Origin of the sequence: Bradyrhizobium sp. DOA9 (assembly GCF_000617845.2) — a bacterium.
Classification (GTDB): domain Bacteria; phylum Pseudomonadota; class Alphaproteobacteria; order Rhizobiales; family Xanthobacteraceae; genus Bradyrhizobium.
This window is the reverse complement of sequence record NZ_DF820425.1, coordinates 2,304,745-2,529,280: the sequence shown is the minus strand read 5'-3', so window position 1 is coordinate 2,529,280 and position 224,536 is coordinate 2,304,745. Positions and strand designations below refer to the sequence as shown.

212 protein-coding genes and 1 other RNA gene (2 of these 213 running past the window's edge) are annotated in these 224,536 nt (G+C 64.9%); 83 read left to right on the top strand and 130 right to left on the bottom strand.

From position 1 onward, the window contains the following. Positions 1-864: the 5' end (the start) of a M3 family oligoendopeptidase gene (locus tag BDOA9_RS11755; protein WP_025034136.1), read on the bottom strand. The gene continues 1,074 nt to the left of window position 1, outside the view; 864 of the gene's 1,938 nt are visible here — the first part of the coding sequence; the start codon lies at positions 862-864; its stop codon lies off the left edge, out of view. Between the two features lie 129 nt (positions 865-993). Here BDOA9_RS11755 and BDOA9_RS11750 point away from each other — a divergent pair, with 129 nt between their 5' ends. The 3 genes from BDOA9_RS11750 to BDOA9_RS11740 all read left to right on the top strand — a co-directional run bounded on the left by BDOA9_RS11750 (position 994) and on the right by BDOA9_RS11740 (position 6,880). Then, complete coding sequence (locus tag BDOA9_RS11750) at positions 994-2,490, top strand: sigma-54-dependent transcriptional regulator (RefSeq protein ID WP_025034135.1); 1,497 nt, start codon at positions 994-996, stop codon at positions 2,488-2,490. Between the two features lie 348 nt (positions 2,491-2,838). After that, complete coding sequence (locus BDOA9_RS11745; RefSeq protein WP_025034134.1) at positions 2,839-5,013, top strand: L,D-transpeptidase family protein; 2,175 nt, start codon at positions 2,839-2,841, stop codon at positions 5,011-5,013. Between the two features lie 271 nt (positions 5,014-5,284). Then, positions 5,285-6,880 carry a DUF882 domain-containing protein gene (locus tag BDOA9_RS11740; RefSeq protein WP_025034133.1) on the top strand — a complete coding sequence of 532 codons (1,596 nt, stop codon included), beginning with the start codon at positions 5,285-5,287 and terminating at the stop codon, positions 6,878-6,880. Between the two features lie 49 nt (positions 6,881-6,929). On the opposite strand, the gene BDOA9_RS11735 is transcribed toward BDOA9_RS11740, so the two are convergent. From BDOA9_RS11735 to BDOA9_RS11725, 3 genes are all read right to left on the bottom strand, one after another. Further along, a complete protein-coding gene (locus BDOA9_RS11735) occupies positions 6,930-8,696 on the bottom strand; it encodes an adenylate/guanylate cyclase domain-containing protein (RefSeq protein ID WP_025034132.1) in 1,767 nt (588 codons plus the stop codon). Positions 8,697-8,781: 85 nt separating this feature from the next. Continuing rightward, a complete protein-coding gene (locus tag BDOA9_RS11730; protein ID WP_018641571.1) occupies positions 8,782-9,054 on the bottom strand; it encodes a DUF2312 domain-containing protein in 273 nt (90 codons plus the stop codon). 185 nt (positions 9,055-9,239) lie between these two features. After that, the gene (locus tag BDOA9_RS11725; protein WP_025034131.1) at positions 9,240-9,545 is read right to left on the bottom strand and encodes a DUF1244 domain-containing protein; all 306 of its coding nucleotides are present in this window, start codon (positions 9,543-9,545) and stop codon (positions 9,240-9,242) included. 155 nt (positions 9,546-9,700) lie between these two features. On the opposite strand from BDOA9_RS11725, the gene BDOA9_RS11720 reads away from it, so the two are divergent. Together BDOA9_RS11720 and pyk are read left to right on the top strand one after the other, a co-directional pair. Beyond that, complete coding sequence (locus BDOA9_RS11720) at positions 9,701-10,282, top strand: DUF1036 domain-containing protein (protein ID WP_025034130.1); 582 nt, start codon at positions 9,701-9,703, stop codon at positions 10,280-10,282. Beyond that, positions 10,279-11,715, top strand: a complete 1,437-nt coding sequence (pyk, locus tag BDOA9_RS11715) for a pyruvate kinase (RefSeq protein ID WP_025034129.1) — start codon at positions 10,279-10,281, stop codon at positions 11,713-11,715. The genes BDOA9_RS11720 and pyk overlap by 4 nt, the downstream gene beginning before the upstream one ends. Positions 11,716-11,870: 155 nt before the next feature. On the opposite strand, the gene BDOA9_RS11710 is transcribed toward pyk, so the two are convergent. Next, a complete protein-coding gene (locus tag BDOA9_RS11710) occupies positions 11,871-12,551 on the bottom strand; it encodes a TetR/AcrR family transcriptional regulator (RefSeq protein ID WP_025034128.1) in 681 nt (226 codons plus the stop codon). Between the two features lie 450 nt (positions 12,552-13,001). On the opposite strand from BDOA9_RS11710, the gene BDOA9_RS11705 reads away from it, so the two are divergent. The 3 genes from BDOA9_RS11705 (at position 13,002) to BDOA9_RS11695 (ending at position 14,665) form a co-directional block, all read left to right on the top strand. Continuing rightward, positions 13,002-13,229: a hypothetical protein gene (locus BDOA9_RS11705; RefSeq protein WP_025034127.1), complete on the top strand. Its 228-nt coding sequence runs from the start codon at positions 13,002-13,004 to the stop codon at positions 13,227-13,229. Positions 13,230-13,289: 60 nt separating this feature from the next. After that, entirely contained in the window at positions 13,290-13,478 is a 189-nt protein-coding gene (locus BDOA9_RS37820) for a hypothetical protein (RefSeq protein WP_152033234.1), read from the top strand. Positions 13,479-13,693: 215 nt separating this feature from the next. Next, a complete protein-coding gene (locus BDOA9_RS11695; protein WP_052363078.1) occupies positions 13,694-14,665 on the top strand; it encodes an ABC transporter substrate-binding protein in 972 nt (323 codons plus the stop codon). 68 nt (positions 14,666-14,733) lie between these two features. On the opposite strand, the gene BDOA9_RS11690 is transcribed toward BDOA9_RS11695, so the two are convergent. After that, positions 14,734-15,114 carry a hypothetical protein gene (locus BDOA9_RS11690; protein WP_025034124.1) on the bottom strand — a complete coding sequence of 127 codons (381 nt, stop codon included), beginning with the start codon at positions 15,112-15,114 and terminating at the stop codon, positions 14,734-14,736. Between the two features lie 158 nt (positions 15,115-15,272). Continuing rightward, positions 15,273-16,229: a LysR family transcriptional regulator gene (locus tag BDOA9_RS11685; RefSeq protein WP_025034123.1), complete on the bottom strand. Its 957-nt coding sequence runs from the start codon at positions 16,227-16,229 to the stop codon at positions 15,273-15,275. A gap of 128 nt (positions 16,230-16,357) precedes the next feature. Here BDOA9_RS11685 and BDOA9_RS11680 point away from each other — a divergent pair, with 128 nt between their 5' ends. Next, a complete protein-coding gene (locus BDOA9_RS11680) occupies positions 16,358-16,687 on the top strand; it encodes a nuclear transport factor 2 family protein (protein ID WP_025034122.1) in 330 nt (109 codons plus the stop codon). Continuing rightward, entirely contained in the window at positions 16,684-17,472 is a 789-nt protein-coding gene (locus BDOA9_RS11675) for an SDR family oxidoreductase (RefSeq protein WP_025034121.1), read from the top strand. The genes BDOA9_RS11680 and BDOA9_RS11675 overlap by 4 nt, the downstream gene beginning before the upstream one ends. A gap of 92 nt (positions 17,473-17,564) precedes the next feature. Here the strand turns inward: BDOA9_RS11675 and BDOA9_RS11670 are convergent, their stop codons facing one another. The 4 genes from BDOA9_RS11670 to BDOA9_RS11655 form a co-directional block, all read right to left on the bottom strand. Beyond that, on the bottom strand, positions 17,565-17,825 hold the full coding sequence (locus BDOA9_RS11670; RefSeq protein WP_152033232.1) for a hypothetical protein: 261 nt from the start codon (positions 17,823-17,825) through the stop codon (positions 17,565-17,567). 84 nt (positions 17,826-17,909) lie between these two features. After that, positions 17,910-18,329 (bottom strand): hypothetical protein, encoded by a 420-nt coding sequence (locus BDOA9_RS11665; protein ID WP_042335973.1) that lies wholly within the window; start codon positions 18,327-18,329, stop codon positions 17,910-17,912. 461 nt (positions 18,330-18,790) lie between these two features. Further along, a complete protein-coding gene (locus BDOA9_RS11660; protein ID WP_025034118.1) occupies positions 18,791-20,020 on the bottom strand; it encodes a glycosyltransferase family 87 protein in 1,230 nt (409 codons plus the stop codon). A 340-nt stretch (positions 20,021-20,360) separates the two neighbouring features. After that, positions 20,361-20,525, bottom strand: coding sequence for a Flp family type IVb pilin (locus tag BDOA9_RS11655; RefSeq protein WP_025034117.1), 165 nt, complete (start codon positions 20,523-20,525; stop codon positions 20,361-20,363). 347 nt (positions 20,526-20,872) lie between these two features. On the opposite strand from BDOA9_RS11655, the gene BDOA9_RS11650 reads away from it, so the two are divergent. The 4 genes from BDOA9_RS11650 to BDOA9_RS11635 all read left to right on the top strand — a co-directional run bounded on the left by BDOA9_RS11650 (position 20,873) and on the right by BDOA9_RS11635 (position 25,815). Further along, complete coding sequence (locus tag BDOA9_RS11650) at positions 20,873-22,363, top strand: hypothetical protein (RefSeq protein WP_025034116.1); 1,491 nt, start codon at positions 20,873-20,875, stop codon at positions 22,361-22,363. Positions 22,364-22,473: 110 nt separating this feature from the next. Then, entirely contained in the window at positions 22,474-23,964 is a 1,491-nt protein-coding gene (locus tag BDOA9_RS11645; RefSeq protein WP_244521467.1) for a hypothetical protein, read from the top strand. Between the two features lie 162 nt (positions 23,965-24,126). Then, positions 24,127-25,122, top strand: a complete 996-nt coding sequence (locus BDOA9_RS11640) for a glycosyltransferase family 2 protein (RefSeq protein ID WP_025034114.1) — start codon at positions 24,127-24,129, stop codon at positions 25,120-25,122. A gap of 9 nt (positions 25,123-25,131) precedes the next feature. Next, complete coding sequence (locus tag BDOA9_RS11635; RefSeq protein ID WP_025034113.1) at positions 25,132-25,815, top strand: class I SAM-dependent methyltransferase; 684 nt, start codon at positions 25,132-25,134, stop codon at positions 25,813-25,815. 2 nt (positions 25,816-25,817) lie between these two features. Here BDOA9_RS11635 and BDOA9_RS11630 read toward each other — a convergent pair whose 3' ends face one another. Next, positions 25,818-27,260: a hypothetical protein gene (locus BDOA9_RS11630; protein WP_025034112.1), complete on the bottom strand. Its 1,443-nt coding sequence runs from the start codon at positions 27,258-27,260 to the stop codon at positions 25,818-25,820. 175 nt (positions 27,261-27,435) lie between these two features. On the opposite strand from BDOA9_RS11630, the gene BDOA9_RS11625 reads away from it, so the two are divergent. Continuing rightward, positions 27,436-28,293 carry an alpha/beta fold hydrolase gene (locus BDOA9_RS11625; RefSeq protein ID WP_082847913.1) on the top strand — a complete coding sequence of 286 codons (858 nt, stop codon included), beginning with the start codon at positions 27,436-27,438 and terminating at the stop codon, positions 28,291-28,293. Between the two features lie 233 nt (positions 28,294-28,526). Here the strand turns inward: BDOA9_RS11625 and ftsH are convergent, their stop codons facing one another. From ftsH to tolQ, 10 genes are all read right to left on the bottom strand, one after another. Further along, on the bottom strand, positions 28,527-30,449 hold the full coding sequence (gene ftsH, locus BDOA9_RS11620; protein WP_025034110.1) for an ATP-dependent zinc metalloprotease FtsH: 1,923 nt from the start codon (positions 30,447-30,449) through the stop codon (positions 28,527-28,529). A 268-nt stretch (positions 30,450-30,717) separates the two neighbouring features. Further along, a complete protein-coding gene (tilS, locus tag BDOA9_RS11615; RefSeq protein ID WP_025034109.1) occupies positions 30,718-31,773 on the bottom strand; it encodes a tRNA lysidine(34) synthetase TilS in 1,056 nt (351 codons plus the stop codon). A gap of 145 nt (positions 31,774-31,918) precedes the next feature. Continuing rightward, positions 31,919-32,998: a tol-pal system protein YbgF gene (gene ybgF / locus BDOA9_RS11610; protein ID WP_025034108.1), complete on the bottom strand. Its 1,080-nt coding sequence runs from the start codon at positions 32,996-32,998 to the stop codon at positions 31,919-31,921. 207 nt (positions 32,999-33,205) lie between these two features. Continuing rightward, positions 33,206-33,694 (bottom strand): peptidoglycan-associated lipoprotein Pal, encoded by a 489-nt coding sequence (gene pal, locus BDOA9_RS11605; protein ID WP_018641585.1) that lies wholly within the window; start codon positions 33,692-33,694, stop codon positions 33,206-33,208. Positions 33,695-33,974: 280 nt separating this feature from the next. After that, positions 33,975-34,706, bottom strand: a complete 732-nt coding sequence (locus tag BDOA9_RS11600; RefSeq protein WP_025034107.1) for an N-acyl amino acid synthase FeeM domain-containing protein — start codon at positions 34,704-34,706, stop codon at positions 33,975-33,977. 154 nt (positions 34,707-34,860) lie between these two features. Further along, positions 34,861-37,179: a putative bifunctional diguanylate cyclase/phosphodiesterase gene (locus BDOA9_RS11595; RefSeq protein ID WP_025034106.1), complete on the bottom strand. Its 2,319-nt coding sequence runs from the start codon at positions 37,177-37,179 to the stop codon at positions 34,861-34,863. A 260-nt stretch (positions 37,180-37,439) separates the two neighbouring features. Continuing rightward, the gene (gene tolB, locus BDOA9_RS11585) at positions 37,440-38,801 is read right to left on the bottom strand and encodes a Tol-Pal system beta propeller repeat protein TolB (protein WP_445291808.1); all 1,362 of its coding nucleotides are present in this window, start codon (positions 38,799-38,801) and stop codon (positions 37,440-37,442) included. 24 nt (positions 38,802-38,825) lie between these two features. After that, entirely contained in the window at positions 38,826-39,785 is a 960-nt protein-coding gene (locus BDOA9_RS11580; RefSeq protein ID WP_025034103.1) for a hypothetical protein, read from the bottom strand. 4 nt (positions 39,786-39,789) lie between these two features. After that, the gene (gene tolR, locus BDOA9_RS11575; protein ID WP_025034102.1) at positions 39,790-40,242 is read right to left on the bottom strand and encodes a protein TolR; all 453 of its coding nucleotides are present in this window, start codon (positions 40,240-40,242) and stop codon (positions 39,790-39,792) included. Positions 40,243-40,285: 43 nt separating this feature from the next. After that, positions 40,286-41,002: a protein TolQ gene (gene tolQ, locus BDOA9_RS11570; protein ID WP_008546343.1), complete on the bottom strand. Its 717-nt coding sequence runs from the start codon at positions 41,000-41,002 to the stop codon at positions 40,286-40,288. A 417-nt stretch (positions 41,003-41,419) separates the two neighbouring features. Here tolQ and BDOA9_RS11565 point away from each other — a divergent pair, with 417 nt between their 5' ends. After that, positions 41,420-41,938: a DUF2231 domain-containing protein gene (locus BDOA9_RS11565; protein WP_025034101.1), complete on the top strand. Its 519-nt coding sequence runs from the start codon at positions 41,420-41,422 to the stop codon at positions 41,936-41,938. A gap of 10 nt (positions 41,939-41,948) precedes the next feature. Here BDOA9_RS11565 and BDOA9_RS11560 read toward each other — a convergent pair whose 3' ends face one another. Next, on the bottom strand, positions 41,949-42,716 hold the full coding sequence (locus BDOA9_RS11560) for a serine O-acetyltransferase (protein WP_025034100.1): 768 nt from the start codon (positions 42,714-42,716) through the stop codon (positions 41,949-41,951). Positions 42,717-42,993: 277 nt separating this feature from the next. Here BDOA9_RS11560 and BDOA9_RS11555 point away from each other — a divergent pair, with 277 nt between their 5' ends. Next, positions 42,994-44,157, top strand: coding sequence for an acyl-CoA desaturase (locus BDOA9_RS11555; RefSeq protein WP_025034099.1), 1,164 nt, complete (start codon positions 42,994-42,996; stop codon positions 44,155-44,157). 119 nt (positions 44,158-44,276) lie between these two features. On the opposite strand, the gene BDOA9_RS11550 is transcribed toward BDOA9_RS11555, so the two are convergent. The 4 genes from BDOA9_RS11550 to BDOA9_RS11535 form a co-directional block, all read right to left on the bottom strand. Further along, complete coding sequence (locus BDOA9_RS11550) at positions 44,277-44,768, bottom strand: DUF2852 domain-containing protein (protein ID WP_025034098.1); 492 nt, start codon at positions 44,766-44,768, stop codon at positions 44,277-44,279. Between the two features lie 121 nt (positions 44,769-44,889). Continuing rightward, positions 44,890-45,630 carry a TetR/AcrR family transcriptional regulator gene (locus BDOA9_RS11545; protein WP_025034097.1) on the bottom strand — a complete coding sequence of 247 codons (741 nt, stop codon included), beginning with the start codon at positions 45,628-45,630 and terminating at the stop codon, positions 44,890-44,892. 188 nt (positions 45,631-45,818) lie between these two features. Further along, positions 45,819-46,184 carry a YciI family protein gene (locus BDOA9_RS11540; protein WP_025034096.1) on the bottom strand — a complete coding sequence of 122 codons (366 nt, stop codon included), beginning with the start codon at positions 46,182-46,184 and terminating at the stop codon, positions 45,819-45,821. Positions 46,185-46,231: 47 nt separating this feature from the next. Continuing rightward, positions 46,232-46,636: a YciI family protein gene (locus tag BDOA9_RS11535; RefSeq protein WP_025034095.1), complete on the bottom strand. Its 405-nt coding sequence runs from the start codon at positions 46,634-46,636 to the stop codon at positions 46,232-46,234. An 84-nt stretch (positions 46,637-46,720) separates the two neighbouring features. Between BDOA9_RS11535 and BDOA9_RS37815 the strand changes: the two genes are divergently transcribed. From BDOA9_RS37815 to BDOA9_RS11515, 5 genes are all read left to right on the top strand, one after another. Further along, positions 46,721-46,930 carry a hypothetical protein gene (locus tag BDOA9_RS37815; protein ID WP_152033231.1) on the top strand — a complete coding sequence of 70 codons (210 nt, stop codon included), beginning with the start codon at positions 46,721-46,723 and terminating at the stop codon, positions 46,928-46,930. Between the two features lie 125 nt (positions 46,931-47,055). Further along, positions 47,056-48,720, top strand: a complete 1,665-nt coding sequence (locus tag BDOA9_RS11530; RefSeq protein WP_025034094.1) for a methyl-accepting chemotaxis protein — start codon at positions 47,056-47,058, stop codon at positions 48,718-48,720. Between the two features lie 107 nt (positions 48,721-48,827). Beyond that, positions 48,828-49,616, top strand: coding sequence for an SDR family NAD(P)-dependent oxidoreductase (locus BDOA9_RS11525; protein WP_025034093.1), 789 nt, complete (start codon positions 48,828-48,830; stop codon positions 49,614-49,616). 164 nt (positions 49,617-49,780) lie between these two features. Next, positions 49,781-50,215, top strand: a complete 435-nt coding sequence (locus BDOA9_RS11520) for a hypothetical protein (RefSeq protein WP_025034092.1) — start codon at positions 49,781-49,783, stop codon at positions 50,213-50,215. A gap of 384 nt (positions 50,216-50,599) precedes the next feature. Further along, complete coding sequence (locus BDOA9_RS11515; RefSeq protein WP_025034091.1) at positions 50,600-50,950, top strand: hypothetical protein; 351 nt, start codon at positions 50,600-50,602, stop codon at positions 50,948-50,950. A 197-nt stretch (positions 50,951-51,147) separates the two neighbouring features. Here the strand turns inward: BDOA9_RS11515 and BDOA9_RS11510 are convergent, their stop codons facing one another. The 4 genes from BDOA9_RS11510 to BDOA9_RS11495 all read right to left on the bottom strand — a co-directional run bounded on the left by BDOA9_RS11510 (position 51,148) and on the right by BDOA9_RS11495 (position 53,897). After that, positions 51,148-51,561 carry a VOC family protein gene (locus BDOA9_RS11510; RefSeq protein ID WP_025034090.1) on the bottom strand — a complete coding sequence of 138 codons (414 nt, stop codon included), beginning with the start codon at positions 51,559-51,561 and terminating at the stop codon, positions 51,148-51,150. A 30-nt stretch (positions 51,562-51,591) separates the two neighbouring features. Then, complete coding sequence (gene kdpF / locus BDOA9_RS11505; protein WP_025034089.1) at positions 51,592-52,131, bottom strand: K(+)-transporting ATPase subunit F; 540 nt, start codon at positions 52,129-52,131, stop codon at positions 51,592-51,594. A gap of 114 nt (positions 52,132-52,245) precedes the next feature. Then, positions 52,246-53,532 (bottom strand): RNA polymerase sigma factor, encoded by a 1,287-nt coding sequence (locus tag BDOA9_RS11500; protein WP_025034088.1) that lies wholly within the window; start codon positions 53,530-53,532, stop codon positions 52,246-52,248. Next, entirely contained in the window at positions 53,529-53,897 is a 369-nt protein-coding gene (locus BDOA9_RS11495) for a YciI family protein (RefSeq protein WP_025034087.1), read from the bottom strand. Before BDOA9_RS11495 ends, BDOA9_RS11500 begins: the two co-directional genes overlap by 4 nt. Before the next feature lie 139 nt (positions 53,898-54,036). On the opposite strand from BDOA9_RS11495, the gene BDOA9_RS11490 reads away from it, so the two are divergent. Further along, the gene (locus BDOA9_RS11490; RefSeq protein WP_042335966.1) at positions 54,037-55,002 is read left to right on the top strand and encodes a 2-hydroxyacid dehydrogenase; all 966 of its coding nucleotides are present in this window, start codon (positions 54,037-54,039) and stop codon (positions 55,000-55,002) included. A gap of 95 nt (positions 55,003-55,097) precedes the next feature. Here the strand turns inward: BDOA9_RS11490 and BDOA9_RS11485 are convergent, their stop codons facing one another. Then, positions 55,098-55,742 (bottom strand): TetR/AcrR family transcriptional regulator, encoded by a 645-nt coding sequence (locus tag BDOA9_RS11485; protein ID WP_025034085.1) that lies wholly within the window; start codon positions 55,740-55,742, stop codon positions 55,098-55,100. 107 nt (positions 55,743-55,849) lie between these two features. On the opposite strand from BDOA9_RS11485, the gene BDOA9_RS11480 reads away from it, so the two are divergent. Then, entirely contained in the window at positions 55,850-56,494 is a 645-nt protein-coding gene (locus BDOA9_RS11480) for a glutathione binding-like protein (RefSeq protein ID WP_025034084.1), read from the top strand. Between the two features lie 36 nt (positions 56,495-56,530). On the opposite strand, the gene BDOA9_RS11475 is transcribed toward BDOA9_RS11480, so the two are convergent. The 3 genes from BDOA9_RS11475 to BDOA9_RS11465 form a co-directional block, all read right to left on the bottom strand. Continuing rightward, entirely contained in the window at positions 56,531-57,298 is a 768-nt protein-coding gene (locus BDOA9_RS11475; RefSeq protein ID WP_025034083.1) for a substrate-binding periplasmic protein, read from the bottom strand. Positions 57,299-57,315: 17 nt separating this feature from the next. Continuing rightward, positions 57,316-57,654, bottom strand: coding sequence for a c-type cytochrome (locus BDOA9_RS36720; RefSeq protein WP_244521466.1), 339 nt, complete (start codon positions 57,652-57,654; stop codon positions 57,316-57,318). Between the two features lie 92 nt (positions 57,655-57,746). After that, a complete protein-coding gene (locus BDOA9_RS11465; protein ID WP_025034081.1) occupies positions 57,747-59,462 on the bottom strand; it encodes a pyrroloquinoline quinone-dependent dehydrogenase in 1,716 nt (571 codons plus the stop codon). Positions 59,463-61,004: 1,542 nt separating this feature from the next. On the opposite strand from BDOA9_RS11465, the gene BDOA9_RS11460 reads away from it, so the two are divergent. Then, entirely contained in the window at positions 61,005-62,765 is a 1,761-nt protein-coding gene (locus BDOA9_RS11460) for an adenylate/guanylate cyclase domain-containing protein (RefSeq protein ID WP_192859558.1), read from the top strand. A 19-nt stretch (positions 62,766-62,784) separates the two neighbouring features. Further along, complete coding sequence (locus BDOA9_RS11455; protein WP_052363077.1) at positions 62,785-63,633, top strand: class I SAM-dependent methyltransferase; 849 nt, start codon at positions 62,785-62,787, stop codon at positions 63,631-63,633. A gap of 183 nt (positions 63,634-63,816) precedes the next feature. On the opposite strand, the gene BDOA9_RS11450 is transcribed toward BDOA9_RS11455, so the two are convergent. The 9 genes from BDOA9_RS11450 to BDOA9_RS11410 form a co-directional block, all read right to left on the bottom strand. Beyond that, positions 63,817-65,121: a TRAP transporter large permease gene (locus BDOA9_RS11450; protein ID WP_025034078.1), complete on the bottom strand. Its 1,305-nt coding sequence runs from the start codon at positions 65,119-65,121 to the stop codon at positions 63,817-63,819. A gap of 31 nt (positions 65,122-65,152) precedes the next feature. After that, positions 65,153-65,746: a TRAP transporter small permease subunit gene (locus tag BDOA9_RS11445; RefSeq protein WP_025034077.1), complete on the bottom strand. Its 594-nt coding sequence runs from the start codon at positions 65,744-65,746 to the stop codon at positions 65,153-65,155. Between the two features lie 10 nt (positions 65,747-65,756). Next, a complete protein-coding gene (locus BDOA9_RS11440; RefSeq protein ID WP_025034076.1) occupies positions 65,757-66,758 on the bottom strand; it encodes a TRAP transporter substrate-binding protein in 1,002 nt (333 codons plus the stop codon). A gap of 40 nt (positions 66,759-66,798) precedes the next feature. Beyond that, the gene (locus tag BDOA9_RS11435; RefSeq protein WP_025034075.1) at positions 66,799-68,457 is read right to left on the bottom strand and encodes a hydantoinase B/oxoprolinase family protein; all 1,659 of its coding nucleotides are present in this window, start codon (positions 68,455-68,457) and stop codon (positions 66,799-66,801) included. A gap of 2 nt (positions 68,458-68,459) precedes the next feature. Continuing rightward, positions 68,460-70,544, bottom strand: a complete 2,085-nt coding sequence (locus tag BDOA9_RS11430) for a hydantoinase/oxoprolinase family protein (RefSeq protein WP_025034074.1) — start codon at positions 70,542-70,544, stop codon at positions 68,460-68,462. Positions 70,545-70,685: 141 nt separating this feature from the next. Then, positions 70,686-71,507: an NAD-dependent protein deacetylase gene (locus BDOA9_RS11425; RefSeq protein ID WP_025034073.1), complete on the bottom strand. Its 822-nt coding sequence runs from the start codon at positions 71,505-71,507 to the stop codon at positions 70,686-70,688. A 76-nt stretch (positions 71,508-71,583) separates the two neighbouring features. Continuing rightward, positions 71,584-73,374 carry a cation:proton antiporter domain-containing protein gene (locus BDOA9_RS11420; protein WP_025034072.1) on the bottom strand — a complete coding sequence of 597 codons (1,791 nt, stop codon included), beginning with the start codon at positions 73,372-73,374 and terminating at the stop codon, positions 71,584-71,586. A 118-nt stretch (positions 73,375-73,492) separates the two neighbouring features. Next, positions 73,493-74,329, bottom strand: a complete 837-nt coding sequence (locus tag BDOA9_RS11415) for an SDR family oxidoreductase (RefSeq protein ID WP_025034071.1) — start codon at positions 74,327-74,329, stop codon at positions 73,493-73,495. Positions 74,330-74,399: 70 nt separating this feature from the next. After that, positions 74,400-75,713 carry a solute carrier family 23 protein gene (locus tag BDOA9_RS11410; RefSeq protein WP_025034070.1) on the bottom strand — a complete coding sequence of 438 codons (1,314 nt, stop codon included), beginning with the start codon at positions 75,711-75,713 and terminating at the stop codon, positions 74,400-74,402. A 127-nt stretch (positions 75,714-75,840) separates the two neighbouring features. Here BDOA9_RS11410 and BDOA9_RS11405 point away from each other — a divergent pair, with 127 nt between their 5' ends. Continuing rightward, on the top strand, positions 75,841-77,175 hold the full coding sequence (locus BDOA9_RS11405) for a dicarboxylate/amino acid:cation symporter (protein WP_025034069.1): 1,335 nt from the start codon (positions 75,841-75,843) through the stop codon (positions 77,173-77,175). A gap of 259 nt (positions 77,176-77,434) precedes the next feature. Here BDOA9_RS11405 and BDOA9_RS11400 read toward each other — a convergent pair whose 3' ends face one another. The 9 genes from BDOA9_RS11400 to BDOA9_RS11360 are packed head-to-tail and all read right to left on the bottom strand — an operon-like array spanning position 77,435 to position 85,576. Continuing rightward, positions 77,435-77,782: a RidA family protein gene (locus BDOA9_RS11400; protein WP_025034068.1), complete on the bottom strand. Its 348-nt coding sequence runs from the start codon at positions 77,780-77,782 to the stop codon at positions 77,435-77,437. Between the two features lie 14 nt (positions 77,783-77,796). After that, positions 77,797-78,918 carry an NAD(P)/FAD-dependent oxidoreductase gene (locus tag BDOA9_RS11395; protein ID WP_025034067.1) on the bottom strand — a complete coding sequence of 374 codons (1,122 nt, stop codon included), beginning with the start codon at positions 78,916-78,918 and terminating at the stop codon, positions 77,797-77,799. Further along, positions 78,915-80,333, bottom strand: a complete 1,419-nt coding sequence (locus BDOA9_RS11390; protein WP_025034066.1) for an FAD/NAD(P)-dependent oxidoreductase — start codon at positions 80,331-80,333, stop codon at positions 78,915-78,917. The genes BDOA9_RS11395 and BDOA9_RS11390 overlap by 4 nt, the downstream gene beginning before the upstream one ends. Then, positions 80,330-80,626, bottom strand: coding sequence for a (2Fe-2S)-binding protein (locus tag BDOA9_RS11385; RefSeq protein WP_025034065.1), 297 nt, complete (start codon positions 80,624-80,626; stop codon positions 80,330-80,332). Before BDOA9_RS11385 ends, BDOA9_RS11390 begins: the two co-directional genes overlap by 4 nt. Before the next feature lie 31 nt (positions 80,627-80,657). Further along, on the bottom strand, positions 80,658-81,794 hold the full coding sequence (locus BDOA9_RS11380) for an NAD(P)/FAD-dependent oxidoreductase (protein WP_025034064.1): 1,137 nt from the start codon (positions 81,792-81,794) through the stop codon (positions 80,658-80,660). 8 nt (positions 81,795-81,802) lie between these two features. Continuing rightward, a complete protein-coding gene (locus BDOA9_RS11375) occupies positions 81,803-82,609 on the bottom strand; it encodes an ABC transporter permease (RefSeq protein WP_025034063.1) in 807 nt (268 codons plus the stop codon). Beyond that, on the bottom strand, positions 82,606-83,481 hold the full coding sequence (locus tag BDOA9_RS11370; RefSeq protein ID WP_025034062.1) for an ABC transporter permease: 876 nt from the start codon (positions 83,479-83,481) through the stop codon (positions 82,606-82,608). Before BDOA9_RS11370 ends, BDOA9_RS11375 begins: the two co-directional genes overlap by 4 nt. Then, positions 83,478-84,518 carry an ABC transporter ATP-binding protein gene (locus BDOA9_RS11365; protein WP_025034061.1) on the bottom strand — a complete coding sequence of 347 codons (1,041 nt, stop codon included), beginning with the start codon at positions 84,516-84,518 and terminating at the stop codon, positions 83,478-83,480. The genes BDOA9_RS11370 and BDOA9_RS11365 overlap by 4 nt, the downstream gene beginning before the upstream one ends. A 23-nt stretch (positions 84,519-84,541) precedes the next feature. Then, on the bottom strand, positions 84,542-85,576 hold the full coding sequence (locus tag BDOA9_RS11360; protein ID WP_025034060.1) for an ABC transporter substrate-binding protein: 1,035 nt from the start codon (positions 85,574-85,576) through the stop codon (positions 84,542-84,544). A gap of 274 nt (positions 85,577-85,850) precedes the next feature. Here BDOA9_RS11360 and BDOA9_RS11355 point away from each other — a divergent pair, with 274 nt between their 5' ends. Further along, a complete protein-coding gene (locus tag BDOA9_RS11355) occupies positions 85,851-86,774 on the top strand; it encodes a LysR substrate-binding domain-containing protein (RefSeq protein WP_025034059.1) in 924 nt (307 codons plus the stop codon). Here BDOA9_RS11355 and BDOA9_RS11350 read toward each other — a convergent pair. Genes BDOA9_RS11350 through BDOA9_RS11315 form a run of 8 tightly spaced genes read right to left on the bottom strand, consistent with a single transcriptional unit; the run spans position 86,764 to position 94,855 of the window. Beyond that, positions 86,764-88,137 (bottom strand): amidohydrolase family protein, encoded by a 1,374-nt coding sequence (locus BDOA9_RS11350; RefSeq protein WP_025034058.1) that lies wholly within the window; start codon positions 88,135-88,137, stop codon positions 86,764-86,766. The genes BDOA9_RS11355 and BDOA9_RS11350 overlap by 11 nt on opposite strands. After that, positions 88,134-89,717 (bottom strand): ABC transporter substrate-binding protein, encoded by a 1,584-nt coding sequence (locus BDOA9_RS11345; protein ID WP_025034057.1) that lies wholly within the window; start codon positions 89,715-89,717, stop codon positions 88,134-88,136. Before BDOA9_RS11345 ends, BDOA9_RS11350 begins: the two co-directional genes overlap by 4 nt. Then, the gene (locus BDOA9_RS11340) at positions 89,717-90,601 is read right to left on the bottom strand and encodes a polysaccharide deacetylase family protein (RefSeq protein WP_025034056.1); all 885 of its coding nucleotides are present in this window, start codon (positions 90,599-90,601) and stop codon (positions 89,717-89,719) included. The genes BDOA9_RS11345 and BDOA9_RS11340 overlap by 1 nt, the downstream gene beginning before the upstream one ends. Continuing rightward, positions 90,588-91,403 carry an ABC transporter substrate-binding protein gene (locus BDOA9_RS11335; RefSeq protein ID WP_025034055.1) on the bottom strand — a complete coding sequence of 272 codons (816 nt, stop codon included), beginning with the start codon at positions 91,401-91,403 and terminating at the stop codon, positions 90,588-90,590. The genes BDOA9_RS11340 and BDOA9_RS11335 overlap by 14 nt, the downstream gene beginning before the upstream one ends. A gap of 16 nt (positions 91,404-91,419) precedes the next feature. After that, on the bottom strand, positions 91,420-92,184 hold the full coding sequence (locus BDOA9_RS11330) for an amino acid ABC transporter ATP-binding protein (RefSeq protein ID WP_025034054.1): 765 nt from the start codon (positions 92,182-92,184) through the stop codon (positions 91,420-91,422). Continuing rightward, positions 92,181-93,038, bottom strand: coding sequence for an amino acid ABC transporter permease (locus BDOA9_RS11325; RefSeq protein WP_025034053.1), 858 nt, complete (start codon positions 93,036-93,038; stop codon positions 92,181-92,183). Before BDOA9_RS11325 ends, BDOA9_RS11330 begins: the two co-directional genes overlap by 4 nt. After that, positions 93,035-93,862, bottom strand: a complete 828-nt coding sequence (locus BDOA9_RS11320; RefSeq protein ID WP_025034052.1) for an ABC transporter substrate-binding protein — start codon at positions 93,860-93,862, stop codon at positions 93,035-93,037. The genes BDOA9_RS11325 and BDOA9_RS11320 overlap by 4 nt, the downstream gene beginning before the upstream one ends. Positions 93,863-93,898: 36 nt before the next feature. Then, positions 93,899-94,855, bottom strand: coding sequence for an N-carbamoyl-D-amino-acid hydrolase (locus BDOA9_RS11315; RefSeq protein ID WP_082847911.1), 957 nt, complete (start codon positions 94,853-94,855; stop codon positions 93,899-93,901). Between the two features lie 151 nt (positions 94,856-95,006). Here BDOA9_RS11315 and BDOA9_RS11310 point away from each other — a divergent pair, with 151 nt between their 5' ends. Next, entirely contained in the window at positions 95,007-95,933 is a 927-nt protein-coding gene (locus BDOA9_RS11310) for a LysR family transcriptional regulator (protein WP_025034050.1), read from the top strand. 28 nt (positions 95,934-95,961) lie between these two features. Further along, positions 95,962-96,666, top strand: a complete 705-nt coding sequence (locus BDOA9_RS11305; RefSeq protein WP_025034049.1) for a type 1 glutamine amidotransferase — start codon at positions 95,962-95,964, stop codon at positions 96,664-96,666. Between the two features lie 157 nt (positions 96,667-96,823). Here the strand turns inward: BDOA9_RS11305 and BDOA9_RS11300 are convergent, their stop codons facing one another. The 7 genes from BDOA9_RS11300 to BDOA9_RS11270 form a co-directional block, all read right to left on the bottom strand. Further along, positions 96,824-97,291 (bottom strand): nuclear transport factor 2 family protein, encoded by a 468-nt coding sequence (locus BDOA9_RS11300; protein ID WP_025034048.1) that lies wholly within the window; start codon positions 97,289-97,291, stop codon positions 96,824-96,826. Between the two features lie 79 nt (positions 97,292-97,370). Then, on the bottom strand, positions 97,371-97,820 hold the full coding sequence (gene ybgC, locus BDOA9_RS11295) for a tol-pal system-associated acyl-CoA thioesterase (RefSeq protein WP_025034047.1): 450 nt from the start codon (positions 97,818-97,820) through the stop codon (positions 97,371-97,373). Between the two features lie 68 nt (positions 97,821-97,888). Next, on the bottom strand, positions 97,889-98,809 hold the full coding sequence (locus BDOA9_RS11290) for a metallophosphoesterase (protein ID WP_025034046.1): 921 nt from the start codon (positions 98,807-98,809) through the stop codon (positions 97,889-97,891). Between the two features lie 128 nt (positions 98,810-98,937). After that, the gene (gene ruvB / locus BDOA9_RS11285; RefSeq protein ID WP_025034045.1) at positions 98,938-99,996 is read right to left on the bottom strand and encodes a Holliday junction branch migration DNA helicase RuvB; all 1,059 of its coding nucleotides are present in this window, start codon (positions 99,994-99,996) and stop codon (positions 98,938-98,940) included. Next, complete coding sequence (gene ruvA / locus BDOA9_RS11280) at positions 99,993-100,610, bottom strand: Holliday junction branch migration protein RuvA (RefSeq protein WP_025034044.1); 618 nt, start codon at positions 100,608-100,610, stop codon at positions 99,993-99,995. The genes ruvB and ruvA overlap by 4 nt, the downstream gene beginning before the upstream one ends. Further along, positions 100,607-101,134: a crossover junction endodeoxyribonuclease RuvC gene (ruvC, locus tag BDOA9_RS11275; RefSeq protein ID WP_025034043.1), complete on the bottom strand. Its 528-nt coding sequence runs from the start codon at positions 101,132-101,134 to the stop codon at positions 100,607-100,609. The genes ruvA and ruvC overlap by 4 nt, the downstream gene beginning before the upstream one ends. 115 nt (positions 101,135-101,249) lie before the next feature. After that, on the bottom strand, positions 101,250-101,996 hold the full coding sequence (locus BDOA9_RS11270) for a YebC/PmpR family DNA-binding transcriptional regulator (protein WP_025034042.1): 747 nt from the start codon (positions 101,994-101,996) through the stop codon (positions 101,250-101,252). A 205-nt stretch (positions 101,997-102,201) separates the two neighbouring features. Here BDOA9_RS11270 and BDOA9_RS11265 point away from each other — a divergent pair, with 205 nt between their 5' ends. The 5 genes from BDOA9_RS11265 to BDOA9_RS37810 all read left to right on the top strand — a co-directional run bounded on the left by BDOA9_RS11265 (position 102,202) and on the right by BDOA9_RS37810 (position 108,209). Continuing rightward, positions 102,202-103,941 carry a methyl-accepting chemotaxis protein gene (locus BDOA9_RS11265; RefSeq protein ID WP_025034041.1) on the top strand — a complete coding sequence of 580 codons (1,740 nt, stop codon included), beginning with the start codon at positions 102,202-102,204 and terminating at the stop codon, positions 103,939-103,941. A 109-nt stretch (positions 103,942-104,050) separates the two neighbouring features. Further along, entirely contained in the window at positions 104,051-105,475 is a 1,425-nt protein-coding gene (locus BDOA9_RS11260; RefSeq protein WP_025034040.1) for a methyl-accepting chemotaxis protein, read from the top strand. Between the two features lie 278 nt (positions 105,476-105,753). Beyond that, the gene (locus tag BDOA9_RS11255; protein ID WP_025034039.1) at positions 105,754-106,890 is read left to right on the top strand and encodes a DSD1 family PLP-dependent enzyme; all 1,137 of its coding nucleotides are present in this window, start codon (positions 105,754-105,756) and stop codon (positions 106,888-106,890) included. A 477-nt stretch (positions 106,891-107,367) separates the two neighbouring features. After that, on the top strand, positions 107,368-107,640 hold the full coding sequence (locus BDOA9_RS11250) for a hypothetical protein (protein WP_152033225.1): 273 nt from the start codon (positions 107,368-107,370) through the stop codon (positions 107,638-107,640). A 188-nt stretch (positions 107,641-107,828) separates the two neighbouring features. Continuing rightward, positions 107,829-108,209: a hypothetical protein gene (locus BDOA9_RS37810; RefSeq protein WP_152033224.1), complete on the top strand. Its 381-nt coding sequence runs from the start codon at positions 107,829-107,831 to the stop codon at positions 108,207-108,209. 475 nt (positions 108,210-108,684) lie between these two features. Here the strand turns inward: BDOA9_RS37810 and BDOA9_RS11245 are convergent, their stop codons facing one another. The 6 genes from BDOA9_RS11245 to BDOA9_RS11215 form a co-directional block, all read right to left on the bottom strand. Then, positions 108,685-108,888, bottom strand: a complete 204-nt coding sequence (locus tag BDOA9_RS11245) for a hypothetical protein (RefSeq protein WP_025034037.1) — start codon at positions 108,886-108,888, stop codon at positions 108,685-108,687. 2,543 nt (positions 108,889-111,431) lie between these two features. Then, entirely contained in the window at positions 111,432-112,256 is an 825-nt protein-coding gene (locus BDOA9_RS11235; protein WP_025034035.1) for a TIGR00282 family metallophosphoesterase, read from the bottom strand. Next, positions 112,234-112,830, bottom strand: coding sequence for a 5-formyltetrahydrofolate cyclo-ligase (locus BDOA9_RS11230; RefSeq protein ID WP_025034034.1), 597 nt, complete (start codon positions 112,828-112,830; stop codon positions 112,234-112,236). Before BDOA9_RS11230 ends, BDOA9_RS11235 begins: the two co-directional genes overlap by 23 nt. A gap of 231 nt (positions 112,831-113,061) precedes the next feature. Then, positions 113,062-113,222, bottom strand: a non-coding RNA gene (gene ssrS / locus BDOA9_RS11225) — 6S RNA. 231 nt (positions 113,223-113,453) lie between these two features. Beyond that, positions 113,454-113,837 (bottom strand): cell division protein ZapA, encoded by a 384-nt coding sequence (locus tag BDOA9_RS11220; protein WP_018646696.1) that lies wholly within the window; start codon positions 113,835-113,837, stop codon positions 113,454-113,456. Then, positions 113,834-114,154: a DUF4164 domain-containing protein gene (locus BDOA9_RS11215; RefSeq protein ID WP_020608063.1), complete on the bottom strand. Its 321-nt coding sequence runs from the start codon at positions 114,152-114,154 to the stop codon at positions 113,834-113,836. The genes BDOA9_RS11220 and BDOA9_RS11215 overlap by 4 nt, the downstream gene beginning before the upstream one ends. A gap of 368 nt (positions 114,155-114,522) precedes the next feature. On the opposite strand from BDOA9_RS11215, the gene tkt reads away from it, so the two are divergent. The 8 genes from tkt (at position 114,523) to BDOA9_RS11175 (ending at position 124,014) form a co-directional block, all read left to right on the top strand. Beyond that, complete coding sequence (tkt, locus tag BDOA9_RS11210; RefSeq protein WP_025034033.1) at positions 114,523-116,508, top strand: transketolase; 1,986 nt, start codon at positions 114,523-114,525, stop codon at positions 116,506-116,508. A 148-nt stretch (positions 116,509-116,656) separates the two neighbouring features. Continuing rightward, positions 116,657-117,664, top strand: coding sequence for a type I glyceraldehyde-3-phosphate dehydrogenase (gap, locus tag BDOA9_RS11205; RefSeq protein WP_025034032.1), 1,008 nt, complete (start codon positions 116,657-116,659; stop codon positions 117,662-117,664). Between the two features lie 147 nt (positions 117,665-117,811). Continuing rightward, positions 117,812-119,008 (top strand): phosphoglycerate kinase, encoded by a 1,197-nt coding sequence (locus BDOA9_RS11200; RefSeq protein ID WP_025034031.1) that lies wholly within the window; start codon positions 117,812-117,814, stop codon positions 119,006-119,008. 39 nt (positions 119,009-119,047) lie between these two features. Next, positions 119,048-120,115 (top strand): class II fructose-bisphosphate aldolase, encoded by a 1,068-nt coding sequence (gene fba / locus BDOA9_RS11195; RefSeq protein WP_025034030.1) that lies wholly within the window; start codon positions 119,048-119,050, stop codon positions 120,113-120,115. A gap of 225 nt (positions 120,116-120,340) precedes the next feature. Beyond that, a complete protein-coding gene (locus BDOA9_RS11190) occupies positions 120,341-121,366 on the top strand; it encodes a class I fructose-bisphosphate aldolase (protein WP_025034029.1) in 1,026 nt (341 codons plus the stop codon). 3 nt (positions 121,367-121,369) lie between these two features. Continuing rightward, positions 121,370-122,059: a thiamine phosphate synthase gene (locus tag BDOA9_RS11185; protein WP_025034028.1), complete on the top strand. Its 690-nt coding sequence runs from the start codon at positions 121,370-121,372 to the stop codon at positions 122,057-122,059. Positions 122,060-122,067: 8 nt separating this feature from the next. Next, on the top strand, positions 122,068-123,135 hold the full coding sequence (locus BDOA9_RS11180; RefSeq protein WP_025034027.1) for a tetratricopeptide repeat protein: 1,068 nt from the start codon (positions 122,068-122,070) through the stop codon (positions 123,133-123,135). An 87-nt stretch (positions 123,136-123,222) separates the two neighbouring features. Next, positions 123,223-124,014 carry an inositol monophosphatase family protein gene (locus BDOA9_RS11175; RefSeq protein WP_025034026.1) on the top strand — a complete coding sequence of 264 codons (792 nt, stop codon included), beginning with the start codon at positions 123,223-123,225 and terminating at the stop codon, positions 124,012-124,014. Positions 124,015-124,053: 39 nt separating this feature from the next. On the opposite strand, the gene BDOA9_RS11170 is transcribed toward BDOA9_RS11175, so the two are convergent. The 4 genes from BDOA9_RS11170 to BDOA9_RS11155 form a co-directional block, all read right to left on the bottom strand. Next, a complete protein-coding gene (locus tag BDOA9_RS11170) occupies positions 124,054-125,181 on the bottom strand; it encodes an AAA family ATPase (RefSeq protein WP_025034025.1) in 1,128 nt (375 codons plus the stop codon). A 250-nt stretch (positions 125,182-125,431) separates the two neighbouring features. Next, on the bottom strand, positions 125,432-128,605 hold the full coding sequence (locus BDOA9_RS11165) for a multidrug efflux RND transporter permease subunit (protein ID WP_025034024.1): 3,174 nt from the start codon (positions 128,603-128,605) through the stop codon (positions 125,432-125,434). A gap of 182 nt (positions 128,606-128,787) precedes the next feature. Beyond that, on the bottom strand, positions 128,788-129,981 hold the full coding sequence (locus BDOA9_RS11160) for an efflux RND transporter periplasmic adaptor subunit (protein WP_152033223.1): 1,194 nt from the start codon (positions 129,979-129,981) through the stop codon (positions 128,788-128,790). A 229-nt stretch (positions 129,982-130,210) separates the two neighbouring features. Continuing rightward, positions 130,211-131,230: an SAM-dependent methyltransferase gene (locus BDOA9_RS11155; protein ID WP_025034022.1), complete on the bottom strand. Its 1,020-nt coding sequence runs from the start codon at positions 131,228-131,230 to the stop codon at positions 130,211-130,213. A gap of 168 nt (positions 131,231-131,398) precedes the next feature. Here BDOA9_RS11155 and BDOA9_RS11150 point away from each other — a divergent pair, with 168 nt between their 5' ends. The 4 genes from BDOA9_RS11150 (at position 131,399) to BDOA9_RS11135 (ending at position 134,325) form a co-directional block, all read left to right on the top strand. Beyond that, positions 131,399-132,412, top strand: a complete 1,014-nt coding sequence (locus BDOA9_RS11150; RefSeq protein ID WP_025034021.1) for a hypothetical protein — start codon at positions 131,399-131,401, stop codon at positions 132,410-132,412. Between the two features lie 153 nt (positions 132,413-132,565). Further along, a complete protein-coding gene (locus BDOA9_RS11145; RefSeq protein WP_025034020.1) occupies positions 132,566-133,594 on the top strand; it encodes a peptidoglycan -binding protein in 1,029 nt (342 codons plus the stop codon). Next, positions 133,594-134,040, top strand: a complete 447-nt coding sequence (locus BDOA9_RS11140; RefSeq protein ID WP_025034019.1) for a GNAT family N-acetyltransferase — start codon at positions 133,594-133,596, stop codon at positions 134,038-134,040. The genes BDOA9_RS11145 and BDOA9_RS11140 overlap by 1 nt, the downstream gene beginning before the upstream one ends. 78 nt (positions 134,041-134,118) lie before the next feature. After that, positions 134,119-134,325 carry a hypothetical protein gene (locus BDOA9_RS11135; protein ID WP_025034018.1) on the top strand — a complete coding sequence of 69 codons (207 nt, stop codon included), beginning with the start codon at positions 134,119-134,121 and terminating at the stop codon, positions 134,323-134,325. A 164-nt stretch (positions 134,326-134,489) separates the two neighbouring features. Here the strand turns inward: BDOA9_RS11135 and BDOA9_RS11130 are convergent, their stop codons facing one another. After that, positions 134,490-136,340, bottom strand: coding sequence for an ABC transporter ATP-binding protein/permease (locus tag BDOA9_RS11130; protein WP_025034017.1), 1,851 nt, complete (start codon positions 136,338-136,340; stop codon positions 134,490-134,492). 196 nt (positions 136,341-136,536) lie between these two features. On the opposite strand from BDOA9_RS11130, the gene rpmE reads away from it, so the two are divergent. Next, positions 136,537-136,764 (top strand): 50S ribosomal protein L31, encoded by a 228-nt coding sequence (gene rpmE, locus BDOA9_RS11125; RefSeq protein WP_025034016.1) that lies wholly within the window; start codon positions 136,537-136,539, stop codon positions 136,762-136,764. A 163-nt stretch (positions 136,765-136,927) separates the two neighbouring features. Here rpmE and rcdA read toward each other — a convergent pair whose 3' ends face one another. Beyond that, positions 136,928-137,437: a protease adaptor protein RcdA gene (gene rcdA, locus BDOA9_RS11120; protein ID WP_025034015.1), complete on the bottom strand. Its 510-nt coding sequence runs from the start codon at positions 137,435-137,437 to the stop codon at positions 136,928-136,930. 605 nt (positions 137,438-138,042) lie between these two features. After that, the gene (locus tag BDOA9_RS11115; protein WP_025034014.1) at positions 138,043-138,234 is read right to left on the bottom strand and encodes a DUF1192 domain-containing protein; all 192 of its coding nucleotides are present in this window, start codon (positions 138,232-138,234) and stop codon (positions 138,043-138,045) included. A gap of 118 nt (positions 138,235-138,352) precedes the next feature. On the opposite strand from BDOA9_RS11115, the gene BDOA9_RS11110 reads away from it, so the two are divergent. Both BDOA9_RS11110 and BDOA9_RS11105 read left to right on the top strand, forming a co-directional pair. Further along, positions 138,353-139,351 carry an NAD(P)H-quinone oxidoreductase gene (locus BDOA9_RS11110; protein ID WP_025034013.1) on the top strand — a complete coding sequence of 333 codons (999 nt, stop codon included), beginning with the start codon at positions 138,353-138,355 and terminating at the stop codon, positions 139,349-139,351. A 153-nt stretch (positions 139,352-139,504) separates the two neighbouring features. Continuing rightward, positions 139,505-142,381 (top strand): EAL domain-containing protein, encoded by a 2,877-nt coding sequence (locus tag BDOA9_RS11105; RefSeq protein WP_025034012.1) that lies wholly within the window; start codon positions 139,505-139,507, stop codon positions 142,379-142,381. Between the two features lie 45 nt (positions 142,382-142,426). Here the strand turns inward: BDOA9_RS11105 and BDOA9_RS11100 are convergent, their stop codons facing one another. Then, entirely contained in the window at positions 142,427-142,690 is a 264-nt protein-coding gene (locus tag BDOA9_RS11100) for a DUF7662 domain-containing protein (RefSeq protein WP_025034011.1), read from the bottom strand. 145 nt (positions 142,691-142,835) lie between these two features. Between BDOA9_RS11100 and BDOA9_RS11095 the strand changes: the two genes are divergently transcribed. Continuing rightward, positions 142,836-144,332, top strand: a complete 1,497-nt coding sequence (locus BDOA9_RS11095) for a sensor domain-containing diguanylate cyclase (protein WP_025034010.1) — start codon at positions 142,836-142,838, stop codon at positions 144,330-144,332. A 146-nt stretch (positions 144,333-144,478) separates the two neighbouring features. On the opposite strand, the gene BDOA9_RS11090 is transcribed toward BDOA9_RS11095, so the two are convergent. Then, the gene (locus BDOA9_RS11090; RefSeq protein WP_025034009.1) at positions 144,479-145,354 is read right to left on the bottom strand and encodes a UTP--glucose-1-phosphate uridylyltransferase; all 876 of its coding nucleotides are present in this window, start codon (positions 145,352-145,354) and stop codon (positions 144,479-144,481) included. 202 nt (positions 145,355-145,556) lie between these two features. Between BDOA9_RS11090 and BDOA9_RS11085 the strand changes: the two genes are divergently transcribed. Beyond that, positions 145,557-146,942: a lytic murein transglycosylase gene (locus BDOA9_RS11085; protein WP_192859557.1), complete on the top strand. Its 1,386-nt coding sequence runs from the start codon at positions 145,557-145,559 to the stop codon at positions 146,940-146,942. A 168-nt stretch (positions 146,943-147,110) separates the two neighbouring features. Continuing rightward, positions 147,111-148,814 carry an SGNH/GDSL hydrolase family protein gene (locus BDOA9_RS11080; protein ID WP_025034007.1) on the top strand — a complete coding sequence of 568 codons (1,704 nt, stop codon included), beginning with the start codon at positions 147,111-147,113 and terminating at the stop codon, positions 148,812-148,814. A 169-nt stretch (positions 148,815-148,983) separates the two neighbouring features. On the opposite strand, the gene BDOA9_RS11075 is transcribed toward BDOA9_RS11080, so the two are convergent. Both BDOA9_RS11075 and BDOA9_RS11070 read right to left on the bottom strand, forming a co-directional pair. Next, positions 148,984-149,358 (bottom strand): CsbD family protein, encoded by a 375-nt coding sequence (locus tag BDOA9_RS11075; RefSeq protein ID WP_025034006.1) that lies wholly within the window; start codon positions 149,356-149,358, stop codon positions 148,984-148,986. 64 nt (positions 149,359-149,422) lie between these two features. Further along, a complete protein-coding gene (locus BDOA9_RS11070) occupies positions 149,423-150,160 on the bottom strand; it encodes an SDR family NAD(P)-dependent oxidoreductase (protein WP_025034005.1) in 738 nt (245 codons plus the stop codon). Between the two features lie 100 nt (positions 150,161-150,260). On the opposite strand from BDOA9_RS11070, the gene BDOA9_RS11065 reads away from it, so the two are divergent. Continuing rightward, complete coding sequence (locus BDOA9_RS11065) at positions 150,261-151,040, top strand: SDR family NAD(P)-dependent oxidoreductase (protein WP_025034004.1); 780 nt, start codon at positions 150,261-150,263, stop codon at positions 151,038-151,040. A 98-nt stretch (positions 151,041-151,138) separates the two neighbouring features. Continuing rightward, positions 151,139-152,026 (top strand): TauD/TfdA dioxygenase family protein, encoded by an 888-nt coding sequence (locus tag BDOA9_RS11060; RefSeq protein WP_025034003.1) that lies wholly within the window; start codon positions 151,139-151,141, stop codon positions 152,024-152,026. 123 nt (positions 152,027-152,149) lie between these two features. Here the strand turns inward: BDOA9_RS11060 and BDOA9_RS11055 are convergent, their stop codons facing one another. Beyond that, on the bottom strand, positions 152,150-152,794 hold the full coding sequence (locus BDOA9_RS11055; RefSeq protein ID WP_025034002.1) for a YqgE/AlgH family protein: 645 nt from the start codon (positions 152,792-152,794) through the stop codon (positions 152,150-152,152). A gap of 142 nt (positions 152,795-152,936) precedes the next feature. Here BDOA9_RS11055 and BDOA9_RS11050 point away from each other — a divergent pair, with 142 nt between their 5' ends. Together BDOA9_RS11050 and BDOA9_RS11045 are read left to right on the top strand one after the other, a co-directional pair. Next, the gene (locus BDOA9_RS11050; protein ID WP_025034001.1) at positions 152,937-153,776 is read left to right on the top strand and encodes a protein-disulfide reductase DsbD domain-containing protein; all 840 of its coding nucleotides are present in this window, start codon (positions 152,937-152,939) and stop codon (positions 153,774-153,776) included. 136 nt (positions 153,777-153,912) lie between these two features. Continuing rightward, positions 153,913-155,271, top strand: a complete 1,359-nt coding sequence (locus tag BDOA9_RS11045) for a flippase (protein WP_192859556.1) — start codon at positions 153,913-153,915, stop codon at positions 155,269-155,271. A gap of 111 nt (positions 155,272-155,382) precedes the next feature. Here BDOA9_RS11045 and BDOA9_RS11040 read toward each other — a convergent pair whose 3' ends face one another. The 12 genes from BDOA9_RS11040 to cysG all read right to left on the bottom strand — a co-directional run bounded on the left by BDOA9_RS11040 (position 155,383) and on the right by cysG (position 166,605). Further along, a complete protein-coding gene (locus tag BDOA9_RS11040) occupies positions 155,383-156,171 on the bottom strand; it encodes a 3-hydroxybutyrate dehydrogenase (protein ID WP_025033999.1) in 789 nt (262 codons plus the stop codon). Between the two features lies 1 nt (position 156,172). After that, positions 156,173-157,348, bottom strand: coding sequence for a DUF3734 domain-containing protein (locus tag BDOA9_RS11035; protein WP_025033998.1), 1,176 nt, complete (start codon positions 157,346-157,348; stop codon positions 156,173-156,175). Between the two features lie 78 nt (positions 157,349-157,426). Beyond that, positions 157,427-157,930: a CAP domain-containing protein gene (locus tag BDOA9_RS11030; protein ID WP_025033997.1), complete on the bottom strand. Its 504-nt coding sequence runs from the start codon at positions 157,928-157,930 to the stop codon at positions 157,427-157,429. Between the two features lie 108 nt (positions 157,931-158,038). Next, positions 158,039-159,073 carry a sulfate/molybdate ABC transporter ATP-binding protein gene (locus BDOA9_RS11025; RefSeq protein ID WP_025033996.1) on the bottom strand — a complete coding sequence of 345 codons (1,035 nt, stop codon included), beginning with the start codon at positions 159,071-159,073 and terminating at the stop codon, positions 158,039-158,041. After that, complete coding sequence (gene cysW, locus BDOA9_RS11020) at positions 159,063-159,974, bottom strand: sulfate ABC transporter permease subunit CysW (protein WP_025033995.1); 912 nt, start codon at positions 159,972-159,974, stop codon at positions 159,063-159,065. Before cysW ends, BDOA9_RS11025 begins: the two co-directional genes overlap by 11 nt. Positions 159,975-159,983: 9 nt before the next feature. Beyond that, entirely contained in the window at positions 159,984-160,820 is an 837-nt protein-coding gene (cysT, locus tag BDOA9_RS11015; protein WP_082847810.1) for a sulfate ABC transporter permease subunit CysT, read from the bottom strand. A 36-nt stretch (positions 160,821-160,856) separates the two neighbouring features. Beyond that, on the bottom strand, positions 160,857-161,870 hold the full coding sequence (locus BDOA9_RS11010; RefSeq protein WP_152033221.1) for a sulfate ABC transporter substrate-binding protein: 1,014 nt from the start codon (positions 161,868-161,870) through the stop codon (positions 160,857-160,859). 108 nt (positions 161,871-161,978) lie between these two features. Then, positions 161,979-162,704 carry a phosphoadenylyl-sulfate reductase gene (locus BDOA9_RS11005; protein ID WP_025033992.1) on the bottom strand — a complete coding sequence of 242 codons (726 nt, stop codon included), beginning with the start codon at positions 162,702-162,704 and terminating at the stop codon, positions 161,979-161,981. Next, a complete protein-coding gene (locus tag BDOA9_RS11000; protein ID WP_025033991.1) occupies positions 162,701-163,216 on the bottom strand; it encodes a DUF934 domain-containing protein in 516 nt (171 codons plus the stop codon). The genes BDOA9_RS11005 and BDOA9_RS11000 overlap by 4 nt, the downstream gene beginning before the upstream one ends. Then, positions 163,203-164,858 (bottom strand): nitrite/sulfite reductase, encoded by a 1,656-nt coding sequence (locus tag BDOA9_RS10995; RefSeq protein ID WP_025033990.1) that lies wholly within the window; start codon positions 164,856-164,858, stop codon positions 163,203-163,205. The genes BDOA9_RS11000 and BDOA9_RS10995 overlap by 14 nt, the downstream gene beginning before the upstream one ends. A gap of 11 nt (positions 164,859-164,869) precedes the next feature. Beyond that, positions 164,870-165,187: a DUF2849 domain-containing protein gene (locus BDOA9_RS10990; RefSeq protein WP_025033989.1), complete on the bottom strand. Its 318-nt coding sequence runs from the start codon at positions 165,185-165,187 to the stop codon at positions 164,870-164,872. Then, a complete protein-coding gene (gene cysG, locus BDOA9_RS10985; RefSeq protein WP_025033988.1) occupies positions 165,184-166,605 on the bottom strand; it encodes a siroheme synthase CysG in 1,422 nt (473 codons plus the stop codon). The genes BDOA9_RS10990 and cysG overlap by 4 nt, the downstream gene beginning before the upstream one ends. 244 nt (positions 166,606-166,849) lie before the next feature. On the opposite strand from cysG, the gene cysD reads away from it, so the two are divergent. The 4 genes from cysD to BDOA9_RS10965 all read left to right on the top strand — a co-directional run bounded on the left by cysD (position 166,850) and on the right by BDOA9_RS10965 (position 172,529). Beyond that, complete coding sequence (gene cysD / locus BDOA9_RS10980; RefSeq protein ID WP_025033987.1) at positions 166,850-167,644, top strand: sulfate adenylyltransferase subunit CysD; 795 nt, start codon at positions 166,850-166,852, stop codon at positions 167,642-167,644. 20 nt (positions 167,645-167,664) lie between these two features. Beyond that, entirely contained in the window at positions 167,665-169,581 is a 1,917-nt protein-coding gene (gene cysC / locus BDOA9_RS10975) for an adenylyl-sulfate kinase (RefSeq protein WP_025033986.1), read from the top strand. A 450-nt stretch (positions 169,582-170,031) separates the two neighbouring features. Next, positions 170,032-172,197 carry a malate synthase G gene (locus BDOA9_RS10970; RefSeq protein WP_025033985.1) on the top strand — a complete coding sequence of 722 codons (2,166 nt, stop codon included), beginning with the start codon at positions 170,032-170,034 and terminating at the stop codon, positions 172,195-172,197. Between the two features lie 131 nt (positions 172,198-172,328). Next, positions 172,329-172,529 carry a CsbD family protein gene (locus tag BDOA9_RS10965; RefSeq protein WP_025033984.1) on the top strand — a complete coding sequence of 67 codons (201 nt, stop codon included), beginning with the start codon at positions 172,329-172,331 and terminating at the stop codon, positions 172,527-172,529. A gap of 63 nt (positions 172,530-172,592) precedes the next feature. Here BDOA9_RS10965 and BDOA9_RS37795 read toward each other — a convergent pair whose 3' ends face one another. The 3 genes from BDOA9_RS37795 to BDOA9_RS10950 form a co-directional block, all read right to left on the bottom strand. Beyond that, positions 172,593-172,748 carry a Thivi_2564 family membrane protein gene (locus BDOA9_RS37795; protein WP_042335954.1) on the bottom strand — a complete coding sequence of 52 codons (156 nt, stop codon included), beginning with the start codon at positions 172,746-172,748 and terminating at the stop codon, positions 172,593-172,595. Between the two features lie 191 nt (positions 172,749-172,939). After that, positions 172,940-173,584 (bottom strand): DUF2865 domain-containing protein, encoded by a 645-nt coding sequence (locus BDOA9_RS10955; RefSeq protein ID WP_025033983.1) that lies wholly within the window; start codon positions 173,582-173,584, stop codon positions 172,940-172,942. 16 nt (positions 173,585-173,600) lie between these two features. Then, entirely contained in the window at positions 173,601-174,428 is an 828-nt protein-coding gene (locus BDOA9_RS10950) for a L,D-transpeptidase (RefSeq protein WP_025033982.1), read from the bottom strand. A gap of 208 nt (positions 174,429-174,636) precedes the next feature. On the opposite strand from BDOA9_RS10950, the gene BDOA9_RS10945 reads away from it, so the two are divergent. From BDOA9_RS10945 to BDOA9_RS10925, 5 genes are all read left to right on the top strand, one after another. After that, positions 174,637-175,749: an AI-2E family transporter gene (locus tag BDOA9_RS10945; protein ID WP_025033981.1), complete on the top strand. Its 1,113-nt coding sequence runs from the start codon at positions 174,637-174,639 to the stop codon at positions 175,747-175,749. A gap of 78 nt (positions 175,750-175,827) precedes the next feature. After that, positions 175,828-176,199 carry a DUF883 family protein gene (locus BDOA9_RS10940; RefSeq protein WP_025033980.1) on the top strand — a complete coding sequence of 124 codons (372 nt, stop codon included), beginning with the start codon at positions 175,828-175,830 and terminating at the stop codon, positions 176,197-176,199. A gap of 88 nt (positions 176,200-176,287) precedes the next feature. Continuing rightward, on the top strand, positions 176,288-176,743 hold the full coding sequence (locus tag BDOA9_RS10935) for a hypothetical protein (protein ID WP_025033979.1): 456 nt from the start codon (positions 176,288-176,290) through the stop codon (positions 176,741-176,743). Positions 176,744-176,925: 182 nt separating this feature from the next. Beyond that, entirely contained in the window at positions 176,926-178,068 is a 1,143-nt protein-coding gene (locus BDOA9_RS10930) for an OpgC domain-containing protein (RefSeq protein WP_025033978.1), read from the top strand. A gap of 96 nt (positions 178,069-178,164) precedes the next feature. Then, positions 178,165-178,773 (top strand): TetR/AcrR family transcriptional regulator, encoded by a 609-nt coding sequence (locus BDOA9_RS10925; RefSeq protein WP_192859651.1) that lies wholly within the window; start codon positions 178,165-178,167, stop codon positions 178,771-178,773. Here BDOA9_RS10925 and BDOA9_RS10920 read toward each other — a convergent pair. From BDOA9_RS10920 to urtA, 15 genes are all read right to left on the bottom strand, one after another. Beyond that, positions 178,770-180,425, bottom strand: coding sequence for a CHASE domain-containing protein (locus BDOA9_RS10920; protein ID WP_025033976.1), 1,656 nt, complete (start codon positions 180,423-180,425; stop codon positions 178,770-178,772). The two genes, BDOA9_RS10925 and BDOA9_RS10920, sit on opposite strands and share 4 nt — an antisense overlap. Before the next feature lie 298 nt (positions 180,426-180,723). Further along, positions 180,724-181,347 carry an urease accessory protein UreG gene (gene ureG / locus BDOA9_RS10915; protein WP_025033975.1) on the bottom strand — a complete coding sequence of 208 codons (624 nt, stop codon included), beginning with the start codon at positions 181,345-181,347 and terminating at the stop codon, positions 180,724-180,726. A gap of 39 nt (positions 181,348-181,386) precedes the next feature. Then, positions 181,387-182,115, bottom strand: coding sequence for an urease accessory protein UreF (locus tag BDOA9_RS10910; RefSeq protein ID WP_025033974.1), 729 nt, complete (start codon positions 182,113-182,115; stop codon positions 181,387-181,389). Then, positions 182,096-182,701 carry an urease accessory protein UreE gene (locus BDOA9_RS10905; protein ID WP_025033973.1) on the bottom strand — a complete coding sequence of 202 codons (606 nt, stop codon included), beginning with the start codon at positions 182,699-182,701 and terminating at the stop codon, positions 182,096-182,098. Before BDOA9_RS10905 ends, BDOA9_RS10910 begins: the two co-directional genes overlap by 20 nt. A gap of 13 nt (positions 182,702-182,714) precedes the next feature. Then, a complete protein-coding gene (locus BDOA9_RS10900; protein ID WP_025033972.1) occupies positions 182,715-183,014 on the bottom strand; it encodes a putative quinol monooxygenase in 300 nt (99 codons plus the stop codon). Positions 183,015-183,144: 130 nt separating this feature from the next. After that, the gene (gene ureC / locus BDOA9_RS10895) at positions 183,145-184,860 is read right to left on the bottom strand and encodes an urease subunit alpha (RefSeq protein WP_025033971.1); all 1,716 of its coding nucleotides are present in this window, start codon (positions 184,858-184,860) and stop codon (positions 183,145-183,147) included. A gap of 34 nt (positions 184,861-184,894) precedes the next feature. Then, positions 184,895-185,434, bottom strand: coding sequence for an HD domain-containing protein (locus BDOA9_RS10890; RefSeq protein ID WP_025033970.1), 540 nt, complete (start codon positions 185,432-185,434; stop codon positions 184,895-184,897). Between the two features lie 57 nt (positions 185,435-185,491). Next, positions 185,492-185,797, bottom strand: coding sequence for an urease subunit beta (locus BDOA9_RS10885; protein WP_025033969.1), 306 nt, complete (start codon positions 185,795-185,797; stop codon positions 185,492-185,494). Between the two features lie 10 nt (positions 185,798-185,807). Next, a complete protein-coding gene (locus BDOA9_RS10880; protein ID WP_025033968.1) occupies positions 185,808-186,110 on the bottom strand; it encodes an urease subunit gamma in 303 nt (100 codons plus the stop codon). Between the two features lie 38 nt (positions 186,111-186,148). Then, entirely contained in the window at positions 186,149-186,967 is an 819-nt protein-coding gene (locus tag BDOA9_RS10875; RefSeq protein ID WP_445291807.1) for an urease accessory protein UreD, read from the bottom strand. Between the two features lie 44 nt (positions 186,968-187,011). Then, positions 187,012-187,707, bottom strand: coding sequence for an urea ABC transporter ATP-binding subunit UrtE (urtE, locus tag BDOA9_RS10870; protein ID WP_025033966.1), 696 nt, complete (start codon positions 187,705-187,707; stop codon positions 187,012-187,014). Between the two features lie 3 nt (positions 187,708-187,710). Then, positions 187,711-188,472: an urea ABC transporter ATP-binding protein UrtD gene (gene urtD, locus BDOA9_RS10865; RefSeq protein WP_025033965.1), complete on the bottom strand. Its 762-nt coding sequence runs from the start codon at positions 188,470-188,472 to the stop codon at positions 187,711-187,713. A gap of 6 nt (positions 188,473-188,478) precedes the next feature. Continuing rightward, complete coding sequence (gene urtC, locus BDOA9_RS10860) at positions 188,479-189,645, bottom strand: urea ABC transporter permease subunit UrtC (protein ID WP_025033964.1); 1,167 nt, start codon at positions 189,643-189,645, stop codon at positions 188,479-188,481. Next, on the bottom strand, positions 189,642-191,249 hold the full coding sequence (gene urtB, locus BDOA9_RS10855; RefSeq protein WP_025033963.1) for an urea ABC transporter permease subunit UrtB: 1,608 nt from the start codon (positions 191,247-191,249) through the stop codon (positions 189,642-189,644). Before urtB ends, urtC begins: the two co-directional genes overlap by 4 nt. Before the next feature lie 85 nt (positions 191,250-191,334). Continuing rightward, entirely contained in the window at positions 191,335-192,657 is a 1,323-nt protein-coding gene (urtA, locus tag BDOA9_RS10850) for an urea ABC transporter substrate-binding protein (protein ID WP_025033962.1), read from the bottom strand. Positions 192,658-193,178: 521 nt separating this feature from the next. Between urtA and BDOA9_RS10845 the strand changes: the two genes are divergently transcribed. From BDOA9_RS10845 to BDOA9_RS10835, 3 genes are all read left to right on the top strand, one after another. Next, entirely contained in the window at positions 193,179-194,735 is a 1,557-nt protein-coding gene (locus BDOA9_RS10845) for a DEAD/DEAH box helicase (RefSeq protein WP_025033961.1), read from the top strand. 23 nt (positions 194,736-194,758) lie between these two features. Further along, entirely contained in the window at positions 194,759-195,046 is a 288-nt protein-coding gene (gene infA, locus BDOA9_RS10840; RefSeq protein WP_008131890.1) for a translation initiation factor IF-1, read from the top strand. Between the two features lie 257 nt (positions 195,047-195,303). After that, complete coding sequence (locus BDOA9_RS10835; RefSeq protein ID WP_014439634.1) at positions 195,304-195,516, top strand: cold-shock protein; 213 nt, start codon at positions 195,304-195,306, stop codon at positions 195,514-195,516. 97 nt (positions 195,517-195,613) lie between these two features. Here BDOA9_RS10835 and BDOA9_RS10830 read toward each other — a convergent pair whose 3' ends face one another. The 4 genes from BDOA9_RS10830 to BDOA9_RS10815 all read right to left on the bottom strand — a co-directional run bounded on the left by BDOA9_RS10830 (position 195,614) and on the right by BDOA9_RS10815 (position 198,620). Next, positions 195,614-196,228, bottom strand: a complete 615-nt coding sequence (locus tag BDOA9_RS10830) for a TadE/TadG family type IV pilus assembly protein (protein ID WP_025033960.1) — start codon at positions 196,226-196,228, stop codon at positions 195,614-195,616. 23 nt (positions 196,229-196,251) lie between these two features. Further along, positions 196,252-196,833: a TadE/TadG family type IV pilus assembly protein gene (locus BDOA9_RS10825; RefSeq protein ID WP_025033959.1), complete on the bottom strand. Its 582-nt coding sequence runs from the start codon at positions 196,831-196,833 to the stop codon at positions 196,252-196,254. 205 nt (positions 196,834-197,038) lie between these two features. Beyond that, entirely contained in the window at positions 197,039-197,542 is a 504-nt protein-coding gene (locus BDOA9_RS10820) for a pilus assembly protein N-terminal domain-containing protein (RefSeq protein WP_025033958.1), read from the bottom strand. A gap of 250 nt (positions 197,543-197,792) precedes the next feature. Next, positions 197,793-198,620, bottom strand: a complete 828-nt coding sequence (locus tag BDOA9_RS10815; RefSeq protein WP_025033957.1) for a sterol desaturase family protein — start codon at positions 198,618-198,620, stop codon at positions 197,793-197,795. A 272-nt stretch (positions 198,621-198,892) separates the two neighbouring features. Here BDOA9_RS10815 and BDOA9_RS10810 point away from each other — a divergent pair, with 272 nt between their 5' ends. From BDOA9_RS10810 to BDOA9_RS10770, 10 genes are all read left to right on the top strand, one after another. After that, entirely contained in the window at positions 198,893-199,057 is a 165-nt protein-coding gene (locus BDOA9_RS10810; protein WP_025033956.1) for a Flp family type IVb pilin, read from the top strand. Between the two features lie 77 nt (positions 199,058-199,134). Continuing rightward, the gene (locus BDOA9_RS38790) at positions 199,135-199,275 is read left to right on the top strand and encodes a hypothetical protein (RefSeq protein WP_210183857.1); all 141 of its coding nucleotides are present in this window, start codon (positions 199,135-199,137) and stop codon (positions 199,273-199,275) included. Positions 199,276-199,399: 124 nt separating this feature from the next. After that, positions 199,400-199,924: an A24 family peptidase gene (locus tag BDOA9_RS10805; RefSeq protein WP_025033955.1), complete on the top strand. Its 525-nt coding sequence runs from the start codon at positions 199,400-199,402 to the stop codon at positions 199,922-199,924. Between the two features lie 128 nt (positions 199,925-200,052). Then, positions 200,053-200,850 carry a Flp pilus assembly protein CpaB gene (gene cpaB / locus BDOA9_RS10800; RefSeq protein ID WP_025033954.1) on the top strand — a complete coding sequence of 266 codons (798 nt, stop codon included), beginning with the start codon at positions 200,053-200,055 and terminating at the stop codon, positions 200,848-200,850. Next, a complete protein-coding gene (locus BDOA9_RS10795) occupies positions 200,847-202,325 on the top strand; it encodes a type II and III secretion system protein family protein (RefSeq protein ID WP_152033218.1) in 1,479 nt (492 codons plus the stop codon). The genes cpaB and BDOA9_RS10795 overlap by 4 nt, the downstream gene beginning before the upstream one ends. 20 nt (positions 202,326-202,345) lie before the next feature. Beyond that, positions 202,346-203,080, top strand: coding sequence for a CpaD family pilus assembly protein (locus BDOA9_RS10790; RefSeq protein WP_025033952.1), 735 nt, complete (start codon positions 202,346-202,348; stop codon positions 203,078-203,080). Next, a complete protein-coding gene (locus BDOA9_RS10785) occupies positions 203,077-204,345 on the top strand; it encodes an AAA family ATPase (protein ID WP_025033951.1) in 1,269 nt (422 codons plus the stop codon). The genes BDOA9_RS10790 and BDOA9_RS10785 overlap by 4 nt, the downstream gene beginning before the upstream one ends. Before the next feature lie 22 nt (positions 204,346-204,367). Further along, positions 204,368-205,837 carry a CpaF family protein gene (locus tag BDOA9_RS10780; protein WP_025033950.1) on the top strand — a complete coding sequence of 490 codons (1,470 nt, stop codon included), beginning with the start codon at positions 204,368-204,370 and terminating at the stop codon, positions 205,835-205,837. 16 nt (positions 205,838-205,853) lie between these two features. After that, complete coding sequence (locus BDOA9_RS10775) at positions 205,854-206,831, top strand: type II secretion system F family protein (RefSeq protein ID WP_025033949.1); 978 nt, start codon at positions 205,854-205,856, stop codon at positions 206,829-206,831. 9 nt (positions 206,832-206,840) lie between these two features. Further along, on the top strand, positions 206,841-207,815 hold the full coding sequence (locus tag BDOA9_RS10770; protein ID WP_025033948.1) for a type II secretion system F family protein: 975 nt from the start codon (positions 206,841-206,843) through the stop codon (positions 207,813-207,815). 48 nt (positions 207,816-207,863) lie between these two features. On the opposite strand, the gene BDOA9_RS10765 is transcribed toward BDOA9_RS10770, so the two are convergent. From BDOA9_RS10765 to BDOA9_RS10755, 3 genes are all read right to left on the bottom strand, one after another. Continuing rightward, positions 207,864-208,691: a tetratricopeptide repeat protein gene (locus BDOA9_RS10765; RefSeq protein WP_025033947.1), complete on the bottom strand. Its 828-nt coding sequence runs from the start codon at positions 208,689-208,691 to the stop codon at positions 207,864-207,866. 60 nt (positions 208,692-208,751) lie between these two features. Continuing rightward, positions 208,752-210,293 (bottom strand): metallophosphoesterase family protein, encoded by a 1,542-nt coding sequence (locus tag BDOA9_RS10760; protein WP_025033946.1) that lies wholly within the window; start codon positions 210,291-210,293, stop codon positions 208,752-208,754. Between the two features lie 266 nt (positions 210,294-210,559). Continuing rightward, the gene (locus BDOA9_RS10755; protein ID WP_025033945.1) at positions 210,560-210,763 is read right to left on the bottom strand and encodes a hypothetical protein; all 204 of its coding nucleotides are present in this window, start codon (positions 210,761-210,763) and stop codon (positions 210,560-210,562) included. A 198-nt stretch (positions 210,764-210,961) separates the two neighbouring features. On the opposite strand from BDOA9_RS10755, the gene BDOA9_RS10750 reads away from it, so the two are divergent. Then, entirely contained in the window at positions 210,962-212,335 is a 1,374-nt protein-coding gene (locus BDOA9_RS10750) for a leucyl aminopeptidase family protein (protein WP_025033944.1), read from the top strand. Then, positions 212,328-213,194, top strand: a complete 867-nt coding sequence (locus tag BDOA9_RS10745; RefSeq protein WP_025033943.1) for a C40 family peptidase — start codon at positions 212,328-212,330, stop codon at positions 213,192-213,194. The genes BDOA9_RS10750 and BDOA9_RS10745 overlap by 8 nt, the downstream gene beginning before the upstream one ends. 13 nt (positions 213,195-213,207) lie before the next feature. Here BDOA9_RS10745 and BDOA9_RS10740 read toward each other — a convergent pair whose 3' ends face one another. The 6 genes from BDOA9_RS10740 to BDOA9_RS10715 form a co-directional block, all read right to left on the bottom strand. Continuing rightward, on the bottom strand, positions 213,208-214,845 hold the full coding sequence (locus BDOA9_RS10740; RefSeq protein WP_025033942.1) for an ABC transporter ATP-binding protein: 1,638 nt from the start codon (positions 214,843-214,845) through the stop codon (positions 213,208-213,210). Positions 214,846-214,849: 4 nt separating this feature from the next. After that, positions 214,850-216,028 (bottom strand): ABC transporter permease, encoded by a 1,179-nt coding sequence (locus BDOA9_RS10735; protein ID WP_025033941.1) that lies wholly within the window; start codon positions 216,026-216,028, stop codon positions 214,850-214,852. Next, complete coding sequence (locus BDOA9_RS10730; protein ID WP_025033940.1) at positions 216,028-217,131, bottom strand: microcin C ABC transporter permease YejB; 1,104 nt, start codon at positions 217,129-217,131, stop codon at positions 216,028-216,030. Before BDOA9_RS10730 ends, BDOA9_RS10735 begins: the two co-directional genes overlap by 1 nt. 2 nt (positions 217,132-217,133) lie before the next feature. Next, the gene (locus tag BDOA9_RS10725) at positions 217,134-219,020 is read right to left on the bottom strand and encodes an extracellular solute-binding protein (RefSeq protein WP_025033939.1); all 1,887 of its coding nucleotides are present in this window, start codon (positions 219,018-219,020) and stop codon (positions 217,134-217,136) included. A 14-nt stretch (positions 219,021-219,034) separates the two neighbouring features. Next, positions 219,035-220,933, bottom strand: coding sequence for an extracellular solute-binding protein (locus BDOA9_RS10720; protein WP_025033938.1), 1,899 nt, complete (start codon positions 220,931-220,933; stop codon positions 219,035-219,037). Between the two features lie 210 nt (positions 220,934-221,143). Then, positions 221,144-221,698 (bottom strand): c-type cytochrome, encoded by a 555-nt coding sequence (locus BDOA9_RS10715; RefSeq protein WP_025033937.1) that lies wholly within the window; start codon positions 221,696-221,698, stop codon positions 221,144-221,146. Between the two features lie 233 nt (positions 221,699-221,931). On the opposite strand from BDOA9_RS10715, the gene BDOA9_RS10710 reads away from it, so the two are divergent. Further along, a complete protein-coding gene (locus BDOA9_RS10710) occupies positions 221,932-222,672 on the top strand; it encodes a 3-deoxy-manno-octulosonate cytidylyltransferase (RefSeq protein WP_025033936.1) in 741 nt (246 codons plus the stop codon). Between the two features lie 21 nt (positions 222,673-222,693). After that, the gene (locus BDOA9_RS10705) at positions 222,694-223,551 is read left to right on the top strand and encodes a prephenate dehydratase (RefSeq protein ID WP_025033935.1); all 858 of its coding nucleotides are present in this window, start codon (positions 222,694-222,696) and stop codon (positions 223,549-223,551) included. Between the two features lie 162 nt (positions 223,552-223,713). Here BDOA9_RS10705 and BDOA9_RS10700 read toward each other — a convergent pair whose 3' ends face one another. Further along, positions 223,714-224,536, bottom strand: the 3' portion of a protein-coding gene (locus tag BDOA9_RS10700) for an LLM class flavin-dependent oxidoreductase (protein ID WP_025033934.1). The gene runs 197 nt beyond the window's last position; the window shows 823 of its 1,020 coding nt (coding positions 198-1,020); its start codon lies off the right edge, out of view; it ends in the stop codon at positions 223,714-223,716.

The window sequence follows — 224,536 nt, the reverse complement described above, 5'->3', positions numbered from 1 at the left end:
GTCCTTGGCGAGCGTGTTGGTGATCAGCGCAAAGGTGCGCTCGTTGGCCTTGAAGGTCTTGGCCAGCGCCTCCGCCGCGCTCTTGCGCTTGGAGCCGTCGCGGTCCTGCAACAGGTTGAGTGTCGGCTCGATCGCGAGCTCCTTGGAGCCGACCTTGAAGCGCAGGCTGGAGATGGTCTGGTCGAACAGCCGGTTAAAGGCGGAATAGCCGGTCTGCGCCTTCTCCAGGAAGAGCTGCTCGAGCTTGTCGTCGAGCTGGTACGGCTTCTCCTTGCGCAGATCCTCGATCCAGGGACGGTAGTACGCGAGCTCGGCGGCCTGCATCGCGCGATTCAAAATATCGTCATCGATCCGGTTGAGCTCGAGCGCGAAGAACAACAGATGCGTGGACGCCGCCGTCAGGCGTTCGGACACATCGCCGTAAAACTTTGAAATTGCAGGGTCCACGCTGTCGCCGGCATGGACGAGGCCGGCATAGGAGCCGAGACGGCCGGCGAGATCGTCGATCGCCTCATAGCGTCGCACCGCCTCGGCGAGCCATTTTCCGCCATCTTCGTTTGCTGTCCCTGTCGCCAGCTTGCCCTTGTAGTCCGTCTCGAAGGCGACGCAGTCGGCATCCATCTTCTCGAGATCGCGCGCCACTTCCGGCGCGTCGATCCCGGAATAGAGGTCGGCCAGGTTCCACTCTGGAAGCTTGCCGGTCTTGCTCGCAGCTCTGGAGGGCCTTGCCTTGGCGGCGGATTTTTTGGGGCTTGGCTTGCGGAGAGCGGGCTTGCCGGGAGCGGACCTCTTGAGAGCGGTCTTGTTCAAGGCAGACTTGTTCGAGGCAGACTTTTTCAAGGCAGATTTGGAGCGCGAATTCATTGTGTGGGAAACCTGTGTTCAGCAATCGCGGCGGCGGGCGGGGGCATCAAGGTTTAAGCGTGCGTTAATCGGCTTCGGCCAGAGTGCCCCGATTCGAGACAGAGATAGTAGTAGCGTGCGGGGAACACCATGGCTGCCAGTATTTTGATCGCCGACGACGACGCTGTAGCCCGCCGGCTGGTCGAGAACATGGTGCAGAAATGCGGCTATGAGACGGTCGTCGTGGACTCCGGCGATGCCGCAATTGCCGCCCTCACCGCCCCCGACGGACCGGCCATCGACGCGGTCATCCTCGATCTCGTGATGCCCGGCCTCGACGGCATGGGCGTATTGGCGAAGATCCGCGAAGCCGGCCTGAGTGTCCCCGTCATCGTGCAGACCGCCCATGGCGGCATCGACAACGTGATCTCCGCGATGCGCGCGGGCGCGGCCGATTTCGTCGTCAAGCCGGTCGGCGTCGAGCGGCTCCAGGTCTCGCTTCGCAACGCCCTCAACACCTCCGCACTCAAGGGCGAATTGCAGCGCATCCGTCACAGCCGCGAAGGACGGCTCACCTTCGCCGATATCATCACCCGCTCCGAAGCGATGGCTGGCGTGATGCGCGCCGCCCAGAAGGCGGCAAACTCCGCAATTCCCGTGTTGATCGAGGGCGAGTCCGGCGTCGGCAAGGAGATGTTCGCGCGCGCCATCCATGGCAGCGGCGAGCGCAAGGCCAAGCCGTTCGTCGCGGTCAATTGCGGCGCGATTCCCGACAACCTCGTCGAGTCCATCCTGTTCGGCCATGAGAAGGGCGCCTTCACCGGCGCCACCGAGCGGCATACGGGCAAGTTCGTCGAGGCCCATGGCGGCACGCTGTTTCTGGACGAGGTCAGCGAGCTGCCGCTGGCGGCGCAAGTGAAGCTGCTGCGCGCGCTCCAGGAAGGGGCGGTCGAGGCGGTCGGCGGCCGCAAGCCGGTCAAGGTCGACGTCCGCATCATCTCGGCCACCAATCGCAAGCTGCTGGAGCGGGTCAAGCAGGGACATTTCCGCGAAGACCTGTTTTATCGGCTGCACGTGCTGCCGCTGACGATCCCCTCGCTGCGCGCGCGGCGTGAGGACATCCCGCATCTGCTCAGGCATTTCATCGCGCGCTTCGCCGCCGAGGAGAACCGCCCGATCACCGGGATCAGCGGCGAGGCGGTGGCCCACCTTGCCCAGCTCGACTGGCCTGGCAACATCCGCCAGCTCGAGAACGCGGTCTATCGCGCCGTGGTGATGAGCGATGGGGACCAGCTCGGTCTCGGCGACTTCCCCCTGCTCGCCTCGCAGCCGCATCCCGCCACGGATATTCCGACCGCCCCGTTGATGCTCGAGCCGGCGGCGACGCCTTCACTGGTATCAGGTAATGAAATACCCATCGCTCCGCTCCCCCTGGTGGGGACGCTCTCCCTGCTCACTGCGACCGGCGATGTCCGCCCGCTGGAAGAGATGGAGAACGAGATCATCCGTTTCGCAATCTCGCATTATCGCGGCCAGATGTCCGAAGTGGCCCGCCGCCTCAAAATCGGCCGCTCGACGCTCTACCGCAAGCTCGACGAGGCCGGGGTTCCAGGGCATGGCGGCAAAAGCGGCGAGGAGACGCACTGATCCCAGCGGGAACGGGGGAGCACACCGCGGTGCGAGACCGCGCTAAGCCGTTCGCATGACGCTGCAATTCGACTGCGATTTGAACCGTGACTTGGAAGTGACAGACAGAGGGAAAAGCGCGTGGCAGAAGCGTACAATCCGTTGCCAAGAGGCTCCCTTGAAGTCAGTTTGTCGTGAGTTGTCCCGGGTAGCGCTGGCTGCAAAATCGGGGCCTGTATATCGTCTGCGTCAGAATCGTTGCGTGCAGGCGTGCAACTTTCGAGAGGCCGGCGCGGTTTAGCCGAAACTCATCAATGGCGACAACGAAGCTGTTCCACGAGGAACAGTTCACCCGAGGGGTGCGACACAATGCGTGACTGTTTGAACCATCGTGTGGGCTTTGACCGTGTCTTGATGACGGTCGCGGCGACCTTCCTCACGGTGTCGGCCAGCTCGGCCCTGGCGCAGGATCTGCCGCGCAGCAGCGCCGCCGAACTCGCGATCGAAGCTGCGATCCCGCGCCCCGAGCCTGCAAACGTCCCGCCCCCGACTGCAGCCGACATCAAGCTCGACACCACCGCCACGGTGCGGGATTCCACGAAGGACGACGCGAGGGACTCCGCCAAGGCGGACACAGCGCCGGCGCCGGACAAGGTCGAGACCAAGCCGTCCGACGTTGCCACCACACCCGCGCCGGAAGCGCCGAAGAGCGAGACTGCGAAGACCGAGCCGGCAAAGGCCGAGCCTGCTTCTCCGGCGATGCCGACCACTGCAACGGCTCCCGCCGCAGAACCGGTGAAGACCGCAAGCAACGTGCCCGCCGCCGACCAGCCGGTCGCGGACAGGCTCAAGGACATGATCGGCGCCAAGACCTCGCGCCATTTCGATCGCAAGAACGAGCGCGCGGCCGTCGAGAAGTTTTACGGCGCGCGCGATTTCGCGCCGGTCTGGACGCAAGGCGGCAACCTGACCGCTGCGGCCAAGGGCGTGATCGCGCGGCTCAAGGACGCCGCCTCCGACGGCCTCAATCCGGCCGATTATCCGGTGCCGGATTTCGCTGCCGCCACCACGCCCGATGCGCTAGCCGATGCCGAGCTCAAGCTCACCGCCGGCATGTTCGACTATGCGCGCCACGCCCAGAGCGGCCGCATGCATTGGTCGCAGGTCAGCGGCGACATCCTCTATCCCGAGCATCCGGTCGACCCCGGCGAGGTGCTCGCCAAGGTCACGACCGCGACCGACGCCTCCGCGGCGCTCGACAGCTACAACCCGCCGCACAAGCTCTACAAGGAGCTGAAGGCCAAGCTCGCCGAGCTGCGCGGCCAGGGCAGCGGTCCGGTGATCGAGATCGCCGACGGCCCTGCGCTGAAATACACCCCGGCCGGCAAGAAGCAGGCCGAGATCGTCGTGGAAGATCCGCGCGTGCCGCAACTGCGCGCCAAGCTCGGCCTCGCCGAGAATGCCAGCGACACCCGCTACGACGCGGCAGTCGCCGAAGCCGTGCGCAAATTCCAGACCGGCGCCGAGATGAAGGCGACCGGCATCCTCGACGACAAGACGGTCAAGGCGCTCAACACTCCCAAGCGCGACAAGCAGATCGACGTGGTGCTGGTGAACATGGAGCGCTGGCGCTGGCTGCCGCGCGACCTCGGCGCGCCGTCGCTGGGCGATGCCTATGTCATCCTCAACATTCCGGACTTCACGCTGAAGGTGATGCAGCGCGGCCAGCAGGTCTGGACCACCCGCGTCGTGACCGGCAAGCCGGGCTCCCATGCGACCCCGCTGCTCACCGAGACGATGAAGTACATCACGGTCAATCCGACCTGGAACGTGCCGCCGTCGATCGTCTACAACGAATATCTGCCGGCCTTGCAGCAGGACCCGACCGTGCTTCAGCGCATGGGCCTCAGGCTGGAGCAGAACCGCGACGGTTCGGTGCACATCTCGCAGCCGCCCGGCGAAGCCAACGCGCTCGGCCGCATCCGCTTCAACTTCCCGAACAAGTTCCTGGTCTATCAGCACGACACGCCGGACAAGCACCTGTTCGCCAGGGACGAGCGCGCCTTCAGCCACGGCTGCATGCGGGTGCAGAATCCGGATCAGTACGCCTCCGTTCTGCTCAACATCGTCATGCCGAACGAGAAGTACACGCCGGAGCGCGTGCGCAGCATGTACGGCAAGAGCGAGATCGACCTGAAATTCCCGACCCCGATCCCGGTCAACATCACCTATCAGACTGCGTTCGTGGACGAGGCCGGCAAGCTGCAATTCCGCAAGGACGTCTATGGCCGCGACGCGACCATGATCAACATCCTGAAGAACAACCGCGGCAAGGACCTCGAGGCTGTCGTGGCGCATTCCCAGCCGAGCTATTCGCGTCCGGCGACGACGCTGCCCTCGGGCGTGGCGGTGGCCAATAACGGCGGAGGCTTCGGCTCGTCGGGGCCAAACTTCTTCGAGCGGCTGTTCGGGGCGCCGACCCAGGCCGCGCCGCCGGCGCCGGTCGGCCGTCGTACGCAACAGCAGCGGGTGTTTACCCGCTGACGCCCGTTCGGCGCCTCGTTCCTGAGATTCTGCAAGGATATCAGCGACCCCGTCCCCAGGATGGGGTCGCTGAACGTTAACCATGCTGCGAGCTGCGATGGGGCGGCGGGCGTTTTTTTGCCACAGTCAACCGCTTAGGATTGTAGCCTGACTTGGTTTGGGGGCGGGAAGGTCAACCTCAAATTAACCTTCTCGCTTTAAGAAAGCGTTCACCCTCTTTCGCGCTGCTACGGGGTTGGCGGGAGAGTCCATTTGAACGCTCGTCGACTGGGTGGGCTCATACGTGCTGACTGGTCTCGCACGCCAACTTGCTGTGCTGTCGTTGTCCCATGCGGGCGTGAAGGCCGGATCCCGGATCGGCCTCGCGGCTGCATTGCTGCTCGCGGCCGCCGGTTCGGTTCATGACGCCGCCGCGCTGAACGAGACCAAGACGCTCTCCTTCCATCACACCCATTCCGGCGAAGACCTCACCGTCACCTTCAAGCGCGACGGTCGCTACGACGAAGCGGCGCTGAAGCAGCTCAACCACTTCCTGCGCGACTGGCGCACCCAGGAGCAGACGGTCATGGACCGCCGCCTGTTCGACATCCTCTGGGAAGTCTATCGCGACGTCGACGGCAAGCAGCCGATCCAGATCATCTCCTCCTATCGCTCCCCGGCCACCAACGCCATGCTCCGGCGCCGCTCCTCCGGCGTGGCGCGCGCCAGCCAACACATGCTGGGACATGCGATGGACTTCTACATCCCGGGTGTGCCGCTGGAGCAGATCCGCTTTGCCGGTTTGCGCCTGCAGCGGGGCGGCGTCGGCTTCTATCCGACCTCCGGCTCGCCCTTCGTGCACCTCGACACCGGCAGCGTCCGGCACTGGCCGCGCATGACGCATGACCAGCTCGCACGCGTGTTCCCGGACGGCAAGACGGTGCATCTGCCGACCGACGGCGTGCCGCTCAAGAACTATGAGCTCGCCAAGGCCGAGATCGAGCGTCGCGGCAGCGGCGACGATGCCGGCAGCAAGCCGAATTTCTTTGCTGCGCTGTTCAGGAGCAAGCCGGCAGCTCCGCCCGCCGGCGACGAGGATGACGAGGGCGCACCCGCCCCGGCCGCGAAGCCGTCGGCACCGACCGTCGTCGCAGCCGCCGCCAAGCCCGCCGAGCCGGTTCCGACGCCGCGCGCCAAGCCGCAGGTCCTCCAGCTCGCCTCGGCCGATGCGCAGATCGTCGCGGCGCCGAAGCCAAAGCCCGCGCCCGTGGCTGACAAGCCCGCTTCCGGCAAGCCGGAGACCCCGGCCGACATCATCAATGCGCGCGGCTTCTGGGACGACGTTCCGGCGACGCCGCAGCAGGCGACGCCGGCGCAGGTCGCAGCGCTGAAGGCGCGCCAGGCCCTGGCCGCGGCCACCGATCCGCAACCCACCGCGAGCGTGTCCAACGCGGCCCTCCAAGCCCTGGCTTTCGCGCCGGCGGCCTCCCCGGTCGACCGCGCCAATGTCGTCGCCGCCTCCGCGCCGATCCCGCGCACCGCCCGCCCCCGCAGCGTGGCCCAGGCGACGGAGATCAACACGGTGGTCGGCAAGAGCATCGACGGCAGGATCGCAACCGCCACCCGCCTCTCCGCGGCCAAGGGCGAGAGCATCTGGCTCAAGATCGTGATGCTGTCGCCGAGCGCCAGCCACGCGATGTCGGTGACGCTGATGGGCGAGCTCGATACCGCGGCGCTGCGCGGCTATTTCGTCAAGCCGAACGCCGTGATCGCGATGGGCTTCTCCGAGGACCCGATGCAGGGCCTGTCCTGCGACAATTTCTCGGGCAGCGCGACCGCAAAACTCGAGACGACGTCGTTCGTCATGCGCACCGCCGCGCTGCGCTGAGTCCTGGATACCAGCAAAGCTCCCTCTGTTCGTCCTTGCCCCGGGTCGATCAAGCCGGCAAGCCAGCCGCGATGAGGCCGGCCTCGTGGCGCTGCCGGTCGGGCTCGCGCTTGTAGTGCAGCGTCGCAAGATAAGCTGCCACCGAGAAGCCCGGCTCGCGCTTCAAGACCTCCGCGGCGTGAGCGCCGGCCGCGATCGCGTTCTTCATCTGCGCGAATGTCGCCGCCAGGAAGGCGTGATGGGTATAGTCGGGGCGCGTAATCCTTGAAAATGCCTCGACGGCCTCGGCGTATTTCTCCGCGCAATAATAAGCGCGGCCGAGATGGCTCCAGAAGCGCTCGGGATGATAGGGGTTGAGACGCATCGCTTTCCTGATCCAGTCGATGCCTTCCTCCGGCAGGCCGAGCCAGGTCAGAAGCTCTCCCTGCTGCACGACCACCAGGTCGTAGTTCGGATTGAGGGCGAGTGCACGCTCCTGATGATAGGTGGCCTTCTCGTAGTCGTGTCGCGTCAGATTGAGCGCGGCGAGAATTCGGTGCACGTCCGCGTCGTTGTCGTCGAGCGCCAACGCAATTTCCAGCTCGGAAGCCACCTGCTCGAAGGTCGCCTCGCGGTCGGCGCACCAGCCATAGATCCAGCACTGGCCGAGCACGCATGCCTTCCAGGCATGAGCGTGGGCATAGTTCGGATCCATGGCCAGCGCGCGATTGAGCAGCGTCTGCGCCTGAGCGTTGTCGTCGCGGGTCGAGCGATGATGCAGGAGCTTTGCGGCCAGCACGCATTCGTAAGCGGGCATATTGTCGGTCGGCTTGCGCTTGGTGCGGTCGTGCGTTGCGGCTTCCACCCGACCCGGCAACGTCGCCACGATCGCGCGGGTCATCTCGTCCTGGATGGCGAAGATATCCCGGAGCTCGCGGTCGTAGCGTTCGGCCCAGATATGGCGGTCGGTCTCTGCATCGATCAGCTGCACGGTGACGCGGACGCGCTCCCCGGCCTTGCGAACGCTGCCTTCGATGACGTAGTCGACCCCGAACTCGCGGCCGATGTCCTGCACCTTTACGGCCTTGCCCTTGTAGACGAACGTCGAGTTGCGGGAGATGACGAGCAGGTCGTGGAAGCGTGAAAGCTCGGTGATGATGTCCTCGGTGAGACCGTCGGCGAAGAACTCCTGCTCCGGATCGCCGCTCATATTGGCGAACGGCAGCACGGCGATGGACGGCTTCTTCGAAACACCCGGCTGCGTCAGAGCACGACTGGACCCGTCAGGCAGGCTTGCAGGCCCCTCCGCCAGCCGGATGCGGAAGATGCGGATGGGACGGGCGATGTTCTTGACGCTCTGTTCACCGAGATCGTCGAACTGAACGCCGTCCAGCCGGTCGCCGACCTGATCGCGCACCGCGCCGGAGACGCAGATTCCTCCAGGCTCGGCGAGCGTCTCCAGCCGTGCCGCGACGTTGACGCCATCGCCGAAGATGTCGTTCTGATCGACGATGACGTCGCCGAGATTGATGCCGATGCGGAATTGGATCCACCGCGGCGGCGGGACGTCGGCGTTGCGCCGCGCCATGCGGCGCTGAACCTCGGCCGCACACAGCACGGCATCGACGACGCTGTGGAATTCCGCGAGCATGCCGTCGCCGGTCGTCTTGATGATACGGCCGCGATTCTTGGCAATGGCGGGATCGATGAGCTCGACGCGATGGGTCTTGAGACGCGCAAGCGTGCCGGCCTCGTCGACCTCCATCAGCCGGCTGAAGCCGACCATGTCGGCGGCGAGAACCGCGGCAAGCCTGCGCTCTGGTCCCGGCACATCCATCGCTCGGTCCCTTCACCGAGCAATCTAGCAGATGCCGAGATGTTGCCCAAGCTTGGTGCGCTGCAACGCGGACGGGGCGAGGTCCTCAGAGCATCCCCAGCGCCTGCATGTAGGTCTCGAGAATGGTCTCGGCCTCGGCGCGCTCGTTGGGGTCCTGCTTGCGCAGGCGCACGATGGTGCGCAGCGCCTTGACGTCGTAGCCGTTGCCCTTGCTCTCGGCATAGACGTCGCGGATGTCGTCGGAGATCGCCTTCTTCTCTTCCTCCAGCCGCTCGATGCGCTCGATGATGGATTTGAGCTGGTCCTTGGCAAATTTCGTCGCGGGCTCGTCGTCGCGGACGGCGGCGGAGGTGGCCATCTTGGTACTCCCAATGGAACTGGCAAAACGAGGTGACGCCGGCATCCACCGCGCGTGCTGGGTAGACCCTTAGGATCGGCGCTCCCAGCGTTCAAGCAAGCATCGCGCTCGTCCACAGCGCGCCCACACCTTCCTGCACTGATGCAAAGAAAGCTGTTGTGTGGTGCGACTCAGGGCTCGGCCGTTCAATGCCCGTGGGGATGGACCTTCTTCATCGCCTCGAGTTGCTCGGACGTGGCCGTGCCCTGGTGCTTCGCCTTCCAGGTCTCGTAGGGCATGCCGTAGACGGCCTCCCGGCTCTCGTCCTTGCTCAAGGCGACGCCCTGGGCGTCCGCGGCGTCCTTCAGCCAGTTGGAGAGGCAGTTGCGGCAGAAACCGGCCAAATTCATCAGGTCGATGTTCTGGACGTCCGTCCGGCTCCGCAAATGATCAACCAGGCGCCGGAAAGCGGCCGCCTCGAGCTCCGTTCTGGTTTTGTCGTCGATGGCCATGGCTGTCGTCCCTAACCCGTCCCGATGGAAGTCACCCTTAGGGGATCAGGTGGGTGTTGTCACAGATTTTGCCATATCGCGGCGCAAAGGGGCACAGCCCGGCTGACCCCGGCCCAACGCCAAATCGTCAATGATCTGGTATAGCTTCCGCGACAATGACGACCGAATCTTCCCGCTTCCCGCTTCGTCTGCTTGCCCGGTTGGTCCCGGTGCTGGCGGTCGCCCTGCTGTGCCTCGCCGCCAGCCCCGCCTCCGCCGATTTCCGCCTCTGCAACAACACGTCGAGCCGGGTCGGGATTGCGCTCGGCTACAAGGACGCCGAGGGCTGGACCACCGAGGGCTGGTGGAACATTTCGTCCCGCTCCTGCGAGACGCTGCTGCGGGGCACGCTGGTCGCCCGCTATTACTACATCTACGCCATCGACTACGACCGCGGCGGCGAATGGTCGGGCCAGGCCTTCATGTGCTCCCGCGACAAGGAGTTCACCATCCGCGGCACCGAGGATTGCCTGGCGCGCGGCTATGACCGCACCGGCTATTTCGAGGTCGACACCGGCGAGCAGCGGGCCTGGACGGTGCAGCTGACCGACGCCAACGAACAGCCGGCGCAACAACGCGTGCCTGGCCTGCCCGGCCCGGTGGGCCCGGGCGGCGTTCCGGGTTTGCCCAATAGCCCGCCCGGTGCTACGCCCCCGGGCTCGCCCGGCCTGCCACCCCCGCCTGGAAATAAGCCATGAGGCGTCTTCGCCGTATCAAGATTCTCGCGACCCTGGGACCGGCCTCTTCAGACCTCGCGATGATCCGCCGCCTGTTCGAGGCCGGCGCCGACCTGTTCCGCATCAACATGAGCCACACCCCGCATGACAAGATGCGGGAGCTGGTGGCGACGATCCGCAACGTCGAGTCTAGCTACGGCCGGCCGATCGGCATCCTGGTCGACCTGCAGGGCCCGAAGCTGAGACTGGGCTCCTTTGCCGAAGGGGCGATCCAGCTCCAGAACGGCCAGACCTTCACGCTGGATTCCGACAAGGCGCCGGGCGATGCCACGCGCGTCCATCTCCCGCATCCGGAGATCCTGGCCGCGCTCAGGCCCGGCCATGCGCTGCTGCTCGACGACGGCAAGGTACGGCTGATCGCGGAGGAGACCTCCAAGCAGCATGCCGTGACGCGCGTCGTCGTCGGCGGCAGGATGAGCGACCGCAAGGGCGTCAGCCTGCCCGACACCGATTTGCCGGTCTCGGCGATGACGCCCAAGGACCGCGCCGATCTCGAGGCGGCCCTGGTCACCGGCGTCGACTGGATCGCGCTGTCCTTCGTGCAGCGCGCCGACGACGTGATCGAAGCCAAGAAGATGATCCGCGGCCGCGCCGCCGTGATGGCCAAGATCGAGAAGCCGCAGGCGATCGACCGCCTCGCCGACATCATCGAGGCCTCCGATGCGCTGATGGTGGCGCGCGGCGACCTCGGCGTCGAGCTGCCGCTGGAGCGGGTGCCGAGCCTGCAGAAGCAGATGACGCGGATGGCGCGCCGCGCCGGCAAGCCGGTGGTGATCGCGACCCAGATGCTGGAATCGATGATCCAGTCTCCGGTGCCGACGCGCGCCGAAGTCTCCGACGTCGCCACCGCGGTCTATGAGGGCGCCGATGCCATCATGCTGTCGGCGGAATCGGCGGCCGGCAAATTCCCGGTCGAGGCGGTCTCGACCATGAACCGGATCGGCGAGGAGGTCGAGCGCGACCCGACCTATCGTTCGGTGATCATGGCGCAGCGTCCGGCGCCGGAATCCACCGCGGGCGATGCCATCGCCGACGCCGCCCGGCAGATCGCCGAGACGCTCGATTTGCCGGCCTTGATCTGCTGGACCTCGTCGGGCTCGACCGCCGTGCGCGTGGCGCGCGAGCGGCCGAAGCCGCCGATCGTGGCGATCACGCCGAACATCACCGCCGGCCGACGGCTCGCGGTGACCTGGGGCGTGCATTGCGTGGTGGCGGAGGACGCGCGCGACCAGGACGACATGGTCAGCCGCGCCGGCCAGATCGCGTTCCGCGACGGCTTCGTCCGCGCCGGTCAGCGCGTCATCATCGTCGCCGGCGTGCCGCTCGGCATTCCCGGCACCACCAACATGGTGCGCATCGCCTCGGTCGGTCCCGAGGGCGACGCCAACATGTAGCCCCGCCGGGGGCGGCCAAACAAAAAGTCGAAAAACAACCCCATGCACAGTAGCCGGCCCGCTCGGCCGGATTTGCGGGGGTTTTGCGAAAAGACCCGCTCGGGCAACGGCCTGAGCGCGATCACCTCGCCACCTCGCCCGCGGCGCGCTTTTTCTTACGCGCCGACCAGCGCCTTGGTCGTCGGCAGCAGCGTCTGCTGCACCACGAGACCACGGGCGCGGGCGTCCATGACGCCGACGGCGCGCAGCGCCAGCAACGTCACGGTCTGCACCGCATCGCGCATCTTGACGGGATCATCGAGATTGTCGGGCGCGAGCGGGCCGACCAGAGCCTCGTGCAGCGCGCCGAGCAAGGCGGTGGCGGCGAGCGCGGTGTCCTGTGCCGGCAGATGGCCGGCGCGCACTGCAGCGTCGATCCGGCCAGCGATCTCGCCGGCGATCTCGCGCCGGCTGGCAAGGCGGGAGGCGCTGACATCGACATCGACCGGCTCGGCCAGGATGCCCCAGGCCAGCCGGCGCTGCGACAGCGTATGGACCGCCACGGTGGTGACCGCGGCGGCCAGCGCCGAGGACGGCCCCGGCGCGGCATCGGCCGCCCTTCGGATCGCCGCGAGCTCATCGCGGGAGACTTCGGCAATGAGCTCGGAGATCAGCTCTGCCTTGGAGGGGAAATAGCGGTAGACCGTGCCGGCCGCGACATTGGCCCGGACCGCGACCGGCGCGATCTGCACCGCCGCCATCCCGCCTTCCGCCGCCGCCTCCCGCGCTGCCGCCAAAATCGCGCTGCGCCGCGCCGCAAGGCGCTTCACCACTTGATGCGTCCGCCGATAAACCATGGCGCGCTTCCTGTCCCACCACGCCGGCCGCACGCCCTGCGGCCGAACGTTTCTCACGCAAAAAGATGCAAATCGCCCCGCAAGGACTGAACAACTATTCAGAGTGAATGACAAGATGCAAATGCGTGAAGCGTCATGGTGAGCGGACGGGGGCGCCAAGGCTGCGTTGGGCGGCATCTCTGTCGAGGCCGCCTCCAACGGTGCAGGACCGGCCGACTGGTGGGCACCGTCCCTGGTCCGACGTCTACCGGCCGAAGATCGCCCACGAGCTCGACCGGCCCGCGACCTACTTCATCCTCGGCCAATCAGGGACGAATGGTCGTCTTGATCGTCAGCGACAAAGTGGCGCTTTTGGAGTGCCGGGTTGCACGCGCCAGTTAATGCACGCTTAGCACCGTTCGACTACAGGAGTCGTACCCATCCATTGCAGCTCGCCACAATGAGGCCCGTATGAGTCTGTGGTACTTCTTGAGCGACTGGTTCGCAGGTGTCCCTACCCATGGAGCGCTGCTCAAGAGAGTCATGATTAACGCCGGATGGGCGATCGTCCTGCTCTTTGCAATGATGTTTTTTCAGGTTCCCGCCGAATACGCAGCCGTCGTTTTCTACGGTGTTTTTGTCGTGAACGGCGTGATGATCTTTGTCTTTCATCGCCAGCGCCAGCAAATGCGCGATTGAAAGTGTGCACCTACCGTCCTTCGTTCAAAGCCAAGCGGCAAAGGCCTGTAAGAATCTAAGATGAAGATCAAGCGTGCCATCGCAGCGTTCCCGGTCCTCGGTGTCGCCGTTCTCGGCTCTGCTCATGTCCACGGCCATCCGCCTACGCGTACGTATCGGGTGAAGATCGACGGCGAACGTAACCTGGAGTGGGTCGCTCGGCAGCCCAATGCCGCAGCGCTCCATCAGCGCCTGCTGAAAGCTCTGTGATGCGGCGGCGAGTGATTCAATGGCCCACGCTGAACTAGGAACGAGTCGCTGCCAGACGTGACACCATGATTCGACGCCCGCATATGACCCGAAGCGGACGTTGAGACGCAGCTCGGACATCATTGATTGCCTATTCTCACTGGCCATCTCGTCGCAAGGTGCTAGGCTTTGAACCGGCGTTTCCTCCGCGGTGCTCAATGCGACGACGCGAGTTCATGGGGCTGATCGGCGGTGCGGCAGCGACGTGGCCGTCAGGCATCCGTGCGCAACAACCGGCAACGAAGGTCTATAGAATAGGTTACCTCGCGAGCGCGTCGCGGGAGCAAACACTCCGTAATATTGGAGCCTTTGAAGCGGGCCTGCGAAGCCTCGGCTACCGCGTCGGCGAGAATATCGTCATCGAGTACCGTTTTGCCGACGGAGACATGGGGCGGCTGGCGACGCTGGCCACGGAGGTCGCGGGTCTCGGTGTGGACATCATCGTTTCCGGGACCAACGCGACCACGGTTGCGGCCATGAAGGCGGCCCGGACGATTCCGATCGTGATGGCGAACAGTGCCGAGCCGGTTAGCGCAGGGCTGGTCGCCAGTCTTGCGCGCCCTGGCGGCAATGTCACGGGCTTCAGCTCGGAGCCCGGCGACGAGATCAACGGCAAGCGGCTCGAATTTCTGAAGGACACCCTGCCGAATGTCTCGCGGGTGGGGATTCTGTGGAATCCCGACTTTGCGCCCAACCAGAAGCGGCTGGCATCGCTGCGCGAAGCCGGCCAGACGCTGGGCTTGACCCTGGTTTCGGCCGAGGCTCGCGGCCCGGACATACTCGAACCGGCATTCGCGACACTGGTGAGGGAGCGCGCGCAGGTGCTTGTCGTGTTGAGCGATGGGGTGCTGTTCAACCATCGCGGCGAGATTGGAGTCATGGCCGTCAGAAATCGGCTGCCTGCCATCTCTGCCGTGAGAGAATACGCCGAAGCGGGCCTTCTCTTGAGCTACGGAATCGACCTGGCCGATCAATTTCGTCGGTCCGCGACTCTTGTCGACAGGATTCTTAAGGGTACGAAACCCGGTGATCTGCCGGTCGAACGGCCGACAAAGTACGAACTCGTCATAAATCTCCAGACCGCCAAGGCACTCGGCATCAACGTGCCGCCCACCCTGCTTACGCGCGCCGACGCAGTCATCGAGTAGACACTCTGACGTTGCTTAGCCGGCCTCCTGACCGCCTTTGACCCGCTGCTGCCCCTGAGGGACCGGCCCTATTGCCGCATCGTCAGCGCGACAACCAACCCAAGCAGAGCGAGCAGAATGCCGAGCGGATACAGCTGAACGAGCTTCGTCCTGAGCGGAATGGGTGTGTCAAGGTTGTCGAGGTCGAACTTGAATGACACCTCCGAGAAACGTAGCCCGAGGTCCAGCTCGTATTTCTCGCAAAGATAGGCCAACAGATCGTTCGTGAGGAAATAGAATTCGAAGAAGATGATGGTTGGCAAGAGATACAGTCCCGTCTCGGAGCTCAATATTTGCAACGTCCTGCTCCATGGCATCCCCAGGATGCCAGCCACGACGATGACCACGAGCACTGCCGTGAAGATTGCAGCGCAGACCGCCACGATGGCAATTTTGAGCAGCGTTCTCACGCGCGGACATCCCTCGTGCGAAGGCGCAATATCTGTCGGTTGTGCCGCAACGAGCGCTAAGCTTCGGTAAACTGCCAGCTGCGTTGCGCTTCTGGCGCTCAGCCGAAATCTCCGGCTTTCAGCCGGCAAACGGTTTTGACCCATAACCGGCGTTGAATTTACAGCGGTCGAATGTCCGTTAGTGGCGCTTCCGAACCTCTGGACGGCGTCAGGGCAATACTGGCTCCACTTTGCCGCCGCGCGAAGTCGACGAATGCCTTGAACGCGGCGGTCGGGTTGCGTCGGCTCGGATAGTAGAGACTCAACGGCGACAGAATGGGCGTCCAATCCTCTAGCACGCGCACAAGGCGGCCTGCCTCGATGTCGTCTCGTACGTCGGATTCCATTACCAGGGCCAGACCGACCGAGGCGAGGACTGCGGCGCGTGCGAGGCTGGCTTCGTCGAGCGTGACGGCGCCCTCGACGTCGATATGGACCGATTGTCCATCCTTCTCAAACGGCCAGCGATGGATCGCGCCATTGGGGAGCCGAACGCGCAGACAAGCATGCTTGGTGAGGTCCTGGGGAGTCAGGGGCGTCCCGTGCGCTTGCAAATAGGTCGGCGTGCCCACGACGACACTGCGCCGCGCGACACCCAATGGGAGTGCGATCATATCGGCCGGCACGAGGTCGGTCCTACGGACGCCGAGGTCAAAACCGGCCGCGACAATGTCCACCAGGCGCCCCTCCGTGACGATGTCGATGTGAACCTTAGGGTGCGCTCGGAGAAATGGCAGGACAAGCCACGAGAAGATTTCTCGCGCCGCTGTCGGAAAGGCATTGATGCGCAGTGTGCCCGAAGGCGTGGCCTGTTGAGAGCGCGCAACTTCCATCGCCTCATGAATGTCCTGCACGGCAGGAGCGACCTGCGCGACGAACCGCTGACCTGCCTCGGTCAAGGAGACACTTCGCGTCGTCCGATTGAAGAGCCGGACGCCGAGCGTGCGCTCCAGCTTTCCGACCGCGTTGCTGAGCGCGGTCGTTGAGACCCCAAGCTCAAGCGCAGCCGTTCGGAACTTGCCCCGGCGGGCGACCATGAGAACTGCGTCCAATTCGTTCAGGCTACTTTGCACAATTATCCCGGATTTCGTGATGATACATCCCGAATTGTCCTGATTATTGCGCGACCTGTCTATCGCTATCTTGGTCGGCAACCACAATTGCATCCGCCGCGGCTTCGCCCGCAGCAAGCAGGACAAGGACAATGACGCTCGAACTTCCATCCCCGATCGCCGCGTATGTGGCCGCGAATGCCCGCCTGGATGTTGACGGCATGCTCAAACCCTTCGCAGCCGACGCCATCCTCCGCGATAACGGCGACGTTCTTCGGGGGCACGCCGAAATAAAGCATTTGCTCGAAGAAGCGGTGGTCGGGGCGAAGGCGATTTTCACGCCGGACACCGTCCGGCACGAGGACGGCCAGGTCGTCGTCGAAGGTCCTGGCCATGGCGACTTCAAGGGCAGCCCGATCCGCTTCACCTACCGCTTCACGCTGGAAGACGACGCCATCAAGGCCCTGGAGATCACGGCATGACCATCAAGGCTGATCCGACCGAGTTCGCGGGCAAACGCGTGCTCGTCAGCGGCGGCACCAAGGGGCTGGGTCGGGCCACAGTCGACCGCTTCCTCGCCGGCGGCGCCCGGGTGATCACCGCCGCCCGCGGAGCGATGGAGCCAATGGGCGCCGTCGAATTCGTCCAGGCGGACCTGACCACGGCCGAAGGCGGGGAAGCCCTGGCCAAGGCGGCGCTCGAGCGTTTGGGCGGCGTCGACATCCTGGCCCATGTGATCGGCGGATCGTCCACGCCGGGCGGCGGCTTTGTAGCCCTGACGGACGACCACTGGCTCTCCGAACTAAACCTGAACCTGCTGGCCACGGTCCGCCTCGACCGCCTCCTGATCCCGCAAATGATCGAGCGGGGCGCGGGCGCGGTGGTGCACGTCACCTCCATCCAGTCGGTCCTGCCGCTTCCCGAAGCGACCACCGCCTACGCCGCCGCCAAGGCTGCGCTCAGAACCTACAGCAAGTCGATCTCCAAGGAGCTGGGACCGAAGGGCGTGCGGGTCAACGTCGTCTCTCCCGGCTGGATCATGACCGAGTCCTCCCTCGACCTGCTGAAGCGCATTCAGGCTGCCAATGGCGGTTCCATCGAACAGGCGCGGCAAGTCGTCCTGGATAGTCTGGGCGGGATTTCCATCGGCCGTGCGGCCGAACCTTATGAGGTCGCCGACGTCATTGCCTACTTGGCCTCGGATCGCGCCGCCTCGATCCACGGTGCTGAGTTTGTTGTCGACGGCGGCACCGTCCCGACCGTCTGATCAAAGAGACTCGTTCACACGTCACCTGGATTGCGCGACTCAAAACAAGAGTCCCCGCCAAGCGCATTCGGCGGGGACTCCTGATGCTGGGTTTATCGACTACCTACCAGCTCCAGCTCCGCCCCCACCTCCAGCTCCGCCCCCTCCTCCACCTCCAGCTCCGCCCCCGCCTCCAGCTCCGCCCCCGCCTCCAGCTCCGCCACCACCTCCGGCTCCGCCACCACCGGCTCCGCCGCCGCCGCCAGCTCCGCCGCCGCCTCCGCCACCACCGGCTCCACCGCCTCCGCCAGCTCCGCCACCGCCTCCGGCTCCGGCTCCACCACCGGGTCCACCGCCGCCGCCAGGTCCTCCACCGGGACCACCAGCTGCAGCGGCCGAAGCAGCGCCGTGGCCGGAGGAAGAATTACCGGGGCCAATACCTTGGCCCGTCGTCGGACTCATAGATCCCGAATTCGGAGTTGCTGAAGATCTCCCGGTGATACCCGGCGGAAATCCAAAGACACTGAGATTGGTGCCCTTGGGCGGCCCTTCGGTTGCACGTCCAACAGAGAGCGCGTTACCAGGATTTCCAAGAGCGGGACCAGGGCCACCGCCGCCACCGCCACCGCTACCAGGTCCGCCGCCGCCACCGGGACCGCCGCTGCCGGGGCCACCGCCGCCACCGGGTCCACCGCCGGCACTAGGTCCGCCGCCGCTGCCGGAGCCACCTCCGCCGCCAGGTCCACCGCCGGCACCAGCTCCACCGCCGGGGCCACCAAGGCCAGCTCCAAGGCCAGCTCCAAGACCAGCTCCAAGACCAGCTCCAAGACCAGCACCAAGTCCAGCACCGAAGCCGGGGCCGGGGTCGACTCCAACATCACCCCAGAATGCAAACGCATCGCACGCTGGATGATGCGGCATTATCCAACAATTTGGGCGAACCCTATGCGCCCGATAATCGACTGCGCGAAGCCCATTCGCCCGATTGACGTGTTTGGCCTTCTTGGGGTGCTCCACCCCCTTCTGCTGCGCGCCTAGGGCTGTGGCACCAAGAGTCGGGGTTCCAAATATCAAAGCTACCAGTGCTACTCCACAAAGATGCATTCCTGAACGCATGATACTCCTCCATGAGCCCCTGCTTTTCCTGCCTCCATCGTTGTTGCATTAACTTCCCATCAACAAAGAACGTCTTCGTTTTGTTCAAAGGCAATTAGAATTTTCAGCAATCTGCCCGAGGTGCGATGCTACCTCAATTCAGACATCGACATGGCTGACAGCAAACGGCTCTGCGTGATGTCCTGGAGTCTCGCCCGAACCGATCAGAGCCTGGTCGAGCTTCTCAGCTCGTTCGCGTGATCGGGAGCTGCACCGATGCGGCCTCGGCACTCCGCCAGGCTGCGCAGCGTCCGAGGATCAGCCCGAACACGACCAGGATCGCCGGGAAGCCGACCGGTTGCCCGAGAAACAGGAAGCTCGCAAGCAGCGCGAAGACGAGCGCCAGCGCCATCACCTCGTGCCGCGCGAACCCTTCGTCGAGCCCGGCGCGGATGAGGAAGGCGACCGCGATGCCCAGCACGACCAGATCGTACATGAAAAGATAGGGCGTCGTGAGCAGCGCCGCGGTCGCGAGCATCGCCGCCTTGAGGGCGTAGGGCAGCCGGCTCCGCCACACCCCGACCAGCACCACGGCCACAGAAGCGGTCAACACCCACTGGAAGATCCATCCGAGCTGCTCGGTGCCGCCGACGTAGCGCACCAGCGCGAAGATGCTCTGCATCTTGAACCATGGCGCCCGGCCCTCGGTCAGGAAGGCCTGGGAGAACATCGGGATCCAGTGGAAGAACGCCTGCCAGCTTTCGGTGCCGAACGCGAACCAGGATAGCGCAGCGAGCGCAATGGTGACGATCGCGGCGGTGAACAGCACGGTCCATTCGGCGGCGGCGAGCAGTGCAAGCGGAAACAACAATCCGTATTGCGGCTTGTAGCTCAAGAGGCCGAGGCAGATTCCGGCCAGCACCGGCCGCGTCGGCAGCAGATAGAGCATGCCGCCGATCAGCGATGCCGTGAGGAAGCCGTTCTGCCCGACCAGGATGTTGATGAAGGCGGCCGGAAATCCAGCTGCAATCACCAGGCCCGCATTGCGCCCGACGATCGTGCGCATCACGGCGAGATACGGCACCATGCTGAACGCCACCCAGCCGATGAAGGCCGTTGCATAGGGAAATTGCGCAAGAAAGGACGCGACGAACAGGAAGGGCGGCGGATAGTGCCAGGCGAAATGGCCGACGAAATCCTGCTTGAGCAGCGCAAGCTCGACCTGCTTCTGGATGTCCCAATCCCAGGCCTGGGCCGGATGACCCTCGAGCGCCAGCTTTCCGGCTGCCCAGACATTGACGAAATCGGTGGGGATGCCGCGCCCGTCGGCGTCAAAGATCCACAGGTGTGTGAGATAGGCCGTCGGAAAATACGCCAGCGTGACGATCGCCAGCACGAAGGAGATGTTGACGAGGATCGCAGGGATCGCACCGTGGCGGCGGGCGGCAGGCGGGACGGACGAGGCTTCGGCCATGCGGCTTCCTTACGCGATACGGTGACGCGAGATGCGTTCAAGCGATACACCTGACTGGCTTGAAGGAGGCTTAAGCCCGCTGGTCGAAGCCCCCGGCGCCTCGTCCTTCGAGACGACCGCTTCGCGGTTTCCTGAGGATGAGGCCAAGCAGCATCGGCGACCGCTCGACTGCTGCCACACACGCCGTCCTCATCCTGAGGGCCCGCCGGAGGCGGGCGTCTCGAAGGATGGCCACAAGCGAGATCACTCCCAGATGCGAGCGCCCTGCCCGGCGGCACAAGGCAAAGCAAAAGAGCCCCGTCGATGACGGGGCTCTTCGCTATTTCGCTGATCGTCCAGCTTACTTGAGGCTGGTCGAGATCGAGCTGAACTTGGCGTTCAGCGTGGTGCCGAGGTTGTTGACGACGGTGATGATCGCCAGCGCGATGCCGGCAGCGATCAGGCCGTATTCAATGGCGGTGGCGCCGGATTCATCCTTCAAGAAACGCGCAACGAGGTTCTTCATAGAGTGCTCCAAATGAGTACACGAGGCTACAACTGTTCAGGTCTCTTCGGCTTCCCAGCGCCGCCCGACCATGACAACGGAACGTAGAGGCAAAGAATTGCGCCGCAGTTAATTCGACCGCGTAAACACTCGGCGGATTGCGTGTATTGGCCCATGGTAAATCGAAGTTCGAAACAATCCGTTAAATTGTAAACATATGAATCCGGCCTGGCGCGACCGGTTTACCCGAAGTTATGACCGGCGTGGTCCAATGCCGCCCGCCCGGACTGAAGCGCGGGCGGGGTGGTGCGCACGCTGCCCTCCGGATCATGGCCGGACCGGCAAGAACACCAGGACGACGAGGCGGCATGTCCATTTCCTTCGCCAACAGCATCGCGGTGCAGGGCCGCGCGCGCGCCCTGGTGCCGTTGTGCGTCGGCGCCGGCGCCTATCTGTTCTTCCTGTTCCTCGGCGATACGCTGCTTCAGGATTCCGACTCGTTCTGGCAGATCAAGATCGGGCAATGGATCCTCGATCACCGCGCCATGCCCACGATCGACTTCTATTCCTTCACGCGGACGGGCGCGCCGTGGATCTCGACGTCCTGGCTGTCGCAGGTCGCGTTCGCCTTCTCGCATGCGCAATGGGGCTGGGCGGGCCCCGTCATCCTCACCGCGGCCGCCGTCGCGCTCACCGTCGCGATCTTCGTCCATTTCCTCGAGGCGCATATCGGGGCCCCGCGCGCGGTGCTGTTCGCGATGCTGGCGCTGCTGCTGTCGATCCATCACGTGCTGGCGCGCCCGCACATCCTGGCGTTGCCCGTGATGGTGGCGTGGGCCGGCTTGCTGATGGCGGCTGCGAACCGCAGGAGCGTTCCGTCCTGGACCTGGCTGCCGCTGATGGCGCTGTGGGCGAACCTGCATGGCGGCTTCGTGCTCGGGCTCGCGCTGATCGGCCCGATCTCGCTGGAGGCGGTCGAGCATGCCGAGAAGGGCCGGCGGCTTGCCCTGTTCACGCGCTGGGTGCTGTTCGGAATCGGAGCGCTGGCTGCAAGCTGCTGCACGCCCTATGGCTGGCGAACGCTGCAGGGCGCGACCAACATCCTCAGCCTCGGCGAGCTACTGACGCTGATCCTCGAATGGATGCCGGCGAACTTCGCCACGTTCACCCCGTTCGAAGGCGCCCTGCTCGCCCTGATCGCCTTCGGCTATTATCGCGGCCTGGTGCTGTCGGCGCCCCGGATCTTCCTGATCCTGTTCCTGACCTGGAGCGCGCTGAGCCACGTCAGGAGCATCGACGCGTTTGCGTTCCTGGTGCCGCTGGTGCTGGCAAAGCCACTCGGCGAGATGTTCCCGCAGCCGGCGACTGACGCCGCCGGTGCCGAAAGTTGGCCGGGCCGCACCCTCACGGCGCTCGGCGCGCTGATGATCGTGGCGGCAAGCTGGACCTCGACCTCGCTCTATCTGGGGCACCACCGCTTCAGCTTCACGATGACACAGACGCCGGTTGCGGCGGTCGACCTGCTCGAGCAGCGCAAGGTGCAGCGCGTCTTCAACGCCTACCAGTTCGGCGGCTATCTGATCTCGCGCGATATCCCCGTCTTCGTCGACGGCCGCGCCGAGCTCTACGGCGAGAAGTTCATCATGGACTTCTTCAGGGCGACCGAGGGCAAGAAGCCCGAGCTGCTGCCGCGCCTGCTCGACGCGTACAGGATCGACGCGACGCTGCTGGGCGCCGATGCGCCGGGCCCGCAGATCCTCGACCAGCTCAAGGGCTGGAAGCGGATCTACGCGGACGACATCGCCGTCATCCACGTGCGCGACAGCGCAGACGGCGCGACCGCGGCGCCTGCGAAGTGAGGACCTGCTCCAGCGCGCGTGGTCGGCCTCAGCGGCTCCATCACATGGTTCCTTTCAGCAAGCCGACCCTGACAGACCCGGCTGGTCCCGACCCGGACCGAGCCGCGGCGATGATCGTGCTTGCGGTGCTGGCAGTCGTCTCGTTCGTTCCGGTGCTGCTGACGCCCATCCCGGCGATGGTCGATTATCCCAATCACCTCGCCCGCATGTACATTCTGAGCCAGAACGGCACCCCGGGGGCCAATCCGTATTACGAGGTGACCTGGGCCTTCTATCCCAACCTCGGCATGGACCTGCTGGTCCCGCAGCTGGCGCGGCTGATGAGCGTCGAGAACGCCACGCGGCTGTTTCTGCTGCTGAGCCAGGTCCTGATCGTCACCGGTGCGCTGCTGCTCGAACGGGTCAGGAAGGGACGCATCCATCTCGCCGGCTTCGCCGCGCTCGCTTTCCTCTATTGCCTGCCGTTCAGCTGGGGTTTCGTGAATTTCGAGTTCGGGCTCGGCCTCGCGCTGTGGGGCATCGCCGTCTATCTGATGCTGGCCGAAGGCCCCTGGCCGCTGCGCTTCGCCGCCAATCTGGTCTTCGTCGCCGCGCTCTACGTGGCGCATTTCTTCTCGCTCGGCATCTACGGCGCGACGCTCGGCCTTTTCGAGCTGTCGCGCATCCGCCAAGGCGGGTATCCCGTCGCGGCCGCGCGGCTCGGCGCGCTGGCCCTGCCGGCGCTCGCGCTGCTTGCGCTCATGCATGTCACGGCAGGCGCGATCGGAAGCGAAGGCAACGATTGGTTCGTCGCATTCAAGCCGGTCTGGCCGCTGCGCATCATGAACGGCTACAATCTGACGATCGCGGCGGTCACTGGCCTGGCGCTGATGATCGCGCTGCTGTTCGCCGCAAGGCGCGGCGTGCTCCGGCTCGAGCCGGCCGGGATCTGGATCGCAACCGGCTTTGCGCTGCTTTACCTCGCCATTCCCTCGAAGCTGCTCGGGACCTCGTTCGTCGACCTTCGCATGATTCCCGCCGCGGCGCTGATCCTGCCGGCGTTCTGCTCGCTGTCCTTGCCGGGCCGGCCGTGGCGAATGGCTGCGCTCGCTGCGATCAGCGGCATCATACTGCTCAATCTCGCTGTCGTGCTCGCGGTCTGGCTGCCTTACCGTGCCGACTATGCGGCGATGATCGCCTCGTTCCGGAAGATCGATCGCGGCGCGCGCGTTCTCGTCGGCAGCACGGACGACAAGGGAGATCCGCCCTTCGCCGACCTCACCTCCTATCCGATGTATTATGCGCCGACGCTGGCGGTGCACTATGCCAGCGCGTTCGTGCCCAACCTGTTCACGGAAACGGGCAAGCAGCCCGTGCGGCCGCGCGAGGCGGTGCGCAACATTGCCATTCCCTATGGCGGACCGGTCCCGTCAGCCCTGCTTGCCGTGATCGCGGCGGGCCAGGCGCCGGCGGACACTCCGCCATTCGTCCGCACTTGGGACCGGGATTTCGACTACCTCTATGTGCTGGGATCGCCGGCCGCAAATCCGCTGCCGGATCGGCTGGAGGTGCTGGAGACCTCGAAGCGGTTTGTCCTCTACAGGATTCGCCGCACGCCCTAGGGCGAAGCCGCGGCGGCGAAAGCGTGGTTAACCGCGCTTCACCATTCCGGTCCGCGCCCTCACCAATGCTCCGGGCGATAGACCCTTAACGGTTGCGGCAAGGCGGCCTTAACCACCTGCTCATAGACTTCCGCCCCTGCAACCCCAGCCGGACTCCCTCGCATGGCGGCCCATTCCAGATCGATCCGCTACAGCCTCGTCATCCCCGTGTTCAACGAGGAAGCGGTGCTGCCGGTGCTGCTCCGCCGGCTCGACCAGGTCATGTCCAGGCTCGACGGACCGGCCGAAGCGATCTTCGTCGATGACGGCAGCAGCGATTCCTCTTCGATCGTGCTGCGAGCGCTCGCCGTTCGCGACACGCGCTTTCGCTACATCGGCCTGTCGCGCAATTTCGGCCATCAGATCGCCATCACCGCCGGCATGGACGCCGCGCAGGGCGATGCCATCATCGTCATGGACGCCGATTTGCAGGATCCGCCCGAAGTGATCGAGCAATTGATCGCGAAGTGGAAGGAAGGCAACGACATCGTCCACGCCCGCCGCCTGTCGCGCGAGGGCGAAAGCCGCTTCAAGCGCGCGACCGCGCATCTGTTCTACCGGCTGCTCGGCAGGATGTCGTCCGTCGGCATCCCCGCCGATGTCGGCGACTTCCGCCTGATCGATCGCAAGGTGCTCGACGCGCTCAGGCAGATGCCGGAGCAGGATCGCTTCGTGCGCGGCATGATCGCCTGGCTCGGCTTCCGCCAGGCCGAGGTCGCCTTCCATCGCCTCGAGCGCGCCGCGGGCGAAACCAAATATCCGCTGTTCAAGATGGTGCGCCTTGCGGTGAACGCCGCGCTCGGCTTTTCCGATCTGCCCCTGCGGCTGGCGATCTGGTGCGGATTGACGGTCTCCGGGCTCGCGCTGCTCTATGGCGGCTGGGTGGTGCTGCTGTGGCTCAGCAAGGACAGCCATCTCGTCACCGGCTGGTCCTCGACGATCGTCGTCGTGTCGCTCTTGTGCGGCATCAACATGCTGATGACGGGCATCGTCGGGCTTTATGTCGGCCGCATCCATGCCGAGGTGAAACGCCGCCCGCTCTACGTGGTGCAGGCGCGCATCGGCTTCGACCGCGGCGAGGCCGCGACGACACCCGCAATCCACGCCGTCAACGAGTGACTTAGGCACATGGCCGAGCTGTTCGATGGCTATCACGACAATTACCGCGAGGTGGTGCAATCCTCGATCGACTTCTCGGGTCTGTCGCATGATTTCTTCATGCGCGCGAAGGCCGACCTGCTGCGCGACCTGATCGCGCAGCGGCTGGACACGGCGAAGCCAGACATGCTGGACGTCGGCTGCGGCGTCGGCAGCCTTCATCCGCTGCTGCACGGCATGGTCGGCCGCCTCAGCGGCATCGACGTCTCGTCCGCCAGCCTGACGCAGGCGCGCGCGCACAACCACGGGGTCGACTACCGGGAGTATGACGGCCGCAATTTTCCGTTCGCCGATGCCAGCTTCGACCTGGTCACCGCCATCTGCGTGATGCACCACATCGTGCCGGCCGAATGGGCGCAGTTCATCGCCGAGATGCGGCGGGTGACGCGCCCCGGCGGGCTCGTCTGCGTGATCGAGCACAATCCGTACAACCCGCTGACGCGCCTCGCCGTTGCGCGCTGCGCGTTCGACCGGGACGCCGTGTTGCTCGGGGCCGGCACCACCCGGAAGCTGATGGCGGCGAGCGGCCTGCGCGAGATCGGCGCGCGGCATTTCCTGCTGCTGCCCTGGGACAACAAACCGGCGCGGCGCCTCGAAGGCGCGCTGGGCGGCGTCTGGCTCGGCGGCCAATATGCCGCGTTCGGCACCGCCTGAAATTATTGCGGCGTCGCCCGCCGCTTGTGCACGACCGCCACATCGTCGCCGTAGACGCGCTGCCACTCCGGCAGCCGGTCGAGCAGCGCGACGGCCGGCGTGCCGGGCGCAAGCAGCGTCGCGCCGATCCTGTATTCGTCGAGCAGCTTGAGCAGATCGCCGAGGTCGACCAGCGCCAGGGCGCGGTTGTAGCGGTCGATGAACGGCCCGCCATAGAGCTCGCCGCGGCCGTCGATGAAGGTGGGAATGCCGGCATAGATCAGATAGCCGCCGAAGGAATAATCGTTGAGCACGCGCTCCGCCTTGGCGAGGCCGGACCGCGCGATGGCGGCCTCGGGCGTGATGATCGGCGCGGGCCGGATGTCGCGCGCCAGTGCCAAGCCGCTGATCGCGGCCAGGACGCCGAATGCAGCCAGGTTCAAGCCGCGCGAGGAGCCTTCGGTCTCGCTCTCGCTCGGCCCACCGAAGGTGCGGCCCAGCGGGGCCGCCAGATAGAGCGGCGCCAGCATGCCCAACAGATCCGCATTGCGCATTTGCGCCAGCGCGAAATGGAGCAAGCCGATCACCACCAGGGTCCGCACGACCGGCAGCGTCACGCCGCGCGAGAGCGCGAAGATGCTCCCCAGCAGCAGCAGCTCGAAGCCGCCGATGCGGCTGAAATCCTGCGGCCGCCATTCCGTGATCCAGGCGAGCGCGGAGCCGAGGCCGAGCGTGGTCAGCGGCATCAGCAGCGGTTCCGGGCCGTGCGGCGTCAGGCAGGACGCCGCCAGGGCGAGCGCCGAGAACGGCAGCCATCGCAGCAGCACGCGCGGCCATTCGCTGCGCTGCTCGCGCAGCAGCGCCTCGAGCACCGCCGGGCCGATCAATCCGAGCGCCAGCACCACGCTGCCATGCAGATTGGTCCACAGCACCAGCAGCGGCAGGGCCCAATATGGCGGAGGCGTGCTGCGGTCCATGCAGCGAACCAGTGCGGCCGCCCAGGTCACCATCAGCGGCAGCACGAGGACATGGGGCCGCGCCAGCATGTGCGGCGCCAGCAGGACGACGGCCGCGATCACCATCAGGATGGTCAGGGCCGGCGAAAGCTCGCGCAGCAGGAAGTACGTGAGCAGGCCAAAGGCGAGCGCGATCGCCGCGGCCGCGATGGCGACGACGCCCGGCCAGCCGGCCAGCGCATAGACGGCGGCATAGATGACCTCGGACAACCATTCGAAGGTGATCCAGGGCGCGCCGTGCTTCGAGAACGAAAACGGGTCGCTGGTCGGCAGGGAACCGTGCGCGATGATCCAGCGTCCGACCTCGATGTGGGAATAGCTGTCGGGGTCACCGAGCAGCCGCGGGCCGATAGCCAGCAGCACGGCATAGAGCAACAGCCCCACCGCCCAAGGGAGCGCTGCACGTGCCGAAAACGGTTGAACCGCGCTGTCGACGACCTGATCAGTCATGGCGGGCCAAAATAGGCCGCAAGCGTTAAGTTCTTCTTTAGGGTTTTCGCGCCTTTGCCCCAAGGCAGGCCGGCATGATCGCACGCTGCGTTCACTTCTCGGTGCGGACAGTCTTGGGAACTGACGCGCCCGTTCAGTCATGCGGTATCATCCGATGGCCGAGAAGGAAGGTGTCATGCTGCTTCGCAATCTCTTCATTGCACTTCTCATCACGGTCTCGGTCACGACGGCGCACGCAGCGCCGCAATGGCTCAGCCTGCCGCCAACGCCAACCTTGCCCAAGGCGGCACAGAGCGGCCTTGCGCCCGTCAACGGCATCAAGGTCTGGTACGCCGTGTTCGGCCGCGGCGAGCCCGTCCTGTTGCTGCATGGCGGCCTGGCCAACGCCAACTATTGGGGCCACCAGGTCCGCGCGCTGCAACGGCATTATCAGGTCATCGTCACGGAGAGCCGCGGCCATGGCCGCAGCAGCCGCAACCAGGAGCCCTATGGCTACGATCTGATGGCCTCGGACGTGGTCGCCCTGCTCGACCATCTCAAGATCAGGAAGGCGGCGATCGTCGGCTGGAGCGACGGGGCGATCATCGGTCTCGACATCGCGATGAAGCATCCGGAGCGGGTGAGCAGGCTGTTCGCCTTCGCGGCGAACTCGGACCCGTCAGGCGTTGCGGACATCGCCTCGAGCGAGGTCTTCAACGCCTACATCGCGCGGGCGGGCGAAGAGTACAAGCGTCTGTCGCCGACGCCGACGCAGTACAAGGGCTTCGTCGACGACATCACCAGGATGTGGGAGAGCCAGCCGAAATGGACGGCGTCAGATCTCGCGGCGATCAAGGTGCCGACCTGGATCGTGGATGGCGATCACGACGAGGCGATCAAGCGCGAGAACACCGAGTTCATGGCCGCGAACATTCCGGGCGCCGGCCTCTTGATCCAGCCGGAGGTCAGCCACTTCTCGTTCCTGCAGGACCCGGAGCAATTCAATCAGGATGTGCTGCGGTTTCTCGAGCGCGGCGGAGCAGCGGCGAAGTGAGATTATCGCAGAGCGGGCCAAGCGACGGCGCGCCCATCACTCCTGTGGCGACAGCCGAGAGGCGGTACCAAATTATTGCGTGAGCTGCGTCCACATCGTCATTGCGAGCGCAGCGAAACAATCCAGACTGCCTCCGCGTAAAGACGCTGGATTGCTTCGCTGCGCTCGCAATGACGAGGCCAACAAAAAACGCGGCGTTTCCGCCGCGTTTTCGATTCACGATGCCGCTTGCGTTACGCCTGCGGCTGCGGCTCGAGGCCGGGATCCGGATCGGGACGCGGGCGCGGCTTGCCCGCCGGGGGCACGGCGGAGGCGCGCGGGGTGGTCGGCTCGAGCACGGACTCGCGGTTCGGCTTCTTGCCCTTGAGCAGGTCGACGATCTCGTCGCCGGTCAGCGTCTCGAACTCGAGCAGGCCCTTGGCCAGCGTCTCGAGGTCGGCACGCTTCTCGGTGAGGATGCGGGTCGCTTCCTTGTAGCCTTCCTCGACCAGGCGCTTGATCTCGGAATCGATCTTCTGGACGGTGGCTTCGGAGGCATTCTGCGTGCGCGATACCGACATGCCGAGGAAGACCTCGTCCTGGTTCTCGCCATAGGAGACGGTGCCGAGCTCTTCCGATAGGCCCCAGCGCGTCACCATCATGCGGGCCAGGCGCGTGGCCTGCTCGATATCGGACGCAGCGCCCGAGGTCACCTTCTCGCGGCCGAAGATCAACTCTTCGGCAACGCGGCCGCCCATCATGATGGCGAGGCGCGAGGTCATCTGCTCCAGCGACATCGACAGCTTGTCGCGCTCCGGCAGCTGCATGACCATGCCGAGCGCACGGCCGCGCGGGATGATGGTGGCCTTGTGGATCGGATCGGTCGCGGGCACGTTGAGGCCGACGATGGCGTGGCCGCCTTCGTGATAGGCCGTCAGCAGCTTCTCTTCCTCGGTCATGACGAGCGACTTGCGCTCGGCGCCCATCATCACCTTGTCCTTGGCTTCCTCGAACTCGGCCTGCGTCACCATGCGCTTGTTACGGCGGGCGGCGGTGAGCGCCGCTTCGTTGACGAGGTTCATCAGGTCGGCGCCGGAGAAGCCCGGGGTGCCGCGCGCGATGGTCTTGAGGTTGATATCGGGCGCCAGCGGAACTTTACGGACATGCACCTTGAGGATCTGCTCGCGGCCGACGACGTCGGGGTTCGGCACCACGACCTGGCGGTCGAAGCGGCCCGGACGCAGCAGCGCGGGATCGAGCACGTCGGGACGGTTGGTTGCTGCGATCAGGATCACGCCCTCGTTGGCCTCGAAGCCGTCCATCTCGACCAGCAGCTGGTTCAGCGTCTGCTCGCGCTCGTCATTGCCGCCGCCGAGGCCGGCGCCGCGGTGACGACCGACGGCGTCGATTTCGTCGATGAAGATGATGCAGGGCGCGTTCTTCTTGGCCTGCTCGAACATGTCGCGGACGCGGCTCGCGCCGACACCGACGAACATCTCGACGAAGTCCGAACCGGAGATGGTGAAGAACGGCACGTTGGCTTCACCCGCGACCGCGCGCGCGATCAGGGTCTTACCGGTACCGGGAGGGCCGACCAGCAGCACGCCGCGCGGAATGCGGCCGCCGAGACGCTGGAATTTGCCGGGGTCGCGCAGGAATTCGACGATCTCCTGCAGGTCCTGCTTGGCCTCATCCACGCCGGCAACGTCCTCGAAGGTGACGCGGCCGTGGGCCTCCGTCAGCATCTTCGCACGCGACTTGCCAAATCCCATCGCCTTGCCGGCGCCGCCCTGCATCTGGCGGGACAGGAAGATCCAGACGCCGATCAGCGCGATGAAGGGCAGCCAGGAGACCAGCAGCGAGACGAACCACGGCACGTTGTCGCCCGGCGGCTTCGCGGTGATCTGCACCTTGCTGTCATAGAGGCGCTTCACCAGCGTCGGGTCATTCGGCGCATAGGTCTGGAAGCTGGAGCCGTTGGTGAAGGTGCCGTGGATGTCCGGCCCCTGGATCACGACGTCGCGCACATTGCCGCGGTCAACTTCGTTCAAAAGCTGGGAGAAGGCGATGTCCTGCGAGGAGGCGCGCTGACCCGGATTCTGGAAGAGCGTGAACAACGCCAACAGCAGCAAAACAATGATGACCCAGAGGGCGAAATTGCGCAGATTGGCGTTCATCGATCTTCCTTCGTGGTCGCGCGGATCGCGACCCTGATCCTTGGGCAGTGAATTTGGTCAATGCGAGGAAATCCCCAAGGAATCCTCATCGTTGGAATTTAGGTGCCGCCCCCGTCGCTGCCAAGGGAACGAGATGGGACTATTTATCCCATCTTACCGCGATTCCCGCTGAAATCATGGCGCCAAACCGGGGTTTTTCCTGCCTGGTTAAGGTGGCCTGACGGCGCGGACGCGAATTGACCGGTGTCATGATCCGCTCTCTTCGCGCTCATCTGCCCTTACGCCGCCGGGCCGGCGCCGGCGCGACCTGGATACGCCCGCCGGCAAGGCTGATCAAGGCTCCCGCAAGGGTCTGCTTCAGGACCGGCCGGCCATTTGCGGCTGCACGGCGGCCGGCGATCGCCCGATCGAGCACGGACATCAGGGTTTCGACCTTGCCGAGTTCCGCTGGCCCTTCATGGCCGAGCGCGTTGATGGCCCGCAGCAAGAGCCGCAGCCGCACCTCCTCCGGCAGGGCGGCAAAGGCCGAGGCCTCGAAGCTGCGGACACCCACCTGCGGCGCATCGCCGCGATCCCGCAGGCGGAGGAAGCGCTCGGCGCCGTCCGCGAGCACCTCGACCGCCGCATTGGCCCGCGCCAGCCTCGCTGCCAGCCGCGCCAGATTTCTGGCATCGCCGCCCTCGGCCGCGAGAAGCGGCAGCAGCGCGCGCAGCCGCGGCCGGGTGAAGGCGGTGTCCCGGTTGCTGGGGTCCTCGGCAAAGCCGATCCTCGCCCGCCGCAACGTCGCGATCAGCTGCGATTTCGGGACATCGAGCAACGGACGCGCCAGCACGATTCCGTCGCGCGCGGTGAAACGAGCCATGGCCGAGAGCCCGGCAAGTCCGCTGCCGCGGAACAGGCGCATCAACAGGGTCTCGGCCTGGTCGTCGCGGGTGTGGGCCGTCAGGACATGGCTGGCGCCAGCGGCACGCGCGGCTCGTGCGAGCAGGCGATAACGGGCCTCGCGCGCGGCGGCAGGCAATCCCGTCTTCGGCTTTTCGCCGCGCCAGCGCAGGGTCCGGTGCGGCAATCCGAGTTCGGCGGCGAGCCGCTTGACCTCGCGCGCCTCGCGGGCGGCTTCCGGGCGCAGGCCGTGGTCGATCGTGACGACCGTGATTTGCGGGCCGCGCGCAAGGCTGCGCTGCCAGCGCGCCGCAAGCCACATCAGCGCGACCGAGTCGGGCCCGCCGGAGACCGCGAGCACCAGCGCCGGCGCATCTTTCAGGCCCGCGAACAGCCGCCTCGCCTCGCGCGCCGAGATCGGTGAATCGTCGTCGTCTGACATGACGCTGCAATCGTCCGCGGGAATGGACCGAGTGTTTAGCGCAACGCCATCCGCTTTGTCAGCGAATGCTCCTGTTTGAGCATGATCTTTTCGGAAAACCGCTGCACACTTTGCGTTGCGCGGCCCTCCGGGTCCGGATCATGCTCTAGCACTTCACCCGCTTCTGCTCGCGATCGACGGTGGCTTTGACGCCGGCGGAAGCGCGGGGATATTTGCGGCCGATCTCGCCGAAGGCGGCGCAGGCGGCCTCCTTCTCCTTCAGCGCGGCAAGCGACTGGCCGAGCCGCAGCAGCGCATCCGGGGCCTTCGCCGATTTCTCGTATTTGGTGGTGACGGCGAGGAAGGCTTCGGCGGAATCGCGATATTGCTGGCGCTGGAAATAGCTCTCGCCGAGCCAGTATTGGGCGTCGCCGACCAGCGGGTCGCCCGGAAATTTCTGCGTGAAGTTCTTCATGGTCTGCTCGGCCAGCGCGTAGTCCTTGCGCTGCATGTAGCCGATGCCGAGGTCGAACTCGTCGCGCGGCGTCGCCGAGGGCGGCAGGGTGGCCAAAGCTGTGCCACCGGCCGGTGCCGGATAATTCGATTGCGCCGGCGGATAGCCGGGCTGCGCGGCTGGCGGCACACCTTGCTGGTAGCGGGGGCTGGTGTTGGCGAGATCGAGCGGCTCGCCCGGATTGCGGCCGCCGCCTGGCGTGACCGCCGGCATCGGCTGCTGCCCGCCGCCGAGTGCGCGCGGGGCGCCGGGCGCATTCGGGTTCTGGTTTGGGTCGAAGGCATCGCCGCGGCGGCGCGTACCGGGCGCGCCTGGCGCCGGCTGCTCCTGAACGATCGGCGCGGGCGCGGCGATCTGCGGCTGCTCGTAAGCAGGCTGCGCGGCCTGCTGTTGCGGAGGCTGGCGATAGCCGGGCGCGACCTGACCCGGTGCAATCTGGCTCGGTGCGATCTGCGCGGGCGGCATCGCCGCGACATTCGGTGCCTGCCCGGGCGCGCCCTGCGCGCCGCCCTCGAGCGCCCGCAGCCGCTCTTCGAGCTGGCGGTTGCGATATTGCAGCTCCTCGTTCTGGCCGGTGAGCTGGCGCAGCCGGTTCTCCAGCCGCTCGATCCGCATCTCCGGGTCGGCATCTTCCGACTGCCCATAGCCCGATTGCGCAAGTGCGGGCGAGCACAAGGAGAGCAGCGCGGCGGTCGCCACGGTGCCGGTAAAGACCTTAAATCTGGATGACATCTTGTCCTGACGACGAAAGCGAACTGGCCTGCGACGGAACCCTCGACGCTCCACACATTGAAGTGGAGTACGCCAAAAATGTGACTGATACCAAGGGGTTTTCAGTCACAGAATGCTGAAACGAAACCGACGCCCGAGAGGGCGCCGGCATCATCCAATTGCAAAGCTGAACGGCACCTGACTGACCGCCGGCGACCCGACCGATCGTCAGGAGCTCGCGTTCAGGACAGTGACCGCGCGGCGGTTCTGCGACCAGCAGGAGATGTCGTTGCAGACGGCGACCGGCCGCTCCTTGCCATAGGAGATCGTGCGCATGCGGTTCGGGTCGATGCCGCGCGAGGCGAGGAACGAACGCACCGACTGGGCACGGCGGGCGCCGAGCGCGATGTTGTATTCGCGGGTGCCGCGCTCGTCGGCATGACCTTCGATGGTGAAGGAGTAGCGCGGATAGGTCTGGAGCCACTGCGCCTGCTTCTCCAGGGTCACGATCGCCTGCGGGGTCAGATCGGTCTGGTCGCTTTCGAAGAACACGCGGTCGCCGACGTTGACGACGAAGTCCTGCTGGCTGCCCGGCGTCGCCGCATTGGCCATCGCATCCGTCGCGGCATTCTTGTTGGCGCAGGCGCCCATCGACAGCGCGACGGCGAGCACTGCGGCCAGCTTCAATCCCTGGAGGATACGCATAGGATGTTTCATTCCGGAGCCTCCACGCTCACGTTAGTCCACTGCTGTCCGGTCTACAGGGGGTTGGTTAAGCGAACGTTCCGTCAACCTTGACGGAACCTTGCCATAGCCGGTCAAATGCCCCCAACCAGCGAAAAGCAAACGCCATGGTTAATGGGTTGTAAATGTGGCACGAGGGTGAAGGCAAGCCGCGTTGAGCGGCAAAAGGCCCGGCGCTGCCGCGATTCTGGGCCAGCCCGCGGTCAGGACGCACCAAGACCGCCCGGACCTCCGGCCACCGAACCCGACGGATTCAGGCCTGCGCCGCGGCGTCTGTAACCAGCATCGGCCGGGGCATGGTCTTGCGCTGGCTGCTGCGCTCGAACAGCATCCGCCGCTCGAACGCGCTCGAGCGCATGATCGGAAAACGCGTCAGAATTCGCTCGCGCACCTTGGGGTAGTCGGACCCCATCAGGATGACCTTCTTCGAATGCCATCCGGGAAATGGGCGCGGTTCCGTGAGCGGGTCGGACAGGAACACCCGCCGGTAGAACGCCTGGTGATCGGTGCGCACCATCGCCAGGCCGACATCGGCGTTGAAATGTTCGCAGGCGACGAAAGGCAGGCGGACGGTCAGGTACGGCAGCTCCGGAAAACGCTGATGCATCTCGGGATCGGCGACGAACCGGCAGGGATCGACGAAGACCTCGCCGCGGTCGAGACGTGGATGAAGGACGTCGCCGAACACTTCGGTCGTGTACGAAGCCCGCCATTCGGCCGTCAGAATGTGAATGCGAACGGCACTGCAAAGCTCGTTGTCGACATACACCCCGAAATTCCAGACATTGGGCGCATCGTCGAAACGATCGATGACCCGCTGCGACTCCGAGGGCACGATCAGGTCGGCCTGCAGATAGGCCCGGTACCGCATCCGATACAGGCTGTCTTTGTCCTCCGGCGTTTCGATGAGCCGGTAATCGATGCGATCAAACAGCGCAGCTCCCCGCGGAAGAAGCGCCGTGGACGATTCGGCTCCGGACTTCATCTATGACCTCTACACACTTGCAAGCAACTTCCGCGAGTAGCGAAAAGATTAATGGTCCCTTAACAGAATTGCAAAGCATTAGAACGGTTAGGGTTAACCTTTGTGCCTCCGTAAGATTGCGGGGGCAGCAACGCCAGACATCAATGGAAAGAATTCAGGCGATCGATCGCGAGGCCGCGGCGATTTCCTCTTCGCCGAGGCGACGGCCGTGCGAGGCATTGAGCAATTGGCGAATCCGCACTGCGGGAACCGGCCGGCTGAACAGGTAGCCCTGCCCTTCGCTCACCGTCCCGTCGGCGCTGATCAGCTCGAGCTGCTCGTTGGTCTCGATGCCCTCGACCACGACGGACATGCCGAGGTCGGCGGACAGCCGCGCCACGCCGCGCAGCAGGGTCAGCGGCCGGTCGGTGTCGATACCCTCGAGGAAGGAACGGTCGATCTTCACCTTCTGCATCGGGAAATTGTGCAGATAGCTGAGGCTCGAATAGCCGGTGCCGAAATCGTCCAGCGAGATCCGCACGCCGAGCGCGTGCAATTGCGACAGGATGTCGTGCGTCAGCTGCGTGTTACGCAGCAGCGAGGATTCGGTGATCTCGATCTCGAGCCGATGCGCCGGCAGGCCGGACACTTCGAGGGCATAGCGGATTTCGCTCAGGACGTCGCGCTGGTGGAATTGCTGCGGCGAGAAGTTGACGGCGACGCTGACGCCTTCCGGCCACTTCATGCATTCCACGCAGGCGCGGCGCAGGATCCAGCGCCCGAGATCGACGATCAGGCCCATGTCCTCGGCGACCGGGATGATGTCGATCGGCGACACCGTGCCGCGCACCGGGTGATTCCAGCGCAGCAGCGCTTCGCAGGTGGTGATCTTGCCGGACTTCAGATTGACCAGCGGCTGGTAGAACAGCTCGAACTCCTCGTTGGCGAGCGCCTTGCGCAGGTCGAGCTCGAGGATGCGGCGGGCCTCGACGGTCGCCGCCATCTCGTCCCGGAAGAAGCAGAAGGTGCCGCGGCCGTCGGCCTTGGCGCGATACAGCGCCATGTCGGCATTCTTGAGCAGCGTGTCGGCGCTGGTGCCATCCGGCGAGGTCAGCGCGATACCGACGCTGGCGCCGATCTCGACCAGGTGATTGTCGATGCGATAGCGCTCGCTCAGCCGCTCGACGATGCGGCGGGCGAGCGCCGCGGCGTCCTCGGGCGAAGCGAGGCTCTGCTGGAACACGACGAACTCGTCGCCGCCGAAGCGGGCGACGAAATCCTCGGGCCGCAACATCTCGCGCAGGCGGTTGGCCACCGCACACAGGAGCTGGTCGCCGCAGGGATGGCCGAGCGTGTCGTTGACCTGCTTGAACTGATCGAGATCGATGAACAGCAGTGCGGAGAGCCGCCCGGCATTGTGCGCGCTCGCCAGCAGTCGCTCGATCTCGTCGCGGAAGTTGACGCGGTTCGGCAGCGCCGTGAGATCGTCGAAGCGGGCGAGATGGCTGATCCTCGCCTCCGCCGTGCGCCGCTCCGTAATGTCCTCGAGCAGCACCACCGCGCCACCATCGGCCATCGGCTGGATGGTCCATGACAGCGAACGGTTCCTCTGGTCGTTCGTGATGATCTCCTTTGCCTGCAGGCTCTCGAAGTCCGCGATGATCTCCTCGCCGCTCGCGGCGGAGATGCATCCCGCGCCGACGCAGGCCTGGACGATACCCCGGGCGGTGATGCCGCTCTGCACGAGATCGTCCGGCAGGTTCATCATCTCGCCGAAACGATGGTTCATCACCGCGAGCTGCCCGTCGCGGTGGAACATGCAGAGCCCGTGCGGCATGTTGTTGAGTGCCGTGTCGAACTGGCCGGCGAGCGCGGCCTCGCGCTCGCGCGCCAGAACCGCGCGCAGGAATATCCTGTGCAGGTTGCCCGAGAGCTGCATGACCGCGAACAGGAACGCCGCGCACACACCGGACATCGCGATGTAATAGGGCGTGCCGCGCAGCGCCATCGCGACCACGGCCGGGCCGAATATCAGCACGGCCTGCAGGCGGAATATCGACTGCCGTCCGTAGGCCCGTCCGGCCGCTCCCGCCACGATTCCCGTGGTGACCGAGAGCGCGATCATGTGGACCACGGCATCGTCGTTGCTCAACAGGGAGGTCGCGCACCACAGGCCGATCACCGCAGCCTGGATCAGCGCTCCGATCCGGTAGCGCGTCTGCCAGCTGGCCGCCTGTTCAGCGGAGAGGGTCGATTTCTTGCTCAGGTACCGGTGCAAATCGATTGCCCGGATCACGCCCGCGAGGATGAGCAGCGGAACAAAGCTCCAGAGCAGCATCTGCCCGGTCTTGAGCGCCGTCAGCGAGGCCGAGAACGCCGAGAACACAATGCCGGTCAGCACCGTGCCGGGAGCTTCGAACAGCGAATCCGTCAGCGCCGCCGAAATCGTCGGCGAGGCCTGGTCCGGCTCTCTGCTCTGGCTTGCAAACTGCATCGGTGTTTGTACGCGCGTCCTGTTTTGCCGCGTACTTTTACCCACTCCAGGTGAAGCCTTTCTGAGGGAACATCGTTAAAGTCGAGTTGTTTTCGGCAGCAGCGAATTGATTTCCAGCTGAAATATCAAGCAGGTAGGCAAGTCCTGCCGGGGCACAAGGTGAAGGAAGTGTTTCCCTTGATGAAGAATGCGGAAAAATCGGCGCGCTTTTTCGAAAACATCGCGCGTCTGAACGCGCGATGTCTCAACTGCGATGTTCGTCAGCCCGACGTCGAGGACAGGAGCGGCGACCATGCCGGGTCCGAGGCAAAGCCCGGCGTCGGCACCTTCAATTCGTTGCGGCCGGAGATGTCGACCGAGTACAGCGACGGCCCGCCATTGCCGCCGGGATCGCGGAAGAACATCAGCACGCGGCCGTTCGGCGAGAAGGTCGGGCCTTCATTGTGGAAGCCGGAGGTGAGGATGCGCTCGCCGGAGCCGTCCGGCTTCATGACGCCGATCGCGAACTGGCCGCCGCCCTGCCGGGTGAAGGCGATGTAATCGCCCTTCGGCGACCACACCGGCGTCGAATAGCTGGCGTTGGTGTCGTCCTTGGAGAAGGAGATGCGCTGCGCCTGTCCGCCGCCCGCACTCATCACGTAGATCTGCGACCGGCCGCCGCGATCGGACTCGAAGCAGATGCGGCTGCCGTCCGGCGAATAGGACGGCGAGGTGTCGATCGCCGGCGTGTCGGTGAGGCGGGTGGTCGAACGTGAGCGCAGATCCATCACGAACAGGTTGGAATTGCCGCCCTGCTGCAGGCTCATGATGACGCGCTGGCCGTCCGGCGAGAAGCGCGGCGCAAAGGTCATGCCGGGGAAATTGCCGACGATCTCGCGCTGGCCGGTCTCGATGTTGTAGAGGTAGACTTTCGGATCGCCCTGGCCGAACTCCATGTAGGTGATCTCTTGCGAGTTCGGCGAGAAGCGCGGCGTCAGCACGAGATCGGAACCGCGGGTCAGATAGCGGACATTGGCGCCGTCCTGATCCATGATCGCGAGCCGCTTGACGCGGCGCTCCTTCGGCCCGGTCTCGTCGACGAACACGACGCGACTGTCGAAATAGCCCTTCTCGCCGGTCATCCGCTCGTAGATCTGGTCGGAGATGATGTGGGCGATGCGGCGCCAATATTCCGGCGAGGTGAAATATTGCTGGCCCGCAAGCTGCTGGCCGGAGATGACGTCCCACAGACGGAATTCGGCCTTGAGGCGGCCATCGGACTGCCGCGTCATCCGGCCGGTGACGAGTGCCTGCGCGTTGAGCGTCTTCCAGTTCTGGAATTGCGGCGCGACGTCCATGTTGTTGATGCGCTCGATGAAGGCAGCCTGGTCGATCGGCGCGAACAGGCCCGAGCGCTTCAGATTGTTGGTGATGACCTGCGTGACGCCGTTGCCGACGTCACCGTCGGAGGGCGAGCCGGGCAGGAAATTGGTGATCGCGATCGGGATCGGCTGGAATTCGGTTGGATTGATTTCAAGCCGCTTTTGCGCTTGGGCGAGGGTATGTCCAGCCCCAAACGTCGCGAGCGCGGATCCGGTCAGCGTCATGAAGCGGCGGCGGTTCATTGATCGAACGTCATTCATCGCAAAATTCTTTTTGTTCGGATGTCACAACATATCCTTCAGGCCGAAGCGCATCGGAATAGTTTTCCAAGTGTCATACTGTTGCTTCGGCAGGAACGAATAGGCCTGACATTGCATGATAGCGCGCTTGCCGCTGTCCGCCACCGCCTGGGCGATCGAACGAGACGGTCCCCTTACCGCAACGACGACCGGCTCGGATGCCAGCGTTCCATCGATCTTCATGTAAATATCAATGTCAGCTTCGTATTGATCGGCATCCTGGCCGTTATAGGTCGGTGTGAAACAGCGTTTGACCGCTGACAAGAACGCACCTTGCCAGGTCGCGACGTTGTTGGCTGCAGTCCCGGTCGCAGATCCCAGCGACGCCGACGCATTCAGCGCCGCGCCGGTCTGCTCGTGCCGCGTCGCGGCGCGCTTGTCGAGGTCGCGCTGGATCTGCGCGGGATCGAAGGTGCGCTCCTTGGGCTTCGGCTGCTGCTGCGGCTGCACCGCCGCGACCTTCTGCTCCACCGGCTTCGGCGGCGGCTTCTTGGTCTCCATCTTCTTCTGCAGCTCGGCGATCGGATCTTCCTTGGCCGGATCAGGCTTCTTTTCCTGCGGCTTCGGCTCTTCCTTCGGCTTGGCCTCGGCGACGGGCTTGGGCGGCTCCGGCTTCTTCTCGACCGGCTTCTCGACAGGCTTCGGCGGCGGCTCCGGCTGCGAATTGGTCTTGATCAGCTCTTTCTTCTCGGTGACCTTGCCGACGGCGTCTTCCTCGGGCTTGGGTTCGGCGATCTTCTCGACCTTCGGCTTCGGCTCTTCCTTCTTGCCGGTCTTCTGCCCCGCCATCATCTTGGCGAGCTGGTCGGTGGAGATGATGTCGACCGGAAGCGACTCCTCCGGCGCGATGTAGGCCTTGCTGCTGAAGGTGACGAGCCCCCATCCCAGCACGAGGACATGCAGGGCAATCGACGCAACGAGTGTCTTGTCGACGTTCACCTTCACGGCCTCAAGACCCCTGATCCGCTTCCGTGACGAGGGCCAGCTTCTTGAATCCGGCGCCCGAGAGCTGGCCCATCACCTTGGCGACGGTGCCGTAATCCGCCTTCTTGTCGGCGCGCAGATAGATGCGCTCCTCGAGCCCGCCGCGCGCGTCGGTGATCGCCTTCAGCTTCGGGATCAGCTCGTTCAGCGCAATCTCGGTATCGTTGATGAACACCTTGCCCTTGATGTCGACCGACATCTGGATCGGCTTCTGGTCGTTGTTCTCGAGGCTCTTGGCCTGGGTCTGGGGCAGGTCGAGCGGCACGCCGACCGTCAGCATCGGTGCCGACACCATGAAGATGATGAGCAGCACCAGCATGACGTCGACCATCGGCGTGACGTTGATCTCGGCCACGACCGGCTTGCGCCGGCCGCGGCGCCCGCCGCCGCCGGACGAACTCGCAACGTTCATGGCCATGATCGCGTGCCCAACTTGCCCTTCACATCATACATGCCGTCCGTCAGCCCCGCTCGTCGATCTGACGAGACAAGATGGCTGAAAATTCATCAGCAAAGCCTTCGAGCCGCTGGGCCTGCCGGTTCACCTCGGAGGTGAACTTATTGTAGAAAATAGTGGCAGGAATGGCGGCGATAAGGCCGACGGCGGTCGCAAACAGCGCCTCGGCGATACCGGGGGCAACCACCGCCAGAGAGGTATTTTTCGACGCCGCGATCGACTGGAAGCTCGACATGATGCCCCAGACCGTGCCGAACAGGCCGACGAAGGGGCCGGCCGAGCCGACGGTCGCGAGCACCAGAAGGCGCCGCTCCAGCCGCTCCACCTCGCGCGCGATCGAGACGTTCATCACCTTGTCGATGCGCATCTGAAGCCCCGCGACCGAGCGGGCATGGCTCTCGAACGAGCGCTTCCACTCGCGCATCGCCGCCACGAAGCAGGCCGCCATGGAATGCGTCGGCTTGGCCGACAGCGTGCGATAGAGCTCCTCGATCGACTCGCCGGACCAGAACGCCTGCTCGAACCGGTCCATCGAGCGGCGGGTGCGCGCGTAGAGAAAGATCTTGTCGATGGCGATCGCCCAGACCCAGACCGAGCAGGCCAGAAGCCCCAGCATCACCGCTTTCACGATCCAGTGAGCCTGCCAGAACAGCGCGATCAGCGACACGTCGGCGGAGGCAGCAACCGGAAGGGCTGACTGAGCCAATTCGGCCGGATTCATAAGCAGTATCCTCTCAAGGCGATCGTTACCTAATGTCCTTCGGCCAGCAAATCGCGGCCGGTATTCCCCAACAGCCGCGCTGGACCCGCGCGGCCGGCAAGCCCGCTCAAAGCCTTGTCTTTCTGGGGTTGCAGGGCTCGTCCAAAGGCTTGTCCAAAGCCGGCCGCCTGCATTCCCCGCCAAGATGTCAAAACTAAGGGGCCTCGACCCCAGGCCTTGACGTCGGGCTTCGGGCACGCCTGTCCAGCCTTACCAGAGCCTGCCGATGGTTAATGCGGGGTTACCGGCGGCGCATTTGGCTGCGGGAACGGCAGTCCGCGCAAGGGGATCGGCACGAGTTCCGCGTCCATGCAGGCCGGAGGAACCAGCTCTCGCGCCAAAAATTGTCCGGAAAATCACCCTCAGCGAGGTTGTACCATGTCCATCAACCCCAAGACGACCGCCGCGATCGGCGATCACCCGCTGCACCCCATGCTGATCCCGTTCCCCGTCGCATTCCTGGTCGGCGCCCCCATCGCCGATCTCGCCTTCATCGGAACCGGCGACAATTTCTGGGCGCGCGCCGCGATCTGGCTGATCGGCGCCGGCATCGTCATGGCGCTGGTTGCCGCCGCGGCCGGCTTCACGGACTTCTTCAGCGAGCCGCGCATCCGCCGCCTGAACGATGCCTGGTACCACATGGTCGGCAATCTCGCGGCGGTGGTGCTGGCCCTGGTCAATTTCTATCTCCGCTACGCCCAAGGCGCGGAGGCGGCGATCAACCCTTGGGGCGTCGTGCTGTCCCTGATCGTGGTCGGCATCCTCCTGTTCACGGGATGGAAAGGCTGGGAGATGGTGTACCGCCACCACGTCGCGGTGCTGGATGCGCCGGGCCAGACCAGTTCAGAGCCGGTCAACCCGCATCATGGCGGCGAGAACCATCGCCGCGCCGCATGAGCGAGGGAGCTCAGGCGGCTGATGCTGCCTCGGGGCAGTTGGTCAGCCGCGCAGGATTGCCGACCGCCGTGCAGCCGGCGGGGATATCGCGCGTCACGACGGTGCCTGCGCCGATCTTGGCGAGATCACCGATGCTGATGTCGCCGAGGATGCTGGCGCCGGCGCCGATGAAGACGCCGCGGCCGATGCGGGGCGAGCGCGCCGGCAGTTCACTGCTGCGGCCGATGCTGACGTTCTGGAGAATGGTGACGTCGTCGCCGATGACGACGTTGGCGCCAATCACGATGCCGGTGGCGTGGTCGAGATACACCGCGGAGCCGATGCAGGCAGCCGGATGAATGCTGACCTGCAGCAGGTTCGAGGCCTCGTTCTGAAACAGCAGCGCGGCGTCGCGATGATCGTGGCGCCAGAGCCAGCTCGAGACGCGCCAGGCCTGCAGCGCGAGGTACCCCTTGAAGTGCAGCAGCGGCGGCAACAGTCCGGCGATGGCGGGATCGCGGCGCACGATGGCGCGCAAGTCGCGGGCGGCCGCTTCGACCAGATCCGGCTGGCCACGAAAGGCATCGCAGGAACACGTTGTGAAGCGCTCGCGTTCGGCCGTTGTGCCGCCCAACCGACGTCCGATCAGGTCGGCCAAGGCGGCGGTAAAATCGTCATGTACGAGAATGGCGCCGGCAAGCGCCTTGCCGAAGATCGGGTCCGCCGCTGCGGCGCGCTGCGCCTCGCCGCGGATCTGCTCCCAGAGGGTCTCGCTCGCCATGATCGCAGCCTTCGCCATCTTCGCCGCCTGCGGTGTTTTGACGCTTCCTTCTCGCTCACGAATATAGGCTGCGTGCAGCCCACATGCCAATTGGCGGCAATTGCACGCGCAGCTGCGCGAGTCCCATGCTCCCCGTGCGGCTACGAGCTTGCATGCCAGGCAACCGCGACCGTATAGTCGGTCGGTTTCGGCCGAAACCCGCGGTGATCCCCCACCGCGGGTTTTTCGTACCCGGCGCCGCCCAGCTGCCGAAGCGAGTTTTCGAATCCACGTCATCCAAGGTCACGCTGAAGATATGTCGCTCAACGCCCACGCCGACGACCACCACGACGACATCATGTATCCCTCCGCCATACCGTTCCTGCTGGTCCATCTCGGCTGCGTGGCGGCAATCTGGTCGGGCGTCACCTGGCAGGCGGTCGCGATCTGCGTCTCACTCTATTGCTTGCGGATGTTCGCGATCGGCGCCGGCTATCATCGCTATTTCTCGCATCGGGCGTTTGCGACCAGCCGGGTGTTTCAGTTCATCCTAGCCTGCCTCGCGCAAAGCAGCGCCCAGAAGAGCGTGTTGTGGTGGGCGGCCAAGCATCGCCACCATCACCTGCATTCCGACACCGAGAACGACGTGCATTCACCGCGTCACCGCGGCTTCCTGTATAGCCATCTCGGCTGGATCTTCTACCGGCAGCACGATGCGACCGACCTCGTGAAGGTCGGCGATCTCGCCGCCTATCCCGAGCTGATGTGGCTGCACCGGCTGGAGCTGCTGCCGGCGTTCGTGCTGGCAGGACTCTGCTTCCTGGTGGCGGGATGGCCGGGTCTGGTGGTCGGCTTCCTCTGGAGCACGGTGCTGCTCTATCACGCGACCTTCTGCATCAATTCGCTCGCCCATGTGCACGGGCGCAAACGCTACGTGACGGGCGATGATTCCCGCAACAACTGGCTGCTGGCGTTGTTCACGCTGGGTGAAGGCTGGCACAACAATCACCACGCCTATCAGAGCAGCGTGCGACAGGGCTTTCGCTGGTGGGAGGTCGACGTGACCTATTACGTCCTCACGGTCTTGTCGTGGATTGGAATCGTCTGGAACATGAAGGCACCGCCCGAGCAGGTGCTGCGCAACGAACAACTGCTTGGCGCGCGGGTGATCCAGCGGGCGGCCCGTGAGCTTGCCGGACGCTTCGATGCGCAGACTCTGGCGCATGCGATCTCGTCGGCGCGGCGCCGGGCCGACCTTGCTCAATTGCAGCTGCCGTCACTGCACGACATTCTCAACCGTGCACATGAAGGTGTCGACGCGCTGACGCATCTGCATCTGCCGAAGATTCCGACACGCGAGGAGTTTCTCGCCGAGGCCAAGGCGATGTTCGCGCGCACGAGATCGCTGAACGAGATCGTCGACCACGCCTACGACCACTTCCTGGCGTCGGTTCGCACGCAGCTCGCGGCCGTGCGCTGAAGTCTGCGAGGACGCCAAAACCAAACCGCCCGCCTGCGGGTTGCGCAGACGCGCGGCTCGGGGCCATCAGGACTTTGGGGGCATGCGCCTGAAGGCTTTGAGAGGTGGGCTCCTTCGGATCAGCCCTGCTGCTGGTCGGTCGGCGGCGGGGTCGGACGCGTCTTGTGCTGCGCCATGAACTGGTCGAACTCTTCCTTATCCTTGGCGTGACGCAGGCGGTCGAGGAAGTTCTTGAACTCGACCTGCTCTTCCTCGAGCCGGCGCAGCGTCTCACTGCGATACTCGTCGAAGGCGCGGTTGCCGGAGGACGGCGGGCCGAAGCCAAAGCCGAAGCCGCGGCGCTCCATGCGGTCGCGCATGCGATCCATCTTGTACTGCATCTTTTCCATCTTGTTCTGCCAGCGATCCTGGTGGCTCCAGCACGACATTCTTCTGCTCCCGAGTGTGAAAAAGAGAAGGGCGAGTCCGATCGGCCACCAGATGATGAAGCCGAGAATGGTCACGGCGATCCAGCCCGGATGCCAGGGCGTATCGAGCATGCGGGGGCGCTCGTACTGTTGGTATTGGTCCGAAGGGCCGCGCCAGCGATTGACGTCAGCGGTGTAGGCCATTTCCCATCTCCATCACGGCACCAGCGCCGTTGTGAATGTAAATAACATTTACATAGCTAGACCATCCCGCGATTTTGTCAAGCTGCCCGCAAGACACGCCCGCGTGATTATTTGCGTAATTTTATTTCGGCTTGCCCCAGGGGCCGCCGGGCGGGACGCCCGAACCGGAGGGAGCCTCCGGCGGCACCGGCGGCGGCTCGGCGCCCCTGGCCGCAGGACGGCGGTCGGTCGGGAAGCCGAGGCCTCGCAGATAGATCAGCACCTCGGCCTCCAGCAGTTCGTCCGGCGACATCGGCAGCTTGCGCCGCGCGGCATCGCCGCGCGAGAACAGCGAGGCCACGCCATGCGCCATCGACCAGATGTGCAGCGCCATCATCATCGCCGGCGGGCGGGGCGTGCCGGGCGGCGTCAGCGCGGCGAGCCGCTCGGCTGCGGCGCGAATGATGTTGAAGGCGCGTTCGCTGGCCGCCTGAAGTGCAGGATTGGCATCGACCGGCACGCCAGATTCGAACATCGCATTGTAGAAGGCCGGCTCCTCGCGGGCGAAGGTGAGATAGGCCTTGCCGACGCGCTCGAAGGCGGTGACCGTATCGGGCCGCCCGTCGTCCCAGGCAGCGGACAGGCGCGCCTCGAACTGCTCGAAACCGCGCTGGGCGATCGAGGACAACAGCTCGTCACGGTCGCGAAAATGCCGATAGGGCGCCGCCGCACTGACGCCGGCCATGCGCGCGGCATCGGCGAAGGTGAAGCCGGCCGCCCCCTTCTCGGCGATCAGCCCGAGGGCCGCCTGCAACAGGGCTTCCTTCAGATTGCCGTGGTGATAGCCGCGCTCGGCGCGGCGCTGCTCCTTGCGCCAGCTCATGTGAACGACCTTTACATGAGCAGGGCGCGAAGGTCACTAGCGGCGGACGAGTTTGATTAACCCGTATTCTCCGCAGTCATTCCGGGCGATGCGCCAGCATCAAGCGCCGGTGCGTGCTGGCGCACCGGAGAATCTCGAGATTCTGGGTTCGGTCCTGCGGACCGCCCGGAATGGCGATCCGCTGGAAGCTACATCTGCGGAATAGGCAGCACGGGCATGACTTCGATCGCCTCGCCCGGGAAGATCGCGAAATGCGGATGGTTCTCGAACAGCTTTGCAGCGTCCTCCTGCGAGGCGGCGCGCACCACCGTGAAACCGGTCAGCGCATTGCTGACCTCGGTGATGCCGCTCCCGTCGATCCTGCGGGTCTTGCCGAGCGGGCCGCCCATCTCGACGATCACGGATTTGTGCTTCTCGACCCAGCCGTGCCAGGCCGCCATGCCCTCCTGCTCCTTCGCCTTCCGCTCGGACTCGGGCAGCGCGCGCCACGCCGCCATTTTCGATCCGCTCGTGCTGCCGAGATAGATGGCGAGAAATTTGTGTTCGGTGCTCATGGGTTTTCTCCTCGGGTTGATTTGGAATCGTGCATAGGCTGTCTCGTCTACGTCTTCAGGTCGCCAAACCCGGAGACGATCTCCTGCACTTCGGGCGAGTAATCGGCCATCTCCTGCACCTGGCGGACCTCGATGATCTCGTTGGCTGAAGCGGGACATTTCTTGGCCCAGGCGATCGCCTCGGCGCGCGAGGCGACCTCGATCATCCAATAGCCGCCCAGGACTTCCTTGGCTTCCGCGAAAGGCCCGTCGGTGACGATGGGCTGGCCGGTCGCAAACGAGACGCGCGCCCCGGTCGACGGCGGGTGCAGCCCATCGAGCGTGATCAGCACGCCTGCGTCCTTCAGCGCCTCGTTGTAGCGCATCATCGCGGCGACGCGCTCGGGATCGAGCGGCACCTCCGGCGGCGCGTTCTCATAGCCGAGCGGGATCATCAGCATCATGAATCGCATGGTGTTCCTTGCCTTCATTGTCGGGAGGAACGGCGGAGCCGTCCGCCTTCACCTTCAAGACGAGCGGACTTTCAGGGAACCGACATGCAATTTGGGAAATTCTTCTGGGCCGATCTGATGGCTGCGCCAGATGATGCTCAAGACGCCGTGCCTGCCATTTACGCAGGCCCCGGCAACCCGGCGCGAAAAATCATGCGCATTTCATTCCGTACGAATACGGGAAGCCGTATGTCGCTTAACGTGCACACAGAGCTGAAAACCTTTTCAATTGAAGGACGTAGCCAGGACGCGTGAAAACCGCCCGAAATTCGTAGGCAGTGGCGAGGTTAACAGACGGTCAAGACGTGGATGCCACTTTTTTCATCGGAGAACGGTACGGCAGTCCTCCCGATCGCTACCTGCAATAATACGGAGCTCACGTGTTCAACTTCCAAAGCAAGAAGGTCAGGCACGCCATCGCGGAAGTCGAGGCGCTCGACCAGTCGCAGGCGGTGATCGAATTCGGCCTCGACGGCACCATCCTCGATGCCAACGAGAACCTGCTGAAGATGAGCGGCTACACGCTCGCCCAGATCAAGGGCAAGCACCACAGCATCTTCGTCAGCCCGGCCGAGCGCGAGAGCGCCCGCTATCGCGATTTCTGGGCCAGCCTCAACCGGGGCGAATTTCAGACCACCCAATACAAACGTTTCGGCAAGGGCGGGAAGGAAGTCTGGGTCCACGCCTCCTACGCGCCGCTGCGCGACGAGAGCGGCAAGGTGGTCAGCTTCATCAAATTTGCCACCGACATCACAGCGTACAAGATCAAAACGATGGAGGATTCCGGCAAGATCGCCGCGATCAATCGCGCGCAGGCGGTGATCGAGTTCAACATGGACGGCACCATCGTCACCGCAAACGAGAACTTCCTGAAGACGATGGGTTACTCGCTCGACGAGATCAAGGGCAAGCATCACAGCATGTTCGTGACGCCCGAGGACCGGGCGAGCGCGGCCTATGCCGCGTTCTGGGCCAAGCTGAACCGCGGCGAGTTCGAGGCCGCCGAATACAAGCGGCTGGGCAAGGGCGGCAAGGAGATCTGGATCATCGCGACCTATAACCCGATCCTCGACGAGAACGGCAAGCCGTTCAAGGTGGTGAAGTTCGCAACCGACGTCACGGCGCAGAAGATGCAGGCCGCCGACAATAACGGTCAGCTTGCCGCGATCCAGAAGTCGCAGGCCGTGATCGAGTTCAACATGGACGGCACGGTCCGCACCGCCAACGACAATTTCCTCAAGGCGATGGGCTACTCGCTGGCAGAGATCAAAGGCCAGCACCATTCCATGTTCGTCGAGCCGAACGAAAAGAATTCGGCGGCCTATCGCCAGTTCTGGGAGACGCTCAATCGCGGCGAATACCAGGCCGCCGAGTACAAGCGCATCGCCAAGGGCGGCCGAGAGATCTGGATCCAGGCCTCCTACAATCCGATCTTCGACCTCAACGGCAAGCCTTACAAGGTGGTGAAGTACGCCACCGACATCACCGCGCAGGCGATCGGCCGCAAGAAAGCCGACAATGCGCGCGGACTGATCGAGGCGGTCGCGGCCGGCAGCGAACAGATGAGCGCATCGATCCGCGAGATCTCGGAGACCATGGCAAAGTCGCGAGAAACGTCCAAGGTCGCCACGACGCGAGTCGAATCGGCGGACGGTCAGGCCCAGAAGCTGGCCACAGCTGCGCAAGCCATGAGCGGCATCGTGGAGATGATTTCGGGCATCACCAGCCAGATCAACCTGCTCGCACTCAACGCCACGATCGAATCGGCGCGCGCGGGCGAAGCCGGCCGCGGTTTTGCGGTGGTCGCCTCCGAGGTGAAGAACCTCGCGAACCAGGCCAAGCAGGCGACCGACACGATCACCTCCGAAATCGAAGCCCTGAACGTCATCTCGGGCGACGTCGCCAGCTCGCTGACAGCGATCAAAGCCGCGATTGCCGGCGTCAACGAGTTCATCGCATCCACCGCAGCCGCCGTCGAGGAGCAGAGCATCGTGACGTCGGACATGTCCGCCAACATGCAGCGGGCCTCGGCGGAACTTTCGTAGGAAAACAGCCTTTCTCGATCTACGTCCTTCTTGCCGGAACGAAAGCGCAGTAAAAGGCGCTGGCCGCCCGTGCGGCTTCCGTTCCCACAGAAGGACAAGATCAACCCATGCCTGCTTCGCCGGAAAAAGTCGCCCTCGTCACCGGAGCCGCGCGCGGCATCGGGCTTGCGACCGCGAAGAAGTTCCTCGCAGAAGGCTGGCGCGTCGCGCTGCTCGACATCGAGGGCGAGCTGCTCGGCCGCGCGGTTGCCGAGATCGGCCGGAGCGAGGCGACGCTGGCGCTGACCTGCGACGTTTCGGACGCGGCCGCAGTCAGCGATGCGATGACGGGAATCGAGCGGCGGTTCGGCCGATTGGATGCGCTGGTCAACAATGCCGGCATCGCAGTGTTCGCGCCGCTGATGGAGACGTCGGATGCCGACTGGCGCCGCGTGCTCGAGGTCAACCTCACCGGCCCGTTTCTCTGCACCAAGGCGGCGGCACCCTTGATGCGCGACGGTGGTGGCGGCGCCATCGTCAACATCACCTCGATCTCGGCCGTGCGCGCCTCGACGTTGCGCTCGGCCTACGGCACCAGCAAGGCAGGCCTTGCGCACCTCACCAAGCAGCTCGCGGTCGAGCTCGCCTCCCTCAATATCCGCGTCAACGCGGTCGCACCGGGACCGGTCGATACCGCGATGGCGAAGCAGGTGCACACCAAGGAGATCCGCGCCGACTATCACGACGCCATTCCGCTCAACCGCTACGGCCTGGAGGAGGAGCTCGCGGAAGCGATCTATTTCCTGTGCTCGGGCCGCGCGAGCTACATCACCGGCCAAATTTTGGCCGTGGACGGCGGCTTCGATGCGGCGGGTATCGGCCTGCCGACGCTGCGCGGGCAGAGGCGCAACGGGTAGGAGATGTAGGGTGGGTTGGCGCTGCGGCTGCGCGAAGCGCGGTCGCGGCGCGTAGCCCACCACTTCTCAAGCGAGGCCGGACATGATTGGCTACGCCGAGCCATTGCGCTTCGCGCAATCGCTCAGCTAATCCACCCTACGGAATCGAGTTCGTGGAGAGTGCCATGCAACGCATCACCTTCCTCAAAGCCCTGATGCTTGCATCCGCGCTGCTCGCCGCGCCTGCGGCGGCGGAGATCCGCATCATCCAGTCCCCGGGTGGACAGGTCGGGCCGTTCCTCGATCTGTTCGAAAAGGTGCGCGAGAGTGGCGAGCGCGTGGTGATCGACGGCCCCTGCCTGTCCGCCTGCACGCTGGTGCTGAGCATCGTGCCTGGCGAGCGCATCTGCGTCACCAAGCGCGCGGTGCTCGGCTTCCACGCGGCACGCTCGGTGGACCGGCGCGGCCGCTTCTATGCCGAGCCGGAAGCATCGGTCGCGGTGCTTGCCGCCTATCCCGGCCCGGTGCGCGACTGGATCAGCCGCCGTGGCGGCCTGACCTCGCGGTTGCTGCTGTTGAAGGGGCGCGATCTCGCCGCGATCTATCCGCGTTGCCGCTGATACAGCCGGCAGCCGCCAACCGCTTTCAAAACAGCGTCTGGATCACCGGCGCCAGCTTCGCGCTGGCGCAAATGAGCATTCCCCAAAGAGCAAAGTTGATCTGCAGCGCCGTCGCCATCGGTCGCTCCCCTCTTCGTGACGTCCATCCCAGTTTGTAGCTTTTATGACTCACCAATAGCGATTCGCTCGTGCATATCACAGCCCAATATTGCGCCAATTGTTGTGCGATGCAGCTGGTGCCTCACTGCGTCCGCAAAGTGATGCGAAAGCACGACTCATATTCGGCCATGCCGGCGAGCTTGTTTTGGCTTGAGTTCCATTGAACCGACGATGCGCGTGTCTCACGCAGATTCTGCGCGCCGCTTATGGAGGCAAAAGCCCGGCATGCTACGACACGGCTTCATCATGCTCACTTTTTGCACAGCGCTGATCGGATGCGCAGAGGCGCCGGCGCAGGAACGCCGCGCCATCGCATGGGATGGCCTCGGCAAGGATCCGAACCGTCCGCAGGTCGTCAAGCGGCGCGTCACGACGGGCGCGCCGGCGGCGAATGATCCCAATCAGGAGCGGGAAAAGGTGCTCGGCACATTGCACCCATATTCCGAGGCGTGGTGGGCGGTGCAGGATGAGATACAGGCCGAGAACGACAGGAAGCTCGGCGCCAAGCTCGTGATTTGTCCTCGCTGCGTGGAATCCTCGCCGCCGCCCGAGGACGTCACCGGATCCATCCGGTGAGAGGACAACGGCCGATCGGCCCGTAACGTAACGAAGCGTACGTCTTCTCTCCCGCAGCATTGGAGAAAGGGGATCGCAACGCGACGGTCGCGCCCAAAGCGCGATGCGATTAGGATGAATCGTCATCGCGCTTCAGGTTATTGTTTGAGCATGATCTTTTCGGAAAACCGCTTCACACTTTTCCGGATCATGCTCTATCACATGCCCTCGGCCGGGCAATTCACCATCCAGGGAATGCCGAACTTGTCGACGCACATGCCGAAGCCCTTGGCCCAGAACGTCTTGCTGAAGGGCATGTTGACGCTACCGCCGTCGGCGAGCGCGTTGAACTTGCGCTCGCCATCCGCGGGGTCCTTGACCGTAAGCGAGATCGAGAAGCCCTGCGGCTTTTGAAAGTGCTCGGCCGGCGCGTCGGACGCCATCAGCACGCTGCCGTCGGGGAACGTCATGCGGGCATGCATGATCATCTTCTCGCGGCCGGGCGCGGCCGGCACCTCCGGCGGAGCATCCGATGCGCGCATCATTGCGTCGATCTTGCCGCCGAGAACCTTGGCGTAATAGTTGAACGCGGCTTCGCAATTGTCCTGGTAGAACAGGTAGGGATTGAGCATCGTTTCTCTCCTCTTCGTTTGCAGTGAGGCTTATTGCTTCTCGGTGAGCTTCTTCAGGCTGGCGAGGCCAGTCTCGAAGTCCTTGCCGATCATGCCGTCCATGTTGAAGAACACCTGCATCAGCTTGGACAGGAACGGGGCCGGACCGTACATGGCCCAGGTGACCAGTGTGCCATCGCCTTGCGGCACAAAGGTGAACTCGGCGGTGTTGTGGCCTTCGAACGGCCGCTCGAAATCGAGCTTGATGCGGAGCTTGGCAGGCCCGTTGGCCTCCAGGATCTCCATGTGGCCGGCGCCGACATTGTTATTGCCGTCCCAGGCATAGGTCGCGCCCTTCCCTGCCGCGGTTCCGCCGAACGTCCGGTTCATGGCGGGATCGCGGGTCTCATAGGGCGACCACGCTGTCCAGCGATGGAAATCGGCAACCAGCGGATAGATCGCAGCAGCCGGCGCCTTCACGGCGAGGCTGCGTTCGACACGGAAGGTGTCGGGTTTTGTCAGGGCAAAGACGAGGACCGCGGCAAGGCCGACGGCGAGAACGATGGCGATGACGGCAATGGCTTTCAGCATGAGGGGCTCCGTGGATACGGGCAAAGGACGAACGGGGGAGGCCAGGCCCGACAATGGAGCAGAAATTCTTCGGCGCACTGCGCCCCCCACGTCATGGCGTGGAAACAGACGGGCCTACTTCGCCTTGGCGCTTTCCTTTGCCTTCGGCTGGCTGTCCCGGATCAGGCGGTCGAGATGCATCCGGATGTGGGCGGCTTCGGCCGAGGTGTTCGCGAGCGCGATGGCCCGGTCGAAGGCAATTCGCGCTTCGTCGTTGCGACCGAGCTGCATCAGGAAGGCGCCGCGCACGCCATAGAAGTGGAAGTAGTTGGCGAGCTTCGGCGCCAAGGGCTCGATCAGCTCGAGCGCGGCCTGCGGTCCGCGCACCTTGGAGACCGCGACCGCGCGGTTGAGCGTCACCACCGGCGAGGGCTGCACCAGTTCGAGGGCGCCATAGAGCAGATCGATCTGCGTCCAGTCGGTTTCCTCCGGCGTCGACGCGCGCGCATGCAGCGCGGCGATCGCGGCCTGGATCTGGTAGGGTCCGCTGCGGCGGTGGCGCATCGCCTTGTCGATCAGCGCGAGGCCCTCCGCGATCAAGGTGCCGTTCCACAAGGAACGATCCTGATCGTCGAGCAGGATCAGCGACCCGTCCGCGGCAAAACGCGCCGCGCTGCGCGCGTGCTGCAACAGGATCAGCGCGGTCAGGCCCATGATCTCCGGCTCACTCGGAAACAGCCGCAGCAGCAGCCGCGCCAGCCGGATCGCCTCCTCGCACAGCGGCTTCCTGATCTCGGCTGTGTCGCCGCTCGCCGAATAGCCTTCGTTGAAGATCAGGTAGATCATCGCGGCGACGCCGGCGAGCCGTTCGGAGCGCTCGACCGCGCCGGGCGCCTCGAACGGCGTCCCGGCCTCGGCGACCTTTGCCTTGGCGCGCGTGATGCGCTGCTCCATCGCGGCTTCCGAAACCAGGAACGCGCGGGCGATCTGCTTCACGGTGAGGCCCGAGACGATGCGCAGCGCCAGCCCGATCTGCTGCGTCGCCGGCAGCTGCGGATGGCAGCAGATGAACATCAGCCGCAGGATGTCGTCGCGATAGTGCGAGCCGTCGAGCCGCTCGGCGAGTGCGCCTTCGGCATCGTCGAGATCGGAGATCGCCTGGTCGTCCTCGGGCAGCGGCTGCTGCCGGCGCGCGCGGCGTACCTCGTCGATCGCAACGTTGCGGCCGACCATGATCAGCCAGGCCGCGGGATCACGCGGCGGCCCGTTCTGCGGCCACGTCTTCAGCGCGCGCAAGGACGCGTTCTGAAACGCCTCCTCGGCCGTGTCGAGATCGCGGAAATAGCGCAGCAGCGCGCCGACCGCCTGGGGTCGCGCCGAGGTCAGCGCAGTCTCGATCCAGGCGGTATCGGCCTCGCTCACGTCAGGTTTCCTCCGGGCCGGAATACGCCGACGGGACGCACCTCATAGGCGCCGCCGGGGTTGGCAGCACCCAGTTCGCGTGCGACGTCGAGCGCATCGTCGAGATTCTTGCAGTCCACGATGTAGAAGCCGAGCAGCTGCTCCTTGGTCTCGGCATAGGGGCCGTCGAGCACCAGCGGCGGATCCTCCTTGCGCAGGGTCGCCGCCGCGGTCGTCGGCAACAGCCGCGCCACCGGCCCGAGCCGGCCCTGCCTGGTGAGCTTGTCCTGCACCACGGCGAGCTTCTTCATCACGGCCTCGTCCTGGTCCTTGCTCCAGGAGCCGACGAAATCCTCATCGTGATAGCAAAGAATGGCGTAAAGCATGGCCGGCATTTCCTCGTCTGTTGTGAAGACGCGCCAATATGCCCCGCCCCGACAGCGCTGCGGAAAAAAATTGCAAGAAAACTCCGGCAGATCGTGCCAAGGAGGGTCACCAAAAGCGGAACCTTATGAGGCACTTCGAATGACCCTGGGCACACTGGCCGTCCTGATCAACAGCACGCAGCAGAACTGGCTGCCGGAACGCTGGAAGGCCCGCTTCGACGCCGTCTGCGGGGATCGCCGCGTGGTGCTGCTGCCGGACGCCGGGCTCGATCCGGCGGAGGTGCATTATGCGGCGGTGTGGAAGCCGGTGCCGGGCGATCTCGGTGCGTTCCCCAATCTGCGCGCGATCTTCAACCTCGGCGCGGGCGTCGACGCACTGATGGCCGACAAGAGCCTGCCCGAGGTGCCGCTGGTGCGCGTCGCCGTGCCTGATCTCACCAACCGCATGACCGAATATGTCGTGCTGCACGTTCTGATGCATCACCGCCAGGAGCTCTACCTGCGGCAATCGCAGCGCGAGAAGCGCTGGGAGCCCAGATATCAGTGGCCGGCGAGCGCGATCACCGTCGGAATCATGGGATTGGGCACGCTTGGCGTCGACGCGGCCGACGTGCTGCGGCGGCTCGGCTTCCGCGTCGCCGGCTGGAGCCGCAGCCCGCGCACGATCGACGGCGTCGAATGCTTCCACGGCGCCGCCGGAATGGACGCGTTCCTGCGCAAGACCGACATCCTGGCCTGCCTGCTGCCGTTGACACCAGACACGCACGGCATCCTCAACCGCGAGGTCTTCAAAAAGCTCAATCGCAACAGCCCGCTCGGCGCGCCGGTGCTGATCAATGCCGGCCGCGGCGGCCTGCAGAACGAGGCCGATATTCTCGCCTGCCTCGACGACGGCACGCTGGGCGCCGCCTCGCTCGACGTCTTCGTGCAGGAGCCGCAGCCGAAGGACAGCCGGTTCTGGACCCACCCCAAGGTGGTGTTGACGCCGCACAATGCCGCCGACACAGACGCGGATGCGATCTCCGCCTATGTCGCCGAACAGATCGCCCGGTTCGAGGCGGGCGGCGCGCTGGAGAACGTGGTGGACCGGGCAAGGGGGTATTGAGGCTTGGCGGCCTAAAGCGCGATGCGATCGCGCTTTAGGTTTTTGTTCGAGCATGATCTTTCGGAAAGCCGCTGCACACTTTTCCGGATCATGCTCTAGCTTTTGGCTCCCACCATCACGTCAATTGCGCCCTTCACGATCGCCTCCAGCTCCTTGCGCGGAACGCGGGCGCGGGAGCGGATGGCGATGGTGTGGATGGTGGCCGATGCGATCTGCGCCAGCGCGAACGTATCGGCGCTCTCCGGCAACTCACCTCTTTCCTTGGCGCGGCGGAAGCAACTGGCAAATCCCTTGTCGAGGCCGGTGAGACCGTCCAGCACCATGGCGCGGATCTCGGGATCGCCGACCGCCTCGGAGGCCGCGGTCACCACCGTGAAGCAGCCGCGCGGCCCGGTGTCGCCCGACAGATAGATATCGAGCGCGGCTGCGTAGATGCGCTCCAGCCGCTGGCGCAGCGGCATCTCAGCGCGGAAGATCGCGACCATCGCCGCGGCGGCCTCGTCGCGATAGCGCTGATAGCTCTTGATGTAGAGCTCGCGCTTGTCGCCGAAGGCGCCGTAGAGGCTCGGCCGGTTCATGCCGGTGGCTGCGCTGAGATCGTCGAGCGAGGTGGCCGCGAAACCCTGCTTGCGGAACAGATCGAGCGCCTTGCCGAGCGCGATATCCGGCTCGTAGGCGCGCGGACGCCCGCGGCGCTTGGGCTGAGTGGCAGCAGCTGGCGGCTTCGATTTTTGTACCATTTCGCAAAATAATCCTTGACCGCATGTATATTATGCAAGATGGTACAAAAATCAATCTGGCCAGGTTGAGCGACACCCAAAGAGAAATTGTCCAAGGAGGCTACCAGATGGATCTCTATTTCTCGCCGCTTGCCTGCTCGATGGCGACGCGCGTCGCGCTGTATGAAGCCGGCGCCGAGGCGAATTACCTCGAAGTCGATCCGCCGACAAAGAAGGTCTTGAACGACGGCTCCGACTTCCGCACCGTCAATCCGATCGGCCTGGTGCCGACGCTGCGCACCGACGACGGCGTGGTGCTGACCGAGAACGCCGCGATCCTGCAATACGTCGCCGACCGTTTCCCGCAAGCCGGCCTTGACGCCAGCGCCGGCATCGAACGCACGCGGCTGCATCAATGGCTCTGCTTCATCGGCACCGAGCTGCACAAGGGTCTGTTCGTGCCTCTGCTCGACCGCAAGGCGCCGCAGGACGCCAAGGCCTATGCCCTGGAGAAGAACCTGTCGCGGCTCGACTATCTCGACAAACACCTCGAGGGACGCGAGTTCCTGCTCGATCATTTCAGCGTGGCCGATGCCTATCTCGTCACGGTCATCAACTGGACCATGGCGACGCCGCCGATCGAGCTTGCGAAATGGCCGAACGTGAAGGCGTATCACGAGCGGCTGCGTCAGCGGCCGTCCATCGCGAGGGCGATCGCCGAGGAGTTCGAGCTGTACAAGGCCGAGCTCGCGCGGAAGAAGGCGGCGGCCTGACGCTGCACGGGAGCTCCGTGTTCGCGTGGCAGCGCGCTATCTCGGCGCCTGCAGCGCGATGCCGTAGCGGCGGTAGATCCGGTCGATCGTGCCGTCGCTGCGCAGCCGCTCCACCGCTGCGTCGATGGCTTCGCGCAACGCATCGTCCGGGCGGACCATGCCGACGCCGACATTCCAGTTCAGGTCGGCCGTGCTCTCGTCGCGATCCAGGATCCGGAGCGGATTGTCCGGATGGGTCAGATTGAAATAGCTCGCCGCAATGGGCGTAACCGCGGCGGCATCGATCTCGCGGTTCGACACGGCCTCCAGGCTGTCGCTCTCGAAGCCGAAGGTCGATATCGGCACGCGCCGCTGGCCGATGATCATCGCTGCGATCGATCCAACCTGCACGCCCACTTTGGTCGATTCGTTGAGGCTGGCGAAGGACGTGAGCGCGCTGGATGCGGGCACGGCGAGCGCGACGCCCGTGCGGTAATACGGTTTGGAGATTCTCAGGCGGGTTTCGCCTTGCGCTTGTTGATCGGCGATGACGTCCAGGAGAATGTCGCAGCCGGCGCTGCGCATCTGGTACTGCGTGATGATCCAGTCGAGCCTCAGCGCGACACCGAGCTCGCGTGCCAGCACCCGGCCGAGCTCGACCTGGAAGCCGGCCGGATCGCCGGTCTTGTGCGCGAAGGGAAGCGAATTGGGATGTGCGCAGAGCCCGATCACACCGCTGGAGCGGATCGCCTCCAGCGGTCGCGCCGCCGCCTGCCCAGAGAGGGCGATGGCGGCAGCAGCGACGACCGGGACGAAGACCTTCATTCCGCGCTCTCTGCGGTTCAACCCTCGCGCGGTTTCAGGGCGCGGATGTACTTGACCATCTGGTCGATCTGGGCGTCGGTGAAGGCGCCGTCGAAGGCCGGCATCGCCCCCTGCTTGCCCTGCTTGATGCGATTGCGAATGAAGTCGTCGTCGCGCGGCGAATTCATCAGTTGCGGCCCCTTGCCGGCAGCCCGGCCCCCGTCGGAGTGACAGAAGCCGCACGTCCCCGCGAACACCTGCTCGACCTCGAGCGTTCCGTTCTCCGGCACTGGCGTGGCCGATTGTGCCTGGGCCAGCGCAGCCCACAGCAACGAGGCAACCAGCCCGACCGGAATCGTCTTGCAAGGCAGTCTCAACAGCTACGCTCCATTCCTGATCCACGCACGGCCGCGACGTCGATCAAGGAGCGGGCTTGCGCCCGCTCCAGGATCAGAACAGCTGCGGCAGACTATTTCAGGCTGAAGACGACCAAGGCGCCGTCGTCACGCGGCATGCTCTTGTAGACGCCGCCGAAGTTCGGCGCATATTCGTCCGCCAGCATCCCGCCGAAGCCCGCCGTCACGGCGATATATTGCTTGCCGCCGACGGAGTAGCTGACGATGCCGCCCTGATGGCCGGTGCCGTTGTTGTGCTTCCACAGCTCGGCGCCGGTCTCGGCATCATAGGCGTGCAGCACGCCGCGGGAATCAGGCACGAAGACCAGGTTGCCCGCGGTCGACAGCACGCTTCCGAGCGGAGGCTCGGGATAGCGAACCTCCCATTTCTTCGCGCCGGTGATGGGATCGCGCGCGTCGAGATGTCCGTAGATCTCGCCACCCGGAGGAGGCACCATCTTGAAATCGGCACCGATGTTGAGCTGGGCCTGCGGCGCGGTGACCGGTGTTGTCTTCTGGATATCCAGCGTCATGCACCATTCCTGTCCGATCTTGTAATAGAGACCGGTCTTGGGGCTGTAGGAGCCGGCGTTCCAGCTGATGCCGCCGCCGATGAACGGACACAGCGGTGGTTCGGTGACCTTCCCGACCGGGAAGTCGCGACGGCCGATCAGCGCGCCGGTCTTGGGATCGATATCCTTGACGAAGTTGATGTTCTCGACCAGCCGCCAGACGTTCTGCACTTTGAGATTGCGGTCGTAGACGAAGACGAAGCCGCCCTTGTTCGGATGGACCACGTATTTCTGGCCGTCTCGCTCGAGCATCACGAATTCGCCGACCGAGCTGTCGAAGTCCCAGGCATCGTGCGGCAGTTCCTGATGGTAGAATTTCAGCTTGCCGGTATCGATGTCGAGCCCGATCACCGAGCTGGTATAGAGATTGTCGCCAGGACGCGCGCCCTGGGTCTTGTAGTCTGCGCCCGACCAATCGTAGAGCGGCGCCGGGTTCGCAGTGCCCCATAGGACGGTGTTGGTCTCGGAATCGTAGGTGCCCGGCATCCAGCCGCCACCACCGCCGGTGCGCCAGGACTCGTTGCCCCAGGTCTTCATGGCCTCTTCGGTGCCTGCGACCGTCAGGAACTCCCACTTCTTCTTTCCGGTCGCGGCATCGAGCGCGAAGATCGGGCCGCGGCCCGGCCATTCGCCGCCTTGCGCGCCGATGATCACGCTGCCCTTGGCGTAGAGCGGCGCGCCGGTGAAGCCGACCGTCAGCTTCTGCGAGTCGATCAGCCTGGTCTCCCAGAGGACCTTTCCGGTCTTGGCGTCCAGCCCGAAGACACGGCCATCCATGGTGCCGACGAACACCTTGCCTTCGCCGAGAGCGACGCCGCGATTGTAAGGAGAGTGGGTCTGGCGGCTGATCAGCGCCTCATCCAGCTCCGGAAAGAACGACCAGTTGACTTCGCCGGTCGCACCGTTCAGCGCGAAGACCCGGCTGTAGGAACCCGAATAGTACAGCACGCCGTCGGCGACGAGCGGCATCGATTGCAGCCCGCGCGTCGATCGTCCGGGAATGTGCATCCACGCCACGCCCAGATTGCCGACATTGCTCGCATTGATTTGCGCAAGTGGGCTGTAATGATGGGATTTGTACGAACCGTGATAGGTGAGCCAATCGTTCTGGCCGGCCGCCTCGATACGGCCCGTATCGACGGACTGAGCCAATGCCGCCGTCGCTGCAAATGTCGCAACGACGGCAGGCAAGACCGAGCTGAGCCACTGTTTCCTCATTTGCACTTCCTCCCGCTCTTGTGTTCGTTGATTGCGTCTCGTGAACGCCGCCGCGAGGGGTTCTTTGCAGTTCAGTGAGCGTCGATCGTCCTCCATCGGACCGAATCGTCAACAGACGTCCCCTCTCTCGGCGCATCGCACCGAGGAGCCACGTTCACCGGAGTGGTTGCTGTTGTACTTCTGCTTGCCGCAATAGTGTACGACGGATCACAGGGCGTGCAAACACGGAATGCGCGCTGAAGGTGACTTTGATGCAAAGCGACTTGAAACGGCAGCGGCGCTGACCGTTTTTGCTTTGGAGCGGCCGAATTTCGGAACGAGTCGATCATCGCATTGCCGAGGATCGACGCGCCTAACGCGATCAGCCCGATCATCGAGCAGGTGACGATCGCCGGGCTCTGTGCTGTATCCGGGGCACGAGATCGCTTTTGAATGATGAACATAGCTGCCTATCCTCGCGGCGTCGTTCGCCCGAGCTTTGCTATCCTTTTCCGCCCTTGTCTGAAGCAAGGGCGCAGGGAAGGCCGGGCGCCGGCGGGCACCCGAAGTCCCGCGTGTGCGAAAGAAGCGCGCACGGGGTGGACGACAGGTGTTGCCGGTCGCCCGGCCTTCCCTGCGCGATGGTTTTTACGGTGTCCTTCGTGCTCCTCGGGGAGCGATGCACTATTGCCCCCGTCGCCTTGCGGATCATTGATGCGCGCACCGGTTGGCCGCCAAATCTCCGCAAGGCTTGACGCACAGACCCCGGGCGTCGGGACCACACGACTTCTCCGTCCGCGCACGTCCTCGTTGGGTTCTCCACGGCTGGCGTGCGCTCGCCGTCGAGGCCATTCGAAGACGCTGTCAGCGCCGTGTCGTATCGCGCCTGTCGCTGCTCACGGTTTCCCGCCCCGCAGCCACCACGCGCGCCGACGCCGTCGCGGCCACCGCATCCCGGCCCGCGTTCCGTGACGATCGCGAAACGCCCCTTGTGGCGGGCGGGATGGCGCGTTGTACGGCAAAGCCGAACTTCTGTAAATACGAATATTTTGCGGACGGCTGTCGACCCAGTGCTGGCGTGTTTTGCCCGTCGGGCAACACAACGGATGGTGTAGAGGCAAGCGTCAACGCCGTGGCGTCGGAGGCCATCTCCCCCTTGTGGGGAAAGTGTTTTCCCGCAAAGCATCCGCGGCATCCCGTAGGATGGGTAGAGCGCCAGCGAAACCCATCAATTCGTTCGCCTCCGACGAAGCACAATGGGTTTCGCAAGGGCTCAACCCATCCTACGCGTGCTATGAACGACCGCATGAATTTTGTTCGTTAGGCCACCGTTTGACCATACCATCGATTGGCCCGCGGGGACGCTTACAGGCAGAAGCGGACATCAGCCTTCCGACAATCCCTGTTGAAACGGTCGAAAATGACCCAAAGCGGTCATTCGTCCGTTCCAAGGGTTCGTGCCCGCTGGTGCAAAGCCCCGGCCTATGTTTTCATCCCTTGCTGGCTGAGAAAACCAACGGGTGCTTCGTGGCGGGGAATCGCGTGGAGAGGAGGCTGGCGGCGGTGCTGGCAGCCGATGTTGCCGGTTACAGCCGTCTTATGGGTGTGGACGAGATTGGCACTCTCACCGCCCTTAAATCGCTCCGCCGCGAGGTGATCGATCCGGCTATCGGGGAATATCGTGGCCGCCTGGTCAAGACGACCGGGGACGGGATGCTCGTTGAATTTCCGAGCGCTGTAGACGCCGTGACCTGCGCCATGGTGGTCCAGGATAAGATAGCAGCCGTAAGCGGCAGCACAGACCCGAAGATTGCGTTTCGAATTGGCATCAATGTCGGGGACATCATCGTCGATGATGACGATATCTTCGGTGATGGCGTCAACGTGGCCGCCCGTTTGGAGAACGAGTGTGAACCAGGCAAGGTTTTTGTGTCGGGGCAGGTTCATGATCAAGTTCGTGGAAAGACACCCTTCGAATTCGCCGATCTAGGCGAAAGAACACTGAAAAACATCGATCGTCCGGTACGTATTTACGCGGTTCGCTCAGAGCACTCACCGTCAAGTGCTGTGCGGGCAGAGCCGACGAGCACCGTTTCAGCTGCCTCTCCAAACGCGAGTAACCCAGTCCCATTTCCAGACAAGCCCTCGATCGCTGTGCTTCCATTCACCAACATGAGCAGCGATCCAGAACAGGAATACTTTGCCGACGGAATGACGGAGGACCTGATCACGTCGCTATCCAAGATCCGCGACTTACTGGTGATCGCACGGAACTCGACTTTCACCTACAAGGGCAAGGCCGTCGACATAAAGCAAGTTGGACGTGAACTTGATGTCCGCTACGTATTGGAAGGTAGCGTGCGCAGGGCCGGCAATCGCATTCGGATTACCGGCCAGCTCATCGAAACCGCAACGGGGAGCCATGTTTGGGCCGATCGCTGGGACAGCGAGCTTGAGGATATCTTCGAATTACAGGATCAAATCACGGCGCGTATCCACAATGCGATCGGCGGCACCCTGGTCAAGACTGAAGCTACTCGTGCGCGACAGTCCGGACTTGCCAACGTCCAGGCGTGGCAGTTGCGGATACAGGCTTGGGACGGCTTCCATAGATGGGATCGCGAAGGATGTCTCCGCGGAGTTGACCTTGGGCGCCGCGCAACCGAGATCGATCCAACAGAGAGCGACGGCTATACGGTAACAGCGGGCTGCCTATATGCGATCGCTTCGAGCGGCTGGACAACGACGGGTCAGCAGGCCATGAGCGAGGCGCTCGCACTCGCGAGCCGTGCCGTCAACCTGGATCCGGGCAACGCAGTCGCCCACACTCTTTTGGGAATGACGTTGCTCTCTTTCGACCGACACGATGAGGCGGTCTCGCATGTCAAGCGCGGCTCTGAGCTAAGTCCTGGCTCTTACAGTTGTAGCCTAGGCACGGCGATGGTGCTGGGCTATTGCGGGGAACCTAAAGACTCGCTGAACTGGTTCGAAGTCATCTTTCGCATCAACCCGCGTGATCCGCGGCTCTACGCAGCACAGCAATCGATGTGTGTTCCGCTCTTTGCGCTGGATCGTTACGAGGAAGTCGTCAAAGCAGCTCAGGGCGTAATGCGTCAGATACCGAACTGGACAGAGGCATTCACGATGCAGGCCGCAGCCTACGCGAAACTCGGCCGGTTGATTGAGGCTGGTACTGCGGTCGAGCACCTGCGAGAGATCGATCCAGAATATTCGGTAAAGCGGGCATTGCGACGACATCCGTATCGCGATGCCGCTGACCGCGACAAGCTGGCGGGCGCATTGAGGCAAGCCGGAATTAGCTAATGAGAGATTGGAGGCTAGGATGATCGATCTAACGCCGGAACAGTCCCAGCATTGGCGGCAGCATTATTCGGAGCACGCCAAATATTGGGAAAAGTGGGCCGACCCCATGGCTGAGCAACAGGAGAAGATCAACCAAATGCTGCTCGACGCCGCCGGGGTCTCGGAAGGGATGAGCGTGCTAGACCTTGCTTCAGGCGCGGGAGAGCCGGCAATGACCGCGGCAAGACGGGTAGGCTCCCACGGCTCCGTAACTGTAACCGACGTCGCGCCGGAGATGGTAGAGGCTGCCAGGCGCCGGAGCGAAAAGCTCGGTTTAGGTAACATATCCTTCGAAACGGCGGCCATGGAGCGGCTGCCATTCTCAGACGATAGCTTTGATGCGATTACTTGTAGATATGGGCTGATGTATTGCGATGATCCGGCGGCGGCGTGGCGCGAATGCGCACGGGTGCTGAAGGGCGGCCGGCGTGCAGCTCACATGGTCTGGGGCCCGGAAGAAAACAATACGATGGTTTGGACGGTGATGCGGGCAGCCAACAACAGTTGGGATAATCCGATTTCTGACGAGGAAGTTGGACATCCGCTGCGCTTCGCGGCAAATCACAGCCTCTTGCCCTTTGTGATGGCCGCTGGTCTGGTGCATGGAAAGGAGCAAGATATCGAGGTTCAGCCCCGGATCAAGGTCGGGGTGCCCTTTTGGCAGCCACTGATCGAGATCAACGCCGGTGCGATCTGGAGTGGGCTCGCTCAAGACGCACGACAACGCACCAAGGAAGCCGTCATAGCGGCGCTCGAACCCTTCCGGGATGGGGAATTCTACCGTTTCAAGACGCACATGCGGATTGCTGTTGGGACCAAAGCTGATTGAGGTCTCCTTGTGGCCCATCGCGACATATTGCGGCGCCGCACGAACTCAGCCGCTTCAGGGGCGAGGCAGACATTGCGTGCGTTGCGTTCTACCGCTGGGTTTGTGGGTACAAGGCCTGGCGAGTTTGCCGCGCCCCTCACGCGGCGCTACACGCAGACCTCTCCCCGATGGGGAGAGGTGAATTTACCCGTACAACACCCGCGGGAGGACCGTGACGATGCCCGGCCATAGCGTCAGCAGCAGCACGAAGGCGATCATGATCACCAGGTACGGCATCGTGACGCGCGCGATATAGCCGAGACCGTCGTCGGTGAGGCCCTGGATGACGAACAGGTTGAAGCCGACGGGCGGCGTGATCTGCGCCATTTCCACGGCGAGCACGAGGAAGACGCCGAACCAGACCTCGTCGAAGCCGGCGCCCTTCACGATCGGCAGCACGATCGGCAGCGTCATCACGATCATCGAGAAGCCGTCGAGGAAGCAGCCGAGCACGAGATAGAAGACGACCAGCGCCACGATCAGCATGAAGGGCGACAGGCCGAGGCCCTTGACGAACGCGGCCACCGCCTGCGGGATGCCGAGGAACGCCGCGGCATTGCCGAGGATCGAGGCGCCCAGCACGATCAGCGCGATCATCGAGCAGGTGATGACCGAGCCGATCAGCACGTCGCGGATTACCTGTTGCGACATTGCGCCCTGCGCCCAGGCGACAAGCGCCGCGCCGAGCACGCCGACGGCAGCAGCCTCGGACGGGGTTGCGAGCCCGCCATACATCGAACCGAGCACGCAGGCGATCAGGAACAGCGCCGGCGCGAGATCCTTCAGTGCTGCAAAGCGCTCGCTCCACGGCACCTGCGAAAGCTTGGCTTCCTGCTCCGGTACCATCGCGGGCTTGAGGCTCGTATGCAGCATCACCCAGGCCATGAAGGTCGCGGCCAGCAGGAAGCCCGGCAGCACGCCCGCCGTGAACAGCTTCAGGATCGAGACATCGCCGAGCACGCCGTAGATGATCATGATGTTGGACGGCGGGATCAGGAAGCCGAGCGTGCCGGCGCCGGCGAGCGAGCCGATCGCGATGTCGCGGGAATAGCCACGGCGCAGGAGCTCGTTGAGCGACATGCGGCCGATCACCTGCGTGGTCGCGGCCGACGAGCCCGAGATCGCCGCGAAGATGGTGCAGCCGATCACGTTGACATGGAGCAGGCGGCCGGGCAGCAGGCCGGCCCACGGTGCGAGGCCCTGGAACAGCGAGCGCGACAGGCGGGTGCGGAACAGCAGCTCGCCCATCAGGATGAAGAGCGGCAGCGCCAGTAGCTCCTGCGTGGTCAGGATGTTCCAGGCGTATTGCGGCAGCAGCTTGTCGAGGGGAATCGAGCGGAACGTCGCGAGCAGCAAGGTCGCGGTGAGCGCAAGCGTGAGGCCGATCCAGACGCCGCAGGCCAGCAGCACGAACAGGATCGCGAACAGGGCGACGACTTCGATGGTCATGCGATCTCGAATCTCGATGCGGACGAGGCGGTCATTCGACGGGCGAGGCCTTCATGCGATGATCCTCCAGCGGCAAGCCGAACGCGGCCTGGATCGAACGCGCCAGGAACTGCAGCGTCAGCAGCAGCATGCCGAAGGTGACGACCGCCTGCGGAAACCACAGCGGCGTGTCGCTCGAGGTCGAGACCTGGCCGCGCACGAAGGCGCTCCAGGTGAACTTTGCCATGGCCGAGGTCAGGAACGCCATGAAAGCGAAGCCGGCCGCCGCCGAGAGGATTTCCAGCGCGCGCTGCACGGGCAGCGGCGCGTTCTTCAGGAGCAGCACGACGCGGATGTGTCCGCCGACGCGGAGCGTCATGGCGGCGCCGAAGGTGAAAGACGCCGCCATCAGATAGGACGAGTATTCCCACGCGATCGAGATGCTCGGCGGAAAGAACGGCAGGAAATTCGAGAGGAAGCGCGTTGCGACCTCGCACAGCATCAACAGCGTCAGCATCAAGAGACAGAAACCGCCGATCCAGCCGTCGAGCCGGCCGAGGCGATCGATGCCATCGAGAACGATGCGCAGCGGCGCTGGCGCCGCCGCGTTGAGGCTTTGCGGTGCTTCGGGCGTAACGCTCACCACGTCTCCACCCTCAGCCGCGCTTCATTTCGGCGAGATAGGCCCGCACCGGCTTGTCGGCCGCCGGCACGCGCTTGAGGAAGGCGTCGAGCTGCGGCGCGGTCTTGGCCCGGATCTCCGTCATCATGGCTTGCGAGACCGGCACCACCTCCATGCCGCCTTCCTTGAGGCGGTTGAGGCTGTCGACGTCGGCCTTGAGCGAATTGGCCCAGAAGGTGGGCTCCATCTTCGCCGCGATATCCGAAACGAGCTTCTGCTGATCGGCGCCGAGCGCCTTCCAGGAATCGAGATTGACGGTGAGCATCTGCGACGACCAGACATGGTTGGTCGGGTAGACGTATTTCAGGAACTCCCAGAACTTGCCGTCGACCCCGGACACCGACGAGGTGGAAACGCCGGCCACCGCGCCAGATGCAAGTGCGGGAATGGTTTCGCCCCAGGGGATCATCACTGCCGCCATGCCGACGGCGTTGAGCATCTCGACCGCGTTCTTGTCCGGCACGCGGATCTTGATGTTCTTGAGGCCCTCGACGTCGGCGACCTTCGCCTTGAGATGCAGATACTGCGTCGGCCACGGCACGATGTAGAGGATCTTCTGGTTGTTGCGCGCGGCGATCTTCTCGTATTCGGGCCGCACATATTTGTGCAGCACCTTGAGCTCGTCCACGGAGCCGCAGAGGAACGGGATGCTCTCGACGCCCATGAAGGGCTCGTCGCCGACCTGCTGGATGTTGAGGACGTCGGCGAGCGGCACGAGACCGTCGCGCACGGCGCGCAGGTGCTCGGGCCCCTTGAAGCCGAGCTGACCGCCGGCCTTCACGGTGATGGCCACGGTGCCGCCGCTCTGTTTCTTGACCTCTTCCGCGAACGCCATCGCGTTCTGGGTGTGGAAATTGCCGTCGGGCCAGACCGTCGACATGTCCCAGCTCACGCTCGCCGCCCGGGCGCGAGTGGAGACGTGGCCGGCCGCAAGCAGCGCCGCTGCGCCCGCGGTGAAGTTTCGTCGCGTGATCATCGCATCCCCTCTGTTTGCTATCGCACAAGACGCCAGCGCGTCACCGTGCGTACCCATAAACTGCAACTGCGTTGTCTGAAGACACGAGGCCGCTCTCGACGTCGTCCTTGACCGCCGTGCGCTCGCGCGTCGCGGGATCGCCGATGCCGGCGCCGCCGGGCGTCAGCACCAGCAGCCGGTCGTCCGGCGGCACCTGCTGAAAACCCTTGCCGCGCAGTTTTTTGCCGGACTTGAGGCCGACATAGCCGGCCTCGCCGTTCCGGCCGCCGTCGCGCCCGCGCGGCGGATGATCGATGCGGTCGAACGCCGCGAGAATGTCGAACGGCGCATCGACCCCGCTGCCGACTTCGATGATCTGGCCGAGACCGCCGCGGGTGCGCCCTGCCCCACCGGAATCCGGACGCAGCTCCTTGCGCCAGAAGATCAAAGGCGTCTGCGTCTCCGCGATCTCGACCGGCGTGCCGCGCACGCCGCTTGGGTAAGCGGTCGCCGACAGCCCGTCCTTGCCGAAGCGCGCGCCGGTGCCGCCGTTGGAAGTCACCGCCATCGAGAACCCGTAATTGCCGCCGGCGCCGGAGCGGGTCTGGCCGCGCACGTTGAGATTCCACAGGCAGGAGGTGCCTTCGGCGGGCACGCGCTCGGGAATGATCTGGCGCAGGCAGCCGAACACCACATCAGGCAGCATCTGGCCGATGACATGACGCGACGCAACCGGCGCCGGCTTCGGCGCATTGAGGATGGCGCCAGCCGGTGCCGACACCGTCAGCGGCGAAAGCGAGCCGGCATTGTTCGGGATCTGCGAGGCGACGACGCAGCCGAGGCCGAACACGGTGTAAGCCGTCGTATAGGACAGCGGCACGTTGATGCCGAACTTCGAGGCCGCGGAGGTGCCGTCGAAATCGACGTGGATGCCGGTATCCGAGATCGTCAACGTCGCCGCCAGCGTCACCGGCGCGTCATAGCCGTCGACCACCATGGTATTGCGCCAGCTGCCCTTCGGCAGTTTCGCGATCTCGGCCAGCACGGCCTCGCGCGAACGGTCGCAGATATAATCGCCGAGTTCGTCGAGCGTGTCGATGCCGAACTCGCTCATCATCTCGACCAGGCGCTCGCAGCCGACGTCGTTGCAGCCGGCCAGCGAATAGGTGTCGCCCTCGGTATCGATCGGCAGGCGCGTGTTGGTGCGGATCATCGCCATCAGCGTCTCGTTGACGACGCCCTGATCGATCAGCTTCAGCATGGGGATGTAGAGCCCCTCCATGAATACGTCGGTGGCGTCGGGCCCGAAGCCGATGCCGCCGATATCCATCAGATGGCTGGTGCAGGAGAACAGCGCGACGACCTTGCCGTCCTTGAAGCACGGCGTGGTGACGACGAAATCGTTGAGATGACCGGTCCCCATCCAGGGATCGTTGGTGATGTAGGCATCGCCCTCCTTCATCGTCTCGATCGGAAAGTGAGCGAGGAAGTGCTTGACCGATTCCGCCATGGAGTTGACGTGGCCGGGCGTGCCGGTCACCGCCTGCGCCAGCATGCGGCCCCTGAGGTCGAACACGCCGGCCGAGAGGTCGCCGCATTCGCGCACGATCGGGCTGAAGGCGGTGCGCAAGAGCACCTGCGCCTGCTCCTCCACCACGGCGATCAGCCGGTGCCACATGATCTGCAGGTCGATCAGGCTCGCGCCATTTGCCTTGCTCATGATCAGGCCGCCTTCCGTTCCATAACGATGCTGCCGGCGCCATCAATATGGGCGTCGAAACTGGTGGAGACGAAGGTCGAAGTCTCGTCTTCCGCAATCACGGCGGGGCCGGCAATGGTCGCGCCGGGCGCCATGTCCTCGCGACGATAGAGCGGGATCTCGATCACTTCTCCGGCCCGGCCGTCGAAGAATTTTCGGCTGCCGGACGCCTTGGCCGCGGGCATGCGCGCGACGGCGGCGACGGCGGACGGATTGCGCGCCTCGGTGGTGGCGAGCACCGACCAGCTCAACACCTCGATGGCGGCGCCCGGGATCGGACGCTCGAACATCGCGGAATAGTCGGCCTCGAACTGCTGGCGCAGCGAGGCGAGATCGGCCGTCGTCAGCGGACGGTTCGGCAGCTCGACCGAGATCTCGTGGCCCTGGCCGACATAGCGCATGAAGGCGGCACGGCGCTCGCGCACCGGTGCACCGGCGGCGCCAGGCTCGACCAGCGCACGCGCTTCGGTCGCCATCTCCTGCAAGAGATCGGAGACGGCTTCGGTATCGAAATCATCGAGGCGGACGTGCCGGCTACGCACCAGCTCATAGGCGATCGGCGCGGCGAGAAATCCGACCGCCGAGCCGACGCCGGCATTCGACGGCACGATCACGCGGGAGACGCCGATCTTCTCGGCGACGCGCGCTGCATGCAGCGGCGCAGCTCCGCCGAACGCGATCAGCGTGTGCTGGCCGACTACGGCACCGCGCTCGACCGCGTGCACGCGCGCCGCGCTCGCCATGTTCTCGCAAACGACCTCGTGCACGGCATAAGCTGCCGTTTCCGCCGACAGGCCGAGCGGCGCACCGACATCGCGCAGCAGGGCCTGCTTCGACAGCTCGGGATCGAGCTTGATGGTGCCGGCCGCAAACGCATCGGGATCGATCATGCCGAGCGCGACGTCCGCATCCGTCACCGCGGGACGCTGACCGCCACGGCCGTAGCAGGCGGGTCCAGGCTCCGACGAGGCGCTCTCCGGGCCGACGGTGACGCGCTTCATGGCGTCGACATGGGCAATCGAGCCGCCGCCGGCACCTATCTCGACCATCTCGATCACGGGGATACGCACCGGCAGGCCGGAGCCCTTGAGAAAGCGCGCGGCGCGATCGACCTCGAACACGCGCGAGGTCTCGGGCTGGAATTTTTCAATCAGGCAGATCTTTGCCGTGGTGCCGCCCATGTCGAAGGACAGCACCTTGCTCTCGCCAAGGCGCGCTGCGATCTGCGCCGCGAAGATGGCGCCGCCGGCCGGACCGGATTCGACGAGGCGCACCGGAAAGCGCCGCGCGGTCTCGATCGAGGTGACGCCGCCGCCCGACGTGACGAGATAGATCGCGCCGCGAAACTGCTCGACCTGCAAGGCGTCGGCCATGCGGGCGAGGTAACCGTCGATCAATGGTTGCACATAGGCGTTGGCAACCGCGGTAGACGTGCGCTCATACTCGCGAATCTCCGGACAGACCGCCGAGGACACGGTGACGGAGACGCCGGGCATCTCCTCGCTGATGATTGCGGCAGTGCGCCGCTCGTGCTCGGGATTGGCGTAGGAGTGCAGGAAGGCGATCGCGACGCTCTCGACGCCGAGCTCACGCAATCTCGGCGCGAGTGCGCGCACGGCCGTCTCGTCCAGCGGGAGCCGAACGGCACCGTGCGCGTCGATGCGCTCGGGCACGGTGAAGCGGAGGCTGCGCGGCGCCAGCGGCTTCGGCTTGTCGATGCCGAGATCATATTGGTCGTAGCGGCTTTCGGTGCCGATATCGAGCACGTCGCGAAAGCCTTCGGTTGCGATCAGCGCCGTCTTGGCGCCGCGCCGCTCGATGATCGCATTGGTCGCGAGCGTCGTGCCGTGGATGAAGACGTCGATATCGCTGATATGCGCGCGTGCATCGGCAAGAATGAGCCGCATGCCGTCCAGCACCGCCTGCTCGGGGCGCTGCGGCGTCGTCAGCACCTTGCGGGTCTTGCGATCTTGTCCCACGTCCAGCACGATGTCGGTGAACGTGCCACCGATATCAACGGCAAGCCGCACCTCGGCTCCCTCGAGCATTCCAATTTCTCCGTGCTGGTCGTCAAGACTGGGTCCAAAAAGCGCAGCAATTCCCGTGCCATGAGACATGCCGGCAACGCTGTGCCCGGCTATTTTGCGCGGCACCTATGCAATAGGCAAGGCGCGTTCGCGCCCGAGCGCTCAGAGCAGGAATGCAAGCGCCGCCTCGCAGCGCTCCTCGACCTTCAGCGTCAGGAGATCGTCGGCGCGGGTGCGGCCGAGATTGACCGCTGCGATCGGAATCTGCCGTTTCGCGGCGGCCTGGACGAAACGGAAGCCGGAATAGACCATCAATGACGAGCCGACGATCAGCATCGCATCGGCCACTGCCAGATGATCCTGCGCCATGGCCACCACCTCGCGCGGCACGTTCTCGCCGAAGAACACCACGTCGGGCTTGAGGATGCCGCCGCAGGCTTCGCAAGGAGGCACCTCGAAGGAGGAAAAATCCTCGTGCTCCAGATCGGCGTCGCCGTCGGGTGCATCCGCGGCATCGAGCGTCAGCCATTGCGCATTGGCGCGGCCGAGCACGTGCTGGAACACCTCGCGCGGCGTCTTCGCCCCGCAGCCCATGCAGCGGACCAGATCGAGCCGGCCGTGCAGGTCGATCACCTGGCGGTGGCCGGCCGACTGATGCAGCCGGTCCACATTTTGCGTCAGCAGCATCCCGCACCGACCGTTCGCCTCGAGCCGGGCCAGCGCATGATGCGCATCGTTCGGCCTCGCCTGGCCGAACCGCCGCCATCCGATGAGGCTTCGCGCCCAATAGCGCCGGCGCGTCTGCGCGTCCGACATGAAGGCCTGGAAATTGACCGGCTGGGTCCGCTTCCAATTGCCCTGGCTGTCGCGATAATCGGGAATGCCCGAATTGGTGCTGCAGCCGGCGCCGGTCAGCACGAACAGGTTTTCGTGCCGACCGACGAAATCCTGGAGCGATCTGTTTGCCGGCGCAGCGTTTGTCATGGCGTAGATGTAGTTCGCTCAAGTGCATTTTGCCAGATCACGAGCGTCGGCGGCGCACAGCCGCGCGGGCGAGTGGCTATCGTGGGGACCGGCGCCCCGCGGGAGGAGCTTGCTCTTGTCCGGCGATGCGGGCGGCCTGCTGCAGCGTGCGCCGGAATTCGTCCCGCTTCTCGTGCACCGAGGCGATCGCATGACCGACCGCAACGCCGAGGCCGACCAGCGCGGCTTCGGAGAGTTGCAGGCTCGCCTCGATCGTTTCCGGCACCGCATCGGTTGCGCCGATCGCATAGAGGTGGCGGGCATGATCGGCGTCCCGCGCGCGTGAGACGATCAGCACATTTGGCCGCACCGCCCGGATTCGCTCGACGACGGCGTCGATCGCCTGCCGTGATTGAACCGTGATGATCACGCCGGTCGTCTGCATCAGGCCGCAGGCTTCGAGGAATCCCGGTTCTGTCGCATCGCCGAAATAAACTTTATGGCCGTCGCGGCGGTCGCGCGCCACGCCGGCGGCCTCGTGATCGACGGCGATGTAGTTCAGGCCGTGGCTCGTCAGCAGCGAGCAGACGACTTTTCCAACACGGCCATAGCCGACCACGATGGCTTGCGCCTGATCGCCGGGCGGCCGAACCGCAAGCTCGGGATCAGGCGCGCGTTCGCTGCCCAGCTTCGCGGCCAATTTTCGTCCGAGCATGCCCAGAAGCGGTGTCAACGCCATCGTCACGGCGGTGACGGCCACGGCAAAGCTCGATACGCGGGGCTCGATCAGGTCGCCGGCCGCAGCCATTCCGATGCTGACGAAGGCGAACTCGCCGACGGGGCCCAGCAGGAAGCCGATCTCGATCGCCGCCGGCCATGACAGCCTGAAGAGGCGGCCCAGGATGATGAGCACGATCGCCTTGCCGACGACGATGCCGATAACGGCCGCCAGCAGCCAACCGGGCTCCCGCGCGAACACGCGGAAATCGATGGCCATGCCGACGGTGAAGAAGAAGATGCCGAGCAGCAGGCCCTTGAACGGCTCGACGGTGGCCTCGATGGCCTTGCCATACTCGGTCTCCGCCAGCATCAGTCCTGCAACGAACGCTCCGAGCGCCATCGACAGGCCGGCCTGGTGGGCGGCAAGCCCTGCGCCGACGATGACGAACAGGGTCGCGGCAACGAACAACTCCGTCGAATGGGTGCCGGCAACCATCTGGAACAGCGGACGCATCAGCAGCCGTCCGATCAGGATCAGGAAAACGACTGCCACCACCGCCTTCAGGATCGCGGTGGAGATGTGCGCCACGACCGAGCCGCCGCTGCCCGCGCCGAGCACCGCGACAAAGACGAGGACAGGGACCACGGCAAGATCCTGGGCCAGCAGCACCGCGAAGCTGGCGCGTCCGGCCGTGGTCGCCAGCCGCCTCTCGGCGGAGAGAAGCTCGAGCACGATCGCCGTCGAGGACAGCGCAAGGCTCGCCCCGAGGATCACGGCGGTATCTGAGCTCTGCCCGAAGAGAAGCGCCACGCCGAAAATCATGGCCGACGTGGCGAGGACTTGCAGGCCGCCGAGCCCGAACACGAGGCGTCGCATCGTGACGAGCCGGCGCAACGACAGCTCGAGCCCGATCAGGAACAGCAGGAACACGATGCCGAGATTGGCGATACCCTCGACGTTTTGCGCGTCCGTCACCGTGAACCAGTACAGGAATGGGATGTCGCGAACCAGCGAGCCGAGCCCGAGCGGACCGAGAATGGCGCCGGCGCCAAGATAGCCCAGCACGGGATTGATGCCCCAATGCCGGACCAGCGGCACCACCACGCCGGCGGTCCCGAGCACCACCAGCGCGTCGCTATAGGCATTGATGTTGATGTTTGTGGTCACGAGCCCGTCATGTGTCGGCGTCTGCCCAATAGCCGTAGCGTAGCCCGCGGTCGATAGCACACGGCGCCGCAGTCAGCCCTCGGTCCCACCCTCCCGCGCGGCGCGCCAGTCGGAACGTTCAGCTCGCCCAGTTCTCCCGAAACTCGGGAAACAGCGTCATGCCTCCGCAGGCGTAGATGGTCTGCCCGGTGATGTAGCTGGCATCCTCCGAGGCGAGGAAGGCGAACACCGCCGCGATCTCTTCGGGTGTGCCGACGCGGCCCATGGGAATGTGGCTGGTGACGACGCCGCGCTTTTCGGGATCGCCGGTCCAGGCCGCGTTGATCGGCGTGTCGATTGCGCCGGGACCGACCGCATTGACGCGGATGCCGTGCCGCGCGAATTCGAGCGCCAGCGTGCGCGTCAGATTGGCCATGCCGCCCTTGCTGATCGAATAAGCGAGATAGCCGGGCTTTGGAATGATCTGGTGCACGCTGGAGCAGTTGATGATGCTGCCGCCTCCGCCGCGCGCAACGAAATGGGCCAGCGCCTTCTGCGCGCAGAACACCGCGCCGTTGAGATTGACGTCGATGATACGGCGGTAGGTTTCGACGTCCAGCGCCTCGCTCGGCGATTCCTTCTGGAAGCCGGCGTTGTTGACGAGACAATCGAGACGCTTCCAGCGGGAAAGGATCATTTCGAACATCGCAGCAATTTCCTGCTCGTCGCCGACATTGGCCTTGACGATGCAATGACCGGGCTCGCCGTGGCCGCGATTGCTCGACGCGGCCCGCGCGAGCGCGAGCGTCTCCTCCGCCCGCTCATCGTGCTCGAAATAATTGATGGCGACCGTGGCACCCTCCTGGGCAAGCCTGATGGCGACGGCACGGCCGATGCCTTGCGAGGCGCCGGTCACCAGCGCGTACTGGCCGACGAGGCGCGAGGGAAACGAGGTCGAGCGATCGGATTGCGGCATGTGTTCTCTCCGGGATGCATCATCATGGATGGAACCTGCGTTTTGTTCCATCCCTCAGCGATGCGGGGATCTAGTCGGCGCGCCGCGCGAGCGGCGAGGTCAGGATCTGATAGAGGATGATCGCGCCGAAAGTCGCGGTGCCGATGCCGCCGATCGTGAACGCGCCGAATTTGAGCGTGAGATCGCCGGCCCCTGCGATCAGCGCCACCGCGACCGTGATGAGGTTGGCAGGATTGGCGAAGTCGACCTTGTTCTCGACCCAGATTCGGCCGGCCATCGCCGCGATCAGCCCGAACAGCACGATCGAGAGGCCGCCGATGACGGGACCCGGGATGGACAAGATGAGCGCGCCGAATTTCGGCGAGAAGCCGAGCAGGATCGACACCAGGGCTGCGAACGCAAACAGCAGGGTCGAATAAACCCTGGTCGCCGCCATCACGCCGATGTTCTCGGCATAGGTGGTGACGCCGGTGCCGCCGCCGCTCGCCGCCACGATGGTAGCTAGGCTGTCGGCGAACAGGGCACGACCGAGATAGGCATCGAGGCTCCGGCCCGTCATGGCGCCGACCGCCTTGATATGCCCGAGGTTCTCGGCAACGAGAATGACCGCGACCGGCGCGATGAGGAAGACCGCATCGGCATGGAAGCTCGGCGCCGTGAAATTCGGCAGCCCGAGCCATGGCGCGGCCGACAATTGCGTGAAGTCGATCGGCTTGCCGAGGCCGAGGCCGTTCGTGAACAGCAGGTAGAGGAGATAGCCGCCGACCGCCCCGAGGATGATCGGCAGGCGGCGCCACAGGCCCGGCGCGGCAACCGCCACCACGCCGATGATCAGGACAGTCGCGAGCCCGATTGCCGTGTCGAGCGCATTGGCGCTGACCGCCTTGACCGCCACCGGCGCGAGATTGAGGCCGATCGCGGCGACGACGGCACCGGTGACGGCCGGCGGCAGCAGCCGCTCGATCCAGCCGACACCGGACCACATCACGACCAGCGAAATCAGGCCATACAGCACCCCGGCCCCGACGATGCCGCCGAGCGCAACCGACAGGTTCGGGTTCGGCCCCTGCCCGGCATAGCCGGTGGCGGCGATGACGACGGCGATGAAGGCGAAGCTCGAGCCGAGATAGCTCGGCACGCGCCCGGCGACGACGACGAAGAAGATCAGCGTGCCGACGCCGGAGAACAGAACTGCAACGTTGGGATCGAACCCCATCAGCAGCGGCGCGATGATCGTCGCACCGGACATCGCGACACAATGCTGAAGACCCGAGACGATGGTCTGGCCCCAGGACAGGCGCTCCTCCGGCATGATCACGCCCGAGGTCTTGAGCTTCCAACGTGGGAAATAGCTCTGCTCGTCCGAGCCTGGTGCGATCGTCATGTTCCCACCCAAGTTTCGGCGCAACGACCGATGGTCGTGCCAACAGACAAAAATGTGATTGTCGCTTCTGCGGCGCCCATCACATGATGCAAATCATGCACGATCAATACGTTCCCGGGCCTGCATTATGACACAGATTGCGCTTCCGTCAGCCATCCAGCGCCGGCACCAGCCCTGGTACAAGATCCTCTACGTCCAGGTGCTGATCGCGATCGCGCTCGGCGTGCTCATCGGCTATGTCTATCCCGATCTCGGCAAGGCCTTGAAACCGCTTGGCGACGGCTTCATCGCGCTGATCAAGATGATGATCGCGCCGGTGATCTTCTGCACCGTGGTGCACGGCATCTCCTCGATGGGCGATCTGAAGCGGGTGGGCCGGGTCGGGCTGAAGTCGCTGATCTATTTCGAGACGGTCTCGACCGTGGCCCTCGCGGTCGGCCTTCTGGTCGGCGAGATTCTCCAGCCCGGGCACGGCTTCAACATCGATCCCGCCACGATCGACCCGAAATCGGTGGCGACCTACGTCACCAAGGCCCACGAAGAGGGTATCGTCGCCCATCTGATGGCGATCATTCCCGACAGCTATCTGGGCGCCATTGCGCGCGGCGACCTGCTCCAGGTGCTGCTGATCTCGATCCTCTCCGGCTTCGCCATCGCCTTCCTCGGCAAGGCCGGCGAGCCCATCGCGGACGCGATCGACAAGGCGGCGAAGATGTTCTTCGGCATCATCCGCATCATCGTCCGCGTCGCGCCGATCGGCGCCTTCGGTGCCATGGCGTTCACCGTCGGCGCCTACGGCCTCGGCTCGCTGCTCAATCTCGCCGCGCTGATCGGCACGTTCTATCTGACCAGCATCCTGTTCGTAGTGATCGTGCTGGGTTCGATCGCCCGGCTCGCCGGCTTCTCGATCCTGCGCTTCATCGCCTATATCAAGGACGAGCTCCTCATCGTGCTCGGCACCTCGTCCTCCGAGACCGTGCTGCCGCAGATGATCCAGAAGATGGAGCATCTCGGCGCCTCGCGCTCCGTGGTGGGCCTCGTCATCCCCACCGGCTACAGCTTTAATCTCGACGGCACCAACATCTACATGACGCTGGCGACGCTGTTCCTGGCGCAGGCGACCAACACCCATCTCACCATCTGGCAGGAGCTCGGCATCCTCGGCATCGCCATGATCACCTCCAAGGGCGCCTCGGGCGTGACCGGCGCCGGCTTCATCACGCTGGCCGCGACGCTGTCGATCGTGCCCGATATCCCGATCCAGTCGATCGCGATCCTGGTCGGCATCGACAAGTTCATGAGCGAATGCCGCGCGCTCACCAACCTGATCGGCAATGGCGTCGCCTGCGTCGTCATCAGCATCTCCGAAGGCGAGCTCGACCGCGACGCGCTGCACGAGACCATGGCGCATCCGCTGGAGATCGGGGAAGCGCTGGAGCCGGGTGGAGGCGCAGCGTCGTAGGCCGCGCGGCCGGTGAGCAGACGACGCCTAGTTCTGATGCGGTAGTTTCCCGGAGTAGAAAATCGATGCGGCCCGCGTCACAACAATGGCGTTGGGATCACGGATTGATACTCATTTCTTTCCGCCCGACGCGCTGGGGGCAGGGCGTCGGGCTTTTGATAATGATCGCCGCATGCGATTTGGCGGCGGGTCAAATTCCCTCTCATGAATGCGCTGGCAAGATCGGGCGATCGCCCGATCTCGGTCCCGCTAATGGCGATCAGCCCTTGAGCGCGGTGACCACCACCTCGATCAGCGCACCGCCGCCGAGATCGGCCACGCCGACGGTGGCCCGGGTCGGCAGGTTGTCGCCGAAGAACTCGGTCCAGGCCGCATCCATCTCCTTCTTCTTGGAGAGATCGGTGACGAAGATCGAGGCGCTGACGACACGCGACTTGTCGGTGCCCGCCTCCTTCAGATAGCCGGCGATCTTGCCGAGGATGTTGCGCGTCTGGTCGCCCATGGAAACGCTGGTGTCGTCGGCGATGGTGCCGCCGAGAAAGACGAAGCCATTGGCCTCGACGGCCCGGTGCATGATGGGCGTGCGGATGCTGCGGGTGATGCTCATGATGTCCTCTGTTGTTAGAGCGTTGAGGGATAGAATCGGTCGATGCCGAGATCGCCGACGCGGGTCTGGGTGCCGCCGCTGACGATCAGCTCCGCCATCACGGCGCCGGCGCCGGGGCCGAGCTGGAAACCGTGCAGCGAGAAGCCGAACTGGTGGTAGAGCCCCTTGTGACGGGAGCTCGGCCCGAACACGGGAATGTCGTCCTTCATCTTCGCCTCGATGCCGGCCCAGGCGCGGACGATGGTGGCGCTGCGCATCACCGGAAACAGCTCGAACACGGTCTGCGCGCTGGTCGCGAGGCTCTTCCAGTCCAGCACCGTCTCGTTGCGATCCTGATAGGGCGTCGCCAGATGGCCGCCGCCGATCAGCACCGTGCCGTTCTTGAACTGCTTGAAGGAGAGTTTTCGCCCGCGCAGGATCACGACGGGATCGATGAAATGTGGCACGCGCGAGGTGATCATCAGCATCGGCGCCACGGTCTCGACCGGCACCGGCTCGCCGAGATCGGACGCGATCTTGCCGGCCCAGGCGCCGGCCGCGTTGACCAGCACGGGCGCGGCAAAGCTCTCCGAGCCCACATCGACGCGCCAGAGACCGTCACGGTGCCGGATGTTGCCGGCCGCCACGCCTTCGCGCACGGTGGCGCCGAGCTGCTCGGCCTTGCGGCGGAATGCCGTCGTCGTCTGCGCCGGATTGGCCGCGCCGTCGCGGCGCGAGACCACGCCGCCGGGACAGGTCTCCGCCACTGCCGGCACCAGCCGGCGCAGTTCGGCACCGTCGATCAGCTCTTCATGGGTGAAGCCGAGCGCGTTGAGCTCGGCGACGCGGGCGCGGCAGGCCGCGAGCTCGTCCTCGTTCTCGGCAACCAGCACCTGACCGTAGCTCTCGAAGCTGCAATCATCGTCGAGGAGATCCGAAATCTTCTCCCAGATCCCCATTGAGCGGATCGAGAGCGGGATTTCTGGAATGTGCCGGGCGAGCTGGCGCACACCGCCGGCATTGACGCCCGAGGCGTGACGGCCGGCATAGTCCTTTTCGATCAGCACCGGCTTCAGGCCGGCGAGACACAGATGCAGCGTGGTCGAGCACCCGTGGATGCCGCCGCCAATGACGATCACATCCACGTTTCGTGTCATCCGCGCACCACCGCCTTGACGTCGGCCTCGCTCTTCGGAACGGCGGCGAGCTCGGCGAGCGTGATCGGCTTCACCGGCGCGCGCAGCCGGTAATAGCCGATCTCCTGTGGGGTCTTGCCGCGCGCCTGCGCCATCAGCTCGGTGACCGTGAGCCCGCAGAGCCGGCCCTGGCACGGGCCCATGCCGGTGCGGCGGTAGGCCTTGAGCTGGTTCGGCCCGGTCGCACCAATCGCAACGGAATCGAGAACGTCCTTCGCGGTGACCTCTTCACAACGACAGACGATGGTGTCGCCCGAGGGAATCCGGAACTGCGGCGCCGGGCGGAATAGTGTGTCGAGGAAGACGCGGCCGCGCTCGGCCTTGGCGAGATCGGAACGGAGTGTCGCCATTGGTGCGAGCTTCGCAGCAGCCGCGGGTGCAAGCGCTTCGATAGCGGCGCGCGCGGCAATGCGACCACGCACCACGGCCGCATTCGCACCGCCGATGCCCGCGCCGTCGCCGGCGATCGCGATGCCCGCAACCGAGGAATTGCCGCTCGCGTCCAGCACCGGCGACCAGCACAATTGCAGGTCATCCCAGCGATGCTCGACGCCGGCCGACATCGCCAGATTGACATTGGGCACGACGCCCTGATGCAGCAGCAACAGATCGGCAGGAATGGTCTCGCGCTTGCTGCCCGCGACGTAGCTCACTTTCGCAAGCTGGCCGTCACCCTCCGCCGAGAGTTCGGTGACACCCGAGACGAGCTGCACCTTCGCCTTCACCTCGCGCATCATCGACAGGCCCTTGGCGAAATAGGGCGAGGTCAGGAAGGCGAAAGCGTGCGGGAGCGCCGCGAGATAATTGCCGCGTTGGGTGGTGTCGAGAATGCGGTCGATGCGGCCGCCGAGGCGCAGGATTTGCGCGGCGAGCAGCCAGAGCAGCGGGCCCTGTCCCGCGATCACCGTGCGGCCATCGGGCACCAGCGCCGAGGACTTCAACATGATCTGCGCCGCGCCCGCGGTCATCACGCCCGGCAGCGTCCAGCCGGGAATCGGGAACGGCCGCTCCAGCGCGCCGGTCGAAAGGATCACGCGCTTGGCCTTGACGAAAGCGGACGCGCCGCCGATCGATACGGCGATATCGAGATTGCGGTCGAGACTCCAGACGGTCGCACGCTGGATGATTTCCGCGCTGCCCGCGCGCAGCGACTGCACGAGATCGGCCCCGATCCAATAATCGGCGCCGAGTTGATCGCGCTCGGTGACTGGCGTCGAGGAAATCGCGCGGAACACCTGGCCACCGGGTCCGATATTCTCGTCGAGCAGCAGCGTCGACAGGCCGGCCTCGGCGGATGTCGCGGCAGCAGCGAGACCCGCCGGCCCAGCGCCGATCACCACGACGTCATAGTCTTCGCGCTTGGGAGCCACACTCATTTTCCGATCTCCCGCTTGCCCTTCTGAATTTCGATCTGCATGCCCTCGGCGACCGGCACGAGGCAGCCCTGCCGGTTGCCGACGCCGTCGATGGTGACGAGACAGTCGAAGCAGACGCCCATCATGCAGTAGGGCAGACGCGGCGCGCCGCTGACTGCAGTCGAGCGGCGTGCGTCAACGCCGGAGGCCAGCAGCGCGGCAGAGACGGTGTCGCCCTGGCGCGCCGCGACGGCGACGCCGTCGACGAAGATCTGCACCTGTGGCCGCTTGTCCTGTTCGGATCGCTTGAACATGGGGATGCCTCTTGGCTCCTTCTCAGAATCTTCAATAACCGCTGCTGTTGGCGGCACCTGCGCCACCAAAACGGCTGGCGGAGAACGCGCCGACCAGCTCCGGCTCGAGCGCGCCCTGCGCCACCATGCGCGCGATGTCGAAGGCGTGGTTGGAGGCGAGCGTCACGCCGGAATGGCAGCAAGCGACGAAGGCGCCGGGATGCGTCTCCGACTGGTCGTAGATCGGAAAACCGTCCTGCGGCATGACGCGGATGCCGGACCAGCTCCTGACCACATTGAGCCGCGCCAGATGCGGGAACATGCGCTGCGCGCGATCGGCCATCACGCCGCTGATCGAGGGCTTCAGCGTGCGATCGTCGAGCTCGTCCTCCTTGCTGTCGCCGATCATCACCGTGCCCTCGTCGGTCTGGCGGATCGTGGTCAGCGGATGCGGCAGGAACGGCACGGTGCGCTCGGTCACGACGACCTGACCGCGGGTCGGCCCCATCGGCGCAAACAGGCCGACCATCGGCGCCAGCGTCTGGTTGGCGTTGCCGGCGGCCAGCACGATCTTGGCGGCACGCAGCTCGCCCTTTGGCGTGGTCAGGCGAAATTCGCCGCCGCTCTTGCTGATCGCCGAGACCGGGCGTTCCGGAAAATAGTCGATGCCAAACGCAATGAAGCCGGTGTGAAAGGCGCGGAACGTGCGCAGCGAATTGACGTGGCCGTCGAGCGGGCAATAGCTGCCGCCGGAGACCTCGGGCCCGATCAACGGCAGCGCCTTCTTGATCTCGGACGGCCGCAGCATCTCCATCTTGTAGTCGGCCGCGCCGGCCTGGTTGTGCATGCGCTTGACGAGCTCGGTGCGCTGGCCGAATTCGTCCTCGCCGAGCGTGAGATGAAAGCCGCCATTCTGCTGCAGGGCGACGTCGAGACCCGTCTGCTGCTTCAGCTCGGAGGCCAACCGGCCCCAGGCCTGCGAGGCCTGCACGGTCCACACCGTATAGGCGGGCATGCCGAGCCCTTTGCTCTGCACCCACACCAGCGCAAAGTTCGCGCGCGAGGCGCGCTTGGTGATGTCGCCTTCGTCGAGCACGGCGATCTTCTTGCCGAGCCGGCCGAGGCCCCAGGCAATGGCGGAGCCGAGCAGTCCGCCGCCGACGACGGCGACGTCGTATTCCGTTCGCATAGATTCTCCTATCGTCCCGTATCGCCCTTGCCGGCGAGCACGCGGTCGAGCCCGTAGAAGCGGTCGAGCAGAATGAGGGCGGTCATGGTGATCGCGATCACGCAGGCCGAGACCGACGTCACCAGCGGATCGATGTTGTCCTGGATGTAGAGGAACATGCGCACCGGCAGCGTCTCGGTGCCGGGTGCGGCGAGGAAGACGGTCATGGTGAGATCGTCGAAGGACTGGATGAAGGCGAGCGCCCAGCCGCTGATGACGCCGGGCAGGATCAGCGGCAAGGTCACGCGGCGAAACAGCGTCCAGCCGCCGGCGCCGAGCGAGACCGCGGCCATTTCGACCGAGCGATCCATGCCGGTTGCAGCCGCCAAGGTCAGCCGCAGCGCGAACGGAAACACGATGATGACATGGGCGATAATGAGCGCGGCAAAGCTGCCGCCGAGGCCCGCCGAGGTGAAGAAGCGCAGGAAAGCGATGCCAAGCACGACATGCGGGATCATCAGCGGCGACAGAAACAGCGCCGCCAGCGCATCACGGCCGCGAAAGCGATAGCGCGCGATCGCCAGCGCCGCCGGCACCGCGAACACGAGCGCCACGAGCGAGGACAACGCGCCAAGGCCAAGGCTGACCCAGAACGCGTGAATGAATTCGGGATAGTTCGCGATGGTCCTGAACCAGCGCAGCGAAAAGCCGTTGGTCGGCAGCGACAGAAAACCTTCCGGCGTGAAGGCGACGAGGCAGACCACCAGGATCGGCGCCACCATGACGATGACGAAGATGGCGTGGAAGATCAGCGCCAGCGGGCCGTTCCGTCTCATCGGAACACCTCCGCATAACGGCGCTCGATCAGCGCGTTGCTGCCGACGACGATCAGCACCAGTGCGGCCAGCAGCAGCGTTGCGACGGCGGCGCCGAGCGGCCAGTTCAGCGTGTTGAGGAATTCGTCATAGGCGAGCGTCGCGGCGACCTTGAGCCGGCGGCCGCCGATGATCGCCGGTGTCGCGAAGGCGCTGGCCGAGAGCGAGAACACGATGATCGCCCCCGACAGCACGCCGGGCATGATCTGCGGCATGATGATGCGGCGGATGATGGTCGCAGGGCCCGCGCCGAGCGACATCGCGGCATTCTCGATCTGCGGGTCGAGCCGCTGCAGCGCCGCCCACACCGACAGCACCATGAACGGCATCATCACATGCGCAAGCGCGATCACCATGCCCGTCTCGGTGAACATGAAGGGAATCGGCGAGCGCATGACCCCGAGCGACATCAGCAGCTTGTTGACGAGGCCGTTGTTGCCGCCGAACAGCAGCGCCCAGCCCAGCGTGCGCGCCACCACGGAGATCAGGAGCGGCCCAAGAATGACCAGCAGGAAGAAACTCTTCCAGCGGCCGCTCATGCGGTTGAGGATGTAGGCCTCGGGCGCGCCGAGCAGGGCTGTGAGCAGCGTGGTCAGGATCGCGATGCGAAAGGTCCGCCAGAACATCTCCGCGTAATAGGGATCGGTCGCGATCTCGTGCCAGTTCTTGAGGATGAAGACCGGCTCGATGCCCTTGTACTGGCCCCAATCGTGGAACGACAGCATCACCGTCATCGCCAGCGGAATCAGCAGCACACCGACGAACAGCATCAAGGCGGGCGCGGTCAGCGCCCACGGCGCGCGTAGGCTGCGCTCTTCGGCGACCGCGCTCATGCGCCGGCCCTCGCGCGCACGCTCATGTCCTCGGGCCGCCAAGTGAGGCGAACCGCGTCGCCTTCGCCTGGCTGCGCCGTGCCGTCATTCTGGCGAATCACGATCGCCGGGCCGCATTCGCTGTCGCACTGGAACAGCCAGTGATTGCCCTGGAAGATGCGCGTGAGGATTTTTGCGCTGAGGCCGGCATCGCCGAAGCCGATTCGTTCGGGGCGCACGCTGACGGTGACGGGGCCGCCAAGCCCGGCCGGCGCCGGCGCGCGCCAGGAGCCCGCAACCAGTTGCGTCGGCGAGACGGTCCGGTCGATCGTACCGGCAAAGTCGTTGGTCTTTCCGAGGAACTGCGAGACGAAGGCCGAGGCCGGCTTCTCATATGTCTCCTGCGGCGTGCCGATCTGCTCGATCTTGCCCTGGCTCATCACCACGATGCGGTCGGACAGCGACATCGCCTCGTTCTGGTCGTGCGTGACCAGGATCGTGGTGGTGCCGATGGTGCGCTGGATCTGGCGCAGCTCGATCTGCATCTCCTCGCGCAGCTTGGCGTCGAGATTGGACAGCGGCTCGTCGAGCAGCAGCACGCTCGGCTTGATCACCAGCGCGCGGGCCAGCGCCACGCGCTGCTGCTGGCCGCCGGACATGCGGCGCGGATGGCGATCCTCATAACCGGCGAGCCCCACCATCGCGAGGGCAGCACGGACGCGCTCGGCCCTTTCAGCGCGCGGCACGCCACGCATCTCGAGGCCAAAGGCCACGTTCTCCGACGCGGTCATGTGCGGAAACAGCGCGTAGCTCTGGAACACGATGCCGAGGCCGCGCTTGGCCGGATGGATCGCGGTCAGGTCCTTGCCCTCGAGGCGGATTGCGCCGCGCGTGGGGTCGAGGAAGCCCGCGATCATCTGCAGCGTCGTGGTCTTGCCGCAGCCAGACGGGCCGAGGAAGGAGATGAACTCCCCCTTCCCCACCGACAGGCTGAAGTCGTCGACCACGGTCTGCGTGCCGAACTGCTTTGCGACCCGATCGAGCTCGAGGTAGGCCATGACGCTGTCTCCGCCGCGACCGATCAGCGTTCGACCTCGCGATTCCAGCGCTTGGTCCACTCCTCGCGCTTCTCGTTGATCACGGTCCAGTCCGGATTATAGAGCTTGGCCGCGCGCTCGCCGATCGGCGCCATCTTGCCGAGCTCGGGCGGGATCACCAGCGATTTCAGCACCGGGCCGTAGCCGTAATCCTTCAGCATCACGAGCTGGGTTTTCGGATCGAGCAGCATCTTGACGAAGCTCGCCGCGAGCGGCGAGGCGTTGGGCTTGTTGATCGGACAGGCCGTGGTCAGCAGCGTCGCTGCGCCTTCCTTGGGATAGACGAAGTCGACGGGGAAGCCGGTATTGGCGAAGCTCTGCACGCGGCCGGTACCCCACACCGCAATCACGGCCTGGCCGGACTGAAACAGCTCGGTCATCTTGCCCGGCGACGGCTCATAGGCGAGCACGTTCGGATTGATCTGCTCCTTGAAGATCTTGAAGCCGGGCTCGACATTGGTCTCGCCGCCGCCATTCATCTTCGACAGCATCACCAGCGCTTCGAGACCGTAGGTGTTGTTGATCGGCGGGATCACGAGCTGTTTTGCGTATTTCGTGTCCTTCAAATCGTTCCACGAGGTCGGCGCCGCCCAGCCTTTTTCCTTGAACACCTTGGTGTTGTACATCAGGCCGGTCGCGACGATGCCGATGGCGACCGCACGATCGTCCTTGAAGCGGGCGGTATCGTAGAGATCGGCGGGCAGGCCGTCGAGCTTGCCGCAGAAGCCGAGCTGGATCGCCTGGTACATCGGGCCGTCATCGACGATGGCGACGTCGATCTGCTGGTTGCCCTTCTGCGCTTGGAGTTTCGCCAGCGTGTCGGTCGAGTTGCCGGCGACGTATTCGACCTTGACGCCGTTCTCCTTCTCGAAGGCCGGGATCACCTCGTCGCGGATGGTCTTCTCGAACGAGCCGCCGTAGCCGGCGACGTAAAGCGTCTTTTGCTGGGCCGAGACGACCGAGGGGGCGGCAATGAGCGCTGCGATGCTGACCGCGGTCAGAAGGCGAAAAGTCTTCATGTGGACCGATCTCCATACCGGAATGAGGTGACGTGCCGACAAGTCTCCGGCCGAAGCGCCTTCCGCATTTCCTTCCGCGCAAATCCGTCCCCGACCCAGGGCTCCGGCCCCTGTTCGACGGGATTTGGCGCGATTTGGAGGTTTGAACCCCTCCGATCTGCCGAAAAAGCGGGCTGGCTCCAGCTCTGATGAAAAAGATCGCAGACCTACACTTCCATCGTCCAATGAATAATGGCACCCTCTGCATGCCGAAATGTTATGATTGGATGGTGGGATGGCACGGATCAATTCGCGGCAGGTGGAGGCCTTCCGCGCGACGATGCTGACGGGGAGCGTGACCGAGGCGGCGGCGCTGATGAAGGTGACGCAGCCGGCCGTCAGCCGGTTGCTGCGCGACCTCCAGGCCCTGCTGAAAATGGAGCTGTTCGAACGGCGCGGCACCGGTCTGGTGCCGACCGCCGCGGCGATGGCGCTCTACACCGAAGTCGAGCGCTCCTTCGTCGGTCTCGAACGCATCACCGCGGCGGCGGAAGAAATCCGCGGACGCCGCACCGGCTCGCTACGCATCGCAGCACTGCCGGCGCTGTCGAACGGCTATCTGCCGCGGCTCACCGGTCACTTCCTGAAGGAGCGGCCAAACCTCAACCTGGCCTTCTTCGGTGTCATCTCGCCGATCGTGGTCGACTGGGTGCTGAACAATCAATGCGACGTCGGCTTTGCCGAGGTGCCGATCGCGCATTCCGGTTTGCCGAGCCAAAGATTGCCAGCGCCGGCGCGCGTCGCGGTGCTGCCGACTGGTCATCGCCTCGCGGAGAAGGACGTGCTGGAGCCACGCGATTTCGAGGGCGAGACCTTCATCTCGCTGTCCGCGGGATCGTCGAGCCGGCACCTCGTCGACCAGGTCTTCCACCGCCATGATGTCCGCCGCGTGCTCAGGGTCGAGACCACGTTGTCGGAGATCATGTGCGGCATGGTGTCGTCAGGGCTTGGCGTCGCGATCTGCGATCCCTTCACGGCGCAGGAATTTGCAACGCGCGGCGTCGTCGCGCGCCGCTTCCTGCCCCGCATCGACTTCGAATTCTCCGCGGTCTTTCCGGCGCAGCGCAGCGCCTCGCCGATGGCGCTGGATTTCGTCGAGACCGTGCGCAAGGCGCTCGCGGAATTCGACGATCTGCCGGAGGCCGCGATCAGCCGTTGAACGCGGCCTGCGCCTCCGGCAGGTCCCAGATCTTGCCGATCGCGGCGGTGCCGGCCGCAACGATCGCGGCTTCATCGGCGCCGAGATAGCGTCCCTCATCGACCAGCACGCGACCGTCGACCATGACCTGATCGATATTGGCGCGGTTGGCGAGTGCGATCAGCGCGCGGCGCGGGTCGAACAGCGGCTGCAGATGCGGATGGGTGAGATCGACGACGGTGAGATCGGCGGTCGCGCCCGGCTCGATGCGGCCGAGATCGGGCCGCTTGATGACGTCGGCGGCGACCGTCGTGTTCGCCTCGATCAGCTCGGGTGAGTTCGCCACATCAGGGCGTGCCGAGGTGATCTTGGAGATCAGCGATGCCGCATTGAGCTCGCCGAGCAGGTCCATGTTGTAGCCGTCGGTGCCGACCACGGTGCGCACGCCGTGCTCGGCGAACCGGCTGAAGGCCGCGGTGACGCCGGCGCGCGCGAACACGCGCGGGCAGTTCAAGACGGTCATGCCGCGCGCGGCCATGAGCCTGAGATCATCGTCGCTGCTGAACATGCAGTGCGCTGCCATCAGGTCAGGCGCGAGCAGGCCGAGCCAGTCCAGATATTCTGCCGGAGTGCGGCCGCCATAGCGCTTGCCGATGGTCTCGACCTCGGCGCGGCTCTGCGCCATGTGCGTGGTGATGGGAACGCCGAGCTCGCGCGCCCGCGTGGCGCAGGCCTTCAAGAGGTCGGGGCCGCAGGTGTCGGTGGCATGCGGGCTCATGGCGAGTGAGATGCGGCCATCACCGCGATTGTTCCAGCGCTGGTAGAGCGCATCCCACGTCGCCATGTCGGCGGCGCCGTCATCGCCGGAATAGTGCACGACGCCGTCGGGGCCGGCCTTGGCGTCCGACGTCGAGAACAGATAGGGCGCGCCGTAGAAGCGGATGCCCATCTCCTCGGCGGCATCGAACATCTCCGGGATCGAATTGCGGAACGGCTCCATCACCGTGGTGGCGCCGCCCTTGAGCAGCTGGAGGATGCCGAGCCGCGCGACCGCCAGCCGCTCCTCCGCCGACAGGATCTCAGCGCCGCGCTTGGTCAGCGGCAACAGCACCGTGTAGACGATGCTCTGGTTGTTCTTGCGGCCGTTGCCGTCCTCGCTGTGGCTGCGCGCCACTGCCTCGCTGAAGCAGTGATTGTGCAGGTTGAGCAGGCCCGGCAGCACGAAGCGGCCGGGACGATCATAGACCACGTCCGCGCGGGGTCTGTCGCGCGTGATCGCGGCGATCTTCTTGCCTTCGACCAGCACCCAGTGGTCGCGCAGCACATCCTGCGCGCCGTCTTTGCGTGACAGCACATAGCTGCCGAAGATGGCTGTGGTGCTCATGCGGGGCGCACGTTCCAGAACACGGCGGTGCCGTCGAGAATGCCGGTGATGGCCTTGCGATAGGCGGTCGGCTGCTTGTAGAGGCCAATCGGAATATAGGGGATTTCCTCGAACGCGACCGCCTGAATCTGACGGCAGATGCGCTGCTGTTCGGCGAGTTGGGAGGCCGCCAGCCACTGGCTGCGCAACTCGCCCATCTTCGCGCTCGCATACCAGCCGGCGACCTTGCCTTCGCCGCGGATGTTGGTGTTGCCGGCCGGGTTGAGCCAGTCGATGCCCTGCCAATTGCCGACCGCCGCGCTCCAGCCGCCCTGCCCGATCGGGTCCTTTTTCAGCTGGCGCTGCAGCACCACGGCGAAGTCGAGGCCGGCATATTCGACGTTCATGCCGGCCTTGCGCAACGAGTCCACCGCGATCTCGCCGAGCGGCTTTTGCGCCAGGGAGTTGGTCGGGACCAGCAGCACGATCTTCTCGCCGTTATAGCCGGCGGCCTTGAGGTCGGCCTTGACCTTGTCGTAGTTGCGCGGCCCGCGGAACACGTCGAGGCCAACCTCGTTCGCCATCGGCGTGCCCGGTGCGAAATAGCCGATCGGCGAGACCTGGAACGCCGGATCGGTGCCGGCGACCGCGGTCATGAACGCAGACTGGTCGATCGCCCCCAGGAGTGCGCGGCGGATGGCCGGATTGTCGAACGGCGGCTGCAAATGATTGAGCCGTAGCATGCAGGCGTAGCCTCTGGGATCGAGGACGCGCGTCTCGATGTCGCCGGCGGCCTTGATCACCGGCAAGAGATCATGCGGCGTGGTCTCCTGCCAATCCTGCTCGCCGGTCTGGAGCGCGGCGACGCCGGTGCCGGCATCGGGCGTCGTGGTCCAGACCACGCGGTCGTAGTGCACGATCTTTGGCCCGGCGGTCCAATCCGGCTTGCCATCGGTGCGCGGCTGATAGCGCTCGAACTTGGCGTAGGCGTTGCGGGCGCCCTGCACGCGCTCGTCGGCGAGATAGCGGAACGGGCCGCTGCCGATCACCTCGGTGAGCGGCTTGAACGGATCCTGGCTCGCCAGCCGCTCCGGCATCATGAAGCAGGCGTTGATGGCGGCCTTGCCGAGCGCCTGCGGCAGCAGCGGGAACGGACGCTTCAGACGGAAGCGGACGGTGCGGTCGTCGGCAGCCGTGAGCTCGGCGGTCGCCTCCATCAGCTCGCCACCAAAGCCGTCGCGTGCGGCCCAGCGACGGATGCTGGCGACGCAGTCGCGGGCCAGCACGCGCTCGCCGTCGTGCCAGAACAGACCATCACGAAGCGTGAGATCCCACTGCAGCAGGTCGCCCGAGATGACGTGGCCCGACAGCATCTGCGGCGAGACCTGGAGCGAGGCGCTCATGCCGTAGAGCGTGTCGTAGACCATGAAGCCGTGGTTTCGCGACACCTGCGCGGTCGAATAGATCGGATCGACGAAGGCGAGATCGATCACAGGGACGAAGCGCAGCGTGGACTGGGATTCAGCGCGGACGATGCCCGGCAGCGACAGCGCCGGCAGCGCCGCACCAGCCTTGAGGAGCGAACGGCGGGAGATGGACATTATCGGTTACCGGCTTCGTGACGCAGGAAGTTTTTCGCGATGTTCTCGCCGGTGGTGATCCAGACATCCGGGCACGACTTCGCATAGGTCAGGAACTCGCGCAGCAGACGCAGCCGCATCGGGCGGCCGCTGCATTGCGGATGCAGCACGGTCGTCACCATCGCGCCCCAGTCGCGGACCTCATCCAGCTCGTCCTTCCATAGCGAGAGCACGTGCTCCTTGGGGAAGATCGAGCGCGGGCTGAAACGCGCGGACAGGCCGTGCATCCAGTCGTCATAGCTGGCGGTGACCGGCAGCTCGATCGTGCCGGGCTTGCCGTCGGCGAGGCGATGGCGGTAGGGCCTGACGTCGTCGCGGAACGAGGACGTGTAGACGATGCCGTGACGCACCAGCGCGACACGCAGCTCCTCGGTGAACTCGCCGTAGGGCGCGCGATAACCTGATGGCTTGACGCCGAGCCGGCGCTTCAGCGCCTCGAAACCACGCTCCAGCTCCTCCTCGATCCAGGGATCGCCGGGGTCGGGCAGCAGATGGTGATAGCCGTGATGGCCGATCTCGTGACCGGCCTTCAGGATAGACTCCGCCATCGCCGGATGCGCGTCGACCGACCACCCCGTGACGAAGAACGTCGCCTTGAGATCGAGCTGGTCGAGCAGCTCCAAGAGCTTCGGCGTGCCGACGCGCGCCTCATAACCGCCATAGCTCATGGTGATCAGCCGCTGCGCATGCAACGCGTCCTTGCTGGTCCAGGCGCTCTCGGCGTCCACGTCGAACGACAGGAACATCGCGGAATTGTACGGCTTCGGCCAGGGATAGTCGGGCGCGGGATCCGCGGTGTTGGCCGGAACGAGCGGAATGCTCTGGAGTGCCTTACTGTCCAGCATTGATGGTCGCCTTCTCGATTGCGTTGTCGCTCAATTTCCACTTGGCCAGCAGCGTCTTGTAGGTGCCGTCCGCGATCAGCGCGTCGACCGCCTCCAGCATGGCCTGCTGCAAAGCCTTCTCCTTCACCGGCAGGGCAATGCCGGTGAATTGCTGCGCGATGGGCTCGCCCACGGTCGCATAGGTGTTGGGCTCGAGCTCCATGATGTAGGGCAGCGTCTCGTTGCCTTGGGCGGCGGCATCGATGCGGCCCTGCCGCAGTTGCGTCCGCGCGTCGGCCGAGCCGTCGGTTCCGACGAACTGGATCGGAGTGCTGCCGCAATTCTTCTCGCTCCAGGCCGCGATCTGGGCCGGGAACATGGTGCGGCGGCTGGCGCCGACCTTCTTGCCGCACAGCGACGTCGCCTCCTTGAATTCCGCCTTGCGTGACGCCTGCACGAAGAACTGCGGACCGCTGCGCAAATAGTCGACGAAGGTCGCGACCTCGTGCCGGCTCGCATAATCGGTGAAGCCGGACAGGATGGCGTCCACCCGCCCGGTCGAAATCGACGGCATGAATTCGGCAAAGCTGGTCTCGGTCCATTCGATCTTGAGGCCGAGCTTGCGGCCGATGGCCTCGCCGAGATCGACGTCGAAGCCGGAGAGCGCGTTGGTGGCGGGATCGCGGAACTCCATCGGCGGATAGTTCGGCACGATCGCCACCTTGATGCTGCCGCGCTTTGCGATGTCCGGCGGCAATTCAGCCGCCATTGCCGACGCGCTCATAGCGCCCAGGAACGCCGCCGCAAGCAAAAGTCTCTTCATCACCATACCCCCAATGTCAGATCACTGCCGAAAGAAATGCCTTGGTGCGCTCCTCGCGCGGCGCGCCCAACACGTCGGAGGCGCGGCCCTCCTCGACGATCGCGCCCTGATCCATGTAGACGACGCGGTCGGCGACCTCGCGGGCGAAGCCGAGCTCGTGCGTCACCACCATCATGGTCATGCCGCTTCGCGCCAGCTCCTTCATCACCGCGAGCACCTCGCCGACGAGTTCGGGATCGAGCGCGCTGGTCGGCTCGTCGAACAGCATCAGCATCGGCTTCATGGCGAGCGCCCGCGCAATCGCGACGCGCTGTTGCTGGCCGCCGGAGAGCTGCGCAGGATAGGAATCCGCCTTGGCCGCCAGCCCGACGCGACGAAGCAACTCGAGCGCTTCAGTGCGCACCTCGTCAGCTTTACGCCCCTGAACCTGGGTCGGACCTTCCGTGATGTTTTCCAGCGCGGTCTTGTGCGGAAACAGGTTGAAGCGCTGGAACACCATGCCGGTCTTCAGCCGCTGCCGCCCGATCTCGCGCTCGCTGAGGCGATGGAGCTTGCCGCCGTGCTCGCGCACCCCGAGCAGCTCGCCGTCGAGCCAGATGCCGCCGGCATCGATCGTGGCGAGCTGGTTGATGCAGCGGAGCAGCGTCGTCTTGCCGGAGCCGGAGGCGCCGATCAGGCACATCACCTCGCCGGACCAGACGTCGAGCGAGACGTTGTTGAGAGCCTGAAACTCTCCAAAGTTCTTGGCGACAGAGCGGATCGCGACGAGGGGTTTTGTCATCGCGCCAGCCGCAATGTGCCGCGCGCAAAGCGGCGTTCGAGCAACATCTGGAGCGGGGTCAGGATCGAGACCACGAGCAGGTACCAGAGCCCGGCGACGATCAGGAGCTCGATCACGCGCGAGTTGGCGTAGTAGATGTTCTCGGCATTGTGCAGCAGCTCCGGATACTGGATCACGCTGGCGAGCGAGGTCGCCTTCACCATGCTGATGAACTCGTTGCCGAGCGGCGGGATCACCACGCGCATCGCCTGCGGCAGCACGATCCGGCGCAGCGCCCGCAGCCGTCCCATGCCGATGGCCTGCGCCGCCTCATACTGCCCGATATCGACCGACAGCATGCCGGCGCGCATCACTTCGGAGGTGTAGGCGCCCTGGTTGATGCCGAGCCCGAGCAGCGCGGCGAGGAACGGCGTCATGACGTCGACGGCGCGCGCGGACCACAGGCCGGGAATGCCGATGGTCGGAAACACCAGCGCGAGGTTGAACCACAGCAGCAATTGCAGGATCAGCGGCGTGCCGCGAAACAGCCAGGTGTAGCCGGCGGCGACCGACTTCAGCACCGGATTGGGCGACAGCCGCATGATCGCGACGACGACGCCGAGGAAGATGCCGAGCATCATCGCCAAAACCGCCATCACCATGGTGTTGACGATGCCTTCGAGGATGACCTTTGCGGTCAGGAAGCGGCTGACATAGGACCATTCGATCTGGCCGTTCGCAAAGGCGCGCGCGATCGCCGCCAGCACGAGGAGGATCAGGGCCGCGCTGATCCAGCGAAACCAGTGCGGCTCGCGCGCGATCCGCATGCCCGACAGGTCGGGAAAGCCTTGCGCGAGTGCCGACGCCGGCTTCATTGCGGCGCCGCGTTCAGCATGGGCTGGGCGACTGCATTGCTCCCCAAGCCCCATTTGTCGAGAATGGCCTTGTACGAGCCGTCGGCGATCATCGCCGCGAGCTTCTCCGTCACCACCTCGCGCAAGGCCGCATCGTCCTTGCGGAACATGATGCCCTGATAACCCCTGGCGAAGGGCTCGCCGACCACGCGGTATTTGCCGGGCTCCTGCGTCTGGGCGTAAGGCAGCGTCTCGCTGCCCTGCACGGCGGCATCAATGCGGCCCTGCTTCAGCTGGTTGCGGACGTCGATCGAATTCTCGCCGGGAACGTACTGGATCGCGGGCTTGCCGGCCGGCTCGCAATTCTGCTTGCTCCATTTCTCGATCTCGACCGGGAAGCTGGTGCTGCGGGTGGTGCCGACCTTCTTGCCGCAGAGATCGGTGGCGTCCTTGGCCGCGCTCTCCGCCATCACGAAGAACTGCGGGCCGGTCGCGAGGTAATCGACGAAGTCGGCGGTCTCGCGCCGCGAGGCGCGATCCGAGATGCCGGAGATGATGAAGTCGGCCCGCCTGGTCTGGAGCGACGGGATCAGCTCGGCGAACGGTGTCTCGCTCCAGACGATCTTGAGGCCGCCGAGGCGCTTGGCGAGCTCGTTCGCCAGATCGATGTCGAGCCCGACCAGTTCGTTGCTGGCGGGATCGCGATATTCCATCGGCGCGTAGGTGGAGTTGACCGTGAGCTTCAGCGTGCCGGCCTGCTTGATCTCCGCCGGCAGCTCGGCTGCTCGCGCCGACGTCACGGCAGCCAACGCTGCGAAGGCAAGCAAATGCGAGAGGCGTGTCATGTCAGCTCCTGTGCCAACGCCGCGACCGGCCGTTGATCAATCCGCGTCGAGAACGGCCGGCTCGATGATGCCGGCACGCTCGGTGATCACCCTGTATTGCTCGGGCCGCCGGTGGGCGGCGAAGTTGAACATCTTGTCCTTGCCTTGGCGGCAGAGGTCGAGATCGATGTCGGCGACGATCACCTCGTCGGCCAGCGTCTGCGCCTGGGCGACGATGCGGCCATTGGGATCGACGATGCAGGAGCCGCCGATCAGGCCGGAGCCGTCCTCCTCGCCCGCCTTCGCCACCGAGATCGCCCAGGTCGCGTTCATATAGGCGTTAGCCTGCGTCACCAGCGTCGAGTGGAAAGTGCGCAAGGCCCCGTCTTCCGTCGTCCCGCCGTTGGGATCGTAGGCCGCCGAATTGTAACCGATGCAGACGAGCTCGACGCCTTGCAGACCGAGCACGCGCCAGGATTCCGGCCAGCGGCGGTCGTTGCAGATCATCATGCCCATGATGGCATGGGCCCAGGAAGAGCCGGCGCGGAAGGCGGGAAAGCCGAGGTCGCCATACTCGAAGTAGCGCTTCTCGAGCTGCTGGTAGCGCGCGCCCGGACGCGGCTCGACCGAGCCCGGCAGGTGCACCTTGCGATAGCGGCCGAGAACCTCGCCGTCGCGATCGACCAGGATGGAGCAATTGTAGCGCCGGCCCTCCGGCGTCAGCTCGGCATAGCCGACATAGAAGCCGACGCGCAGTGCACGGGCGCGGTCGAACAGCTTTGCCACTGCGGGGTTCGGCATGCTGCGCTCGAAATACCGGTCGAGCGCCTCGCCTTCGAGCAGCCAGCGTGGGAAGAAGGTGGTGAAGGCGAGCTCCGGAAACACCACAAGGCTCGCACCCCGGCCGGCCGCCTCCTCCAGCATGTCGAGCATGCGCGACAACGTATGATCGCGGCTATCCGCTTTTTGCGTCGGCCCCATCTGAGCGGCGGCGGCGCGAAGGACACGAACCAAGATTGCCTCCAATCTGTGCGCAGTGCTGCCTCAATGGGCGAACGAACCCTTTGATGCGACGTGCAAATCCGCCGCCATTACGGACAAGCACTGCTGCAAAATCAATTCGCGTTGCTATGATGTTTTGGCCCTGACTATAATCGGCAGTGATATGAACCTGCGTCAGCTCGAGATCCTGCGCGCCGTCATCCGCCACCGCACCACGGTGGCGGCGGCGGACGAATTGGCGCTATCGCAGCCCGCGGTCAGCAATGCGCTGAAGACGATGGAGGCGCAGGCCGGCTTTGCGCTCTTCGAGCGCCTCAACAACCGGCTGTTTCCAACCGCCGAAGCGATGGCGCTCTACAAGGAGAGCGAGGCGATCTTTGCGCTGCATGCCAAGCTCGAGAACCGCGTCCGCGATCTGCGCGAGAACCGCTCCGGGCATCTCGCCATCGTGGCGACGCCGCCGCTCGCCTACAGCATCATTCCATCCGCGCTGTCGGGCTTCCTGCGCCGCCGACCCGAGACGCGGGTGTTCTTCGACGTACGGCGCTATGAGGGCATCATCGAGGGTGTGCTGAGCCGTGTCGCCGAGCTCGGCTTCGCGCTCGGACTGACGCATCATCCCGGGATCGCGCATGAGGTGGTGCATACCGGCGAGATGGTTTGCGTGCTGCCGCCGCAGCATCCGCTCGCGGAACGGCCGGTGATCTCGGCCACGGATCTCTCCGGCCTGCCCTTCATCGGACTCGAGCGCGGCACGCGGCTCGGCGAAGCCGTGCGCGACAGCTTTGCCCGCGCCGGTGCGCCGTTCCGGCCGACGGTCGAGGTGCGCTACTGCAACACGGCCTGCGTGCTGGCCGCCGCCGGCGTCGGTGCGGCGGTGGTCGATCCCTTCTCGCCGCGACAGAACGGCGGCAGCGGCCTCGTCGTCCGCCCGTTCACGCCGACGACGCAGGCGGTCGCCTATATGCTATGGTCGGAAGCCGAGCCGCTGTCGCGTCTGGCCAAGGCCTTCCTCAACGAGATCCGCAAGGAGAGCGCTCTTCTCGAGCGCACAGCGCCGCACCAGCAACATGGGGCAGAAAGCGGCTGAGCTTCGCAACCTTTTGACCGGGAGGCCCATGGCACGCATCACCATCATCGAGACCGGAGAGGTGCCGCAAAAATACCGCGAGCGCCACGGTTCATTTCCGGACATGTTCGCGCGCATGATCCGCGCCGAGGAGCCGGCCGCGACGATCGAGGTCGTCAGCATCCCCCACGGCGATGCGCTTCCCGATCCGAGCCAGCTCGAGGCCGTCCTGATCACCGGCGCGGCGGCCGGCGTCTATGACGGGCTGGACTGGATCGCGGCGCTGGAAGATTTCGTGCGGACGGCCTACGCCAACAAGACGCCGATGGTCGGCGTCTGCTTCGGACACCAGCTGATCGCGCAGGCGCTCGGCGGCACCGTGCGCAAGTCGGAGAAGGGTTGGGGCATCGGCCGGCACGTCTATCAGGTGCTGCCGGAGAACGGCGTGATCGACGGCGAAGCCGTCGCGATCGCCGCCTCGCATCAGGACCAGGTGATCGAGCCGCCGAACGACGCACTGACGATCCTCTCGTCCGACTTCGCCCCGCATGCCGGCCTGCTCTATGCCAACGGCGCAACGCTGACCGTGCAGCCGCATCCGGAGTTCGACCTGGGGTTTGCGCAAGTGTGCTGCGATCTGCGCGACGGCAAGGCGCCGGAGGATGTCGTTGCCAAGGCAAGAGCGTCGCTGGCCGAGCCAATGGATAATGCGAAGCTCGGCGGGGCGATCACGAGGTTTTTGGCGAAGCGCTGATTTCACCTCGCCCCGCTTGCGGGAGAGGTCGGATTGCATCGAAGATGCAATCCGGGTGAGGGGGATTCTCCGCGAGTCCGTCTGCCATCGAGTTTGCTGAGACAGCCCCTGACCCCAACCCTCTCCCCGTAAGAACGGGAGAGGGAGAGGAAGTGGTTCAGAACGGATCCGCTCCCAGCCCCGGCACATCGGCCGGCCGCGGCCCGGGCGCTGCCCAGCGAAACCGGCGGTCCTTCTCCGCAATGGCGATGTCGTTGATCGAGGCCTCACGGCGCTTCATCAGGCCGTGCTCGTCAAACTCCCATTGCTCGTTGCCGTAGGAGCGATACCACTGTCCGCTTGCATCGTGCCATTCGTACTGGAAGCGCACCGCGATGCGGTTGCCGTCGAAGGCCCAGAGGTCCTTGATCAGGCGGTAATCCTGCTCCTTCTCCCATTTGCGGGTGAGGAAGGCGACGATGGCCTCGCGGCCCTGGAACACTTCGGAGCGGTTACGCCAGCGGCTGTCCTCGGTATAGGCGAGCGAGACCCGCACCGGATCGCGTGAATTCCAGGCATCCTCGGCCATGCGGGCCTTTTGCGCGGCGGTCTCGCGGGTGAAGGGTGGAAGCGGCGGGCGCGACATGATGGCCTCATCGGTTGATCGGGACCGCGAATGTATCGTCGCAATTGGCGGAGTCGATAGGCCATCCGCTATCGGGCGATCACGAAAGCAGATCAGCCTTCATCAGCTGGCGGATCGATTTCGGAATCGGCTGGGCGCGACCGCCGCTGATGAAGGCGACGCGGACCTCGGCCTTCACCAGCACGTCGTCGCCGCGCCGCACCTCCTGCGCCAGCATGATGGACGCCCCCTTCACCGCGACCGGCCAGGTCACGACGTCGAGCACGTCATCCATTCGCGCGGGCTTCAAGAAGTCCAGGTGCATCGAACGCACCACGAAGGCGAAGCCCGCACCTTCCGTCTCGGTCTGCTCGAACAGCACCTGCTGCTCGGCGCCCATCAGCCTGAGATGATTGGTGCGTCCGCGCTCCATGTAGCGCAGGTAATTGGCGTGATAGACGATGCCGGAAAAATCCGTGTCCTCGTAATAGACGCGGACCTGCATGTGGTGGCGGCCGTCGCGGATCTCGCCGTCGAGATGAGCTGTCACGTCGCGAGCCTCTTCGCTGGTCGGGTACCGGCTCGTTTTGCGCAAAAACAGCCAGACGCGCAAGCGTGTTAGGACACAACCGGCCCTGCCCGCCCCAGCGTCACCTCGACGATCTCGGGCGGCACGCCGACGCGGAGCGGCATGATGCTGCAACCGAGGCCGCCGGAGACGATGAGATCGCATTTCAGGCGGAAGTGGCCATAGGCGAGCCGCAGGCCGTTTCTGGGCGAGACCGCCGGCGACCAGCCGAGCAGGCGAACCTGGCCGCCATGGGTATGGCCGGACAGCTGCAGCGCGACGCGCGCGGGGACGAGCGGCGCAATATTAGGCTCGTGCGCGAGCAGGATGACGGGCGCATCGTCGGTGATCTTGGCCAGCGTGCCGGCGAGATCGTCGGAACCGAAGCGCACCACGTTCCGAAACCGGCGCGCCGGCAGGAAGGCGAGCTGATCGCCGAGCCCCGCAAGCCAGAACGGACGGCCGTTCTTGGTCAAGCGCACGACATCGTTCTCGTAGACGGGGATGCCGGCCGCCTCCAGCGCACGATGTGCGATGGTCGGCCCGCGCCCTGCCCGCTGCACGGTTCTGTCGTCCCAATAATCGTGGTTGCCCATGACGGCATGGACGCCGAGGGGCGCCTTCAGGCGCCCCAGCACCCTCGCCCATTCGCTCGACGGAATGAAGCGCGTGACATGGTGAAGGCCGGCGACATAGTCGCCGAGCAGCACGATGAGATCGGCGTTGAGCGCGTTGGTCCGGTCGACGATGCCCTCGATGCGCTCCAGCGACATCCAGGGATCGCAGGCATGGATGTCGGCGATGGCGGCAATCTTCAGCGGAAGATCCGCCGGCCACTGCCGCGGCATCGGATGATAGCGCGTGACGCGGAGGCGCAGCACCGGTTCGACACCGACGCCATAAGCTGCGGTCGAGACACCGAGGGCGGACAGGCCGCCGATGGAACGGATGAGATGACGGCGCGTGATCATGGAAGCCCGATGATGATGCGACGTCTTGATGATATCCGATTGGAGCGGAATTGGGGTGCGTTCGTGCAGATCGTCTGCACGAGGTTAACGGAAGTTCATCAAGCCGGAACAGCGCTGGGCTCAGCAGATCACTCGTCGCTATCATCCGTGCCGAACAGGCCGAACTGCGCCGCCGTATCGCGCGACGGCTCGGCGATGCCGAGATGACGGAAGGCGTGCGAGGTCAGCAGGCGGCCGCGCGGGGTGCGCTGCAGATAGCCGCACTGGATCAGATAGGGCTCGATGATGTCCTCGATGGCATCGCGCGGCTCCGACAAGGCCGCGGCCATGGTCTCGACGCCGACCGGGCCGCCGCCATAGTTGAGCGCAATGGTGGTGAGATAGCGGCGATCCATGGCATCGAGGCCGGCAGCGTCGACCTCGAGCGCGCTCAGCGCGTGGTCGGCAATCTTGCGGTCGATCTTGTCGGCATCGGCCGCCGAGGCGAAATCGCGCACCCGGCGGAGCAGACGACCGGCGATGCGGGGCGTGCCGCGGGCGCGACGCGCGATCTCGTTGGCGCCATCAGCGCTCATGCCGACGTTGAGCACGCGCGCGCCGCGGCTGACGATGCTCTCCAATTCCTCGATCGTATAGAAGTTCAGCCGCACCGGAATGCCGAAGCGGTCGCGCAAGGGATTGGTGAGAAGGCCGGCGCGCGTGGTGGCGCCGACCAGGGTGAATTTGGACAGCTCGATCTTCACCGAGCGCGCCGCCGGCCCCTCGCCGATGATGAGGTCGAGCTGAAAGTCCTCCATCGCGGGATAGAGCACCTCCTCCACCGCCGGGCTGAGGCGATGGATCTCGTCGATGAAGAGCACGTCACGCTCTTCGAGATTGGTGAGGAGCGCGGCAAGATCGCCGGCCTTGGCGATCACCGGGCCTGACGTGGCGCGGAAACCGACACCGAGCTCTTTCGCCACGATCTGCGCCAGCGTGGTCTTGCCGAGGCCGGGGGGACCGACGAACAGCACGTGATCCAGCGCCTCTCCGCGCTTGCGCGCCGCCTCGATGAAGATCGAGAGGTTCTTGCGCGCCTGCTGCTGGCCGACGAAATCGGACAGCGATTGCGGCCGCAGCGCGGTGTCGCCGACATCATCGCTGCGGCGCTCAGGCGAGACCATGCGGCTGGCCTTGGGGTCGCTCACTTCGCGAGCTCCTTGAGGCCCAGCCGGATCAGCTGCGCCGTCTCGGCGCCCTCACCCGCACTGCGCGAGGCCGAGGCAATCGCCGCGGCGGCCTGCGGCTGGCCATAGCCGAGATTGACCAGCGCGGAGATGGCATCGGCAACGGGGCGCGGCGCGCGCTGGTCGTCGACGGCGCCGGCAAGATGCACGACGGCGGGATCGACATTGGCGAAGGCCGGCGCCTTGTCCTTCAATTCGGTGACGATGCGCTCGGCGACCTTGGGGCCGACGCCGGGCGTGCGCGCCACCGCGGCCTTGTCGCGCAGCGCAATCGCATTGGCGAGATCGGAAGGCTGTAGCGTGCCGAGCACGGCGAGTGCCACCTTGGCGCCGACGCCCTGCACGGTCTGGAGCAGGCGAAACCATTCGCGCTCCTGATCGGTGCGGAAGCCGAACAGTTTTATTTGATCCTCGCGGACATAGGTCTCGATGGAGAGCACCGCGGCCTCGCCCGGCGAGGGCAGATGCTGCAGCGTTCGCGAGGAGCAATGCACCTGATAGCCGACGCCCCCGACGTCGAGGATGACGAAATCCTCGCCGTAGGAATCGATCAGGCCCTTGAGCTTGCCGATCATAGCCCCACCACCTTCAGCCGGAGCGCGGTGCTCTGGCGGTGATGGGCGTGGGTGATGGCGATGGCGAGCGCGTCGGCGGCGTCCGCGGACGGCGGCTCGGCCTTCGGCAGCAGGATCTTCAGCATCATCGCGATCTGTTGCTTGTCGGCGTGGCCGGCGCCGACCACCGTCTTCTTGACCTGGTTCGGCGCGTATTCTGCGACAGAGATGCCGAACATTGCGGGCGCCAGCATGGCGACGCCGCGGGCCTGGCCGAGCTTCAGCGTCGCAACCCCGTCCTTGTTGACGAAGGTCTGCTCGACCGCCGCTTCCGCCGGCCGGTGATCGGACAGGACGGACGCGAGCCCTTCATGGATCGCGAGCAGCCGGCTCGCCAGCGGCAGATCGTCCGGCGGTTCCACCGAGCCGCAGGCCACGTAGATCAGGCGATTGCCCTCGGCCTCGATCACGCCCCAGCCGGTGCGGCGCAGGCCGGGGTCGATGCCGATGATGCGAACGGGGCCACGAATCGGGAGCGCAGTCATGGGCCAGTGATAGCGGCTGGCCGCGGCGGGGGAAACAGAAACAGAACGAAAGTAACAGGGGAAAGGCGGTCTCGCCCCGGGCGCGACGCAGCGCGTCCGGGACGCGAGAGCGGCCTCAGCCGCCCATCTTCGCAACAAGCGCGTCCGACACCTCGAAATTGGCGTAGACGTTCTGGACGTCGTCGTGCTCGTTGAGCAGGTCCATCAGCTTCAAGAGCTTCTCGCCGGTCTCGTCGTCGACCGCAATCGTGTTCTGCGGCTTCCAGATCAGCGCGGCCTTGCGCGGCTCGCCGAACTTGGCTTCCAGCGCCTTGGCGACGTCGCGATAGCTTTCGGTCGAGGCGTAGATCTCGTGGCCGCCCTCGCCCGAGATCACATCGTCGGCGCCGGCCTCGATCGCGGCGTCCAGCACGGCGTCATCGGAGGCGACCCTGCGGTCATATTCGATGATGCCGGTGCGGTCGAACATGAAGGAGACCGAGCCGGTTTCGCCGAGATTGCCGCCGGACTTGGTGAAGAAGGAGCGGATGTCGGAGGCGGCGCGGTTGCGGTTGTCGGTCAGCGCCTCGACGATGACGGCGACGCCGCCCGGCCCGTAACCCTCGTAGCGGATCTCGTCATAGTTTTCGCCGTCGCTGCCGAGCGCCTTCTTGATGGCGCGCTCGATATTGTCCTTCGGCATGTTTTCCTGGCGCGCCGCGATCACGGCGGCGCGCAGGCGCGGGTTCATGGCGGGATCGGGGGTGCCCAGCTTGGCGGCGACGGTGATTTCCCGCGCCAGCTTGCCGAACAGCTTCGACTTCTGGGCATCCTGCCGCCCCTTGCGGTGCATGATGTTCTTGAATTGGGAGTGTCCGGCCATGCGTGATCTCGTGATGGAATCGTGCGCCAAGGGTGAGCGTGGGAAGCGCGGCCTTATAGGCCGCCAGCCCACCGGAATGAAAGGGGGCTCTACGACTTTAAGGTAATACCGTAACGGAAGTGCCCAGATGTCAGGCACCGTTAACCCTGATTTCATTCCGGACTGCGAAAATAGCGTCCGACTGTTCCCCGACAAGAGAAACCCGATGGCCTTCGGACTATTTCGGAAGCGTCTACCGGACATGGCTGCGCCTGCGGCCGCCGCGCAGCCGGCGGCCCATTCCGAGCCCGTCGCAGCCACCGAGGGTGATTCGGCCCGGGAAATCCTGGAGTTGCTGGAACTTGAGCTCGGCGCCATGATCCGGCAGCTTGAGCGCGCCGCCAATTCCGTCGCCGGCGGGGCCGAGGCGACCGCGGCGACCCTCGCCGCCATTCGCGACCGCACCGATGCCCTGACCGGCCGGACCAACGCGGCGCAGTCCACCGCCTCCACCTTCGCCCATGCCGCCGACAAGTTCACCCAGTCCGCGCAAGGCATCGGCGCGCAGGTCCGCGAGGCCGGCAAGCTCGCCGACGAGGCCAGCGCCGCCGCGCAGGAAGCCCGCGCCAATGTCGACCGCCTGCGCGAATCCTCCGCGGCCATCGGCAACGTCGTCAACCTGATCGCGCAGATCGCGCGGCAGACCACGCTGCTTGCGCTCAACTCGACCATCGAGGCCGCCCGCGCGGGCGCAGCCGGAAAAGGCTTTGCCGTCGTCGCCACCGAGGTCAAGGCGCTCGCGGTGCAGACCCAGAGCGCGACCGAGGAGATCACCAAGAAGATCGACGCGCTGCAGCGCGACGCCGCCGGCTCGGCGGACGCGGTGCACCGCATCTCGCAGGCGATCGAGGCGATCCGCCCGGTGTTCGACACCGTCAACGGCGCGGTCGCCGAGCAAAACGCCACGACCAGCGAAGTCTCCGGCAATGCCGCCAGCGCCTCGGAGTTCATCATCTCGGTCGGCGAGAGCGCGGCCGAGATCGACGCCGCGACCAAGGCCGCCGAGACCCATGGCGAAAGCGTCGCCAGCGCCGGCAAGGCCGTCACCACCTTCGCCCAGAAGCTGAAATCGCGCTGCGCCGTGCTGCTGCGACAAAGCGAGCACGACGACCGCCGCAAGACCGAGCGGCTGCCCTGCCACCTCAAATTCGAAACCGCGCGCGGCGTGATGCCGGTCTATGAAATCGCGATGGAGGGCGTCCTGATCGGCGGCGCGGACGCGAGCCGGCTCGGGGCGCAAGCCATGATCGAAGGCAGCCTGGAGGACATCGGCGCCTGCCGCCTGCGCGTGGTCGAGCAATCGAAGGCCGGCGCCCGCGCGCAATTCGTCGGCGCCACCGCCGCGCTCAGCGAGAAGATCGAGGACAAGCTCTGGTCGATCCACGAGGAGAACACCGAACTCGTCACCCGTGCGATGGAAGCGGGCAACGCGCTGACGAAGATCTTCGAGCAGGCGGTTGCGCGCGGCGAGGTCGGGATCGACGACCTGTTCGACACCGACTATGTGGAGATTGCAGGCACCAATCCGCAGCAATACCGCACCAGATATCTCGACTGGGCCGATCGCGCCCTGCCGCCGTTCCAGGAGGCCTTCCTGGCGAAGGAGCCGCGGCTGGCGTTCTGCGCCATGGTCGACCGCAACGGCTTTTTGCCGGTGCACAACAAGATCTATTCGCATCCGCAGCGGCCGGGCGACGTCGCCTGGAACACGGCCAACAGCCGCAACCGGCGCATCTTCAACGATCCGGCGGGGCTGGCTGCCGCACGCAACCTGCGATCGTACCTGGTCCAGAGCTATGCGCGCGACATGGGCAACGGGAACACGGTGATGATGCGCGAGATCGACGTCCCGATCCGCGTGCAGGGCCGGCACTGGGGCGGCTTCCGCACGGCCTACAAGCTGTAGTGCACGCTCAGGCAAGACGCCGGGCGCGAATCATCCTCTAAGGTCGGACCTGGAATCGGAATGCTGCCGAGGAGCCGATCAACGGCTCCGACTGGAGAGAGCCCCGTACATGTCCTTTGCACAACTTGCCGTATTGGACACCGCCTCCAACCGGACGCTGGCCGAACGCCTGATCGACCAACTCGCCGACCGCATCGGCGGTCTCGGCGTCGAGCTCGCCGACATCGCCGGCAACGTCCAGGACGTCGCCAACCGCGTCGCGAGCCAGTCGGAACGGTTTCACCATCTGCAGAAGACGGCCGAGACGATGGTCTCGGCCAATCACGACATCGCCAACGCCTCGCAGGCGGTGCAAACCACGACGTCGGCTGCGGTCGGCGAGATCGCGCAGTCGCGCGGCGCCGTCGACACCGCGGTCAGCCACATCTCCGAGCTCGTCGCCGCGGTGGAGCGGATCGAGGCGCGCCTGTCCGCCGTCGGCGCGGCGCTGACGCAGGTGGCGAAGGTTTCCGGCTCGATCGAGGCGATCGCCAAGCAAACCAACCTGCTCGCGCTCAATGCCACCATCGAAGCGGCGCGCGCCGGCAATGCCGGCCGCGGCTTTGCGGTGGTCGCAAGCGAGGTCAAGAACCTCGCGGAGGCCACGCGCCAGGCCACGCATGAGATCTCCGACACCGTGCGCGATCTCGACGGCCAGATCGAAGGCCTGATCGGCGACAGCAGCGATGCCTCGCAGCGCGCCAAGACCGCCGGCGAAGGCGCGCAAGCGATTTCCGGCATCATCTCGCGCGTCCAGCAGGGCTTCGCCTCGGTCGAAGCCGAGATCGACGGCGTCGCGCGCGCGGCGACCTCCAATCTCGGCCATTGCGACACCGTGATCAGCGAGCTCAGCGAGCTCGCCAAGGGCGTCGACCTCTCCTCGCGCGACCTCCGAAGCGCCGACGAGCGGGTGGCGAAGCTGCTCGATACTTCCGAAGGCCTGATCGCGCTGATCGCCGACAGCGGCGTGGAGACATCGGACGCGCCGCTGGTCCGTATCGTCGTCGACACCGCGAAGCAGATCTCGGCCGAGTTCGAGGCCGCGATCGAGCGCGGCGAGATCACGCTCGACCAGCTCATGGACGAGACCTATCGCGAGATATCAGGCACCGATCCGAAGCAGTACCTCACCGATTACGTCGCGTTCACCGACCGCGTGCTGCCCGCGATCCAGGACCCGATCCAGACATCCGATCCGCGCATCGTGTTCTGCGTCGCCTGGGCCAAAGGCGGGTACCTGCCGACGCACAATCCGAACTACCGCCTGCCGCAGGGCAAGGACCCGGTCTGGAACAACGCCAATTGCCGCAACCGCCGCCTGTTCACCGACCGCGCGGTGAAGAAGGTCGCGGCCAACACAAAGCCGTTCCTGCTGCAGACCTATCGCCGCGACATGGGCGGCGGCCAGTTCGTGCTGATGAAGGACCTGTCCTCGCCGATCATGATCCGCGGCAAGCACTGGGGCGCCTTCCGGATGGGCTTTCGCCAGGGCTGACGAGAGCGCTCCGGCGCCCTCAAAACAAAAAGCTCGAAAACAACCCCATGCACAGTAGCCGGGATGTGTGGAATCAATGGCTTACGCCGGCAGGCCGTGGCGCGCGTTGACTCGTCGGGCAAAACAGGGCTAGAATGCTATTATTCCGAAATTGTGATGCGATTCGCCCCGCCGCCTGCCGAGCACAAAAGCCGACTGCACTGGTGCGGCGGCCGACGTTGCCGTAGACATGCCGCCGCGCATTCGCACGAACCCGAACACAGCAAGCTGGCTTTTCGATGTCCTGTCCACCCGCCCAAATCGGCGCGCCGTTTTCCGAGATCGATACACCGGCGCTGATCATCGACCTCGACGCCTTCGAGCGCAATCTCGACACGATGGCGGCGACGGTGAGCAAGCTCGGCGTTCGCTTGCGGCCGCATGCGAAGACGCACAAGTCGCCGATCATCGCGGCCAAGCAGATCGCGCGCGGCGCGGTCGGCCTATGCTGCCAGAAGGTCGCCGAGGCCGAGATCCTGGTGGCGGGCGGGGTGAGCGACGTGCTCGTCAGCAATGAGGTGGTGGGCCTGCGGAAGCTGGAACGGCTCGCAGGCCTCGCGCGCCACGCACGCATCGGCGTTTGCGTCGACGATGCGATCATGGTCGAGCAGCTGTCGCACGCCGCGGAGCGGGCAGGATCGCAAATCGAAGTCCTGGTCGAGATCGACGTCGGCGCCGGTCGTTGCGGCGTCAGGCCGGGCCCGGCGGTGGCCACCCTGGCGCGGCAGGTGACGGCGTCGCGCTTCCTGTCGTTCGGCGGCTTGCAGGCCTATCACGGCTCCGCCCAGCATCTGCGCACGCCGGAGGAGCGGCGCGCGGCCATCGCCGGTGCCGCGAACGCGACCGCGGAGACACTGCGCGTCCTCAAGGACGCGGGCTTTCAGTGCCGGACGATTGGAGGTGCGGGAACCGGCACATTCGAGATCGAAGGCGCGAGCGGCATCTGGAACGAATTGCAGGCGGGCTCCTATATCTTCATGGACGCCGACTACGCCAAGAACCTCGCCGACGGGGCGCGCAACGCCAATCCGTTCGAGCATGCGCTGTTCGTGATCGCGACGGTGATGAGCACCGGCGCCGGCGAACGCGCCGTCATCGACGCCGGCCACAAGGCCCTGTCGAACGACAGCGGATTTCCGACCGTGCTCGGCCGGCCCGACCTGCGCTATCACAGGCCCTCCGACGAGCACGGCCTGCTCGAGTTCGACAGCGCTTCGCCGCGACTGGCGATCGGCGACAAGGTGACGCTGATCCCCGGCCATTGCGACCCGACCGTCAATCTCTACGACTGGTATGTCGGCGTGCGAGGCTTCGGCACGCCGGATGCCCGCGTGGAGGCACTTTGGCCAGTCGCGGCGCGGGGCGCGGTCACCTGAGATTGACGCGTGATTGCGCGCGACGATCTCCGCCGTCGTCCCGGACAAGCAAAGCGGAGATTCGGGACCCATGCCCCCGCAGCAAGAGATTGACGAACAATCGGAGCGACCAGCTTCGCGAAACAACGGGGTCCTTGGAGCAGGAGTCCCGGCCCCTCGTTCGCAATTGCGCACCAGGCGTGCACTCATCATTAGGGACTGCCCTTTTCCAAGGGACGTGCAGACATTGCCTGAGCCGACCGTTTGCACACAACCAAGACCCAAAGCGGATCTTTGCGGCGGTAGTCCTCGGCAGCTATGATGCCAGCCCATGAAGACAGCATTTGACCTAGCAACGAGGCCCTGTCGTCGATGAGACTAACATGCTTGTTCTTGTTGCTTGCATCGATGCAGTCCGTCGACGCTCAGCAGCAAAGCCCGAAAGTAACTTTACGATGCACCGGAACGAGTAGGTTGGTGGGTAGGCCCGGAGCAGAGTTGGAATTTGCACCCCTCTCCAATCTCGGCATCATTGTGAGCGACGTCGATCAAACAGTGTCTTTTCAGGATAAGATCCTACCGATCACGAAGATTACTCCCTTGCTTGTGGGGTTCAGCAGCCAATACGCGAATGGGCAGCCGACCATCTCTGGCCGGATAGATCGGCTGACCAAGAGCGTCGAAATCGATTGGACGTATGAAAACGTCGGCGAGAACACCCATTGGGAGCTCAAGTGCCGTCCCGAGGGTCGCTTTCGTGATTGGGGGTGAGCAGCTTTACCTCGTTGCCGCAGCCCACGGCCGAGGATCTGTCGGTGGCCAGGGGTAGACCGGACCTAACTTAAAGCCGGCACGACCGTCGCGATTGACCCAAAGCGGACAAGTTCACCGCGTGTTATTAGGACGTTCAATACCGACCTACGGCGACGGTGCCTCGGCTTTCGGCATGAGGTTAGGCAATGATCAGGTTTGGTGTATTCGGTGTACTCGGACCATTGGCAGGGTACTTTGTGTTCCTCGGTCTTGGTGGCGGCTTCAGTGGTCCCAGTTCAGCCGGGGTCGCATTTATCATGTTGCTGCCGGTCGCTTGGATTGCGGGTGTAGTGCCGGCCCTATTGACGGCCTCTTTTGATCAATCGTTGGCCCGACTTGGAGCCACACCAGCCCAACGATATTTGCTGACGGCGCTCGTCGGATATGCCGCTGCATACTTGTTGATGTTGGCAAACTTTCTGGAAGCGGAGCCACTATTTCCTTTTCAATCTTCGTGGGGACTGGTCGGGGCAATCCCTGCCGCCGTCTGCTCCTTCGTGACTGAAAGGCTCGAATTGCCAGTCTGATGAACTGTCGTAGTCCAAGCGTTGCCTATCTCGATGCCCGCCCAAGTGTCGGCTTTGGAAGGAAGACCGGGAGTAGCTCGCAGCGGCCTCGACCGCCGATTTTTACCCATCCCGGACATGGCGCGGAGCGCTAGTGATGTCAGCTTGTGCATAGAGAGATTGCCACCAGCACCCCAGATAACCAATAGCTATATGCCCTTCAATTTATCTACTTGGGCGCTTACGATGACCCATACTGGGTTAAACCTGACTCGCACATCTTCACGCGCTCCGCAGCGGCTTGGGCTCTTCTCCCCAACGACGTTGACTGCTTCAGCGCCCATATGATGGACGAACAAGGCAATCCTCAAGAGCCCATCGCGCGGAAAGTCTAGTACCCGCACGCGGTCAAGCCCGGGTCAAATCGTACTGACCTGTGCCGAGCACAGAAAACCCCGCCGAAGCGGGGTCTCAACGCAAATCTAGCTGGTGGATGCTAGCTTTTGGCCATTCTCGCCATGCACTCTTTGACATAGGCGGTCTTCTTAGACAGATGAAGGCCCCGTGCAGAAGCTTCTGACTTGCACGCCTTCTGCTTCATTTGCCACTCGGAGTTCTGCGCCGCACTCCCAGCAAATGCGGGCGTCGCGATGATTGCCCCGAATGCAACCGCGGCTGTGATAACGCCAATGTATTTCATAAAATCTCCACAGGTGTGATGCATCAAGGATCATATTAAGAAAGTTGTGTACTAAGGCAACTTAGATGACGCTCAAAATATCATCATAGCGGCTCGTTCTTGAACAAGTAAGAGGCAATAAGACGAAGTATCATGCAAAGGCGCGTGTGGTGTGTGCGGGGAGCCCGGTCTGCATACCGGCATCCTTGGCCTTCCAACTTCCCAGGCTGTTCGGAATAGCTCGCAGCTAAGGCAAGCTAGTTTGGGTACGGCGCAAGCTTTAAGCCGGCACCGTCCGGGGCTTCTGCTATTTGCCTAGTTGGCTCGTCCCCTGTCCTGAAGAATCCCCGCCAGCGGGTCTTTAAGGCACGCTTTCGGCTGCAGCAATACGAACCTCCGACGTCGCATGCTGGCCCATCTGCGAAGTCACGCCGCGCCTGACGGAGGTCCGCTTATTACGGCAGAGCGGACCAGGTTTTGCTCAACAGAGTTCTTCGCATTTTGACCCGAAGCGGTCCTGAAGAAATAACTTTCGTTTCGGTAGCTCGCAGCAATCGTTGCCGCACGTGGCGGTTACTCGCGTCTAATGAAATGAGCGTGGATGAAAGCGGAGCTGTCCAGGCACTCTCTGATGCTAGTGCCATCTTCGATCAGCTCATAACCGAGTACGGCGGACGAATAGCCAACACGGCCGGAAATAGCGTCTTGGCAGAGTTCGCGAGCGCCTTGGAGGCCGTTGAGTGCTGTATCGAAATGCAGCGAAATCGAAGACCGTGCGGCCGATCTCCCTGAAGATATCGCTCTCAGGTTTCGCATAGGGATTCATCTGGGCGATGTTGTCGTGCAGGGCTCCGACTTGGCTACGCCTTTCGGCCGCAGTGGCCTGCAAAGCCAGAAGGTCACAGGCTGCGTGACCTGTTGCACATAAAATCCTGCGCCTTCGATTTATCTTGATGTGACGGTGGTTAGCGATCCACCGCGAAAGGGACACATCTCATGAAGGAGGCACTTATGAATCCAAAGGTCAGACTACTTGCTAGTTCGGTCCTGGCGGCAACGCTCCTGACGGTCTCGATCCCGGCGGACGCTGGAGTTCGTGATCACCGGTCGAACGCGGGTGGCACCTACAGCACAAATACGTCACCGCCGCCGTCCGTCAACCGCCCTGGGCAGGCCACGACAGACAAGGCAACGAGCAATGGCGGCGTGACTGTTACATCCCGGCCGCGCCCGAAGCAGGAAGTAAAGGTGTGCATCATGGGTACAGGCTCATATGGGTGCACTTCAAACAAGATCGCGGTGACAGCCGCGAAGGTTGCGAGGGGAGACCCCATCAGGTGAACGGTGAAAAGTTGAAAAGCAGGACAATTCCGCTCTGCCCCGAATGGACTTGACGAGCCCGGGCTCACACCGTCTTCGAGCTTACGTGCTTCGTATCCCGGCGGTTCTAGTCGGCAGGCGCACCGTCATTCACAGCAGTGTACACATCCCATGAAGGAGGCACTTATGAATCCAAAGGTCAGACTACTTGCTAGTTCGGTCCTGGCGGCAACGCTCCTGACGGTCTCGATCCCGGCGGACGCTGGAGTTCGTGATCACCGGTCGAACGCGGGCGGCACCTACAGCACAAATACGTCACCGCCGCCGTCCGTCAACCGCCCTGGCCAGGCCACGACAGACAAGGCCACGAGCAATGGCGGCGTGACTGTTACATCCCGGCCGCGCCCGAAGAATGAGAGGGTCTGTCTCATCGTCGTTCCGGGTTCGTTGGGGTGCACTTCAAACCAGCGCGCAGTGGAAGCCGCGAAGTGGGCGAAAGGACAACAGTAAGCCACCACCTCCTCCCATTTGCTGAAAAGCAAAGGGGAGAAGAGCGGTTGAAATTCCGCTTTGCGACCGTTCACCCGCAGCCTTCATCGGACGGTTACAGTAAGTCGCAGCGCAAATCGGCTTGACGCCCAGGGCGACCAATCTTGATCAATGGCGATGCAATAGGCCTAGGCTGCAAGATCGAACGATGCGATCAAGGCACGCACATCATTGGCCAACTCGCGATAATGCTGGCATGCTCGCTGGTATAGCTCGCGATTGCTTCCTTTGGATCGACTAGCGATCAGCTCGCACTCCGCAGCGAGGTTCTCGAAACGCTCCAATTTGGCTTGGAAACCACTCATTGCTTGCCCCAATCTTTACTCAAGGGACAGCGACGATATTCGTCCAATTGCGTCAGCTCAAATACATTCAATGCTGCAAGTGCGAAGTCTCGTCACGCCCGTTGCCTATCGATGGTTGCAGATAAGCGATGGGCGTCGCGCAAGTCTATCGCGTGATGATCCGGACGCAGGGCTTTTGCCTCAGCCCAATGTGACCCTGACACGGAGAGGCTTTTTGGTTCAGTCGCGCTGACCGAGCGATCGGAAGATTGGTAAGTTCGTTGCTGCGGTGCATGAGTCCGCTTCTGGGCCCCAAAGCGGACGTCCCCTGGTTGCCCGCCGAGGTCCGCTGCTGAGGGCAAAGTCGATATCGTCGTTCGGGGACGACACCGGGTGATTTGGCTTCGCGCTTCAACTCAACCAGAACTTCGGCTTCGTCGGCTCCAGCCTTCCGCCCATGCGCACCGGCGCGATGCGGAGCGCTAGCCCCGTCGCATCATCGGTCTCCACCGCGACGCCGCTGAGCGTTGCTGCGCCCGCCGCCGGCTCGAAGCGGCCGGACGGAATCCCTGACGTGAACCTCCGCAGCGGCTCTTCCTTCTGCATGCCGATGATGGAATCGTAATCGCCGGTCATGCCGGCGTCGGTCATATAGGCGGTGCCGCCTGCGAGGATCTGGTGGTCGGCGGTCGGCACGTGGGTGTGGGTGCCGACGACGAGGCTGGCGCGGCCGTCGCAGAAGAAGCCGATGCCCTGCTTCTCGCTCGACGCCTCGCAATGGACATCGACGACGATGGCATCTGCCGCGACGCCGAGCGGACAGGCCCCCAATTCGCGTTCGAGTGCGGCGAAGGGATCGTCGAACGGGGTCATGAAGACGCGGCCCAAAGCGTTGACGACGAGCGCATGCCTGCCGTTCTTGGTCTCGACCAAAGCGGCACCGCGGCCGGGCGTACCGCGCGGATAGTTCGCCGGGCGCACCAGGCGGTCGGCGCGCTCGATGAAGACGAGCGCCTCGCGCTGGTCCCAGGAGTGATTGCCGAGCGTCACCGCGTCGGCGCCGGCCTCGAGAAACTCCTGGTAGATCGCTTCCGTGATGCCGAAGCCGCCGGCCGAGTTCTCGCCGTTGACGACGACGAGATCGAGCGACCAGTCCTTCACCATGCCGGGCAGATATTCGGAGACGGCCTCGCGCCCGCTACGGCCGACGACGTCACCCACGAAGAGAATGCGCAACTTCAGAACTCCGGAAATCGAACACGTCCGATTCCGTTAGCACATAATCCAGCGCGACGTCGTGGGATAGTGCCGGAACCGCCTCGATCTCCTGCGCTGCAAATGCAAGGCCGATGCCGACGATGTGCTTGGCTTTGCGCAAATGCGCGAAGGTGAAATCGTAATGGCCCGCGCCGTAGCCGATGCGATGGCCGAGGCGGTCGAAGGCGGCGAGCGGCGTCAGCATGATGTCGGGAATGACTTCGGCCGCCGCAGGTGACGGTTCGGGAATGCCGAGCGGGCCCAGCATCAGGCGGTCGTTCGGATGGAAGATGCGGAAGATCAGGGCCTGGCCGCGGGCGGTGACGCAGGGCAGCGCCAGCCTGGCGCCCTGCTCCGCGAGCTTTGCGAGCAGCGGCATCGGATCGATCTCGCTGCGGATCGGCGAATAGCCGGAGACGATGCTGCCGGGCAGCAGCTCGAACGGCAACCCGCGCCTGGCGAGCTTTGCGGCCGCTGCCGTACGCTTCTTCTCGCTCAGCGCATCGCGCCTGGCGAGGGCTTTGGCACGGAGCTCGGCTTTGGTGTTGGGCATGTGTGCTTGCTCCGAAGGCGAAGTCTTGCTCCGCCGTCATCACCCGCCTTGTGCGCCCTTGCGCACTGGGGCGGGTGATCCAGTATTCCAGAGACGCCAGTGATCAAACATCGACGCTGCGGCGTACTGGATGCCCCGGTCCCACGTGCGCAATTGCGCACTATGGGGACATGACACTGCCGGTTTGTCGTAGACCCCACTCGACAAGAACGCATTGCAAGCAAACGAAAGTGCGAAGCCGCGGACGCCGTTGAAGCACTCGATCCCGGAGTTCCCTACGAAAGTAGGTGGGCACCATATGTCCGGGCCCACGGGCCCGGCCAGGGACAGTTCCCTAAAGGATCGATAAGGCCCCGGGGATATATGGCTCCTGACGCACGTCGCAGCCTCGCTTGGGCAATGTAACAACGATACTGACGAATCGCCAGTGCGGCGAGCGGGTCGCCTTCGAGCCGCGCTTTCTTACCCTCCCCTGGAGGGGGAGGGTCGGCTCACATGGAGCGCAGCGAAATGTGAGACGGGGTGGGGTGATCTCTCCCCACGGGCAGTCCCCGTGTTGAGAGATCACCCACCCCGCTCGCGCTGCGCGCGATCGACCCTCCCCCTCCAGGGGAGGGTGAACGCTACCCGATCGCGATGCCATTTCCGACCGTGCGGTTCAGGACTTGCGTCGATTTCTCGATGCGCTCGGCGGCGGCGTTGAGCGCGTTGACGACTGCGGTCTGCGTCATCCTGGCGCGCTCGACGGCGGCGTTGCGGAAATCCCGGAGCTCGGTCAATTCCTGCTCGAGGGTGCGGACGCGGTTGGTGGTGTCGACCAGTTCGTCGCACACGGTCAGCGCGGCCATCACGGTGAGGCGCGCGTCGCCGATCTCGCCGAATTTTCCGCGCAGCGACTGGATGCGGGTCTCCAGCGTTTCGGCGAGCTTGAGCAGCCGCACCTCCTGGCCCTCCTCGCAGGCCATGCGGTATTGCCGGCCGTTGATGGTGACGTTGATGTGACTCATCCGTCCTCTCCGGTATCGAGCACCGAGCGTATCGTGACGATCGCGGAATCCAGCCGGTCGGATATCTCGCGATTGGTGCGCTCGAGCTTGCGTGCCTTCACCAGCGCACCGTCGAGCTCGTCGGCAAGACGCGAGCGATCCGCGCCGAGCGCCTGGATTCGCGCCGCAAGCTCGTTCTCGTCGCGATCGGCGTCGCGCCGCCGCTCCACCGCACTTTCGAGCGCGTCGAGCGCCGCCATGAGTCTGCGGGTCGCGATCTCGATCTCGACGGCGGACGACTCCGTCATGGCGGAACTGTTGGATACGCGATCGTTCATGCAGTCAGCGGCGGAACCTGGCGGCCTTTGCCCAGTGGCCTTTCCCTGGAGCTTGCCGTCCGGCAAAAGACTCGGTTCGGCAAGCGGTTAGAAGCAGAAATTTACAAAGCAAGCTAGCCAAGCGCAACGCCGCCGCAGAACTATGCACCGATCAATCGGGACGACGTGCCGATCCGTCGATTCCGCCCGGCCCGATCCCGGCGGAAAACCGATGTCCACACCGGCAACTTTTGCGGTCAAACCGGCGTTCGATTGCCTTGGACTCCCGGAACCGAGGTGCTATCCCAGCGCCAACCTTCAGTGGCCGCCAGGCTTCTCCCCGCGCGGGCAACCATCGCCAAGCGCCTCATTTCAGACGGATTTCAGACATGACGCAGGTCGATCACACCCGTATGGCCAACGCGATCCGCGGCCTCTCGATGGACGCCGTCGAGAAGGCCAAATCGGGCCATCCCGGCCTGCCGATGGGCGCGGCCGATATCGCGACCGTGCTGTTCACGCAGTTCCTGAAATTCGATGCCGGAAGCCCGGCCTGGCCGGACCGCGACCGCTTCGTGCTTTCGGCCGGCCACGGCTCGATGCTGCTCTATTCGCTGCTGTATCTGACCGGCAATACCGAAATGACGCTGGACCAGATCAAGCAATTCCGTCAGGTCGACTCGCTGACCCCCGGCCATCCCGAGAATTTCCGCACCAAGGGCATCGAGACCACCACCGGCCCGCTCGGCCAGGGCATCTCGACCGCGGTCGGCATGGCGCTCGCCGAGAAGATGCTCGCCGCCGAATTCGGCAAGAAGATCGTCGACCACCACACCTACGTGCTCGCCTCCGACGGCGACCTGATGGAAGGCGTGTCGCAGGAAGCGATCGCGATGGCCGGCCACTGGAAGCTCAACAAGCTGATCGTGCTCTACGACGACAACGGCATCTCGATCGACGGCCCGACCTCGATCGCCGATTCCGTCGACCAGGTGAAGCGCTTCAAGTCGGCGGGCTGGGCCGCCGAGAAGATCGACGGCCACGACCAGTCGGCGATCGCCGACGCCATCACGCGCGCGAAGAAATCCAGCAAGCCGACGCTGATCGCCTGCCGCACCACCATCGGCTTCGGCGCGCCGCACAAGCAAGGCACCTCGAAGGTGCACGGCGAAGCACTCGGCGCCGACGAGCTCAAGGCTGCCAAGGAAAATCTCGGCATTTCGCTCGAGCCGTTCGCGGTCGCCGATGACGTGCTGAAGGCCTGGCGCGCCGCCGGCAGCCGCGGCGCCGCGGCACGCCAGGAATGGGAAGCGCGGCTCGGCGAGCTCGGCAGCCGCAAGCGCGCCGAGTTCGAGCGCCGCCTGCGTCACGAGCGTCCGGCTTCGCTGGCAAAGGCCGTGCGCGCGTACAAGAAGGAGCTGCTGGACAAGCCGATGACGGCCGCCACGCGCAAGTCCTCGGAAGCCGTGATCGAAGTCATCGCCGGCGCGATGCCGATGGAATTCCTCGCAGGCTCCGCCGATCTCACCGGCTCCAACAACAACAAGGCGAAGTCGGCGACCGCCTTCTCGGCCAAGACGCCAAAGGGCCGCTTCATCCATTACGGCATCCGCGAGCACGGCATGGCCGCCGCGATGAACGGCATTTTCCTGCACGGCGGCTTCGCGCCGAACGGCGCGACCTTCCTGGTGTTCACCGATTATGCGCGTCCGGCGATGCGCCTTGCCGCGCTGATGGGCGCCGGCGTCGTCTACGTGATGACCCACGATTCCATCGGTCTCGGCGAGGACGGCCCGACCCATCAGCCGGTCGAGCATCTCGCTGCGCTCCGCGCCATTCCCAACATGCGCGTGTTCCGTCCCTGCGATGCCGTCGAGGTCGCCGAATGCTGGGAGCTTGCACTGAACCGCGTGGACGGCCCGACGGTACTGGCGCTGACGCGGCAGAACCTGCCGCAGCTGCGGACCACCGCACCGAACGACAATCCCTGCGCGGCCGGTGCCTATGAACTGGTCGCAGCCCAGGGCGAAGCCAAGGCGACGCTGTTCGCCTCGGGCTCGGAGGTCGAGATCGCGGTCGCGGCCCAGAAGCAGCTGGCGGAACGCGGCGTCGCCTCGCGCGTTGTCTCCGTTCCGTCGCTCGAACTGTTGTTAGCGCAACCAGAGGCCAAGCGCGCCGCCATCATCGGCAACGCGCCGGTCAAGATCGCGATCGAGGCCGCCGTGCGCTGGGGCTGGGATGCCGTGATCGGCCAGGATGGCGAATTCATCGGCATGCATTCGTTCGGCGAAAGCGGCCCTGCAAAGGAGCTTTACAAGCATTTCGGCATTACCGCCGAGGCTGCGGTCAACGCCGTGCTGAAGCGCGTCAGCTGAGAGTTGAGCTTGCCGCAAAAAAGGACTACCTAATCTCCCATATGATCAAGCACCGCCCGGCCGAACCGGGCGTCCGCCCCTAAAAAACCCTCGCAGGCGTGCAAAGCGCGTTGTGCGGGATGACAACGGTCATTGAAGGAGACGAAACATGGTAGTCCGCGTCGGAATTAACGGTTTTGGCCGCATCGGCCGCAACATCCTGCGGGCTATCGCCGAGTCCGGCCGCAAGGACATCGAGGTCGTCGGCATCAACGACCTCGGCCCGGTCGAGACCAACGCCCATCTCCTCCGCTTCGACAGCGTCCATGGCCGCTTTCCCGGCACCGTCACCGTCGACGGCGACACGATCAATCTCGGCGGCGGCAAGATCAAGGTGACCGCCGAGCGCGATCCCTCCAAGCTGCCCTGGAAGGATCTCGGCGTCGATATCGCGCTGGAATGCACCGGCATCTTCACCTCGAAGGACAAGGCTTCCGCGCACCTGACCGCCGGCGCCAAGCGCGTGCTGGTCTCCGCGCCCGCCGACGGCGCCGACGCCACCATCGTCTACGGCGTCAACCACGACACGCTGACCAAAGATCACCTCGTCGTCTCCAACGGCAGCTGCACCACCAACTGCCTCGCCCCGGTCGCCAAGGTGCTGAACGACCTCGTCGGCATCGAGACCGGCTTCATGACCACGATCCACGCCTATACCGGCGACCAGCCGACGCTGGACACGCTGCACAAGGATCTCTATCGCGGCCGCGCCGCTGCGATGTCGATGATCCCGACCTCGACCGGCGCCGCCAAGGCGATCGGCCTCGTTCTGCCCGAGCTGAAGGGCAAGCTCGACGGCGTCGCGATCCGGGTGCCGACCCCGAACGTCTCGGTCGTCGACCTCAAGATCGTGGCCAAGCGCGCCACCGACGCGAAGGAAATCAACGCGGCGATGAAGCGCGCCAGCGAGCAGCAGCTCAAGGGCATCCTCGGCTACACCAGCGCGCCCAACGTCTCGATCGACTTCAACCACGACCCGCACTCCTCGACCTTCCACGAGGACCAGACCAAGGTGCAGAACGGCACGCTGGTGCGCGTGATGTCCTGGTACGACAACGAGTGGGGCTTCTCGAACCGCATGGCGGACACCGCCGTTGCGATGGCTAAGGTGATCTGATCAGGGTCTCGTGTCCCGGACGCGGTGCAGCGCGTAGGCGCTGTTCCGCAGAGCCGGGACCCATTCAACCGCGGGACTCGCTGTGATGTGAGTCCCGGTTCTGCAGCGCATCGCTCCGCTGCTATCGCAGCGCCCGGGACAAGAGAGATGACCAACAAATTCCGCACCCTCGACGACGTCGACGTGAAGGGCAAACGCGTGCTGCTGCGCGTCGACCTCAACGTGCCCATGGAGAGCGGGCGCGTCACCGACGCCACCCGGCTCGAGCGCGTGGCGCCGACCATCACCGAGATCGCGGACAAGGGCGGCAAGGTCATCCTGCTCGCGCATTTCGGCCGGCCGAAGGGGCGCGACGCCAAGGATTCGCTGAGGCCCGTTGCGGAGGCGCTGGCGAAAGTGGTGAAGAAGCCCGTCGCCTTCGCCGACGATTGCATCGGCGAGCCCGCGGCCAAGGCGGTTGCCGGCCTGAAGGACGGCGACATCCTGTGCCTGGAAAACACCCGCTTCCACAAAGAGGAAGAAAAGAACGATCCGGCCTTCGTCGCGGAGCTCGCAAAACTCGGCGACATCTGGGTCAGTGACGCGTTCTCGGCCGCGCACCGCGCCCACGCCTCGACCGAAGGCCTCGGCCACAAGCTGCCGGCCTATGCCGGCCGCACCATGCAGGCCGAGCTGGACGCGCTGGAGAAGGCGCTGGGCTCGCCGACCAAGCCGGTCATCGCCATCATCGGCGGCGCAAAAGTCTCGACCAAGATCGACCTCCTGGAAAACCTCGTGACCAAGGTCGACGCGCTCGTGATCGGCGGCGGCATGGCCAACACCTTCCTGCACGCGCAGGGCGTTGCGGTCGGCAAGTCGCTGGCCGAGAAGGATCTCAGCGCCACCGCGCTGCGCATCATGGAGAAGGCGGAAGCCGCCAATTGCGCCATCATTCTCCCCGTCGATGCCGTCGTCGCCTATCACTTCGCCGCCAACGCACCGTCGCATGCCTATGGGCTCGATGCGATCCCGGCCGACGGCATGATCCTCGACGTCGGGCCGCAATCGATCGCGCGCGTCCACGCCGCGATCGACGATGCGGCGACCCTGGTCTGGAACGGCCCGCTGGGCGCCTTCGAGATGCAGCCGTTCGACCGCGGCACGGTCGCGGCCGCCAAGCACGCGGCCGAGCGCACCAGGGCCAAGAAGCTGATCTCGATCGCGGGGGGCGGCGACACCGTCGCGGCGCTCAACCAGGCCCATGTGGCGGGCGACTTCACCTATGTGTCGACCGCCGGTGGCGCATTCCTTGAATGGATGGAAGGCAAGCCCCTGCCCGGCGTTGAAGTTCTGCGGATCAAGTAAGCAAGCGGCCCGAGAGGCCCCAACGGGAGAACAAGACAGATGGCTCGGATCACGTTACGTCAATTGCTCGACCACGCGGCGGAGAACGATTACGGCGTACCGGCCTTCAACATCAACAACATGGAGCAGGCGCTGGCGATCATGGACGCGGCCAACCAGGTCGACGCGCCCGTCATCATCCAGGCCTCGCGCGGTGCGCGCTCCTACGCCAACGACGTCATGCTCAAGCACATGATGGACGCGGTGACCGAGATCTATCCGCACATTCCCGTCTGCGTGCATCTCGACCACGGCAACGAGCCCGCGACCTGCATGACCGCGATCCAGGCCGGCTTCACCTCCGTGATGATGGACGGCTCGCTCAAGGCCGACGGCAAGACGCCGGGCGACTGGGGCTACAATGTGGGCGTCACCAAGACCGTGACCGACATGGCCCATCTCGGCGGCATCTCGGTGGAAGGCGAGCTCGGGGTGCTCGGCTCGCTCGAAACCGGCATGGGCGACAAGGAAGACGGCCACGGCGCCGAAGGCAAGCTCAGCCACGACCAGCTGCTGACCAATCCGGACGAGGCCGTGAAGTTCGTGCAGGAGACCAAGGTCGACGCGCTCGCGATCGCGATGGGTACCTCCCACGGCGCCTACAAATTCACCCGCAAGCCGGACGGCGACATCCTCGCCATGAACGTGATCGAGGAGATCCACCGCAAGCTGCCGAACACGCATCTGGTCATGCACGGCTCCTCCTCGGTGCCGCAGGACCTGCAGGACATCATCAACGCCTATGGCGGCAAGATGAAGCCGACCTGGGGCGTGCCGGTGGCCGAGATCCAGCGCGGCATCAAGAACGGCGTGCGCAAGATCAACATCGACACCGACAACCGCATGGCGATGACCGGCCAGATCCGGAAAGTGCTCAAGGACAACCCGGAAGAGTTCGATCCGCGCAAATATTTGAAGCCGGCGATGGAAGCCATGACCAAGCTGTGCAAGCAGCGCCTGCAGGAGTTCAACACCGCGGGCCAGGCCTCCAAGATCAAGAAGGTCCTGACCACCGCCGAGATGGCCAAGCGCTACGCCAAGGGCGAGCTGGATCCGAAGGTGGCGTAAGGGCCGCGCGCACCGTTTTCCGTCATTCCGGGGCGCGCGCAGCGCGAGCCCGGAATCCATGGTGCCACCATCGACGCGGATCAATGGATTCCGGGCGCGCGCCAAGGGGCGCGCCCCGGAATGACCGAGTCCTCCCCCACCCTGCGACGAACGTTAACTCGGCAATTGCCCGAGAACGGTCTATTTTCCCGGGCAAGGGCAGAATCGTTCTGGGAGGACCTCTCGATGAATCTGACTGAGCTCAATAAAGTCGCGACCGCCATGGTCACGCCGGGCAAGGGCATCCTTGCCGCCGACGAATCCTCCGGCACCATCAGGAAGCGTTTCGACGCGATCGGCGTGGAATCGACCGAAGAGAACCGCCGCGACTATCGCGAGATGCTGTTCCGCGCCAAGGACGCCATGAGCCGATACATCTCCGGCGTGATCCTCTATGACGAGACGATCTGGCAGAACGCCAAGGACGGCACGCCGCTGGTCAAGCTGATCGAGCAGGCCGGCGCCATTCCCGGCATCAAGGTCGACGAGGGCACGCAAGCCTTGCCGATGTGCCCGGGTGAAACAGTCACGGTCGGGCTCGACAGGCTCGCCGAGCGCTTGAAGAAATATTACGAGCGCGGCGCGCGCTTTGCCAAATGGCGCGCGGTGATCGACATCGGCAGCGGCATCCCCTCGATGACGGCGATCAGCGTCAACGCCCACGCGCTGGCGCGCTATGCCGCGCTGTGCCAGGCCGCGCAGATCGTGCCGATCGTCGAGCCGGAGGTACTGATGGACGGCGACCACGACATCGAACGCTGCTATGAGGTGACGCAGCGCGTGCTCAACAAGACCTTCCAGGAATTGCGCGTGCAGCGCGTGGCGCTGGAGGGCATGGTGCTGAAGCCGAACATGGCGATCTCAGGCAAGAAATGCGCAAAGCAGGCCTCCGTCGAGGAGGTCGCGGAGAAGACGATCCGGCTGCTCAAGGCCTGCGTGCCGGCGGCAGTGCCGGGCATCGCCTTCCTCTCCGGCGGCCAGTCGGACGAGGAGGCAACCGCGCATCTCAACGCCATGCACAAGCTCGGGCCATTGCCCTGGGGCCTGACCTTCTCCTACGGCCGCGCGCTGCAGGCCGCGCCGCAGAAGGCCTGGTCCGGCAGACCCGAGAACGTCGCGGCCGGCCAGCGCGCCTTCAGCCATCGCGCCCGCATGAACGGACTCGCCTCCAGGGGCGAATGGCAAAGCAGCCTGGAACAGAAGGCAGCCTAGATCTTGTCGAACAAACCGCCTCCGCCGCGCCCGGCGCCGCGTCTCTATCTCGCAACGCCCGTCGTCGATGATCCCGCGACGCTGGTCGCAGAGCTGCCCGAGCTGATCGCGTCCGCCGACGTCGCCGCCGTGCTGCTGCGGCTGAAGGAGACCGATCAGCGCAGCATGATCTCGCGCGTCAAGGCCTTGGCGCCGCCGGTGCAGAAGGCGGGCGCGGCACTCCTCGTCGACGGCCATCCCGAAATCGTCGCGCGCGGCGGCGCCGACGGCGCGCATCTGCCCGGCATCGCCGCGCTGAAGGAGGCGCTGCCGTCGCTCAAGCCGGATCGCATCGCCGGTGTCGGCGGGCTGACGACGCGGCACCATTCCATGGATGCGGGCGAGATGGGCGCGGATTATTTGCTGTTCGGCGAGCCCGATGCGAAGGGACAGCGGCCCTCGGCCCAGGCGATCGCCGAGCGGCTGGACTGGTGGGCCGAGCTGTTCGAGCCGCCCTGCGTCGGCTTTGCCACCACGCTCGACGAGGCCCACGATTTCGCCCTGAGCGGCGCCGATTTCGTGCTGGTCGGCGACTTCATCTGGGCCGATCCGCGCGGGCCCAAGGCCGCGCTGATCGAGGTCGATGCCGCGATCAAGAAGGCCCATGCGACGGCGCTGGCCAGCCAAGATCTTGCGAGCCGGGAGCACGGCTAGCGCCCGACATGAAGCTCCCGTGCATCACCATGCTGGCCACGCTGCTGCTGACCGTCCCTGCGGCCGCGCAGCTGCAGATCACCCCGCCGGCGACGACGCCGAGCACGCCGGCAGAGAAGCAGAAGCCGAAACCGCCCGCGCCTGCCAAGAAGAAGGAGGCGGCGCCGAAGCCCTCCCCATCGCCCAAGCCGTCGGCCTCGCCCAAGCCGGCAACCGTGATCCCCGCGCCGCCGGCCGACGATCCCAACGTCGACCTGGTGTTCGGCGCCTATCAGCGCGGTCAGTACAAGACGGCGTTCGAGCTCGCCACGGCGCGCGCGCAAGCCGGCGATCCCAAGGCCATGACCATGCTCGGCGAGCTCTATTCCAACGCCATGGGCATCAGGCGCGATTACGCCAAGGCGGCCGAATGGTACAAGCGCGCTGCCGACGCCGGCGATCGCGAGGCGATGTTCGCGCTCGCCATGCTGCGCATCTCCGGCCGCGGCGGCCCGGTCGACAAAGGCGAGGCGGTCAGGCTGATGGCCTCCGCCGCCAAGCTCGGCGAGCCCAAGGCGGCCTATAACCTCGCTTTGCTCTACCTGGACGGCCAGACGCTGCCGCAGGACGTCCGGCGTTCGGCGGAACTGCTGCGCCAGGCCGCCGATGCAGGCCTGCCCGAAGCGCAATACGCGCTCGCGACCTTCTACAAGGAAGGCACCGGCGTGCCGAAGGACCCCGAACGCGCGGTGCGGCTGCTGCAGGCCGCCGCGATCGCCGACAATGTCGATGCCGAGGTCGAATATGCCATCGCGATGTTCAACGGCACCGGCACGCCGAAGAACCAGCCGGCGGCCGTCGCCCTGCTCCGCAAGGCCTCCCGCCAGGGCAGCGCGATCGCGCAGAACCGGCTGGCCTGGGTGCTGATCAACGGCGTCGGCACGCCCGTGGACAAGATCGAGGGCTTCAAATGGCACCTGGTGGCCAAGACATCAGGCAAGGGCGACCCCGAGCTCGACAAGCAGCTCTCCGATCTGCCGGCCGATGACCGCGCCAAGGCCGAGGCCGCCGCCAGGAAGTGGCTCGGGTCCAAATGACTTGACGCGGGCCCCCTCACGGGGCACCCAGTCCCTCAAACAGGCGGGTTTCCGCGCCCCCTCTCCCCGATCAAGACCAAAAAGCACATGCTGTATTCCGCCACTATCAACGTCATGGTCAAGGCGGCGCGCCGCGCCGGCCGCAGCCTCAAGCGCGATCTCGGCGAGATCGAGCATCTCCAGGTCTCGCTGAAGGGCCCGGCCAATTTCGTCTCGCTCGCCGACAAGCGCGCCGAGGAGATCCTCTACCAGGACCTCGCCAAGGCCCGGCCCGGCTACGGCTTCATCGGCGAGGAGGGCGGCAATCGCGAGGGCACCGACAAGAGCCACACCTGGATCGTCGATCCCCTGGACGGCACCACCAACTTCCTGCACGGCATCCCGCAATTCGCGATCTCGATCGGGCTTGCGCGCGAGGGCACCGTGATCGCCGGCGTGATCTACAATCCCGCCAATGACGAGCTCTACATCGCCGAGCGCGGCAAGGGCGCCTTCCTCAACGACCAGCGCCTGCGCGTCGCCGGCCGCCGCCAGCTCAATGAATGCGTGGTGGCCTGCGGGCTGCCCCATATCGGCCGCGGCGACCACGAGGAATTCCGCCGTGAGATGACGGCGATCCAGGACCGCGTCGCCGGCCTGCGCCGCTTCGGCGCCGCCTCGCTCGATTTAGCCTTCGTCGCGGCGGGGCGCCTCGACGGCTATTGGGAGCGCGATTTGCAATCCTGGGACATCGCCGCCGGTATGCTGATGGTGCGCGAAGCCGGCGGCACCGTGAGCGATATCGCAACGCCGGGGGATCCGCTGGTCACGGGGCACGTTGTGTGCGGGAATGAGTATGTGCACGGGGAGCTGGTGAAGATTTTGCGGAAACCGGCTTAGGGCTGAAGCTCGCGCTCCACATTCCCATCGGTGCCGCGGCTAAGACTCGTCTTCCTCGGCTTCCTCGTCCCGATATTCCCCGCCGAGGGTCAGGCCCTCGATCATGGTGGCGCCTTTTGACTTGATCACCCGGCGAAGCGGGACCGAGCTCTCGTTTCGCAAGGCCTGCATCAACTGCTCCGAATGGGTGACGATCCAGATGTCGGCGCGGCGTGAGGCCTTGACGATCAGCCGGGCCAACGGCGCCAGCAAGGACGGATGCAGGCTGGTCTCGGGTTCGTTCAGCGCGATGAACGGTGGCAGCCGATAGCCCATGAACACGGCGAGCAGGCAAATGTATTTCAGCGTGCCATCGGACAGTTCATGCGCCCCAAACGGACGCGGCATATCCTCGAGTTGCAGATCGAATTCACAGGAACCGTTTCTTTCCCTTGCGCGGAGCTCGGCGCCCGGGAAGGCATCCTGGATCGCGTCCTGCAGGTCGGTTGCGTCTTCCCTGATGGTATAGAGTGTCGCCAGGGCCGCGGCCAGGTCGCTTCCATCGGCACTGAGCGAGGGCGTGGTGATCGCGAGGCACGGCTTTCGTATCGGTGACGCCGGATCGGTGCGAAAGTCGTGATAGAAGCGCCAGCCCAGCATTGCGCTTCTGATCAAATCGATTTCGGGGCATTCCTTGCCGTTGAAGAAGCCCGCGAGCGCCGGCTCGGACGGCAGCACCGCATCCTTGTGGCTGCTCCATGCGCCGCTGTCGCTACGGACGCTGACGATCGAATTCTTCCGCTCCATCAGCAGAACCGTTCGTTTGCCCTGCGTCGCCTCGATACTCTCTTCCTTGATCATCGGCTCGCCGGCAAACGCTGCCGCAACCGGGCTGGGAAATCCGATCTCGATAGAATATTTCAGGCGATCGAATCTGACCGACAAGCGCAGTCGTCCATCCTCGCCTCGTTTGCGGATGCCTGACCAGCAGACCGAATTCAGTCCGCCCTCCTCGGCGATCGTGCGCGTGATGCGCCCGGTCGCCGCGTCGCGCAACAGCGACAAGGACTTGTAGAGATTGGATTTGCCGACGCCATTTTCCCCCACGAAGACGGACAGGGGGTGGATTGGTAGGGAGAGCCGCCTGATCGAGCGATAGTTCGCGATCGCAATGTCGGTCGGACGCATCAAGTGCTCTCAATCGGCAGGCTGGCTGTGCATTCGGCGCAGTGCGAATGGACACTTCTTCAATCCAGGGATGCAGTCTGGATCGGCACCTCCGGGAAAGCAAGCTCTCCGCATCGTCATTCCGGGGCGCGCCCCTTGGCGCGAGCCCGGAATCCATTCATCGACCGTGATCGCTGACCGATGGATTCTCAGATGCGCAATTGCGCATCATAGCTCGTGCTTCGCACGCCCGGAATGACGGAGAGAACCGTCAATGGCCGGTGTGCGCCCGCGCCGGCCGGCCGTGCGCTTCAGCTTCCCTTGCCGCCTTCGGCTCCCTGTCGCCGCCCAGCACGCGCTGCACCGAGACGAAGAACACCGGCACCATCAACAGCGCCAGGATCACCACCGCGATCATGCCGCCCATCACCACGCTGCCGAGCGCCTGCTGGCTGGCGCCGCCGGCGCCGTGGGCGATGGCCATCGGCAGCACGCCGCAGATGAAGGCGAGGCCCGTCATCAGGATCGGGCGGAAGCGCAGGCGGCAGGCTTCGATGGTGGCCTCGACCAGCGGCTTGCCTTCTTTGCGCAAGTCCTTGGCGAACTCGATGATCAGGATCGCGTCCTTGGCGGCAAGGCCGATGATGGTGATCAGGCCGACGGTGAAATAGACGTCGTTGGGCAGGCCTCGCAGCATGGCGGCGGCGACGGCGCCGACGATGCCGAGCGGCACGGTGAGCAGCACCGCGAGCGGGATGGTCCAGCTCTCGTAGAGCGCGGCGAGGCACAGGAACACCACGAACACCGACAGCGCGAGCAGGAACGGCGCCTGCGAGCCCGACAGCTTCTCCTGCAGCGACTGCCCGGTCCATTCATAGCCGAAGCCGCGCGGCAACCGGTCGGCGAGCCGCTCCATCTCGGCGATCGCATCGCCCGAGGTGAAGCCGGGCCTGGCTTCACCGGAGATGCGCACCGCCGGATAATAGTTGAAGCCGGCGATCTGCGTCGGGCCGCGCGCCCATTCCACCGTGGCAAAGGACGAGAACGGCACCAGCTGGCCGCGGCTGTTCTTGACGTTGTAATTGAGGATGTCTTCGGTCCGCATGCGGTCGCGGGCATCCGCCTGCACCACGACGCGCTGCATGCGGCCGCGGTTCGGGAAGTCGTTGATGTAGTTCGAGCCGAGATTGGTCGAGATGGTGTTGTTGATGTCCTCGAAGGTGACGCCGAAGGCGCCGGCCTTCTCGCGATCGATCATGAGATTGACCACGCCCGCCTCGGGCAGGCCTTCGATATAGACCTTCTGCAGCACCGGGCTGGCATTGGCCTCCGCGATCAGCTGGTCGGCCGCGCGCATCAATTGCTGATAGCCCTTCTGGCCGCGATCCTGCAGGCGGAACGAGAAGCCGGACGAGTTGCCGAGATTGTCGATCGGCGGCGGCTGCAGCGCCGAGATTTTTGCGTCGCGGATCGACGCGCCCAGGTCGCGGTTGACGTCGTTGACGATGGCGGCAGCGGAGTCCTTCGGCCCGCGCTCCGACCAGTCCTTCAGCGTGATGAAGGCCTGCGCGGTGTTCATGCCCTGGCCGGAGAAGCTGAAGCCGGTGAGGAAGGTGACGTTGTCGACGCCCGGCCGCGCGGCGAGATATTTTTCGACCTTCTCGATCACGGCCTCGGTGCGGGGATAGGACGAATCCGACGGCGTCTGCACGTCGGTGGTGATGAAGCCCTGGTCGTCGACAGGGAGGAAGCCGCCGGGCAGGTTGACAAAGGCCCAGGACAGGCCGACCAGCAGCGCGGCATAGACCAGCATCAGGCGGCCGGTACGGTTCAGCGAGAAGCCGACGGTGCGCGCATAGCGTTCCTTGGCGCCTTCCAGCATGCGGTTGAACCAGCCGAACACCCAGCCAAACACGCCCCGTTTCGCATGACCGTGGCCGGGCTCGACGGGCTTGAGCAGCGTCGCGCACAGCGCCGGCGTCAACGACAACGCCAGGAAGGCGGAGAAGCCGATCGCGGCGACCATGGTGACCGAGAACTGGCGGTAGATGATGCCGACCGAGCCCGGGAAGAACGCCATCGGCACGAACACCGCCATCAGCACCAGGGTGATGCCGATGATGGCGCCGGTGATCTGCGACATCGCCTTCCGCGTCGCTTCCTTCGGCGGCAGGCCTTCCTCGGCCATGATGCGCTCGACGTTCTCGACCACGACGATGGCGTCGTCGACGAGGATGCCGACCGCGAGCACCATACCGAACATCGAGAGCATGTTGATGGAATAGCCGGCGAGCAGCAGCGTGGAGCAGGCGCCCAGCAGCGCCACCGGCACCACGATGGTCGGAATGATGGTGTAGCGGATGTTCTGCAGGAACAGGAACATCACCACGAACACCAGCACCACGGCTTCGACCAGCGTGGTCAGCACCTTCTTGATCGAGGCCTCGACCACGGGCGTGATGTTGTAGGGGATCTCGTAGGTGATGTTGGCCGGGAAGAAGCGCGACAGCTCCTTCATCTTGGCTTCGACCGCGCTCGCGGTCGCCAGCGCATTGCCGGTCGGCGACATCAGCACCGACAGGCCCGCCGTCGGCTTGCCGTCGAGGCGCGTGTTGAACTGATAGCTGAGGCCGCCGACCTCGATGCGCGCGACGTCGCGCAGGCGCACGGTCGAGCCGTCGGCATTGGCCCGCAGAATGATGGCGCCGAACTCCTCCGGCGAGGAGAGCTGGCCCTTGACCAGCACCAGCGCCGAGGTGCGCTGGCTGGACGTCGACGGCTCGGCACCGATGCTGCCCGAGGCGACCTGCGCGTTCTGCGCGGCGATCGCCTTGTTGACGTCATCGGCGGTCAGGCCATAGCCGACGAGCTTGGCCGGATCGACCCAGACCCGAAGCGAGCGCTCGGTCGAGTACAGCGTGGCGCGGCCGACGCCGGGAATGCGGCGGATCTCGCCGAGCACGTTGCGGATCATGAAGTCGCCGAGACCGACTTCGTCCAGGCTGCCGTCGGTCGAGTTCAGCGTGATGATCTGCAGCACTGCGCTGGAAGCTTCCTCGATCAGGATGCCCTGCTGCATCACCGCGCGCGGCAGGCGCGCCTCGACGCGCTTGATGCGGTTCTGCACCTCGACCGAGGCGGCGCTGGTATCGGTGCCCGGCTGGAAGTTGGCGATGATCTCGACCTGGCCGAGCGAGTCGCTGGTCGATTCGAAATTGAGGATGTTGGCGGCGCCGTTGAGCTCCTCCTCGATCAGCCGCGTGACGCTGTTGTAGAGGTTCTCCGGCGACGCGCCGGGATAGCTGGTCGAGACCGAGATCGAGGGCGGCGCGATGATCGGGTATTGCGCGATCGGCAGCAGCGGCACCGCGATCGCACCGATCAAGCAGATGAACAGCGCGACCACCCAGGCGAAGATCGGCCTGTCGATGAAGAAACTCGGCATTGGCCGTTTTATCCTCGTTGTTTCGTTAGACCCTCATGGTGAGGAGCGCGGAACGCGCGCTCCGGACGATGCAGCTCATCGCCGGAAGAACCATGAAGGCCCGACTCTGTCCCGCGGCCATCCTTCGAGACGCCGGCTTCCAGCGGGCCCTCAGGATGAGGACCACACTTGCTGCGCGAGCGTTACCGCGTGAGTTGCTGGGCGTGCCGGTTGTCTGCGGTCGCCTCCGCTTCCGACCAGGATTGCGGTCTGACCTTGTCGCCGGCTGCGAACTTCTGGAAGCCTTCGACCACGACCTTGTCGCCGGCCTTCAGGCCTTCCGTGACGAACCAGAGGCCGTCCTGCACCGAGCCGGTGCGCACCGCCTGCACCGCGATGTGGTTGTCGTCCTTGACGACGAACACCTCGCTGCCGCCGCCGCCATTGCGCTGGACCGCCTGCTGCGGCACCGCGATCGCATCGGAATCGAGACCCTGGTCGATGCGGACGCGGACGTACATGCCCGGCAGCAGCTCGCGCTTGGGATTGGGGAACTCGCCGCGCAAGGTCACCTGCCCGGTGTGGGCGTCGACCTTCGCGTCGGAGAACAGCAGCTTGCCGTCGAGCGAATAGAGGGTGTTGTCGTCGAGCACCAGGCGCACCTTGGCGGCATCGGCGGCGATGCGCTCGAGGTCGCCGGTCTCGAAGGCACGGCGGAGCTGGTTGAGCTCGGTCACCGACTGGGTGAAGTCGGCATAGATCGGATCGAGCTGCTGGATGGTGGCGAGATTGGTCTCGTTCTGCACGGCAAGCGCGCCCTCGCTGACGAGGGCCGCACCGACCACGCCGTCGATCGGCGCGCGCACGGTGGCATAGTCGAGATTGAGCTTGGCCCGCGCGAGCTCGGCCTTGCGGCCCTCGACCTCGGCCTGGGCCTGGCGTTCGGCCGCAATCGCCTTCTCGTTCTCGGCTTCGGGGGCGGCGCGATCCCTGGTGAGGGCGGCGATACGATGCGCCTGCTGCTTGGCCTGCATCAAAGCCGCTTCCGACTTGGCCAGCGCGGCCTCGTTGGCCAGCACCTCGACCTCGAACGGGCGGGGATCGATGCGGTAGAGCGGATCGCCGGCCCTGACCTCGCTGCCCTGGCGGAACAGGCGCTCGACCACGATGCCGGACACGCGCGGCCGCACGTCGGAGACCCGCGTCGGAGCGATGCGGCCCGGCAGCTCGCGCACCACGGCGCGAGCCTGCGGCTTGACGATGACGACGCTGACGTCAGGGGCAGACGGCTGGGCGGCGGACACAGCGGAGCTGGATTCTTCGCAAGCACCCAACAGCGGCGCAAGGGCCGCGAGCATTATTGCAACGCATGCCGATCGCGCGAGAAGTCCAGACATGGAGTGGTATGCCCCGATATTGTTGAAACTGATCGTGCCCGCGCGAGGCCCGTTCTGGACTTTTTCACGCGCCTGATGCCGCCAAAATAGAACGCATCTGCTGCGATGCAACGCGCGGCGCGGGCGGCTCATTGTCACACAGCTTATGTTATTGAGATCAGAAGGGTTTTGCGGTGTCACTTGATTGTGAGTCGGGGTTCACCGGCGCGTGTGCGGCAGAACATCGCAATTACCCGGCGGCCTTCATCCGGTATTGGCTTACTCCCCATTCGGTTCCGTCGGCGTAACCAAACAGGCCCGAGGTCGCGAGCAGGAACCAGCGCCAGCGGCGCATCGCGAGAGCGGCCTCCTCGCCATAGATCCTCCGCAAGGTCGCCTCGATGGCCTCGCGATGCGCGTCGAAATTGGCGAGCCAGTCGTTGGCGGTGCGTTGGTAGTGCGTGCCGCTCCAGCACCATTCCTTCTCGATGGCAAAAATATCGTCGAACTGCCTGACGAGGTGATGGCTCGGCATCAGCACGCCCGTGTAGACGTATTGCGCGATCCAGTCGTCGCGGTGGGCCGGGTCGATCAGATGCGAGCCGGACCGGTGGGCGACGACGTGCATGAAGAACCGCCCCTCAGGCGCGAGCCATGACCGCGCGCGCGTCATCAGCTTGCGCCAGTTGCTCATCTGCTCGAACATCTCGACCGAGACGATGCGGTCGAACCGGCCCTCGGGCGCGAACACGTTCATGTCGGCCGCGACCACGCGCAGATTGAGCAATCCGCGCAGCCGCGCCTCCTCCTCGACGTAGGCGCGCTGCGCCTGCGAGGCCGCGACCGCCGTCACCCTGGCGTGCGGAAACTGCCGCGCCATCCACAGCGACAGCGAGCCCCAGCCGCAGCCGAGCTCCAGGATGGTCTGGCCGTCGGCCAGGCCGGCATGCTCGACGGTCTGGCGCAGCGCCTCCTCCTCGGCCTCCTGCAAGGTGGTCGCGTCGGTCCTGTAGAAGCAGGAGGAAAATTTGCGGTTGGGACCGAGCAATTCGGCGAAGAAGGCCGCAGGCACCTCGTCATGCCAGGCTGCCGCGCCCTCGGCGATCGGCCGCAGCATCATCCGCCCGGCGAAGGCGGCATCGTCGCCGGGGCCCAGCACCGACAGGCGCGTCGCCATGCGGGAGCACAGGCGCTGGATCGCGGCCCGGATCACCACGTCCGGCAGTGGCACGCGCTCGGCAGTCCCGATGATCGCGGAAACGACGCTCATGCGCTCCCCGAATGGCGAAGTTCTGCAGAGACCTGCTAATCAAAGCGCCGCTTCCGGTCCGGGTTCCCCGAACTGTCCCCGAAATCGGCGCATCCGGCGCTTTTTTTGGGCCGGCGCTGTGCCATAGTGCGCGCCGCAAGCAAGCTTTACGTAACGGATGATACCGGCATGCGGTCTGGCACTTCCCGATCCACCATGGACATCGAGTACACCAAACTGTCCTCGCCCAGCGTCTTCCTGGTGCGGATGCTGGTCTTCCTGGTGCTTTGCACGTTGGTGGGCGTGGTGCTCTACAAGCAGATCATCCAGGCCTTCTTCGCCAATCCCGGGCTCAACGCCCTGATCGGCGGGGTGCTGTTCATCGGCATCATCCTGGCCTTCCGCCAGGTGATCCGGCTCTATCCCGAGGTCTCCTGGGTCAACAATTTCCGCGTCGCCGATCCCGGCCTGGCGCCGGCCCGCCACCCCAAGCTGCTGGCGCCGATGGCGGCGATCCTCGGCGGGGAGCGCTCGGGGCGGATGACCATCACCCAGACCACGATGCGGCACCTGCTCGATTCGATCGCGACGCGCCTCGACGAGGCCCGCGACATCTCCCGCTACATGACCGGCCTCCTGGTCTTCCTCGGCCTGCTCGGCACCTTCTGGGGCCTGATCGAGACGGTCGGCTCGGTCGGCAAGGTGATCGACGGGCTCAAGGTCGGGGGCGATTCCGGCGCGCTGTTCGACACGCTGAAGGAGGGCCTCGCCGCCCCGCTCGGCGGCATGGGCATCTCGTTCTCCTCATCGCTGTTCGGCCTCGCCGGCTCGCTGATCCTCGGCTTCCTCGATCTGCAATCGAGCCAGGCGCAGAACCGCTTCTACACCGACCTCGAAGACTGGCTCGCCACCACCGTGCGCGAATACGGCAACGGCGAGGTGCCTGTCGCGTCCGGCGGCGGCCTCGCCAGCGGCGAGCTGCAGGCGGCGGTCGAGCGCTTGCGTTCCGTGCTCGAGGAAGGCAGCGCCGGCCGCAGCACCACGGCGGCGATGGCGAGCCTTGCCGAAGCGATCCAGGCGCTGGTCTCGCACATGCGGACCGAGCAGCAGATGATCCGCGAATGGGCCGACGGCCAGGGCGAGCAGAACCGCGAGATCCGCCGCCTGTTGGAGCGGATCGCGCGCCAGCCCGAGAAGAGTTAGCGAAAGGGCTGGATTTCGTGCCCCGGACGCAGCGCATCACGCAGTGATGCGCTGCTGAGCCGGGGCCCAGAGAAACGAGGAATGGGTCCCGGCTCTGCGCAGCAGCGTTGCACGCTGCAGCGCGTCCGGGACACGTGAGTGGAGACGGATAACATGGCTCTTGCCCGCGCCCGCCGCAGCGAAGGCGGCCTCAATTACTGGCCCGGCTTCGTCGACGCACTGTCGACGCTGGTGCTGTCGATCGTGTTCCTGCTGTCGGTGTTCCTGGTGGTGCAGTTCTTCCTGTCGCAGGAGGTCACCGGCAAGGACAAGGCGCTGGAGCAGCTCAATGCCAAGATCGCCCAGCTCAACGAGCTGCTGTCGCTGGAGAAGCTCGGCAAGCTCACGCTCGACGACCAGGTCTCGTCGCTGAAAGCCGGGCTCGCCTCGGCCGAGAGCGAGCGCGACCGCATCAAGGGCCTCTATGACGGCCTGGCGGCCGCCGGCAACGACGCGCAAGGCAAGACCGCCGAGCTCGGCAAGGCTTTGGACTCGGAGAAGGCGGTCTCGGCGCGGGCGCTGGCGCAGATCGAGGTGCTGAACCAGCAGATCAGCGCGCTGCGCCGGCAATTGGCGGCGCTGGAAGAGGCGCTCGACGCCTCCGAGAAGCGCGACAAGGAATCCCAGAACCGCATCGCCGATCTGGGCTCCCGCCTCAACGTCGCCCTGGCGCAGCGCGTGCAGGAATTGTCGCGCTACCGTTCGGAATTCTTCGGCCGGCTGCGCGCCATCCTCGGCAACCGGCCCGACATCCGCATCGTCGGCGACCGCTTCGTGTTCCAGTCCGAAGTGTTCTTCGACACGGGACAGGCGGTGCTGCTGCCCGAGGGCCGCGCCGAGCTCGACACCCTGGCAGCCGCGCTGATCGAGCTCGACAAGAAGATCCCGAGCGACATCCCCTGGGTGCTGCGCGTCGACGGCCATACTGACGTGCGGCCGGTGAGCGGCGCGAACTTCAAGTCGAACTGGGACCTGTCCGCGGCGCGGTCGATCTCGGTGGTGCAATATCTGGTCTCGCTCGGCGTGCCCGCCCAGCGCCTCGTCGCGGCCGGCTTCGGTGAATTCCAGCCGCTCGACACCGGCAACACGGAAGAGGCCTACAAGCGCAACCGCCGCATCGAGCTGAAGCTGACGGAGCGATAGTGAGCGCGCTCCACCTCCGCCCCTACGCGGCCTCCGACGAAGCCGCCGCGATCGAGCTCTGGCATCGCAGCTGGCAGCAGGCCTATCCGCAGATCGATTTCGCGGCCCGGCTGGCATGGTGGCGCGAGCGCTGGCTGAAGGACCTGGTGCCGAAGGCGTCGATCGTGGTCGCCGAACAGGACGGCGCCATCACCGGCTTCGTCACCATCGACGGCGAAGGCTATCTCGACCAGCTCGTGGTCGATCCCGCGCGTTGGGGCTCCGACGCCGCAAGGCTGCTGGTGGACGAGGCCAAGCGGCTGTCGCCATCGGGTATCACGCTGCTCGTCAACAAGGACAATGCCCGCGCCATCCGCTTCTACGAGCGCAACGGCTTTGCCCATGCCGGAGATGACGTGAACCCGACCTCGGGCCGGCCGGTGCTGAAGATGGTGTGGCGGGCGTGAGGCCCGTCACGCCGGGATCCCCGGACGTCCATTAATCGTTATCGCCAGAGTAGCGACGGCAACGGATGGAGACGATCGATGCAGCTGCGCGATCTCACCAAGGGTTCCACAGTCTTTCTCGGCGTCATCATCGCCGGCTATGTGTCGACGAGCTACGTCGACCAGCGCTTTGCGACGCAGCTCGATACGAACGATCCTGCGGTACCCGCCTGCGTTGGCGAGGACGGCAGCTGGAAAAACTGGCTGTGGCCGAACGTGCCGGCGCTCTCGCCGAAGTGCGAATGACATTCGTATGCGAAGCTTCCGCCAAAATCTCGACTGTCATTCCCTGCGAAGGCGGGGATTCCAGTACGCCGCGGCTTCTCGATTGCTCACGACTGTCTCGGCGTACTGGATCGCCCGCCTTCGCGGGCGATGACGCCGTCGTTGTGGTGACAATCGAAGCCCTCTCACGCCCCCTCGAACTGCAGCCGCGCCAGCCGCGCATAGAGCCCGTTCGCCGCTACCAGCTCGGAATGCGTGCCCTGCTCGACGATCCGGCCCTGATCCATCACCAGGATGCGGTCGCAGGACAGCACGGTCGCGAGGCGATGGGCGATGACGAGCGTGGTGCGGTGGCGCATCAATTCTTCCAGCGCGGTCTGCACCAGCGTCTCGCTTTCGGCATCGAGCGCGGAGGTGGCTTCGTCCAGCAGCAACAGCGGCGCATCACGCAGGATGGCGCGCGCGATCGCGATGCGCTGGCGCTGGCCGCCGGAGAGCGTCACGCCGCGCTCGCCGAGCGCGGTCTCGAAACCTTCGGGCAGGCGGCGGATGAACTCGGCGGCATGGGCGAGCTCGGCGGCGCGCTCGACCTCGGCATCGCTCGCATCGGGCCGGCCGAAGCGGATGTTCTCGCGGGCGCTGGCGGCGAACACCACGGATTCCTGCGGCACCAGCGCGATGCGCGCGCGGAAATCGCCGGGGTCGGCGGACTTGACCGGCACGCCGTCGAGCGAGATCGTCCCGCTGCGCGGATCGTAGAAGCGCAGCAGCAGATGGAAGATGGTGCTCTTGCCGGCGCCGGAGGGACCGACGATCGCGACCTTCTCGCCGGGGCGCACGGTGAACGACACCGCGTCGAGCACCTTGACGTCGGACCGCGCCGGATAGGCGAAGCTGACCCGATCGAAGCCGACCTCGCCGCGCGCCGGCACCGGCAGCGCAAGCGGCGTCGCAGGCGCGGTGATCTCGGGCTGGACGTGGAGGATCTCGAACAGCCGCTCGGCCGCGCCCGATGCTGCCGAGACCTCGCCCCAGACCTCGCTGAGCTGGCCGAGGCCGGCTGCGGCGAACACCGCATACAGCACGAACTGACCGAGCCGGCCCGGCGTGATCGCGCCTGACAGCACATCATGCGAGCCGATCCAGAGGATGGCGACCACGCTCGCGAACACGATGAAGATGATGATCGCCGTCAGCACGGCGCGGGCCTGGGTCGAGGTGCGCGCGGCTTCATAGGCCTGCTCGACCTCGCCGCCGAAACGCTTCTCGGCGAAGCCCTCGCTGGTATAGGCCTGCACGGTGCGGATCGCGCCGACCAATTCGCCGGCATAGGCGGAGGCGTCGGCGAGCGTGTCCTGCGCATTGCGCGACAGGCGCCGCACCCAACGCCCGAACGCGACCAGCGGCAGCACGATCAGGGGAATGGCGAGCAGCACGAAGCCGGAGAGTTTCGGGCTCGTGATCACCATCATCGCCGTTGCGCCGAGGAACATCATCATGTTGCGCAGCGCGATCGAGACGGAGGCGCCGACGGCCGATTTCAGCTGGGTGGTGTCGGCGGTGAGGCGCGAGATCAATTCGCCGCTGCGCGCGGAATCGAAGAAGGCCGGGGAGAGCGACAATAGATGGGCGAAGACGTCGCGCCGGAGATCGGCGACGATGCGTTCGCCGATGCTCATCACGAGGTAGTAGCGCGCGGCGCTGGCGATCGCGAGCACGGCGACGACTGCGAGCATCACCGAGAAATAGCTGTTGATCAGCTCGATGCCTTCGGGCGTCAGGCCGAAATCGATCATCCTGCGCACCGCGACCGGCACCAGCAGCGTGGTCAGCGCTGCGATCGTCAGCGCGACGAAGGCCAGCGCCGCCCGACCGCGATAGCGGATCACATAGGGCGCGAGCGCGAGCAGCGGCCGCAGCTTGGCGCGGCCCTTGGCCGGCGCTTCGATCAGCTCGGCCTCGATCGAGGGTGTGTCCGCGGCGTTCATTCCGGGCTGATCGACATATTGGTCATCAAGCCGTTCCACTGCGCTCATGAGATCCGACCCATTGCATTCGTTTGCTCCCAATAGGCCGGTGCAAGAGTAGTGGCAAATCCGGGATGTCCCTTAGGGGCAAACCCGGTTCACCGCGGCAGCATGGCTTGTTTTGCAGGGTTTCGTGAGGTATAGAGCCGCCCAAATCCGTCATTCGCGACCACCCAAGAAGGCGCCGAAGCGCCGAGGAATTGCCATGAAAGCCGAAATTCACCCGAACTATCATACGATTAAGGTCGTCATGACCGACGGAACCGAGTACCTGACCCGCTCCACCTGGGGCAAGGAAGGCGACACGCTGAACCTCGACATCGACCCGAAGTCGCACCCGGCCTGGACCGGCGGCAACGCCCAGATCATGGACCGCGGCGGCCGCGTCTCGCGCTTCCAGAAGAAGTTTTCGGGCTTCCTCAAGAAGGATTGAGCCGGCCGCAAGGCTGGAGACGAAAACGCCCCGGCAGAACCGGGGGCGTTTTGTTTTGGGGCTACCGTCATTGCGAGGAGCGCTTGCGACGAAGCAATCCAGACTGCCTCTGCGGAGAGATTTCTGGATTGCTTCGCTTCGCTCGCAATGACGGCAATAGTCCCTACCGCTCGAACGCGGCCTTCAGCGCGTTGAGGTGCGGCACCAGGGGGTTGCCGATCGCGATCTGCTCGGCCGGCGGGGTGTGGATCGTGCTGTCGAGGCGGCGAACGCGGGTCTGCAGGCTCATCGAGCGATGGATCAGGTCCTGAAGCTGCGCGGGCAGCTTCTCGATGGTGTCGGCCGGGCCGGGATCGGCGGCGGTGAGCTTGACCTTGGTCTTCTCGCGGTTGGCCTGGCTCAGCGTCATCTCGCCTTCCTTCACGGCGCGGTGCAGCAGCAGCCAGGAGGCGAGCTGCATCAGGCGCGTGGTGAGACGCATGCTCTCGGTCGCATAGGTCAGGCTGACGGCGCGGTCGAGCGCCTTGGCCTCGACGCGCCCGGCGCCGTCGAGATAGGCGGCGGTCTCCTCGACGAGGTCCATGCCCTCACGGAACAAATTGCCGAACGCCGCCGAATTGGTGAATCGCTCGCTGAGCTGAACGAGAGCGCCGTCGGCCTGCAAACGTTCCATGGTTAACGCCTCTTACGCAACTGTTTGACTGCCCGGCTTTGGCGCCGGCTTATGATGAACAAATCATTGCGCGGGCGAGACGCGGAGTCCAGTGACAAGCGCGGATATGGTTTCCGGGGGTCAATCCTGGCGAACTTAACCGGGAATGGACGCAAAAAAGAGCCGCCGGAAGACCGGCGGCTTTGAAAGTTGATAACAGGGAGGCGTCAAACAGAGTGGACAGGAGCCACTCGGTGTCCAAACGAGGACAGTTCCAGTCATAAACCCGAAAGCTTAATCCGAAGTAAACGAGCTAATTTTTTGAGATTTCGTTAGCCATGTCGGCCAGTGGCCGAATGTAGTGCGGAACAACGCTCTTCATCATTCCGGAGCGCGACGAAGTCGCGAGCTACGATGCGCAATTGCGCATCTGAGAATCCATAACCCCAGGACGATGGAGTGGCCCGCCTGCCAGTTTCAACGGCTGGTGGTTATGGATACCGGGCTCGGCGCTCCGCGCCGTCCCGGAATGACAAGGCGAGATGGCTTTGGAGAGGCATGGGTCCTGGCTCTGCGGAGCGTCACTGCGTGTCGCACCGCGTCCGGGACACGAGCGTCGTGAATTCCTACGACTTGAAAATACTGTTGGCCGCATCGCGCGAGGCGCGCTTCCTGGTGGCGGCTTCTTCCAGCCTTGCGATCTCGGTCTTGAGCAGCGCGACGCGCTCGGTCAGTTCCTCCACCGACAAGAGCGAGAGGTCCTGTCCAATCTCATGGCTGATCTTCTTGCGCGGGCGGTCGTCGTCTTCCACCGGCATCGTCGTTCCTCCTCTCGTCCGCGCACCGGACCACACGGCCCAAGGCGGTTGCCAGCCTGCACCGCGCTGGCTAAGCAAGGGCTTCGTTTCCTCCCGCACCTTTGCTCAAGGACACATCATGGACAAGCTGCCCGCGCAAATGACCGTGGTCGCCATTTCCAAGCCCGGCGGACCGGAGGTGCTGGTGCCGGAACAACGCAGCGTTCCGCAGCCTGGTCCCGACGAGATCCTGGTCAAGGTCGAAGCTGCCGGCGTCAACCGGCCGGACGTCGCGCAGCGCTCCGGAGCCTATCCGCCGCCGCCGGGCGCCAGCGACCTGCCGGGCCTGGAGATTGCGGGCGAGGTGGTTGCGGTCGGCAGCAACGCCAAGCGGCACAAGGTCGGCGACAAGGTGATGTCGCTGGTCGCCGGCGGCGGCTATGCGCAGTACTGCATCGCGCAGGATGCCCAGGCGATGAGCGTGCCGCCGGCGCTGTCGATCAAGGAGGCCGGCGCGCTGCCGGAAACCCTGATGACGGTCTGGCACAATGTGTTCGAACGCGGCGTCCTCAAGGCCGGCGAAACGCTACTGATCCATGGCGGCTCATCCGGCATCGGCACCATGGCGATCCAGCTCGCGAAAGCCTTCGGCGCAAAAGTGTTCGTCACCGTGGGATCGCAGGACAAGATCGACGCCTGCCTCAAGCTGGGGGCCGACCGCGCCATCAACTACAAGAGCGAAGACTTCGTCGCCGTGGTCAAGGCTGAGACCAACAATGTCGGCGTCAACCTGATCCTCGACATGGTCGCCGGCGAGTATGTCGATCGCAATTATGATGCCGCCGCGGTCGACGGCCGCATCGTCCAGATCGCGACCCTCAACGGCCCCAAGGTCAGCGTCAACATCGCCAAGGTGATGGTCAAGCGCCTGACCCATACCGGCTCGACCTTGCGCCCCCGTAGTAATGCGGACAAGGCGGCCATGGTGGCCGCGATCGAGCAGAAAGTGATGCCGCTCTTGCGCGAAGGCCGCATCAAGCCGGTGATGGACAGCACTTTCCCGCTGGAAAAGGCGGCTGACGCGCACCGGCGCATGGAAACCAGCGCACATATTGGCAAAATTGTGTTGGAGGCCTAGGCCGCTGGCCCACAGGGCAAACCGGAAACCCTTTGATTTTCCTCGCTTTCGTGGCATCTATCGCGACGCACCGAACCACATCGGTCCGGTCTGACATCGCCTTCTAAATTCGCCTTGCACTGACGAGTTTGCGTCGAACGCGGAGAACTGACCTTGCGTCTGATCAGGTGCCTCGCGCCCATCGCGCTGGGCCTCATGATTCTCGTCGCCGCGTATCCCGCGCGCGCGCTCGACGCCGTCAGCGTCCGTAGCGACGCGCCCGCGATCGACCTCACCAGCGTGCTCGAGCATCAGCGCAGCGATGCCGATCGCATCCAGGTCTCCACCGCGCCCGGCACCGACGGCATCGTCCGCCGCATCGAGGTGCGCGCTCGCGAAGGCGGCCAGAACTGGGTGGTGTTCGCGCTCGCCAACAACACCGACGACCAGCTCGACCGCCTGATCGTCGCGCCGCATTACCGCATCGTCTCCTCGGGACTGCTCTGGCCCGATCTCGGCCTGTCGCGCATCGCCACCATCACGCCCTCGATCGGCGACCGGCCGGAACGGCAGGAGAGCGCCACCGCCGACGTGTTCCGCATCACGCTCGACCCCGGCGCCGTCGTCACCTTCGTCGCCGAGCTGCGCACCGACAAGCTGCCGCAGCTCTATCTGTGGGAGCCGGAAGCCTACAAGGACAAGGTCAACTCCTTCACGCTGTACCAGGGCATCGTGATCGGCATCTCCGGCCTGCTGGCGCTGGTGCTGACCATCCTGTTCGTGGTGAAGGGCAGCATCATGTTCCCGGCCGCAGCCGCGCTGGCCTGGGCGGTGCTGGTCTATATCGGCGTCGATTTCGGCTTCTGGGGCAAGGTGCTCGACATGTCGAACAACGCCGAGCGCATCTGGCGCGCGGCGGGCGAAGCGATCCTGGCGGCGACGCTGCTGGTGTTCCTGTTCGCCTATCTCAATCTCAGCCGCTGGCATGTGCGCTATTCGCACATCACGGTCGGTTGGCTTGCCTTCCTCGGCTCACTGGTGGCGCTCGCGCTGTTCGATCCGGCGGTGGCCTCCGGCATCGCCCGCATCTCGCTGGTGCTGATCGCCTTCGCCGGCTTTGCGCTGATCGTCTATCTCTCCACCCACGGCTTCGACCGCGCCGTGCTGCTGATCCCGACCTGGTTCCTCCTGGTGGTCTGGGTGGTCGCGGCCGGCATGACGGTGGCCGGCTCCGTCACCAACGACATCGTCGGCCCGGCCCTGCTCGGCGGTCTCGTGCTGATCGTGATGCTGATCGGCTTCACGGTGATGCAGCACGCCTTTGCCGGCGGCGGCGCCTCGACCGGCGTCGTCTCCGACATCGAGCGTCGCGCGCTGGCGCTGGCCGGCTCGGGCGACCTGATCTGGGATTGGGACGTTTCCGCCGACAAGGTGTTCACCAGCCCCGAGACCGAAGCCCTGCTCGGGCTGAAGCGCGGCACGCTGGAAGGCCCGGCTGCCTCCTGGCTCGAGGTGCTGCATCCACTCGACCAGGACCGTTTCCGCGCCGCGCTTGACAGCGTGCTCGACCAGCGCCGCGGCCGCCTGGTGCAGGATTTCCGCCTGCGCACCCCGGACGGCCATTTCATGTGGTTCGCGCTGAAAGCGCGCCCGGTGGTCGGCTCGGACGGCGAGGTCTCGCGCGTGGTCGGCACGCTGACCGACGTCACCGAGCTGCGCAACGCCGAGGAGCGCCTGCTGCACGATTCCGTGCATGACAATCTCACCGGCCTGCCCAACCGCAAGCTGTTCATGGACCGGCTGGGTGCGGTCGCGCATTTCGCCAAGACCATGCCGACGCTGCGGCCGACGCTGATGGTGATCGACCTCGACCGCTTCAAGCAGGTCAACGATTCCGTCGGGATTGCGGTCGGCGATTCGATCCTGCTCACCCTCGCCCGCCGGCTCACCCGCATCCTGAAGCCGCAGGACACGCTGGCCCGGATGGCCGGCGACCAGTTCGGCCTGATCCTGCTCTCGGAGCAGGACCCGGCCCGCATCACCGCCTTCGCCGAGACCATCCGCAAGACCATCCGCGCGCCGATCGCCTTCAACGATCGCGAGATCTTCCTCACGGCCTCGATCGGCCTCGCGCTGTCCGATCCGCAAACCCAGCTCACGGACGAGATCATCAAGGACGCCGAGCTGGCGATGTACCACTCCAAGCGCATCGGCGGCGACCGCATCGACGTCTACAAGCCGGCGATGCGCGCGCGGAAGACCGATCGCCTGACCTTGGAGAGCGAATTGCGCCGCGCCATCGAGCGCCACGAGATCACGATCCTGTACCAGCCGATCGTGCGGCTGGAGGATCGCTCCGTCGCCGGCTTCGAGGCGCTGGCGCGCTGGGATCATCCGAAGCTCGGACGCATGGCGCCCTCGGAGTTCATCACGATTGCGGAAGAGACCGGCCTGATCGTCGACCTCGGCATGTTCGTGCTCGACCAGACCGCCAAGCAGCTTTCGGTGTGGCAGCGCGCGATGCGTTCGCGCGAGCCGATCTTCGCCTCCGTCAACGTCTCGTCGCGGCAGCTGCTGCGCCATGACCTCATCCACGACATCCGCACCGTGCTGTCGCGCTCCTCGGTGGCCCGCGGCACGCTCAAGCTCGAGCTGACGGAATCGCTGGTGATGGAGAATCCGGAGCACGCCGCGCAGATGCTGACCCGGATCCGCGAGCTCGGCACCGGGCTGTCGCTCGACGATTTCGGCACCGGCCATTCCTCGCTGGCCTATCTGCAGCGCTTCCCGTTCGACACCATCAAGATCGACCAGTCGTTCGTGCGCACCACCAGCCGCGGCACCCGCCCCGTGATCCTGAAGTCGATCATCGCGCTCGCGCACGATCTCGGCATGGACGTCGTCGCCGAGGGCGCCGAAACGGATTCGGACGCCGTCGAGCTCTACCAGATGGGCTGCGAATACGCGCAAGGCTTTGCCTTCGGCGAGCCGATGGATGCCGACGCGGCGATGCGGCTGCTGACGGAAGTCCGGCTCGAAGCGGCGAGCTAGGCTCTCTTACCCTCCCCTGGAGGGTGGGCAGCGTCGCCAGCCGCGCTACCGCCGCCTGTCGTTCTTCCGCCTTGTAAACCGCACGCTCTGGCCGTCCGGCATGCGCGTCGCCACGAAGCCGGCGGCGAGACAGGCTTCGCGTTGCGGCATCTGGATGTCGGGGCTGCGCAGGCTGTCCCACCACGAGGCACGCTGGGCCGCGCGCGGCAGCGCCGCGCCGATGATCTCCTCGATCTGATCGAAGCTCAGCACGAGCTCCTCCTGCTTCTGCCGCAGCAGATAATCGCGCAACGCGTCGTAGTCGTTCACACTCGTCCTCTCGTCAGGGGCGAAGGGTCAGGCTGCTCGAAACCGTCAGCCGCATAAACCGATTCTTAACTCATTGCGGCAGCGCCGTCGCGGCTTAAACACTACTCAAGCTTTCGGGCGCATCCACTATGGACAGGAGCGAACAATGTTCTCTGGATGGCGCGACGCTGCGGCCCGTCGGCCGTGGCGGATCTCGGCGAAGCTGCTGATCATCTCGTCCGTGGTGACGGTGATCGGCTTTTCCGCCATTTGCGTCAACGTCATGCTCGACATGCGCCGCGGCGAGGAGGCGCTCGCCCGCCAGACGCTCGAGAACCTCGCGACCACGATCGAGTCCGACGTCAGCCGCAACGTCGAGATCTACGATCTGTCGCTGAAGGCGGTCGCCAGCAACATGCTGCTGCCGGAGCTGGCGACGGTCTCCAAGTCGATCCGTCACCTGATCCTGTTCGACCACGCCACCACTGCCAGGCATTTCGGCGCCGTCCAGGTGTTCGACGCCGAAGGCCGGCTGACCATCGATGCCTCCACGCTCGATCCGCTGCCGGAAGACCGCAGCGAGGAAGAGTATTTCAGGGTTCACCGCGACAATCCCGACGCGGGGCTGTACATCAGCCGTCCGATGCTGTTTCGCGGCGCCTACTCGATCGTGCTGAGCCGGCGCATCAGCGACGCGGACGGCGGCTTCATGGGCGTCGTCGCCGGCTCGATCCGCTTCAGCTATTTCCACGAATTCTTCGACCGGCTCAACCTCGACCCCGCCGACACCATCACCGTGCTCAAGCGCGACCGCACCATCATCATGCGGCGGCCGTTCGATCTCGACGTCATCGGCACGAACCTGAACGACCGCCAGAACTGGAAGGCCGACAATCTCAGGGTCGGGGCCTCCTATTCGGGGCAGGGCCCGGTCGATTCGACGCCGCGACTCTATGTCCGCAGCAAGAACAATGGTCCGTTGTTCGTGGTTGCCGGCAAGCCTTTGGCCGCGGTGTTCGCGCTCTGGCAGAAGGAGGCGCTGCGCATGGGCGCCGTGGTGCTGGCACTCATCCTGTTCGTGCTGGGATCGACGCTCGTGCTCGCGCGCGAGATCGGCCGGCGCGCCGAGGCCGAGCGCAAGCTCGAGGAGATGGCGACGACGGATGCGCTCACCGGGCTGAAGAACCGCCGCAAGTTCGATTCCGTCATCGACGTCGAATGGCGCCGCGCGATGCGCCAGAAGGCGCCGATCGCGCTGCTCATGATCGATGCCGATCACTTCAAGGCCTACAACGACACGTTCGGCCACCAGGCCGGCGACCAGGTGCTGGTCGGCATCGCCATCTGCATTTCCGATTCGGTGAGCCGCGCCGGCGATTGCGCGGCGCGCTATGGCGGCGAGGAATTCGCGGTGCTGCTGCCGAACACCTCGGCCGCCGACGCCTTCAAGGTGGCGGAGATGATCCGCCTCAAGGTGCAGGGCTGGTCCGACGATCAGGCGATGTCGACGGTGTCCTGCGGCATCGCCAGCCTCGTCCCCGCCGCCGGCATGGACTGGCCGCTGCTGGTTGCCGCCGCCGACAAGGCGCTCTATGCCGCCAAGGCCGGTGGGCGCAATCAGTCGGTGGTGGCCAGCCTGCCGCCGCTGTCGCTGGTGGCGTGAGGCGCTCTTTCGCCGTCGTCATTGCGAGGAGCTCTTGCGACGAAGCAATCCAGACTTTCTCCGCGGAAAGATTCTGGGTTGCTTCGCGGAGCCTGTCATCGGGCCGCGCTTCGCGCGGACCCGTTGGCTCGCAATGACGGCGGGAGCTACTGCCCCAGATACTTCTTCATCTCCGCGATCAGCCCATCGCGCAGTTCGGGGCGCTTCAAGCCGTATGCGATGTTGGCGCGCAGGAAGCCGGGCTTGGAGCCGCAATCATGGCGCTCGCCTTCGAACTCGACGCCGTAGAATTTCTGCGTCTTGGCAAGCCCGATCATGGCGTCGGTGAGCTGGATCTCGCCACCGGCGCCGCGCTCCTGAGTCTCCAGGATCTTGAATATCTCGGGCTGCAGGATGTAGCGGCCGGTGATCGAGAGGTTGGAGGGCGCGGTGCCCTTGGCCGGCTTCTCGACCATGCCGTCGACCTCGAACATCTTGCCGGTGCGCTTGCCGACGCCGCAGATGCCGTATTGATGGGTGAGATGATCAGGCACCGCCTCGACCGCGACCAGGTTGGATTTCTCGCCGACCGAGGAAGCCGCTTCGATCATCTGCTTCAGGCAGCCGGGCGTATTGAGCACGAGCTCGTCCGGCAGCACCACCGCGAACGGCTCGTTGCCGACGATGTCGCGCGCGCACCAGACCGCGTGACCGAGGCCGAGCGGCGCCTGCTGGCGGGTGAAGCTGACCGCACCGGCTTCGGGCTGGTTCTGCGCCAGGACGTCCTGCTCGGCCTTCTTGCCGCGCGCGGCCAGCGTGGCGTCGAGCTCGTACATCCGGTCGAAATGGTCTTCGATGACACTCTTGTTACGGCCGGTGACGAAGATGAAGTGCTCGATCCCGGCCTCCCGCGCCTCGTCATAGACGTACTGGATCAGCGGCTTGTCGACGATGGTCAGCATTTCCTTCGGCATCGCCTTGGTGGCAGGCAGGACACGGGTGCCGAGACCGGCGACGGGGAATACGGCTTTGCGAATCTTCATGGGACCGATCGAATACCTTGGGGCACTTGGACGGGAGCAATGGCATTCTTGCTAGCCTGTTTGCAGCCGCCAACAAAGGCGGATGTGGGGCCTTGCCCCGACGGAGATGAGAAAAAGGCCGTCACCAAAATTTCACCTTTGTTAAGCTATTGGCAACGCTGACCAGGCCTCCTGTGGCGGGTTTCAGGCCGACGGGTGGAATATGATGCAATCAATTGCAGGACTGGCGAGACGGGCTGGCGGAACAGTCGTTGCGGCCGCTTTGCTGCTGCCGGCTGGCGCGCACGCCCAGGCGCAGAACGGCCTGTCCAACCTGTTCGGCGGCATCTTCTCGGGATCGAACCCGGCACCCGCGCAGCCCTCGCCTGGCCCGAGCGGCGCGCCGGCGGGCGCTTTGCCATGGAGCGGCGAGGACGGCGCCTCCGGCCATCCCTTGATGACGGCTGCCGCGATCCGCGAGGCTGCCGGCAACTTCAACAATTGCGTTGCTGCGATGTGGCCCGATGCCGCACGGCGCGGCGTCACGCAGGAAAACTTCCAGCGCTTCACCGCCGGGCTCTCGCCCGACCTGCGCATCATGGACCTGATGGATTCGCAGCCGGAATTCACCAAGTCGATCTGGGACTATCTCGACATCCTGGTGAACGACAACCGCCTCGCCAAGGGCCGCGAGGTCCTCGCCAAATACAAGGCGCAGTTCGACGCGACCGAGAAGGCCACAGGCGTCGACCGTTACATCATCGCCTCGATCTGGGGCATCGAGTCCAATTACTCGACGCAGATGGGCGACCGCAGCGTGCTGCAATCGACCGCGACGCTCGCCTGCATCGGCCGCCGCCAGGCCTATTTCAAGGACGAGTTCCTCTCCGCGCTGGAGATTCTCAACCGCGGCGATCTCAGGCCGGAGCAGCTGCGCGGCTCCTGGGCCGGCGCGTTCGGCCCGACCCAGTTCATGCCGACCGCGTTCAAGCGCTTCGCGGTGGACGGCGACGGCGACGGCCGGCGCGACGTCGTCGACAATCCGACCGATTTGATTGCCTCGACCGCCAACAACCTGAAGAAGGACGGCTGGCAGCCCGGCCAGACCTGGGGCTTTGAGGTCGTGGTGCCGCAGGGCTTCAACTACATGCTGGCCGACCGCGCCAAGGCGATGCCGATCGCGCAATGGGAGAAGCTCGGGCTCAAGCGTCCGACGGGCCAGCCTTTCCCGCACCCGGCAGACAAGGCCTACCTGCTCGCACCGGCCGGCGCCCAGGGACCCGGCTTCCTGATGCTGCAGAATTACCGCGTCATCATGAAGTACAATCCGGCTGAGGCCTATGCGCTGGCGATCGGCCATTTCGCCGACCGCCTGCGCGGGGGACAGCCCTTCGTGCAGCCTTGGCCGCGACAGGAGCGCGAGCTGTCGCGCACCGAGCGGCTGGAGCTGCAGCAGCTGCTGGCCCAGCGCGGCTTCTACAAGGGCACCCCGGACGGCCAGTTCGGGGGCCAGACCAGGGAAGCCCTGCGCAACTTCCAGGCCTCGATCGGGGCCCCCGCCGACGGTTTTGCCAACTCGGACGTGCTGGACCGGCTACGCGGGCGGTAAAATCGTGCCTGAAGTAACCTTGAAGGGGGATTTTGGCCGATAGCCTTGACCGGGACCGGTGTTCCCCGATCTATGGACAAGAATCTGCGATGGAATTTGCCCGTTTGGCGCCTGATTCCGTTATTATATCGAGCTAGCTCCATCCCCCTTGCGCGTGCCCGAGATCGCATGTCGAAGAAGTCCCTGTTCAAGGCGCTGACCGAGACCGGCCCGTTGATCGCGCTGGGGACGGCGCTTGCGATCCTGGTGTCGGTAGCGGCCCCCGCTTCGGCGCAGTTCTTCAACTTCCCCGGCTTCGGCGGCCCGCCGCAGCGTTCGGCCCCACCACCACGGGGCGGCGGAGGTGGCGGATGGTTCGGCGGCGATTTCTTCCAACCGTTCCAGCAGCAACCGCCGCAGGCGCCCCGCCAGGATTTTTCGCGCGCGCCGGCGCCGGCCAAGCGCGACACCATTCCCGAGAAGAACGTGCTGGTGATCGGCGATGCCATGGCCGACTGGCTCGCCTATGGCCTCGAAGACGCCTACGCCGAGCAGCCCGATATGGGCGTGATCCGCAAGCACAGGACCACGTCCGGCCTGATCAAGTACCAGCCCAAGGGCGAACCCGCGGATTGGGCCGCGGCGGCGAAGGGCATTCTCGAGACCGAAAAGCCCGACGTGATCGTCGTCATGCTCGGCCTCAACGACCGCGTCGCGATCCGCGAGCCGGCCGCCGACAAACCCGACAAGGCGGCCGCGGAGAAGGACAAGGACAAGAAGAACGACAAGGGCGCGCGCGCCAAGCCACCGGCGAAGCCCGGTGACGCCAAGCCCGACAGCGCCGCCAAGCCGGACGATAAGCCTGCCGATGCCGACCTGCCGCAGGACGACGCCGACAATGCCGACACGCCGGCGGCCGCGCCCGAAAAGACCGCGCGCAACCCCAACGGCCTCTACGAATTCCGCGACGAGCGCTGGGTCGAGCTCTACGGCAAGAAGATCGAGGAGCTCGCGGGCGTGCTCAAGGCCAAGGGCGTGCCGGTGCTCTGGGTCGGCCTGCCCGCAGTTCGTGGACCGAAAGGCACCGCGGACACGCTGTTCCTGGATTCGCTCTACCGTGAGGGCGCGGCCAAGGCCGGCATCACCTATGTCGACGTGTGGGACGGCTTCGTCGACGAAGCCGGCCGCTTCCTGCAGAAGGGCCCCGACTTCGAAGGCCAGATCCGCCAGCTCCGCAGCTCCGACGGCGTCTACTTCACAAAGCCGGGCGCGCGAAAACTCGCGCACTATGTCGAGCGTGAGATCACGCGCCTGCTTGCCGGACGCTCCGGTCCGATCGCGCTGCCGAGCGAGCCCGCGACGCCCGACACCAGCGCCGAGCCGGGCAAGCCCGCACCGCGGCCGCTGGCCGGGCCGATCGTGCCGCTGGTTGCAGCCTCGATCTCGACCGATCAATTGCTGGGCGGTCCAGGTACGCGTCCCGCCGCCGTCGATGCGCTCGCCGCCAGGACCATGGTGAAGGGTGAGCCGCTGGCAGCTCCGGCCGGCCGTGCCGACGATTATGCCTGGCCGCGCCGGGAAGTCGGCCGCGAGCAGGCCAAGGGCGATACGCCGATGGCGGCAACGACGCCGGACGGCGGCGCGGCTCAGGGCGCACCGGGCGCGGCCGCCGCGATCGCGCCAAAGCTCGCGCCGAAGAAGCCGCCGGTCGCCCCGCAACTGCCGGCCCAGGCAACGCCGTCGTTCAGGGATTTCTTCGGCTTCGGCTCGCCGCAGCCCCCGCCGGCCCCGCGCCAGCTGGCGCCGGCGCCCGGACCGCGCAACCCGAATCCGCCCCCCGCGATCCCGCGCCCGCCGGGCAATGTCGGACGGTCGGCGGAAGTGCTCCGGTAAGCTGTCAGACAAGTTGAAGTTCGTGTCCCGGACGCGGCGCAGCACCTCTTGGTGATGCGACGCAGAGCCGGGACCCAGCATCGACTTCAAAAGAATGGGCCCCGGCTCTGCGCCGCAGCGCTTTGGCGCTGCAGCGCGTCCGGGGCACCAGAGCAATACGTAGATTCAATCAGCCGTAATAGCGCCAGCGTGACGGCGGGCGGCGAGCGGGACGCGACATCAGCAGCGCCAGCGCGAAGCCGATGCCCCCGGCAACCAGCAGCGCGCCGAGGGGGTTATCCTGCACCTTCTGCGCAATGGCCTTCGAGCCGTCGCGGAAAGTCTCGCCACTGTTCTCATAGGCCTCCTTGGCATAGCCCGCGGCAGTGTCGGTAGCATCGCGCACGGCATCCTTGGCCTGGCCGTAGAGATTCTGCACCGTGCCCGCAGCTTCCCGCGCCTTGCCCGATGCCTGCGTCTTGGCGTCGCCTGCGACGTCTCCGATCGCGCTTTCCGCGCGCCCAGCATATTCCTTCGCCGATCCAACAATCCGATCCGTGTCCATGATGATCCTCCTCGGTGGTCAGCCGAAGTAACCGATCAGACGCAGCGCGGTTCCTTGGCCTCGCCTACAGAATGAGACCGCCATCGACGACCAGCGTCTGGCCGATGATGTAGGACGACAGCGGGGAAGCGAGGAACAACGCCGCGCCCGCCATGTCGGCTGGCGTGCCCAACCGCCGCAGCGGGATGCGCGCGAGCGCGCCTTCCAGCCGCTTCGGATTGTCGGTCGTCACCTTCGTCATCTTGGTGTCGACGAGCCCGGGCGCGATGCCGTTGACGCGGATGCCGTCCTCGGCCCAGGCCTCGCCCAGCGTCCGCGTCAATCCGACGGCGCCGGTCTTGGACGCATTGTAGGCAGGATTGCCCATGGTGGAATGATAGGCCGCGGTCGAGGAGACGATGATCAGCGCGCCCTTCGCGTCCCGCAGCATGGAATGAAACCGCGTCGCGCAGGCCATCAGGCTCATCAGGTTGACCTCGACGACCTTGCGGAAACCCGCCATCTCGAATTCGCCGCGACGATACAGCACCGCGCCCTGCGCGAGCACCAGGATGTCGAGACGATCGAACAACGGCTTGAATGCTTCGATCGCGCCGGGATTGCCGACGTCGAGCTGCGCGTAGGCAAGACCTTCGAGATCGGAGCCTTCGTCGGCTGAATATTCCGCTGCGCGAGCACGCGTGCCGCAAACCGCAACGGCTGCGCCCTTGGCGCGAAAGGCCTGCGCGATGCCGTTGCCGATGCCGCTGGAACCGCCGACCACCAGCACCTGCTTGCCTGAGAAATCGAGCTCGCTTGCCATTGTCGGCCTCCCCTGTTGTTGCCTGCTTGTTTGACCTGTCTGCGGATCGATGCCAGCCTTGTCAATCACAACAAGAGCCAGCGCAACGCGAGGAAACAGCATGTCCGACGTCAGGGAGCTCAGCCGGTCCGTGAAGGGCCTCACCGTGCTCGTCACCGGCGCGGCCAGCGGCATGTGGCGCGCCACCGCACGCGTGTTCGCCAACGAAGGTGCGAACGTCGCCGTCACCGATTTCGACGAGCATGGCTCGCATGACGTCGCCAGGGAGATTGCGGCGCGCGGCGGCGCGGCAAGAGCGTGGAAGCTCGACGTCGCCGATGGCGGCGAGATCAAGCGCGTGGTCGGCGATGTCGCCGCGCATTTCGGCGCCCTCGACATCGTCGTCAACAATGCCGGCATCTCCGTGCGTGTCGCGATCGACGACGAGGCCTATGAGGAGGCCTGGACGAAGGGCATCGCCGTGATGCTGACGGCGCATCCACGCATCATCCGTGCCGCGCTCCCGCACTTGCGCAAGTCGAAGAGCCCGCGCATCGTCAACATCGCCTCGACCGAGGCGCTCGGTGCCACCGCATTGCACAGCCCCTATTCGGCCGCGAAGGGTGGCGTTGCCAGCCTCACCCGCTCGCTGGCGGTGGAGCTCGGCCGCGAGGGCATCACCGTCAACTGCATCTGCCCGGGGCCGATCCGCACGGCCATCACCGACCGCATCTCCGAGGAGCACAAGACCATCTACGCCAAGCGCCGCACCGCACTCGGCCGCTACGGCGACCCTGAAGAGGTCGCGCATATGACATTGAGCCTGTGCCTGCCCGCCGCGTCCTTCCTCACCGGCGCGGTGATCCCGGTCGACGGCGGACTGATGGCGCGGAACGCGTGAGAGCCATGCGCGCGGCGCGTTGACATCGCCGGATGCGGGAGTCATTTTTTTGCACAAACAGAGCGGGGAAACCGCTCGCACATGCGGGAGAAAACACCATGACCATCGCCATCCGGCAGCTTCAGAAACATTTCGTCGGCGAGGTCTCCGGCCTCGATCTGCGCAAGCCTCTCACGCCGGACGAGGCGCGCGAGATCGAGGCCGCCATGGACAAGTACGCGGTGCTCGTCTTCCACGACCAGGACATCACCGACGAGCAGCAGATGGCCTTCGCGCTGAATTTCGGCCAGCGCGAGGAGGCGCGCGGCGGCAACATCACCAAGGCGGATGAACACCGCCTCACCTCGGGCCTGAACGACGTCTCCAACCTCGGCAAGGACGGCAAGCCGCTGCCGAAGGACAGCCGCGCCAATCTGTTCAACCTCGGCAATTGCCTGTGGCACTCGGACAGCTCGTTCCGTCCCATCCCCGCAAAGTTCTCGCTGCTGTCGGCGCGCGTGGTGAACCCGAAGGGCGGCAACACCGAATTCGCCGACATGCGCGCGGCCTATGACGCGCTCGACGACGAGACCAAGGCGGAGATCGAGGATCTCGTCTGCGAGCACTCGCTGATGTATTCGCGGGGATCGCTCGGCTTCACCGAATACACCGACGACGAGAAGGAGATGTTCAAGCCGGTGCTGCAGCGTCTGGTGCGCACCCACCCCGTGCATCGCCGCAAATCGCTGTATCTGTCATCGCATGCCGGCAAGGTCGTCGGCATGAGCGTGCCCGAGGGGCGGCTGTTGCTGCGCGATCTGAACGAGCACGCCACGCAGCCCGAGTTCGTCTACGTGCACAAATGGAAGCTGCATGACCTCGTGATGTGGGACAACCGCCAGACCATGCACCGCGTCCGCCGCTACGACCAGTCGCAGCCCCGCGACATGCGCCGCGCGACGGTGGCGGGCACGGAGCCGACGGTGCAGCAGCAGGCGGCGGAGTAGCCCTGTCGTCGTTGCGAGGGGCGAAGCGACGAAGCAATCCAGACTGCCTCCGTGGAAAAATTCTGGATTGCTTCGCTTCGCCCGCAATGACGATTGGGAGAGCTGTACCAAGCACTCCGCCAGCTACGCGTGCCCGGCCTCGTTCGAGAGCATGCCGGGGTCGATGCCGATCTTCTGCAAGGCGCGGTTGTACTTGTCGTCGACGTCGTCGCCGAAGATCAGATCCGCATCCGCGTCGCAATGCAGCCAGCCGTTGCTCTGGATCTCGGTCTCGAGCTGGCCCGGCGCCCAGCCGGCATAGCCGAGCGCGAGGATGGCGTGCTTGGGGCCGGAGCCGTTGGCGATCGCGCGCAGGATGTCGACGGTCGCGGTCAGGCAGACGCCGTCATCGATCCGCAGCGTCGCGTTCTCGATGTAGAAGTCGCTGGAATGCAGCACGAAGCCGCGCCCGGTGTCGACCGGCCCGCCCCGCAGCACCTTCATGCTTTCGGCGTTCTCCGGCAGCTTGATGTGCTCGCCCTTCTTGATGATGCCGAGTTGCTGCAACAGCTCGGGGAAGTCGATGCTGCCGGCGGGGTGGTTCACGATGATGCCCATCGCACCTTCCGCCGAATGGGCGCAGAGATAGATCACCGAGCGCTCGAAGCGGGAATCGCCCATCACGGGCATTGCGATCAGGAGCCGGCCGTCGAGATAGCCGCCCGAACTGGGCGGCGCGGCGCCCGAGCTGCGGGTGCTTTCGCCCGTCCTCTTGCCTGTGGGAGCCATCGCTCAAGCACTCCGGTTTGAATTCCTATCCTGATGTCGGGCCGGGCGGCTGTCAAATCAAGGCTTGCGGCGGCTTGATTCGAGTGCATCCATCACAAGCAATTCAATGGTTTGGCCCTGGGCGACCCTGTAAAGACGTGCCATGTCCAGCATTGTTCCCCTGCGTGCGGCGATTGGCGTCGCGACAACCCTGCTCGCGTCGTCGCTCTCCATCGCGGCCCATGCCGATGACGCATCGCCGTGGCAGCGCGATGGACATTCCGCGGTGCGGCTGCTGGCGGGATCGCGCAGCGGCGCGGTTCTGCTCGGCGGTATTGCCTTCCAGCTGCAGCCCGGCTGGAAGACCTACTGGCGATCGCCCGGCGATTCCGGCGTTCCACCCCGGTTCGACTTCTCCAAGTCCGACAATGTCGAAGCGGTGACGGTGATGTGGCCGGCCCCCCTGAAATTCGACGACGGTGCCGGCGGCCATTCGATCGGCTATCGCGACCAGATCGTGCTTCCCCTGCGTATCGTCCCCAAGGCCGCGGACAAGCCGGTGACCTTGCGCGCGGAGATCAACTACGCGGTGTGCGAGAAGCTCTGCATTCCCGTGGAGGCCAGCGCCGAGCTCGGCTTCAACAGCGTCGCCTCGACCGAGGATGCGAACTTGCGTGCCGCGCTCGACACCGTGCCGAAGCCTGCAAATATCGGCGATCCCAATCCGCTCACCATTCGCGACGTCAAGCGTGACGGGCCCAAGAACGTGGTGGTCGACGTGGTGGCGCCTGACAGCCGCAACGTCAATCTGTTCGTGGAAGGACCGACACCCGATTGGGCGCTGCCGATTCCGGCGCCGGTGCAGCACGGCCCGCCGGGGGTCGTGCGCTTCTCGTTCGAGCTCGACGGATTGCCGCCGGGCGCCAAGCCCGAGGGCGCCGCGCTGAAACTCACGCTGGTCGGGCCGGAGAAGGCGTACGAGTTCAATACGAATTTGGAGTGAGGTCGGACGGCGCGCGTGCGTTGCTGAGCTCCAGCTGAGCGTGGTCACGACACCCCGCCCAACCGAATCTTAACGAATGGTTGCTAATCCCTCACCTGCTGCTGCAGGTCGCTGGGGATTGTTCGAATTGGCCGTGATGGATGCACCACCCGCAACGACCGGACCGGCCGGGCTGGTCGCGCGGCTGCGCGCCAGGCTCGCGGGCGGATCGAGCGAGGCGTCGCTGACGCGGCGGCTCGCCGGCACCATCTTCGTCATCCGCGTCGTCAGTGCCGGTCTCGCTTATGTCTCGCAGGTGCTGCTGGCGCGCTGGATGGGCACGTCCGATTACGGCATCTACGTCTATGTCTGGACCTGGGTGCTGCTGCTCGGCAGCATGATGGATTTCGGCATCTCGGCTTCCGCGCAAAAGATCATTCCGGAGTACCGCGCCAGCGGCGCGCAGGCGCTGCTGCGCGGCTTCCTCTCGGGCAGCCGCTGGCTGACCTTCGCCGTGTCCACGCTGGTGTCGCTCGGCCTTGCCGGCATCGTCACATTGCTGTCGCCCTGGATCGATCCGGCCGAGGTGCTGCCGCTCTATATCGGCTGCATGACCCTGCCCGCCTTCGTCGTCGCCAACACCCAGGACGGCATCGCGCGCACGCACGACTGGATGCGGCTCGGCCTGATGCCGCAATTCATCATCCGCCAGGCGCTGATCATCGGCATCACGGCGCTCGCCTTCCTGCTCGGCTACCATCTCGGCGCGGTCGCCGCGATGGTGGCGAGCCTGGCTGCGGTGTGGATCGCGATGGCCGGGCAGATGGTGGTGCTGAACCGCAAGCTCGCCGATCACATCACACCCGGGCCGAAGGCCTATGACGTCAAGGGCTGGCTCGCCGTCTCGCTGCCGATCCTGCTGGTCGAGAGCTTCTACCTGCTCTTGTCCTACACCGACGTGCTGGTGCTGCAGCAATTTCGCCCGTCCGACGAGGTCGGCGTCTATTTCGCCGTGGTGAAGACGCTGGCGCTGGTCTCGTTCATCCATTACGCGATGTCCGCGACGACGGCGCACCGCTTCGCCGAATACAATGCCAGCGGCGACAAGGCACGGCTGTCGGCCTATGTCGCGCACGCCATCACCTGGACGTTCTGGCCGTCGCTGGCGGCAACCATCGTGCTGCTCGCGCTCGGCAAGCCGCTGCTCTGGCTGTTCGGGCCGCAATTCGTGATCGGCTACGACATCATGTTCGTGGCCGCGATCGGCCTCGTGGTGCGCGCCGCGATCGGCCCGGTGGAGCGGCTGCTCAACATGCTCGGCCAGCAGAAGGTCTGCGCGCTGGCCTACGCGCTAGCCTTCGTGATGAACCTCGTGCTCTGCATCGCACTGGTGCCGCGCTACGGCGGCCACGGCGCGGCGGCTGCGACCTCGATCTCGCTCACCTTCGAGACGGTGCTGCTGTTCTGGATCGTGCGGCAGCGGCTGGGGCTGCACGTGCTGGCGTTCGGGAAATAGTGATTGGAATCGCAGGGTGGGCAAAGCGGAGCGTGCCCACCGTCTCTCTCGGTCGCGGAAAATGGTGGGCACGGCGCTGGCGCGCCTTTGCCCACCCTACGGCACCGCCTCTTACTCCGCGGTCCAGCCGCCGTCGATCGAGAGATTGGTGCCGGTGATCTGGGCGGCGTCGTCGCTGCACAGGAACAGTGCGAGCGCAGCGACCTGCTCGGAGGTGACGAACTCCTTGGTCGGCTGCGCATCGAGCAGAACGTCGTTGATGACCTGCTCGCGCGTCAGATTGCGCGCCTTCATCGTGTCGGGGATCTGCTTCTCGACCAGCGGAGTCCAGACGTAGCCCGGGCTGATGCAGTTGCAGGTGATCTTGTGGGTCGCGACTTCCAGCGCCACGGTCTTGGTGAGGCCGGCGATGCCGTGCTTGGCCGAGACGTAGGCCGACTTGAAGGGCGAAGCCACCAGCGAGTGCGCCGACGCCGTGTTGATGATGCGGCCCCAGCCCTTCTTCTTCATGCCGGGCACCGCGGCGCGGATGGCGTGGAAGGCCGAGGACAGGTTGATCGCGATGATCTGGTCCCACTTCTCCGGCGGGAATTCCTCGATCGGCGAGACGAACTGGATGCCGGCATTGTTGACGAGAATATCGACCGAGCCGAACGTCTTGTCGCCGAGCGCGATCATGCCGGCGATCTCGGCGGGCTTGGTCATGTCGGCGGGCGAGTAGACCGCCTTGACGCCGAAATCGGACTCGATCTTGGCGCGCTCCTTCTCGATGTCCTCCGGCGCGCCGAAACCGTTGATGACGACGTTGGCACCGGCGGCGGCGAAGGCGCGCGCGTAGGCGAGCCCGATGCCGCTGGTCGATCCGGTCACGACGGCGTTCTTGCCTGACAGAATACCCATTCTATTCACTCCTTTTTGCCGGGGGCGCGGTGACGTCCCCCGTGAGATCGTAGGTCACCATGGTCTCGCCGGACTGCGGCCGCTCCAGCCAGTCCTTGTGGCGCATCGACAGGTGCACGTCGCGTACGCCGGCATCCCAATGCTCGACCATGGCAATGTGCGAGAAATCATAATCCTTGGACGAGGATTCGTAGTTCTTGCTGCGGTAGATCAGATGCACCACGGTGACGGTGCTTTCGCGCGACACTTTCGCCAGGAATTCGACGGAAGGATCGTTCTTGAGATAGTCCGGCAATTTGCCGATCAGGTCGCGCACAGCGCGGCGGGCGTTGTGGATCTGCTTGTTCTTGTCGGTGTTCATCCGCGTGCGGCTGGAATAGCGGATGTCCTTCTCGCGCTCGGCCGCCTCCAGCAGCGAGTTCGGCAGATCCCCGCGCGCCGAGAACAAATCGACCTGGAAGATCAGCATGTCGCGTTCGACCTCGGCATCGAGCACGTAGTCGAGCGGGGTGTTGGAAGCGATGCCGCCGTCCCAATAATGCTCGCCGTCGATGACGACGGAGGGAAAGCCGGGCGGCAGCGCGCCGGAGGCCATGATGTGCTCGGGACCGATTGTCTTGCCGAGCTTCTTGAACGCGTAATTGTCGAAATACTTGAAATTGCCCGAGGTGACGCCGACCGCACCGACCGACAGGCGGGTCTTCAAATCGTTGATGCGGTCGAAATCGACGAGACGCTCCAGCGTCTTCTTCAGCGGCGAGGTATCGTAATAGCTTTCGGCCTCGGGATGCCCCGGCGGCCACAGCGGCGCCGGTGGAATGCGCGGCGTGAAGAAGCCGGGCACGCCGAAGGTCGCGATCAGCGCGGCGCTGGTGGAATTGAACAGCTCGCGGCTGTGGTCGCTCTTGCCGACCGGCTTCCACGGCACCGGGGCCGACACCATTTCCCAGAATTCCTTGAGCCGCTCGACGCGGGTGCGCCCCTCGTTGCCGGCGATGATGGCGGCGTTGACGGCGCCGATCGAGATACCGGCCACCCATTCCGGATCGAAGCCGTAGCCGCACAGCGCCTGGAAGGCGCCAGCCTGGTACGAGCCGAGCGCGCCGCCGCCCTGGAGGACCAGGACGCGCTGCGCATTGGTGGGGATAGTTGCGGTGTCCGGACTATGATCGCTCATGCGGGAACAATAGCAAAAGGGTGGCCACCGTGGCGACACTCCACCGCGGCGTCAATGCATCCCGGCATCAAGTCTGGCTTATCGCGGCTCCGTGGAGGCCAGGATCATGGTCCAGAACACCTTGTATTTGGTGCCTGGAGCATAGCTGGCCGCGATGCCTAATTTTGTGACACCGCTCTTGAGCATGTTGGCGCGGTGCGGAGGCGAGTCGCGCCAGCCGGAAAACGCTTCCGCCAGCGTATGATAGCCGGCCGAGATGTTCTCGACCGCCACGGTGGCAGGATAACCTCCTGAGGCCAGGCGCTTGGCGAGCGGCGCGCGGACGTCGTGGTCCATCTTGTTGGCTGCCGCCATCGCGCCCGACTGGGATTCGGCGAGCCGTGTCAAATCCGGATCGACCACGACCGTGCCGAGCCCGTTGTTCTGGCGGTATTGCGAGATCATGATCGCAGCCGCCTGGACGTCGAGCTTGGAGCCCGGGACCGCCATGTCGGCATACATCGACGGCTGCTGGACCGGTGCTTCGTTGCCGGCGCAGCCGGCGAGCAGCAACATGACGAGAATTGCGGCCGCAGCGCGCATGAATCGGAGCCCCCAGATGAGGGGGCCGTTGTTGCATACCAACAATGGCTGAAAGGTGAATTTTGAAGAGAATTTGAGCCGTCATTCCCAGGTGGAATGACGGCGGGATCAGCCCGCAAAAATCCGGTAACGGCGCGGCTTGAGGCCGATCGTGTCGCCGGCGCGCAGTTCCTTGTCGCGGGGGGCGTCGATCTCGATGGTCTCGCCGCCGGACAGGGCCACTTCGGCCCGTTGCACCGGGCCGAAATTGCGGACGTGCTGGACCGCACCCTCGAAGGCGCCGCTGCCGGGCGGGCCGACCAGCATGTCATGTCGCCGCACGAACAGCTTTGACGCGCCTGGCGCAAGCCCTTCGGCCGCCAGGTCGAGCTGCCGGTCTCCGAGCCGGATCGCGCCATCGCCGATCTGGATCGGCAGCACGATGGATTCGCCGATGAAACCGTGCACGAAAGCCGTCGCCGGATTGTCGTAGACATCGTCGGGCGAGCCGATCTGCTCGATCCTGCCCTTGTCCATCACCACGACGCGGTTGGCGACTTCCAGCGCCTCCTCCTGGTCGTGGGTGACGAAGATCGAGGTGACGTTGATCTCGTGATGCAGCGAGCGCAGCCATTTGCGCAGCTCTTTCCGCACCTTGGCATCCAGCGCGCCGAACGGCTCGTCGAGCAGGAGGATGCGCGGCTCGATCGCGAGCGCGCGGGCGAGCGCGATGCGCTGGCGCTGGCCGCCGGAGAGCTGGCTGGGATAGCGGTCGGCGAGCCAGTCGAGCTGCACCAGGTCGAGCAGCTCCTTGACGCGCGAGCGGATCGCGGCCTCGTCCTTTCGGACCGCGCGCGGCTGCACGCGCAGCCCGAAGGCAACGTTCTCGAACACGGTCATGTGGCGGAACAGCGCATAGTGCTGGAAGACGAAGCCGACGTGGCGCTCGCGGGCGCCTTGCGCCAGCGCGTCCTCGCCGTTGAAGAAGACTTCACCCGAGTCCGGCCAGTCGAGGCCGGCGATGATCCGCAGCAATGTGGTCTTGCCGGAGCCGGAGGGGCCGAGCAGCGCCAGCAATTCGCCATTGTCGACCTTGAGGTCGACGCCGTCGAGGGCGGCAAAGCTGCCGAACTTCTTGACGAGATTCCTGACTTCAATGGTCACTGGCGTCTTGTCCTTCGTCGAGATGACGTTCGAGAACTGTTTTGGCGATCAGCGTGATCAGCGCCAGCATTGCGAGCAGCGAGGCGATCGCGAAGGCGGCGACGAACTGGTACTCGTTATAGAGGATCTCGACCAGGAGCGGCATGGTGTTTGTCTCGCCGCGGATGTGGCCAGAGACGACGGAGACCGCACCGAACTCGCCCATCGCGCGCGCGTTGCAGAGCAGGACGCCGTAGAGCACGCCCCATTTGATGTTGGGCAGGGTGACGCGGAAGAAGGTCTGCAGGCCGGAGGCACCGAGCGAGATGGCGGCCTCCTCCTCCTGCGTGCCCTGCTCCTGCATCAGGGGGATCAGCGCGCGCGCCACGAAGGGGAAGGTCACGAAGGTGGTGGCGAGCGCGATGCCGGGCACGGCGAACAGGATCTGGATGTCGTGGTCGCGCAGCCAGCTGCCGAAATAGCCCTGCGCGCCGAACAGCAGCACGAAGACGAGGCCCGAGATCACCGGGCTCACCGAGAAAGGCAGGTCGATCAGCGTAATCAGGACGGTCTTGCCCGGAAACTCGAATTTTGCGATCGCCCAGGCGGCGACGAGGCCGAACAGCAGATTGAGGCCGACGGAAATCGCCGCGACGATCAACGTCAGCTTGATAGCCGCCAGCGCCTCCGGCTCGGCGAGCGCCGCGAAATAGGCGAGGATGCCGCGCGAAAACGCCTGCGCGAACACGAGGACGAGCGGCAACACGACGAAGACGGTGAGAAACAGCACCGCCAGCGTGATGATGGCGATGCGGACGGCGCGAGGCTCGGTGCGCAAATTGTTCCGCGCTGCTGCCGCATGCGCGCGCGCCTGCGAGTTGGAGGCCGAGAGCGAGACGGTATCTGCGATCTGCATCGTCATGATCCGCCCTCAGCGCGCCGGGATCCGGCTCTGCGCCCAGCGCTGGAGCCGATTGACCGCGAAGATGATGACGAAGGAGACGACGAGCATGACCACCGCAATCGCGGTCGCGTCGGCGTAACGGAATTCGGACAGGCGGATCACGATCAAGAGCGGCGCGATCTCGGAGACATTGGGCAGATTGCCGGCGATGAAGATCACCGAGCCGTATTCGCCGACCGCGCGGGCGAAGGCGAGCGCAAGGCCCGTGAGCAGCGCCGGCGCAAGCGAGGGCAGGATCACGCGGACGATGGTCTGCCAGCGGCTGGCCCCCAGGCTGCCCGCGGCCTCCTCGATTTCAGGATCGAGATCCTGCAGCACCGGCTGCACGGTGCGGACCACGAACGGAATGCCGATGAAGATCATGGCGACGAAGATGCCGACCGGCGTGAACGCGACCTTGAGCCCGAGCGCCGCGAGCGGCGCGCCCAGCCAGCCCTGCTCGGCGAACAGCGCGGTCAGGGCGACGCCGGCCACCGCCGTCGGCAGCGCAAACGGCACGTCGACGATGGCATCGAAGATGCGGCGGCCGGGAAAGCGGTAGCGCACCAGCGCCCAGACGATGATGCTGCCCATCACCAGATTGACGCAGGCCGCCGCGAACGCGAGACCGAACGAGACGCGAAGCGCGTTCAGGGTGCGGCGGCTGGAGAGGATGTTCCAGAACTGCTCGGGACTGAGCTCGAGCGATCTCAGGAACAGGCCGGCAAGCGGAATCAGGATGATGACGGACAGCCAGGTCAGCGTCAGTCCCATGGTGAGACCGAAGCCCGGCAACGTCCGACGTCTTGCTGCGAGTGCGCTCACCAGGCCCCCTGTCAAAGCCCCTTCGATAGCGCCAGATCAGTTCTTGTAGATCTGATCAAAGACGCCGCCGTCGCCAAAATGTTCCTTCTGCGCCTTGGTCCAGCCGCCGAAGACGTCGTCGATCGTGAACAGTTCGACCTTGGCGAAGGCATTTTCGTACTTCTTCGCAATCTCCGCATCGCGGGGACGGTAGAAATTGCGCGCGGCGATCTCTTGCGCTTCCTTGGTATACCAATATTGCAGGTAAGCGTCAGCCGCGTTCCGGGTGCCTTTTTTGTCGGCAACCTTGTCGACGATGGTAACCGGCGGCTCGGCGAGGATCGATTGCGGCGGTGCCACGATCTCGAACTTGTTCGCACCGAATTCCTTCAGGGCCAGGAACGCCTCGTTCTCCCAGGCGAGCAGCACGTCACCGACGCCGCGTTCGACGAAAGTCACGGTGGAGCCCCGCGCACCGGTATCGAGCACCGGCACCTGCTGGAACAGCTTCCCGACGAACTCCTTGGCCTTGTCGGCCGAGCCGTATTTCTTCTGCGCAAAACCCCAGGCCGCCAGATAATTCCAGCGGGCGCCGCCCGAGGTCTTCGGGTTCGGCGTGATGATGGCAACGCCCGGCTTGATCAGATCGTCCCAATCCTTGATGCCCTTGGGATTGCCCTTGCGCACCAGGAAGACGATGGTCGAGGTATAGGGTGATGAATTCTGCGGCAGCCGCTTCTGCCAATCCGCCGCGATGAGACCCTTGTTCGCGATCGCATCGATGTCGTAGGCGAGCGCAAGCGTCACCACGTCGGCCTGCAATCCGTCGATCACCGCACGCGCCTGCGAACCGCTGCCGCCATGCGACTGCTTGATCTCGACGCTCTTGCCGGTTTCCTTCTGATAGGCGGTCGCAAACGACTTGTTGAACTCGGCATAGAGCTCGCGCGTCGGATCGTACGACACGTTCAGCAAATTGATGTCGGCGGCCAGAGCCGAGCCTGCCCAGAACCCCGTCGCGAGCAATCCTGCGGCGAGCGGAACGATACGGCGCATCATGTCCATCTCCATTCACCTCGACGACATCGACGTCGTCGACGGCAGGCATAACTCGTGGCGAAACGCTTCTGTGTCAACGGAACCCGATTTTCTTGTTCGCTAGCTCGCAGCGTGACTGTGCTACGAAGTCTTCATGGTGTGGATGCCGCATTCTGTCTTGGCCCGGCCACGCCACCGGCCGGCGCGTGCATCCTCGCCCTCGGTCGTTCGGCTGGTGCAGGGCATACACCCAACCGACAGGAATCCTGACACAACCAGAGGGTGCCGCGGCAATTTGGCGCGGACGAAGATCGCCTCGATCTCCTCGCGCGAGACGTTGGTGAAGGGATTGAACTTCAGCCGCGCGCCATCGTCCTCGACGACCGGAATCTCGGCGCGCGCATTGCCCTGGAAGCGCTTGCGGCCGTTGAGCCAGGCATCGAACGGCTTCAGCGCGCGCGCCAGCGGTTCGACCTTGCGGATGCGGCAGCAGGCGTCGGGATCGGAGAACCAGAGGTCGCGGTCGGGATCTTCGCGCGACAGCGTCTCTTCGGCGGGCTTGATCGAGCGGACGTCCTTCAGGCCCAGCGTCGCAATGAGCGTATCGCGATAGGCCAGCGTCTCCTCGAACAACCAGCCGGTGTCGAGAAAGATCACGGGGATCGCCGGATCGACGTCCGCCATGACCTTCAGCAGCGTCGCCGATTCCGTGCCGAAGGAGGACACCAGCGCAAGCTTGTCGCGCCCGACCGTCTCCAGCGCCGCGGCAATGACCTCCGCGGGCGAGGCATCGCGCAAGGCGCGATCGAGCTCGTCCGCCGAAGGCAACGCGGACGCGGGCGAAACCCGAGGCGCGATCGCGTTCACGTGCCGACCCCTTCGGAGTGGCGCAATTGCATGCGCCGGTGCAGCGCGGTGATGCGGCCATCGCCGGTCGGCTGGTAGAACACCGAATAGCGCTTGGCGGTCTGCATGAAGGCTTCCGCGTCGGCCTGCTTCTTGACCTCGAAGGCATCGAAGCCGGCCCGCAGCATGAACACGAACTGGTCGCGCAGCACCTGACCGGTCGCGCGCAATTCGCCGCGGTAATTGTAGCGTTCGCGCAGCAGCCGCGCCTGGCTGTAGGCCCGTCCGTCGCGGAAGGTCGGGAACACCAGCGCGATGGCGGCGATCTTGCCGAGATAGGGCACGAGCTCGGCGATATCGCGATTGTTCGGCCAGATCACGCCGACCTTGCCCGCGCGCTTGAGCAAGCCATCCGCCTCGCCGAGGAAGCGCTCGGCCGGCACCAGGATGTCGCCGCCCGCAGGGACCGGCGTGTCGACGGCGAGCTTGACGAAGCTGTCATCGACGATATTTCCGCCGTTAACGAGTGGCATAGACGCGCTCCTTGAAGGGTTCGACGCCGAGGCGCTTCACCGTGTCCATGAACAGCTCTTCCGGGCGCTCGCGCAGCGCCAGATAAGCTTCCACGATGTCCTCGACGACGTCGGCGACCTCGTCGAACTTGACGCCGGGACCGATCAGGGTGCCGAGCGCAGCATTCTCGTCCGCACGGCCCCCGATGGTGATCTGGTAGACCTCCTCGCCGTTCTTCTCGACGCCGAGAATGCCGATATGGCCGACATGGTGATGGCCGCAGGCATTGATGCAGCCGGAGATGTTGATGTGGAGACGGCCGATCAGGTTGGCGAGCTCGTGATTGGCAAAGCGCCGCGTCAACTCCTGCGCGATCGGGATCGAGCGCGCATTCGCCAGCGAGCAATAATCGAGCCCGGGGCAGGCGATGATGTCGGTGATCAGGTTGACGTTGGGGGTCGCCAGCCCGAGCTTGTCGAGCGCCTTCCACAGCGCCGGCAGGTCGCGCTTGGCGACGTGCGGCAGCGCCAGATTCTGCTCGTGGCCGACGCGGATCTCGCCGAAGGAATATTTGTCGGCAAGATCGGCCAGCGCGTCCATCTGCTCGGCGGTGGCATCGCCCGGAGGCCCGCCGGTCGGCTTCAGCGAGATCGTGACGATGGAATAGCCCTGCACCTTGTGCGGGGCGACGGAGTTCTTGCGCCATGCCTCGAAATCAGGGTCGGCCGCGGCCTGGCGCAGCTCGTCCGGCATGTGCGGCAGCTTCTCGTAAGCAGGGTAGGTGAAGCGCGAGCGGATGTCCTCGATCACCTCGTCGTCGATCTGGAGTGAGGAGTTGCGAATGTGCTGCCACTCGTCCTCGACCTCGCGCGAGAATTTCTCGATGCCGAGCTCGTGCACCAGGATCTTGATGCGCGCCTTGTAGATGTTGTCGCGGCGGCCGTACTGGTTGTAGACGCGTAAGATAGCCTCGATGTAGCTGAGGATGTCGCGGCCATGCACGAAATGCTTGATGGTCTTGGCGATGAACGGCGTGCGGCCGAGACCGCCGCCGACCAACACCTCGAAGCCGGTCTCGCCCTTCTCGTTCTTGATCAGGCGGAGGCCGATGTCGTGGATCTTGATTGCGGCACGGTCGTGGTCCGAGGCGGTGATCGCGATCTTGAACTTGCGCGGCAGGAACGAGAATTCCGGGTGCAGCGTGGTGTGCTGGCGGATCAGCTCCGACCAGATGCGCGGGTCCTCGATCTCGCCCGGCGCGACGCCGGCCCACTGATCCGAGGTGACGTTGCGCATGTTGTTGCCGGAGGTCTGCATCGCGTGGATGCCGACCTTGGCGAGGTCTTCGAGCGCATCCGGCAGCTCGGCGAGCTTGATCCAGTTGAACTGGATGTTCTGCCGCGTGGTGAAGTGGCCGTAGCCGCGGTCGTATTTGCGCGCGACATGGGCGAGCGCGCGCATCTGGTTCGTCGCCAGCGTGCCATAGGGAATCGCGACGCGGAACATGTAGGCGTGCAGTTGTAGATAGACGCCGTTCTGAAGCCGCAGGATCTTGAACTCGTCCTCGGTGAGCTCGCCGGAAAGGCGCCGCTTCACCTGGTCGCGGAACTCCGAGACGCGCTCGTTGACGAGCGTGCGGTCGATTTCGTCGTAAGCGTACATAAGTGCGTGCCTTAAACCTGGGCCGGCTGTCCGATGGTGACGCCGGTACGGCGGATCTGTTCGCGCAGGTTGCCGGGCAGGACCTTGCCGTCGTCGCCGATCTGCACCGGCGCGATATAGGGGCCGATGGCGCCGACGTCATCGGCCACCGCTTCCGCAAGCAACGCCTTGGCCTCGTCGGAGTTGCGCACGATGGCGGCTTCCGAGAGGTCCGCAGACCAGCTCTTGGCGGCGGTGCGGTAGACCACGATGCCGTCCCAGGTGCGGTTGGCGGTCACGACCGAGGGGCCGGCGATCTTGATTTTCTTCTGTTCAAGCGGAGAGGTCATTCGGCTGCTTCCAGGAGGTCAGAGATGAGTTGTTTGGGTGTCTGGCGAAGCGAGCCGGCATGCCGGACCACGTCGCCGATGATGAGGATGGCGGGACCGCCATGGATCCGCCGCGCCAGCTCCGGCAGGTCGCGTAGCGTGCCGATCGCGCCTTGCGCATCCGGCTGCGTGACGCGGGCGAACACGCCGACCGGCGTCTCCGGCGAGCGACCGGCGGCGAAAAGGCCGGCGCGCACGGCGGGCGCTGCGGTCACGCCCATGTAGACCACGAGCGTCATTCTGGCGTCGGTCAGCGTCGACCAATCCACGTTCTCTGCGTCGCGCGCCTTGTGTGCTGTGAGGAAGGTGATGCGGGACGCTTCGTGACGGTAAGTGAGCGGCACCTCGAAATCGGCAGCGGCGCCGAGCCCTGCAGTGATGCCGGGAATGATCGAATAGGCGATGCCGGCGGCGCGCAGCGCTTCCACCTCTTCGCCGCCCCGGCCGAACACGAAGGGATCGCCGCCCTTCAGCCGCACGACGCGCTGGCCCGATTGCGCCGCCTCGATCATGCGCTTGTTGATGGCGTCCTGGCCGATACCGGGCTTGCCGATGCGGCGGCCGACCGAAACGCGCGTGGTGTCGCGGCGAATGCGGTCGAGAATCTCGGGCGAGACCAGCTCGTCATGGAAGACGATGTCGGCATCCTGCAGCGCGCGTAGCGCCTTGATGGTGAGCAGATCGGGATCGCCGGGGCCGGCACCGACCAGCGTGACCGAGCCTTCCGGCTTGTCGGCGCGCGCGAATGCGGCGGGATCCGAGATCGCCCTGAGCGAAGCGTCCGCTTCGCTGTTGCGTCCGGCGAGCACGGCGGCGCCGATCGGACCGTCGATGACGCGCTCCCAGAAGCGGCGGCGCAGCGGAAACTCGGCGATGCGTTCGTTGATCGACTTGCGGAAGGTGCCGATGAACTCGGCGAGCTCGCCGATCCGCGCCGGCAGCAGCGCCTCGATCTTCTCGCGCACGCGCCGCGCCACCACTGGAGAGCTGCCGCCGGTGCCGACCGCGACCACGACATCGCCGCGATCGACGATGGCCGGAAAGATGAAGCTGGAATGTTCGAGATCGTCCATGACGTTGACGGGGAGGCCAGCCGCCTTGGCGCGAGCCGACATGGCCACACCGACATCGCCTGCGCCCGCGCAGACGACGGCAACGACGCCCGAAAGATCGGCCGTGAGCGGATCGCTCGCCAAGATCTCGATGCGCGCCGCATCTTTGGAGCCGAGGCCGAGGTCATGATTGCCGTCGATCGCATGCACGCGCAGCCGCGCGCCGGCAGCGGCGAGCACGCGCAGCTTGGCGCGCAAAAGCTCGCCCGCACCGATAAGGACCACCGGGCCGGCCTTGAGATCGAGAAACACCGGCAAGAACCGCATGCGATACTCGCTTCCCCACAAACGGGGTTGACTGGAATTATTTTCTATATATGTCTCGTTTCGAGCGCGCAAAGAGAAAATTTTTTCTTCTCTTCCGCACCGCAACTATAGAATTTTCGCCTCCAAACGCAAAGTGGCAGAGATGCATCTTCTCAAGCACGATTCCGCTGCTGATCGACTGAGCAATCCGGCGCTGGCCGAGCGCGTGCGCGCGCAAGAATTTTCTGCCGAACTTGCCCCGAGCATGGACCATCTCGACCAGCTCGAAGCGCAGAGCATCTACATCTTTCGTGAAGCCTTCGCCCGGCTGAAGAAGATCGCCCTGCTCTGGTCGCTCGGCAAGGACTCCAATGTCATGATCTGGCTGGCGCGGAAGGCCTTCTTCGGCAAGATGCCGTTCCCGGCCCTTCACGTCGATACCGGCAAGAAGTTTCCGGAGATGTATCGCTTCCGCGATCATTACGGCAAGGAATGGGATCTCGACCTGCGCGTCGAGCCCTGCCCGCCGATCGATGCCGTCGACCCGACGCTGCCACCGGCCGCCCGTTCCGCCGCGCGCAAGACCGAGGGCCTCAAGATGGCGCTCGCAAAGTATGGCTTCGACGGCCTGATCGCCGGCATCCGTCGCGACGAGGAAGCGACGCGCGCCAAGGAGCGGGTGTTCTCGCCGCGCGGCCTGGAGGGCAATTGGGACGTGCGCGACCAGCCGCCGGAGTTCTGGGATCATTTCAACGCCTCGCCGCCGCAAGGTGCGCATTTGCGCATCCATCCGATCCTGCATTGGACCGAGGCCGACATCTGGGCCTACACCAAGCGCGAGAACATCCCGATCATTCCGCTCTATCTCGCCAAGGACGGCAAGCGCTACCGCTCGCTCGGCGATCAGGACATCACCAACCCCGTGAATTCGACGGCGTCCAGCATCGACGAGATTCTGATCGAGCTCGAGCAGACCAAGGTGCCGGAGCGCGCCGGACGCGCACTCGACCACGAGACCGAGGACGCCTTCGAGCGCCTCCGCGTCGCCGGCTATCTCTGACCTCAGGACGCTTTGTGGCTATGAACATGATCGTCACTCCCGCTTCGCCGGCCACTCCGAACGGCACGACGCGACCGCAGGTCCGCATCGTCATCGTCGGCCATGTCGACCACGGCAAGTCGACGCTGGTCGGCCGCCTCCTGCATGAGACCGGCAGCCTGCCCGACGGCAAGCTCGAAATGCTGAAAGCCGTCAGCGCGCGGCGCGGCATGCCGTTCGAATGGTCGTTCCTGCTCGACGCGCTGCAGACCGAGCGCGACCAGGGCATCACCATCGACACCACGCAAATCCGCTTCCGCACCAATTCCCGCGACATCGTGCTGATCGACGCGCCCGGCCACGCGGAATTCCTGCGCAACATGATCACCGGTGCCTCGCAGGCCGACGGTGCGGTGCTGATCATCGATGCGCTGGAGGGCGTGCGCGACCAGACCAGGCGGCACGGCTATCTCCTGCATCTGCTCGGCGTGAAGCAGGTTGCCGTCGTCGTCAACAAGATGGACCGCGTGGATTTCTCCGCCGCACGATTCAAGGACATCAGCGACGAGATCTCCGCGCATCTCGACGGTCTCGGCGTGACGCCGACCGCGGTGATCCCGATCTCCGCGCGCGACGGCGACGGCGTTGCCGAGCGCACCGACCGCATCGGCTGGTACAAGGGACCGACCGTGGTCGAGGCGCTCGATCGCCTCGAGCCGGCGCGGCCGCTGGAAGCGCTGGCGCTGCGGCTGCCGGTGCAGGCGATCTACAAGTTCGACGACCGCCGCATCGTCGCAGGCCGCATCGAATCCGGCAGCCTGATCGCCGGCGACGAGATCGTGATCATGCCCGCGGGCAAGATCGCCAAGATCAAGACGGTCGAGAGCTGGCCGGTGACGCCGGTCGCGGGTCGGCAGGGCGCGGGCCGCTCGGTCGGCATCACGCTCGACCGCGAATTGTTCATCGAGCGCGGCGACATCATCGCGCATGCGGGCAGCGCCCCGCGCGAGACGCGGCGGCTGCGCGCGCGGATCTTCTGGCTGCACGACAAGCCGCTCGCAAAAGGGGATCAACTCTTGGTGCGCTGCGGACCCAAGGAAAGCCGCGCAACCGTTGTCGCCATCGAGAAGGCGGTCGATCCAGGCGAGCTCTCGAGCAGCGAGAACAAGGCGATCGGCCGCAACCATGTCGGCGAGATCGACATCTCCCTGTCCAATCCGATCGCGACCGATCCCTACACCGAAAATCCGCGCACCGGCCGTCTCGTGATCGAGGTGTCCGGGCGCATCGCCGGCGGCGGCCTGGTGCTGTCGGTCGATGCCGGCCAGCGCGCCGTGCCTGTCGACATCGTGCCGGTGGAATCGGCGCTGCGCAGCGACGAGCGCTCGGCGCGCTACCGCCATAACGGTGCGGTGGTCTGGCTCACCGGCCTGCCCGCCTCCGGCAAGTCGACGCTGGCGCGCGCGCTGGAGCGGCGTCTCTTCACCAATGGCGGCTCGCCGATCCTGCTCGACGGCGACACGCTGCGCGCCGGGCTCAACAGCGATCTCGGCTTCTCCGCCACCGACCGCAGCGAGAACATCCGCCGCCTCGCCGAGGTCGCGACGCATCTCGCCCGCAACGGCCATATCGCGATCGTCGCGGCCGTGTCGCCGGCCCGCGAGGACCGCGCCGCCGCGCGCCGCATCGCCGATACCGCGTTCCGCGAGATCCATGTCGCAACGCCGGCCGAGGTGTGCGAGGAGCGCGATCCCAAGGGCCACTACAAGAAGGCCCGCGCCGGCGCGCTCGCCTCGTTCACCGGCATCGGCAATGATTACGAGAAGCCTGAGGCCGCCGAGCTCGTGATCGACACGTCGAAGCGGACCGTGGCCGAGGCGGCTGACGAGATCGAGCAGATGCTGAAGGCGACCGGCGTGCTGTTCGACGAGCTCGTGGACCTCGCTGCGAATATTTGAGGCCCCACTCTCGTTGGTACACTTCCTGCCGCCACGCAGTCGGTGCGTTCCCTCCCCCTTGGGCAGGGCAATCGCATTTGAATATTGCAGAGGTCGTCATGCCCGGCTTGTCCCGGGCATCCACGTTCTTCGTACTGCGTGGAAAGGCGTGGATGGCCGGGACAAGCCCGGCCATGACGCTGTGGAGACAGCCGCTGCCCACAGCCACATCTCATATGCGATAGCCCCCTGCCCCTGTGGGGAAGGGAGCGCAGTTGCGTGCGTGGCAGGAAGCCAGGCTCGGGCCCTCCTGCCCCTCTCTTCTTGACATTTTGACAAGCCTCCAGGGGTCTTCTCACCGCCCTGATTTTGGGGCTAATAGGTCCGGAAAGCCGCTCCCTTGGAACGCATTTTGCTGCTGTCGGGTCAAAGGCAGCCAAAAACAGCCATTTCCAACAAGAAAGCCCATCCATGAAACGCGTCGATGCCCACGGATTGAAGATCGCCCCTGTCCTGTTTGACTTCATCGCCAAGGAAGCGGCCCCGAAAACGGGGATCGCGCCGGATGCGTTCTGGGCAGGGGTTGCCACCATCATCAAGGAGCTGGGACCGAAGAACCGCGAGCTGCTCGCGTTCCGCGACAATCTGCAGGCCAAGATCGACGACTGGCACCGTGCCAATAAGGGCAAGGCGTTCGACCTCGACGCCTACACCGCCTTCCTGAAGGAGATCGGCTATCTCGTGCCGGAGCCGGCGACGCAGAAGGTCGAGACGGCCAACGTGGACGAGGAGATCGGCCAGATCTGCGGCCCGCAGCTCGTGGTGCCCCTCACCAATGCACGCTATGCGCTGAATGCGGCGAACGCGCGCTGGGGCTCGCTCTATGACGCCTTCTACGGCACCGACGCGATCCCGCACGATCCGTCCGAGAGCGGCAAGGGCTACAACAAGGCGCGCGGCGACAAGGTGATCGCCAAGGCCAAGGCGTTCCTCGATAACGCCGTGCCGCTCGCGACCGGCAGCCACACCGACGTCACGGCTTATAGCGTGGTCGCGGGCCAGCTCGCGGTGAAGCTGAAGAGCGGCAACGCCACCGCGCTGAAGAACGCCGCGCAGTTCGCGGGCTACCAGGGCGATGCGGCTGCGCCGAGCGCCGTGCTGCTCGTCAACAACGGCCTGCATGTCGAGGTGGTGATCGACCGCAGCAGCGCGATCGGCAAGGACGATCCGGCCGGCGTCTCCGACATGATCATGGAAGCCGCGGTCTCCACCATTCTGGACATGGAAGACTCGGTCGCCGCGGTCGATGCCGAGGACAAGGTGCTGGTCTACCGCAACACGCTCGGCCTGATGAACGGCACGCTGTCGGCCGACTTCGAGAAGGGCGGCAAGACGCTGACGCGTTCGCTCAACGCAGACCGCGTCTACAAGACGCCGGATGGCAAGGGCGAGCTCAAGCTGCACGGCCGCAGCCTGCTGTTGATGCGCAATTGCGGTCACCACATGTTCACCGACGCGGTGCTCGACGAGAAGGGCGAGGAAATTCCGGAGGGCCTGCTCGACGCGGCGGTCTCCGGCCTGCTCGCGATCCACGACCTCAAGGGCCATTCCAGGGTCAAGAACAGCCGCACGGGTTCTGCCTACATCGTCAAGCCGAAGATGCACGGCCCGGACGAGGTCTCACTGACCTGCGAGATTTTCGACCACGTCGAGAAGATGCTGGGCCTGCCCGAGAACACGCTCAAGGTCGGCATCATGGACGAGGAGCGGCGCACCACCGTCAATCTCAAGGCCTGCATCCAGCGCGCCTCCAAGCGCATCATGTTCATCAACACCGGCTTCCTCGACCGCACCGGCGACGAGATCCATACCTCGATGGAAGCGGGTCCGATGATCCGCAAGAACGAGATGAAGGCGCAGGCCTGGATCAAGGCCTATGAGGACTGGAACGTCGACATGGGCCTGACCTGCGGCCTGCCCGGCCATGCCCAGATCGGCAAAGGCATGTGGGCGGCGCCCGACAAGATGGCGGACATGCTGGCGCAGAAGCTCGGCCATCCGCAGGCTGGCGCCACCACCGCCTGGGTGCCCTCGCCGACGGCCGCGACGCTGCACGCGCTGCACTATCACCAGGTCAACGTCACCGCGCGCCAGCAGGAGCTGGCCAAGGGCGGACCCCGCGCCAAGCTCTCGGACATCCTGACCATTCCGGTGTCGAAGTCGAACTGGGCGCCCGACGACGTCAGGCAGGAGATCGACAACAATTGCCAGGGCATTCTGGGTTACGTCGTGCGCTGGATCGACCAGGGTGTCGGCTGCTCGAAGGTGCCCGACATTCACGATGTCGGCCTGATGGAAGACCGCGCCACCTTGCGCATCTCCAGCCAGCATCTCGCCAACTGGCTGCACCAGGGCGTCATCACCGAGGCGCAGGTGATGGAATCGCTCAAGCGCATGGCGGTCGTCGTCGACAAGCAGAACGCGGGCGATCCGATCTACAGGCCGATGGCGCCCGCCTTCGACGGCGTCGCCTTCAAGGCGGCCTGCGATCTCATCTTCAGGGGGCGCGAGCAGCCGAACGGCTACACCGAATACATCCTCACCGCGCGCCGCCGCGAGGCCAAGGCGGCGGGCTGAGCTCCGATGCGAAAACCTTCAAAGGCCCCGGTTCACACCGGGGCTTTTTTTGCGGGCGAAACGCCGCGGCGGGCCGCGGAACGGCTGCGCCGGGGATCGCGTTGTACCACCATCACCAACGGGAGATGGTCATGGACTGGAATCGGATCGAAGGAAACTGGAAGCAATTCAAGGGCTCCGCCAAGGAGAAATGGGCCAAGCTGACCGACGACGATCTCACACTGATCGAGGGTCGTCGCGAGCAGCTCGAGGGCCGGCTCCAGGAGCGCTATGGCAAGGCCAAGGACCAAGTTCGCCAGGACGTCGACGACTGGCTCAAGTCGCTGCATTGAGGCAGCACGAAGAAGCCCCGGCCAAGGCCGGGGCATCTGCTATTTTGGAGCTGCCGCAGTCCCTCAAAATACCGTCAAATATTTCAGCAGCGACACGACGCCGATGATGATGACGATCACACGCGCGATCTGCTTGGCGCGGCCGTCCATCGGCAGCATGTTGATGAGATAAAGCACGAGAATGACGACGAGAAAGGTGACGAGTACGCCGACCAGCATCGCGAGGCCCCCTTCAGGCAATTGCTATGCTGCTCTAACGCGCTGCAGCCAAGCCGGTTCCATTTCGGAAACCCTGCTGTAATCTCACACGAAATTCGCTCCTTCGGCTGGGTCGGCCAGCGGTTTGCCGGTCCGACGAGGCTCCAACGAGGCTCCAACGAGGCTTGGACCGCCGTCGATGCGAGCGCTCGCTACTCCTTCGCGACCACGGGGACCTGGCGGAATCTGGCGCGCACCGATTCCGGTAGCGGCGAGAAGTTCATCGCGACGCCGCGGCGGTCATTGGCGTTGCGGCTCGCGACCACGAGGCCGCCGGGTCCGGCGACGATGTCGCCCTTGCGCAGGGTGGGGTCGTCCTCGACCTTGACCGATGCGAGCCCCACCGGGTCCTTGCCATTGCAGGTACAGCCCGCGACGATCTCGTTGCGATAGCGGAACGCGTTCGGCAGGTCGGAATAGGACTTTCCCTTATCTGTCGTGGCTTCGTCGATGTTGCCGCCATAGACCAGCGAGGTTTCCGAGGCCGGGCAGAAGCTCTTGCAGGATTGCGCCTTGCTTTCGGCATCGCTGCCCTGCGCCGGGAAATAGCGGCCGTCACAGCCGCGGACGCAATAGGCCGTGCCGCCGCCATAGGTCCGTTGACGTGGCGCATCGTAACGCGGCCCGTCGTTCGGGAACGGCATGCGGATCTCCGGCGGTGGCCGCATCCGGAAGCCGCCGAACAATGCCGAGAAGAAATCCTCCGCATGCGCCGCGCTCACCGATACCAGACCGGCGGAGATAGCGATCAGGATCGCCGTTCCGCCAGCCCATTTGCCAATCAGGCGTCTGCTCATATGACCTCGCTCACGTCTAGTTCACGGCCGAGGACGTGATGTTCAACGCCTGCCGGCCCGACGGCAGCGTCGTCACGGCCGGCCGTCTGCGTACAGGCTCGCCGGCCTTGTCGCCTCCTCTGGCCATCAAGGGCGCGTTCTTCGGCAGCACCACGACCTTGGCGCCGACATTGACGCGGCCATACAGGTCGATGACATCCTCGTTGGTCATGCGGATGCAGCCGGACGAGACGAACTTGCCGATCGTGGAGGGGTCGTTGGTGCCGTGGATGCGGTATTGGCTCGAGCCGAGATACATCGCACGCGCACCCAGCGGGTTGCCGGGCCCGCCGGCGACGAAGCGCGGCAGATAGGGTTGGCGCGCGATCATCTCGGTCGGCGGATGCCAGTCCGGCCACTCGGCCTTGCGACTGACGCTCTGCACGCCCGACCAGGTAAAGCCCTCGCGGCCGACGCCGACGCCGTAGCGGATCGCGCGGCCGCCTCCGAGCACGTAATAGAGATAGGTGTTGTTTGTGTCGATGACGATGGTACCGGCCGGCTCGCTCCGGTCGAAGCTGACGATCTGCCTGCGCAGGCGATCAGGCAACTGAGCATCCTCGTCGGCGGCCTGCGGCGCCTCGTTGAGGTCATCCTGCGAATAGCCTTGGCCCTGCAAGTATTGGCCCTGCAAGTATTGGCCCTGCGAGTACAGGTCCTGCGGGTACACCCGCTGCATCGGCCCATAGCTGAAGGTTTGCGCGCTCGCGGTGCCCGTGGGCACGATGAGCAGAGCGGTTGCGAAAGCGAATGCGCTGACGGCGCGCGGCGAGAAGCTGCGACGGACTGCAAACAACTTGGTCATGAGCTGCCCCGTTGGATGTGCATCAGGTGATGCGCTGCTCCAACAAACTCCGCCGGACGGATCGAAGTTCCGGCGTAGCGTGCGGCAGCGACGTCACAGTCAAGCGAGCGACTGTTCACGAAGCCGCGATGGAACCAGCGCGCCGCCCAAGCATTAATCAGGTCATCAATGGGCGCGCGGATCGCGGATTCCGTGCGGGAGAGATATTGTGCGCGTCCTACCCAGTGAACGTCTGATTTCCGGCAACAGCGAAGGCGACCCGCTCCCAGAGAGCCATGTCGAGCTGCCGCCGGTGATCCGCCGCACTGAATTCGTCGCGTTCGCGCTGGCCGGACTGCTGCTGATTGCCATCGTCGCCGTGCTCTATGTCGGCAGGGCGTTCTTCCTGCCGGTCGTGATGGCGTTCGTCACCGGCACAATGCTCTCGCCGGCGGCAGGCTTTCTCGAGCGCTACAAGGTCCCGCGTAGCCTCGGCGCCGTGCTGATCGTGATCGCGGTGACCGCGGTGGTCGCCTTCGTCGTGGCGCTGATCGCTTCGCCGGTCATGGAGTGGAGCACGCGCCTGCCGGAGCTCGGCGCGCAACTAAAGGACAAGCTGCACGTGTTCGACCGGCCGCTTGCGCTCTGGCGGGAGATGCAAACCATGCTCGGCGGCTCGGAGGGATTGCCGAGCCTCCACATGCCCAAGATCGAGTGGGTGCAGCCGACGCTGGAATTCCTGTCACCGACCTTTACCGAATTCCTGCTGTTCTTCGTCACCCTGATCCTGTTCATCGCAAGCTGGCGCGACCTGCGGCGGGCCATGATCATGACCTTCAGCGATCACGACGCGCGGCTGCGCACGCTCCGGATACTCAACGAGATCGAGGTCCATCTCGGCAATTATCTGCTGACCGTCACCCTCATCAATGTGGGCGTCGGCGTCGCCACCGGCCTGATCTGCGCGGTCACCGGAATGCCCAATCCGGCCGGGCTCGGCGCGCTGGCGGCCACGCTCAACTTCATTCCGATCATCGGACCGGTGGCGATGTTCGCGGTGCTGGTGGTGGTGGGGCTGATCGCCTTTCCGACCATCGGCGGCGGCCTGATGGCCGCGCTCGCCTTCGGCGGCCTCACCTTCCTGGAGGGACACTTCATCACGCCGACGATCATCGGCCGGCGGCTCGCCCTGAACGCGCTCGCCGTGCTGCTCGCGCTCGCGTTCTGGACCTGGCTGTGGGGGCCGATGGGCGCGTTCCTGTCATCGCCGCTCCTGATCGTCGCGCTGATCCTGAAGGATCACCTGTTGCCGGAGAATTCGCCGCAGCTTCCGCAAGCCTGACCGGTTTCAGCGAACGGAACTTACCTCGCGACGAAACGTTCTCCGCCCATCTCAGCCGCCAACAGTTCGGAGCTCCCGATGTCCACGCCCAATGCCGAAGCCGGGATGAGAGACTGGACCGACAAAGCCACCCGAGACCGCCTCGAAAAGGATGTAGCAGCCGTGAAAAGCGATATCGCCGCCCTCACCGACCAGATCACCGACGCACTCAATACTTTCGCCAACTCCACCAGCAAGCAGGCTCGTCGCGGCTATCGCCAGGCGCGCGAGAACATGGATTCCGCGATGGACGACGTGTCCGAGCGCGGCAGCGCGATGATGGAAGCTGCACAAGACGCCTACGGCTCGATCGAAGAGACGCTGGAAGACGCGATCACGCAGCGGCCGCTCGCGACCGTCGGGCTGGCGCTCGGGATCGGCTTCCTGATCGGCATCGCCTGGCGTCGCTAGGGAGGTCGACGCCCAATTGATGCCGCGGCGGCACATCGCCGCTGTGGGCCCGTGACGCTTCGGCTGGTGGGGATTGAGGAGCAAGGCCATGTTTCAGCGCATCATTGACGGCATCAGTGCATCCACCGGCACGACGGTTCGGCTGACCTCCCTCGCCGCAGGCGCTGCCTTCGCGCTGCTCGTGACGACAGGTTTCCTCTGTGCCGCCGTCTTCATCTGGGTGCTGCAGAAATTCGGGCCGGTGCAGGCTTGTCTTGCCGGCGCCGGCATCTTCTTCCTGCTGACCCTGGCCGCGGCGGGATCCTATTGGGGTTACAAGCGCGAGGTGCAGAAGCGCGCCCAGATCGCGGCCGAGCGCGCCGCGAAATCGGCCGCGCAAAGCATGCTCGCAGATCCGATGCTGCTCGCCACCGGGCTTCAGATCGTTCGCGCCATCGGAGTGAAACGATTGTTGCCCATCCTGGCCATTGGGGGCGTCGCCCTCGGCATCCTGGCGAGCCGCGCCGGCGTGTCCGACGAGGCGTCGGCCGAGCCTGCCGAGTAGGCAGCGGTTGGAAAATTTCGTCGCAAGTCCTTTCGGCGCATCTATCCTCATTCGATGGCAGGCGAGGGCCGCATTTCTGCGCCGTTCGGCGCGATTGCCTGGCCGCTCACGCAAACGCTACTCGGATGGGCAGGCGGTTGCCGCTAAAAGCATCATCCTGATTCCAAAAGCTATTTTACTCAATGAAACCGTCCGTGAAGGCGAACCTCGCCGCATTCCAGCACGACGCCAGGCTCTATCTGACGCTCGGCATCGCCAATTGGTCCGTATTCGTCGACCATATTCCGAACAACGTCGTCAACCTGCTGACGCTGCGGAACTTCGGCTTCAGCGGCGCGGCGGACCTGTTCGTGTTCGTGGTGGGCTACGGCGTCGCCATCATCCACGGGAGGATGGCGCTGGAGCGGGGCTATGTGGTCGCGGCGACGCGCGTCTTTCGCCGGGTCTGGCGGCTCTATGCCGCCTATGTCGTGCTGTTCGTGATCTATATCGACGCCATCGCCTATGTCGCCTCGCAATCGATGGCGCCGGAGATCATCCACCAATACAACATCTCCGGAATTCTCGAGCACCCGCTGCGCATCCTGATCCGCGGTCTCGTGCTTCAGGAAGAGCCGCTGAACCTCGACCTGCTGCAGCTGATGATCCCGCTGATGGCGTTCTTTCCGCTCGCGCTGTGGGGACTGTTGCGGGGACCGAACCTGACGCTGGCGGCATCGGTCGCGCTGTATCTTGCCGCACGCTGGTTCGGCTGGAATTTTCGGATCTATCCGGACGGGGAATGGACCTTCAATCCGCTGTGCTGGCAGTTGCTGATGGTGCTGGGCGGCTGGTTCGCCGTCACTGGCGCGCCGGGGCGTGCGCTGCGCGGCATGTCCTGGCTGCGGATCCTCGCCGGCGCCTATCTGGTCTTCGCGATGGCGGTGACCATGATGCGCCATTCGCCGGCGCTGTCCGCTTACCTGCCGGATCCGCTCCTCAACAGCATCGCGCCGACCGACAAGGAAAACCTCGCGCCCTATCGCGTGGTTCACTTCCTCGCCCTCGCGTTCATTGCCACCCATCTCATTCCGGCCGATCACCCCGGCCTGAGATGGAGACCGTTGCAAGCGGTGATCGCATGCGGTGAGGAATGGCTCGCGGTATTCTGTGTCGCCGTGTTCCTGTCCTTCGCCGGCCACCTCATCCTGATCACCGGGCCGAACCTGGTGGTGATGCAGGTGGTGGTGAGCATCACCGGCTTCGCGGCGATGACCGGGCTCGCCTATTACATCGCCTGGTCGAAGCGGCAGGATCTGCCGGCAGCCCTGCGGCAGCAGGCCTAGAGCTCATCGCTTAGGCCAAAAAGCATGCGATTCTGCTAGGCCGAATGCCGCCGCTGCGCTATGCCGGGTCTCTGCGTGAGGAGACCGGGCGTGGCGATGGCGAAAGACGGGCGTGAAGAGGCGGAGCGCGCGCCCCGGCGCGGCCGGCCGAGGTCGATCGAGACCACCAACGCCATCCTCGAAAGCGCCTATGCGCTGATGGCGACCACCGGCCTTGCCGCCACCACCATCGATGCGATCGCGCGCCACTCCAGCGTGTCGAAGATGACGATCTACAAATGGTGGCCGTCGCGGGAAGCGCTATTGATCGACGCCTTCCTCCATCATGCCGCACAGATGCTGCCGCTGCCGCCCGCGAGCGCCGGGACGCCCGCGGCGCGCGCGCGGCGCCACGCCGTCGCCTATGCCGAGGCGCTCCAGGGCGAGTTCGGCAAGGTCCAGCTTGCCGTCGTCTCCGAATGCATCTCCAAGACCGGCTCGGCCGAGCTGTTCTACGCCCGGTACCTGCAATTCCGCCGCGACGCGCTGGTGGACATGATCGCTGCCGGCCAGAAGGACGGCAGCATTCAGGCCGAGGGTCCCCCTGAGAATCTCTATGACGCGATCTACGGCAGCCTGTTCTACCGCTACATCTTCGGTATCGCGCCGATCACACCTGGCTACGCGCGCAGCCTCGTCGATCTGGTGTTGCGACCGAAAGGTTAGCGCACCGGCCTGACCGGCGCCGAGATCCTGTCGGTGCGGTCGCGCTCGGTCATGTCGACCACCGTCTCCATCGGCGCGGTCAATTCATAGACGTAGGAAACGTCGGTGAAGAAGCGCTTGGCGGTGCCCCCCAGCGCCTCGGGCGCGACGCGGTCGAGCAGGATCAGGCCGAAATCGGAATCGGGTCGGCGCGTCGCCTCGCTGGTGTTGAACTCCTCCCAGCGAAAATGGAAGACCTCGTGGCCGTCTTCGCCGGTCACCGTCCAGTTGGCGGTAATGTGCGGGTGCTTGCCGACCAGCGACAGGCCCTCGTCGGAATGCGAGGCGAGCTCGAAGAACAGCAGCGACAGGCTCTGCGCCGCACGCGCGCTGACCGCGATGTCGGGACCGGTGACCGCGATGCGATCGGCATGCGGGATCGCGCGCGCCTCGAACAGGCCCTTCAACTTGACACCTTGCCACTGGCTCTCGCTGAGCAGCGAGACCACGTTGGACATGGCGTGGATGCGCCCGATCAGGAGCTCGCGCGCGATGTCGATGTCCGAGCCGTGGCGCAAGGTGCGCGTCACGATCGATTGGATCACCGCCAGGATGTTCTTGACGCGGTGATTGAGCTCGTCGATGACCGCGGTCAACCGCCGCTCGAAGCCGATCCTGACCTGGATCTCCCGGCTGAGCCGCAGATTGTTGTAGGCGACATAACCGAACAGGCCGCACACCATTGCGGTGATGGCAAAGCCGATCGCCGCCACGATGATCGCGGTCTGCTCGGCACGGCGCACCGAATTGGTCTTCGCGTAATAGCCGAGCTGCCAGTCGCGGCCGCCGAAGCTCACCGTGCGCGTCGCCGACGGCGCCGGCCCGTCCGCCGCCATCCGCGTCGAGACCACGCCCTGATCGTTGGCGATCAGCTCGCCGCCGTCCTTGCGCGGATCCCTGAGCGCCACCGCGAACAGCGACATGTCGTCATTGGCCAGCATCAGCGAGGCGAGCTCGTAGGAAAATGTGACGAAGCCGGCCGGCTCCGTCGCGCCTTCGGGAACGACGGGCGCGGCCACGATGATGCCGACCGGACCGTTGCCGCGGATCAACGGCACCGGGTCCGAGGCAACCGACCTCTTTTCGGCGCGCGCGCGCGTCAGCATCGCGCTGCGAACCGGATCCTGATCGTAGCTGCGGCCGGGCAACGTCCTGGTCTCGTTGCTGCGCGGCTCGAGATCCAGCAGCACGTCGATCGGCTGGGTGACATCGGCAGGATTGATCGGCCTGTCGTCAAACGAGCGGATCCGCGGATTCGGGAAGCCGGCGCCGGCGATGGCGGCCTGCGCCGCCGCAAGCTCGTTCGGCTTCAGCCGGGCGACCCAGCCGGCCACCACGAAGTCGGTCTTGAAGGCGTAGATCGCCGAGCGCAGCGGCTCCAGCATGTTCGGCTTGATCACCGACGGCGCGCGGAACAGGCCCGAGGCGACACGCGCGAGCAGCTCCCGCTCGGTCAAGCGGTCCTGAACCAGGCTCGCATGCACGTCGATCGCGCGCGCCAGCGCGATCCGGTCCAGCGCCAGCTCCTGGTCGTGGACGCGATAAGCCGCAAGCCCGGAGAGCAAGGCCCCGAGCAGAGCGATGAAGCCGATGATGAAACCCAGCCTGACCACGCGATTACTCAGGCGAAAGCAGGAGGTCGGCAATGAACACGGAGCACATGAACGCCGCTCGAACGGCCACAGGCCGAAGCAGGGTAAACCCCAGTGGCGGAGATAATGAAGGAGGAGGCATCGGTACGCAACTTGGTCGCCTGAAAAGCTTAATCCGCCCGGCCGATGGTGTGGCCGGGATGAATTCGCCCCGGGCGCCGGAGGTAGTTAATCGCCGTGTCCGAAATTTGTTCCATCGGTTGCGGCGCGGCCAAGGCGTTAACGGCGAAAAGTGCCTGCGCCAACTGGTCGCGTCCGGTCAACCAGCCCGTTTCAGACCGCCTTTGGCCTCGATGAAGCCGACGATTCGGTCGAGCCCCTCGCTTTTCTTGAGGTTGGTCATGACGAAGGGACGTTCGCCGCGCATGCGCCTGGCGTCCGTCTCCATCTTCTCCAGGGAGGCGCCGACATGGGGCGCAAGGTCGGTTTTGTTGATGACCAGGAGGTCGGAGCGGGTGATGCCGGGGCCGCCCTTGGACGGGATCTTGTCGCCGGCGGCGACGTCGATGACGTAGATGGTGAGGTCGGCCAGCTCCGGGGAAAAAGTGGCAGCGAGATTGTCGCCGCCGGATTCGATCAGAACGAGGTCAAGTCCGGGAAACTTGGCACGCATGTCCGCGACCGCAGCGAGATTCATCGAGGCATCCTCGCGGATCGCGGTGTGCGGACAACCGCCGGTCTCGACACCGGCGATGCGATCCGGCGTCAGCGATCCCGAACGCACCAGGAACTCCGCATCCCATTTGGTGTAGATGTCGTTGGTGATCGCCGCAATGTCATAGCGCTCGCGCATGGTCTTGCAGAGCAGGTCCATCAGCGCGGTCTTGCCCGACCCGACCGGACCGCCGACACCGACACGCAAGGGACCGTGAGATTTCGCCATGTGACTTGTTCTCTCCTGATGAGTTGACGGCCGCACCGCTCACGACCGAAACAAGCGGGTATATTGCGTCTCATGCCGCAAGCTGGCGAGATCGGCGCGAAACGTTGCGCTGCCGAGATCATCCAAGGTTGCCTTCAACGCGCGATTGGCGGTGGCAGCGACGGCGGCTTCCAGTCTCACCAGCACACGCTGGCTATCGGTCTGGCCGAGCGGAATGAGCCGGCTCGCCGCAGAAATCCAGTTCGAGACCAGCGCATGCAGGAAGGCGTGCAGCGTCGGCGCCAGCGGCACGGCGTGCCTCGCGGCAACGACACCGACAGCGACGGGATAGACCAATGGCCCGCTGCATGCCGCGACCGTGGCATCCAGTCCGTCGGCATCCCACGCGGCGCGGGCGATGTCGATGAAGGCACGGCCCTGCGAGGTCGTCTCCAGCTGCCGCTCGCGCGACGGCACGAAGGCGCTCGCGAGCTCGGCGATCTCGTTCAAAGCGGCCGTCTCGCCCGATTCCGTGGCGCGATAGGCGTGGACCAGAAACGTCGCGTCGCAGAAGCCGGAGCCGTCGGCGAGCATCGCATCGAGCCAATCCGCCAGCGTCGTCGTGTCGGTGACGTCGCCGGCCTCGACCGCCCATTCGATGCCGCTGGAATAGGAGAAGCCGCCGACCGGGAACGCCGGCGAGAGCCACGTCATCAGCCGGTACAGCGCCGCCGCCTCGCCCTCGGCGAGATCACCGGTGCCGACCGGCTCATTCGTGGTCATGAGCATGCTTGTGGCCGTGATGGTGATCGGGATGATCGCAATGCTCGTCATGGTGATGGTGGTGCTCGTGGCCATGGTCGTGCGAGCCATGGTGGTGGCCATGGTCATGGTGATGGTGGTCGTGATCGTGATGCGCATGGTCGTTTCCATGCGCGTGGCCGGCATCGGCATAAGCGCCGCCTTCGGGATCGAACGGCGCCTCGATCTCGATCACGCGCGCGCCGAGGCCCTTCACCATCGCCTCGATGACGTGATCGCGGCGGATGCGCAGGGCCTTGGCCATGATCTGGGTCGGCAGATGACGATTGCCGAGATGCCAGCCGACGCGGACGAGGTGGTGCGGATCGCGGCCGCGGATTTCCAGCAGCGGCTCGGGCGCCGCGACCACCTCGATCAGCCTTCCGTCCTCCAGCACCAGCGCATCACCGCCGCGCAGCGCGACGGCATGCTCCAGGTCGAGCAGGAACTCGAGGCCACGCGTTCCGGTCATCGCCATGCGGCGGCGGTGCCGGTCGTCGAAATCGAGCACAACCGTATCCGCTGGCGCTTCCGTGAAGCGGTGCTGTCCCCTGACCTGCGTCGCCCGTATCATGCGTCGTACCTCTTTACCGCGTTTCGACTTTCTCGGGCGTGATGTATTCGATCTTCGGCGGCGCCGTGAAGCATTTCACCGCCACGCGGCCGAACGTCTTCATGTGCTCGGCAGCGCGATGCGGCCCCAGCGCCTCCATATTCTCCCACTGCTCGACGAACACCATCTTGGCAGGGTCCGTGACGCTCTCGTGCAAATCGTAGGCGATATTGCCGGGCTCCTTCCGCGTCTCCTTGATGCAGGCGATGGCGGCCGCGATGAATTCGGCGCGCGTCTCGGGCTTGATGGTCAGGGTGGCAACGACGTAGATCACGAGAAATCCTCCCGGCTTTTCTTCTGAAGGTTACGATACCGGGCGGGACATTAGACCAGGCGGGACCGAACGCAAAACCGCAAAAAGCCGTCCCCGGACCCTCGCCTGGGACATGCGTTGAGGCGCTATTTCAGTACATGAAATATCGCTGCGCCATCGGCAGCACCTCCGCCGGAGCGCAGGTCAGGAGCTCGCCATCGGCGCGCACTTCATAGGTTTCCGGATCGACCTCGATCTTGGGCGTCGCGTCGTTGTGGATCATGCTCTTCTTGGAGATCTTGCCGCGGGTGTTCTGGACGGCATAGAGCTTCTTCTCGATGCCGAGCTTGCGCGCGAGGCCACCGGTGATCGCGGCTTTCGACGTGAACACCACCGAGGATGCCGTGCGCGCCTTGCCGAACGCGCCGAACATCGGCTGGTAGTGCACCGGCTGCGGCGTCGGAATCGAGGCGTTGGGATCGCCCATGGGCGCCGCGACGATGGTGCCGCCCTTGACGATGCAATCCGGCTTGACGCCGAAGAAGGCCGGCGACCACAGAACGAGATCGGCAAGCTTGCCCTTCTCCACCGAGCCGATCAGCTTCGACACGCCGTGGGCGATCGCGGGGTTGATCGTATATTTCGCGATGTAGCGCTTGACGCGAAAATTGTCGTTGTCCTTGCCCTTGTCCTGCGGCAACGCTCCGCGCTGCTTCTTCATCTTGTCGGCGGTCTGCCAGGTGCGGATGATGACCTCGCCGAGGCGGCCCATGGCCTGCGAGTCCGACGACATCATCGAGAGCGCGCCGAGATCGTGCAGGATGTCCTCGGCCGCGATCGTCTCCTTGCGGATGCGGCTTTCGGCGAACGCCAGATCTTCAGCAATCGAGGGATCGAGATGGTGGCACACCATCAGCATGTCCAGATGCTCGTCGATGGTGTTGCGGGTGAAGGGGCGCGTGGGGTTGGTCGAGGACGGCAGCACGTTCTTGAGGCCGGCGACCTTGATGATGTCAGGGGCATGGCCGCCGCCGGCGCCTTCGGTGTGGAAGGCGTGGATGGTGCGGCCCTTGAAGGCCTTGATCGTGTCCTCGACGAAGCCGGATTCGTTCAGCGTGTCGGTGTGGATCATCACCTGGATGTCGTGATCGTCGGCCACCGACAGGCAATTGTCGATCGCGGCCGGCGTGGTGCCCCAGTCCTCGTGCAGCTTCAGCGCACAGGCGCCACCCTTGATCATCTCGACCAGCGCGGCGGGGCGCGAGGCGTTGCCCTTGCCGGAAATGCCGAGATTGACCGGGAAGGCGTCGAACGACTGAATCATCCGTCCCATGTGCCACGGCCCCGGCGTGCAGGTGGTGGCGAAGGTGCCGTGCGACGGGCCGGTGCCGCCGCCCAGCATCGAGGTGACGCCGCTCATCAGCGCGTGCTCGATCTGCTGCGGACAGATGAAATGGATGTGGCTGTCGAAGCCGCCGGCCGTGAGGATCTTGCCCTCACCCGCGATCACGTCGGTGCCGGGGCCGATGATGATGGTGACGCCGGGCTGGATGTCGGGATTGCCGGCCTTGCCGATGCCAGCGATCATGCCGTCCTTGATGGCGACGTCGGCCTTCACGATGCCCCAGTGATCGACGATCAGCGCATTGGTGATGACGGTGTCGGCCGCGCCCTGCCTGTTCGTCACCTGCGACTGCCCCATGCCGTCGCGGATCACCTTGCCGCCGCCGAACTTCACCTCCTCGCCGTAGCTGGTGAAGTCCTTCTCGACCTCGATGATGAGGTCGGTGTCGGCCAGCCGCACCTTGTCGCCGGTGGTCGGGCCGAACATGTCGGCATAGACGGAACGTTTCATTTTGACGGACATCACAAGCCCCGTTTGTGAATGAATGTCTGGTTGGTCACAGCAAGGCCCTTGCTGCTTTCACGGCATCATCGAATTTTTCGTCGAGCCACGCATTGCCGCCGCGGCACCCCGCCACGACCTGCGTGGCCCAGGCGATATAGTCGGCGAGATCCTCGCGCTCCCCAGCACTCGGATCGGTTTGAATGCGCGCGCCCGTATTGCTGATCTTGTCGGCGATCTTGATCAGCTTGGCGCCCTGCGATTTGTGGGGCGCATCCTCGATCTGCTTCTGCCGCCGCTTCGCTTTCGGCAAGCTCATGTCGTCGGTGCACTCGGCGACGAGCGAGGCGGTGCGTTCGGAAAATCTCTGCGCGAGCTCCTCGCGCGTGGTGTCGGTGTCCTCGATGGTGTCGTGCAGCCAGCCGGCCGCGACCAGCTCGGCGTCGGCCCCGTTGGTCGCGGTGGCGAGCAGGTTCGCGACCTCGGCGAGATGATTGATATAGGGCTCGTTGCCGCGACCCTTGCGCGCCATACCGTTATGGCGCTGCGCGGCGAGCTCGGCAGCTTCCGAGACGAGGCGGATTGATGAGAGCATGGAAAATATCTCCGTTTCCGCCTCAACCATGCCGCGCCGCGCTCGTTCCTGCGGAGGTCACAGCTTGCCCATCACGTCGCCGCGGAAGCCGTAGATCGTCTTCTTGCCGCCCATCGCGACGAGCTGGACGTCGCGGGTCTGGCCGGGCTCGAAGCGGACGGCGGTGCCGGCGGCGATGTCGAGCCGCATGCCGCGGGCCTTCTTGCGGTCGAATTTCAGCGCGGGGTTGGTCTCGAAGAAATGATAGTGCGAGCCGACCTGGATCGGGCGGTCGCCGGTATTGGCCACGGTCAAGGTCACGGTCTTGCGGCCGGCATTGAGCTCGATCTCGCCGTCCTGGATGAAGAGTTCGCCGGGGATCATGCTCTCGCTCCTACCTGATCGGCTGATGCACGGTGACGAGCTTGGTGCCGTCGGGAAAGGTCGCCTCGACCTGGATGTCGTGGATCATCTCGGGGATGCCCGGCATCACCTGGTCGCGGGTCAGCACTTGCGCGCCCGACTGCATCAGCTCGGCGACGGTGCGGCCGTCACGCGCGCCTTCCAGAATGAAGTCGGAGATGATCGCGATCGCCTCGGGATGGTTGAGCTTGACGCCGCGATCCAGCCGGCGGCGAGCCACGATCGCCGCCATCGAGATCAAAAGCTTGTCCTTTTCGCGCGGAGACAGATTCATGCGACATCTCTTCCGTTCAACACGTCAATTCAACCGGTCTAGTTCAGCCAGAGCCGCGGCAGGGCCGCACCGGTGCGCGCCAGCACCGTCATCATATCGGCGCGCAAGCGCGCAGCATCTTGGGCACAGAACCGCGCCATTGCAAACCCATTCCAGGCCGAGATTCCGACCTCGCCGGAGAACGATTCCGACGCCTCCCGGATGCGCTCGACCAGGGTCTCGTCGCCGGGCACGATCAGGGCTGTGCCGATCGCCGCGCCACCTCTGGCGACCGCGGGCCGTGCAAGCTTGGCACCGATATCGCCGTCGAGCCGGACCGTCTCGGCGAACACCAGCCGCCCGCCGCGGCGCAGCCGCCAGCGGTCGATGAACTCGCCCTGCTCCATCCGCTCACCCATGGCGATGCGGCCGAACACCACGATCTCGCACAGCAGGAGCGAGGCCGCCTCATCGAGATCGATGTCGAAGCGGCGCTGCACGCGGGCACGGTCGAACAGAATCGTCTCCTGGGGCAGCCAGGCAAGATGCGCGCCCGCACCGACCTTCAGGGCGATGTTAAGCTGCGCCGCCGCTCCGGGCGTGCGATAGACCTTTTCGGCGGCCGCACTGGTCAGCGTCAGCCGCGCTCCATCTGCCGCCGCTATTTCGATATCGAAGCGATCGCCGCCGGCAACACCGCCGGCCGTGTTGACGAACACGCCGGACAAGCCCTGATCTTCCGGCGAGGGAAAGCGTACGCGGAGCGAACCGGATTCATGCAAGGCGCCGCGCCGCGTCACGCCATCGCGCGTATGCACGTCGAATTGCACCGCGCCACGGGCACGGTTTGCCTCGAACACGGTGGATGTGACTGACAATTCGCTGCGCATCCGCCTCCCCCAGCCGGTCGCGGCAGAATGGCCTACAGCGCCATCTGTCGGCTGATCTCGCCCGGATCGAGATTGGAGCGGTCGCAGGTGAACTTCACCGCGCCGCGATCCATCACCGCGAAACTGTCGCCGAGTTCGCAGGCAAAGTCGAGATATTGTTCGACCAGCACGATGGCGATGTTGCCGAGATTGCGCAGGTAAGAGATGGCGCGGCCGATGTCCTTGATGATCGAGGGCTGGATGCCTTCGGTGGGCTCGTCGAGCAAAAGCAGCTTTGGCCGCATCACCAGCGCGCGGCCGATCGCGAGCTGCTGCTGCTGGCCGCCGGAGAGGTCGCCGCCGCGCCGGCCGAGCATGGATTGCAGCACCGGAAACAGCGAGAACACGTCGTCCGGAATGTGCTTGTCCTCGCGCTTGAGCGGACCGAAACCGGTTTTGAGGTTCTCCTCGACCGTCAGCAGCGGAAAGATCTCGCGGCCCTGCGGCACGAAGCCGATGCCCTTGCGCGCGCGCTCATAGGGCTTCAGGCCGGTGATGTCGCTGCCGTCGAGCATGATCGCGCCCGAGGAGATCGGATATTGCCCGACCATGGCGCGCAACAGCGAGGTCTTGCCGACGCCGTTGCGCCCGAGCACGCACGTGACCTTGCCGGGCTCGGCCGAGATCGAGACGCCGCGCAGCGCCTGCGCCGCGCCGTAGAACAGGTTGATGTCCTTGACCTCAAGCATCGCTCAGCGTCCCAGATAGACTTCGATGACCCGCTCGTTGGACGAGACCTGGTCGATGGTCCCTTCCGCGAGCACCGTGCCTTCGTGCAGGCAGGTGACCTTGACGCCCAGCTCGCGCACGAAGGTCATGTCGTGCTCGACCACCATGACGGTGTGGGTCTTGTTGATTTGCTTCAGCAGCTCGGCGGTGAGGTGTGTTTCGACGTCGGTCATCCCCGCGACGGGCTCGTCGACCAGCAGCAGCTTCGGATCCTGCGCCAGCAGCATGCCGATCTCGAGCCATTGCTTCTGGCCATGGCTGAGGCCGCCGGCGAGGCGGTTGCGGGCATCGGTGAGGCGGATCGTCTCCAGCACCTTGTCGATGCGCTCGGACTCCGCCTTGCTGCCGCGCCAGAACAGCGTGCCACGGACCGAGTGGTCGACATTGAGCGCCAGCAGCAAATTGTCCTGCACGGTCTGGCTCTCGAATACGGTCGGCTTCTGGAATTTGCGGCCGATGCCGAGCTCGGCGATGCGGGTCTCGTCGAGCCGCGTCAGGTCGGTGACGCCGTCGAACAGCACGGTGCCTTCGTCCGGCTTGGTCTTGCCGGTGATGATGTCCATCATCGTGGTCTTGCCGGCGCCGTTCGGGCCGATGATGGCGCGCATCTCGCCGGGCGCGAGCGTCAGCGACAGATTGTTGATGGCGTGGAAGCCGTCGAAGGAGACGTGCACGCCGTCCAGATAGAGCATCGCGGAGGTCGCGCGGGTGTCCATGACGTTCATGACCGCTTACTCCGCCATCTTGGGTTCGGTGACGCCGTCTTCAGCCGCGGCACTCACGGAGGCCGCGGCGCGTTTTTCCTTCGACGAATCCCACCAGGCATTGAAGGTGCCGACGATGCCCTTCGGCAGCAGCAGGGTCACGAGGATGAACAGCGCCCCCAACATGAACAGCCAATAGGGAGCCAGCACGCCGGACGTGAAGAATGTCTTGGCGTAATTGACGACGACGGCGCCGAGCGCCGCGCCGACCAGCGTGCCGCGGCCGCCGACCGCGACCCAGATCACCGCCTCGATCGAATTGCCCGGCGCGAATTCGGATGGGTTGATGATGCCGACCTGCGGCACATAGAGCGCGCCGGCGACGCCGGCCATGCAGGCCGACACCGTGAACACGAACAGCTTGTAGGATTCGACGCGGTAGCCGAGGAAGCGCGTGCGCGATTCCGCATCGCGCACCGCGATCAAGACCTTGCCGAGCTTGGAGGAGACGATGGCGCGGCAGATCAGAAAACCGACGATCAGCGCCAGGCAGCTCAGCGCGAACAGCGCCGCGCGCGTCCCCTCCGCCTGCACGTTGAAGCCGAGGATGTCCTTGAAGTCGGTCAGGCCATTGTTGCCGCCGAAGCCGAAATCGTTGCGGAAGAAGGCAAGCAGCAGCGCATACGTCATCGCCTGGGTGATGATCGACAGATAGACGCCGGTGACGCGGGAGCGGAAGGCGAGCCAGCCGAAGCAGAAGGCGAGCAGGCCGGGCACGACCAGCACCATCAGCGCGGCGAACCAGAACATGTCGAAGCCGTACCAGTACCAGGGCAGCTTCTCCCAGTTCAGGAACACCATGAAGTCGGGCAGGATCGGATTGCCGTAGACGCCGCGGGTGCCGATCTGCCGCATCAGGTACATGCCCATGGCGTAACCGCCGAGCGCGAAGAAGGCGCCGTGGCCGAGCGAGAGGATGCCGCAATAGCCCCAGATCAGGTCGATCGCGAGCGCCAGAATGGCGTAGCAGACATACTTGCCCCAGAGCGCGACGAGATAGGTCGGCACCTGCAGGAACGAGCCGGCGGGCAGCAGCAGGTTGGAGAGCGGGATGAGGATGCCGCAGGCGGCGACGATTGCAAGAAAGATCGTCGCGCCGCGGTCCAGCGATCGCGTCAGCATGTGAGGGGTCATGCTTCCACCGCACGGCCCTTGAGCGCGAACAGGCCGCGCGGCCGCTTTTGAATGAACAGGATGATGAGAACGAGGATCGCGATCTTGCCGAGCACGGCGCCGGCGACCGGCTCCAGGAACTTGTTGGCGATGCCGAGCGTGAAGGCGCCGACCAGCGTGCCCCAGAGATTGCCGACGCCGCCGAACACCACGACCATGAAGCTGTCGATGATGTAGCTCTGGCCGAGATTGGGGCTGACATTGTCGATCTGCGACAGCGCCACGCCGGCAATGCCGGCAATGCCCGAGCCGAGGCCAAATGTGAGCGCGTCGACGCGCGAGGTGGCGATGCCCATCGAGGCCGCCATCCGGCGGTTCTGAGTCACCGCGCGCATCTCGAGCCCGAGCGCGGTGTAGCGCAGCATCGCGAGCAGGATTCCGAACACGGCGAGCGTGAAGACGAGGATCCAGAGCCGGTTATAGGTGATGGTGATCTGGCCGAGCTCGAACGCGCCGCTCATCCAGGAGGGGTTGCCGACCTCGCGGTTGGTCGGGCCGAACATGGTGCGCACCGCCTGCTGCAGCACCAGCGACAGGCCCCAGGTCGCCAGCAAGGTCTCCAGCGGCCGGCCGTAGAGGAAGCGGATGATGCTGCGCTCGATCAGGACGCCGATCGCGCCGGCGACGAGGAAGGCGAGCGGCACGGCAATCAACAGCGAATAGTCGAACAGGCCGGGATAGCGGGTGCGGATCACCTCCTGCACCATGAAGGTGGTGTAGGCCCCGATCATCACCATCTCGCCATGCGCCATGTTGATGACGCCCATCACGCCGAAGGTGATGGCGAGCCCGATCGCGGCGAGCAGCAACACCGAGCCGAGCGAGAGGCCGTACCAGGCGTTCTGCACCATCGACCAGACCGCGAGCGAGTTCTGGATCGAGCCGATTGCGCTCGCGGCGGCCTTGGCGACCGAGGCCGGCTGCTCGCCCATGCCGGTGAGCAGCGCCAGCGCCTCCTGGTCGCCCCGCGCCTTGAGAGTGGCGACCGCTTCGAGCTTCTCGACCTCGGTGGCGTCGGACTTGAACAGCAGGATCGCGGCGCGGGCCTCGCCCAGCGCCGTCTTGACGGACTTGTTGGCCTCCTTGGCAAGCGCGGCATCGACCGCCTCGAGCGCGGACTCCTCGTGCGACTTGAAGACGGACTGCGCGGCCTGCAGGCGCGTTCCGACGTCCGGCGACTGCAGCGTCAGGCTGCCGAGCGCGGCATCGACGCTGCGGCGCAGGCGGTTGTTGAGGCGAACCGCGCTCGCACTGTCGGGAACGCTGGCGACGGCCTCGCCGGTCGCAGCGTCGATCGACTTGCCGTCGACACCGGTGACGTAGACCTTCTTGCTGTCAGGATCGGCCATCAGACGGCCGTCCTGAAGCGCACTGATGATCGGGAAAGCCAGCTTGTTGCCGCTGCCCGCGATCACGCCGATCGCCTCTTCCGTATCGGAAAAATCGTCATTGGCGAATTTGGCGACCGCATCCTCGAACGGACCGGCGAAGGCCGGCAGCGCGAACGCGATCAGAAACAACGAGAGTGCGAGCGAACAGAGACGGGCGGACAAATGGGCTGGCACTGTGAATGACCCCGGCAGAAATGAGTGGAGAAGGCGGCGGGATCGCCGCCTTCTCCGATCTTGCAATGGAGCGATCAGAACGGGATCAGGAGCCCGAGCCGAGGCACTTGTTGGTCTTGGTGTTGAAGTTGCCGCACTTCTTGCCGACCCAGTCGCCGATGAGGTCCTTGGAGCCGTCGAGCTCCTTCGACCAGGCATCGCCGGGGACGAGGCTCGGGGTCTTCCAAACCACGTCGAACTGGCCGTTGCCCTTGATCTCGCCGATGAACACCGGCTTGGTGATATGGTGGTTCGGAAGCATCTTGGAGGTGCCGCCGGTCAGGTTCTTGGCTTCGATGCCCGGGAGAGCGTCGATCACCTTGTCGGGATCGGTCGACTTCGCCTTCTCGACCGCCTTGACCCACATGTCGAAGCCGATCACGTGCGCTTCCATCGGATCGTTGGTCACGCGCTTCGGATTCTTGGTGTAGGCCTGCCACGCCTTGATGAACTTCTCGTTCTCCGGCGACTTGATCGACTGGAAGTAGTTCCAGGCGGCGAGGTGGCCGACCAGCGGCTTGGTGTCGATGCCGGCGAGCTCTTCCTCACCCACCGAGAACGCGACCACCGGGATGTCCTTCGCCTTGATGCCCTGGTTGCCGAGCTCCTTGTAGAAGGGAACGTTGGCGTCGCCGTTGATGGTCGAGACCACCGCGGTCTTCTTGCCGGCCGAGCCGAACTTCTTGATGTCCGCCACGATCGTCTGCCAGTCGGAATGACCGAACGGCGTGTAGTTGATCATGATGTCTTCCTGGGCGACACCCTTCGACTTCAGATAGGCTTCCAGGATCTTGTTGGTGGTGCGCGGATAGACGTAGTCGGTGCCCGCGAGCACCCAACGCTTCACCTTCTCTTCCTTCATCAGATAATCGACGGCGGGGATCGCCTGCTGGTTCGGCGCAGCTCCCGTGTAGAAGACGTTGCGCTCGCTCTCCTCGCCCTCGTACTGCACCGGGTAGAACAGGATGCTGTTCAGTTCCTTGAACACCGGGAGCACCGACTTGCGCGACACCGAGGTCCAGCAGCCGAACACGACCGAGACCTTGTCCTTGGTGATCAGCTCGCGCGCCTTTTCGGCGAACAACGGCCAGTTCGAAGCCGGGTCGACGACGACGGCTTCCAGCTTCTTGCCGAGCACGCCGCCCTTCTTGTTCTGCTCGTCGATCAGGAAGAGGATGGTGTCCTTCAGCGTGGTTTCGCTGATCGCCATGGTGCCGGACAGGGAGTGCAGCACACCGACCTTGATGGTGCCGTCCGCGGCCTTCGCGCCAGTCAATGAAGCCAGACCGAGCATCAGTCCGGCAGTCGCGGCGAGCACGCCGCGGCGGCTAAATGAAGCCGCTATATCGTGAGTGGATTTGTTAAACATGAGTGCCTCATCTCCCTGACGCAGACGTGAAAAACGCTGCGAAACGGCCCCACGGCCGCCTGCGATTAACGGAATCGCAAGAACCATGCCATGGTCTGGGCACCCATCAACCCATTGAATCGACTTACCTAATCATCAGAAATCAAAGCTTCGCCGCAGTCAGGCAGCCCGATTCGTAGGCAATTTAAATGTATGCGAAAGCGGCAGCGTGACTATTTTTTAATCAGATGGCCAATTCTGGCTAAATTTCCGGCAGCAGTATTTTTGCACCGCACCCGGAGTTTCGGACGCATCTGCCTTGAAAGCGCCCCCTCGATGTTCCATATGAACGTCCGAGACCTCTTGCGAATCAAGGGGTCGTTGCGAGCCGCGTGTTCTTAAGCCCGCTACGGGCGTCTGGCTTGCCCCATATCTCCCAAGCCATCCGACACCCCAAACACGCAGGTGTCTTCTCGACACCCTTCTGCGCGCGCCGCGCTGAATGCGCCGGCGTTCGCCTTTGACATGGAAAGACCCTTCTTTTGACTTCGTTTCAGGACTTCGGCCTCGCCGAACCCATCGCTCGCGCTCTTCGTGAAGAGAATTACCTCACCCCCACCCCGATCCAGGCCCAGACCATCCCGCTGGCATTGACCGGCCGCGACGTCGTCGGCATCGCCCAGACCGGCACCGGCAAGACCGCGTCCTTCGCGCTGCCGATCCTGCATCGCCTGCTCGAGAACCGCATCAAGCCGCAGCCCAAGACCGCCCGCGTGCTGGTGCTGTCGCCGACCCGTGAGCTGTCCGGCCAGATCCTCGACAGCTTCAACGCCTACGGCCGCCACATCCGCCTGTCCTCGACGCTCGCCATTGGCGGCGTGCCGATGGGCCGCCAGGTCCGCGCGCTGATGCAGGGCGTCGACGTTCTCGTCGCCACCCCAGGCCGCCTGCTCGACCTCGTGCAGAGCAACGGCCTGAGGCTTTCAAGCGTCGAGTTCCTCGTGCTCGACGAGGCCGACCGCATGCTCGACATGGGCTTCATCAACGACATCCGCAAAATCGTCGCCAAGCTGCCGATCAAGCGGCAGACGCTGTTCTTCTCGGCCACCATGCCGAAGGATATCGCCGAGCTCGCCGATTCCATGCTGCGCGACCCCGCCCGTGTCGCGGTGACGCCGGTGTCCTCGACCGCCGAGCGGATCAACCAGCGCATCCTGCAGGTCGATTTCGCGGCCAAGCCCGCCTTCCTGACCAAGCTGCTCCAGGACGAGGCCATCAACCGCGCGCTGGTCTTCACCCGCACCAAGCACGGCGCCGACAAGGTGGTGAAGACGCTGGCCAAGGCCGGCATCGCCGCCAACGCCATCCACGGCAACAAGTCGCAGAACCATCGCGAGCGCACGCTCGCCCAGTTTCGTTCGGGCGAGATCCGCACCCTGGTCGCCACCGACATCGCCGCCCGCGGCATCGACGTCGACGGCATCAGTCACGTCATCAATTTCGACCTGCCGAACGTGCCGGAAACCTATGTCCATCGCATCGGCCGCACCGCGCGTGCCGGCGCCGACGGCACCGCGATCTCGCTGGTCGCGGGCGGCGAGGAGCTCGGTTATCTGCGCGACATCGAGCGGCTGATTCGCGTCGCCCTGCAGCGGGAGGACCACCGCACCGACGCCGGCCGCCGCGATCCCGGTCCCGCTCCGTCGCAGCAGCGACAGGGCCGGCCAGGCGGCCGCCCCGGCCAGTGCCCGCAAGGCGCACGGCACGGTGACGGACGTCGCACCGACGAACGGCATGCCGACGGGCGCCACCATGGTGCCGGCAAGCAAGGTGACGGAAGGCACGGTGAGGGACGCCACGCGGAGGCAAGGCATGTGGAGGGAAGGCATGCGGAGGGAAGACCCGGCAGTGGGCAACATGCCTCCAAGGGTTCTCGCCGCCGCCGCTCCGGTGGTAAGATGCACTCATCGCCTGTCGACCGTCCGGAACAGCGTTCCGCGCATAGCGCCGGGACCCCTGATGGGATACAAGGCGTTGCCTTTTTGCGCCGCCAGAGTCGGCCAAACAGCCAACCGAACCGCAAACCCCATTCGCACTAGCCGTCCACGACCTGGAGACATTCATGGCTAAGGAAGAGCTGATCCAGTTCGAAGGACTGGTCACCGAAATCCTCCCCGATGCCCGCTACCGCGTGCAGCTCGACGCCGGACACGAGATCGTTGCCTATACCGCCGGCAAGATGAAGAAAAACCGCATCAAGACGCTCGCGGGCGACCGCGTGACGGTGGAGATGTCGCCCTACGACCTCGAGAAGGGCCGGCTGATTTTCCGCCACAAGGACGAGCGTCCCAGCGGCGTGGGTGGGCCTCCGCGCCCCGGCCAGCGCGGCGGCCAGTTCCGCCGCCGCTAGTCGGCTGCGGCGCGCGTTCGAAATCCGATCTGTATTGATCCGCCGTTGACCTCACGGCGGATCAAAAAATCGTGCGTGTCCGGATTGTTTCGGAGCCTTGTTTCCGATAAAATGAATTAATCGATTTTCGGCCGGACGACATTGGCATCCACCGGTACAGCCGGTTCAGACACGCTGACGACCCTTCCAGAAATTCGATCTAACCCTGCCCGCGCGAGCGGGCTTCGACATTGTGTTATCTGAGAAGGACTATCCCCATGAGCATGGGAACCGTGAAGTGGTTTAACGCAACCAAAGGCTTCGGCTTCATTCAGCCCGACGACGGCGGCCAGGACGTGTTCGTTCACATCAGCGCCGTGGAGCGCGCCGGCCTCGGCTCGCTGCGCGAGGGCCAGAAGATCTCCTACGAGATCGTGGCCGACCGCCGTTCCGGCAAGTCGGCGGCCGACAACCTGCGCGCTGCGGGCTGAGCCCGCCGGGCCGGTAGCCCGATCGGCGAACGAGCCAAAGTAAAAAAGGCCGTGCGAAACGCACGGCCTTTTTCATTTCACGGGCGGCTGGCAAGCCTCAACAGGTCGAGGGCACGTTGTTGTAGGGCACGCAGGTGACCTGACGCGGCCGCGTGTAGGAGAGATCGCTCAGCGTCACGCTCGACTTCAAGACGTAGCCAATGGTCGGCGTGTAGGTGTACTTGACCTCGCTCAGGATGAGATAGCTCGACGGAATCAGGAGCGTCGAGGGAATCATCGTGGTGACCGTCTCGCCGGCGGTCCGAGTCGAGGTCGCCAGCGTGGCTTGCGTCGCCCCGCTCGCGATCGTTCCGGCCTTGCTCCACTGAACCTTGGCGACGCTGTTGGCGTCGATGTAGATCTGGGAGATCGTGCCCTTCACGAGCGTCGCGTCGTAAGGCATCACGACGGAGATGCTTGCCGTGAACGAATCCTTCATGCTGGCATCGTTCAGCGCGGTCGACTGCGACGTCAGATCGGACAGTGTCCGCGCGATCAAAGTGACTTTGCGGTCGATCGCCACGGCCGACGAGAATTCGACGGTGCCGAAGAACATCACCAGCATCAGCGGCACAATGATCGCGAATTCGGTCGCCGCCAGCGCGCGCTTGTCGGCGATGAAGCCGCGCACGCAGCTGCGTGCATTCCTCCAGATGTTCGTAATCGCCCGCATCGGTCCGCCCGGATCCATCTGCCTCAGAAGGGTTCGTTCTTGAACGCCGCCGTCGCCACCATCAGCCGCTTGTTGTTGCAACCCATGTTGTAGCCGAGACCGGTGACGATGAGCGGCCATTGATAGAACAGGCGCACCACGACCACCTGGCCGGAGCTCCCGGCACTGTATTGCATGCCGGAGGGATTGAAGCTGCAGGAATCGCCGAAGCTGGTGAGGTTGAGTGTCCCGAAGGAGCTGGTGCTGACAACGTCGACGTAGAGCTTGCTGCAATCGAACAGCGCCGGGATCTTGGTGCAGACGAAGGCCTTGAACGTCGTCTGATCGCATGCAGAGACGGTGTTGGGCGCGGTCTGGCAGGCCGCGACCGAGCCGCCTTGTGCCTGGGCCTGGCCGGTCAGAATCGCGCGCGCGGAGTCCTGCGCGACGGTCTCGAGCACCTGGCTCGAGAAGAACATGAGCGCCGTCTCGATGATGGCGAACAGCAGCGCGAAGAACATCGGTGCGACCAGCGCAAACTCGACGGCTGCGGAGCCGCGGCGGTTGCCGCGAAACCGGAGCAGCGCTTTCCGCAGCGTGAACCTCGTAGGTGCAGGCGATGGCATCTCGTCAAATTCCCCAGCGACCGGCGATCATCTGCCCGTTCAATAGCGGAAACTGATTGTTTAAGTGTTTCAGACGATCCGCAGCCGGCAGACCGCGCCGTTAGGAATGCGTTAACCAGGCGCGTGCCGAAGCGCGGAAAACGCGGCGCGCGGAGAGATGCCGGCGAAGCGGCGAGCAGGCCCGCGGGGGATTCAGGCCGGTCGGCTAGTTTGGCTTGGCGGCCGCGCCGGCCCCCGCACCGCCACTGGCGCTGCTGCTCAGCGTACCGGCCTGGCTCATCGCGTTGTTGAAGTAGGCGTCGCTGTCGCCGAGCGTCACGCGGCGCTGGCAAAGCGGCACGCAGCTGTAGGACTCGCGCTCGATGCCGCGATAGACGGTGACGAGCCGGTCGCTCGGACCTTCGACCTGGATCTGGCGGTCCACCAGAATCTCGCCGCCGCGGTCGAGCGCGATGAAGTTGGTGGCCCCGTAGCCCTTTCCGGTCACGACGATCATGCCGCCGGGCTGGAGCGTGACGTCGGCGATCAGGGGATTACCGACCACGATGGTCGCCACCTTGCCGGGCAGCCGCACCAGCTTGGCCTGGTCGACATTGACCGCGATGGTATCGGCGACGGGCTCGGCCCGGCCAGCGGCCGGCGTTGCCAGCATCGCAGCGGCAACCAGAAGACAGACGCGCACATGACGGCGCAGGATTTCTTTACGCATACTCTTACCCCCGGGACGTCACAAACCGGCAGAAGCAACCGAATACAGCGGAGCCGGTGCCCGACCCGGCTAACCTGCCTTCAATTCATGAACGTTCCGCAAACTCGCCGAGTATTGTTTGAGCGGACGGACATTTGCGGGGCCCGCCCCCTAAAGCGCGATGAGTTCTGGATGAATCGCCATCGCGCTTTAGGTTGTTGTTTACGCATGATCTTACCGGAAAGCCGCTTCGCACTGTCCGGATCATGCTTTAGTGCCGGAACGGATAGGCGAGCTGGCCTCCGATCTCCTTGGGCATGCTCGCTTCGTCCTTGCCGTAATCCTGCGGCAGCCTGCCCTCTGGCATGCGGAAGGTGCCGAACAGCACGTCCCAGATCGGGAACGTTCCGGCGAAATTGGTGTCGCCGCCCTCTTCGAGCGAGGTGTGGTGCCAGCGGTGGAAGACCGGCGTCGCCAGCACGTATTTGAACGGCCCGAAGGTCCAGTTCAGGTTGGCGTGCACGAAGGCCGAATGGAAGGTGGTGAACGGGCCGACCCAGACCATGACGTTCGGGGAAATGCCTGCCATCAGCAGCACGACGTCGACGCTGATCGTCCCGAGCAGGAGATTGACCGGATGGAAGCGGGCCGCGGAGATCCAGCCGATCTCCTCCGACGAATGATGGACGGCGTGATATTTCCAGAAGCCGCCGCCGTGGAAAAGCCGATGCAGCCAGTACAGCATGAAATCGGACAACACCAGAAACAGCAGGGCTTGCAGCCACAGTGGCAGCTGCGCCAGCGGACCGTGGCCATTGTCGTAGAAGGCGATGAGCTCGTCGGCGTCGTGAATGTTGAAGACCACCCCGGCGCCGACGACCAGCAGTCCGATCCGCATGGTGCGGGCGAACACCGGGACGAAGAACCAGTAGCAGATGTCGGTGACGATCTCGCGCTTGCGCCACCACGGCGCACCGGGATTGCAGGCCCACAGATGCTCCAGCACGGTGAAGACCGCCGCGAGCACGAAGGTGACCGGTATCACCTTCACGATGGTCTCGCCGAGCATCAAGGCGACTTGCATGGGCAGGCTCGACATCGTCGCCACTCTCCGCGAATTCTAATGTTGCCCTTACGCCTACTCCGCGAAATTTAAGGGAGGGTGAAGCAGGCACCGCATCGGCGGCGCATCCGGAACCGGAACGAATTGCAGAGGCCGTCTTAAGGCGAAATTCACTCTGGGCAAAAGCATCACGGCGGCGCTGGGTTTACCCGATCGAATTAACTGTCCCGAAAGAGCTCGGCTCTCATGGTCATCGCGTCAACGACAGCGCCGAACGAGGCGATCCCCACCCAGACGGAGTTTTGTTCATGAAGAACTTGATTGCGCGTTTCGCGAAGGATGAATCCGGCGCCACCGCCATCGAATACGGCCTGATCGCCGCCGGCATCGCGCTGGCCATCATCACCGTCGTCAACAATCTCGGCACCACGCTGAACGCCAAGTTCAGCTCGATCAGCACCTCGCTGAAGTAAGCGGGTCCACGAACGACGGCAAAGGCCCCGGACCTCCGGGGCGTTTGTTTTTCTGAAGACGGCGAGTTCCAGTGGCGTTGCACAAGGCAAGAACCGATGCCGCGGTCGCGGCGCGCGAGGCGGAAGCGGCACAAGCCGGCTCGCCGGTCTATTGGATCTGCCTCGCGCTTTTGGTTGCGACTGTCGCACTCGCCGCACGCATTGCCAGCTTCTGGTGAAGGCGCGTTCGGCGGCCGAGGGCTCCGCGCGCCCCGTGCCGCCGTTGTCGGTTTGTTTAGCATCGCGCGCTAGCATCGCCCGACGCCAGTTCCCGTGGCAAACTCAGGCCTCAAGACGCAGCTCATGATCCTCGACCTTGCGCGCCTTCTGCTCTTCCCGGCCCTGATGGCGTTCGCCGCCGCGAGCGATCTCTTCACGATGACGATCTCGAACCGCGTGTCTCTGGCGCTGGTGGCAGGCTTCTTCGTGCTCGCCTTCGCCGGCGGCATGGCACCTTACGAGATGCTGAGTCACGTCGGCGCCGGTGCGTTGCTCCTGGTCGTGGCCTTCACCTGCTTCGCCATGGGCTGGGTGGGCGGCGGCGACGCCAAGGTCGCGGCCTCCGTCGCGCTTTGGTTCGGCTTCCCACATCTGATGAACTTCCTGCTCTACGCTTCGCTGTTCGGCGGCGCGCTGACGCTGCTCCTGCTCCAGTTCCGGCAGTGGCCGCTGCCGTACGGGCTGGCAGGACAGGCCTGGCTCGCACGGCTGCATGCCCAGGAGAGCGGCATTCCATACGGCATCGCGCTCGCGCTGAGCGCGCTGATGGTCTACCCGGAGACCGAATGGGTGATGGCGATCGACCTCGCTCACCTCGCGCTGCGCTGAACACCCCGGGTAAACCCGGCGTTAAGGCGATTTAGATACGCCTCATTAACCATGCTTTGACGAATAGCTGGTCAACTGCCGATTACGGCGGCGGCAGCGTCGCGGCGTATTGTGGAAAGTTGAAGCGTATGAATAGGGCACGCATTGTCGTCCTGACGGTCGCCATCTGCGCCGGCGGCGTCGCCGCGTACCTGGCGAGCGGCACCGACAATTCTGCGCCGCCACCGGTTCCGGTCGCGCAGCTTCCGACAGTCGACGTCCTTGTGGCCAAGAACGACATCGGCCTCGGCCAGACCGTGAAGCCCGAAGACATCCAATGGCAGACCTGGCCGACCGCGACCGCCAGCGCCACCTTCATCCGACGCAACGAGCGCCCCGATGGCGCGACCCAGGTGACGGGCTCGATCGCGCGCGCGCCCTTCATTCAGGGCGAGCCGATCCGCGACCAGAAACTGGTCAAGGCCGAGGGTTCCGGCTTCATGGCGGCAATCCTGCCCACCGGCATGCGGGCGATCTCGACCGAGATCTCGCCGGAGACCGGCGCAGGCGGCTTCATCCTGCCCAACGACCGCGTCGACGTTCTGCTCACGCGCCGGCTCAAGAACCCGGACCAGAGCAGCGGCGCCCCAGACATCGTCACCTCCGAGATCATCCTGGCCAATATCCGCGTCCTCGCCATCGACCAGGCGCCCAAGGAGAAGGACGGGCAAAACGCGGTGATCGGCAAGACCGTCACCCTCGAGCTCAACCCTGCGCAGACCGCGACGCTCTCCGCGGCGCGTCAGAGCGGCACGCTGTCGCTGGCGCTGCGCAGCATCGTCGACGTCAAGATGAGCGAGATCACGCTCGATGACTCCGCGCAGAAGCGAGAGGGTGTCTCGATCATTCGCTACGGCATTCCAAGTCAGACGGCTAAGGCACGATGAAGATAGTCGACATCAAATGCAGGGCAGATTCGGCGACGATGCGGACCTCACTGGTCCGCGCCCTGTCGTTTTCGGCCGCCCTCGCACTGGCGCTCAACCCGGCGATCGCAGCCGATTACCGCCCGATGGCGCCGGTCGCGGCGCACGGCCAGATCAATGCGCGTTTCCTCTCGCTCGGTGTCGGCAAGTCCATCGTCATCGACCTGCCGCGCGACATCAAGGACGTGCTGGTCGCCGATCCCAAGATCGCCAACGCGGTGGTCCGCTCGGCACAGCGCGCCTATATCATCGGCGCCGCCGTCGGCCAGACCAACATCGTGTTCTTCGATTCCGCCGGTCAGCAGATTGCGGCCTATGACATCGCGGTGAAGCGCGACCTCAACGGCGTGCGGGCCGCGCTGAAGCAGGTCCTGCCCAATGCGGACATCCAGATCGACGGCCTCGGCGACGGCGTCGTCCTGACCGGCACCGCTGCCAATCCGCTGGAGGCGCAGCAGGCCAACGATCTCGCCGCGCGCCTGGCCGGCGGCGCCGACAAGGTGGTGAACTCGATCGTGGTGCGCGGCCGCGACCAGATCATGCTCAAGGTGACGGTGGCCGAGGTCCAGCGCAACATCGTCAAGCAACTCGGCATCGACCTCTCCGCCAACCTCAATTACGGCACCTCGGTGGTGAGCTTCACCAACTCGAACCCGTTCACCGCGCTCGGCAAGAACCTCGTGGACGGCAACAACCTGACCACGAAGTTCGGCGCCGCCCCGTCGGTGCAGGCCACGCTGCGCGCGATGGAAACCGCCGGCGTGATCCGCACGTTGGCCGAACCGAACCTGACCGCGATCTCCGGCGAATCGGCGACGTTCATCGCGGGCGGTGAATTCCCGGTTCCGGCAGGCTATGCGTGCGACCCCACCACGCATGTCTGTACCACCCAGATCAGCTTCAAGAAGTTCGGCATCTCGCTGAACTTCACTCCCGTCGTGCTCAGCGAGGGCAAGATCAGCCTGCGGGTGATGACCGAAGTCTCCGAGCTGTCGAACGAGAATGCGATCACGCTGTCGCAGGCGGTGACCTCGACCTCGGTGAACTCGCTGACGGTGCCCTCGATCAGGACCCGCCGCGCCGAGACCTCGCTGGAAATTCCCTCCGGCGGCGCGATGGCGATGGCCGGCCTGATCCAGCAGCAGACCAAGCAGGCGATCAGCGGATTGCCGGGGCTGATGCAGCTGCCAATCCTGGGCACGCTGTTCCGCAGCCGCGACTTCGTCAACAACGCGACCGAGCTGGTCGTGATCGTGACGCCTTATGTCGTCCGTGCGGTGGCGCCGAAGGACCTGTCGCGGCCGGATGACGGCTTCGCCCCGCCTGCCGATCCGCAGGCGCAGCTGATCGGCAACATCAACCGGCTCTACGGCGTACCTGGACGGACCGAACCGGCCAAGAACTACCGCGGCACCTACGGCTTCATCACCGAGTGAGGCGGAACGGGGACTTCACGATGATCACAAGACCACCCCAGCTTCGCAAACGCGCAGTCCGCCTCGGTGGCGCGCTCGTCGGTCTAACGCTCGCGCTCGGCGGCTGCCAGCACGACGAGGTCGTTACCGCCTCCATTCCCAACGACTACAAGCAGCGCCATCCGATCGCGATCGAGGAGCAGAACCGCTCGATCGTCGTCTTCGTCGGTCATGCCCGCGGCGGATTGACGGCTGCTCAACGTGCGGACGTGATGGGCGTCGCATCGGCGTGGTTGCACGAAGGCACCGGCGCCATTCGCATCGACGTGCCGTCCGGCACGCCCAATGCGCGTCCCGTCGCGGATACGATGCGCGAGATCCAGGCCATGCTGGCAGCGGCAGGCGTTCCTCCGCGGGGCGTCAACATTCGGCCCTACCAGCCCGAGGACAAGCGGTTCCTGCCGCCGATCCGGCTCACCTACTCCAGGATCGCGGCGGTTGCGGGTCCCTGCGGCCTGTGGCCGGACGACATCGGGCCTTCGATGAAGAACAAGACCTGGTTCGAGAACAAGGATTATCACAATTACGGCTGCGCCTATCAGCGCAACCTCGCCGCCATGGTCGACAATCCGTCGGACCTCGAGCAGCCGCGGCCCGAGACACCTTCCTACACGATACGGCGCACCGCCGCCTTCGAGAAGTATCGTAAGGGAATGCCGACGGGAGTCGCCTATCCCGATGCCGACAAGGCCAAACTCAGCGACACAGGCAAATGATCAGTTACGCGCGCCAGACACACGAAGAGCAGCCGGCAGCAGCTCCTCCGCCGGTCGAGGAGCATATTGCGCCCGCGCCGCGCGTCTCGGTCCAGGCCTTCTGCGAAACCGTCGAGACGGCCGCCGCGGTCCAGTCGGCCGGCGAGGATCGCCGTCTCGGCAAGGCTCACCTGAAGATCCAGATGGGCGGCATGGCGGCTGCGATCGAAGCCTACCGCTCGGCTCCGACGCCGAACGTGATCGTGCTCGAGAGCGACGGCCGCAACGACCTGCTGGGCGGGCTCGACCAGCTCGCCACCGTCTGCGATGCCGGCACCCGCGTGGTCGTGATCGGACGCATCAACGACGTCACGCTCTACCGCGAGCTGGTGCGCCGCGGCGTCAGCGACTACGTGCTCGCGCCGGTCGGCGCGATCGACGTCGTGCGCTCGATCTGCAACCTGTTCTCGGCTCCTGAAGCCAAGGCGGTCGGCCGCATCATCGCCGTGGTCGGCGCCAAGGGGGGCGTCGGCGCTTCGACCATCTCCCACAACGTCGCCTGGGCGATCGCGCGCGACCTCGCAATGGATGCCGTCGTCGCCGACCTCGATCTCGCCTTCGGCACCGCCGGCCTCGACTACAACCAGGATCCGCCGCAGGGCATCGCCGACGCCGTGTTCTCGCCCGATCGCGTCGATACCGCCTTCATCGACCGCCTGCTGTCGAAGTGCACCGACCATCTCAGCCTGCTGGCGGCGCCTGCGACGCTCGACCGGGTCTATGATTTCGGCACCGACGCTTTCGATTCCGTGTTCGACACACTGCGCTCCACCATGCCCTGCATCGTGCTCGATGTCCCGCATCAATGGTCGGGCTGGACCAAGCGCGCCTTGATCGGAGCGGACGACATCCTGATCGTGGCCGCCCCGGACCTCGCCAATCTGCGCAATACCAAGAACCTGTTCGACCTGTTGAAGGCCGCCCGCCCCAACGACCGGCCGCCGCTCTACTGCCTGAACCAGGTCGGCGTGCCGAAACGGCCCGAAATCGCCGCCGCGGAGTTCGCCAAGGCGATCGAGAGCCAGCCGATCGTCTCGATCCCGTTCGAGCCGCAGATCTTCGGTTCGGCCGCCAACAACGGCCAGATGATCGCCGAGATCTCCGCCAACCACAGATCGATCGAGATGTTTCTGCAGATCGCCCAGCGGCTGACCGGCCGCAGCGAGACCAAGAAGCAAAAGTCGTCCCTGCTTTCACCTCTGATTGAGAAGTTGCGGGGAAAATAAGCCGCCGCATGGAGTAGTTTAAGTGTTCGGTAAGCGTAGCGGAACAGACACCGACTTTCGGGCGCCCAAGCCCGGCGCCGTGTCGCTCGAGCCTGCCCCGGCTCAGGCGCCGACGGTGTCGCGCGCCCCGCCGCCGCCGGCCGTCGCCTCGCCGCCGCTTGCGCCCGCCAAAGCTCCACCGCCTCCGCCCATGGAGAGCCGGCGTTCGGACAATTATTACGAGGTCAAGGCGACCATCTTCGGCGCGCTGATCGAGGCGATCGACCTCGCCCAGCTCGCCAAGCTCGATTCGGAGTCCGCGCGCGAGGAAATCCGCGACATCGTCAACGAGATCATCGCGATCAAGAACATCGTGATGTCGATCGCCGAGCAGGAGGAGCTGCTCGACGACATCTGCAACGACGTCCTCGGCTACGGCCCGCTCGAACCATTGTTGTCGCGCGACGACATCGCCGACATCATGGTCAATGGCGCCAACACGGTCTTCATCGAGGTCAACGGCAAGATCCAGAAGACAGGCATCCGCTTCCGCGACAACCAGCAGCTTCTCAACATCTGCCAGCGCATCGTCAGCCAAGTCGGCCGGCGCGTCGACGAATCCTCGCCGATCTGCGACGCGCGCCTCGCCGACGGCTCCCGCGTCAACGCCATCGTGCCGCCGCTGTCGATCGACGGCCCCGCCCTCACCATCCGCAAGTTCAAGAAGGACAAGCTGACGCTGGATCAGCTCGTCAAATTCGGCGCGATCACGCCGGAAGGCGCCGAGATCCTCCAGATCATCGGCCGCGTCCGCTGCAACGTGCTGATCTCCGGCGGTACCGGCTCGGGCAAGACCACCCTGCTCAACTGCCTCACCAACTACATCGAGCACGACGAGCGCGTCATCACCTGCGAGGACGCCGCCGAGCTCCAGCTGCAGCAGCCCCACGTGGTGCGGCTGGAAACCCGCCCGCCCAACATCGAGGGCGAGGGCCAGGTCACGATGCGCGAACTGGTGCGCAACTGCCTGCGTATGCGCCCCGAACGCATCATCGTCGGCGAGGTCCGCGGACCCGAAGCCTTCGACCTGCTGCAGGCCATGAACACCGGCCACGACGGCTCGATGGGCACGCTGCACGCCAACAACCCGCGCGAGGCACTGTCGCGCTGCGAATCCATGATCACGATGGGCGGCTTCTCGCTGCCCTCGCGTACCATCCGCGAGATGATCTGCGCCTCGATCGACGTCATCATCCAGGCCGCGCGCCTGCGCGACGGTTCCCGCCGCATCACCCACATCACCGAGGTGATGGGCATGGAAGGCGACACCATCATTACCCAGGACATTTTCCTCTACGACATGGTCGGCGAGGACGCCAACGGCAAGATCATCGGCCGGCACCGCTCGACCGGCATCGGCCGTCCGAGGTTCTGGGAACGCGCCCGCTATTACGGCGAGGAGAAGCGTCTCGCTGCGGCGCTCGACGCGGCGGAAGTCGCGCCGAAGACGTGAGCAGGTCAACAGCGCCATGAACATCCAGGTCCTCGCCCTCGCCTTCCTCGCCACCGCAGCGGTCGGCGGCATCGCCTGGGTCTTTCTCTATCCGCTGCTGTCAGGAGAGCGAAAGGCGGAAAGCCGCCGCGCCTCGGTCGCGCGCGCCGAAGCGCCTACGGCCCGGCAGGCCGAGAAGACCCAGCGCTCGCGCCGCGAGCAGGTCGAGTCCACGCTCAAGGATCTCGAGGCGCGGCGCGCCCAGGAGAAGAGCGCTCCGCTCAGCGTCCGCCTGTCGCAGGCCGGGCTCGACTGGACGCCGCAGAAATTCTGGATCGTGTCTGCCGTCGTGGCTGGCGTATTCTTCGCGGCCGCCATGTTCGCGGGCGGCGGCCTGATCGGCGCCGCCGGCCTTGCCTTTGCCGGCGGCTTCGGCCTGCCGCGCTGGGCACTCGGCTTCTTGAAGAAGCGCCGCGAAACCAAGTTCCTGGCTGCACTGCCCGATGCGGTCGACGTGATCGTTCGCGGCATCAAGGCAGGCCTGCCCTTGTTCGAATCGATCAAGGTCGTGGCCGCCGACGCGCCCGAGCCGCTGCGCAGCGAGTTCCTGGCCATCATCGAGACGCAGGCGATCGGCATGCCGCTGGGCGAGGCCTGCGCGCGGCTCTACGAGCGGATGCCGCTGCCGGAAGCCAATTTCTTCGGCATCGTGGTGTCGATTCAGCAGAAGTCGGGCGGCAACCTCTCCGAAGCGCTCGGCAACCTCTCCAAGGTGCTGCGCGACCGCAAGAAGATGAAGGAAAAGATCCAGGCGATGTCGATGGAAGCCAAGGCCTCGGCCGGCATCATCGGCTCGCTGCCGCCGATCGTGATGTTCCTGGTCTATCTCACGACGCCGCAATACATCTCGGTGCTTTGGACTCATCCCACCGGCCAGCTGATGCTGGTCGGCTGCGTCGTCTGGATGTCGATCGGCATCCTGGTGATGAAGAAGATGATCAACTTCGATTTCTGACGGTGTCGCATGATCGAATTACTCGTCTCGAAACTGCACGACGTCCGTTTCATGACCATGCTGCTCGCGGCCATCGCCGCGAGCGCCACCGTCTATACGCTGGTGATGCCGCTGTTCGCCGGCGAGGGCCTCTCCAAGCGCATGAAGGCGGTGGCGAGCGAGCGTGAGCGCATCCGCCAGCGCGAGCGTGAGCGTCTCAACAAGAACGAGAAGGTTTCGCTGCGCCAGACACCGAAGCAACTCGTCTCCAAGGTGGTCGAGGACTTCAACCTGACCAAATGGCTCGCGCAGGAAGCTGCGCGGGACAAGCTCATCATGGCGGGTTACCGCGGCCAGGCGCCCTATATCACCTTCCTGTTTGCCCGAATGGTCGCCCCGATCGTGTTCCTGATCGGCTCGGTCCTCTACGTGTTCGTGATCGCAAACATGCAACAGGCGCTGCCGGTCAAGATCGGTATCTGCCTCGGCGCCGCCTATCTCGGCCTCCAGGCGCCGATGCTGTTCCTCAGGAATGCGATCTCCAAGCGCCAGCTCTCGATCAAGCGTGCGTTTCCCGATGCGCTCGACCTGCTTCTGATCTGCATCGAATCCGGCATGTCGGTCGAGATGGCATTCCGGAAAGTTGCGAACGAAATCGTGGGCCAGTCGATCGCTTTGTCGGAGGAGTTCACCCTGACCACGGCCGAGCTGTCCTATTTGCAGGATCGCAAGGTCGCCTATGAGAATCTGGCACGGCGCACCGGGCTCGAGGGCGTCAAGTCGGTGTGTCTGGCGCTGCAGCAGGCGGAACGTTACGGCACCCCGCTCGGCCATTCCTTGCGCGTCATGGCGCAGGAGAATCGCGACATGCGTATGAACGAGGCCGAGAAGAAGGCGGCCGCTCTGCCGCCGAAGCTCACGGTGCCGATGATCCTGTTTTTCCTGCCGGTGCTGTTCGTGGTCATTCTCGGACCCACCGCCATCAAGGTCACCGAGATGCAGTGAGCCGGGCTGGACCGCTACGGTCCGCCACGAGGCCAGGAAGTCGGATGATCAGTCGGGCTGGCTCAGCGAAGCGACCGGCGTCCGCTTCGGCGCGCCGCGCGGGGCGTCGCTACGGCTCAGCATCTCCTTGAGATAGGCAACATTGGCCGCAGCCTGATCCGGCGGCAGGTCCGCCTTGACGATGGTCTCCGCTTCCGCGAAGCGGCCCTGGAGACCGACGACCAAGCCGAGGTTCTGCCGCACCCGGGCGCCGGCCCGCGGCGAGGCATATGCCTGCCGCAGCGCCTCTTCCGCCTTCGGCAGCTCTTTCGACAGCATGTAGGACAGGCCGAGGTTGGAGAGCACGCCGGGATCACCCGGTGCGATCTTCAGCGCGCTCGCGTAGTAGGATCGCGCCTCCTCATGACGGCCCATCTGATCCAACGCGGTGCCCTGCACCGAGAGCAGGCGCCAGTCCGGATTGTCGGGCGAATGCGCCTTGGACAGCACGTCGAATGCCTGCTGGAAATTGCCGTTGTCGGCGAGTGCGCGGCCGTATTGGGCAAGCAGCGCCTTGTTGCCGGGATTGGCGATGGTCGCCTGCTCGAGCACGGCGGCCGCCTGGGCGCGTTGGCCGTTGGCGCGCAAGGCCTGTCCGTAGGCGAGTGCGGCATCGGCATCCCGGGGATTGGCGCGGTAGCGCTCGCCATAGGCTTCAACCGCACGCGCCGGATCGGTCGGCGCGCGATCGGCGGAGGCCGTTTCCGCCCGCGAACCGAGCGAGCCCGTCACCTCGGAGAGTTTCGACATGGCCGTGCAGCCGCCGAGACCCATCGCCACCGTCGCGACCAGCGACGTGGAAGTAAGTAGCCGGGTAAGCCTGATCCGTTGACGCATGACGCTTTGACTCTCGAGCCGCTCGATCGAGCCGAACGTGTCAGCAATAGAATGTTAACCCTAACGGCCGGTTAACGGCGGCCGTCCGACGTGCTCCTGGCGCGCCGGTGGTTGCTGCGGCGGCGCTTGCCCGCCGAGGCCGAGATCGAGGCCGAGCGCCTTCACCTGGTGGTCCAGCTCTCGCAGCAATTGCAGCCTTTGCCTCGCCCGCAGCCGAACGTCGACCCCCTCGCAAGGCAGCCGCGGCACCTGGCGCAGGAAGTCGTTACAATTGATCAGGCCTCTGCCGTAGAGCTCGCCGAGCTGAGCGCGATCGATGCCGAGCACCTCGGCGGATTCCTCGATCAATCGGCCGAGCAGCGTCTTCACCGCGGCGAGCACGTCGATGTCGAATCCCGGCCCGGATCTCGCAGCCTTGCGCTCGAGCTCCGTCCAGGCATGGGCCGAGACGACGTAGGTGTAGAGCGCATGCGCCCAGTTCGGCTCCGCCTCATCGTAGAAGCTGCCACGCCTGAACAGCCGACCGATGATCGCCGCGACCTGATCACGTTTCAGCGCGCCGGACGAGGCGGCCTCGATCGCCGATTGGACGGCCGGATCACGGGAAAAGTCGCGCCCCGCCGGCAGCCTGATGACACCGCCCGGCAGGTTGGAATCGAGCGGCCTGAAGGCGGCATCGTTGCGGAGCCTCGAAAAGCGGGTGATCGCGAAGCGGTGCTCCGTGCGGCCATGGGACGCAGGGCCGAAATGAACGAGGTTGAAGCCGGCATCGTCGCCGGCTTGGCCGGTCGAGGACGGACAGGAGAGCACATAGATCGTGCGCCAGAACGCCTCACCGGTCTCGCCCGACGTCGCCCGCGGATCGGGAATGGAATAGCGGGTCAGACCCTCGACGTGGCGATGACCGTGCAGGACCAGATCGACGTTGAGCGAGGTGGCAGCCTCGAGGAAGGTTGCCGGTGCGGCGAGATACATCAGCGGCTCGTCCGGCACGCCGAGAAAGCGCTTTCCTTCGCCGGTCGCCTGCGGCAGCGGATGATGGTGCAGGGCCAGCACGCGCACCAGGTTGTCCACGGGCTCGGCATAGTCGGCGCGCCCGGCAGAGCCGATGCTCCCCGCGAGCTCGGCGCTCAGCCGGGCGGAATCTGCCACCATTGCCTTGTAGGCGCTCTCGCCGACCGTGCCGCTCGCGAGCGCCACGAAGCTTGCGCGATTGGAATCGAGCAGCACCAGGTCGAGGCCGGCCTGGCGGTAATAGACACTCTTCGCGGTTCGCGGCAGGTGCAGATAATCGTAGGCGTCGTGACGGCCGGCACGTTGGCTCGGCCGCTTGACGTCGTGATTGCCGGCCACGGCCTGGATGTCGGTGAACAGCCCGGTCTGCCGGAAGGATGCGATGACGGCGAGCGCCTCGTCGAGCGCGCGCGGCGTCGGGTCGTCCACCAGATCGCCCGTGATCAGCAGGATGCGATCGGGAACGGCCGCGACGTCCGCCATCTTCTCGCAAATTGCGGCCCTGAGCGTTTCGATGGCCGGAAGCAGCCGGCCCGACCCGTCCAGATGCAGGTCGGAAATCTGCGCAACAACGAACGATCTATCCATTTTGCGCCGCTCATCTGCAATGCTGGGCCGCCCAAACAATGAGAAAAATGCTTCGACGAACCGATTCAGCCGTATCGACCTGACCTGGCGGCCCCGTGCTGCTGCGTCTCTGCGTACGGGTCACGCAGAGCGAGCGACACAATCTAAAATGTTCGCGGATAATGCCACAACCAAAGCGCTAGTAAAGCCCCGCAGCCGCAGCGTCGCAAACGGCAGCTCACGGCGTGAGATACGAGATTTGTCCGAGGACGGTCCGTCTCGTCCGCTCAGTATTCGATGGCAATCCGCTTGCGGATCTCGTCGATGCGCCTGTCGAGCGCATCGAAGCGCGCGTGGACGGAGCGGTCGTGGAGATAGAAGACGTAGCCACCGGCAAGGAGCGCGAATATCCAATGGTGGTGCTCCACATAGCCGAAGATCACCTCGACGGCCTGGCCGACGAACGTAACCACGCTCCACACAAACTCCATTGCATGTCCTCCCGGCGCGTTTGTCGTCGATCGCCCCAATTTCATTCTGGCGACCGTTGCCGGAACCTACCATGGCCCCCTTGCGGCGAGTAGCGGCTCGCCGAACGGTGAGGGCAAAGCCGATTGCAGCCGCGGCCAAACTCTGCGAAGTCTCGTCCGTTCGCATGATCCGCCTGAACTGACGATCCGGACCCGCCAATGCCTTCTGTCTTCGAGACCTCATCCACCGCAACCCCGATCACCTTCGTCAGCAAGTCGAGCTGGGATCGGGTCGCCGAGACGCTGCCGCCGGCGCAACGCCAGTTCGCGCGCGCCAGCGCCTTTGCGGCCAAGCCGGGGGGTTATCTGGCGCTGCCCGCGACCGACGGCATCATCGCGCAGGTGCTGTTCGGGCTGGAGGAAGCGGGTGCAAGATCGCGCGACCTGTTTCGGCCCGGCGCCCTGCCCGGGCTCTTGCCGCCCGGCACCTATCGCTTTGCCAATGCACCGCACGATGCGCGGCTGGCCGCGCTCGCCTTCGCACTGGGATGCTACCGCTTCGCCCGCTACCGCAAGGCTGATCGCCCCGACGTCCGGCTGGTGCCGCCTGACGGTGTCGATGCGGCCGAGATCGAGCGGATTGCCGATGCCGCAATGCTCGCGCGCGACCTCATCAACACGCCGTCCAACGACATGGGCCCGGACGAGCTTGCCGCAGCGGCGCAAGCGCTCGCCGCCGAGTTCGGCGCGAGCTTTTCCTGCACCGTCGGCGAAGAGCTGGCGAAGAGCTTTCCGCTGATCCACGCCGTCGGCATGGCCTCCAGCCGCACGCCGCGGCTGATCGACATCGTTTGGGGCGATCCTGATCATCCCAAGGTGACGCTGGTCGGCAAGGGCGTGTGCTTCGACACCGGCGGCCTCGACCTGAAGCCGTCGAGCGGCATGCTGATCATGAAGAAGGACATGGGCGGCGCCGCCAACGTGCTGGCGCTGGCGCGCATGGTGATGGATGCGAAGCTGAAGGTACGGCTGCGCGTGCTGATCCCGGCGGTGGAGAACGCGGTTGCCGGCAATGCCTTCCGCCCGCTCGACATCTTCACCTCGCGCAAGGGCATCACCGTCGAGATCGGCAACACCGACGCGGAAGGCCGGCTCGTGCTCGCCGACGCGCTGGCGCTGGCCGACGAGGAGAAGCCCGATCTGCTGATCGACCTCGGCACACTGACCGGCGCGGCCCGCGTCGCGCTGGGGCCGGATCTGCCGCCCTTCTACACCAATGATGAGACGCTGGCTGCCGACGTCGCGCGCTGCGCGATGAAGGAGAACGATCCGTTGTGGCGCATGCCGCTATGGCCGCCTTACGATGCCTGGCTGGACTCCAAGACCGCCACCATCACCAATGCACCGTCCGGCGGTTTCGCCGGCTCGATCACCTGCGCCCTGTTCCTGCAACGCTTCGTCGAGCACGCCAGGAGCTGGCTGCATGTCGACATCTTTGGCTGGACGCCGTCGGCGAAGCCGGCGCGGCCCGAGGGCGGCGAGTGCCAGGCCGCGCGCGCCATCTACGCATTGCTGAGCGAGCGATATGCGTAGCAAAATCCACATTTCAAGTTTCGACCCACGGGTCACACCGTCACGCGGCGATATCGCAGCAAGCTATCTGATCGGCAGGGTGCAGGCCGACCGCTTCGTCGAGGGCGAGATCTGCGAAGTCACTGAAACGATCATTCCGCTGCGGCGTGCGCCGGCTGCAGATGCCGAACTGATGACGCAAGCTCTGAGAGGTGAGCGCGTCACGATCTACGACCGCAACGGCGAAGGCTGGGCGTGGGGCGAACTCAACACCGATGGTTACGTCGGCTGGCTACCTGATGCCTTCCTTGCGAGAGAATATACCGCACCAAATTACAAGGTGACAGCAATCAGAACTCTCGCCTTTCCCGGCCCATCAATCAAGCTACCGCCCTCAGCTTCGTTGGTCATGGGCTCTTGGGTCGAGATCACACGCGAGGACGGCTCCTTCGCCATCACGCACGATGGTCTATACCTGCCGAAGCAACACCTCGTAGACCTGCACGACTATGAGCCCGATTTCGTTGCAATTGCCGAACGCTTCGTCGGAACACCTTATCTCTGGGGCGGCAAGAGCAGCCTCGGTATCGATTGCTCCGGGCTCGTCCAAGTATCCCTGGAAGCCGCTGGCACCGGCTGCCCGCGCGACAGCGACATGCAGCTCGCCGGTCTCGGCCGCGCGCTGGAGCCGCATGAGCGAAGCAGCTTGCAACGCGGTGACCTGATCTTCTGGAAAGGTCATGTCGCAATCGTGCGCGACGCCACCACCATGGTTCACGCCAACGCGTATCACATGGCGACCGTCATCGAGCCGATCGAGCCGGCCATCGCACGGATCAAGCAGGCGGGCAGCGAGGTCGTCGCGATCAAGCGGCTGTAACCGCGCACCGGAGCTACGTCGCCACCGCCCCGTTCCCGGCCGTTTCCAGCCGGAACGCGGCCGCGAACAGCGCGCGGGTGTAATCCGTCTTCGGATTCCTGAACAGCTCGGCGGCCTGACCTTCCTCGACCACCTTGCCGCCGCGCATCACGATGAGGTGGCTGGCGAGCGAGGCGACGACGCGCAGATCGTGCGAGATGAACATGTAGGTGAGCTCGCGCTTGCGCTGGAGCTCGCGCAACAGATCGACCATCTGCGCCTGGAACAGCATGTCGAGCGCGCTGGTCGGCTCGTCCAGCACGACGAAATCCGGCTCCAGCACGATCGCGCGCGCGATCGAGATGCGCTGGCGCTGGCCGCCGGAGAATTCGTGCGGATAGCGGAAGCGCGTCTCCGGATTGAGTCCGACATCCCCCAGCGCCTTGACGACGCGCGCCTCGCGTTCCTCGCGCGAGAGCTTCGGCTGATGCACGGTGAGGCCTTCGGCGATGATGTCGGCGACCGACATGCGCGGTGAGAGCGAGCCGAATGGATCCTGGAACACAATCTGCATGTCGCGCCGGAACGGCCGCATCTCCTTGAAGCGCAGGCCCTGGATGTCGTTCCCCAAGAACACGATGCGGCCGTTCGAGGAGATCAGCCGCAGCAGCGCCAGCCCCAGCGTGGTCTTGCCCGAGCCGGATTCGCCGACCACCCCGAGCGTCTCGCCCTTGCGTACGGCGACACTCACGCCATCGACCGCCTTGATGTGGCCGACCGTCTTGCGCATCAGGCCGCGCTTGATCGGAAACCAGACTTTCAGATCATTGGCCGACATCACCACCGGCGCATTCGGCTGCGGTGGCGCCGGATCGGGCTTGGGTTCCGCCGCAAGCAGGTCGCGCGTATAGGGGTGCTTCGGGGTCTTGAAGACCTGCTCGACCGGCCCCTGCTCGACGATCACGCCGCCCTTCATGACGCAGACCGTGTCGGCGATGCGGCGGACGATGCCGAGATCGTGGGTGATGAACAGCAGGCTCATGCCGAGCCGCGCACGGATTTCGGCGAGCAGCGCCAGGATCTGCGCCTGCACGGTGACGTCGAGCGCGGTGGTGGGCTCGTCCGCGATCAGAAGGTCCGGCTCGTTGGCGAGCGCCATCGCGATCATCACGCGCTGACGCTGGCCGCCGGAGAGCTGGTGCGGATAGCTGTTCAGCCGCGTCTCGGGATCGGGAATGCCGACCTGAGTCAAGAGCTCCAGCGTCCGCATGCGCGCCTGCGCATTGCTGGTCGGATTGTGCAGCTGGATGATCTCGCCGATCTGCGCCTCGATCGTGTGCAGCGGATTGAGCGAGGTCATCGGCTCCTGGAAGATGATGGAGATGTCGCTGCCCCTGATCTCCCGCATCTGCTGCTCGGACTGGTCGATCAGCTCCTGGCCCTTGAAGCGGATGCTGCCGGAGGGATGCGAGGCATTCGGATAGGGCAGCAGCTTCAGGATCGAGAGCGCGCTGACCGATTTGCCGGAGCCGGATTCGCCGACCAGCGCGACGCATTCGCCGCGCTTGATCTGGAACGAGACCTTGTCGACCGCGAGCGTGGTGGCGCCGCCCTGATGAAAGGCCACCGAGAGGTCGCGAACGCTGAGCAGGGGCTGGTTGATCGCATCCATGGCCTTACCTGAACGTCTTGCGCGGATCGAAGGCATCGCGCACGGCTTCGCCGATGAAGATCAGCAGCGACAGCATGATCGCGACCGAGAAGAAGCCGGAGAAGCCGAGCCACGGCGCCTGCACGTTGGCCTTGGCCTGCGACAGCAATTCGCCGAGCGAGGGCGATCCCGGTGGCAGGCCGAAGCCGAGGAAATCGAGCGCCGTCAGCGTCATCACCGAGCTCGACACGATGAACGGCAGGAAGGTCATGGTCGCGACCATCGCGTTCGGCAGCAGGTGACGGAACATGATCACCTGATTGGAGACGCCGAGCGCCCGCGCCGCCTGGATGTATTCGAAATTGCGCCCGCGCAGGAACTCGGCTCGCACGAGGCCGACCAGCGAGACCCAGGAGAACAGCAGCAGGATGCCGAGCAGCACGAAGAAGCCGGGTACGAGCACCGAGGACAGGATCAGGAGAAGATAGAGCGAGGGAATCGCGGTCCAGATCTCGATGAAGCGCTGGAAGATCAGATCGACCCAACCGCCGAAATAGCCCTGCACCGCACCCGCCGCGATGCCGATGACCGATGAAACGATGGTGAGACAAAGGCCGAATAGCACCGAGATGCGGAAGCCGTAGATCAGCCGCGCCACCACGTCGCGGCCCTGATCGTCGGTGCCGAGCCAATTGTATTCGAGATCGCGGCAGCTCTTCAGCCCCTTCTTCTCCACCACCGGCTGGCACTGCTTCTCCGTCAGCATCCAGGTCGGCGGCGACGGTGCCGGCGTCGGCAGATCGAGATTGTGGGTGTCATAGGAGTAACGGATCAGCGGCCAGACGATGCTGCCGCCCTTGTCCTTGATCAGCTTCTGCAAGTAGGGGTCGCGGTAATCGGCAGCCGTCTCGAAATCGCCGCCGAACGTCGTCTCCGAATAGGTGACGAAAGCCGGCCAATAGAGACGGCCATCGAACTTGATCAGGAAGGGCCGATCATTGGCAATCAGCTCGGCGAACAGCGAGATCACGAACAGGCCGATGAAGATCCAGAACGACCAGTAGCCGCGGCGGTTGGCCTTGAAGTTCTGCCAGCGCCGCCGGTTGAGCGGCGACGGAGCGAACGGCTTGCGCGTGATCGGCACGGCATCGCCGAGCGGCGACTTCGCTGTGGTCTCGATCGGCGTCGGCGCGGTGATCGTCATCAGACCTCTCGCGCTTCGAAATCGATCCGGGGGTCGATCCACATATAGGTCAGGTCGGAGATCAGGTTGATGACGAGGCCGACCAGCGAGAAGATGTAGAGCGTGCCGAACACCACGGGATAGTCGCGGTTGAGCACGCTCTCGAAGCTGAGCAGTCCGAGCCCGTCCAGCGAGAAGATGGTCTCGATCAGCAGCGAGCCGGAAAAGAAGGCGTGGATGAAAGTGCCGGGGAAGCCAGCGATCACGATCAGCATCGCGTTGCGGAAGACGTGGCCGTAGAGCACCCGGTTCTCGCTGCAGCCCTTGGCACGGGCGGTCATGACGTATTGCTTGCGGATCTCGTCCAGGAACGAGTTCTTGGTCAGGAACGTCATCGTGGTGAACGCGCCCAACCCCATGGCAATCAACGGCAGCGTCAGATGCCAGAAGTAATCGATGATCTTCCAGTACCAGGGAAATTGCGACCAACCGTCCGAGGTCAGTCCGCGCAGCGGGAACCAGTTGAAGAAGGAGCCGCCGGCAAACAGGATGATCAGCAGGATCGCGAACAGGAAGCCCGGGATGGCATAGCCGAGCACGAGTACCGTCGAGGTCCAGGTGTCGAACCGCGCCCCGTCGTTCACGGCCTTGCGAATGCCGAGCGGGATCGAGATCAGGTACGTCACAAGCGTCAGCCAGAGGCCAAGCGAGATCGAGACGGGCAGCTTCTCCTTGATGAGCTGGAGCACGCTGACGTCGCGAAAATAGCTCTTGCCGAAATCGAAGCGGGCGAAATTCCACACCATCAGCAGGAAGCGTTCCGGCGCGGGCTTGTCGAAGCCGAACTGCACCTCCAGCTTCTTGATGAAATCAGGGTCGAGGCCCTGCGCGCCGCGATATTTCGAGTTGACGGCGTCGGCGCCCACCTGCCCCGGCGCGCGCTGCGCGAAATCGCTGCCGCCCGAGATGCGCGAGGTGCCTCCGGTATCGGCACCCGAGAGCTGCGCGATCACGCGCTCGACCGGGCCGCCCGGCGCGAACTGCACGACGACGAAGGACACGAAGAGGATTCCGAGCAGGGTCGGGATCATCAGCAGGATGCGGCGGGCGATATAGGCGCTCATGGCTATTTTGCCTGCTCGAGCTTGGCCGCCTTGGCTGGCTCATACCACCAGATCTCCGGCGCGCCGACCCCGTTGGCGTAGCGCGGCAGCCTCGGTGGATGGCCGAACTGATCCCAATAGGCCAGCCGATGCGTCTTGTTGTACCATTGCGGCACCCAATAGCGACCGGCGCGGAACAGGCGATCGAAGGCGCGGCAGGCGACGGTCAGCTCTTCGCGGCTGTCGGCCGCCATGATCTTCTCGATCATGGCGTCGATGGCCGGACTGGCGACGCCAGCGAGATTGTACGAGCCCTTGGTGTTCGCGACCTGCGAGGAGAAGAACGCGCGCATGGCATCGCCTGGTGTCGCCGACATGCTGAAGCGCTGGATGGTCATGTCGAAATCAAAATCTTCCTGCCGGGCCTTGTGCTGTACGGCATCGACGAGGCGCACGCTCGCTTCGATGCCGAGCGTCGCGAGATTCTTGATGTAAGGCGCGTGGTGCGGCTGGAACGAGGGCTCATCCAGCAGGAACTCGATCTTGAACAATTCGCCGTTCGGCAGCACCCGCTTGCCGTCCTTGATGGGCACGCCGGCCTCGGTCAGCAATTGCTGCGCCTTGCGGAGCAGGCTGCGATCCTGCCCGGAGCCGTCGGAGGTCGGCGGCGTGAACGGCGCCGCGAACACCTCGTCGGGAACCTGGCCGCGAAACGGCTCCAGCAGCTTCAGCTCTTCCGGCGAAGGCGGCGCGTTGCCCGCCATCAGGTCCGAGTTCTGGAATGGCGACACCGTACGGGCATAGGCGCCGTACATGATGGTCTTGTTGGTCCATTCGAAATCGAAGGCATTGATCAGGGCCTCGCGCACGCGGGGGTCTTTGAATTTGTCGCGCCGCGTATTGATGAACCAGCCTTGCGCGCCGGACGGCGTATCGTCGGGCACGATCTCCATCTTGACCCGGCCTTCCTTCACCGCGGGGAAGTCATAGCGCGTCGCCCAGATGCGCGAGGTGAACTCCTCCCGATAGAGATAGCTCTTGCCGGTAAAGCCCTCGAAAGCGACGTCTCGGTCGCGATAGAATTCGTAGCGGACGACATCGAAATTATAGCTGCCGCGGCAGGGCGGCAGATCGGCGGCCCACCAATCCTTCACGCGCTCGAACTCGATGTAGCGATTGACCTCGAACCTGCCGACCTTGTAGGGGCCCGAGCCGAGCGGAATCTCGAGCGATGATTCATCGAATGGGCGGGAGGCGTAGTACGCCTTCGAGAAGATCGGCAGGCTGGCAACATAGAGCGGCACGTCGCGCGCGCGCCCCTTGGCGAAGGTGACGACGAGCGTCGCATCGTCGAGGGCCTCCGCACTGACCATGTCGCGCATCTGCACGATGATCAGCGGATGCCCCTTGGTCTTCAGCGTGGTCAGCGAAAAAGCCGCATCGTGGGCAGTGAGCCTGGTCCCGTCGTGGAATTTCGCCTCGGGCCGCATCGTGAAGCGGTAGACCAGCTTGTCCGGCGATATCTGCACGGATTTGGCTGCCAGCCCGTACATTGCGTCGGGCTCGTCAGCTGCCCGGACCATCAGCGGCGAGAACGTCATATCCATACCTTGTGCGCCGTCGCCTTTCAGGATGAAGGCGTTGAGCGAGTTGAAGGTCTGGTAGGACTGATTGTAGGCGCGCACCGACGGGATCAGCGAGAACGTGCCGCCTTTCGGCGCGTCGACATTGACGTAATCGAAATGATGGAAGTCGGCGGGATATCTGAGATCGCCGAATGCCGACATGCCGTGCGCCTCGGTCGCCGCTTCCGATGCCCGCGCGCTGCGCAGCAGCGGCGCACCGACGGACGCTCCGAGGGCGCCGCCAACACCCAAGACCAGCACATGGCGGCGTGACATCTGCGTCATGCGGGGATTGTCCTTCACGACTTCTTTGCGATCCGCGCCGCCTTGTCTGCGTCGTACCACCAGATGAACGGGAACCCCGACTGACCGTATTTGGGCAGTTCCGCCGGCCGTCCGAACCGATCCCAGCGCGCGGTGCGGATCTTGTTGTAGGTCCATTGCGGCACGACGTAGTGATTCCACAGCAGCACGCGGTCGAGTGCCTTGGTGGCGGCGACGAGATCGTCGCGATCGGTGGCGTAGATCACCCGCTCGATCAGCTTGTCGATGGCCGGATTCTTGATGCCGGCGATGTTGCGCGAGCCGGCGATGTCGGCGGACTTGGAGGACCAGAACTCGCGCTGCTCGTTGCCCGGCGATTGCGACTCGCCCCAGGAGTTCGTGACGATGTCGAAGTCCCACTCGCGCGTCCTGTTCTCATATTGAGTCGGATCGACCGTCCGGACGCTCACGGCAATGCCGAGCCGCTCCAGTGACGGCTTGTAGAACAGCGTAATTCGTTCGAAGCTGGGATCCGAGTTGAGCAGTTCCAGCGAGAACTGGGCGCCGGTCTTGACATCGACCAGCTTGCGGTCGCGCACTTCGTAACCGGCCTCCTTGAACAGGCGGAGCGCTTCACGCAAATTGTCTCGCACCGCTTCCGGACTGCCTCCGACCGGATTGGTGTAGGCCGTCGTGAAGACCTCGGGCGGCACCTCGGCGCGAACGGTCTCGAGAATTTCGAGCTCCTTGCCCTGCGGCAATCCGGTTGCCATCAGTTCATCGATGCCGTCGAAATAGCTGCTGATGCGCTTGTACTGACCGAAGAAGATCTGCTTGTTCATCTCCTCGAAGTCGAACGCGTAGTTGAGCGCGCGACGCACGCGGGGATCGCTGAACTTGGCGCGGCGCAGGTTCGGCACGAAGGCCTGCATCACGCCCGAGCTACGATTGGCGAACTCCTCGAGGATCACGCGCTTTTCGGTCACGGCCGGAAAGTCGTACGCCGTCGCCCAATTCTTCGCGCTGTTCTCGGTCCGCCAATCGACCTGGTCGGCCTTGAAAGCCTCGATCGCCACGGTGGCGTCGCGGAAATATTCGTAGCGCAGCTCGTCGAAATTGTTGCGGCCGACATTGGCAGGCAGGTCGCGGCCCCAATAATCCTTGACGCGCTCCAGCGCGATCGACCGTCCTGCAACGAATTCCTTCACCCTGTAGGGACCCGAACCGAGCGGAATCTCCAGCGTCGTCGTGGAGACGTCGCGCTTGCGACCCTGCGCATCGGTCCCCTCCCACCAATGCTTCGGCAAGACAATGAGCTGCCCGACGATCTGCGGCAGCTCGCGGTTGCCGGGTGCGTCGAACACGAACTTCACGTCACGCTCGCCGACCTTCTCGGCCTTCACCACATGGCTGTAATAGGCCGAGTACATCGGGTGGTTCTTCTTGAAGGAATCGAGCGAGAAGATCACGTCCTCCGGCGTGACGGGCTTGCCGTCGTGCCATTTCGCCTGCGGCCGCAGGCGATAGGTGACGAAAGAGAAATCGTCGGGATGGCTGACCGCTTCGGCCAGCGCGCCGTATTCGGTCGAGACCTCGTCAAGCGACTGCGTCAGGAGCGATTCATAGATGAATGCGACGGCGCCGGCGACCTGGCCCTTCACGCCCGAGACGACGATGTTGAAATTGTCGAACGTGCCGACGGCGATCTGGCGCGCGACCCCGCCCTTGGGCGCATCCGGATTGACGTAGTCGAAGCGCTTGAAGTCGGCGGGATACTTGACCTTTCCGAACAGGGACAGCGCGTGGCGCCAAGGCAGCTCAGCTGCCGATTGCGCATGCGCCACGCCGACGGAAACGGCCGCGACGGGGCCAAGGGCTGGAAGCGCTGCCGCAGCAGTGCCGGTGAGCAGGAGATCGCGTCGGGTGATGGCCAAATCAACATCCCTGTCTTGAAGGAGGCTACTCCTTTAAGTTCCCAATATAGGCGAGGTTTCGACCGAATATGTTGCTTTTTCCTCATCTTGGAAGCCCGGCCGGCCGATCGGATGCGGCCAAACGCCCCGATAACGTCGCCGCGAGGCCCGGATAAGGAAACGGCCAGGCTTTTCAGCCTGGCCGTTTATTCCAAGACGGGTTCTTGAGACCTACTTCGAGGCCGTCGGCAGCGGCTGCGGATGCTCCGACAACGAGTTCAGATAGGCAATGACGTCGGCGCGCTCGGAGTCCTTTGCAATACCGGCAAAGCCCATCGCGGTGCCCGGAATGAAGCCCTTCGGATTGGCGAGGAACTTGTTGAGGTCGTCGAAGGTCCAGTTGCCGCCCTTGCCCTTCATGGCAGCCGAGAAGTTGAAGCCGCCATGGCCCTGGCCCTTGGGCTCACCGACGACGCCATAGAGGTTCGGACCGACGCGATTCGGGCCGCCCTTCTCGAAGGTGTGGCAGGCGCCGCACTTCTTGGCGGCCGCCGCGCCCTTCTCGACGGAGGCGGTCTGGAGCAGCTTCTCGATCGGCTCGGACGATGCGGCGGCAGCGCCGCCTTCCTTGCCGCCGCCGGCATCTTGCTTCACGGCGATCTCGAAGCCGGGCTTTTCAGGCATCTTGGGCGAGAACAGCGCCTGGGCGGTGAAGCTGGTCACCAGAAGGAAGAGACAGGTGCCAAGCACGGCACCCATGATTTTATTGAGTTCGAAAGAGTCCATTTCCGGCCAGGCCCCACCGCAAGAAGGAAACAGCGGCCCAAGCGGCCGCAAGGACGAGCCTCGGGAGAATCAAACGTTCCTTATTGTTTCCCCGAGTTTTGCCATTGAGATATCGGTTTGCCCGGGGTCTGGCAACCCGTATAAGCGACCCGGCTTCAGGCTCGTCCCATCCCATTTTCCCGGTGCGGAAAACGCTCCGTTTTCAGGCTCTTGACCCCAGACCTTTGAACCCAATGATCGATCCCCGCATCCTGGTGCTGATCCCGGCCCGCATGGCGGCCACCCGCCTGCCCGGCAAGCCGCTCGCCGATATCGCGGGACTGCCGATGATCGTGCATGTGCTGCGCCGTGCCGAAGCCGCTGCAATCGGCCGGGTCGCGGTCGCCACCGACACCGACGAAATCGCCTCGGTCGTGACCGCCCATGGCGGCGAGGCGGTGATGACCCGCGCCGACCACCCCTCCGGCTCCGACCGCATCCACGAGGCCATGCGGAAGCTGGACCCTGAAGGCAAGGCCGAGATCGTGGTGAACCTCCAGGGGGATTTCCCGACCATCACGATCGACAACATCCGCGAGGTTCTGCCGCCGCTGCAAGACCCGGCGGTGGACATCGCGACGCTGGCCTCGCGGATCCACACTGAGGAAGAGGATCTCGCCCCAAGCGTGGTGAAGGCGATCGGAACCTCGGTTGGCGGCAGGCGAATGCGCGCACTTTATTTCACCCGTGCGACCGCCCCGACCGGCGACGGACCGCGCTACCACCATATCGGCCTCTATGCCTTTCGCCGCGCCGCGCTGGAGCGCTACGTCTCTCTTCCGCCGTCTCCGCTGGAATTGCAGGAAAAGCTCGAGCAGCTCCGGGCGCTGGAGGCCGGAATGCGCATCGACTTCACCATCGTCGATACCGTGCCCCGCGGGGTTGATACGCCCGCAGACCTGGAGACCGCACGCAGCATGCTTTCCAAATCCTGAGCTGCTGCTACAAGGCCCGTCATGAGCAAGATGAAGATCGCATTCCAGGGCGAACCCGGAGCCAATTCCCACATCGCCATCGTCGAGGCCTATCCCGACGCCGAGCCGATGCCCTGCGCCACGTTCGAAGACGCGCTGTCGGCGATCTCGTCGGGGGAGGCCGATCTCGGCATGATCCCGATCGAGAACTCGGTCGCCGGCCGCGTCGCCGACATCCATCATCTGCTGCCGGCCTCCGGCCTCTTCATCGTCGGCGAATGGTTCCTGCCGGTGCGGCATCAGCTGATGGCAGTGAAGGGGACAAAGCTCGAAGACATCAAGAGCGTCGAGAGCCACGTGCACGCACTCGGCCAGTGCCGGCGCATCATCCGCAAGCTCGGCATCAAGCCGATCGTGCACGCCGACACCGCCGGCAGCGCCCGCGACATCTCGGAGCGCAAGGACAAGACGGTGGCCGCGATCGCCTCGCGCCTGGCCGCAAAGATCTACGGTCTCGACATCCTTGCCGAGGACATCGAGGACGAGGCCCACAACACCACCCGCTTCGTGGTGCTGGCGCGCGAGCCGAAATGGGCGCCCCAAGGCACCGGGCCGCTGGTCACGACGTTTGTTTTCCGCGTGCGCAATTTGCCGGCGGCGCTCTACAAGGCGCTCGGCGGCTTTGCCACCAACGGCGTCAACATGACCAAGCTCGAGAGCTACATGGTCGACGGTAATTTCTTCGCCACGCAGTTCTATGCCGACGTCGACGGCCACCCCGACGACAAGGGCCTCGCCTTCGCCATCGAGGAGCTGAAATTCTTCTCGCGCGAATTCCGCATCGTCGGCGTATATCCGGGCCATCCGTTCCGCGCGACGTTCAGCGAGACGCAGGATTAGTTTCGTGTCCCGGACGCGCGAAGCGCGAGCCGGGACCCAGGGGCTACGATCCCCGTCGCGAAATGGGCCCCGGCTCTGCAGCGCACCGCTGAAGAAGCGCTGCCAAAGCGCGTCGAAGACGCGCGTAAACGCGCTGATGGCGTCCGGGGCACGAGAGCACGTTTACGCCGTTTCTCTTCGCGCCAGCCCGAACGCCTCCGCCAGCAGCGAATACGACTTCTTTCGCGCCTCGTGGTCGTACACTGCCGTGATCACCATCAGCTCGTCCGGCTTGCTCGCGTAGAGCAAGGGCTGCAGCTTCTTCCGCACCGTCGCGGGGCTGCCGACGAACAGGCGCGAGCGGTTGCGCAGGATCGAGGTGCGCTCGGCGTCCGTATACGGATAGGCCATCGCCTCCTCGATGCTCGGCAGCGGCAAATATTGACCGCGGTCGCGGCGAAGGCGGTTGAGATCGAAGGACGAGGCGAGCCGTTCGGCCTCCTCGTCGGTGTCGGCCGCAATGGCGGCGACCGCGAGAATGGCATGCGGGCTTGCACGCCAGGCCGAGGGCTGAAATCGATTGCGATAGTGCACCATCGCATCGATCGCGTCGTGGGACGCGAAATGATGCGCAAAGGCGAAGCCCATGCCGACCTGAGCGGCCAATTCCGAGGAATAATCGCTGGAGCCAAGCAGCCAGATCGGCGGCAGCTGGGTATCGTCGGGCATGGCGACGACGTTATTGTAGGGGTGCCCTGCGGGGAATTCGCGGGTCTCCCACAAAATCAGCTCGTGCAGCCGCTCAAGGAAATCGTCGCCCTCGCGGCGGTCGAGCCGGCTTCTGAGCGCGTAGGCCGTGGCACCGTCGGTGCCCGGCGCACGGCCGAGACCGAGATCGATCCGGCCGGGAAACAGCGCCTCCAGCATCTTGAAGCGCTCGGCCACGACCAGCGGAGCGTGGTTGGGCAGCATCACGCCGCCGGAGCCGACGCGGATGTGCTTCGTC

Excerpts from the sequence above, each read along its gene's own strand:
- BDOA9_RS11350 (WP_025034058.1), bottom strand. The coding sequence starts at position 88,137 with ATGAGCACCACAGCCATCTTCGGCAGCTATGTGCTGTCACGCAAAGAC.
- BDOA9_RS10775 (WP_025033949.1), top strand. The coding sequence starts at position 205,854 with ATGAACATCCAGGTCCTCGCCCTCGCCTTCCTCGCCACCGCAGCGGTC.
- BDOA9_RS11215 (WP_020608063.1), bottom strand. The coding sequence starts at position 114,154 with ATGAACGATCGCGTATCCAACAGTTCCGCCATGACGGAGTCGTCCGCC.
- BDOA9_RS11325 (WP_025034053.1), bottom strand. The coding sequence starts at position 93,038 with ATGAAGCCGGCGTCGGCACTCGCGCAAGGCTTTCCCGACCTGTCGGGC.
- BDOA9_RS11255 (WP_025034039.1), top strand. The coding sequence starts at position 105,754 with ATGTCCTGTCCACCCGCCCAAATCGGCGCGCCGTTTTCCGAGATCGAT.
- BDOA9_RS11270 (WP_025034042.1), bottom strand. The coding sequence starts at position 101,996 with ATGGCCGGACACTCCCAATTCAAGAACATCATGCACCGCAAGGGGCGG.
- BDOA9_RS10990 (WP_025033989.1), bottom strand. The coding sequence starts at position 165,187 with ATGACCTCTCCGCTTGAACAGAAGAAAATCAAGATCGCCGGCCCCTCG.
- urtC (WP_025033964.1), bottom strand. The coding sequence starts at position 189,645 with ATGACCCCTCACATGCTGACGCGATCGCTGGACCGCGGCGCGACGATC.
- BDOA9_RS10760 (WP_025033946.1), bottom strand. The coding sequence starts at position 210,293 with ATGGATAGATCGTTCGTTGTTGCGCAGATTTCCGACCTGCATCTGGAC.
- BDOA9_RS11675 (WP_025034121.1), top strand. The coding sequence starts at position 16,684 with ATGACCATCAAGGCTGATCCGACCGAGTTCGCGGGCAAACGCGTGCTC.
- BDOA9_RS11245 (WP_025034037.1), bottom strand. The coding sequence starts at position 108,888 with ATGAAATACATTGGCGTTATCACAGCCGCGGTTGCATTCGGGGCAATC.
- BDOA9_RS11180 (WP_025034027.1), top strand. The coding sequence starts at position 122,068 with ATGAAGCTCCCGTGCATCACCATGCTGGCCACGCTGCTGCTGACCGTC.
- BDOA9_RS11635 (WP_025034113.1), top strand. The coding sequence starts at position 25,132 with ATGGCCGAGCTGTTCGATGGCTATCACGACAATTACCGCGAGGTGGTG.
- BDOA9_RS10955 (WP_025033983.1), bottom strand. The coding sequence starts at position 173,584 with ATGAGCAGACGCCTGATTGGCAAATGGGCTGGCGGAACGGCGATCCTG.
- BDOA9_RS11260 (WP_025034040.1), top strand. The coding sequence starts at position 104,051 with ATGTCCTTTGCACAACTTGCCGTATTGGACACCGCCTCCAACCGGACG.
- BDOA9_RS11405 (WP_025034069.1), top strand. The coding sequence starts at position 75,841 with ATGACACAGATTGCGCTTCCGTCAGCCATCCAGCGCCGGCACCAGCCC.
- BDOA9_RS11345 (WP_025034057.1), bottom strand. The coding sequence starts at position 89,717 with ATGTCCATCTCCCGCCGTTCGCTCCTCAAGGCTGGTGCGGCGCTGCCG.
- BDOA9_RS11370 (WP_025034062.1), bottom strand. The coding sequence starts at position 83,481 with ATGAGCGCGGTCGCCGAAGAGCGCAGCCTACGCGCGCCGTGGGCGCTG.
- BDOA9_RS11710 (WP_025034128.1), bottom strand. The coding sequence starts at position 12,551 with ATGGTTTATCGGCGGACGCATCAAGTGGTGAAGCGCCTTGCGGCGCGG.
- BDOA9_RS10950 (WP_025033982.1), bottom strand. The coding sequence starts at position 174,428 with ATGACCAAGTTGTTTGCAGTCCGTCGCAGCTTCTCGCCGCGCGCCGTC.
- rpmE (WP_025034016.1), top strand. The coding sequence starts at position 136,537 with ATGAAAGCCGAAATTCACCCGAACTATCATACGATTAAGGTCGTCATG.
- BDOA9_RS11465 (WP_025034081.1), bottom strand. The coding sequence starts at position 59,462 with ATGAGGAAACAGTGGCTCAGCTCGGTCTTGCCTGCCGTCGTTGCGACA.
- BDOA9_RS11705 (WP_025034127.1), top strand. The coding sequence starts at position 13,002 with ATGAGTCTGTGGTACTTCTTGAGCGACTGGTTCGCAGGTGTCCCTACC.
- BDOA9_RS10940 (WP_025033980.1), top strand. The coding sequence starts at position 175,828 with ATGTCCACGCCCAATGCCGAAGCCGGGATGAGAGACTGGACCGACAAA.
- kdpF (WP_025034089.1), bottom strand. The coding sequence starts at position 52,131 with ATGCTGAAAGCCATTGCCGTCATCGCCATCGTTCTCGCCGTCGGCCTT.
- BDOA9_RS11510 (WP_025034090.1), bottom strand. The coding sequence starts at position 51,561 with ATGCTCAATCCCTACCTGTTCTACCAGGACAATTGCGAAGCCGCGTTC.
- BDOA9_RS11550 (WP_025034098.1), bottom strand. The coding sequence starts at position 44,768 with ATGGCCTACACCGCTGACGTCAATCGCTGGCGCGGCCCTTCGGACCAA.
- BDOA9_RS11730 (WP_018641571.1), bottom strand. The coding sequence starts at position 9,054 with ATGGCCACCTCCGCCGCCGTCCGCGACGACGAGCCCGCGACGAAATTT.
- BDOA9_RS11360 (WP_025034060.1), bottom strand. The coding sequence starts at position 85,576 with ATGAAGACTTTTCGCCTTCTGACCGCGGTCAGCATCGCAGCGCTCATT.
- BDOA9_RS10995 (WP_025033990.1), bottom strand. The coding sequence starts at position 164,858 with ATGTACGCTTACGACGAAATCGACCGCACGCTCGTCAACGAGCGCGTC.
- BDOA9_RS11490 (WP_042335966.1), top strand. The coding sequence starts at position 54,037 with ATGACCCTGGGCACACTGGCCGTCCTGATCAACAGCACGCAGCAGAAC.
- BDOA9_RS10715 (WP_025033937.1), bottom strand. The coding sequence starts at position 221,698 with ATGGACTCTTTCGAACTCAATAAAATCATGGGTGCCGTGCTTGGCACC.
- BDOA9_RS11365 (WP_025034061.1), bottom strand. The coding sequence starts at position 84,518 with ATGGCCTACCTCGAGCTCGATCGGGTCGCAAAGCAGTTCGGCACGCAG.
- BDOA9_RS11150 (WP_025034021.1), top strand. The coding sequence starts at position 131,399 with ATGCGGTCTGGCACTTCCCGATCCACCATGGACATCGAGTACACCAAA.
- BDOA9_RS10730 (WP_025033940.1), bottom strand. The coding sequence starts at position 217,131 with ATGAGCGCCTATATCGCCCGCCGCATCCTGCTGATGATCCCGACCCTG.
- BDOA9_RS11415 (WP_025034071.1), bottom strand. The coding sequence starts at position 74,329 with ATGCCGCAATCCGATCGCTCGACCTCGTTTCCCTCGCGCCTCGTCGGC.
- BDOA9_RS11115 (WP_025034014.1), bottom strand. The coding sequence starts at position 138,234 with ATGCCGGTGGAAGACGACGACCGCCCGCGCAAGAAGATCAGCCATGAG.
- ybgF (WP_025034108.1), bottom strand. The coding sequence starts at position 32,998 with ATGTCATCCAGATTTAAGGTCTTTACCGGCACCGTGGCGACCGCCGCG.
- BDOA9_RS11565 (WP_025034101.1), top strand. The coding sequence starts at position 41,420 with ATGTCCATCAACCCCAAGACGACCGCCGCGATCGGCGATCACCCGCTG.
- BDOA9_RS10810 (WP_025033956.1), top strand. The coding sequence starts at position 198,893 with ATGAAGAACTTGATTGCGCGTTTCGCGAAGGATGAATCCGGCGCCACC.
- BDOA9_RS11390 (WP_025034066.1), bottom strand. The coding sequence starts at position 80,333 with ATGAGTGTGGCTCCCAAGCGCGAAGACTATGACGTCGTGGTGATCGGC.
- BDOA9_RS10930 (WP_025033978.1), top strand. The coding sequence starts at position 176,926 with ATGAAACCGTCCGTGAAGGCGAACCTCGCCGCATTCCAGCACGACGCC.
- BDOA9_RS11425 (WP_025034073.1), bottom strand. The coding sequence starts at position 71,507 with ATGACAAACGCTGCGCCGGCAAACAGATCGCTCCAGGATTTCGTCGGT.
- BDOA9_RS11595 (WP_025034106.1), bottom strand. The coding sequence starts at position 37,179 with ATGCAGTTTGCAAGCCAGAGCAGAGAGCCGGACCAGGCCTCGCCGACG.
- BDOA9_RS11735 (WP_025034132.1), bottom strand. The coding sequence starts at position 8,696 with ATGGATGTGCCGGGACCAGAGCGCAGGCTTGCCGCGGTTCTCGCCGCC.
- BDOA9_RS11110 (WP_025034013.1), top strand. The coding sequence starts at position 138,353 with ATGGACAAGCTGCCCGCGCAAATGACCGTGGTCGCCATTTCCAAGCCC.
- BDOA9_RS11725 (WP_025034131.1), bottom strand. The coding sequence starts at position 9,545 with ATGGCCATCGACGACAAAACCAGAACGGAGCTCGAGGCGGCCGCTTTC.
- BDOA9_RS11650 (WP_025034116.1), top strand. The coding sequence starts at position 20,873 with ATGTCCATTTCCTTCGCCAACAGCATCGCGGTGCAGGGCCGCGCGCGC.
- tolQ (WP_008546343.1), bottom strand. The coding sequence starts at position 41,002 with ATGAATCCGGCCGAATTGGCTCAGTCAGCCCTTCCGGTTGCTGCCTCC.
- BDOA9_RS11080 (WP_025034007.1), top strand. The coding sequence starts at position 147,111 with ATGTCGAAGAAGTCCCTGTTCAAGGCGCTGACCGAGACCGGCCCGTTG.
- BDOA9_RS10765 (WP_025033947.1), bottom strand. The coding sequence starts at position 208,691 with ATGCGTCAACGGATCAGGCTTACCCGGCTACTTACTTCCACGTCGCTG.
- BDOA9_RS10925 (WP_192859651.1), top strand. The coding sequence starts at position 178,165 with ATGGCGAAAGACGGGCGTGAAGAGGCGGAGCGCGCGCCCCGGCGCGGC.
- urtE (WP_025033966.1), bottom strand. The coding sequence starts at position 187,707 with ATGCTTGAGGTCAAGGACATCAACCTGTTCTACGGCGCGGCGCAGGCG.
- BDOA9_RS11010 (WP_152033221.1), bottom strand. The coding sequence starts at position 161,870 with ATGGAGATGGACATGATGCGCCGTATCGTTCCGCTCGCCGCAGGATTG.
- BDOA9_RS11035 (WP_025033998.1), bottom strand. The coding sequence starts at position 157,348 with ATGAGCGATCATAGTCCGGACACCGCAACTATCCCCACCAATGCGCAG.
- BDOA9_RS11290 (WP_025034046.1), bottom strand. The coding sequence starts at position 98,809 with ATGATCACGCGCCGTCATCTCATCCGTTCCATCGGCGGCCTGTCCGCC.
- tkt (WP_025034033.1), top strand. The coding sequence starts at position 114,523 with ATGACGCAGGTCGATCACACCCGTATGGCCAACGCGATCCGCGGCCTC.
- BDOA9_RS11400 (WP_025034068.1), bottom strand. The coding sequence starts at position 77,782 with ATGAGCATCACCCGCAGCATCCGCACGCCCATCATGCACCGGGCCGTC.
- BDOA9_RS11000 (WP_025033991.1), bottom strand. The coding sequence starts at position 163,216 with ATGCCACTCGTTAACGGCGGAAATATCGTCGATGACAGCTTCGTCAAG.
- BDOA9_RS11745 (WP_025034134.1), top strand. The coding sequence starts at position 2,839 with ATGCGTGACTGTTTGAACCATCGTGTGGGCTTTGACCGTGTCTTGATG.
- BDOA9_RS11230 (WP_025034034.1), bottom strand. The coding sequence starts at position 112,830 with ATGCCCAACACCAAAGCCGAGCTCCGTGCCAAAGCCCTCGCCAGGCGC.
- BDOA9_RS37795 (WP_042335954.1), bottom strand. The coding sequence starts at position 172,748 with ATGCTGGTCGGCGTACTCGTCACCTTTCTCGTCGTCATTCTCGTGCTT.
- BDOA9_RS10825 (WP_025033959.1), bottom strand. The coding sequence starts at position 196,833 with ATGCCATCGCCTGCACCTACGAGGTTCACGCTGCGGAAAGCGCTGCTC.
- BDOA9_RS37810 (WP_152033224.1), top strand. The coding sequence starts at position 107,829 with ATGATCAGGTTTGGTGTATTCGGTGTACTCGGACCATTGGCAGGGTAC.
- BDOA9_RS10805 (WP_025033955.1), top strand. The coding sequence starts at position 199,400 with ATGATCCTCGACCTTGCGCGCCTTCTGCTCTTCCCGGCCCTGATGGCG.
- urtA (WP_025033962.1), bottom strand. The coding sequence starts at position 192,657 with ATGTTTAACAAATCCACTCACGATATAGCGGCTTCATTTAGCCGCCGC.
- BDOA9_RS11220 (WP_018646696.1), bottom strand. The coding sequence starts at position 113,837 with ATGAGTCACATCAACGTCACCATCAACGGCCGGCAATACCGCATGGCC.
- ureG (WP_025033975.1), bottom strand. The coding sequence starts at position 181,347 with ATGGCGAAATCTCACGGTCCCTTGCGTGTCGGTGTCGGCGGTCCGGTC.
- BDOA9_RS11165 (WP_025034024.1), bottom strand. The coding sequence starts at position 128,605 with ATGCCGAGTTTCTTCATCGACAGGCCGATCTTCGCCTGGGTGGTCGCG.
- BDOA9_RS11660 (WP_025034118.1), bottom strand. The coding sequence starts at position 20,020 with ATGGCCGAAGCCTCGTCCGTCCCGCCTGCCGCCCGCCGCCACGGTGCG.
- BDOA9_RS11340 (WP_025034056.1), bottom strand. The coding sequence starts at position 90,601 with ATGCTGGACAGTAAGGCACTCCAGAGCATTCCGCTCGTTCCGGCCAAC.
- BDOA9_RS11190 (WP_025034029.1), top strand. The coding sequence starts at position 120,341 with ATGAATCTGACTGAGCTCAATAAAGTCGCGACCGCCATGGTCACGCCG.
- ureC (WP_025033971.1), bottom strand. The coding sequence starts at position 184,860 with ATGTCCGTCAAAATGAAACGTTCCGTCTATGCCGACATGTTCGGCCCG.
- BDOA9_RS11665 (WP_042335973.1), bottom strand. The coding sequence starts at position 18,329 with ATGTTGGAGTCGACCCCGGCCCCGGCTTCGGTGCTGGACTTGGTGCTG.
- BDOA9_RS11680 (WP_025034122.1), top strand. The coding sequence starts at position 16,358 with ATGACGCTCGAACTTCCATCCCCGATCGCCGCGTATGTGGCCGCGAAT.
- BDOA9_RS10885 (WP_025033969.1), bottom strand. The coding sequence starts at position 185,797 with ATGATCCCCGGCGAACTCTTCATCCAGGACGGCGAGATCGAGCTCAAT.
- BDOA9_RS10815 (WP_025033957.1), bottom strand. The coding sequence starts at position 198,620 with ATGTCGAGCCTGCCCATGCAAGTCGCCTTGATGCTCGGCGAGACCATC.
- BDOA9_RS11045 (WP_192859556.1), top strand. The coding sequence starts at position 153,913 with ATGGATGCACCACCCGCAACGACCGGACCGGCCGGGCTGGTCGCGCGG.
- BDOA9_RS11170 (WP_025034025.1), bottom strand. The coding sequence starts at position 125,181 with ATGCGTCCGACCGACATTGCGATCGCGAACTATCGCTCGATCAGGCGG.
- BDOA9_RS11545 (WP_025034097.1), bottom strand. The coding sequence starts at position 45,630 with ATGAGCTGGCGCAAGGAGCAGCGCCGCGCCGAGCGCGGCTATCACCAC.
- BDOA9_RS11525 (WP_025034093.1), top strand. The coding sequence starts at position 48,828 with ATGCCTGCTTCGCCGGAAAAAGTCGCCCTCGTCACCGGAGCCGCGCGC.
- BDOA9_RS11540 (WP_025034096.1), bottom strand. The coding sequence starts at position 46,184 with ATGAGCACCGAACACAAATTTCTCGCCATCTATCTCGGCAGCACGAGC.
- BDOA9_RS11055 (WP_025034002.1), bottom strand. The coding sequence starts at position 152,794 with ATGGCTCCCACAGGCAAGAGGACGGGCGAAAGCACCCGCAGCTCGGGC.
- BDOA9_RS10705 (WP_025033935.1), top strand. The coding sequence starts at position 222,694 with ATGAGCAAGATGAAGATCGCATTCCAGGGCGAACCCGGAGCCAATTCC.
- BDOA9_RS11065 (WP_025034004.1), top strand. The coding sequence starts at position 150,261 with ATGTCCGACGTCAGGGAGCTCAGCCGGTCCGTGAAGGGCCTCACCGTG.
- BDOA9_RS11440 (WP_025034076.1), bottom strand. The coding sequence starts at position 66,758 with ATGATCACGCGACGAAACTTCACCGCGGGCGCAGCGGCGCTGCTTGCG.
- BDOA9_RS11435 (WP_025034075.1), bottom strand. The coding sequence starts at position 68,457 with ATGAGCAAGGCAAATGGCGCGAGCCTGATCGACCTGCAGATCATGTGG.
- ruvA (WP_025034044.1), bottom strand. The coding sequence starts at position 100,610 with ATGATCGGCAAGCTCAAGGGCCTGATCGATTCCTACGGCGAGGATTTC.
- BDOA9_RS11160 (WP_152033223.1), bottom strand. The coding sequence starts at position 129,981 with ATGTCTGGACTTCTCGCGCGATCGGCATGCGTTGCAATAATGCTCGCG.
- cysC (WP_025033986.1), top strand. The coding sequence starts at position 167,665 with ATGAACATGATCGTCACTCCCGCTTCGCCGGCCACTCCGAACGGCACG.
- BDOA9_RS10735 (WP_025033941.1), bottom strand. The coding sequence starts at position 216,028 with ATGACGATCACCGCGCCGACGCCGATCGAGACCACAGCGAAGTCGCCG.
- BDOA9_RS11380 (WP_025034064.1), bottom strand. The coding sequence starts at position 81,794 with ATGCGAACGGAATACGACGTCGCCGTCGTCGGCGGCGGACTGCTCGGC.
- BDOA9_RS10830 (WP_025033960.1), bottom strand. The coding sequence starts at position 196,228 with ATGCGGGCGATTACGAACATCTGGAGGAATGCACGCAGCTGCGTGCGC.
- BDOA9_RS11455 (WP_052363077.1), top strand. The coding sequence starts at position 62,785 with ATGATCGATCTAACGCCGGAACAGTCCCAGCATTGGCGGCAGCATTAT.
- BDOA9_RS11625 (WP_082847913.1), top strand. The coding sequence starts at position 27,436 with ATGCTGCTTCGCAATCTCTTCATTGCACTTCTCATCACGGTCTCGGTC.
- BDOA9_RS11130 (WP_025034017.1), bottom strand. The coding sequence starts at position 136,340 with ATGAGCGCAGTGGAACGGCTTGATGACCAATATGTCGATCAGCCCGGA.
- BDOA9_RS11695 (WP_052363078.1), top strand. The coding sequence starts at position 13,694 with ATGGGGCTGATCGGCGGTGCGGCAGCGACGTGGCCGTCAGGCATCCGT.
- BDOA9_RS11555 (WP_025034099.1), top strand. The coding sequence starts at position 42,994 with ATGTCGCTCAACGCCCACGCCGACGACCACCACGACGACATCATGTAT.
- BDOA9_RS37820 (WP_152033234.1), top strand. The coding sequence starts at position 13,290 with ATGAAGATCAAGCGTGCCATCGCAGCGTTCCCGGTCCTCGGTGTCGCC.
- BDOA9_RS11475 (WP_025034083.1), bottom strand. The coding sequence starts at position 57,298 with ATGAAGGTCTTCGTCCCGGTCGTCGCTGCTGCCGCCATCGCCCTCTCT.
- BDOA9_RS10970 (WP_025033985.1), top strand. The coding sequence starts at position 170,032 with ATGAAACGCGTCGATGCCCACGGATTGAAGATCGCCCCTGTCCTGTTT.
- BDOA9_RS11145 (WP_025034020.1), top strand. The coding sequence starts at position 132,566 with ATGGCTCTTGCCCGCGCCCGCCGCAGCGAAGGCGGCCTCAATTACTGG.
- cysW (WP_025033995.1), bottom strand. The coding sequence starts at position 159,974 with ATGACGATGCAGATCGCAGATACCGTCTCGCTCTCGGCCTCCAACTCG.
- BDOA9_RS11640 (WP_025034114.1), top strand. The coding sequence starts at position 24,127 with ATGGCGGCCCATTCCAGATCGATCCGCTACAGCCTCGTCATCCCCGTG.
- BDOA9_RS11750 (WP_025034135.1), top strand. The coding sequence starts at position 994 with ATGGCTGCCAGTATTTTGATCGCCGACGACGACGCTGTAGCCCGCCGG.
- tolB (WP_445291808.1), bottom strand. The coding sequence starts at position 38,801 with ATGAATGACGTTCGATCAATGAACCGCCGCCGCTTCATGACGCTGACC.
- BDOA9_RS10785 (WP_025033951.1), top strand. The coding sequence starts at position 203,077 with ATGATCAGTTACGCGCGCCAGACACACGAAGAGCAGCCGGCAGCAGCT.
- BDOA9_RS11410 (WP_025034070.1), bottom strand. The coding sequence starts at position 75,713 with ATGACGATCGCACCAGGCTCGGACGAGCAGAGCTATTTCCCACGTTGG.
- BDOA9_RS11095 (WP_025034010.1), top strand. The coding sequence starts at position 142,836 with ATGTTCTCTGGATGGCGCGACGCTGCGGCCCGTCGGCCGTGGCGGATC.
- BDOA9_RS10710 (WP_025033936.1), top strand. The coding sequence starts at position 221,932 with ATGATCGATCCCCGCATCCTGGTGCTGATCCCGGCCCGCATGGCGGCC.
- BDOA9_RS10770 (WP_025033948.1), top strand. The coding sequence starts at position 206,841 with ATGATCGAATTACTCGTCTCGAAACTGCACGACGTCCGTTTCATGACC.
- gap (WP_025034032.1), top strand. The coding sequence starts at position 116,657 with ATGGTAGTCCGCGTCGGAATTAACGGTTTTGGCCGCATCGGCCGCAAC.
- BDOA9_RS11520 (WP_025034092.1), top strand. The coding sequence starts at position 49,781 with ATGCAACGCATCACCTTCCTCAAAGCCCTGATGCTTGCATCCGCGCTG.
- BDOA9_RS11075 (WP_025034006.1), bottom strand. The coding sequence starts at position 149,358 with ATGGACACGGATCGGATTGTTGGATCGGCGAAGGAATATGCTGGGCGC.
- BDOA9_RS11480 (WP_025034084.1), top strand. The coding sequence starts at position 55,850 with ATGGATCTCTATTTCTCGCCGCTTGCCTGCTCGATGGCGACGCGCGTC.
- BDOA9_RS10935 (WP_025033979.1), top strand. The coding sequence starts at position 176,288 with ATGTTTCAGCGCATCATTGACGGCATCAGTGCATCCACCGGCACGACG.
- pyk (WP_025034129.1), top strand. The coding sequence starts at position 10,279 with ATGAGGCGTCTTCGCCGTATCAAGATTCTCGCGACCCTGGGACCGGCC.
- BDOA9_RS11630 (WP_025034112.1), bottom strand. The coding sequence starts at position 27,260 with ATGACTGATCAGGTCGTCGACAGCGCGGTTCAACCGTTTTCGGCACGT.
- infA (WP_008131890.1), top strand. The coding sequence starts at position 194,759 with ATGGCTAAGGAAGAGCTGATCCAGTTCGAAGGACTGGTCACCGAAATC.
- BDOA9_RS10880 (WP_025033968.1), bottom strand. The coding sequence starts at position 186,110 with ATGAATCTGTCTCCGCGCGAAAAGGACAAGCTTTTGATCTCGATGGCG.
- BDOA9_RS11305 (WP_025034049.1), top strand. The coding sequence starts at position 95,962 with ATGGCACGCATCACCATCATCGAGACCGGAGAGGTGCCGCAAAAATAC.
- BDOA9_RS37815 (WP_152033231.1), top strand. The coding sequence starts at position 46,721 with ATGCAATTTGGGAAATTCTTCTGGGCCGATCTGATGGCTGCGCCAGAT.
- BDOA9_RS11310 (WP_025034050.1), top strand. The coding sequence starts at position 95,007 with ATGAACCTGCGTCAGCTCGAGATCCTGCGCGCCGTCATCCGCCACCGC.
- BDOA9_RS11430 (WP_025034074.1), bottom strand. The coding sequence starts at position 70,544 with ATGCTCGAGGGAGCCGAGGTGCGGCTTGCCGTTGATATCGGTGGCACG.
- BDOA9_RS11645 (WP_244521467.1), top strand. The coding sequence starts at position 22,474 with ATGATCGTGCTTGCGGTGCTGGCAGTCGTCTCGTTCGTTCCGGTGCTG.
- cysG (WP_025033988.1), bottom strand. The coding sequence starts at position 166,605 with ATGCGGTTCTTGCCGGTGTTTCTCGATCTCAAGGCCGGCCCGGTGGTC.
- BDOA9_RS11385 (WP_025034065.1), bottom strand. The coding sequence starts at position 80,626 with ATGTTCAAGCGATCCGAACAGGACAAGCGGCCACAGGTGCAGATCTTC.
- BDOA9_RS11655 (WP_025034117.1), bottom strand. The coding sequence starts at position 20,525 with ATGAAGAACCTCGTTGCGCGTTTCTTGAAGGATGAATCCGGCGCCACC.
- BDOA9_RS10965 (WP_025033984.1), top strand. The coding sequence starts at position 172,329 with ATGGACTGGAATCGGATCGAAGGAAACTGGAAGCAATTCAAGGGCTCC.
- rcdA (WP_025034015.1), bottom strand. The coding sequence starts at position 137,437 with ATGGAACGTTTGCAGGCCGACGGCGCTCTCGTTCAGCTCAGCGAGCGA.
- BDOA9_RS11375 (WP_025034063.1), bottom strand. The coding sequence starts at position 82,609 with ATGAGACGGAACGGCCCGCTGGCGCTGATCTTCCACGCCATCTTCGTC.
- BDOA9_RS10740 (WP_025033942.1), bottom strand. The coding sequence starts at position 214,845 with ATGGATGCGATCAACCAGCCCCTGCTCAGCGTTCGCGACCTCTCGGTG.
- BDOA9_RS11265 (WP_025034041.1), top strand. The coding sequence starts at position 102,202 with ATGGCCTTCGGACTATTTCGGAAGCGTCTACCGGACATGGCTGCGCCT.
- BDOA9_RS11040 (WP_025033999.1), bottom strand. The coding sequence starts at position 156,171 with ATGGGTATTCTGTCAGGCAAGAACGCCGTCGTGACCGGATCGACCAGC.
- BDOA9_RS11355 (WP_025034059.1), top strand. The coding sequence starts at position 85,851 with ATGGCACGGATCAATTCGCGGCAGGTGGAGGCCTTCCGCGCGACGATG.
- BDOA9_RS10790 (WP_025033952.1), top strand. The coding sequence starts at position 202,346 with ATGATCACAAGACCACCCCAGCTTCGCAAACGCGCAGTCCGCCTCGGT.
- BDOA9_RS10795 (WP_152033218.1), top strand. The coding sequence starts at position 200,847 with ATGAAGATAGTCGACATCAAATGCAGGGCAGATTCGGCGACGATGCGG.
- BDOA9_RS11030 (WP_025033997.1), bottom strand. The coding sequence starts at position 157,930 with ATGCGCGCTGCGGCCGCAATTCTCGTCATGTTGCTGCTCGCCGGCTGC.
- BDOA9_RS11050 (WP_025034001.1), top strand. The coding sequence starts at position 152,937 with ATGTCCAGCATTGTTCCCCTGCGTGCGGCGATTGGCGTCGCGACAACC.
- BDOA9_RS11395 (WP_025034067.1), bottom strand. The coding sequence starts at position 78,918 with ATGACACGAAACGTGGATGTGATCGTCATTGGCGGCGGCATCCACGGG.
- cysD (WP_025033987.1), top strand. The coding sequence starts at position 166,850 with ATGGACCATCTCGACCAGCTCGAAGCGCAGAGCATCTACATCTTTCGT.
- BDOA9_RS10755 (WP_025033945.1), bottom strand. The coding sequence starts at position 210,763 with ATGGAGTTTGTGTGGAGCGTGGTTACGTTCGTCGGCCAGGCCGTCGAG.
- BDOA9_RS11300 (WP_025034048.1), bottom strand. The coding sequence starts at position 97,291 with ATGTCGCGCCCGCCGCTTCCACCCTTCACCCGCGAGACCGCCGCGCAA.
- fba (WP_025034030.1), top strand. The coding sequence starts at position 119,048 with ATGGCTCGGATCACGTTACGTCAATTGCTCGACCACGCGGCGGAGAAC.
- pal (WP_018641585.1), bottom strand. The coding sequence starts at position 33,694 with ATGAAACATCCTATGCGTATCCTCCAGGGATTGAAGCTGGCCGCAGTG.
- BDOA9_RS11200 (WP_025034031.1), top strand. The coding sequence starts at position 117,812 with ATGACCAACAAATTCCGCACCCTCGACGACGTCGACGTGAAGGGCAAA.
- BDOA9_RS11495 (WP_025034087.1), bottom strand. The coding sequence starts at position 53,897 with ATGCTTTACGCCATTCTTTGCTATCACGATGAGGATTTCGTCGGCTCC.
- BDOA9_RS11335 (WP_025034055.1), bottom strand. The coding sequence starts at position 91,403 with ATGAAGAGACTTTTGCTTGCGGCGGCGTTCCTGGGCGCTATGAGCGCG.
- BDOA9_RS11060 (WP_025034003.1), top strand. The coding sequence starts at position 151,139 with ATGACCATCGCCATCCGGCAGCTTCAGAAACATTTCGTCGGCGAGGTC.
- BDOA9_RS10820 (WP_025033958.1), bottom strand. The coding sequence starts at position 197,542 with ATGCGTAAAGAAATCCTGCGCCGTCATGTGCGCGTCTGTCTTCTGGTT.
- tolR (WP_025034102.1), bottom strand. The coding sequence starts at position 40,242 with ATGGCCATGAACGTTGCGAGTTCGTCCGGCGGCGGCGGGCGCCGCGGC.
- BDOA9_RS11135 (WP_025034018.1), top strand. The coding sequence starts at position 134,119 with ATGCAGCTGCGCGATCTCACCAAGGGTTCCACAGTCTTTCTCGGCGTC.
- BDOA9_RS11330 (WP_025034054.1), bottom strand. The coding sequence starts at position 92,184 with ATGACAAAACCCCTCGTCGCGATCCGCTCTGTCGCCAAGAACTTTGGA.
- BDOA9_RS11070 (WP_025034005.1), bottom strand. The coding sequence starts at position 150,160 with ATGGCAAGCGAGCTCGATTTCTCAGGCAAGCAGGTGCTGGTGGTCGGC.
- BDOA9_RS11175 (WP_025034026.1), top strand. The coding sequence starts at position 123,223 with ATGCTGTATTCCGCCACTATCAACGTCATGGTCAAGGCGGCGCGCCGC.
- BDOA9_RS10745 (WP_025033943.1), top strand. The coding sequence starts at position 212,328 with ATGCGTAGCAAAATCCACATTTCAAGTTTCGACCCACGGGTCACACCG.
- BDOA9_RS11090 (WP_025034009.1), bottom strand. The coding sequence starts at position 145,354 with ATGAAGATTCGCAAAGCCGTATTCCCCGTCGCCGGTCTCGGCACCCGT.
- BDOA9_RS10910 (WP_025033974.1), bottom strand. The coding sequence starts at position 182,115 with ATGCTCATGACCACGAATGAGCCGGTCGGCACCGGTGATCTCGCCGAG.
- BDOA9_RS11485 (WP_025034085.1), bottom strand. The coding sequence starts at position 55,742 with ATGGTACAAAAATCGAAGCCGCCAGCTGCTGCCACTCAGCCCAAGCGC.
- BDOA9_RS10835 (WP_014439634.1), top strand. The coding sequence starts at position 195,304 with ATGAGCATGGGAACCGTGAAGTGGTTTAACGCAACCAAAGGCTTCGGC.
- cpaB (WP_025033954.1), top strand. The coding sequence starts at position 200,053 with ATGAATAGGGCACGCATTGTCGTCCTGACGGTCGCCATCTGCGCCGGC.
- ruvC (WP_025034043.1), bottom strand. The coding sequence starts at position 101,134 with ATGACTGCGCTCCCGATTCGTGGCCCCGTTCGCATCATCGGCATCGAC.
- BDOA9_RS11515 (WP_025034091.1), top strand. The coding sequence starts at position 50,600 with ATGCTACGACACGGCTTCATCATGCTCACTTTTTGCACAGCGCTGATC.
- BDOA9_RS11720 (WP_025034130.1), top strand. The coding sequence starts at position 9,701 with ATGACGACCGAATCTTCCCGCTTCCCGCTTCGTCTGCTTGCCCGGTTG.
- BDOA9_RS11450 (WP_025034078.1), bottom strand. The coding sequence starts at position 65,121 with ATGACCATCGAAGTCGTCGCCCTGTTCGCGATCCTGTTCGTGCTGCTG.
- BDOA9_RS10890 (WP_025033970.1), bottom strand. The coding sequence starts at position 185,434 with ATGCTCTCATCAATCCGCCTCGTCTCGGAAGCTGCCGAGCTCGCCGCG.
- BDOA9_RS11600 (WP_025034107.1), bottom strand. The coding sequence starts at position 34,706 with ATGAAGTCCGGAGCCGAATCGTCCACGGCGCTTCTTCCGCGGGGAGCT.
- BDOA9_RS11085 (WP_192859557.1), top strand. The coding sequence starts at position 145,557 with ATGATGCAATCAATTGCAGGACTGGCGAGACGGGCTGGCGGAACAGTC.
- BDOA9_RS10750 (WP_025033944.1), top strand. The coding sequence starts at position 210,962 with ATGCCTTCTGTCTTCGAGACCTCATCCACCGCAACCCCGATCACCTTC.
- tilS (WP_025034109.1), bottom strand. The coding sequence starts at position 31,773 with ATGTCAGACGACGACGATTCACCGATCTCGGCGCGCGAGGCGAGGCGG.
- BDOA9_RS11155 (WP_025034022.1), bottom strand. The coding sequence starts at position 131,230 with ATGAGCGTCGTTTCCGCGATCATCGGGACTGCCGAGCGCGTGCCACTG.
- ftsH (WP_025034110.1), bottom strand. The coding sequence starts at position 30,449 with ATGAACGCCAATCTGCGCAATTTCGCCCTCTGGGTCATCATTGTTTTG.
- BDOA9_RS11560 (WP_025034100.1), bottom strand. The coding sequence starts at position 42,716 with ATGGCGAAGGCTGCGATCATGGCGAGCGAGACCCTCTGGGAGCAGATC.
- urtD (WP_025033965.1), bottom strand. The coding sequence starts at position 188,472 with ATGAACGTCATGGACACCCGCGCGACCTCCGCGATGCTCTATCTGGAC.
- BDOA9_RS11535 (WP_025034095.1), bottom strand. The coding sequence starts at position 46,636 with ATGCGATTCATGATGCTGATGATCCCGCTCGGCTATGAGAACGCGCCG.
- BDOA9_RS10905 (WP_025033973.1), bottom strand. The coding sequence starts at position 182,701 with ATGATACGGGCGACGCAGGTCAGGGGACAGCACCGCTTCACGGAAGCG.
- BDOA9_RS11320 (WP_025034052.1), bottom strand. The coding sequence starts at position 93,862 with ATGACACGCCTCTCGCATTTGCTTGCCTTCGCAGCGTTGGCTGCCGTG.
- BDOA9_RS10725 (WP_025033939.1), bottom strand. The coding sequence starts at position 219,020 with ATGACGCAGATGTCACGCCGCCATGTGCTGGTCTTGGGTGTTGGCGGC.